The 230,686-nt window shown below is 64.0% G+C and carries 189 protein-coding genes, 2 tRNA genes, 1 other RNA gene and 2 riboswitches (2 of these 194 only partly in view); of the genes, 60 read left to right on the plus strand and 132 right to left on the minus strand.

Annotation, left to right across the window (positions count from 1 at the left end; all coding sequences use genetic code 11):
- The 10 genes from DMP07_RS03105 to DMP07_RS03150 form a co-directional block, all read left to right on the plus strand.
- Positions 1-768: the 3' portion of an AAA family ATPase gene (locus DMP07_RS03105; protein WP_161957010.1), read on the plus strand. The gene continues 465 nt to the left of window position 1, outside the view; 768 of the gene's 1,233 nt are visible here — the last part of the coding sequence; the start codon falls outside the window, past its left edge; the stop codon is at positions 766-768.
- Complete coding sequence (locus DMP07_RS03110) at positions 768-1,208, plus strand: hypothetical protein (RefSeq protein WP_123197694.1); 441 nt, start codon at positions 768-770, stop codon at positions 1,206-1,208. Before DMP07_RS03105 ends, DMP07_RS03110 begins: the two co-directional genes overlap by 1 nt.
- Before the next feature lie 68 nt (positions 1,209-1,276).
- Positions 1,277-1,825, plus strand: coding sequence for a metallophosphoesterase family protein (locus DMP07_RS03115; protein WP_244594830.1), 549 nt, complete (start codon positions 1,277-1,279; stop codon positions 1,823-1,825).
- Positions 1,826-2,247: 422 nt separating this feature from the next.
- Complete coding sequence (locus DMP07_RS03120; RefSeq protein ID WP_123197695.1) at positions 2,248-3,444, plus strand: [FeFe] hydrogenase, group A; 1,197 nt, start codon at positions 2,248-2,250, stop codon at positions 3,442-3,444.
- A 9-nt stretch (positions 3,445-3,453) separates the two neighbouring features.
- Positions 3,454-3,870, plus strand: a complete 417-nt coding sequence (locus DMP07_RS03125) for an iron hydrogenase small subunit (RefSeq protein ID WP_123197696.1) — start codon at positions 3,454-3,456, stop codon at positions 3,868-3,870.
- A gap of 9 nt (positions 3,871-3,879) precedes the next feature.
- A complete protein-coding gene (locus DMP07_RS03130) occupies positions 3,880-4,689 on the plus strand; it encodes a cytochrome b/b6 domain-containing protein (protein WP_123197697.1) in 810 nt (269 codons plus the stop codon).
- Positions 4,689-5,348 carry a ferric reductase-like transmembrane domain-containing protein gene (locus DMP07_RS03135; protein ID WP_123197698.1) on the plus strand — a complete coding sequence of 220 codons (660 nt, stop codon included), beginning with the start codon at positions 4,689-4,691 and terminating at the stop codon, positions 5,346-5,348. Before DMP07_RS03130 ends, DMP07_RS03135 begins: the two co-directional genes overlap by 1 nt.
- Positions 5,349-5,629: 281 nt before the next feature.
- Positions 5,630-6,478 (plus strand): J domain-containing protein, encoded by an 849-nt coding sequence (locus DMP07_RS03140; protein WP_123197699.1) that lies wholly within the window; start codon positions 5,630-5,632, stop codon positions 6,476-6,478.
- The gene (locus tag DMP07_RS03145; protein ID WP_123197700.1) at positions 6,471-6,875 is read left to right on the plus strand and encodes an HIRAN domain-containing protein; all 405 of its coding nucleotides are present in this window, start codon (positions 6,471-6,473) and stop codon (positions 6,873-6,875) included. Before DMP07_RS03140 ends, DMP07_RS03145 begins: the two co-directional genes overlap by 8 nt.
- 1 nt (position 6,876) lies before the next feature.
- Complete coding sequence (locus DMP07_RS03150; RefSeq protein WP_123197701.1) at positions 6,877-7,719, plus strand: tetratricopeptide repeat protein; 843 nt, start codon at positions 6,877-6,879, stop codon at positions 7,717-7,719.
- Between the two features lie 254 nt (positions 7,720-7,973).
- Here DMP07_RS03150 and modD read toward each other — a convergent pair whose 3' ends face one another.
- Entirely contained in the window at positions 7,974-8,870 is an 897-nt protein-coding gene (gene modD, locus DMP07_RS03155; RefSeq protein ID WP_123197702.1) for a ModD protein, read from the minus strand.
- A 265-nt stretch (positions 8,871-9,135) separates the two neighbouring features.
- Between modD and DMP07_RS09040 the strand changes: the two genes are divergently transcribed.
- The 4 genes from DMP07_RS09040 (at position 9,136) to DMP07_RS03165 (ending at position 11,180) form a co-directional block, all read left to right on the plus strand.
- The gene (locus tag DMP07_RS09040) at positions 9,136-9,384 is read left to right on the plus strand and encodes a DUF5692 family protein (protein ID WP_211324492.1); all 249 of its coding nucleotides are present in this window, start codon (positions 9,136-9,138) and stop codon (positions 9,382-9,384) included.
- Positions 9,336-10,157, plus strand: coding sequence for a DUF5692 family protein (locus tag DMP07_RS03160; RefSeq protein WP_211324493.1), 822 nt, complete (start codon positions 9,336-9,338; stop codon positions 10,155-10,157). Before DMP07_RS09040 ends, DMP07_RS03160 begins: the two co-directional genes overlap by 49 nt.
- Before the next feature lie 102 nt (positions 10,158-10,259).
- Positions 10,260-10,403 (plus strand): DUF5692 family protein, encoded by a 144-nt coding sequence (locus DMP07_RS08880; RefSeq protein WP_211324494.1) that lies wholly within the window; start codon positions 10,260-10,262, stop codon positions 10,401-10,403.
- Positions 10,404-10,475: 72 nt separating this feature from the next.
- The gene (locus DMP07_RS03165; protein ID WP_244594831.1) at positions 10,476-11,180 is read left to right on the plus strand and encodes a TetR/AcrR family transcriptional regulator; all 705 of its coding nucleotides are present in this window, start codon (positions 10,476-10,478) and stop codon (positions 11,178-11,180) included.
- Here DMP07_RS03165 and DMP07_RS03170 read toward each other — a convergent pair.
- The 3 genes from DMP07_RS03170 to DMP07_RS09095 all read right to left on the minus strand — a co-directional run bounded on the left by DMP07_RS03170 (position 11,177) and on the right by DMP07_RS09095 (position 12,691).
- Positions 11,177-11,365 carry an ArsR/SmtB family transcription factor gene (locus DMP07_RS03170; RefSeq protein WP_123197703.1) on the minus strand — a complete coding sequence of 63 codons (189 nt, stop codon included), beginning with the start codon at positions 11,363-11,365 and terminating at the stop codon, positions 11,177-11,179. The two genes, DMP07_RS03165 and DMP07_RS03170, sit on opposite strands and share 4 nt — an antisense overlap.
- Before the next feature lie 66 nt (positions 11,366-11,431).
- A complete protein-coding gene (locus DMP07_RS03175) occupies positions 11,432-12,418 on the minus strand; it encodes a helix-turn-helix transcriptional regulator (RefSeq protein ID WP_123197704.1) in 987 nt (328 codons plus the stop codon).
- Between the two features lie 93 nt (positions 12,419-12,511).
- Positions 12,512-12,691, minus strand: a complete 180-nt coding sequence (locus DMP07_RS09095) for a hypothetical protein (protein WP_211324495.1) — start codon at positions 12,689-12,691, stop codon at positions 12,512-12,514.
- A gap of 73 nt (positions 12,692-12,764) precedes the next feature.
- Here DMP07_RS09095 and DMP07_RS03185 point away from each other — a divergent pair, with 73 nt between their 5' ends.
- The 3 genes from DMP07_RS03185 to DMP07_RS03195 all read left to right on the plus strand — a co-directional run bounded on the left by DMP07_RS03185 (position 12,765) and on the right by DMP07_RS03195 (position 15,140).
- Positions 12,765-13,190 carry a TOBE domain-containing protein gene (locus tag DMP07_RS03185; protein WP_123197706.1) on the plus strand — a complete coding sequence of 142 codons (426 nt, stop codon included), beginning with the start codon at positions 12,765-12,767 and terminating at the stop codon, positions 13,188-13,190.
- Positions 13,191-13,587: 397 nt separating this feature from the next.
- Complete coding sequence (locus DMP07_RS03190; RefSeq protein ID WP_123197707.1) at positions 13,588-14,010, plus strand: GntR family transcriptional regulator; 423 nt, start codon at positions 13,588-13,590, stop codon at positions 14,008-14,010.
- Positions 14,011-14,015: 5 nt separating this feature from the next.
- Positions 14,016-15,140, plus strand: coding sequence for a DUF1648 domain-containing protein (locus DMP07_RS03195; protein WP_244594832.1), 1,125 nt, complete (start codon positions 14,016-14,018; stop codon positions 15,138-15,140).
- A gap of 95 nt (positions 15,141-15,235) precedes the next feature.
- Here the strand turns inward: DMP07_RS03195 and DMP07_RS03200 are convergent, their stop codons facing one another.
- Together DMP07_RS03200 and DMP07_RS03205 are read right to left on the minus strand one after the other, a co-directional pair.
- The gene (locus DMP07_RS03200; RefSeq protein WP_123197708.1) at positions 15,236-19,222 is read right to left on the minus strand and encodes a discoidin domain-containing protein; all 3,987 of its coding nucleotides are present in this window, start codon (positions 19,220-19,222) and stop codon (positions 15,236-15,238) included.
- A gap of 290 nt (positions 19,223-19,512) precedes the next feature.
- A tRNA-Pro gene (locus tag DMP07_RS03205) sits at positions 19,513-19,589 on the minus strand.
- Between the two features lie 380 nt (positions 19,590-19,969).
- On the opposite strand from DMP07_RS03205, the gene guaA reads away from it, so the two are divergent.
- The gene (guaA, locus tag DMP07_RS03210; protein ID WP_123197709.1) at positions 19,970-20,953 is read left to right on the plus strand and encodes a glutamine-hydrolyzing GMP synthase; all 984 of its coding nucleotides are present in this window, start codon (positions 19,970-19,972) and stop codon (positions 20,951-20,953) included.
- Positions 20,954-21,029: 76 nt separating this feature from the next.
- Positions 21,030-21,326, plus strand: coding sequence for a CxxCxxCC domain-containing protein (locus DMP07_RS03215; RefSeq protein ID WP_123197710.1), 297 nt, complete (start codon positions 21,030-21,032; stop codon positions 21,324-21,326).
- A gap of 293 nt (positions 21,327-21,619) precedes the next feature.
- Here DMP07_RS03215 and DMP07_RS03220 read toward each other — a convergent pair whose 3' ends face one another.
- The gene (locus DMP07_RS03220; protein WP_123197711.1) at positions 21,620-23,578 is read right to left on the minus strand and encodes a fructose-1,6-bisphosphatase; all 1,959 of its coding nucleotides are present in this window, start codon (positions 23,576-23,578) and stop codon (positions 21,620-21,622) included.
- A gap of 234 nt (positions 23,579-23,812) precedes the next feature.
- On the opposite strand from DMP07_RS03220, the gene DMP07_RS03225 reads away from it, so the two are divergent.
- Positions 23,813-25,207 carry a Y-family DNA polymerase gene (locus DMP07_RS03225; protein WP_123197712.1) on the plus strand — a complete coding sequence of 465 codons (1,395 nt, stop codon included), beginning with the start codon at positions 23,813-23,815 and terminating at the stop codon, positions 25,205-25,207.
- Positions 25,200-25,610 carry a YolD-like family protein gene (locus DMP07_RS03230; protein ID WP_211324496.1) on the plus strand — a complete coding sequence of 137 codons (411 nt, stop codon included), beginning with the start codon at positions 25,200-25,202 and terminating at the stop codon, positions 25,608-25,610. The genes DMP07_RS03225 and DMP07_RS03230 overlap by 8 nt, the downstream gene beginning before the upstream one ends.
- 246 nt (positions 25,611-25,856) lie before the next feature.
- On the opposite strand, the gene rdgB is transcribed toward DMP07_RS03230, so the two are convergent.
- The 3 genes from rdgB to murI form a co-directional block, all read right to left on the minus strand.
- Positions 25,857-26,447: an RdgB/HAM1 family non-canonical purine NTP pyrophosphatase gene (gene rdgB, locus DMP07_RS03235; RefSeq protein ID WP_123197713.1), complete on the minus strand. Its 591-nt coding sequence runs from the start codon at positions 26,445-26,447 to the stop codon at positions 25,857-25,859.
- 23 nt (positions 26,448-26,470) lie between these two features.
- Positions 26,471-27,199, minus strand: coding sequence for a ribonuclease PH (rph, locus tag DMP07_RS03240; protein WP_123197714.1), 729 nt, complete (start codon positions 27,197-27,199; stop codon positions 26,471-26,473).
- Between the two features lie 241 nt (positions 27,200-27,440).
- Positions 27,441-28,397 carry a glutamate racemase gene (gene murI, locus DMP07_RS03245; RefSeq protein ID WP_244594833.1) on the minus strand — a complete coding sequence of 319 codons (957 nt, stop codon included), beginning with the start codon at positions 28,395-28,397 and terminating at the stop codon, positions 27,441-27,443.
- A gap of 287 nt (positions 28,398-28,684) precedes the next feature.
- Between murI and DMP07_RS03250 the strand changes: the two genes are divergently transcribed.
- Positions 28,685-29,824: a hypothetical protein gene (locus tag DMP07_RS03250; RefSeq protein WP_123197715.1), complete on the plus strand. Its 1,140-nt coding sequence runs from the start codon at positions 28,685-28,687 to the stop codon at positions 29,822-29,824.
- Between the two features lie 140 nt (positions 29,825-29,964).
- On the opposite strand, the gene ssrA is transcribed toward DMP07_RS03250, so the two are convergent.
- Positions 29,965-30,332: a transfer-messenger RNA gene (gene ssrA / locus DMP07_RS03255) on the minus strand.
- Between the two features lie 368 nt (positions 30,333-30,700).
- Here ssrA and DMP07_RS03260 point away from each other — a divergent pair.
- From DMP07_RS03260 to DMP07_RS03275, 4 genes are all read left to right on the plus strand, one after another.
- Positions 30,701-32,395, plus strand: a complete 1,695-nt coding sequence (locus DMP07_RS03260) for a SulP family inorganic anion transporter (RefSeq protein WP_123197716.1) — start codon at positions 30,701-30,703, stop codon at positions 32,393-32,395.
- 103 nt (positions 32,396-32,498) lie between these two features.
- The gene (locus DMP07_RS03265; protein WP_244594834.1) at positions 32,499-33,170 is read left to right on the plus strand and encodes a class I SAM-dependent methyltransferase; all 672 of its coding nucleotides are present in this window, start codon (positions 32,499-32,501) and stop codon (positions 33,168-33,170) included.
- Positions 33,171-33,288: 118 nt separating this feature from the next.
- A riboswitch (Lysine riboswitch) is annotated at positions 33,289-33,453 on the plus strand.
- Between the two features lie 76 nt (positions 33,454-33,529).
- Positions 33,530-35,068, plus strand: coding sequence for a Na+/H+ antiporter NhaC family protein (locus DMP07_RS03270; RefSeq protein ID WP_123197717.1), 1,539 nt, complete (start codon positions 33,530-33,532; stop codon positions 35,066-35,068).
- A 402-nt stretch (positions 35,069-35,470) separates the two neighbouring features.
- Positions 35,471-35,767, plus strand: a complete 297-nt coding sequence (locus DMP07_RS03275) for a molybdopterin-binding protein (protein WP_123197718.1) — start codon at positions 35,471-35,473, stop codon at positions 35,765-35,767.
- Here the strand turns inward: DMP07_RS03275 and DMP07_RS03280 are convergent.
- Positions 35,730-37,256, minus strand: a complete 1,527-nt coding sequence (locus DMP07_RS03280) for a helix-turn-helix transcriptional regulator (protein ID WP_123197719.1) — start codon at positions 37,254-37,256, stop codon at positions 35,730-35,732. The two genes, DMP07_RS03275 and DMP07_RS03280, sit on opposite strands and share 38 nt — an antisense overlap.
- Positions 37,257-37,454: 198 nt before the next feature.
- Here DMP07_RS03280 and DMP07_RS03285 point away from each other — a divergent pair, with 198 nt between their 5' ends.
- From DMP07_RS03285 to DMP07_RS03305, 5 genes are all read left to right on the plus strand, one after another.
- Positions 37,455-38,966, plus strand: a complete 1,512-nt coding sequence (locus tag DMP07_RS03285) for a molybdopterin-dependent oxidoreductase (protein ID WP_123197720.1) — start codon at positions 37,455-37,457, stop codon at positions 38,964-38,966.
- Between the two features lie 14 nt (positions 38,967-38,980).
- Entirely contained in the window at positions 38,981-39,784 is an 804-nt protein-coding gene (locus DMP07_RS03290) for a molybdopterin-dependent oxidoreductase (protein WP_123197721.1), read from the plus strand.
- A 209-nt stretch (positions 39,785-39,993) separates the two neighbouring features.
- Positions 39,994-42,144 (plus strand): Tex family protein, encoded by a 2,151-nt coding sequence (locus DMP07_RS03295; RefSeq protein ID WP_123197722.1) that lies wholly within the window; start codon positions 39,994-39,996, stop codon positions 42,142-42,144.
- 346 nt (positions 42,145-42,490) lie between these two features.
- Positions 42,491-42,787 (plus strand): hypothetical protein, encoded by a 297-nt coding sequence (locus DMP07_RS03300; protein ID WP_123197723.1) that lies wholly within the window; start codon positions 42,491-42,493, stop codon positions 42,785-42,787.
- A gap of 22 nt (positions 42,788-42,809) precedes the next feature.
- Complete coding sequence (locus tag DMP07_RS03305) at positions 42,810-43,985, plus strand: cation diffusion facilitator family transporter (protein WP_123197724.1); 1,176 nt, start codon at positions 42,810-42,812, stop codon at positions 43,983-43,985.
- Positions 43,986-44,064: 79 nt separating this feature from the next.
- Here DMP07_RS03305 and rfbB read toward each other — a convergent pair whose 3' ends face one another.
- Entirely contained in the window at positions 44,065-45,105 is a 1,041-nt protein-coding gene (rfbB, locus tag DMP07_RS03310) for a dTDP-glucose 4,6-dehydratase (protein WP_123197725.1), read from the minus strand.
- A 117-nt stretch (positions 45,106-45,222) separates the two neighbouring features.
- Between rfbB and DMP07_RS03315 the strand changes: the two genes are divergently transcribed.
- Positions 45,223-47,268 (plus strand): S8 family peptidase, encoded by a 2,046-nt coding sequence (locus DMP07_RS03315; protein ID WP_123197726.1) that lies wholly within the window; start codon positions 45,223-45,225, stop codon positions 47,266-47,268.
- Positions 47,269-47,392: 124 nt separating this feature from the next.
- Positions 47,393-49,021 (plus strand): polysaccharide pyruvyl transferase family protein, encoded by a 1,629-nt coding sequence (locus DMP07_RS03320; protein WP_123197727.1) that lies wholly within the window; start codon positions 47,393-47,395, stop codon positions 49,019-49,021.
- Positions 49,022-49,064: 43 nt separating this feature from the next.
- Here the strand turns inward: DMP07_RS03320 and DMP07_RS03325 are convergent, their stop codons facing one another.
- Positions 49,065-50,225 (minus strand): glycosyltransferase family 2 protein, encoded by a 1,161-nt coding sequence (locus tag DMP07_RS03325; protein WP_123197728.1) that lies wholly within the window; start codon positions 50,223-50,225, stop codon positions 49,065-49,067.
- Between the two features lie 218 nt (positions 50,226-50,443).
- On the opposite strand from DMP07_RS03325, the gene secA reads away from it, so the two are divergent.
- Entirely contained in the window at positions 50,444-53,059 is a 2,616-nt protein-coding gene (gene secA / locus DMP07_RS03330; protein WP_123197729.1) for a preprotein translocase subunit SecA, read from the plus strand.
- A 299-nt stretch (positions 53,060-53,358) separates the two neighbouring features.
- Here the strand turns inward: secA and DMP07_RS03335 are convergent, their stop codons facing one another.
- On the minus strand, positions 53,359-55,101 hold the full coding sequence (locus DMP07_RS03335; RefSeq protein WP_123197730.1) for a DUF6020 family protein: 1,743 nt from the start codon (positions 55,099-55,101) through the stop codon (positions 53,359-53,361).
- Positions 55,102-55,291: 190 nt separating this feature from the next.
- Here DMP07_RS03335 and DMP07_RS03340 point away from each other — a divergent pair, with 190 nt between their 5' ends.
- The gene (locus tag DMP07_RS03340) at positions 55,292-57,928 is read left to right on the plus strand and encodes an S-layer homology domain-containing protein (RefSeq protein ID WP_123197731.1); all 2,637 of its coding nucleotides are present in this window, start codon (positions 55,292-55,294) and stop codon (positions 57,926-57,928) included.
- Positions 57,929-58,132: 204 nt separating this feature from the next.
- Here DMP07_RS03340 and DMP07_RS03345 read toward each other — a convergent pair whose 3' ends face one another.
- From DMP07_RS03345 to recN, 5 genes are all read right to left on the minus strand, one after another.
- Positions 58,133-59,359 carry an IS110 family RNA-guided transposase gene (locus DMP07_RS03345; protein ID WP_123197732.1) on the minus strand — a complete coding sequence of 409 codons (1,227 nt, stop codon included), beginning with the start codon at positions 59,357-59,359 and terminating at the stop codon, positions 58,133-58,135.
- A gap of 378 nt (positions 59,360-59,737) precedes the next feature.
- Positions 59,738-62,308, minus strand: coding sequence for an S-layer homology domain-containing protein (locus DMP07_RS03350; RefSeq protein ID WP_123197733.1), 2,571 nt, complete (start codon positions 62,306-62,308; stop codon positions 59,738-59,740).
- A gap of 490 nt (positions 62,309-62,798) precedes the next feature.
- Positions 62,799-63,050, minus strand: coding sequence for a hypothetical protein (locus DMP07_RS03355; RefSeq protein ID WP_123197734.1), 252 nt, complete (start codon positions 63,048-63,050; stop codon positions 62,799-62,801).
- 13 nt (positions 63,051-63,063) lie between these two features.
- Positions 63,064-63,957 (minus strand): homocysteine S-methyltransferase family protein, encoded by an 894-nt coding sequence (locus DMP07_RS03360; RefSeq protein ID WP_123197735.1) that lies wholly within the window; start codon positions 63,955-63,957, stop codon positions 63,064-63,066.
- An 898-nt stretch (positions 63,958-64,855) separates the two neighbouring features.
- Entirely contained in the window at positions 64,856-66,496 is a 1,641-nt protein-coding gene (recN, locus tag DMP07_RS03365) for a DNA repair protein RecN (protein ID WP_123197736.1), read from the minus strand.
- A 224-nt stretch (positions 66,497-66,720) separates the two neighbouring features.
- Here recN and DMP07_RS03370 point away from each other — a divergent pair, with 224 nt between their 5' ends.
- Positions 66,721-67,125: a YbaN family protein gene (locus DMP07_RS03370; protein WP_123197737.1), complete on the plus strand. Its 405-nt coding sequence runs from the start codon at positions 66,721-66,723 to the stop codon at positions 67,123-67,125.
- A gap of 295 nt (positions 67,126-67,420) precedes the next feature.
- On the opposite strand, the gene accC is transcribed toward DMP07_RS03370, so the two are convergent.
- From accC to DMP07_RS03450, 16 genes are all read right to left on the minus strand, one after another.
- Positions 67,421-68,770, minus strand: a complete 1,350-nt coding sequence (gene accC, locus DMP07_RS03375; RefSeq protein ID WP_123197738.1) for an acetyl-CoA carboxylase biotin carboxylase subunit — start codon at positions 68,768-68,770, stop codon at positions 67,421-67,423.
- 3 nt (positions 68,771-68,773) lie between these two features.
- On the minus strand, positions 68,774-70,648 hold the full coding sequence (gene accB, locus DMP07_RS03380) for an acetyl-CoA carboxylase biotin carboxyl carrier protein (RefSeq protein ID WP_123197739.1): 1,875 nt from the start codon (positions 70,646-70,648) through the stop codon (positions 68,774-68,776).
- A 467-nt stretch (positions 70,649-71,115) separates the two neighbouring features.
- Positions 71,116-71,745 carry a 4Fe-4S binding protein gene (locus DMP07_RS03385; RefSeq protein ID WP_161957011.1) on the minus strand — a complete coding sequence of 210 codons (630 nt, stop codon included), beginning with the start codon at positions 71,743-71,745 and terminating at the stop codon, positions 71,116-71,118.
- Between the two features lie 218 nt (positions 71,746-71,963).
- Positions 71,964-72,524 carry an elongation factor P gene (efp, locus tag DMP07_RS03390; RefSeq protein ID WP_123197741.1) on the minus strand — a complete coding sequence of 187 codons (561 nt, stop codon included), beginning with the start codon at positions 72,522-72,524 and terminating at the stop codon, positions 71,964-71,966.
- 199 nt (positions 72,525-72,723) lie between these two features.
- Positions 72,724-73,830: a M24 family metallopeptidase gene (locus DMP07_RS03395; protein ID WP_123197742.1), complete on the minus strand. Its 1,107-nt coding sequence runs from the start codon at positions 73,828-73,830 to the stop codon at positions 72,724-72,726.
- Positions 73,831-73,938: 108 nt separating this feature from the next.
- Complete coding sequence (locus DMP07_RS03400; RefSeq protein WP_244594835.1) at positions 73,939-74,466, minus strand: shikimate kinase; 528 nt, start codon at positions 74,464-74,466, stop codon at positions 73,939-73,941.
- A 5-nt stretch (positions 74,467-74,471) separates the two neighbouring features.
- Complete coding sequence (locus DMP07_RS03405) at positions 74,472-75,599, minus strand: chorismate synthase (protein ID WP_123197743.1); 1,128 nt, start codon at positions 75,597-75,599, stop codon at positions 74,472-74,474.
- A 79-nt stretch (positions 75,600-75,678) separates the two neighbouring features.
- Positions 75,679-76,176 carry a YqeG family HAD IIIA-type phosphatase gene (locus DMP07_RS03410; protein WP_123197744.1) on the minus strand — a complete coding sequence of 166 codons (498 nt, stop codon included), beginning with the start codon at positions 76,174-76,176 and terminating at the stop codon, positions 75,679-75,681.
- Between the two features lie 8 nt (positions 76,177-76,184).
- Complete coding sequence (gene mltG / locus DMP07_RS03415) at positions 76,185-77,366, minus strand: endolytic transglycosylase MltG (RefSeq protein ID WP_123197745.1); 1,182 nt, start codon at positions 77,364-77,366, stop codon at positions 76,185-76,187.
- A 42-nt stretch (positions 77,367-77,408) separates the two neighbouring features.
- Positions 77,409-77,831 carry a Holliday junction resolvase RuvX gene (gene ruvX / locus DMP07_RS03420; RefSeq protein ID WP_123197746.1) on the minus strand — a complete coding sequence of 141 codons (423 nt, stop codon included), beginning with the start codon at positions 77,829-77,831 and terminating at the stop codon, positions 77,409-77,411.
- 112 nt (positions 77,832-77,943) lie between these two features.
- On the minus strand, positions 77,944-80,577 hold the full coding sequence (alaS, locus tag DMP07_RS03425) for an alanine--tRNA ligase (RefSeq protein WP_123197747.1): 2,634 nt from the start codon (positions 80,575-80,577) through the stop codon (positions 77,944-77,946).
- Between the two features lie 390 nt (positions 80,578-80,967).
- Complete coding sequence (locus DMP07_RS03430; protein WP_244594836.1) at positions 80,968-82,311, minus strand: AI-2E family transporter; 1,344 nt, start codon at positions 82,309-82,311, stop codon at positions 80,968-80,970.
- A 4-nt stretch (positions 82,312-82,315) separates the two neighbouring features.
- Positions 82,316-82,960: a DUF948 domain-containing protein gene (locus DMP07_RS03435; RefSeq protein WP_211324497.1), complete on the minus strand. Its 645-nt coding sequence runs from the start codon at positions 82,958-82,960 to the stop codon at positions 82,316-82,318.
- A 46-nt stretch (positions 82,961-83,006) separates the two neighbouring features.
- Positions 83,007-84,344: a replication-associated recombination protein A gene (locus tag DMP07_RS03440; RefSeq protein WP_123197749.1), complete on the minus strand. Its 1,338-nt coding sequence runs from the start codon at positions 84,342-84,344 to the stop codon at positions 83,007-83,009.
- Between the two features lie 130 nt (positions 84,345-84,474).
- Positions 84,475-86,151 carry an ABC1 kinase family protein gene (locus DMP07_RS03445; RefSeq protein WP_123197750.1) on the minus strand — a complete coding sequence of 559 codons (1,677 nt, stop codon included), beginning with the start codon at positions 86,149-86,151 and terminating at the stop codon, positions 84,475-84,477.
- Positions 86,152-86,891: 740 nt separating this feature from the next.
- Entirely contained in the window at positions 86,892-88,280 is a 1,389-nt protein-coding gene (locus tag DMP07_RS03450; protein ID WP_123197751.1) for an FAD-dependent oxidoreductase, read from the minus strand.
- A 387-nt stretch (positions 88,281-88,667) separates the two neighbouring features.
- Between DMP07_RS03450 and DMP07_RS03455 the strand changes: the two genes are divergently transcribed.
- Together DMP07_RS03455 and DMP07_RS03460 are read left to right on the plus strand one after the other, a co-directional pair.
- Positions 88,668-89,846 carry a hypothetical protein gene (locus DMP07_RS03455; protein ID WP_211324498.1) on the plus strand — a complete coding sequence of 393 codons (1,179 nt, stop codon included), beginning with the start codon at positions 88,668-88,670 and terminating at the stop codon, positions 89,844-89,846.
- A gap of 231 nt (positions 89,847-90,077) precedes the next feature.
- Positions 90,078-90,662 carry a GNAT family N-acetyltransferase gene (locus DMP07_RS03460; RefSeq protein ID WP_123197753.1) on the plus strand — a complete coding sequence of 195 codons (585 nt, stop codon included), beginning with the start codon at positions 90,078-90,080 and terminating at the stop codon, positions 90,660-90,662.
- A gap of 82 nt (positions 90,663-90,744) precedes the next feature.
- On the opposite strand, the gene DMP07_RS03465 is transcribed toward DMP07_RS03460, so the two are convergent.
- From DMP07_RS03465 to rsmI, 30 genes are all read right to left on the minus strand, one after another.
- Positions 90,745-92,109 (minus strand): bifunctional folylpolyglutamate synthase/dihydrofolate synthase, encoded by a 1,365-nt coding sequence (locus DMP07_RS03465; protein ID WP_123197754.1) that lies wholly within the window; start codon positions 92,107-92,109, stop codon positions 90,745-90,747.
- Between the two features lie 146 nt (positions 92,110-92,255).
- Positions 92,256-94,523: an acetyl-CoA carboxylase, carboxyltransferase subunit beta gene (gene accD, locus DMP07_RS03470; RefSeq protein WP_123197755.1), complete on the minus strand. Its 2,268-nt coding sequence runs from the start codon at positions 94,521-94,523 to the stop codon at positions 92,256-92,258.
- Positions 94,524-94,532: 9 nt separating this feature from the next.
- On the minus strand, positions 94,533-94,970 hold the full coding sequence (gene fabZ / locus DMP07_RS03475) for a 3-hydroxyacyl-ACP dehydratase FabZ (RefSeq protein ID WP_123197756.1): 438 nt from the start codon (positions 94,968-94,970) through the stop codon (positions 94,533-94,535).
- A 208-nt stretch (positions 94,971-95,178) separates the two neighbouring features.
- Positions 95,179-96,444, minus strand: a complete 1,266-nt coding sequence (gene fabF / locus DMP07_RS03480) for a beta-ketoacyl-ACP synthase II (RefSeq protein WP_123197757.1) — start codon at positions 96,442-96,444, stop codon at positions 95,179-95,181.
- Positions 96,441-97,202, minus strand: coding sequence for a 3-oxoacyl-[acyl-carrier-protein] reductase (gene fabG, locus DMP07_RS03485; protein WP_123197758.1), 762 nt, complete (start codon positions 97,200-97,202; stop codon positions 96,441-96,443). The genes fabF and fabG overlap by 4 nt, the downstream gene beginning before the upstream one ends.
- Positions 97,203-97,213: 11 nt before the next feature.
- A complete protein-coding gene (locus tag DMP07_RS03490) occupies positions 97,214-98,143 on the minus strand; it encodes an ACP S-malonyltransferase (RefSeq protein ID WP_123197759.1) in 930 nt (309 codons plus the stop codon).
- Positions 98,136-99,116: a nitronate monooxygenase gene (locus tag DMP07_RS03495; RefSeq protein ID WP_123197760.1), complete on the minus strand. Its 981-nt coding sequence runs from the start codon at positions 99,114-99,116 to the stop codon at positions 98,136-98,138. Before DMP07_RS03495 ends, DMP07_RS03490 begins: the two co-directional genes overlap by 8 nt.
- Before the next feature lie 8 nt (positions 99,117-99,124).
- Positions 99,125-99,346 (minus strand): acyl carrier protein, encoded by a 222-nt coding sequence (locus tag DMP07_RS03500; protein WP_123197761.1) that lies wholly within the window; start codon positions 99,344-99,346, stop codon positions 99,125-99,127.
- 84 nt (positions 99,347-99,430) lie between these two features.
- Positions 99,431-99,883, minus strand: coding sequence for a MarR family winged helix-turn-helix transcriptional regulator (locus DMP07_RS03505; RefSeq protein ID WP_123197762.1), 453 nt, complete (start codon positions 99,881-99,883; stop codon positions 99,431-99,433).
- 20 nt (positions 99,884-99,903) lie between these two features.
- Positions 99,904-100,764, minus strand: a complete 861-nt coding sequence (locus DMP07_RS03510; protein ID WP_123197763.1) for a DegV family protein — start codon at positions 100,762-100,764, stop codon at positions 99,904-99,906.
- A gap of 152 nt (positions 100,765-100,916) precedes the next feature.
- A complete protein-coding gene (locus DMP07_RS03515; protein ID WP_123197764.1) occupies positions 100,917-101,540 on the minus strand; it encodes a uracil-DNA glycosylase in 624 nt (207 codons plus the stop codon).
- Entirely contained in the window at positions 101,537-102,820 is a 1,284-nt protein-coding gene (gene alr / locus DMP07_RS03520) for an alanine racemase (RefSeq protein ID WP_123197765.1), read from the minus strand. The genes DMP07_RS03515 and alr overlap by 4 nt, the downstream gene beginning before the upstream one ends.
- Positions 102,821-102,868: 48 nt before the next feature.
- Positions 102,869-103,690, minus strand: coding sequence for a UTP--glucose-1-phosphate uridylyltransferase (locus tag DMP07_RS03525; RefSeq protein ID WP_123197766.1), 822 nt, complete (start codon positions 103,688-103,690; stop codon positions 102,869-102,871).
- Positions 103,691-103,948: 258 nt separating this feature from the next.
- On the minus strand, positions 103,949-104,128 hold the full coding sequence (locus DMP07_RS03530; protein ID WP_123197767.1) for a hypothetical protein: 180 nt from the start codon (positions 104,126-104,128) through the stop codon (positions 103,949-103,951).
- A gap of 2 nt (positions 104,129-104,130) precedes the next feature.
- Positions 104,131-104,898 (minus strand): cytochrome c biogenesis protein, encoded by a 768-nt coding sequence (ccsA, locus tag DMP07_RS03535; protein ID WP_123197768.1) that lies wholly within the window; start codon positions 104,896-104,898, stop codon positions 104,131-104,133.
- Between the two features lie 117 nt (positions 104,899-105,015).
- Positions 105,016-105,741 (minus strand): heme exporter protein CcmB, encoded by a 726-nt coding sequence (locus tag DMP07_RS03540; protein ID WP_123197769.1) that lies wholly within the window; start codon positions 105,739-105,741, stop codon positions 105,016-105,018.
- Positions 105,741-106,454 (minus strand): ABC transporter ATP-binding protein, encoded by a 714-nt coding sequence (locus tag DMP07_RS03545; protein ID WP_123197770.1) that lies wholly within the window; start codon positions 106,452-106,454, stop codon positions 105,741-105,743. Before DMP07_RS03545 ends, DMP07_RS03540 begins: the two co-directional genes overlap by 1 nt.
- A gap of 50 nt (positions 106,455-106,504) precedes the next feature.
- Positions 106,505-108,676: a heme lyase CcmF/NrfE family subunit gene (locus tag DMP07_RS03550; protein WP_123197771.1), complete on the minus strand. Its 2,172-nt coding sequence runs from the start codon at positions 108,674-108,676 to the stop codon at positions 106,505-106,507.
- Positions 108,677-108,682: 6 nt separating this feature from the next.
- Complete coding sequence (locus DMP07_RS03555) at positions 108,683-109,360, minus strand: cytochrome c maturation protein CcmE domain-containing protein (protein ID WP_123197772.1); 678 nt, start codon at positions 109,358-109,360, stop codon at positions 108,683-108,685.
- A 208-nt stretch (positions 109,361-109,568) separates the two neighbouring features.
- A complete protein-coding gene (locus DMP07_RS03560) occupies positions 109,569-110,315 on the minus strand; it encodes a cytochrome c3 family protein (protein ID WP_123197773.1) in 747 nt (248 codons plus the stop codon).
- Between the two features lie 1,316 nt (positions 110,316-111,631).
- A tRNA-Ala gene (locus DMP07_RS03565) sits at positions 111,632-111,707 on the minus strand.
- Between the two features lie 162 nt (positions 111,708-111,869).
- Complete coding sequence (locus tag DMP07_RS03570; protein WP_123197774.1) at positions 111,870-112,223, minus strand: Veg family protein; 354 nt, start codon at positions 112,221-112,223, stop codon at positions 111,870-111,872.
- Positions 112,224-112,530: 307 nt separating this feature from the next.
- Complete coding sequence (rsmA, locus tag DMP07_RS03575; protein WP_123197775.1) at positions 112,531-113,436, minus strand: 16S rRNA (adenine(1518)-N(6)/adenine(1519)-N(6))-dimethyltransferase RsmA; 906 nt, start codon at positions 113,434-113,436, stop codon at positions 112,531-112,533.
- A 42-nt stretch (positions 113,437-113,478) separates the two neighbouring features.
- Positions 113,479-114,084, minus strand: coding sequence for a flavodoxin family protein (locus tag DMP07_RS03580; protein ID WP_244594837.1), 606 nt, complete (start codon positions 114,082-114,084; stop codon positions 113,479-113,481).
- Positions 114,081-115,211, minus strand: a complete 1,131-nt coding sequence (locus DMP07_RS03585) for a TatD family hydrolase (RefSeq protein WP_123197777.1) — start codon at positions 115,209-115,211, stop codon at positions 114,081-114,083. The genes DMP07_RS03580 and DMP07_RS03585 overlap by 4 nt, the downstream gene beginning before the upstream one ends.
- A gap of 137 nt (positions 115,212-115,348) precedes the next feature.
- A complete protein-coding gene (gene metG / locus DMP07_RS03590; RefSeq protein ID WP_123197778.1) occupies positions 115,349-116,926 on the minus strand; it encodes a methionine--tRNA ligase in 1,578 nt (525 codons plus the stop codon).
- Positions 116,927-117,147: 221 nt separating this feature from the next.
- On the minus strand, positions 117,148-117,702 hold the full coding sequence (locus tag DMP07_RS03595) for a M48 family metallopeptidase (RefSeq protein WP_244594838.1): 555 nt from the start codon (positions 117,700-117,702) through the stop codon (positions 117,148-117,150).
- A gap of 220 nt (positions 117,703-117,922) precedes the next feature.
- A complete protein-coding gene (locus DMP07_RS03600) occupies positions 117,923-118,573 on the minus strand; it encodes a hypothetical protein (protein ID WP_148039636.1) in 651 nt (216 codons plus the stop codon).
- Positions 118,574-119,085: 512 nt separating this feature from the next.
- Positions 119,086-120,339 (minus strand): iron-containing alcohol dehydrogenase, encoded by a 1,254-nt coding sequence (locus DMP07_RS03605; protein WP_123197780.1) that lies wholly within the window; start codon positions 120,337-120,339, stop codon positions 119,086-119,088.
- 118 nt (positions 120,340-120,457) lie between these two features.
- Positions 120,458-121,309 (minus strand): 16S rRNA (cytidine(1402)-2'-O)-methyltransferase, encoded by an 852-nt coding sequence (gene rsmI, locus DMP07_RS03610; protein ID WP_123197781.1) that lies wholly within the window; start codon positions 121,307-121,309, stop codon positions 120,458-120,460.
- A 252-nt stretch (positions 121,310-121,561) separates the two neighbouring features.
- On the opposite strand from rsmI, the gene DMP07_RS03615 reads away from it, so the two are divergent.
- The 5 genes from DMP07_RS03615 (at position 121,562) to DMP07_RS03635 (ending at position 125,500) form a co-directional block, all read left to right on the plus strand.
- On the plus strand, positions 121,562-121,867 hold the full coding sequence (locus DMP07_RS03615) for a rhodanese-like domain-containing protein (protein WP_123197782.1): 306 nt from the start codon (positions 121,562-121,564) through the stop codon (positions 121,865-121,867).
- A gap of 136 nt (positions 121,868-122,003) precedes the next feature.
- Positions 122,004-123,713 (plus strand): FAD-dependent oxidoreductase, encoded by a 1,710-nt coding sequence (locus DMP07_RS03620; protein WP_123197783.1) that lies wholly within the window; start codon positions 122,004-122,006, stop codon positions 123,711-123,713.
- Positions 123,714-123,841: 128 nt separating this feature from the next.
- Positions 123,842-124,222, plus strand: coding sequence for a hypothetical protein (locus tag DMP07_RS03625; RefSeq protein ID WP_123197784.1), 381 nt, complete (start codon positions 123,842-123,844; stop codon positions 124,220-124,222).
- A gap of 73 nt (positions 124,223-124,295) precedes the next feature.
- Positions 124,296-124,679 carry a hypothetical protein gene (locus tag DMP07_RS03630; RefSeq protein ID WP_123197785.1) on the plus strand — a complete coding sequence of 128 codons (384 nt, stop codon included), beginning with the start codon at positions 124,296-124,298 and terminating at the stop codon, positions 124,677-124,679.
- 26 nt (positions 124,680-124,705) lie between these two features.
- Positions 124,706-125,500, plus strand: a complete 795-nt coding sequence (locus DMP07_RS03635) for an MBL fold metallo-hydrolase (RefSeq protein ID WP_123197786.1) — start codon at positions 124,706-124,708, stop codon at positions 125,498-125,500.
- 91 nt (positions 125,501-125,591) lie between these two features.
- Here DMP07_RS03635 and DMP07_RS03640 read toward each other — a convergent pair whose 3' ends face one another.
- The gene (locus DMP07_RS03640) at positions 125,592-128,381 is read right to left on the minus strand and encodes a DEAD/DEAH box helicase (protein ID WP_244594839.1); all 2,790 of its coding nucleotides are present in this window, start codon (positions 128,379-128,381) and stop codon (positions 125,592-125,594) included.
- Positions 128,382-128,595: 214 nt separating this feature from the next.
- On the opposite strand from DMP07_RS03640, the gene DMP07_RS03645 reads away from it, so the two are divergent.
- The 3 genes from DMP07_RS03645 to DMP07_RS03655 all read left to right on the plus strand — a co-directional run bounded on the left by DMP07_RS03645 (position 128,596) and on the right by DMP07_RS03655 (position 133,557).
- Positions 128,596-130,782 (plus strand): HelD family protein, encoded by a 2,187-nt coding sequence (locus tag DMP07_RS03645; RefSeq protein ID WP_342210401.1) that lies wholly within the window; start codon positions 128,596-128,598, stop codon positions 130,780-130,782.
- A 237-nt stretch (positions 130,783-131,019) separates the two neighbouring features.
- The gene (locus DMP07_RS03650; protein ID WP_123197788.1) at positions 131,020-132,444 is read left to right on the plus strand and encodes an amidophosphoribosyltransferase; all 1,425 of its coding nucleotides are present in this window, start codon (positions 131,020-131,022) and stop codon (positions 132,442-132,444) included.
- A 174-nt stretch (positions 132,445-132,618) separates the two neighbouring features.
- Positions 132,619-133,557 (plus strand): magnesium transporter CorA family protein, encoded by a 939-nt coding sequence (locus DMP07_RS03655; protein WP_123197789.1) that lies wholly within the window; start codon positions 132,619-132,621, stop codon positions 133,555-133,557.
- A 149-nt stretch (positions 133,558-133,706) separates the two neighbouring features.
- Here the strand turns inward: DMP07_RS03655 and DMP07_RS03660 are convergent, their stop codons facing one another.
- Positions 133,707-134,909, minus strand: a complete 1,203-nt coding sequence (locus tag DMP07_RS03660) for an NADP-dependent isocitrate dehydrogenase (RefSeq protein ID WP_123197790.1) — start codon at positions 134,907-134,909, stop codon at positions 133,707-133,709.
- Between the two features lie 394 nt (positions 134,910-135,303).
- Positions 135,304-135,424: riboswitch (glycine riboswitch) on the plus strand.
- 66 nt (positions 135,425-135,490) lie between these two features.
- On the opposite strand from DMP07_RS03660, the gene DMP07_RS03665 reads away from it, so the two are divergent.
- The 3 genes from DMP07_RS03665 (at position 135,491) to DMP07_RS03675 (ending at position 139,693) form a co-directional block, all read left to right on the plus strand.
- Positions 135,491-136,909, plus strand: a complete 1,419-nt coding sequence (locus DMP07_RS03665; protein ID WP_123197791.1) for an alanine/glycine:cation symporter family protein — start codon at positions 135,491-135,493, stop codon at positions 136,907-136,909.
- 232 nt (positions 136,910-137,141) lie between these two features.
- Positions 137,142-138,230, plus strand: a complete 1,089-nt coding sequence (locus DMP07_RS03670) for a putative NPN-dependent ornithine cyclodeaminase (RefSeq protein WP_123197792.1) — start codon at positions 137,142-137,144, stop codon at positions 138,228-138,230.
- 215 nt (positions 138,231-138,445) lie between these two features.
- On the plus strand, positions 138,446-139,693 hold the full coding sequence (locus DMP07_RS03675; protein WP_123197793.1) for an L-lactate MFS transporter: 1,248 nt from the start codon (positions 138,446-138,448) through the stop codon (positions 139,691-139,693).
- Between the two features lie 334 nt (positions 139,694-140,027).
- Here the strand turns inward: DMP07_RS03675 and DMP07_RS03685 are convergent, their stop codons facing one another.
- The 8 genes from DMP07_RS03685 to DMP07_RS03715 all read right to left on the minus strand — a co-directional run bounded on the left by DMP07_RS03685 (position 140,028) and on the right by DMP07_RS03715 (position 148,317).
- Positions 140,028-140,942 (minus strand): serine O-acetyltransferase, encoded by a 915-nt coding sequence (locus DMP07_RS03685; RefSeq protein ID WP_123197795.1) that lies wholly within the window; start codon positions 140,940-140,942, stop codon positions 140,028-140,030.
- 132 nt (positions 140,943-141,074) lie between these two features.
- Positions 141,075-141,875: a TatD family hydrolase gene (locus DMP07_RS08750; RefSeq protein ID WP_161957012.1), complete on the minus strand. Its 801-nt coding sequence runs from the start codon at positions 141,873-141,875 to the stop codon at positions 141,075-141,077.
- A gap of 49 nt (positions 141,876-141,924) precedes the next feature.
- On the minus strand, positions 141,925-142,995 hold the full coding sequence (locus tag DMP07_RS08755) for a hypothetical protein (protein WP_161957013.1): 1,071 nt from the start codon (positions 142,993-142,995) through the stop codon (positions 141,925-141,927).
- 141 nt (positions 142,996-143,136) lie between these two features.
- Positions 143,137-143,805, minus strand: a complete 669-nt coding sequence (locus tag DMP07_RS03695; RefSeq protein WP_244594840.1) for a GTP pyrophosphokinase — start codon at positions 143,803-143,805, stop codon at positions 143,137-143,139.
- 113 nt (positions 143,806-143,918) lie between these two features.
- Entirely contained in the window at positions 143,919-145,979 is a 2,061-nt protein-coding gene (locus tag DMP07_RS03700) for a YgiQ family radical SAM protein (RefSeq protein WP_123197797.1), read from the minus strand.
- 66 nt (positions 145,980-146,045) lie between these two features.
- The gene (locus DMP07_RS03705) at positions 146,046-146,822 is read right to left on the minus strand and encodes a tRNA threonylcarbamoyladenosine dehydratase (protein WP_123197798.1); all 777 of its coding nucleotides are present in this window, start codon (positions 146,820-146,822) and stop codon (positions 146,046-146,048) included.
- Positions 146,823-147,109: 287 nt separating this feature from the next.
- Positions 147,110-147,739 carry a hypothetical protein gene (locus DMP07_RS03710; RefSeq protein WP_148039637.1) on the minus strand — a complete coding sequence of 210 codons (630 nt, stop codon included), beginning with the start codon at positions 147,737-147,739 and terminating at the stop codon, positions 147,110-147,112.
- A gap of 146 nt (positions 147,740-147,885) precedes the next feature.
- Complete coding sequence (locus DMP07_RS03715) at positions 147,886-148,317, minus strand: arginine repressor (RefSeq protein ID WP_123197800.1); 432 nt, start codon at positions 148,315-148,317, stop codon at positions 147,886-147,888.
- Between the two features lie 269 nt (positions 148,318-148,586).
- Here DMP07_RS03715 and DMP07_RS03720 point away from each other — a divergent pair, with 269 nt between their 5' ends.
- On the plus strand, positions 148,587-149,870 hold the full coding sequence (locus DMP07_RS03720) for a glutamate-cysteine ligase family protein (RefSeq protein WP_123197801.1): 1,284 nt from the start codon (positions 148,587-148,589) through the stop codon (positions 149,868-149,870).
- Between the two features lie 149 nt (positions 149,871-150,019).
- On the opposite strand, the gene pheT is transcribed toward DMP07_RS03720, so the two are convergent.
- Complete coding sequence (gene pheT, locus DMP07_RS03725) at positions 150,020-152,452, minus strand: phenylalanine--tRNA ligase subunit beta (protein ID WP_123197802.1); 2,433 nt, start codon at positions 152,450-152,452, stop codon at positions 150,020-150,022.
- A 23-nt stretch (positions 152,453-152,475) separates the two neighbouring features.
- Positions 152,476-153,558: a phenylalanine--tRNA ligase subunit alpha gene (gene pheS, locus DMP07_RS03730; protein ID WP_123197803.1), complete on the minus strand. Its 1,083-nt coding sequence runs from the start codon at positions 153,556-153,558 to the stop codon at positions 152,476-152,478.
- Positions 153,559-154,236: 678 nt separating this feature from the next.
- Between pheS and DMP07_RS08890 the strand changes: the two genes are divergently transcribed.
- Together DMP07_RS08890 and DMP07_RS03740 are read left to right on the plus strand one after the other, a co-directional pair.
- Complete coding sequence (locus tag DMP07_RS08890) at positions 154,237-154,869, plus strand: hypothetical protein (RefSeq protein ID WP_211324499.1); 633 nt, start codon at positions 154,237-154,239, stop codon at positions 154,867-154,869.
- A 33-nt stretch (positions 154,870-154,902) separates the two neighbouring features.
- Positions 154,903-155,490: an NUDIX hydrolase gene (locus DMP07_RS03740; RefSeq protein ID WP_123197804.1), complete on the plus strand. Its 588-nt coding sequence runs from the start codon at positions 154,903-154,905 to the stop codon at positions 155,488-155,490.
- A 257-nt stretch (positions 155,491-155,747) separates the two neighbouring features.
- On the opposite strand, the gene rpmE is transcribed toward DMP07_RS03740, so the two are convergent.
- Positions 155,748-156,182, minus strand: coding sequence for a 50S ribosomal protein L31 (gene rpmE, locus DMP07_RS03745; RefSeq protein ID WP_123197805.1), 435 nt, complete (start codon positions 156,180-156,182; stop codon positions 155,748-155,750).
- Positions 156,183-156,457: 275 nt separating this feature from the next.
- Between rpmE and DMP07_RS03750 the strand changes: the two genes are divergently transcribed.
- Together DMP07_RS03750 and DMP07_RS03755 are read left to right on the plus strand one after the other, a co-directional pair.
- Positions 156,458-156,676 (plus strand): phosphopantetheine-binding protein, encoded by a 219-nt coding sequence (locus DMP07_RS03750; RefSeq protein WP_123197806.1) that lies wholly within the window; start codon positions 156,458-156,460, stop codon positions 156,674-156,676.
- 169 nt (positions 156,677-156,845) lie between these two features.
- Positions 156,846-158,018 (plus strand): NAD(P)-dependent malic enzyme, encoded by a 1,173-nt coding sequence (locus DMP07_RS03755; protein ID WP_123197807.1) that lies wholly within the window; start codon positions 156,846-156,848, stop codon positions 158,016-158,018.
- A 95-nt stretch (positions 158,019-158,113) separates the two neighbouring features.
- Here the strand turns inward: DMP07_RS03755 and mscL are convergent, their stop codons facing one another.
- The 5 genes from mscL to DMP07_RS03780 all read right to left on the minus strand — a co-directional run bounded on the left by mscL (position 158,114) and on the right by DMP07_RS03780 (position 163,282).
- Positions 158,114-158,539: a large conductance mechanosensitive channel protein MscL gene (gene mscL / locus DMP07_RS03760; protein ID WP_123197808.1), complete on the minus strand. Its 426-nt coding sequence runs from the start codon at positions 158,537-158,539 to the stop codon at positions 158,114-158,116.
- Between the two features lie 275 nt (positions 158,540-158,814).
- Complete coding sequence (gene rho / locus DMP07_RS03765; protein ID WP_244594841.1) at positions 158,815-161,235, minus strand: transcription termination factor Rho; 2,421 nt, start codon at positions 161,233-161,235, stop codon at positions 158,815-158,817.
- Entirely contained in the window at positions 161,232-161,912 is a 681-nt protein-coding gene (gene fsa, locus DMP07_RS03770; protein WP_123197809.1) for a fructose-6-phosphate aldolase, read from the minus strand. The genes rho and fsa overlap by 4 nt, the downstream gene beginning before the upstream one ends.
- 330 nt (positions 161,913-162,242) lie before the next feature.
- The gene (locus DMP07_RS03775) at positions 162,243-162,668 is read right to left on the minus strand and encodes an FKBP-type peptidyl-prolyl cis-trans isomerase (protein ID WP_123197810.1); all 426 of its coding nucleotides are present in this window, start codon (positions 162,666-162,668) and stop codon (positions 162,243-162,245) included.
- Between the two features lie 119 nt (positions 162,669-162,787).
- Positions 162,788-163,282, minus strand: coding sequence for a PaaI family thioesterase (locus tag DMP07_RS03780; RefSeq protein WP_123197811.1), 495 nt, complete (start codon positions 163,280-163,282; stop codon positions 162,788-162,790).
- A 277-nt stretch (positions 163,283-163,559) separates the two neighbouring features.
- Here DMP07_RS03780 and DMP07_RS03785 point away from each other — a divergent pair, with 277 nt between their 5' ends.
- Positions 163,560-164,129 carry a hypothetical protein gene (locus DMP07_RS03785; RefSeq protein ID WP_123197812.1) on the plus strand — a complete coding sequence of 190 codons (570 nt, stop codon included), beginning with the start codon at positions 163,560-163,562 and terminating at the stop codon, positions 164,127-164,129.
- 121 nt (positions 164,130-164,250) lie between these two features.
- On the opposite strand, the gene DMP07_RS03790 is transcribed toward DMP07_RS03785, so the two are convergent.
- The 14 genes from DMP07_RS03790 to dnaE all read right to left on the minus strand — a co-directional run bounded on the left by DMP07_RS03790 (position 164,251) and on the right by dnaE (position 183,375).
- Positions 164,251-165,519 carry a serine/threonine protein kinase gene (locus DMP07_RS03790; RefSeq protein ID WP_123197813.1) on the minus strand — a complete coding sequence of 423 codons (1,269 nt, stop codon included), beginning with the start codon at positions 165,517-165,519 and terminating at the stop codon, positions 164,251-164,253.
- Positions 165,520-165,614: 95 nt separating this feature from the next.
- Positions 165,615-166,043: a helix-turn-helix domain-containing protein gene (locus DMP07_RS03795; protein ID WP_123197814.1), complete on the minus strand. Its 429-nt coding sequence runs from the start codon at positions 166,041-166,043 to the stop codon at positions 165,615-165,617.
- A 149-nt stretch (positions 166,044-166,192) separates the two neighbouring features.
- Complete coding sequence (locus tag DMP07_RS03800; RefSeq protein ID WP_244594842.1) at positions 166,193-166,687, minus strand: DUF5067 domain-containing protein; 495 nt, start codon at positions 166,685-166,687, stop codon at positions 166,193-166,195.
- Positions 166,688-166,977: 290 nt separating this feature from the next.
- On the minus strand, positions 166,978-168,546 hold the full coding sequence (gene gatB / locus DMP07_RS03805) for an Asp-tRNA(Asn)/Glu-tRNA(Gln) amidotransferase subunit GatB (protein ID WP_123197816.1): 1,569 nt from the start codon (positions 168,544-168,546) through the stop codon (positions 166,978-166,980).
- Between the two features lie 3 nt (positions 168,547-168,549).
- On the minus strand, positions 168,550-170,031 hold the full coding sequence (gene gatA, locus DMP07_RS03810; RefSeq protein ID WP_123197817.1) for an Asp-tRNA(Asn)/Glu-tRNA(Gln) amidotransferase subunit GatA: 1,482 nt from the start codon (positions 170,029-170,031) through the stop codon (positions 168,550-168,552).
- On the minus strand, positions 170,031-170,339 hold the full coding sequence (gatC, locus tag DMP07_RS03815; protein WP_123197818.1) for an Asp-tRNA(Asn)/Glu-tRNA(Gln) amidotransferase subunit GatC: 309 nt from the start codon (positions 170,337-170,339) through the stop codon (positions 170,031-170,033). Before gatC ends, gatA begins: the two co-directional genes overlap by 1 nt.
- A 123-nt stretch (positions 170,340-170,462) precedes the next feature.
- Positions 170,463-171,110 carry a TetR/AcrR family transcriptional regulator gene (locus DMP07_RS03820; RefSeq protein ID WP_123198040.1) on the minus strand — a complete coding sequence of 216 codons (648 nt, stop codon included), beginning with the start codon at positions 171,108-171,110 and terminating at the stop codon, positions 170,463-170,465.
- A 158-nt stretch (positions 171,111-171,268) separates the two neighbouring features.
- Entirely contained in the window at positions 171,269-172,231 is a 963-nt protein-coding gene (locus DMP07_RS03825) for a DUF5692 family protein (protein WP_123197819.1), read from the minus strand.
- A gap of 228 nt (positions 172,232-172,459) precedes the next feature.
- Positions 172,460-174,418: a DNA helicase RecQ gene (gene recQ, locus DMP07_RS03830; protein WP_244594843.1), complete on the minus strand. Its 1,959-nt coding sequence runs from the start codon at positions 174,416-174,418 to the stop codon at positions 172,460-172,462.
- 7 nt (positions 174,419-174,425) lie between these two features.
- On the minus strand, positions 174,426-175,565 hold the full coding sequence (locus DMP07_RS03835; protein ID WP_123197820.1) for an aldo/keto reductase: 1,140 nt from the start codon (positions 175,563-175,565) through the stop codon (positions 174,426-174,428).
- Between the two features lie 290 nt (positions 175,566-175,855).
- Complete coding sequence (gene ychF, locus DMP07_RS03840) at positions 175,856-176,920, minus strand: redox-regulated ATPase YchF (RefSeq protein ID WP_123197821.1); 1,065 nt, start codon at positions 176,918-176,920, stop codon at positions 175,856-175,858.
- A gap of 349 nt (positions 176,921-177,269) precedes the next feature.
- On the minus strand, positions 177,270-178,652 hold the full coding sequence (locus tag DMP07_RS03845; protein WP_123197822.1) for a sodium-dependent transporter: 1,383 nt from the start codon (positions 178,650-178,652) through the stop codon (positions 177,270-177,272).
- A 274-nt stretch (positions 178,653-178,926) separates the two neighbouring features.
- Positions 178,927-179,805, minus strand: coding sequence for a tRNA pseudouridine(38-40) synthase TruA (gene truA, locus DMP07_RS03850; protein WP_244594844.1), 879 nt, complete (start codon positions 179,803-179,805; stop codon positions 178,927-178,929).
- A gap of 108 nt (positions 179,806-179,913) precedes the next feature.
- Positions 179,914-183,375, minus strand: a complete 3,462-nt coding sequence (dnaE, locus tag DMP07_RS03855) for a DNA polymerase III subunit alpha (protein WP_123197824.1) — start codon at positions 183,373-183,375, stop codon at positions 179,914-179,916.
- Positions 183,376-183,739: 364 nt separating this feature from the next.
- Between dnaE and DMP07_RS03860 the strand changes: the two genes are divergently transcribed.
- Together DMP07_RS03860 and DMP07_RS03865 are read left to right on the plus strand one after the other, a co-directional pair.
- Complete coding sequence (locus DMP07_RS03860; protein ID WP_123198042.1) at positions 183,740-184,243, plus strand: pyridoxamine 5'-phosphate oxidase family protein; 504 nt, start codon at positions 183,740-183,742, stop codon at positions 184,241-184,243.
- A gap of 80 nt (positions 184,244-184,323) precedes the next feature.
- On the plus strand, positions 184,324-185,049 hold the full coding sequence (locus DMP07_RS03865; protein ID WP_123197825.1) for a B3/B4 domain-containing protein: 726 nt from the start codon (positions 184,324-184,326) through the stop codon (positions 185,047-185,049).
- 81 nt (positions 185,050-185,130) lie between these two features.
- Here the strand turns inward: DMP07_RS03865 and DMP07_RS03870 are convergent, their stop codons facing one another.
- On the minus strand, positions 185,131-186,099 hold the full coding sequence (locus DMP07_RS03870; RefSeq protein WP_123197826.1) for a response regulator transcription factor: 969 nt from the start codon (positions 186,097-186,099) through the stop codon (positions 185,131-185,133).
- 431 nt (positions 186,100-186,530) lie between these two features.
- On the opposite strand from DMP07_RS03870, the gene DMP07_RS03875 reads away from it, so the two are divergent.
- The gene (locus tag DMP07_RS03875; RefSeq protein ID WP_123197827.1) at positions 186,531-188,114 is read left to right on the plus strand and encodes a YfcC family protein; all 1,584 of its coding nucleotides are present in this window, start codon (positions 186,531-186,533) and stop codon (positions 188,112-188,114) included.
- Positions 188,115-188,480: 366 nt separating this feature from the next.
- Here the strand turns inward: DMP07_RS03875 and DMP07_RS03880 are convergent, their stop codons facing one another.
- From DMP07_RS03880 to DMP07_RS03960, 17 genes are all read right to left on the minus strand, one after another.
- Positions 188,481-190,169 (minus strand): S-layer homology domain-containing protein, encoded by a 1,689-nt coding sequence (locus DMP07_RS03880; RefSeq protein WP_161957015.1) that lies wholly within the window; start codon positions 190,167-190,169, stop codon positions 188,481-188,483.
- Positions 190,170-190,531: 362 nt separating this feature from the next.
- Positions 190,532-190,795 (minus strand): ATP synthase F1 subunit epsilon, encoded by a 264-nt coding sequence (atpC, locus tag DMP07_RS03885; RefSeq protein ID WP_123197829.1) that lies wholly within the window; start codon positions 190,793-190,795, stop codon positions 190,532-190,534.
- A gap of 3 nt (positions 190,796-190,798) precedes the next feature.
- Positions 190,799-192,256 (minus strand): F0F1 ATP synthase subunit beta, encoded by a 1,458-nt coding sequence (gene atpD / locus DMP07_RS03890; RefSeq protein ID WP_123197830.1) that lies wholly within the window; start codon positions 192,254-192,256, stop codon positions 190,799-190,801.
- Positions 192,257-193,156: an ATP synthase F1 subunit gamma gene (gene atpG, locus DMP07_RS03895; protein WP_123197831.1), complete on the minus strand. Its 900-nt coding sequence runs from the start codon at positions 193,154-193,156 to the stop codon at positions 192,257-192,259.
- Positions 193,157-193,170: 14 nt separating this feature from the next.
- Entirely contained in the window at positions 193,171-194,736 is a 1,566-nt protein-coding gene (gene atpA, locus DMP07_RS03900; protein WP_211324501.1) for a F0F1 ATP synthase subunit alpha, read from the minus strand.
- On the minus strand, positions 194,730-195,308 hold the full coding sequence (atpH, locus tag DMP07_RS03905) for an ATP synthase F1 subunit delta (protein WP_123197833.1): 579 nt from the start codon (positions 195,306-195,308) through the stop codon (positions 194,730-194,732). Before atpH ends, atpA begins: the two co-directional genes overlap by 7 nt.
- Positions 195,298-195,942 carry a F0F1 ATP synthase subunit B gene (gene atpF, locus DMP07_RS03910; RefSeq protein ID WP_123197834.1) on the minus strand — a complete coding sequence of 215 codons (645 nt, stop codon included), beginning with the start codon at positions 195,940-195,942 and terminating at the stop codon, positions 195,298-195,300. The genes atpH and atpF overlap by 11 nt, the downstream gene beginning before the upstream one ends.
- A gap of 17 nt (positions 195,943-195,959) precedes the next feature.
- The gene (gene atpE, locus DMP07_RS03915) at positions 195,960-196,178 is read right to left on the minus strand and encodes an ATP synthase F0 subunit C (protein WP_009139508.1); all 219 of its coding nucleotides are present in this window, start codon (positions 196,176-196,178) and stop codon (positions 195,960-195,962) included.
- Positions 196,179-196,315: 137 nt separating this feature from the next.
- Positions 196,316-197,110, minus strand: a complete 795-nt coding sequence (atpB, locus tag DMP07_RS03920; RefSeq protein ID WP_123197835.1) for a F0F1 ATP synthase subunit A — start codon at positions 197,108-197,110, stop codon at positions 196,316-196,318.
- Between the two features lie 23 nt (positions 197,111-197,133).
- On the minus strand, positions 197,134-197,406 hold the full coding sequence (locus DMP07_RS03925) for a hypothetical protein (protein WP_244594845.1): 273 nt from the start codon (positions 197,404-197,406) through the stop codon (positions 197,134-197,136).
- 174 nt (positions 197,407-197,580) lie between these two features.
- Entirely contained in the window at positions 197,581-198,048 is a 468-nt protein-coding gene (locus DMP07_RS03930; protein ID WP_123197837.1) for a deoxycytidylate deaminase, read from the minus strand.
- Between the two features lie 224 nt (positions 198,049-198,272).
- Complete coding sequence (gene upp, locus DMP07_RS03935) at positions 198,273-198,917, minus strand: uracil phosphoribosyltransferase (protein WP_123197838.1); 645 nt, start codon at positions 198,915-198,917, stop codon at positions 198,273-198,275.
- Between the two features lie 145 nt (positions 198,918-199,062).
- Positions 199,063-200,313, minus strand: a complete 1,251-nt coding sequence (gene glyA, locus DMP07_RS03940) for a serine hydroxymethyltransferase (protein WP_123197839.1) — start codon at positions 200,311-200,313, stop codon at positions 199,063-199,065.
- A gap of 183 nt (positions 200,314-200,496) precedes the next feature.
- A complete protein-coding gene (gene rpiB / locus DMP07_RS03945) occupies positions 200,497-200,979 on the minus strand; it encodes a ribose 5-phosphate isomerase B (protein WP_123197840.1) in 483 nt (160 codons plus the stop codon).
- Between the two features lie 221 nt (positions 200,980-201,200).
- The gene (glpK, locus tag DMP07_RS03950) at positions 201,201-202,697 is read right to left on the minus strand and encodes a glycerol kinase GlpK (RefSeq protein ID WP_123197841.1); all 1,497 of its coding nucleotides are present in this window, start codon (positions 202,695-202,697) and stop codon (positions 201,201-201,203) included.
- Between the two features lie 114 nt (positions 202,698-202,811).
- The gene (locus DMP07_RS03955; protein ID WP_123197842.1) at positions 202,812-203,069 is read right to left on the minus strand and encodes a hypothetical protein; all 258 of its coding nucleotides are present in this window, start codon (positions 203,067-203,069) and stop codon (positions 202,812-202,814) included.
- Between the two features lie 60 nt (positions 203,070-203,129).
- Positions 203,130-204,671 (minus strand): helix-turn-helix transcriptional regulator, encoded by a 1,542-nt coding sequence (locus DMP07_RS03960; RefSeq protein WP_244594846.1) that lies wholly within the window; start codon positions 204,669-204,671, stop codon positions 203,130-203,132.
- 610 nt (positions 204,672-205,281) lie between these two features.
- On the opposite strand from DMP07_RS03960, the gene DMP07_RS03970 reads away from it, so the two are divergent.
- Positions 205,282-207,198 carry an FAD-dependent oxidoreductase gene (locus DMP07_RS03970; RefSeq protein ID WP_244594847.1) on the plus strand — a complete coding sequence of 639 codons (1,917 nt, stop codon included), beginning with the start codon at positions 205,282-205,284 and terminating at the stop codon, positions 207,196-207,198.
- A gap of 440 nt (positions 207,199-207,638) precedes the next feature.
- Here the strand turns inward: DMP07_RS03970 and DMP07_RS03975 are convergent, their stop codons facing one another.
- The 13 genes from DMP07_RS03975 to DMP07_RS04030 form a co-directional block, all read right to left on the minus strand.
- Positions 207,639-208,580 (minus strand): alpha/beta fold hydrolase, encoded by a 942-nt coding sequence (locus DMP07_RS03975; RefSeq protein ID WP_123197846.1) that lies wholly within the window; start codon positions 208,578-208,580, stop codon positions 207,639-207,641.
- Between the two features lie 167 nt (positions 208,581-208,747).
- A complete protein-coding gene (locus tag DMP07_RS03980; protein WP_123197847.1) occupies positions 208,748-209,341 on the minus strand; it encodes an A24 family peptidase in 594 nt (197 codons plus the stop codon).
- 363 nt (positions 209,342-209,704) lie between these two features.
- Positions 209,705-210,304, minus strand: coding sequence for an L-threonylcarbamoyladenylate synthase (locus DMP07_RS03985; protein ID WP_123197848.1), 600 nt, complete (start codon positions 210,302-210,304; stop codon positions 209,705-209,707).
- Positions 210,305-210,469: 165 nt separating this feature from the next.
- Positions 210,470-212,023 carry a hydantoinase/oxoprolinase family protein gene (locus DMP07_RS03990; RefSeq protein ID WP_123197849.1) on the minus strand — a complete coding sequence of 518 codons (1,554 nt, stop codon included), beginning with the start codon at positions 212,021-212,023 and terminating at the stop codon, positions 210,470-210,472.
- Positions 212,024-212,176: 153 nt separating this feature from the next.
- Entirely contained in the window at positions 212,177-213,265 is a 1,089-nt protein-coding gene (locus DMP07_RS03995; protein ID WP_123197850.1) for an S-methyl thiohydantoin desulfurase family protein, read from the minus strand.
- Entirely contained in the window at positions 213,258-214,355 is a 1,098-nt protein-coding gene (locus DMP07_RS04000) for an S-methyl thiohydantoin desulfurase family protein (RefSeq protein WP_123197851.1), read from the minus strand. Before DMP07_RS04000 ends, DMP07_RS03995 begins: the two co-directional genes overlap by 8 nt.
- Before the next feature lie 113 nt (positions 214,356-214,468).
- Positions 214,469-215,818, minus strand: a complete 1,350-nt coding sequence (locus DMP07_RS04005) for a cytosine permease (RefSeq protein WP_123197852.1) — start codon at positions 215,816-215,818, stop codon at positions 214,469-214,471.
- Positions 215,819-216,122: 304 nt separating this feature from the next.
- Positions 216,123-216,506, minus strand: coding sequence for a DUF3784 domain-containing protein (locus tag DMP07_RS04010; RefSeq protein ID WP_123197853.1), 384 nt, complete (start codon positions 216,504-216,506; stop codon positions 216,123-216,125).
- A gap of 102 nt (positions 216,507-216,608) precedes the next feature.
- A complete protein-coding gene (locus DMP07_RS04015) occupies positions 216,609-217,310 on the minus strand; it encodes an ECF transporter S component (protein ID WP_123198043.1) in 702 nt (233 codons plus the stop codon).
- 63 nt (positions 217,311-217,373) lie between these two features.
- The gene (locus DMP07_RS04020; RefSeq protein WP_244594849.1) at positions 217,374-218,876 is read right to left on the minus strand and encodes an ABC transporter ATP-binding protein; all 1,503 of its coding nucleotides are present in this window, start codon (positions 218,874-218,876) and stop codon (positions 217,374-217,376) included.
- Positions 218,858-219,724, minus strand: coding sequence for an energy-coupling factor transporter transmembrane component T family protein (locus DMP07_RS08960; RefSeq protein ID WP_244594850.1), 867 nt, complete (start codon positions 219,722-219,724; stop codon positions 218,858-218,860). Before DMP07_RS08960 ends, DMP07_RS04020 begins: the two co-directional genes overlap by 19 nt.
- Before the next feature lie 158 nt (positions 219,725-219,882).
- A complete protein-coding gene (locus DMP07_RS04025; RefSeq protein ID WP_123197855.1) occupies positions 219,883-220,695 on the minus strand; it encodes a DUF4430 domain-containing protein in 813 nt (270 codons plus the stop codon).
- A 4-nt stretch (positions 220,696-220,699) separates the two neighbouring features.
- Positions 220,700-228,229 carry a DUF4430 domain-containing protein gene (locus DMP07_RS04030; RefSeq protein ID WP_123197856.1) on the minus strand — a complete coding sequence of 2,510 codons (7,530 nt, stop codon included), beginning with the start codon at positions 228,227-228,229 and terminating at the stop codon, positions 220,700-220,702.
- A gap of 458 nt (positions 228,230-228,687) precedes the next feature.
- Between DMP07_RS04030 and pth2 the strand changes: the two genes are divergently transcribed.
- Positions 228,688-229,110 (plus strand): aminoacyl-tRNA hydrolase, encoded by a 423-nt coding sequence (pth2, locus tag DMP07_RS04035; RefSeq protein WP_123197857.1) that lies wholly within the window; start codon positions 228,688-228,690, stop codon positions 229,108-229,110.
- 89 nt (positions 229,111-229,199) lie between these two features.
- Here pth2 and DMP07_RS04040 read toward each other — a convergent pair whose 3' ends face one another.
- The 3 genes in view from DMP07_RS04040 to DMP07_RS04050 are tightly spaced (at most 43 nt apart) and all read right to left on the minus strand, a layout consistent with a single transcriptional unit that may run on beyond the window.
- Positions 229,200-229,985 carry a metallophosphoesterase family protein gene (locus tag DMP07_RS04040; protein ID WP_244594851.1) on the minus strand — a complete coding sequence of 262 codons (786 nt, stop codon included), beginning with the start codon at positions 229,983-229,985 and terminating at the stop codon, positions 229,200-229,202.
- A 43-nt stretch (positions 229,986-230,028) separates the two neighbouring features.
- On the minus strand, positions 230,029-230,592 hold the full coding sequence (locus tag DMP07_RS04045; RefSeq protein ID WP_123197859.1) for a manganese efflux pump MntP: 564 nt from the start codon (positions 230,590-230,592) through the stop codon (positions 230,029-230,031).
- Positions 230,589-230,686: the 3' end of a DUF554 domain-containing protein gene (locus DMP07_RS04050; protein WP_123197860.1), read on the minus strand. 625 nt of this gene lie beyond the right edge of the window; 98 of the gene's 723 nt are visible here — the last part of the coding sequence; its start codon lies off the right edge, out of view — the gene reads right to left on this strand; it ends in the stop codon at positions 230,589-230,591. The genes DMP07_RS04045 and DMP07_RS04050 overlap by 4 nt, the downstream gene beginning before the upstream one ends.

Here is a 230,686-nt window from a genome sequence, read left to right on the forward strand (position 1 = left end):
GCGGCGAGGGAGCAGTCTAGATTGGAAGCCGAGATAAGCGTCTTGTTCTGGGACGAAATCGACAAGCACACCCAACGGAACTCGCGCAGCCCCGAACTCAGCTTCAACCCCCTGACGGACCTGCTCGTGCCGCTTGAAAAAACGGGAGTCTACGCCATCCCCGAGCAATACAACGATTCCGACGAGCCCGACCTTCTGGATACGAGCCGCTGCCTATGGGTGTTCGCGGGAGCCTACGAAGGCATCGGGGGAAGAATCGTGCGCAAGCGTCTCATGGACGAAGCGAGCGAAACGTACGGCCTGCTCGCCGACGCCCAAATCAAGGACATCGCCGGCATGGACGAAGAAGAGCTTCGGGAGCGCATCACGATCGACGACCTGATCGAATACGGCATGCTCCCCGAGTTCCTCGGCCGCGCATCGTACATCGTCGCGCTCAAGTCGTTGAAGCAAGACGACGTCGCCCGCATCGTGTGCGGCACGCCGCACAGCCTCGAGCAACGCTACGGCATGCTCATGCCTAAAGGTGTGGAGCTGCAGGTGACCGATTCGGCCGGCCGCCACATCGCCCGGCGCGCGATCGATTCCAGCCTCGGCGCGCGCATGACCAACAGCATGCTGGCCCCCATGGTGGCCCGCCTGGCCGAACGGGCGCGCAAAGACGAACGCGCCAAACGCGCACGCATCGACTTCTCGCGAAAAGAAAACCGACCCGAAGGCCTGTTGCTCGACGAAACGGACCTCGTTCTCGAAAGGATCGCACTGTAATGGACGTCCTCTACATCAAAGCCATCGAAAAAGACCTTTTCGAACTGAACAGAGACCCCGAATGCGTCGGAGACCTGCTGGCGCGGATCGTCGTCGGCGACCCCACGAAGCCGGTGCGCAACGACTACGTGGCGGCATGCGCGTACAATCTCGTCAAAGCCTCCTTCATATATCTTAAAGAGACGGCCCCGCCAAGCCAGAGAACCTACAAAAACGCAAAGACCATGTGCGGCATGGAAACGGGGCGGTCCAGACCGCCCATCGAATTCCTTTTCAAGGATAATTTCAAAGAGAAGCCGGAAGATTTCTCCAGCCCATCGGCCTATCGCGCATTCGGGAAAGCCGTCGATGAATACCTGCGATTCGATGGCGCCTACAGGCAGGAAGCCGCTCAATACTGCAAGAAGCAGTTCGAGCGCCTGATCGACGGCCGGCAATAACAAGGCGGCATCGGCGAAGCGCCCGCGCCTTTCCCGATGCCTCCCCTCGCGACCCGAAAGGAGACGCCGTGAGCATCTTCTACATTTCCGACACCCACTTCGGGCATGCGAACATCATCCGCCTGAGCAACCGCCCGTTCCTCGATATCGCCGAAATGAACGCCGAGCTGATCGCACGGTGGAACGCGAAGGTGACCGACGATGACGACGTGTACATGCTGGGCGATTTCGCCTATCGAAGCGCCGAAGCGACGAGCGTGATCGCGGGCAAGCTCAAGGGCCGCAAGCACCTCGTCATCGGCAACCACGACAACCGGTGGATGAAAGAGCCCAAAGCATGCGCCCAGTTCGTCGAAATAGCCCGCCTCATGGAAATCGACGACGGCGGGCGCCTGGTCACGCTGTGCCACTACCCCATGATGAGCTGGCACGACATGGCTCGCGAACGCGGCTGGCACGTGCACGGCCACATTCACGAGAACACCGACGCACCCTATTGGCCGCTGCTCAAATCGATGGACAAGGCCCTCAACGCCTGCGTCGAAGTGAACGGCTACGAGCCCGTCACCTTCGACGAGCTTCTGGAAAACAACCGTGTATGGAAGGCGGCGCATTAGCCGCGAACCGGCATCCCCCACACGCCGACCGAACGGCCCGCATGGACGAGCTTCCGTGCGGGCCGTTCGCTTCGGGCACGCCTCGTAGACCGGCGCGAGCGGCAAACCAACACGCATTCGCCCCGCCGCTCGCGTTCATGCCCACGCCTGAGTCCCGCCCCGACCTCACGCCCTATTTACCGATGCCTGCGCTGACTGACGCCTGCAAAAAATAATATTTCTTTTGTCATTCGTAACACTTGCATATCGACAGACGCCCTTCTTTCCCATAGAATTCGCAGGCGCGTATGCCTAAATCCGACTAAATAGGTCGGTTTGTCGAAAGCGTATCGCCAGCTATTCCCACGAGTTCCGTCGCGCGGCAGACCGAACGGCACGAACCACGCACGGCTCGAACCGCACAACCCCCAAGGAGGTGTGTCTTGAGCAACATCAGAGACCTGATTCTCAGCGAGGGAGTCATTTCGATCAGAGATGATTGCAAAGGATGCGACGATTGCGTCAAAGTGTGCCCGAACAACGCCATCACCGTGAACGGCCTGGGCACGAAACATGTCATCGACCCCGCGAAATGTCTGAGCTGCGGGCAGTGCCTGATCACGTGCCCGTTCGGCAGGATCGAAGACAAAAGCATGGTTCAGGAAGTCAAAGAGGCCCTGGCCGGAAACAAAGTGGTCGTGGTGCAGGAAGCGCCCGCCGTGCGCGCCGGCCTCGGCGAGGCATTCGGCCTGGAAACCGGCACCGACGTGGAAGGCCGCATGATCGCGGCCCTGCAACAGCTCGGCTTCGACCACGTCTACGACACCGTGTTCGGCGCCGACATGACGATCATGGAGGAAGGCCATGAGCTGATCGGTCGTCTCATGCGCGACATGGGCGTACCCGGCTACGAAACCGTCGAAGGCAAGATTCCCCAGTTCACCTCGTGCTGCCCCGGCTGGGTGCGCTACGCCGAGCTGAACTACCCCGACATGCTGGAGCACCTGTCCACTGCGAAGTCTCCCATGATGATGCAGGCCGCCGTCACCAAGACGTACGGCGCGCAGCAGCTGGGAGTCGACCCCGCCGACATGTTCAGCGTTGCCGTCATGCCGTGCACCAGCAAGAAATACGAGGCCTCGCGCCCCGAGTTCATTTCCAGCGGATATCGCGATATCGACGCGGTCATCACCACGCGCGAACTGGCGCAGATGATCGAAGAAGCCGGCATCGATTTCGACTCCCTCACGCCCGACGAGCCCGAAAGCCTGCTCGGCATGGGCAGCGGCGCGGGCGTCATCTTCGGCAACACGGGCGGTGTCATGGAGGCGGCCCTGCGCACGGCCTATGCCGCGCTTTCGGGCGAAGAGCTGGAAACCTTCGAAATAACCGCCGTGCGCGGAGACGACGCGGTGCGCAGCGCTACCGTGACGATTCCCCTTTCCGACGAATGGAAAGCCGTCGCGGGCGTCGAGCGGCTCGACCTGAACGTGGCGATTGTCAGCGGCAGCCAAAACGTGACGAGCGTCATGGAGGAAGTCGCCGCAGGCACGAGCCCCTACCACTTCATCGAAGTCATGAACTGCCCGGGCGGATGCGTCAACGGCGGCGGTCAGCCGATCAATCACGAAATTCTGTAAGGAGGCGCCATGTCAACCCACACCCAACGAACCATCGGCGACCCCAAGGGCATCACGCGCCGCGAAGCGCTGATCGGCGCTGCCACGGCCATCGGGTCGATTCTCGCGGCCACCGCGATCGGCGGCGTGTTCGTAGGAACCTATAAGAAGGTCTACGAATACATCGCCAAGCGCAAAGGCGTCCTGTACGCCAACGACCAGGCACGGCCGCTGCGCACGTCGCATTCGAACCCCGAAATCATCGCCTTGTACGAGCAGTACCTCTCGCCCGGCGCCGTGGCGCCCTCGCGCACCGAGCTGTCGCACCGCCTGTGCCACACCGTGTACGGCAAAAACGTCGAAGCCCACGTAGCCGAGTTGAAAAGCCGCTCGCTCGAAAGCGCCGAGCAGGAAACGCACGCATACATGGAAACGTTCAAGGCCTAGGGGGAATTCATGAGCGAAATGACCATCACGAACCCCGCTGCGCAAGAGCAGCCGGGTCTCGAACTGAGAATTTTCAAACACAACCTGTCCACGCGCATCATGCATCTTTGCGTCGCGATCGGCTTCATGTACTGCGGCGTCACGGGATTGCTGCTGTTTTTCGGCGCGCCCGTGCCGCGCTCGTTCGTGGCGCTTTCCCACTGCCTGCTGGGCGTGCTGTTCATCTCGGCGCCCGCAGTCTATGTCGTGGCGAACTTCCGATCGTTCAGCCGCTTCATGGGCACCATCTTCCACTATGACAGAGACGACGTGGGCTGGATCGCCGCCCCCATGGGCGGATACCTCGACCCGTACCTGTTCCGCAACAAACCGCCGCACTACGTTCCGCCGCAGGAGAAGTACAATACCGGCCAAAAGCTTGCCGGCATCTGCCTGGTTCTCGGCGGCGTCATGCTCGCGATCACCGGCTTTTTGATGTGGGCGAACGCGGGCGAAGGCATCTTCGGGCTGGTCAAGATCGATATCGGGCCCGGCGGAACCTGGTTCATCTGGACGCTGCACTACGTCATGGCCCTGCTCATGCTGGCCGTGTTCGCCGTGCATTTCTTCCTGGGAGCCATCTATAAAGAGACCAACGTGGAGTTCGGCACCATGTTCAAAGACGGTACGGCCGACTACGCGTACACGAAGAAAAAGCACGGCAAGTGGCTGCAGTCTCTCGAAGTGATCGACGAAGAGGTCGTGGAAGACACGCCCGAATACCTCGCCCAGCACCCCGAAGCCAAGCAGGCCGCATCCGGCGCGGCGCAGGAGAAATAATGGCGTACCTTCTGTGCTCGATCGCCGCAGTCGTCGTTTCCTGGGACCTCGCCGCGCCGCTCAAGAACCGCTCCGCGATTTTCTACGGAGCGGCGGCGGCGCTTTGCGCGGCCCAGTTGGCGGCCCTGCTTCTTGTTCCGCATAGCGCTTTCGAGCAAGCCGCATCGCTGTTCATCGGCAACGGGCTTCTGTCGTTTTGCCTGTTCGCCGTGGTCATGTTCACGGGATGCTTCAAGCCCGGATCCAAGATTCGCAAGCGCCTCATGCAGGTGCGCGAACCTTTGGCGAACACCGCGTCCATCCTGGCGATCGGCCACATCCTGTTCATAGGCGTCGAGCACGACGTCGACCCGAGGCTCGGCTCCGCATTCGTGCCTGCATGCGTCGTGTTGGCGATTCTGCTGATCGTTTTGGGCGGCACCTCGATTCCCCGCGTCAGAGAAGACATGGGGCTAGCCCGCTGGAAGAAGACGCAGCGTCTCGCCTACGTGTTTTTCCTCGTCGCATGCCTACACGGCGCCCATGCGGCGGCGGCCACGGGCAACCCCGGCCCCGCCGCCTTCTACGCCGCGACGGGGATAATTTACGCCGCAACACGTCTGACCGCCTGGCTCGGCCATCGCAAGCGCTTTGCGCAGGCGAAACATACAACGCGCTAAAGCGCAGCCGAACGGCTCGCACGGACACGCTTCCGTGCGAGCCGTTTCGTTTCAAGCGCAACCGGGGCCGAAAAACGAAGGGCAAGCCGGACGAACCCTGACTGCACCGGGACCGGCGCCGCAGAATGCGCATCCAGCCCGCAATACGCACTATTTTGAAACAATATGTACCGAATATCGTACATATCGGCGCCGAGGGAGTACAATGCATCCCAAGGACCGAGCATCGGCCCGCCCTCGTCCACGCCGCGCCGATCCGCGCGCACGTTCGAAGGAGCGCCATGAACGACCGCGATCGCAAACCTTCCAGCCATGCGCACGCCTCGCATGCAACCCCGATTTCCGCCGAAACGGCGGTCGAGCTCGAACGTCTTCGAACCCGCCTTTCCGACGTCATCTTCGAAATAGATGACATAGAGCTCCAGATCAATCCCGCCATAAAGCGAGATTACGCCGTAAAAATCGCCTGCTTCGAAAACGACCTGCTCAAAGCGGATATAGAGGCGCGACGCGCCAAACGCAAGCTCGCCATAGCCCGCGCGCAGGCGAACAGGGGCGAATCCATCGCCGAAGACCTGATCGAATCCGTGCTGCAGGACGAATTCGCCTCGTGGGAAGCCTCGTTGAAGGAGCACCTCGACGATTACCTGAAGCGCCCTGAGGAGCGGGCCTCGACGCGCGCCATATCGACGCACGACTCCCGCGAGCTCAAGCGCCTGCATCGTCTGCTCATCAAGCGCCTCCACCCCGATACGAACATCGGACACGAGGAAGAATGCGAGCGCTTCTTTCTGCTTGCGCAAGCGGCGTACGAAAACGGAGACATCGACCTCATGCGGTCGGTCGAAGCCGCGACCACGCACCTGGGATCGGGCGGGCGCGCTCCCGAAACCGAAGACGAGGCCCAGGCAGAAATCGCCATCGTGCAGGCCCGCATCGATATCGCCCAGGGAAAGCTGCACGTCCTGAAGACAAGCAATCCGTACGCGCTGAAGGAAAAACTCGACGACGCCCAGTGGGTCGCCGAAACCGTCATGGACCTCAAAGAGCGCACGGCGCAGCATCGCCGAGCGCGCGATTACTACCTGGACGAATACGGATCTTTGAAAGAAGGAGGCTGCCGTGAATGACATTTCGATCATCGCCCAAGGCGACGGGATTCTCGGAGCGCTCTCGAACGGCGACGAGCGAGCCCCTTCGGTCGGCATGCCGTTTCCCACGACCATCGTGCTCCACGAAGACATCGTCGTCGCGGGAACCACCCACATCGCCGACCTGGACCGCATTCTGGAAAACGTCGAATTTCCCGTGCAAGCCTCGTTCGTCAGAGACCCCGACAACCTGCACGACAAGTGGGCCATCAAGGTCATGCTGGGCGACAGGCGGATCGGATTCGTGCCCTGCGACGTCAACGAGGTTCTCGCGCGGCTCATGGACGGCGGAAAAATGATAACGGCGACCGTATTCGAGAAAGAGCAGCTTGGCAGATGGACCAAGCTTCATATGGAGGTGAAACTCGTTGATTAGCATGCACGACAAGAGCTACGACTCCGCCCAGGACATAGTCGACCCCTGCTGCGTTCCCGTTTTCAAAATCGACCGAACATGGCATGACGGCGACGACCCCCTGCCCGCCATCTGGACGACGATGCCCCTCTTCGACGAAAACGACGAGCCCGCGGGGCGCATGTACGATTCCCGGTATCCCTGGGACGACGACCCCGACCCCGAGGGCGACGGCGCGACCTTCCTCGGCGCCCGCTACTACAACGAAGCCATGAGCTACACCGCTCCCGAAGACCGAGAAACCAGGATCGAATGCTTTCAGGCGGCGGAGATCCTTTATCTGCACGGCGCGGCCAAAGGAAATGTCATCGCGTATGCGAACCTGGGCTACGTGTACAGCTACGACCGCTGCGAAGGCAGATATTTCGTGGACACGCGCCACGCCGAAAACGCCAATGGAAGCAGCAAGCCCTACCCGCGCGAAGAGCGCGCATTCGAATGCTTCTCCTACGCCGCGAAACACGACGATGCCGAAGCGTGCTATAAACTCGGCGACATGCTCAAGCGCGGAACAGGCTGCGAAGCGAACCCCGCCGAGGCGCTGCGGTGGTACATGCGCGCATACGAGCTGAAAGACGGCGAGCCGCCGCATGTATGGGGAAGCATCGCGCTGCGCCTGGCCGACGCATACGAAAACGCATACGGATGCGAACTCGACCTCGAAAAAGCGCTGGAGTGGTACAAGAAGGCGGAGGCGGGCCTCGATATCGGTGTGCGATCGGGAGCGACGTTCTACAACAAAACGCTCGCGAACGTGCGAGCGGCGATCAAGCGCCTCGAACAAGAGCTCGACGGCACATACTGACGCACGCGAGAATCCCGCATCGACAAAACGAAGGGTCCGCATCCCGGCGCAACGCCGAGAATGCGGACCCTTCGCCGCAAATGGGCAACTCACGCCCCTTCCACGTCGCAGAAAGAAACGCCCAGGCCATCGGCAAGCTTTCTTTCGAATGCAACGAGTCCCTCGAACATGCCATCAAGCTTTTCGAAAATCTCGCTTTGGTCGCCAAGCCTAAACGCTCCGCGCGCCGTAGCGCCGAATGCGTATCGGGCGCGTTAGCGCATGCGCATGCGCACGCTCATGTCGATGGGCTTGGCGGTGTAGGGCGCCGTGGTGGCCAAGCCGTCGACGCCGGTTCCTGCATAAGCAGCGACGTTTTTGTCGTTCACGCCGCCCGCGGCCACGATCGTCAGGCGCGGGTCGATCGCGCGCAGCTGCTTCACCAAGTCGGCAAGCTCATCCACAGAAAGCTTGTCCACCTGCACGCCATCGACGCCTGCCCACGGCACGCGCCCGTCCGATTCGGCACACACACGCATGCTTTCGGCGTTGAAGCGCGCCAGCTGCAACGCGCGCTGCGCGTCAACTTCGACGAACAGCTTCTTTTCGGCGCAGCGCGGACGAATGGCGGGCAGCTGCTCGACGAACTTCTCGAAGCCGCCCATGAACGTCAGATGATGGTCGAACACGAGCACCGTTTCCGACAGGCCCAAGCGGTGCGGAAACGCCCCGCCCGCAAGGACCGCGTCGATGAGCAGGCTTTTCACGCCCGGCATGCTCTTGCGCGTGGCCAAGATCTCGCACGCGGGGTTCACGGCATGGGCGGCATCCGTCATAGCGCGCGTCTTCGTGGCCACCGCCGAGCAGTGGTCGAACACGTTCAGGCACACCTTCCACGCCCGATGCAGCGCGGCGGCGCTTCCCTCCATCGTCATGAACGACTGCCCCGCCTCCAGGCTATCGCCCGACGCCGCGCGATCGACCACGCGGCACCCCAGCTTGCACGCGATACGCTCGACGATTTCCACGCCCGCAAGCACGCATGCCTCGCGCGTGAAATATTCCATCGTTCCCTGCTGTTCGGCGACGCCCAGCACGTGGCTCGTCAAATCGAAATACGGCACGTCTTCGGCGATGATGCGGTCGATCAGTTCATCGGATACGGTAACCATGAGGCCCCCTGACACACGGCAAAACGAATGCAACGCCCCGCTCCCCCGAACGCGGCTGCATTCGATGATAACCCATCCCCCGCCATCCGGCCGAAACCCGGCGTCGCGCCGGCCCCTGACGCATCAAGCGACAAGCGTCAAACCGACGAAAAATCCCCTTGCTACACTGCCGCGCAAGGGAGCGGACCGGCCGAACGCAAGGACGACGGCAGCATCGCAGCCTTCCCTCGGCAGGTTCGCGGCATATTCGGGGAAGGGAGTCATCATGTTCTTCTACGAGCCGCTTACGGCCACGGCATGGGTGAGCGTCCTGCTGTATCTGGCGTTCCTCATAGGCATGAACGAGCTGTCGCGCCTCAACAAATGGGTCGGCGGCGCCATCTTCATCGCATTGCCGCTGATCCTGACCATCTTCGTCTGGCCCCATACCGCGGTGGAAGGCACCGGCGCAGGCACGTGGTTCCAGTGGGTGAAAACGTATTCGTGCTTGGCAGGCGCCATCCTGGGTGGCTGATCGTCTACTTCCCCGCCTTCCAGAAGAAATACATCGTCTGCATTCCGCCCATCATCTTCGCCATCAACATCCTCGAGGCGTGCATCCGCGACTTCCAGCTTACGGGCGTCAACGGCATCGTGGACGGCTACATGGTGGTCGGCGGCCCGTGGAACGTCATCAACGGCATCGCCGGCATTTTGAACGCGCTGTGCATCTGCGGCTTCTTCGGCATCATCGTCAGCCGCGGCAAGAAGAAGGACTTCGTATGGCCCGACCAGCTGTGGTTCTGGATCATCAGCTACGACCTGTGGAACTTCGCCTACACCTACAACAGCGTTTCCGACCGTTCGATGTATTGCGGCCTGGTGCTTCTGGCAGCCTGCACGATCCCCGCGTTCTTCATCAAGCGCGGCGCCTACGCGCAGCATCGCGTGCGTACGCTTGCCGTGAACATGATCGTCACCATGACGATCCCCTGGTTCTACCTGCACCCGGCCTTCGTGGTGCACTCCACGAACGCGCCCGCCGCGCACATGACCATCTCGGTCATCGCGCTGCTGTTCAACATCGGCGTGTTCGTCTACCAGGCCTACACGATCATCAAGAAGAAGCGCAATCCCTTCAAGCAGGAGCTCTACATCGACAACCCCGGATTCCGCAAGGTCTACCTTGAAAACATCGACGTTCCCGAAGATCAGCGCGAAGCGGCGTTGGCCAATCTGGAAGAGTTCGGCTACGAGGCCGCATGGGACAAGAAGGGCCGCGTCGACACCATGGTCACGCGCCCGTAGCGCCCAGACTCTGGGGCTCTACGCCATGTTCGCCATGGCCGTGCCGCAGTTCTACACCTTTGCCGAAATTCCCACGACGCATAACACCGCGCGTTTTTCGTCGTGAGCCTGGTGGCGCTGGCGTCCAACGTGGCGCTGGCCGCCTACCAACTGCACCGAATCCGTATACAGCGCCTTAACCCGCTGAAAGACGAGCTCTATACTGACAGCAAAAGCTATCGAGAGGTCGTCGAGGAGAACCGCTGATCGGCCGCCGTGCCTGCGAGGCCGGCGCGGCGCGAGGGCGCGACGGCCTCGCAGGCGAGCGAAGGAGCCGTCATGTCTGCCAGGAAAAGCGCGATCATGCCGGAATTCAACCCTGACCTGCCGCATCCCGTTACGCGGCAGGTCAGGCGAAGTGCACGCCTGGAGGGAACGGCCGGCGACATCATGCTGGCCGCGCGCGACCTGTTCGAAACCGAAGGCGTGGCGGCCGCCAGCATGGCCGCCATCGCGCGCAAGGCGGGCGTGGCGCGCAGCCTGGTGTACTACTACTTCCCCGACAAGCAGGCCGTCACCGACGCCGTGCTGGACGACTATCTCGAAGACATGCTGGAAAGCGTGTCCACCTGGAACGAGCTGCGTATATTCGGCGACATGCCCGCCGAACTGAAGAATTGCGTGGCCACGTTCAGGCGCGTGCTCTACACCGCATCGGGGCAGCCGCGCCCCATGTTCGCCGTGCTCGACGAGCTAGGCATGCGCGAACAGTTCGCCACGCAGGCGGTGCGCGAGGTGGTCGCCTGCATTCAAGACTATATCGTGTCCGAATACACGGCATACCGCACGATCGAGATACGCCTGGTTCCCGAGACGTTCGGGCTGCTGCTGTTCGGCCTGGTGGGCATGATGAAGGCGAAACCCGACATCACCGACGACGAACTGGCCGAGCTTGTCGCCCAGACGCTGCGCCTGGATATGACGGTGCTCGACCCGCCGCCGTGGCCCGAGCATCCCGACGCGCCCATTCTGCGCGCAAGCTAGTCACCGCAGAAATCCCGGCGAACCTGCGCCATGAGCCGCGCTATGCGCTCGTCGGCGAGCGAATACGCGACGCGCTGTCCCTGCTTTTCCGACGAAAGCACGCCCGCCGCCTTCAGCGCGGCCAAATGCTGCGACGGACCCGGCAGCGAAATCCCCGGCACATGCTCGGCGATCTGCGCAACCATGCGAGGCCCGTCGAGGCATCACAGCCCGGCGGATCGCGGCCGTCGCCGCATGCCGTATGAACCGCCCTAATCTTCCAGGCGCTCGCGCAGAAACGCGCGGTATTCGTCGACCAGGCTCTGAGGGCCTGCAATCTTCACCGCGCCGCCCATGCCGGCCACCCAGCCGAAGAACTGCTCGCTCACGCACACCTTCACCGTGGCCCGGGAGCTTCCGTCCTCGCATGCCTCGCTTGCCACCACCGCATCGGCGAAGCGGTCGGCGATGATTTCGTACTTGTCGGGCGCGGCGGCCAGCACGGCCTCCTGCTCGTTGCCGACGAAGCGCCCGAACACGGCAACCGATTCGCTCATGGCCTTATACGATTTCGTGGCCTCGTTGGACACGGCGGGTTCGTCTTTCAGGACGGCGAACGACGTCATGCGATCCAGGCGATACTCGAGCATTTTCTCGCGCTCGTCGTCGAACGCGGAAAGATAATAGAAGCCCGCATCGTAGGTCACGGCGACAGGCGTCACCACGCGCGGCACGCCGAGGTGTTCGGCATGGCGCTTTCCGTCGGGGCCCTTCCTGGTGTAGACGAACGACACCTTGCAATTCATGTTCTTGGCCTCATAGATCGCGTCGACCTTTTTCAGGACGCTTTCGTTGAAGCGCTTGATACGCCCCACCACGCGAATGTCACGATCGAGCTTGGGCTTGTCGAGGTTGGTAGCCAGCGTTTTCACCTTCTCGACCAGAATGCCCGCCTGCCTTTCGCTGATGGCACGGCACGAATACACCGCGTCGGCGATCAGCATGAGTTCGCCGGCATCGAGCTCGCGGCTGGCGATGGCGTATTCCACGGGATTGCGCTGGTAGGTTTTCACTTCGATGCCGAAGGTGCGCAGCAGCTGAATGTCTTTATAAATGCTCTTGCGCTCGGCGCTGACGCCAAGGTCGTTGAGGCGCTTGATGATTTCGGACATGGTCAGGCCATGTTCGGCGTCGGTTTCCTCCTGAAGAATCCTGAGCAGGTACAAAACCTTGATTTTCGAGGTTTTATTATTCGCCATGATCCACGCAGCTTTCGTTAACGGGCTTATGCCAAACCGGCATTTTAACAGACGCCGCGTCAACGGTCTGCACTCGAAGCGTGCGAACGTAAATTATCGTTTATAAACCGTTTCGCCCATGCGCTCCGTCGCGTAGCCCACGATGCGCGCAGCCTCGTCCTTGAACGCGCGCGACCCGATCAGACGGACAGCCGCGTCCACGAACGGCTTGCTACGTTCCTCTTCTGTGAAGGCCACATCGAGCCATTCGGTCTGCAGAGGCAGAAAGTCCACGCCTTCTACCTGGTGAAACACGCGCTCCGACCCGATGCAGACATCGGCCGCGCCGCGCGCCAAAGGACACGCAGTGAAGATTTCTGCCCCCAACCAGCTCAAAGGCACCGTTTCCTCCGTCGCCGAAGGCGCCGTGAACGGCATCGTGACCATCGACCTGGGCGGCGCGGCCGTGAAGGCCTCCATCGCCATGGAAGCCATCGATGACCTGGGCATCAAGGAGGGCGTCGACGCCTACGCCATCATCAAGGCCACCAGCGTGATGTTCGCCGCCGGCTCCGAGCGCATCGCCGGCATCTCCGCGCGCAATCAGCTTGCAGGCACCGTCGAAAGCGTCAAGAAGGGCGCCGTGAACGGCCACGTGTCCCTGAAGCTCGCCGACGGCGGCACGATCAAGGGCTCCATCACCAACGACGCCATCGACGAGCTCGGCCTGACCGAGGGCGCTGCCGCGCTTGTCATCGTAAAGTCCACCGACGTGATCGTGGGCGTCGAATAAGGCTGACCCCCAAACGGCATACCGCGTCGCACAGGCGCCCCGCACGGCACATCGCCTCGCGGGGCGCTTCTTCGTTTTCGGCAAGAAGCGTCTCTTTTCCAGCAATCGAAACGTCGATGGGCCGTCTGGAATGCAGCGTCTGCAGGCATGGCCCGAGTCGCCCTGCGGGCAGCTTTGACGGATAGGGCATGCAGCACGAGCCGCCAAAGCGCGGCGCGATCTCTTCCCCAACCTGAACCCTCGCCGATAGGCCGCTTGGAACGCGGCCGCCGCCGCAAGGCACCGAACGCGCAGCCCCAGCCCCTCCCCGCCTTCTTTCCTCCCTTGCGCGCTTGCATGCTTATTGTTATATTTAGCCTATAACAAATAGAACAATATCGAAGAAAGGGGCACGAAGATGATCATACGGATAGACCAAGCGTCGTCCGATCCGGTGTATCTGCAGATTCGCGACCGCATCGTGGAAGCGATCGCCTGCGCGCAGCTTTCCGCGGGCGACCGCCTGCCAAGCGTGCGCGCCCTGGCAAGCGACCTGGGCGTGAACCTGCACACGGTGAACAAGGCCTACGCGGTGCTGCGCGACGAAGGATACCTGGTCATGCGAGGCCGAGCAGGTGCCGTGATCGCCGATTTCCAACAGAGCGCATCGCCCGAGCGGCTGGCCGCCAGCACCGAGAAACTCGAAGAAAGCCTGCGCCAGCTCGCCCTTGAGCACCGCGCCCAGGGCGGAACGTGCCGCTCGTTCGTTGATAAGGCGCGCGAGCAGGCCGAGCACGTCTTCGCCGACGCCGAACGAACCGACCCGACGAAAGGAGCGTGATTGCCGTGATCGCCGCCGCAACCGTAACCATGCTGACCATGCTGACGCTTTCCGTCGGCCTGCTGCTTGCCTTCACCCCGTATCTCATGCGCCGCAACGAATGCTTCGCCGTAACGGTGCCCTCCTCTGCGCAACATGACCCGCGCCTGATGGCGCTCAAGAAACGCTACGCCGCGATTATGACGGCCGTCGCGATCGCCTGCGCCCTCGCCTCGGCAGGAGCAGGCGCGCTGATCGTTTCAGGGAGCGAGTCGCTCGGCACGACGCTCGAATGCGCCGCCGTCATGGCTCCCATCGTTGCATCGTTCGCGCTCATGCTCGTCAATCGCCGTGCGGTGACCGCCATCAAGCACGCCGAAGGCTGGCGAGCTCAGAGCAGGCAGGCCATCGCCGTAGCGGCCGAAGACGACCTGCCCGGCGCCGTTTCCCTGGCGTGGAACCTGCTCTATATTCCCGTCATCCTGGTCACGGCATGTATCGGATTCGCCCTGTATCCATCCATGCCCGACATGCTGCCCATGCATGCCGACTTCTCAGGAAACGTGACGGACTATGCCCCGAAATCCATCGCCACGGCGATCGGGCTCCCCGTGCTGATCGAAGTGTTCCTGGCCGCATGCCTCGTCTTTTCGCACTGGTCGATCAGGCATTCGAAACGTGCGGGCGACGCATCGGCTCCCGCCGCCTCGACGCTTGCATACGGGCTTTTCGCCCGCGCGCAAAGCATCTTCCTGCTGGCCGTGGGGCTCATTCTCAGCGGCGGCATCGGCATCCTATTCCTGCTTGCCTCTGCGGGCTTCGTCAACCTGAGCCAAGCGGGCGCGATCGTAGTGCTGCTGACTATTCCCGTGGTCATCGGCAGCATCGCCTTGTCCGTGGCGTACGGCCAGGCGGGTTCGCGCGTGTTCTCACGCATGCAGACAAGCTCGGAAATGACGATGGACGATGACGACCATTGGAAGTTGGGCATCTTCTACGTCAATCGCGACGATGCGAGCCTGTTCCTCCCAGAACGATTCGGCATAGGCTGGACGCTCAACTTCGCCCGTCCCGCCGCGTGGGCGATCATCATCGGAATGCTCCTTGTCACCGCGGCCTTCATCGCCGTCGTGACTGCCTTGGCGGCATAAATGCGAAAACCCCGCAGCCTCGAGCACGATTCGCCGTGCGGGCTGCGGGGTTTTTCGTTACCGCAAAATATCCAGCGCGTCTCGACCGCCGCGCGCTACCGGAGATTTTCCTCGCGGCGCGGGCCGCGCATGCGCAGGGCGATGACGGCCGCGGTCAGCGACGAGAGCGCCGCGATGCACGAACCCACCGCCCAGGGTGCCGTCGCATCGGACATGGCGGCAACCACCCGGTCGGTCTCGCCGTCATCGGCCCGGGGGTCCGATTCGCCGCTGCCGCCTTCGGCAGAAGACGGGGCCTGCGAACCCGCGCCTGCGGCCGCCGAACCGGAGGCTTCGCCCTGGCCGGGCGTTTCGGCAGACGAACCGCCGTTTTGGCCGGACGGGCCGCCATCGGCATCGGGGCCGCCTGTCGAACCGTTGCCGCCCTGGCCGCCTTCAAGATCGGGAGCTGTGCCCGACCCGCCGTCGTTCTGACCGGAATCTTGACCGCCGTCGCCCGCATTCGGGGCATCGGCATCGGGGCCTTGCCCGTTTCCGCCGGATTCCTGGCCGCCTTCGCCGCCGTTTCCATCGGGATCGGGGTCGGCTCCGTCTCCGCCATTCGATCCGCCGTTTCCGTCAGGATTCTGACCGTCGCCCACCGGAGGAGCCTGGCCGTCGCCGTTGCCGCCGTCGGTTCCGTTCGAGCCGTCGCCGCCCGCGTCCGGCCCGTCAGGGTTCGTCACGACCACCTTCACAGGCGCCTTCATCACGGTTTGGGCATGATTGTCGCCCTCGAGCGTGCGCGCGAAGGCGTAGTACTCGACATCGGGGCTCAATCCCACGAACTCCGATTCGGACGTCCACGCATCGAGCACGGAAGTCGCAGCCACGCTGGCCGCGTCGTCTGCGGGATGCTCGGGGATCGTGCAGAGCGCATACTGCACCTCGGCGTCGTCGGCGCCGTCCACGGACAGGCGCGCCGTCGTCGCGTCCATCTCGACGGACAGCGTCAGCTCGTGCTCGACCCGCTTCGTCACCTCGAGCGCCACCTCGGCCTGCGCCTCGCGCGCGCCCGGCTCTTCGCCTTCGGCATGGTAGGACACGATCGCCGCCGCGGCGTACGTTCCCGCCGCAAGCCTTGACTTCGCCGAAACCGACCACGAGCCGTCCTGCGCCCCTGGCGCTATTTCCGAAGCGCCCGCAGACACCGCGAACGCGTCGGTCTGGGCGCCGTCTTCGCCCGACACGATGCGCACGCCGTCGATGAACGCAGGCGCCGCGCCGCTGTTGGCCAGGGAAAGCGCCGCCGACGGAGCCTGAACGCCGTACTGCACGCTTCCCAGATCGATGGGCGACGCCTGCAGCTCGGGGCTTTCCTTCGCGACTTCGAAGAAATCGAGCAGCGCGCACGCGAAGAACGCGTCGCCATTCGCGCCCTGCGCCTGCAGCTTGATATAGCGGCCCGTCACGGGCTCGTCGAACATCACGCGCACGGGCTTGCCTGCCTTCCACGAAAAGCCGCTGGCAACCTTGGCCGTGCTGAACGCATCGGAGGCCACGGCCGCTCCCGCAGGCGCGCCCGTATCGGGAGCCACGGAAACGACCATCTTATGGCGCGGCGTGCCGTTGCCGTGATCGGGACGCGGCCAGAAATCGAACGCGGCGATGTCGCGCTCGCGGCCCAGGTCGATCACGATCCAGCCATCCACATCATTGCCCGACCAGGCATTATGCCAATACGAAAGCGCATTGCCATCGAGCACCCTCCTGGCACCGCCCTCGCCGTTTTGCGACGACGAATACGAATTCACGTTCAACTCCGCGTACGGAACAAACGCCATCTTCTCTTCGCGGCCTTCCGTGAACGAAAGCGTCGTGGGCTCGGAGGCAAGCATGGTGCCCGAAGCCGCGCGACGCACCTGCACGTCGACATCGCCCGCAAACAGATTGCGCTCGGCCAGGCGCGTCCATGCGCCGTCGCTCACGCGTGTTTCTATACGGGCCGGCATCTTGGAATCTTCGAAATACAGCGCGTTCGAACGATCGTTGAGGAAGTGGCGCGGAAGCTCCTTCGGCGCTTTGCCGATATCGATCGCATTGACCGTGTTCGACCCGATGAACCTGACCAGAATGTCGTTTTCGGCCGTGATGGACGCCACCTGCTCGTCGGTCAGATCCTCTTTCACCTGGCCGTTCACCAGCTGCTTCCACGACGCTCCGCCGTCGAGGCTGTACTCCCACGGCGTGCCGCCCGAAGCGAATTGGGCACCCAGCTTGATCGCGTTCGCATCGGGGCCGTCGAACGAAAACGTCACCAGATGGCCGTCGGATTTGCCCAGAAGCACATTGGCCATGGCCTTGGAAATCTCCGGCTGCAGCACGTCGCCCGCCTCGGCCTTCGCGGCCTTTTGCAGCGTACGCACGCGCAGATCCTCAAGCTCGACCATATAGGCGCCCTTGGTGCGCTGGTCGATCACCTTCATGAAGTCGTGCATCGGCAGCGGGTAGTAGGCGAGCGCGTCGGCCACGTGGCCGGCCAGTGCTATCCATTCCTGCTTACTCGCGCCCTTCTGTTCATACAGCGCGATCTTGGCCGTGATAGCGTCGTAATTGATGCCCTGGGCCGCAAGGGCGGCGTCCACGAGCACCGATTTGTCCTCGACCGATTCGAAGCTGTCGGCCAGAAGGCGCAGCTCGTAGCTGCTCGCATACGCATCGAAATCGTTGAGCGCGTCCTGAGCGTACACGGTGTAGGTGCCGCCCCTGACGTATTCGCCCTTGTTCTCGCGCTGCTGCTTCCAGTTGTTCAGATAATGCGCCGCTGCCGGCACGTCGGAGTTCGACCACCCCGACACGTCGTTTTGAATGCGGTAGCCGCCCTCGAGCTCGCCCGCGGCGTTCGTGCGCAGTTCATAGGTCATCGTGGCCGCATGCCCCGGCTGCCCTACCACCGCGGACGGAGCGCCCACCATGCAGTTGAGGTTCGAAAACGTCTTCGCCAGCGCGCCGCACACGCCGCCCTTTTCGAACACCATCCACAGGCGGTGGTACTGTCTGACGTCAGTCGTGGCGCCGGGGGCGCTGGAAATCTGCCCGCAGCCGATGTAGAAGGGGTCGCCTTCGGCCTGGCTGGGGAAGTTCTCGTCGACGTAATCGAGCTTGTATTTCTCTTTCCACCCGCCCGGCCATTCGCGGCGTGCGCCGTTTTCGCCCGAAGGCTTGATCTCGGTGACAGGGCCGTTGAAAAGCGCCTGGTCATAGAAGCCTTTGTAGGCGTAGGTTCCCTCGCTTGCCCAGCTGTTGTTCACGCCGCCGTACCAGATGTAGGAATACGCGTTCAAACGGTCTTTTTCATGCGCAGGGTCGGGCTTCACGGCAAGCGTATAGTTGGCGAGCCACGGCAACTCCGCGTCGGTGATCTGATTTTCGAACACCCAGCGCATGTTCTCTACAGGCAGCCCATCGAACAGGTCTTTCTGGAAGCGATAACGTTCGGCGTTATCGCGGAAGATTTTAATGGTCTCGTAGCGCACCAGCGGGTCGGACACGAAACCCGGGTCTCCTGTCCACAGGCGCGAACGACCCGATTGCGCAAGCGACGCCGACACCATCATGCGCAGATGCACGTCGGCTTCGGCGCCTTCGAGGTCTTCAGGATGCGCGGCGCGCAAACGGCGCAGGATATCCAACGCGCCCACATGCTGGCGAGCGCTCGCCTTGCCGTCGCGCACGTTGGGATCGCCGCCCAAAACGTAATAACGCAGCGTCGGAAGATCGCTCAGAAACCACGCGAGGAAATCGGCCCTTTCGGCAGATTCGTCCGCGTATGCGGCAAGGTTGTCGTAGCCGACTTCCGAAACCAGATTGCGCTGCAGGATAAGCAACTCCCGATCCTCGGAAAGAGCGCCGTTGCGCACGGCGTCCGACCATTCGCCAGGCGCAGCCTCGGCGCGAATCGATTCATCGAGCGCCTCGAGCGTGCGCAGCTCGTCAGGTGCCGCGAAGGCACGCTCAGGCAGCGCGAATGCGCACGCGAGCGCAAGCGCAGCGAAGCACGTCGCAATAAAAAAACGCGAGACCTTCCCCATGCAGTATTTCACTTGTTCCCCTTTCGTCCACGGCGCCGGCGGGCCGGCGTCGCAGGCATGCCCTGTCCGCTCGAAAAAAACGGACGCCGCATTATAAAGGCAAGATGGCGCCCAGGGCCACGATAAAAATCAGGATGGAGAAAAAACCTCTGCTAGAAAGAAACCGGGAAGAAACGAGGCGGCGCAACGGCCGTCAAGAACGAGGTTCAGGACCGAAGACGCATAAGTTCGGGCCGGGCCGTCGTTTCGACGGGCGTCCGGAAAACAAAAAGCCGGCCCCGAAGGACCGGCTCGATAGAACATGGTCGGGATGACAGGATTCGAACCTGCGACATCCTGCTCCCAAAGCAGGCGCGCTACCAAACTGCGCCACATCCCGGCGACGCTTGAAACGAAGGCCCGTGCCGCAAAAACCGTGCGGCCGCCTTCGACAGCGAGGTTCATATATTAGACGAACGGGCGAACGCCGGCAAGGGCCCGCGCCTTCACCCAAGCCCGCACGACGACACGCCCATGCGACGCGCGCGACGAAGCCGGGCCGATCGGCCCCGCGCATCCCGCATGCCGCCACAAAGCCGCTTCGCCCCGCCCGATATGCGCGAAAAAGCCCATAAAGCCGCCCTCTGATGCAAATCACATGGAGAAAAGCACCCCGAAGGCGCTATTGCCCTCGCATATACGCCCCGAATAAAGGCATAATGCTACCCGACATTAAAGCGACGCGAACGCCGCACCGAGACGAACCGAAAGGAACGACGCATGGATTCCAACAAGCGCCCTGACGACATGGTACGCATCACCACCCCCGAGCTCGCTCAGGCCTTCATCGACGAGAAGGTCGCCGAGGCCAAAGAGATGATCGGCGATAAGAAGGTCCTGCTGGCGCTTTCCGGCGGCGTGGACAGCTCCGTCGTCGCGGCCCTGCTGATCAAGGCCATCGGCAAGCAGCTCATCTGCGTGCATGTGAATCACGGCCTCATGCGCAAGGGCGAAAGCGAGCAGGTCGTCGACGTGTTCCGTAACCAGCTCGACGCGAACCTGGTGTACGTGGACGCCACCGACCGCTTCCTCGGCCTGCTCGACGGCGTTGCCGAGCCCGAGGCCAAGCGCAAGATCATCGGCGCCGAGTTCATCCGCGTGTTCGAGGAAGAGGCCCGCAAGGTGGGCGACGAGGTGAGCTTCCTCGCCCAGGGCACCATCTATCCCGACATCCTGGAGTCCGACGGCGTGAAGGCGCACCACAACGTGGGCGGCCTGCCTGACGACCTGCAGTTCGAGCTGTGCGAGCCCGTCAAGCTGCTCTACAAGGACGAAGTGCGCGTCATCGGCCGCGAGCTCGGCCTGCCCGAGAACATGGTCGAGCGCCAGCCCTTCCCCGGCCCTGGCCTGGGCGTTCGTTGCCTCGGCGCCATCACCCGCGATCGCCTCGAGGCGCTGCGCGAAGCCGACGCCATCCTGCGCGAGGAATTCGCCGCCGCCGGCCTTGAAGGCAAGGTGTGGCAGTACTTCGTCAGCGTTCCCGACTTCCGCGTCACCGGCGTGAAGGACGACAAGCGCCTCTACGAGTGGCCGGCCTTCATCCGCGCGGTCAACACCGTCGACGCCATGACCGCCGAGGTTCCCGAGCTCGATTGGGCGCTGCTCAAGAAGATCGGCGACCGCATTTCCGCCGAGGTGGACGGCATCTGCCGCGTCCTGTACGACCTCACCCCGAAGCCCTGCGGCACCATCGAATTCGAATAAGCCCGCGCTTCGCAACCGAAACGATCGCACCACGGCCCCGCATCAGCGGGGCCGTTTCTCTCTAGAAAGACCCGCCATGCTTCCACCGTGGACAATCGTCTCCCGCTATCTGAAATACCGCTCGTCATGGGACAGCCTCTGCGACCAATGCGGCCGCTGCTGCTTCATGCGCGAAGTGGACGAAGACGGCGACGTGATCATCGATTACGCGGCGCCCTGCGAATTCCTCGACGTGGCCACCAGGCAATGCACGGTGTACGAGCGCCGTTTCGAAGCGTGCGACCGCTGCAACAAGGTGACCCTGCGCCATGCGCTTTTCGCCGACCACCTGCCCGAAGGCTGCGCCTATGTGCGCATCTTCCGCGAACGCTAAGCGAAACCTTGCACATCTTTGCAGCGGGAACGAAGCCGAATGCCGCCGCAACTCGCACGGCATAAACCCGCGTCGCCTATGAACGCGCAAAACACGCAGGCATGAAGAAGCCGACGCATCCGCGAAGACCGCAAACCTAAGACAGTCGAACGCTTGCACAAAACAACACGGCCTTGCGAAAACCACGCGGCCAGGCAAGAGCCCTGCGACCCTGCGAAAACGCCCTCGCTTCCTGGGAAAAGAAGCGAGGGCGTTCGTTCATTCGCACCGTTTGAACACGCTATCGAAAGCGTCTACTCTTTCTCGGCTATCTCGCCACGACGATACGCTTCCAGCAGCTGTTCAAGATCGGCGATGCGCCCCTTGATCATCTTGCCCTTGTCGGTATCGGCCACGAGCATGCGGTTCTCCATCCACGCGATGACGCTGCGTGACGAATGGATGTCGAGTTCTTTGAGCACAGCGGCGCGCGTGGACTCGAGCGGCTCATGCGCCGCCAGAATGAGCTCGTACGAATTGGAGATGAGCGTGTAGCCCGCGATGCCCGTCGTAGGCTGGTACGCCTTCGAGAAGCCGCCGTCGATCGTCAGCACGCGGCCGTCGCATTTCACGGGGTCTTCGCCGTCTTTCACCTTCACCGGAACATGGCCGCATACGATGCGCGAGGTTTTGGGGTCGAGACCGAAATCTTCGAAGATGCCCGCCATGACCGCCTCGTCGTTGAGGAACGTGTAGAACGGGTTCTTCACCTCTTTGCGCGCCGCTTTGTCGGCGATCAGGTACAGCTCGAACGTTGCCATCTTGCTCTTCGCGAACAAAGGCGAACCCTGGCCCAGCCACAGGTACCACATCAGGTCGCGGCCGCGCTTGCGCATCACGGGGTCGGCGTCGAAAAACGCCGCGCGCACGTAGCGCTCCATTTCGTCATAGAGCGCACGGCCCTTGAACTTCGCGCCGTACACGTCGGTCTCCATGAGCGTTCCGTCGGCGTTCAGGGGCACGCATGCGTGGAAAAGCAGATTGCCGTTGTACACCTTGTACAGGCTGCCCGCCTCCAGGAAGAAATGCATGTGGCGCTGCAGCTTCTCGCAATTGACGAACGCCTGCTCGAGGCGCTGCATGACCTCTTCTTCCTCGGGGGTCAAGCGGTACGGGTCGGCGGGGTCCACCGTGGGAAACACCGTATCGGTGAGCTCGTATTCGATGCCGTCGACCGTCACGGTTCCCTTTTCGAAATCGATGCGATGCAAAAGCTTGCGATCCTGCAGGCCGAAGCTGGGGTTCTCGTCGATCAGCTGCGCCTCCACCTTGAACTGGATGATGGCCATGGCTTTCTGGATCTTCACATTGAGCTCGCGCTCGGCATCGGACAGGTCGGGATCGCCCTTCAGGCCGAACGCCACGCACGGATCGTCGGCGTATGCGGCCTGCGCGAACGATGCCAGCGGCAGAATGTTGATGCCGTACGCATCTTCAAGAATGGAAAGGTTGCCGTAACGGGCGCAGTTGCGCACCACGTGGGCGATGCATCCGCGCTGGCCGAGCGAAGCGCCCATCCAGACGATATCGTGATTGCCCCACTGAATATCGAGGGCGTGATAGCCCATCAGCGTATCCATGATGACGTGCGGATACGGGCCTCGGTCGTAGATGTCGCCCACGATATGAAGATGGTCGATGGAAAGGCGCTGAATCAGCAGGCACAGCTCCTCGATCAGATCGCCGCCGCGGCCCGTGCGGATGATGGCCTCGATGATGGCAGCGTAATACGCCTTTTTATCGACGCCGTCTCGGTCTTCGGTCATCAGCTCTTCGATGATGTAGGCGAAATTATCGGGCAGCGCCTTGCGCACTTTGGAACGCGTGTATTTCTGCGCCGCGCGCTTGCATACCGAAACGAGGCGAGGGAGCACTTCGGCATACCAGGCCTGGGCGGCCGCATCGTCGGCATGGGCCAGAACCAGCTCCATGCGCTCGCGCGGATAGTAGATAAGCGACGCGAGCGAGCGTTTTTCGGCAGCCGTGAGGGCGTCGCCGAACACGTCTTCGATCTTGAGGCGGATGGAACCGGAGCCGTTGCGCAGAATGTGCGAAAACGCCTCGTATTCGCCGTGGATGTCGGATGCGAAGAACTCGGTTCCTTTCGGAAGGTTCAGCACGGCGCTCAGATTGATGATTTCCGCCGACGCCTTGGCGGCAGAGGGAAACGACTGGGAGAGAAGCTCCAGGTATCGCTTTTCCGCTCTTTCCATGTTCAGCCTCCTTGGACCTGCGCTGACGCGCGGCATGACAGTCTTCGTCAAAAGGATACTATGCCCCCGCGCAACGCCGACGCGGCCAATCGGCCGAAGGGGCGCTGCGCCGCAGCGACGGAAGACCGAGCCGCGCAGATTCGAGCGGCCGCCGTCCGTCCCCACGAATCATACACCCGAACACGCCGTTTTGTGGTATAAAATAGAACAAATGTTCTTATTGAAAGGAGCCGCATGAAATCGGAGCGCACATATCTCTGCATCGACTTGAAAACGTTCTACGCCTCGGTGGAGTGCGCCGACCGAGGGCTCGATCCGTTCACGACCAACCTCGTGGTGGCCGACGAATCGCGCGGGCGAACCACGATCTGCCTCGCGATCACGCCCGCGCTCAAGAAGCTAGGCGTGCGCAACCGCTGCCGCCTGTTCGAAATTCCCGAAGGCATCCCCTACACGGCCGTCGTGCCGCGCATGAAACGCTACATGGAAGCGTCCTCAGATATCTACGCGATTTATCTGCAGTTCGTCTCGCCCGAAGACATCCACATCTACTCGATCGATGAATGCTTCATCGATGCCACGCCCTACCTGGCCTTATACGGAAAAACAGCGCACGAGTTCGCCGACATGCTCATGGGCGAAGTGCTCCAGCGCACCGGCATCAGGGCCACGGCCGGCATCGGCGCCAACCTGTTTCTAGCGAAAGTCGCGCTCGACATAACCGCGAAGCACGAACGCGGCGGCATCGGCATGCTCGACGAGCGGTCTTTCAAGCAAGACATCTGGTTCCACCGCCCCATCACCGACATCTGGGGCATAGGCCCTGGAATCGCACGCAGGCTCGAACGGCACGGCATACGCGATCTGGCAAGCGTGGCCGCGGCCGACCCCGATGTGCTCTACCGCGAATTCGGCAAGAACGCCGAATATCTCATCGACCACGCATGGGGCCAGGAGCCCTGCACGATCGCGGAAATACAGGCTTATCGGCCCGAAGGCCGCTCCATCGTGAACGGCCAGGTGCTGCCCGGCACATACAGCTTCTCCGAAGCGCGCATGGTGCTCGCCGAAATGATCGATGCCAGCGTGCTCGACCTGGTCGAACAGGGCCTTTCCTGCAATCACATAGCGTTGAGCGTCGGATACGCGCGCGAAGCGAGCGCCGAAAATCGCTCCGGCAACACATCGGCCGCGCTTTCGCAAGGAGCGGGACGCGCATACGAAGCACAACCCGAGGCAACGAATTTCTTCGACGGCGGCCACGGCAAAAGGGCCGTGGGGCGAAGCGTCTATCACGACCGCACGGGAGCAAGCCGCACGCTGGGCCGCCGCACGAATTCGCGTCGCTATCTCATGGATCGTTTTCTCGAGCTTTACGACGAAACCACGCGCCGCGATACGCCGATCAAACGGCTCTCGATCTGCTTCGCGGGCCTCGATACCGAAGAATTCGCCACCTACACGCTTTTCGACAGCCCCGAAGCCGACGAAGCCGAGCGCAATCTGCAGCAGGCCGTCGTAAACGTGCGCGCGAAATTCGGCAAGAACGCCGTGCTGAAAGCAACCAGCCTGTATGAGAAGGCAACGGCACGCGAGCGCAACAACCAGATAGGAGGGCACCGTGCATAGAAACGAAGCGATCGACCCGCTCGAGCAGGCATATCGGCGATCGGTTCTGCGCGATATAGAACGACGTGTCGCCCGCCACGGCACGCACCGGGCGCAGCCCCATGCCGACCGAGCCCGTCAGTTCATGCCGTTCGCCGCATTGAAGGGCTACGAAGCCATGGCCCACGGCCGCGAATTCGCAGACATCCCCAAGCACGAGCTTACGGCAGAAGAGGCGCGCGCCCTCTCAGACACCGTGTCCGAACTTGCCAAGGGCGATGTCGTGCGCGTGACCTGGTACGACCAAGGAGCGCATCGCGTGACCGAAGGGCCTGTCGCATACAAAGACGAATCGCTGCGCACGATACGCGTCGGCACGGCCGATATCGCGTTCGCAGACATCGAATCGATCAAGCCCGTGTAAACGCGCGAACGTCCCGACGCGAGCAGCGCCGCTGCCCGCGCGCGCTTCCCGATCCGACCCTTCCCACGAAAACGCCCCTCGAAGACACGTGGGGCCCGAGGCTTCGCTTCCAGCCCCACTGTCGGAGTCGCCCTGAAATCCGGACCCCTTGCATCCATGCACCGAAAAGGCCCGATTCCTACGATGCGGAATCGGGCCTTTCGAAGTCAGATAAACCGGCTCATGCACCGGGCAGACAAGCAAACGCTACGACAGCTTTTCTTTCAGCTCTCGCAGCGCGTTGCCGCGATGAGAGATGGCGTTCTTTTCGTCCTGCGTCACTTCGGCAAGGCTTTTCGCGCCCGCGAATTCGTCGGGCAGAAACAGCGGGTCGTATCCGAAACCGCCCTCGCCCGACAGGCCGTGGGCGATGCGGCCCTCGATCGTGCCCGAAGCGAAGGTCTGCGTGCCGTCTTCATCGACAAACGCCAGCGAGCACACGAAACGCGCCGTGCGACGGTCGTCGGAAACGCCCTCGAGCTCGCGCAGAAGCTTCTCGTTGTTGGCGGCGTCGTCGCCATGCACGCCCGCATAACGCGCGGAATACACGCCGGGCGCGCCGTCGAGCGCATCCACCGCCAGGCCCGAATCGTCCGCCAAAGCGGCCAAGCCCGTATGCTCGTGCGCGGCGAGCGCTTTGATGAGCGCATTGCCTTCGAACGTATCGGCATCCTCGGCGGGCTCGTCATAGGGCTCGCACTGGGAAAGCGTCAGAAACTCCCAGCCCTCGAAATCGAGCGCGGTGCGAATTTCTTCCACCTTATGCGCGTTGTTCGTGGCGATAACGACCTTCTTCATGAAGCACCTCGTTTCCTTCGAACCTATTTCACGGCTTCGAGGGCCTCGCGCTGCAGGCGCAGCAGCTCCTCGATGCCTTCCTGAGCCATATCGAGCATCTCGTTCAAGCGCTCGCGCGAGAAACTGACCTGCTCGCCCGTGCCCTGCACCTCGACGAACTCGCCCTTCGCGTTCATGACCACGTTCATGTCGATTTCGGCCTGGGAATCTTCGCGATAGTCCAGGTCGAGCAGCAGCCTACCGCCCACCAGGCCCACGCTCACGGCCGCGACCTGGCCGAACAGCGGGTTGGTTTTCACCTTGCCCGCCGCACGCCACATCTCGAACGCGTCATGGGCGGCAACCCAGGCGCCCGTGATGGCCGCGGTGCGGGTGCCGCCGTCGGCCTGCAGCACGTCGCAGTCGATCGTCATCGTGATTTCGCCGCCCATGGCCGACATGTCGCACACATTGCGCAGCGAACGTCCGATGAGGCGCTCGATTTCCTGGCTGCGGCCCTTGCGGCCCTTGGTCTCGCGCGGGGTGCGCTTCGCGGTGGACGCGGGCAGCATGGCGTATTCGGCGGTCAGCCAGCCCATGCCGCTTCCCTTACGCCAGGCGCCGACGCGCTCTTCGATCGTGGCGCTGCACAGCACGTGCGTGTCGCCGAACTTCACCAGGCAGCTGCCTGCGGCGTTCTTCATCACGTTGCGCTCGATCGAAACGGGGCGCAGCGCGCGGTCTTTACGATGGTCGGTACGGGTGCCGAACATGGCATTCCTCCTTCAAGGGCGAATACGCCCGGGATAGTTCTTGGGTAGTTCTTCTATGCAAGGATGCTATGCGCCGCAAAGCGCGCAGAATCGCATTGATGCGCAGGCCTGCAGGAGCCTGCCCGCTGCGCATGATATACGAACATGCAAACCGCGCCGACGCCGCGCCGCGAATGGGACAAAAAGAACCCGGCCGCGAAGCGACCGGGCGATAAAACGCATGCGATTACGCGACGAAGCGCTACAGTTCGGGCAGATCGACGTGCACAGGGCGACCGATTTCGCGATTGAACACGCGCGAACCGAACGACTGGAACTCCTCGACCGCGTTCGACGACGTGAAAAATTCATGCGTCGGCTCGTTGTCGGGCGCGGCAAGCTGACCACGCAACGCCAGCGTCTCGCGCACGTCTTTGGCCATCTCTTCGGCCGAAGACACCAACAGCACGCCATGCCCCATCACGCCGCCGATCAACGCCTTGAGCATGGGATAGTGGGTGCAGCCCAAAACCAGCGTATCCACCTCGCAACGACGCAAGGGTTCCAGATAATCCTGGGCGATTTCCTGGAAAGCCGGGCGAATGTAGACCTTCGAAGCCTTGCTCGTCAGGTCCTCGATCGGGCCGTTGCTGATACGAAGCCCCTGTTCGACGATATCGACGAATTTCGGCGTGGCCGTGGAAAACACCGTAATGCCAGCGTCGATGTGGCGAATGGCACGCGGATAGCATTCGCTTTCCACGGTGCCCTTAGTGGCGATCACGCCGACGCGGCGGTTCTTGGTTGCGCGGGCAGCCGCGCGGGCGCCCGCCTCGACAGCGCCTATAACGGGCACGGAAAACGTGCGCTGAGCATGCTCGAGACCGGCGGCTGTGGCGGTATTGCAGGCAATGACCAGCAGTTTCACGCCGCGATCGACCAGCCAGGTGCAGATCTGCTGCACAAAGCCGTCCACTTCCTCCTGGGAACGCGGGCCGTACGGGCAGCGCGCCGTGTCGCCGAAATAGATGATCGATTCGTTCGGCAGCTCTTCGACGATTTCGCGCGCGACGGTCAAGCCGCCGAAGCCGGAATCGAAGATGCCGATCGGAGCGTTGTCGAACGGACCATGCGCGCAATCGATCGCGCTGGCGCCCTCGGTTTCAGGCATGCCTTCGGAACAGGGGCGCTCGGATATGTCTTCATTCAAGTTCTGCATGCATTCAAGCATACCCCATTTCCCCGCAAGCCCGAAACCCGACGAAAGCAACCGGTATAAAACCGTTGCCATGTCGAAATGCGCCGCAAACCGCATGAGCTGCAGCAGGCAAAGACGCCGTTGGCCGAGAAGGGACCGAACGCCAAAGGCGCGCATGCTGCGGCGAACGAGAGAGCCCTATAATTTCTCCCACAGAAAACGCCGCCCGACACGAGGCGACGAAACCGCGCGCGCAACCGAACGCGACGGCTCCGAACCGCCCCTCCATCGGCTTGAAAGGACATCGCATGAAGCGAACTCATCTGACAGCAACCGCGCTCCTTACGGCCGCGCTTGCGCTCGGCGCCACGGGATGCGCCTCCGAACAGGAAAAACCGGAAGAAGCGCCTGCGGAGGCCGCCGAAGAGAGCGTGCCGGAAGAAGAAGCGCCCGCTGTCGAGACCCCGGCCCAGCGCGCAGCGTCGGCATACCATGCGGCTCTGGCAAGTCCGTCGTTTTTCTTCGAGCTCGAAGAAGCGATGTCGGCATCGGCGACGTTCTCGTATGCATTCGTCAACATGAACGAAGACGAAATTCCCCAGCTGCTGCTGAAGGCATCGGGCGACCCCGCCGTCTGGAACGGCATCGAAATCGTGCGCGTCGTCCTCTACGACGCCGAGGAAGACACGCTCGTCGATCCCGGCCACGACATTCAAATCGGCGTCGCGGGGGCCGGCGGCTACCGCGGGTCGCTGGCCTATTCCGCCTACGGCGACGGGCTGCTCCACAGCGAGTTCTCCGCAGGCACAGGCGAAGGCGAAACCAAACGCATCACGGTCGACGGCCACCGCATCGACGAAACGTTCGTCGCCCCCGTCTCGATCGGACGCGAAACCGCCGAGTCCGCACGCCTGCAGGAAGAGAGCCGCGAGATAACCTGGATCGACGTGGCCGACCCCTCGGCGCTCGACACGCTCAAGGCCGGCGAATGGCAGACCACGGCGGTCGCCGAAGCCCCTGCGACTCCCACAGCCTCCGCGACTGCCGCGCCTGAGGCATCCGACGCCGCTGCGGCCGCACGCGCGGCGGGCCTCGAAGTGCATACGGGCACCCTTCGCATCCTGGACGCCCAGGGCGTCTGCGACCTTCTGGGCGAGCAGCTCCCCTATCCCGGCGCGAACGACGGCTCGACCTACGTGGTGCTGGACCTGGGCGGCGAACAGCAGGTGACCGCTCGACCTGGCGACGGCAGCCCCGGCGTCTACACGAACAACGCACGCTTGCTGCTTCTCGAGCATTCTCCCCAAGGCGCATCCTCCACATGGAGCGGCAAGGACGGCGCACGCATCGCCGTGTCGATCGACCCCGAAACGTCGTACTGGCCGTCCGACGTAAGCGTGCCCGTTGGCCAACCCAACTGCACGCGCAGCGCCGCGATCGTCGGCTAACAACTGCAGAGCCTCGAGCGGCCTCGGAGCGCGTCGTTGCTCCGAGGCCGCTCGCACAATAGCTGCATCGATCCAGAGGACAGGATAAACAAAAAGCCCTCCGAACAGGCATATTGCCGTTCGGAGGGCTTTAAAATTCATGGTGGAGGCGCGGAGAATCGAACTCCGGTCCATACTACGCAATCCCTCAGGCTCTACAAGCTTATTCCGCGGTCAGAATTCGAATCGCTGCGGCTCGCGGACACGCGTAGGCGATTCTAGCCCGTTCGATCTTAGCCAAGGCCATACGGACTACGTGCCTTGTCGCAGTTCCCTGAAATGACGTCGCGCCCGAGTCGGGAACATCCCGGGGTTGACGGGCCGCGTTAATTAAGCAGCCATGGCGAGCGCCGGAGCGCTCTGAGTGTTAGATTTGCCAATTAACTTGACGGTACCCCTGTTTAACGTGGCGAGGAGACCACGACCTGCTCCTCAGTTCAAACGTACCATGTCGAAACCAGTCGCCCCCGTATGCACGCGTCGGACCTGCCGAACCGCGAGCTTCATGGCGAATGTCTCCACCGGTCTGGGTTTTCAAGATACCCCCGATGCGCACGCGCATCGGACGTTCCATTATATCCTTCACGGCATCGAAGTCAAACGCATGCCCCTCCTGCGCGCCGTGGGCGGCGCATCACTCCCATGCCGTCATCGTGAAGCGTCAAATATCCGCACGTCATATGCCCCAACGAAGCGTATACTGGTGACCTTCGCGTCTCGATCCTCGCACGATCATCGTCTCGCAATACACATCCAACCGAATACGCAAGACGCCTCCCTGTCGCGCGAGCGCGGCCTAGGGCTTCGTCTTCGCGTCCCGAAACAGACAGGAGCCCCATGCAGCAGCGCGACAAGATCAAGCCGATTCTTTTCAGCGTCATCAAGCACACGCCGAAAGAGGAATTGAAACGCCAGATTCCCCGCGACATCGTGTCGGGCATCATGGTGGCCGTGGTAGCCCTGCCCCTCTCGATCGCGCTGGGCATCGCATCGGGCGTCGGACCTGAACAGGGACTTTACACCGCGATCGTGGCGGGCTTCTTCATCGCGCTGTTCGGCGGAAGCCGCGTGCAGGTGTCCGGCCCCACCGCCGCCTTCGCCGCCATCGTGGCGGGCATCGTGGCAACCGACGGCATCGACGGCCTGATCGCCGCCACCATCATCGCGGGCGGCCTGCTCATCCTGATGGGCTTGCTGAAGCTGGGCACCATCATCCGCTTCGTGCCCTACACCATCACCACGGGCTTCACCGCAGGCATCGCCGCCACGCTCGTGATCGGACAAGCGAAAGATTTCCTGGGCCTTTCCTTCCCCGAAGGCACCCCCACGGTGGAAACCATGGATAAGCTGCAGGCCGTGGTCTCCAACATTTCCACCGTGAACTGGGAAGCCTTCCTGGTAGGCGCCGTATGCCTGTTCATCCTGTTCGCCTGGCCACGCGTCAACGACCGCATTCCCAGCTCGCTCATCGCGCTCATCGCGGGCGTCGCCATGGTCAGCATCTTCGGCATGAACGTGAACACCATCGGCGATCTGTACACCATCAACGGCGGCATGCCCCAACTCCACATTCCCCAGCTCGACATCGAGCTGTTCCGCGACCAGCTGGCGAACGGCATCACCATCGCCATCCTAGCCGCCATCGAATCGCTGCTCTCCTGCGTGGTGGCCGACTCCATGATCAGCTCGCATCACCGCTGCAACATGGAGCTCGTCGCCCAGGGCGGCGGCAACATCGCCTCGGTGCTCTTCGGCGGCATCCCCGCCACGGGCGCCATCGCCCGCACCGCCGCCAACGTCAAAAACGGCGGCCGCACGCCGATCGCCGCCATGACGCACGCCGTGGTGCTGCTGGCCGTGCTGGCGTTCTTCATGCCCTACGCGGCGCTCATTCCCATGCCCACCATCGCGGCCATTCTGCTGCACGTGGCCTATAACATGTCGGGCTGGCGCAACTTCGCGCATCTGTGCAAGACCGCCTCGCGCGGCGCCGTGGCAACGCTTCTCGTCACCTTCGCGCTGACCGTCGTGTTCGACCTGGTATCCGCGATCGCCGTCGGCATGCTCATCACCGTGGTGCTGTTCATGAAGATGGTCGGCGACGAAACCGAGGTGCGCGGCTGGCGTTACTATTGCGACGAGAACTCCGAGGTCACGCATCTGCGCGAGCTGCCCAAGAGCGTGCGCGTGTACGAAATCAACGGCCCCATGTTCTTCGGCATGGCCGACCGCATCGCCGACATCTCGGTGAAGGAATTCACGAAGTACTTGATCATCCGCATGCGCGGCGTGCCTTCGCTCGATTCCACCGGCATGAACGCGCTCGAAGACCTGCATGCTTACTGCCGCGAAAACGGCGTGAGCCTGATTTTCTCGCACGTCAACGACCAGCCCATGAAAACCATGGAGCGCGCCGGCTTCGTCGACCTGATCGGCAGGGACAACTTCCGCGCCAACATCGACGACGCCATCGAGCACGCCCGCACGCTGCTCGAAGCAGAAGGCGCCCGCCGCGAGAAAAGCGTACGATAGCGGCTCGAAGCCGCCCCACCCGAAGGGCCGCACGGCGTTCGCGCCAGGGCGGCCCTTCGGCTTATCCACGACAAGACCCTCGGCCAGGAATCGGAGGCATGCCATGGCAGCAACGAAGAACATCAGGGCGCGCATGCCCTTGGACGTCGCGAACAAAGACCGCCTGTTCGCCGCCGACGAGCAGCGTGACATCGCGCAATGCGGCGTATCGCTCGCCGAACCCGGCACGACCCGGTTCGCGAAGCTCGGCGCGCACGACCCGACGCCCACCCCGTATTTCATCCTGGAAGACCTCTTCGACGGCATCGCGTTCGCAGACGATTCGCATCTGCTTGACGTAGGCTGCGGCACGGGACGCGTGCTGTCCTACTTCCTGGAAGCGCGCCTTCCCGGCCGCGTCACGGGCGTCGAGCTGGACCCCGACATAGCCGCCTTCGCCGCGGCGTGGTCGAAGGGCCGCACGAACGTGAACGTGGTCGAGGGAAGCGCGCTCGACATAGACCTCGCACCCTACAGCCACCTGTATCTGTTCAACCCCTTCGACACCAACCTGCTGGAGCAATTCATCATGAAGGTCGAGCTGGAGGCGGCGCGCCCCTTGACCGTAATCCACATGTCCGACAACGGCGAAACCTACTCCTATATAGGAAGGACCGGCTGGAGCTTGCTGCGCCAAGGCGAATTCCAGTCGTATCGCAGTGCGTCAGGGCGGCGCTTCCATGTGTACGAGCACCCGCAGCATTTCTCGATCTGGAGCTTCGACCCCGAAGCCTGACGCCGCGCACCCCGCGCCGTCCGCCCGCAAAAGGCGCCTTCGACCTCGAAAAATCGCAGAAACACGCATGAATCGCGGCGGTTTTGAGCACCTGCGCGAAAAATCCGGTACTATAGCGCGCGTTGGTAGAGGCGCGCCTTTCATCAGTAGCCCCTCCCAGCGCCGGGGCGGCGCGGGGCGAAAGGGAACGGCGCCGAAGGACGAGCGATGCCCCGTCGTTCAATCCTGGGGCGTAGCGAAATACGCTGCGCACTGTCGCAATATGCGGAGAGCTGCCATGGTCGAGAGCCAAATCCAGGGGCTTAGTGCCCTTTTGACGCCCAACCATGTCCCGAGCTTGACGCAGAAAGGAAAGGGACGTGGAATTCGTCAACTCCGCCTGGGCTCTCGCTCCGGCACTCATCGCCATCGTCTTGGCGCTTGTCACCAAAGAGGTGTACGTCTCCCTGTTCGTCGGCATCGTCGTGGGCGGCCTACTCGTCGCGGCCTTCAACCCCGTGACCACGCTCGACACCATCGTCGGCGAGGGCATCGTGCCCGCCGTGGCCGATAACGCCGGCATCTTCATCTTCCTCGTCGTATTGGGCATGCTCGTCGCGCTGGTCAATAGCGCAGGCGGCGCCGCCGCATTCGGCCGTTGGGCCGGCACCCATGTGAAGTCGCGCGTGGGCGTGCAGATCGCCTCGTTCATCTTGGGCTGCCTGATTTTCGTCGACGACTACTTCAACTGCCTCACCGTTGGCTCGGTCATGCGCCCGCTCACCGACAGCAAGAACGTCTCGCGCGCCAAGCTGGCCTTCATCATCGACGCGACCGCCGCGCCCATCTGCATGATCGCACCGGTCTCCTCCTGGGCCGCCGCCGTTTCCGGCGTGGCGCAGGACCTGGGCGTCAACGGCATCGAGCTGTTCATCCAGGCCATTCCCTTCAACTTCTATTCGCTGCTCATGATCGTGTTCGTGATCGGCTTGATCTTCCTGAACTTCGACTACGGCCCGATGGCCAAGGCCGAACTCGAGGCCTACCGCGACGGCAAGCTCGGCGCGCTCGAGCAGGACAAGCCCGTCGGCAATCCCAAGGCCAGCCTGTGGGATATGCTGCTTCCCATCATCGTGTTGATCGTCTGCTGCATCGGCGCCATGCTCTACGTGGGCGGCTTCTTCGGCGGCGACGCCAACGGCAACGTCATCGAAGCCTTCGGAAACACCGACGCCTTCACCGCTCTGCCCTGGGGTTCGCTGATCGCCGTCACCTTCACATTCCTGTACCTGATCGCGCGCCGCATCCACACGCTCAAGAGCGCGTCCGAGGCGTTCGTCGCAGGCTTCAACGCCATGGTTCCCGCCATCCTGGTGCTCACCTTCGCCGTGTCTCTGAAGAACATGACCGGCCTTCTGGGCGCCGACGTGTTCGTCGCGGGCTTGGTCGAGGGCGCCGCTCCCGGCCTGTTCAACATGCTGCCCGCCGTAATCTTCCTGGTGGCCGTGTTCCTGGGCTTCTCCACGGGCACGAGCTGGGGCACCTTCGGCATTCTGATTCCGGTCGTCATGCCGATCTTCGCAAACGACCCCACCCTGCTGATCATCGGCATCTCTGCCTGCCTCGCGGGCGCCGTCGCCGGCGACCACTGCTCGCCCATCTCCGACACCACGGTCATGTCGTCTGCAGGTGCGAACATGCTGCACGTGAACCACGTGTCCACGCAGCTGCCCTACGTCATCACCATGGCATGCGTGTCCTTCGTGATGTTCGTCATCGCAGGCTTCGTGCAGAACGCCTTCATCTGCCTGCCGATCGGCGTGGCGCTGACCATAGGCACGCTGCTGGTGCTGAAAAAGACCGTTGGCAAGACCGTCAAAGACCTCGAGCCCTACAAGGGCGAGCAGGTCCAGGCCTAACGCCGCCTCGACGCAACGAATTCCGTCGCCCCGCGCGACGAACGCAAGGAAGCCCGCGCAATGCGGGCTTCCTTTTTCTTTACGGACCAGCTCCAATCTGTCCCTGCGGTCTTCGGCCCTTCGCTTCTTCGGAGGGACCCTGCAGATGTAGGGCCGCCTTTCGCGGGGAAGAAAACCGCCCGGGCGAACGACCGCCGCAGGCATAAACCCGCCTGCGGCGGACAAGGCCCTTCCCCGCCGCAGCAAGCACGGCCGCAAGCGCGCATCCGAGCAGAGGCCTTCGCAACGCCGACGCATCAGCCGGACCGCGCAGACATCTCAGGCGCCGAATCAGCAGTTTCATACGATGCGCGCAGGCCCGCTTTGAGGCACAATGGCGCCAGACGCGAGAAAGGAGCGGCCATGATCCCCACCCAGCACTGCCGCGCAGGCAGCCCCATCACCTTCGAAGGCTACGCCACCGATTACGACAAGAAGATCGTGGCCATGGAATTCTCCATGGACGACGGCGCCACCTGGACGCGCTATGAAACCGAAGGCGCCACCTCCGACAGGCTCGTGCATTGGACGTTTTCCTACACGCCCGAAGAAGCAGGCGTCTACACCCTGCTCGTGCGCTCGGTCAACGAAGACGGCGCGCGCTCGCCTGAACCCGACGCCGTCACGATCGAGGTGTCTCAAGACCTTCGAGAGCCGTAGCGCTTGCCGCATACGACTCGATGCGGTCGATCATCTCCTGGCGCGAATGCACGCCCATCTTGCGATAGATGTGATAGACGTGCGAGTTCACGGTTGAAAGCGACACGCCCAGATCGTCGGCCACGCGCTGAGACGAGCGGCCTTTGGCCACCATGGCCATGACCTCGGCCTCGCGCTCAGAAAGCCCGGCGCCCGCAGCCGCGAGCCTGCACTGGTCCTTGAACGGCGTCGCATGCTCGCGCCTGCACGATTTGGCCAGCACGCCCGTGCAATGCGCGTCGGTGAACACGAATACGAACACGAAGGCGCACGCCACGCCCATGGCCGCCACGCCGAACAGCGTCCACGAATCGTCCTGCCCGAAACCCAGCCCGCTCGCCACGATGCCCGCCACCACGGCGCCCGCCCACACGGCGCGCATCAGCGAGAACAGCAGCAGCGCATCGATCGCCAGGGCCGACACCATTTCGAAGAGCACCATCATCATGACGGCCTCGAAGCAAAACGCTCCCATATCGAGCACCACATGGGCCGCCCAGTTGCCTTCGATGATGAACGGAATGGCCAGCACCACCGCGAGCACCAGCAGAAACGACGAACGATACACCACCGAAACGGCGTGCATGCTGCGTTGGGCGAACACGACCAACAGCCACGCGCCGAACGCGCATCGCAGCAGGATGCCCACCAGATTGGCCGTGCCCGCGAAAAACATGGCCTGGGCGGCGCCCAGCAGCACGTTGCGGCACAGCTCGATGATCGCCACCACGAAAAACAGGCATAGGCAGAAGCGAATCAGCACGTCGCGATCGGCGCGGTCGAGCTCGCGGAATCCGCGGCGCTGCGCCGGAACCGCGGCGCGGGCGCGGGCCTTCTCATACGCCTCTTCGCGCGGCAGCATAAGCGCCGAGGCCATGGGCAGAAGCGAGCAGGCAACCACGATGAGCCACGTTCCCTGCGAGCCCGACAGCACGGTGTTGGCCAGCGGATACGTGAACACGGCCGTCAGCACCATGCTCACGATGAAGCCCGCCCATTCGCGCTGCGCCCAAAACACCGCAAGCCACGCCACGGGCAGAAACGCGAACCCCGCGCCCAGCCCCGCCGCCGCGATCGCGAGCAGCAAGGCCGACGAATCGGGAAACAGCACGCTGGCAGGCCCCAAGGCGCTCGACACGCTGGCCACCGCGGCGATCGCGACCATGGGCGCGTTTCTTCCCACGCGCAGCGGCATGCGCCGATGAACCAGGCAGAACAGCACCAACAGCACGCACGTAGCCGACGCCGACACCCAGCGCAAATCCAAAAAAGGATCGGCATACGTCACCGGATCGGGCAGCGAGAAGCACAGCACCGTCCACGACTGACACACCGCGAACCCTACGACATGAAGCCACGACAGCTTCGAGAACTCTTCTTTCGCCAATGCGGCCCCACGCGCGACAAGGCGCGCGCCGCTCTGAGCGGAAATGGTCTTGTCCCCTCCCATACAAGACGTCCTTCCGTATCGCAAGAAACTACTGATGCGCATCATAACACCCATTCTGACCTGCGATTACCACAGAATGGCCTCATTCATGAGTTCCTATCGATGACAACGGACCCCGCCTCGTATAGCGTGCGTGGCAACGAAGGGGGCCGCATGGGAGAGAGCGGCCCTGAGGGGAACCTTATGAAAGGAGGGGCCATGAAGAAACGCACGTTAGCGCTCGTCGGCGCCGTTTCAGGCACACTCGCCCTTTCGGCATGCCTGTGGGCGTGCGCGCCTCAGCAAAGCTCGCCGGATGAAGCGGCCGAGCAGCCTCAACAGGAGCAGGCCGAGGCGACGGCCGACGAGGCCAAGCGCATCCAGACGCTGCAGGGCGCCGAGAAGAACGAGGCGGCCAACGCCTACTACGCTCCCGTCGTCACCGAGAAGGAAGACGGCACGCGCGTCCAGATGATCCCGAACGACCCGTACATGTGGAACACCGCCATTCTGGGCGGCGACCAGCGCGGCTGCGAGGCCGAAGGCTGCCACGCCTCGATCCTCGACGCCACGCAGCTTCTGCCCGCCACGCATCCCAAGCTGTGGAACCCGTACAACGTGGATGCCACCACGAAGTTCTGCTACATGTGCCATTCCAAGGCGCTGTTCCTGCAGGACAGCATGCATGCCATCCATATGAATAGCGACGAGTTCGAAGGCGATTGCGATTCGTGCCACTACATCAACCCCAAGACCGGCGAATACCAGCTTTGGGACCTGGTGAAATACGACACGGCCTACATGGGCGTGACTCCCGTTGCCAACGTCGACGGCGACTTCAGCTTCACGCAGGACTCCATCACCCCGACCGACCAGCTGTTCTACTACTGGGAGAACGCCGACCACAAGGGCATCACGCCCGATAACGACACCTCCCAGGAAGCCTACGATTCGTGGGAGATCAAGGTCAGCGGCGCCGTGGATAACGAGCTCACCTTCAAGCTGGCCGACTTCGAAGACCAGATGGTCGAACGCGTCATGAAGCTCGACTGCCAGACCAACCCGCCGGGCGGCGCCTACATCATGAACGCCGAAGTGAAGGGCATCCCGCTGTCCGCGATCATGGAGAAGGCGGGCGTCGACCCCGCATCGTATAACGCCCTGCACTCCATCGCCGACGACGGCTGGGACGTCTATCCTCTGCCCCAGGAATACGTCGAAGCCCTCAAGGACGACATCCTGCTGGTGACCGAGATCAACGGCGAGAAGCTGGGCATGCTCCAGGGCTACCCCGTGCAGCTGTGGACCCCCACCCTGGGCGGCGCCCACTACACCAAGCGCCCCGTGGAGCTGAAGTTCTCGCAGGATGAGAAAGCCCCCGTGTACTTCAAGGGCTTCACCAACCCCAAGACCGGCGAGATGTTCAATAAGCCCAACACGGCCGTGTTCAACTACGCCAACGGCACCATCTTCCCCGCCGGCGAGCCGATCGAATTCGAAGGCTTCGCAGACGCTTACGAAGTTCCCGTGACCGCCGTCGAAATCTCGCTCGACAAGGGCGCCACGTGGACGCGCTACGACCTCGGCGAAACCGACGTCATGCGCTGGGTAAACTGGAAGTTCGTCTACACGCCTGAAAAGCCCGGCTCGTACCTGCTGAAAGTCCGCGCCATCGGCGCCGACGGCAGCGTGAGCACCGATCCGTCCCAGCTGTTCTTCAACGTCGAGTAGAGAAAGGGGGAGCCATGAAAAACATCGGAATCAAAGTAGTCAGCGCAGCAACCGGCATCACGCTGCTCGCCCCCGCCCTCGCCGTGGCCTCTACGGCGCCCGCCGACGCGACGGCCGCCGACGACAACGCTACCCAAACCTGGACCCATGTGGACGCAACCCGCGCAGGCGACCAGAAAACCGTGGCGAACGTGCAGGGCGACTTCGGATATTCCCAGGCCGTCCTGACCCCAAACGAGAAGATCGCGGCGGTGTTCAACCGCGGCGCGGCGGCCCTGTGCAACGCGGCCACCGAACTGACCATCGCCTCGCCGAGCGATTGGACCATCACGGTGACGGGCGAAGTGGCCAACGAGTATTCGGCCACGCTCGAAGAGCTCGAAAACGACGAGATGACCAACACCGTCATGGGATGCTCCTGCGCATCCAACGGCGTGGGCGGCCTGGCTGCCATCAACGCCAAGGTGGCAGGCGTGCCGCTGGCCTCGATCATCGAGAAGGCCCAGCCCGCCGAAAGCGTCAACGTGGTGACGCTCGTCTCCGAAGACGGCCATACGATCAAGCTCCCGCTGGCCTACGTGATGCAGCGCCAGGCCGTGGTGGCAAGCCAGGTCAACGACGAGGCCCTGAGCGAGTCGGTCGGCGGCACCAACCAGCTGTGGATCGATTCCACCGCCGCGAAGTATTTCGCGCGCAACATCGTGGAAATCCGCCTGGAAGCCGTGGCCGACCTGCCGAGCGACCCCGGCAGCGAAACCCCTGACGAAGGCGAATACGTCAACCGCCCCAACGTCGGCATCACCGGCGCGCAGGCGTAATGCCCCGCCTCGCCACGCGACCGCGACCCCTACGGCCGCGTGCACCCCTCCTCGGAAAGGCCCGCCCTGCGCGGGCCTTTCCTCTTTGAGGGCTTTTCGCGCACGGCGGGCGCACGGCGGGCGGCGGCGTTAGAATGCTCGAACCACATTGAACCGTTTCCGCGGCGCAGGCGAAAACGCGGGCGCCGCGACCGACCATCGGAGCATCTATGCCGCATATCACCGAAACCCTGGCGCGCGAGCTCGGCGTATCGCCCGCGCAGGCCGAAGCCGTCATGAAACTGATCGACGACGGCAACACCATTCCCTTCATCGCGCGCTACCGCAAAGAGGCAACAGGCGGCATGGACGACGCGACCCTGCGCGCCTTCGACGAGCGCCTGACCTACCTGCGCAATCTGGAGTCGCGCAAGGCCGAGGCGATCGCCGCGATCGACGAGCAGGGCAAGCTAACCGCCGAACTGCGCGCCGCGATCGAAGAGGCCGAGGTCATGCAGCGCGTGGAAGATTTGTATAAGCCCTTCAAGAAAAAGCGCGCCACGCGGGCGTCGAAAGCGCGCGCGGCGGGCCTGGAGCCTCTGGCGAACCTCATCATGGCGCAGGCGACGGGCGCGCGAAGCGCCTTGGACGCCGCCGCGACCTACGTGAACGCCGAAGGCGGCTACCCCGACGCCGAAGCCGCGCTTCAAGGCGCGCAAGACATCGTGGCTGAAACCATCGCCGACGACCCCGAGCACACCGCCGCCCTGCGCGCGTTCACGCGCAAAACCGCGCAGCTCGAAACCGTGGCCGCCGACGCGTCCGAGAAAACCCCCTACGAAACCTACTACGACTTCTCCGAACCCGCGCGCCGCATTCCCAACCACCGCGTGCTGGCCATCGACCGCGGCGAGAAGGAAGGCAAGCTGCGCGTCCGCGCGCACGTCAACGCCGATGCCGCGATCGAGCTTTTGGACAGGCGCGTCGTGCGCCGCCGCGGACCCTTCGCCGACAGCCTGGACGCCGCGATCGCGGACGGCTACAAGCGCCTCATGGCCCCTTCGCTCGAGCGCGAGCTGCGCAGCGAGCTCACCCGCCGCGCCCAGACCGACGCCATAGCCGTGTTCGCGAAAAACACCGAGAGCCTGCTTTCGCAGCGCCCCGTGAAAGGCGCGCGCATCATCGCTTTGGACCCGGGATACCGCACGGGCTGCAAGATGGCGGTGCTCGACGAATTCGGCACGCTGCTCGACCACGGCACGGTCTATCCCACCCCGCCGCGGCACGACGTGGAAGGCACCAAGCGCACGCTCGAGCGCATGGCGAAGCGCCACCGCATCAACACCATCGTGATCGGCAACGGCACCGCGAGCCGCGAGACCGAAGAGGTGGTGGCACAGTTCATCGCCGAATCGCCCCTCGAACTGCGCTACACGATCGTCAACGAGGCGGGCGCGTCGGTGTATTCGGCGTCGAAGCTCGCGAGCGAGGAATATCCCGACCTCGACGTCACCACGCGCGGCGCCATGAGCCTGGGCCGCCGCCTGCAAGACCCGCTGGCCGAGCTGGTGAAGATTCCGGTGCAATCGATCGGCGTGGGCCAATACCAGCACGACCTTGACCAGGCCGAACTGGGACGGGCGCTGGCGGGCGTGGTGGAGCGCACCGTCAACCGCGTGGGTGTGAATCTGAACACCGCGAGCGCCAGCCTGCTGGGATACGTGGCGGGCATCACGCCCGCGCTGGCCAAAAACATCGTGGCCTACCGCGAAGAGCACGGCGCGTTCACCGACCGCAGGCAGCTGAAGAAGGTGTCGCGCCTGGGGCCGAAGGCGTATCTGAACTGCGCGGGCTTTTTGCGCATCGCAGACGGCGCCAACCCCCTGGACGCCACGAGCGTGCATCCCGAAAGCTATCCGATCGCCGAGGCGCTGCTCAAACGCGCGGGCATGAAGCCGGCCGACCTGGCGCACGGCGGGATCGAGGGAATAGGCGCGCGACTGGAAAACATCGGCTCTCTGGCGGCGGAGCTCGGATGCGGCGCGCCCACCCTGCGCGACATTATGGCCGAGCTGGAAAAGCCGGGGCGCGACCCGCGCGACGACGCCCCCGAAACGGTGTTTTGCACCTCCGTGCGCGATTTCGACGACCTTGCCTGCGGCATGGAGCTGACGGGCACGGTGCGCAACGTGGTTGACTTCGGAGCGTTCGTGGACATCGGCGTGAAGCAAGACGGCCTGGTGCACATTTCCAAGCTGGCGGAGCGCTTCGTCAACCATCCGAGCGATGTGGTGGCCGTAGGCGACACGGTGACCGTCTGGGTGGAAAAGATAGACAAGGAACGCGGCAAGATTTCGCTTTCCATGGTGAAGCCCCGCTAAACCCCAGCCTGATTCCGGCGCGTATCCGGCGCGTTTCCGGATCGGCTCCGGCCGAAACCCGGACACGCGTCGGCGCGAGCCCGGCAGGAATCAGGCGCGCATCCAGCCGGCGCAGAACGGCCCGCGCCATAGCGGAATCGACGCGGGCCGCCACGGCACGGGCCAGCTCGCGCCGTGGCGAAACCCCGAATCGATTCCAGCGCGAATCGGGCCGAAATCCACCCGCTTCCCGGCGCGAATCCGGCCGCAACCTGCCCGCCTTCCGGCGGGGCGGGCCCGGCCCGAACGCCGCGCGCGCTGCTATCATAGGGCGAACGAAAACCGGCTCATTGCGAAAGGAGTCGCCATGACCAGCAGGAAACGTTCGGCTCTGGCAAAACAGACGGCAGCATTCAAAGCAGGCCTCGGAGGCATGGACGACGTGTTCGCCCGCGAAGAGCAACGCCGCCGCGACCAAGACGCCGAACACGACGCCGCGCTGCGCCGCAAGGCGTGCGAATCGAAGAACCGCTACCGCTGCCGCGCCGATGCCGAAGAGGCCGTCGCGTCCTGCGCCGAGCACGGAACGCGCGGCCTGCACAGCTACCGCTGCCCGTATTGCAACGGGTGGCACCTGACCTCGAAGCCCCAGCGCGACGAGTAACCACCGAAGGAGAACGACGAGCATGTTCGAATGGCTCACCAGGCGCTTCGTCAAAAACGCCGACGATACCGAAAGCCCTGCGGTACGCACCGCGTACGGCACGTTCGCGAGCATCGTGTGCATCGCGTGCAACACGGTGCTCTGCATCGCGAAAGGCGCCGTGGGCGCGGCGGCGGGATCGGTGGCCATCGTGGCCGACGCGCTCAACAACCTTTCCGACGCGTCGAGCAACATCATCAGCCTGCTGGGCTTCAAGCTGGCAAGCAAGCCGCCCGATGCCGAGCATCCCTACGGCCATGGGCGCTTCGAGTACCTGTCGGGCCTGGCCGTGGCTGTGCTCATCCTGGTCATCGGCGTGGAGCTGGTGCGCTCGTCGTTCGATAAGATCACCCACCCCGAGCCCGTCGAGTTCAGCATGGCGCTCGTGGCCGTGCTGGCCATGTCGATCGTCGTGAAGCTGTGGATGGCCGCCTTCAACAAAAGCCTCGGCACGCGCATCTCGTCGAACACGCTTCTGGCCACCGCAGCCGATTCGCGCAACGACGTGATCGCCACCTCCGCCGTGCTGGCCTGCACGCTGATCGCCGAATTCGGCGGCGTGAACCTGGACGGCTGGGCGGGCCTGGCCGTGGGCGCGTTCATCGTTGTAAGCGGCATCGAGCTGGTGCGCGACACAGTGGACCCGCTGCTGGGCAAGGCGCCCGACCCCGCGTTCGTCAAGCATATCTACGACAAGATCGTCGCCTACCCGGGCGTGCTGGACACGCACGATCTGATCGTGCACGATTACGGCCCGGGCCGCCGTTTCGCGAGCGCGCATGTGGAAATGGCTGCCGAAATGGATCCGCTGAAAAGCCACGACGTGATCGACAACATCGAAGAAGCCTTCCGCACCGAGGAAAACCTGCTGCTGGTACTGCACTACGACCCCATCGTGACGTCCGATTCGGCCGTGGGCGATCTGCGCCGCTGGATTGCCGAGAACATCCGTCGCATCGACGCGCGTCTGACCATCCACGACCTGCGCATCGTGCCGGGCCCCACGCACACCAATGTGATCTTCGACGTGCTGCGCCCCGCCGACCTGGAGCTTTCCGACGACGAGCTGGCCGAGCGCGTGTCCGAAATCGTCAAGGAGCACCGCCCTGACGCGGCGTGCAAGATCACCGTGGACGACAGCTACGCCTCGTCCAAATAGCAGCCCGCCCCGAAACACAAGGGCCCGCGCAGCAACTCTGCGCAGGCCCTTTCCGTATCCGCGTACGCCCGCATGCGCCCTAGACGACGCCCGCGCGTTCCAAATACCACGCAACCGTGGCGCGCATGCCCTCCTCGAACGGCGTGGTCGGACGCCACCCCAGTTCGGCGGCGGCCTTTTCGCAGTTCATGGCATAGCGGCGGTCGTGACCCGGGCGGTCGGCCACGTGCTCGACCGAAAACGCCGCGGCACGCGCGGCCCCTGCATCGTGCAGCGCGTCGCGCACCGCCTCCACCAGGCGCACGTTGGGCAAGGCGCAGCCGCCGCCCAGGTTGTAGACCTGCCCCGCACGCCCCTTCTCGAGCGCCGCCAGCACGCCGCGGCAACAATCCTGCACATACAGCCAATCGCGCACGTTCGAACCGCTTCCGTACAGCGGCACGGGCAATCCCGCGCACGCGCGCTCGATCGTCTTGGGGATGAGTTTTTCCGCATGCTGGCGCGGCCCGTAATTGTTCGAGCAGCGCACCGTGACGATAGGCAACCCGTACGTGGCCCCGTAGGCGCCCACGAACATCTCGGCCGCCGCCTTCGACGCGGCATAGGGCGAACGCGGACGCAACGGCGCGTCTTCGCGAAACGCGTCGGAGCCGTCGGAACAACACGGATCCAAAGGCAAATCGCCATACACTTCATCGGTGGACACGTGCAAAAAACGACATCCTGCGCGAAAACCGTCTCGACACGCCCACGCCGCGCGCGCCGCCTCGAGCAGCGCAGCGGTGCCGCCCACGTTGACGCTTTGGAACAGCGACGGGTCGGCGATCGAGCGGTCTACGTGCGATTCGGCCGCGAAGTGAACCACGGCATCGGGCGCGAAGCGCTCGAAGGCCTGCGCCATGGCGGCCGCATCGCGCACGTCGGCGTGCACGAACGCATAGCGCGCATCGCTCCGCACGTCGGCCAGGTTGTCGGCGCAGCCCGCATAGGTGAGCGCATCCACGTTCACCACACGCGCGTCGGGGCGTTCAGCCAGCACCAGACGGATGAAGTTCGAGCCTATGAAGCCGGCGCCGCCCGTCACCATGACCGTTCGCGCGAAGCCCTGCGCCGACTCCATAAACCGCCTCCTTGCAGCCACGCCCGCGCGCCGCCGCCCGTCTGCGCGCCCGCGATGCGGCGCGATCGAATTCCTGCGGGTATACAATAGCGCAACCACATCAAACGGAGGAAAGCCATGCGAATCATTCCCACCATCGACGCAACCGCGCGCCGCAACGCGCTGCGCGGCGCAGGAGCCGTGCTGGTTTCAAGCTCGCTCATGTTCGCGAGCCTCGGCCTGCCCGCAGCGCCCGCCGCGGCCGCGCCTGTCGAAACCCCCGCGGCGCAGCAGGCCGCAACGCCCGTCGCCGAGACGGCCGAAACCGACGGCGTGCTCGTATTCGCCGCCGCCGACGCAGGCGCGCGCACCCTTTCCGCCGACGATACGGCCGACGCCGTGGCCGACGGCCTGAAGGAGCTGGGCATGCAGGAAACCGGACGCTTCGCCGCGGCAGACGGCACGACGGTCATCGAAGCGGCGCCCGCCGCGGGCCAAAGCGTGAACGACGCCGTGGCCGCCGCCGAAGCCCTCGACGGCGTGGCAAGCGCGCAGCCCAATTTCGTCTACCGCTCGATCGACCCCGTGGAAGACGCGGGCGCGGCTTCGGGCCTGATCGCCGACGACGCAGCGCTTCTGGCCGCGATCGCCGCGAACGACCCCTTCGCGCAGATCGCCGACCCCTCGGTGCCGCGCAACCAGTATTGGCTGTACAACGCCAATTTCGACGACGCCTGGAACCGCGCGCAGACGAACGGCAGCGTAGCCATCGCCGTGCTGGACACGGGCGTCATGGCCGACCACGCCGACCTGGCCGCCAACGTGCTCACGCAGTACGGCTGGGACGCCTACGAAAACGCTCCGCTGTACGCCGACGGCCAGAACGCCTTCAACGGAGGCCACGGCACCATGGTGGCGGGCGCCGCGGCGGCCGTGGCGAACAACGGCTTCGGCATGGCGGGCGCGTCGTTCAACGCTTCGATCGTGCCCGTGAAGGTATGCGACGATTCGGCCAAGCCCAAGATCGACACGAAATCGCTCCTTGCGGCCTATAGTTACGTGACCGAGCTGGCCCGCAGCGGCAAGGCCGACGTGCGCGTGATCAACCTGAGCCTGGGCGCCTACGGTTCCACCCTGAACGACCGCGCGCTGGAAAACGCGATCGTCGCCGCCAAAGACCAGGGCATCGTCACCGTGTGCGCGGGCGGCAACGGCAACAAGGCCGCCGCGCCCAACACCAAGCCGATCTATCCGGCCGATTTCGACGCATGCGTCTCGGTGACTGCGCTCAACGCCGACGGCACCAACGTGGTCTGGTCCGATTACAACGAATACAAAGACATCAGCGCCCCGGGCAGCGGCATCACCGCGCCGCTCGCCGACGCAGGCGGCAACACGGAAGGCTTCACCTGGGCTTCGGGCACCTCGCTTGCCGCGCCGATCGTGGCGGGCGCCTTCGCGCTCATGTTCGCGGCCGAACCCGACGCGAGCGTCGACGAGGCCAAGGCCGCCCTGTACGCGTCGGCCACGCCCGTGAACGACCCCGAAAACGACCGTTCGCAGGCAAGCGGCAGCCACGGCGCGCTGGACGCGGCGGGCGCCGTGGAACGCCTCGTGCAGGACCATTCGGCGTTTTCCGACGTGGCGCCGAGCGATTGGTTCTTCAAGCCCGCCCATTACGTGAACGAGCGCGGCATCATGACCGGCTACGAAGGCGCCTTCCGCCCCCAGGAAAACCTCACGCGCGCCCAGTGCGCCCGCATTCTGTACAACCGCTTCGGCAACGGCGCCCAGTGCGCCCCCGCCCCGCTGAGCGACGTCGACCAGAGCCAGTGGTACGCCCCCGCCGTGAACTGGGCCGTCGAAACCGGCATGATGGTGGGCCTGGTGGGAACCGGCAGGTTCGGCGTGAACGACGAGCTTTCGCGCGAGCAGCTCGCCTTAGTGGTGGCGCGCGCGGCGAACGCCGATACGGCCGCCGCCGACCCGAGCGCCTTCGACGCGCTGCCCGACCGCGACGACACGAGCGACTGGGCACGCGACGCCATGGTGTGGGCCACCGACGAAGGCGTGATCAACGGCGACAGGGCCACCGATCCCGCACGCCTGCTCCCCCGCAACCCCATCACCCGCGCGCAGATGGCGCAAGTGGTGATGAACGCCATGGAGCGCGGCCTCATCTAGAACACGAACGTAAACGGCGCACGATGCCGCGCATCCGCGAACGCCCGCGACGGCCGAGCGGGGGCGCGGCATCGTGCTATGATGCACCAACGCATATCCCGGGAATTCAGCAAAGGCGGCCGACATGGCGTATTACCGCATAGCACTCACAGGACACGCGCGCTTTTCGGCGGGCGATGCCGCGGCACACACCTACCTGCAGCTCAAGGCCATGGGGCACGGCGTCGAACTGCTCGACCCCGCCGTGGTTCCCGGCGTCTTCGACGCGCAGGGCAACCTGGACCGCGCCGCCGCCGCGCCGTTTCTGGAAACGTTCGACCCCGCCTGCGTGGCCGACGCGCACGATTCGATCGAAGACATCCTGGCGGCCTGCGAACGCTCGGGCAAAGGGCAGGACGAGCCCATCCGCCACGTGGTGGTGTTCGGCTACGTGGGGCCCGACAACTTCGGCGACGAGCTGATCTTCTCGCTGATCGCGGCCAACGTGCGCAAGCGCTACCCCAGCTCCTACGTGTCCGCCATCGGCCACATGCCCGACCGCACGATCGCGCGCCACGGCGTGGCTTCCGTCACCCCGCCCATGAAGGCCGAACTGTTCGCCCAGCTGGCGGGCGCATCGGCGCTCGTGTTCATGGCGGGCATCATGTTCGACGAGCCGTTCAAAGACTGGACCGCAGGCCCGATCGACCTCTATCTCAACCCCCATTCCGAAATAGCCGGCCAAACGGCGTGCTGCCTGATGGCCTACCAGCAGGGCGTGCCCGCGGTGTTTCTGGGCGTGGGCGCAGGCCCGCTTGCCAACGCCGACGCGTGCAAGCTGGTGGAGATGGCGTCGCTCACCAAGCCTTTGTATCTGCCGCGCGACGAACACACCGCGCAGCTGCTCGAAGACGCGGGCGTCGACCCTTCGCTCATCCGCGTGAAGGCCGACCTGGCGTTTTCGATCGAGCGCCCCGAGCGCTGCGAGGCATGGGAGCGCTGGAAGGACGAATCGGGCCTGGACGACGCACCGTTTCTTTCGGCATCGTTTCGCGACCACCACACCTGCGGCGAAGGCCTGACCGACGCCATGGCGGCGCTGTTCGACCACGCCTTCGAGACGAAAGGCTGGCGCACCGTGTTTTTGGATTTCGCGCCCGAAGACCGCACGGTGCACGAGCGCATCGCGAACAAGATGCGCCACGTCGAAGCGGCGCTGTTCTTCGGCCTGACCGACGATTTCGACACCGCCGTAGCGGCGCTTTCACAAGCGCAGGCGTCCGTGGCCATGCGCCTGCACTGCTCGATCGTGTCCAACGCCCTGGGCATCTCCTCGATCGGCATCAATTACAACGATAAAGTGGAGGCGCTCTATGACGCCATGGACGCGCGGGCGTTTTTGATGGAACCCGATTGCTCGGCCGCAGCCGCGATCGCCGCGTTCGACGCGCTCATGCACGACGAAAACGCCGCGGCGCGCGTGCGCTCGCGGGCTGCGGCGTTGCGCGAACGAGCGCTCGACGCCTTCGATGCCTTCTTCGAAACGGTTGAAGCCGCCGACGTTCCTCGCGCATCCACACGCCTGTACGTGCGCGACGTGTCCGTGGCCGAGCAGGATCTCGAGCGCGAACGCGAACGCTGCGCGCGCCTGGAGGCGGAGCTTGCCGCCGCGTACGCGCGCGCCGAGGCGCTGGTGGCCTCCCCCACCTGGAAGGCGGGCCGCGCCGTGGGCGCCCTGCCGCGCGCGATCAAACGCATCATGGGCAAGGCGTAACGGCAACCGAGCGCACGCCGTAGGCCCAACGCAGGCCGCGGGCCTAACGCTTCAAGGCGTTTCGCAGGGCGCGCGGCAGCGCGGTGATCGCGCGGCCGACCTTAAACGACGTCGAACCGCGAAGAGCTTCTATATCGGCGTACGCCTTGCCCAGCTCCTCCTCGCGCGCCGCCGTCTCGCGACGCGACTCCTCGAGCTCGGCGCGCACGCCCTGCAGTTTCGCGTCAAGATCGCCGATCGCGCCCTCCTGGATCCTGATGATGTTCTGGCGCTGCCACAGGCGCCAGTAGCATTCGCGCTGGTCGGCGGCGGCCATCACGTTATCGGGCCACAGCGGGGTGGAAGGAAAGCCTTCCACCATGGAATCGCACGCCTCCACGGCGCAATCCACGAACCACTCGTCCAGCATGCTGAACGCCTCGCACAGACCGTCTTCTCCCGCCTCACGCGCGGCATAGGCGCGGGCGCGGCAGAAATCGGACAGATACATATGGGCGCGCAGACGGGCCACCCCCTTGCTCTGGTCGGTGGTCACCGAGCCCTCGCGCACCAAGTAGCCGTAACACAGGTCGGACGCCATGGCGCAGCGGCCGTCGGCCGTCATGGACCTGATCACGAATTCGTTGTCTTCGTTGACGATGCCCTCGGCGAAACGCACGCCGCCTTCGCGCACGTACGACGTCTTGCACACCTGCACGCACGGCTGGGCGCAGAAATCGCCTGCGCGCACCTGGTGCTCGAACATGGCCTTGCCACGCAGGATGCCCGGCTGCGTGAACCTGCGGAAATAATCGGCGTCCTGCGGATGGTCGCGCTCGGCGCGCTCGCTTTCGTAAACGATATGCGCGCCGAAGAACAGCACGTCAAGATCGTCGGCTTTCATGCGATCGACCAGACGCGCGAGCGACCCAGGCTCGAGCGAATCGTCGGCGTCGAAGAAGTACAGGTAATCGCCGCGCGCCTCCTCGATGCCCCTGTTGCGCGCCGCGCCGGCGCCGCGGTTCTCGCCCTGATGCACCGCGCGCACGCATGCGAGGTCGCGGGCGTATTCGTCGCACAGGCGCGGCGAATCGTCGACGGAGCCGTCGTCCACCAGGACGATTTCGTATTCGCCTTCGGCAAGCCCCTGATCGCGCAGCTGCTCCAGGCATGCCGGCAGGTAGGCCGCCGCGTTGTACACAGGCACGACTATCGTCAAATCCATCGGGTGTCTCCTTCGTGGGTAAAGCGCTCGAAGCACATCACGCCTATTCTAGCGTTATTCCACGCCCTGCATGCCCGCGCGGCGGACCTGCGGCCCGGGCGCGCGGCGGCCGCGTCCTTCTTTCATGCAGAATGCCCGTCGAGACGCATGACGTGCCCTTTCTGCCGTAGAATATGCATTTTGGAATCAACGCAAAACCCTCGCGAGAAAGCGCATCCATGCCAGCATTCGTCTCTAAGCTCCTCACCTTCGGCAACGACAAGTTCCTCAAGCCCTACCTGGGCCTGGTGGATTCCATCAACGCCGCAGAACCTGCGCTGCAGGAAAAGACCGACGCCGAGCTGCGTTCGCTCGCCGACGCCCTGCGCGAGCGCGCCGCCGCGGGCGAAAAGCAGAAGAACCTGATCGTCGAATCGTTCGCGCTCATCCGCGAAGCAAGCCGCCGCACCACCGGCATGCGCCACTACGACGTGCAGCTGCTCGGCGGTCTGGCGCTCAACGACGGCTGCATCGCCGAAATGAAGACAGGCGAAGGCAAGACCCTCGTGTCCACCGCCGCCTGCTTCCTCAACGCGCTCGACGGCAGCAACACCCACGTGGTCACCGTGAACGACTATCTGGCCAAGCGCGACGCCGAATACACCGGCCGCATCTACCGCTTCCTGGGCATGGACACGGGCGTCATTCTGAACAACATGCCGCCGTCGCAGCGCCGCCAGGCCTACGCCGCCGACGTCACCTACGGCACCAATTCCGAGTTCGGCTTCGACTACCTGCGCGACAACATGGTGTCTTCCGCCGAAGACCGCGTGCAGCGCGGCCACGCCTTCGCCGTGGTGGACGAAGTGGACTCGATCCTGATCGACGAGGCCCGCACCCCGCTGATCATCAGCGGCCTGGGCGCCGCCGCGGCCGACGACTACATCCGCTTCGCCAAGATCATGCCCATGCTCAAAGACGGCGAAGACTACGTCTACGACGAAAAGAAGCGCACGATCTATGCCACCGAGCGCGGCCTGGACAAAGTCGAAGAAGCCCTGGGCTTCGAGGTGTACGCCGACATTTCGGGCCGCCTGGCCAACCATCTCAAGCAAGCGCTCAAGGCGCAGTTCACCATGACGCGCGACGTCGATTACGTGGTGGCCGACGGCGAAGTGAAGATCGTCGACGAATTCACCGGCCGCATCATGGAAGGCCGCCGCTGGTCCGAAGGCCTGCATCAGGCCGTCGAGGCCAAGGAAGGCGTGGAAATCAAGCCCGAATCGCAGACGCTCGCCACCATCACGCTGCAGAACTACTTCCGCCTGTACGACAAGCTTTCCGGCATGACCGGCACGGCGCTCACCGAAGACAGCGAGTTCAGGCAGATCTACAACCTGCCCGTCATTCCCATTCCCACCAACAAGCCCGTGATCCGCAAAGATCGCGACGACTTCATCTTCCGCACCGAGGCGGCCAAGTTCGCCGCCGTGGCCGACGAAGTGCAGACGCGCCACGAAAAGGGTCAGCCCGTGCTGGTGGGCACCACGTCGATCGACGCGTCCGAGCGCCTGAGCGCCATCCTTGCCAAGCGCGGCATCGACCACCAGGTGCTCAACGCCAAAAACCCCGAGCGCGAGGCGGGCATCGTGGCCCAGGCCGGCCGCGTGGGCGCCGTGACCATCGCCACCAACATGGCGGGCCGCGGCACCGACATCCTGCTGGGCGGATCGGAGGCGAACCTCAAGCGCGAATGGCTGGAAAAGCTGGGCGCCGATCTTGAAAACCCGCTGGATTGGCAGGTCGAATCGGCCCAGCAGTACGCCGACCATATCCTGCAAAGCGAAGGCTACGCCGTGCGCGTGCTGGGCGGCCTGTACGTCATAGGCACCGAACGCCACGAATCGCGCCGCATCGACAACCAGCTGCGCGGCCGTTCGGGACGCCAGGGCGATCCGGGCGAATCGCGCTTCTTCCTGTCGATCGAAGACAGCCTGCTGCGCCGTTTCGGCGGCGACCGCCTGAAAGCCGTGTCGGCCATGATGGAAAAACAGGGCGACGACACCGTGCCTTTGCAGGATTCGCTGGTCACCAAGGTGATCGACACCGCGCAGCACCAGGTGGAGTCGATTCACTTCGATTCGCGCAAGCAGGTGCTTCAGTACGACGACGTCATGAACCTGCAGCGCAAGGCCATCTATAAAGAGCGCAACGCCATCCTTGACGGCAAAGACGTCTGCGACATCCTGGACGACATTTCCGAATCGGTGCTCGACCGCGCGGTGGAAACCACCTGCCCGGCATCGACGCCCTTCGACGACTGGGATATCGCAGGCCTGAACGCCTGGGTGGCCGATATGACCGGCGCCGAAACCTTCGACGTGGCCGCAAAGCTCGACGAAGACGCCGAAAGCGACGACCTGTACGAGCTTTTGTCCGACCTGTTCGAAACCGCGCTCGAGGAAAAGCGCGAGGCGCTGGGCGCCGAGAAGTTCCGCGAGCTGTGCAACCAGGTCATGCTGCACATCATCGACGTGAGCTGGATCGCGCACCTGCAGGAGATGGATTACCTGAAGGCGGGCATCGGCCTGCGCTCGTACGGCCACCGCGACCCGCTGGTGGAATACAAAGACGAAGCGCACGAGGCGTTCGCCGAGCTTACCGCGGCGATCTACGAAGACCTGCTGCGCACCGTGCTGCGCCTGCCCACCGAGGCCGACGAGGCGGACATGACCATTTCTGCGGAGGACAATCCGTTCAACCCCGACCGCATGGTGTACAGCAACGGCGAGGCTCCTACCGTGCTGGACAAAGATTCCGATATCGACGCCCACAATCCGCTGGGCCGCGCCTAAGAGCGCCCGCTCCAAGCGAACCGAAGCCCCGTTTGCAGCCGCAAGCGGGGCTTTTTCATGCCCGAAACGCGCGCTGCGCGCATGCCGCTCGCCCGCAGCGAACGCTCTGCGGGCGGTTCTCTTTTCGGCCGCGGCCGACGAACGACGCCCTCCCCCGCCGTGCCCCGAACGCACGACGGCCCCCTCGCCACGCCCGAATGAACGCACGCGAAGGGGCCGTGCTCATACGATGAGCGGCGAACGGCAAGCGGCAGCCGCGCGCGCCGCCGAAACCCGCCCGCGAGCGGCGAGCGGCTTCGCTACGACGCCCGCTGCGCGCGGGCGGACGGCTCGGCGCGACGCGCTTTCGCAGGCGGCGCATACCACCTGCCGCGGCGCAATGCCGAAGCCGCCACCACGAACCACATCTGCAGCGGCAGGGCCGCCATGATCGGCAGCATGTAGCGCAAATAGCCGTTCACGGGCGACACGAAGCAGATCAGCAGCAGCACGAGGCTCGGCACCAGCGCGAACAGCGATTTCCAACGCGCGGTGCGCACGGCATAGCCCGCCGCCGCAAGCAGCAGCCACGTATACAGCCCGCAATGGCCCGTCAGGCCCAACACGGGAACGTTCTGCCAGCCGTTGCAAAACGCGATCATGGCGCCGCGCACGTCTTCGCCGAACAGGTACGACACCTGGAAATCGTCCTGAATGCCGGGCACCGAGCCGTAGTTGTACAGGCGGTAGTCCCAGGTGTTGTGCGTCCAGCTTTCGTCGGCGTACAGATAGCCGTAGCAGCCGTTCAAAAACGCGTCCACATACACGCCCGGGTGCCGCATGCCCATAGACGCCCAGGCCGCGAAGTAATCGCCCAGCGCTTCGTCGTTACCCGTGTAGGTGCCTTTCACCGTGTCGCTGCGCGATCCGTAGTAAAGCTCGGGCAAGGCGTCGTAGGCAAGCACAGCCTCGATCGCGGCGCGCTCTTCGGGAGTCACGTCGTCAGGGGCCTCTTTCACGTAGCGCGCCGTTTGCTGGAACAGCGCGCCCAGGGTTTCCTGCTTGCCGCTGGGCAGCACGTCGAGCGCGGGATACACGAAGCGCGACACAATCACGAACGCCGCCAGCGGGATCAGGCAGGCGCACGCCGCCTTCACGCGCACGCGCGACGGCATGGACGCAATGACGAACGGCATGGTGAGCGCGACCACGTAGGCGCCGTTATGGCGCGCAAGGCACAGCGCCACGCCCGCGGCGGTCAGCGCGACCAGGCTGCGCGCATCGAACGCCGCGGCGCGGCGCGAGCGCACCCACAGCTCGGCAAGCAGCATCACGTACAGGCAGAACAGCGAAGCGAACAGCGTGTCTTTCAAAAACGCCTGCGCATAGGCGCCCCACGCGGGCACCACCGCGAAAAACGCCAAGGCGGCCGCAAGCACGGCCGTCGGCGCGCCCATGCGCCGCATGCATGAAACCGACCCCGCCAAGGCAAGCGCCTGCACAAGGGCCTGCATGCCAACCCACAACGCCACGCCCAGATTGTCGGAGCCCAGCGCGCGGCCTATGTCGAACACACCGCCCATCAGGGCCGTCATGACCCACGGATGATGGTCGGAAGGCGCCGCGAACCCGTGCCACATATCCATCTGGAAAATGCCGTCGTAGGTGAACGAGCCGGGCGCGAACACGATCAAATACGGTAGCCAGGCCAGCAACAGCACGCCCGCCGCGGCCCAAAACGGCATAAAGCGCGCAAGATCGCTCGAGCGCATGCGCTCGGCCGCACGAACCGCCGCCGCATCGGCCCAGGCGAACGCCAGCGCAAGGCCCAAATAAAGAAACGGCACGTAGGCCGCGAAAGCCGCAACGGCAAAAGCGATTTCCGAAGGAACCTCGAACATGGCGCGAAACGTGCCGTAGTGTTCGTAAGAGTGGCCCACCGCCTGAAACGCGGCCAGCAAAACGGCAAGAACCAACGCCACCGACTCGAAACGCACGCCCTTTTTGCGGACAAGAAACGCAAGAGGAGCCGCGGCCAGCGCGCACAACGCTATTTTGAGCATGAAGCAATCCTTCGGATGGAAACGATCGAAACGCGGCGAAAAACACGCCGCAGACTAGGCATTATAAGCCACCGCCGCGCGGAGCCGGCGCGTACGGGCGCGCTGCGGGAAAACGCCGGATTGCATGGCGAATGCGGCGAGAACAGCGTGCGAACAGGTCTTCTTTCCCCTCTATGAAAGGAGACAAAACATGACGGCTTACGTCAATGACGAACAGAAGAAGGAGGGCGCCTACGGCAAGGCCGTCAAGGCGACCCTGGCTGCCACCCTGGCAGCAGGCATGGTCCCCGCCGCCGCCGCTTTCGCGGACGAGCCGGCCGAGGCCGCCGAGGGCAACGACGTCGAGGTTCTGGCCGCCAATCCCGCTGATCTGTGGCAGGGTGGCGTCTTCGCCATGGAGGACAACAACGGCAACGTCGTCGAGCTGAAGAAGGACGCCGCCGGCGCCTACAAGACCGTCGAGCTGACCTTCAACGGCGAGAACCAGCTTCTCGTCCCCGTCTCTGTCGACCCCGAGGGCGACGAGACCACGGTCGAGTCTCTCAAGGACAACAAGGACTACAAGGTTTACTACCAGTACAACCAGAACGTCGATAAGCCGGAAGACGGCACCTGGAACAACGTCCAGCACCCGCAGACCGTTGGCCTCGCGAACAACCGCGCCAACCTCTTCCGCGTGGTCGTCGAAGCGGTCGCCGGCCCCTACAAGGGCGCAAAGCAGGCCTTCCAGTTTAAGTTCGTGGACGCCGAGTCCGACCTCGCCGACGCCACCCTTTACCAGGTTGGCAAGGATGCCGCCGACTTCTCCGACACGACCTTCGAGTACACGGGCAAGCCGTTCTCTTACGGCAGCTCCGAAGGCAACGTCGGCCTGCTCTACAAGGGCGAAGCACTCAAGAACGTCAGCGCTGTTGAATTCTACGGCAACAAGGGCAAGGTGGCTGACCTCAAGAACGCCGGCACCTACACCGTCGTCGTCGAGATGACCGACGGCAAGAAGGTCACCCTGAACGAGAAGCTGACCATCTCCAAGATCGACCTGTCCAAGGCCAAGTATGAGTTCGGAACCTCTGGCGCAACCTTCGGCGATCGCAAAATCGTGAAGATCGACGGCTTCGATGACGAGAGCGCTATCGCCAACCTCTTCGACATCGAGTGCGCCTGGCCGAACCCCATGGACGGCAACGCCAAGGGCGAGTACAAGTACACCGTCAAGGTGAAGGCGAACGCCGACAAGGCCACTGCCGCCAACTTCGAGGGCGAAGGCGCTGCCGTCAACGTGAACGCCGGCACCACGATCGGCGCCAAGAACTTCAAGTACGGCAACGACCAGCTCCCCGAGACCAAGACCATCGACCTGTCCGCGGGCGAGAAGTTCGACCTGTCCAAGATTTCCGTCGACCGCGACGGCTCCAACAAGCTCGACAAGTCCTTCGTCAAGGTGACCGTCCTCGACAAGGACGGCAACGTCGTCGATGCCTCCAAGCTCAACGAGACCGGCGTCTGGACCGTCAAGGTTTCCGTCGACGCCGCCGCCACCGAGTACATGTACGCCGGCGAAGCTACCTGCAAGGTGACCGTCACCAACGGCATGATCGCCACCGAGGACGTCCTCTTCGCCCTCGACGGCAAGGCCGTCAACGGCACCGCCTCCGTCAAGTACGACGGCACTGACGTGCTGAAGAAGCTCTCCGTCTCCGCCAAGGCCGGCGACAAGCAGCTGGTCCAGGGCACCGACTTCGACCTGAAGGTCGTCAAGGACGGCGCCGAGGTCAAAGAGGCCGTCGAGGCGGGCGTCTACACCATCACGCTGACCAGCGACAAGTACGACTTCGCCGCGAAGAAGGAGCAGCTCGTCCTGACGATCGACTCCATCCAGGCCAATGACTTCCAGGTCGCCGCCGCGTCCCTGCTGCACGGCGAAGAGGGCTCCAAGAAGATCGGCTACACCGGCGAGGCCATCGCCCCCGTCGTCCAGTACGACACAGGCGAGAAGGATTCCGACACGAAGGTCATCTGGAAGGACCTGCCCGCAGGTTCCTACGCCCTGACCCTCGAGTACGCCGAGAAGGATAAGAACGGCAAGCCCGGCACGTTCAAGAAGGTCAAGGAGATGAAGGAGCTCGGCTTCTACAAGGTCTCCGTCAAGGATGCCGTCAAGGATGACAGCATTGCCATCTCCGGCAAGGAGCTCGGAACCTTCGAGGTCGTCGAGGGCAAGGTCTTCGCCGACGTCAAGCCCGGCGACTGGTTCTACGACTACGTCTACGCAGCCTCTGACGACAAGGTCAAGTACATGACCGGCATCGGCGGCACGGAGCTCTTCGCGCCGAACCAGACCACCACGCGCGCCATGGCCGCGACCGTGCTCTCCCGCATGGCCGTCTTCGAGGGCGCCAAGGCTGGCGACTACATGAACCCGTTCACTGACGTCGCATACACCGCCAATCCCGATAAGGACCCCTGGTACGCCAACGCCGTGCTCTGGGCCGCTTCTACGGGCGTCGTCACCGGCTACCCCGGAACCACCGAATTCCGCCCCGGCAACGACGTCACCCGCGCGGAGTTCTGCATCATGATGCAGCGCTACGCCGCCGCCACCGGCCAGGGCAAGGCCCTCGCCGCAGGCGAGGCCGACGAGATCCTGGCCAAGTACGAGGACGGCGCCGCCGTCGCCGACTGGGCAAAGGAGCCCGTGGCCTGGGCCGTCAAGAACGAGATCTTCGGCGGCTACAAGGTGCTGAACCCCGAGGGCAACATCACCCGCGCCGAGATGGCCAAGATGGCCGTCGCGTTCCAGGCCGAGCCTCTCAAGATCGAGAAGTAGCAGCCGCCCGAGCGCAGCGACCGCCCGCATCCGGGATCCCCGGGCCTTCGAGCCCCGGGCCCGGACGCGGGCTCGCGGGAGGGCGCCCCACGGCGCCTTCCCGCGAGCCTTTGGCTTAAAAGCAAGCTGTCGCACAAACGCTTCGACGACGAAAGGGCCCCTGCATCGTGCAGGGGCCCTTTCGTACGTTGGGACGCGCATGGGCTAATGCGCCAACACTTCGGAATCGCATTCGTTATTGGTCCTCGTGCTTCGGCGGCCACGCTCATAGGCGCGCTCTTCGCGCATTAAGGCCAAAACGACACCCGCGAGCTTTCGTGCGACTCCCGATATCGCACAAAAATAATGCGCACCTTCTCGCAGTTTCCGTTCGTAATACTCTTTGAAATACGGATCGAGTCTTCTCACGCCATCGGCCGCACGGACAAGCGCATAGCGCAACTGGGCCGACCCTCGCTTCGACATATGGCCCGCCATCTCGCTTTCGCCCGACTGGCTGACGGTGGCGTCCATGCCCGCATATGCCACAAGCTTGCGTGCGCTAGAAAAGCGCCAGGGGTCTCCGATTTCTCCCGTTATCTGCGCGGCGAGCGTAGGGCCGACACCGGGTATCGTTGTAAGCCATTTACCAGGCGTTTCGTCTAAAATCACGGCAATTTCCTCATCGAGGTCTTTCATCTGCCGCTCCAAAAATTCAAGCTGCTCGATCATAAGCTTGATTTGCAAGGCAAGCGCATCCGACGAATGGGCGGCGCCAACCGATGTTCGTGCGGCGGCAATGAGCGTGTCTGCGTAATTCCTACCACAACGCCCGTTCGATGCCGTTTCAATGATGCGCGTCAGCCGATGCACGCCGAAACGCATGACCTGCTGCGGGGTCGGGCATCGTTGCAAAACGGCTTTCGACGTAGGCCCATATGGATGGGTGAATATGGCTGCGTATTCGGGAAACACCCGGTCCAGCACGGCGGTCGTTTTGTTTTTCACGCGGGTCGATTGTGTGACCAGCGTGAAACGGTAGCGCGTAAGCTGCTTCAAGGCATCGCACAATTCGTCGCCGCGGCTCCATGGGGCGAAGCGCTTCACGCGAACAAGGTCGGCGATCAGCACCGCGTCTATCACGTCTGTCTTCGCCGATCGAACGTTGTCGACCTTGCGATACGCATCGGTTTGAATGGGATTGAGAACAATGGGCTCGAAGCCATGTGCAATCAAGAAGTCAAGCAGCGCGAACCAGTAATGCCCCGTAGACTCCATCGCGATGGTGCATTCGTCGCAATGGGCTCCGATGCTACCAAGCTTCATGAGGAAGAACGCAAACCCCTGCGAGTCGTTGTTGAAGATGAACGGCTCGGCCACAAGGGAGCCCCCATCGTCAAGCACGGCGGCGCAGTGGGTTCTTTTTGCGATATCGACTCCGACGTAATGCATGGCGCTCCTTCATGAAGGCGGTATGGCCGGAGACGCAATCCTTTCATACGAGGCCGAACCCCAAGGAGATATAACGTGCGCCCTCCGGCCGGCGCGGACCCTTCCGATTTCGCGGGTCGAAAGAAGCCGCGACCGTCGTGCGAAAGACGGCTTTTTCAGTATAGACGAGAAAACGGCGATTATCGTTTATGCCGTAACGCAGAAAACCCCTGCATGTTCTGCAGGGGTTTTCTGTTCGGCTAGGCCTTGGTGCGACAGCATGCGTTAAGCCATAGGCTCGGGAGAACCCTCTGGGAAGAAGGCTCTCCCGGGCCCGCGCCCGGGGCCGGAGGCCTTGCGGCCCTCGGCCCGCGGATGCGGTTCGGATTCAAGCTGCTGCTACTTCGTGAGCGGAGCGGCCTGGAATTCGGTGGTCATCTTGGCCATCTCGGCGCGGGTGATGTCGCCCGCGGGGTTGAGAAGGCTATAACCGCCGAAGATCTCGTTCTTGACGGCCCAGGCGACGGCCTCCTTGGCCCAGTCGGCGACGGCGGCGCCGTCATCGTACTTGGCCAGGATCTTGTCGGCCTCGCCGGCCTCCAGGGCGACGTCCTTGCCGATGGCCTTGGCGTAGCGCTGCATCATGACGCAGAACTCGGCGCGGGTCACGTTGGCCTCGGGGCGGAACTGCGCGGTGCCGTCGGCCTGCTCGTAGCCGGTGACGATGCGGGTGTCAGCGGCCCAGAGGACATACGTGGCGTACCAGGGGTCGGTCGCCTCGACGCCGGTATAGGTGACATCCGTGAACGGGTTGTCGAAGATGCCCGTGCCGTTGCCGATCGTGCCGCCAGCCATGCGGGAAAGGACGGTCGCGGCCATGGCACGAGAGGTGGCCTCGTTCGGCGCGAAGAGCTTCGTGCCACCGATGCCGGTCATGTAGCCGACCTTGTTGGCGTTCTTCACGTACTGGTAGTACCACTCGGTGTTCGGGACATCGACAAAGTCCTTCTCGGCGGTCACAGAGAACACATTGTTCTTCGGCGTGCCAGAGACGGCGAAGTTGTCGTCGGCGGCGTCGGCCACGGTAACGCTGTACTTACCGACTTCCTTGATCTCCTTGACGTCCTCGCTGGGGGCTTTGCCGTCCTTGTCGTACTTGTAGGAAAGCTTGTAGGTGTCGGCAGGCAGGTCTTTCCAGACTGCCTTGCCATCCTTGTCGGTACCGGCCTGGTACTGAACAGTCGGAACGAGCGCCTCGCCAGTATAGGAAACCTTGTCCGTCTCCAGGAAGAACTCGGGAGCGATGCGCAGCGTGTCGGCCACGACCTCCTTGACGGTGATCTTGAGAACCTCGTTGCCGACGTTATAGGTGTCGCTCTTCACGACGAGCTGGTACTCGCCCTTGTCGACAATGGAGTCGACGTCGATGAACTTGCCGTCGACCTTCTTCTGGGCGACAACGGTGTAGTCGGTGCCTGCGGTAAGGGCCTTGCCCTCGGAATCGAGGACGGTTGCGCTCAGGGCCTTGAGCAGGTCGGCGCCGTCGTAGTCCTTCTCCACGGCGTCGACAACCTTGCCGTCCTGCTTGAAGAAGACGTTCGTGGTGTTCACGGTGTCACTGTAGACGGTCACCTTGGCGGAAGCCTCGCCAGCGTACGCGTACTCGGTGGCCTTGGCGTTGACGACGACCTTGACGGTCCACTTGCCGGCCTTCTTCAGGCTGGCGGCGTCGACCTTCTTGCCGTCTGCGTCATAGACCTCGACGGCGTAGTCCTTCTTGGGGTCGAGCTTGGTCTGGGGTTCGCCCTTCTTCGTCACGACGAGCTTGTCGAGGTCGAAGGACTGCTTCTTCGCCAGGTCGATGGTCTTGTCGGTCAGCGCGACGCCGTCATAAAGGACGTCGACGGAGTTGGTGGCGACGATTTCGGTCTTGGACACGGAACCCTTGACGTTCTTGCTGTCCTGCTTGGCAGAAATCTTGAAGACATACTCGCCGACGGACTGGGTGTTGCCGTACCAAGAATCGGGACGAGAAGTGCACTCGATAACGGTGTCGCCGAGGATGGAAACGCCGTCGACCGTAGCGGCGTCGACATAAACCTTGTCAGCGGCGTTGAGCTCCAGCTTGATGGCGGCACTGGCGAGGTCCATAGCCTCAACGTCGAATTTGAGGGTGATGTTCTCGCCCGCATAGTTGCCGACACCGGCAATCTTGGCAAGGTAGGTACCAGCATTCAGAGCGTCGGCCTTGTTGCCTTCGTTCAGCGGGTAGACTTCAGCGGTGTAGTCGGTGCCGTACTCGAGGGCTTCGCCGCCGATTTCGAGGTTCAGGTCGGTGCCATCGAACTTGATGGCCTTGCCAGTGTAGGTGAAGGTCTTATCGGAGACGTCCTTCTTGTCCTCGGCGACCTGGTAGACCTTGGCATCCTTCAGGCTCTTGGAACCGACGGAGAAGTTGATGGTGATTTTCTGGCCCGCGTAGGCGGTGTCAGCCTTGCCCTCGACAACGACGGAGTAATCGCCCTTGGCGGAGAAAGTCTTCTCAAAGTCGGCCTCGGCCACAGCTGCACCTGCGCCGTTCGCCTGCTTGTAGTACGTGACCTTGTAGAGGTCTTTGTTCTTCAGGTCCTCGGAGACGGTGTCGCCGGCCAGAGACGCGACGGTGGGAACGACCCAGTGGGCCTTGCCGTCGTTGGCGAACTCAACGGTCTTGAACTCGTCGTACTTCACCTTGTCGACAACGGTCTTGCCGTTGTTGTCGACGGCGGTGAAATTACCGGCCTTCCACGCCTGCTCGGGGGTTGCAGCCAGAACCTCGACGTCGTTGCCCTCGGCGGCCTCGGCCGGCTCGTCCGCGAAAGCGGCGGCGGCGGGGACCATGCCTGCTGCCAGGGTGGCAGCCAGGGTCGCCTTGACGGCCTTGCCGTAGGCGCCCTCCTTCTTCTGTTCGTCATTGACGTAAGCCGTCATGTTTTGTCTCCTTTCAAGAGCTCAAAATGACTCGGTATTTTAGATACGTCATTCAGCCCTGGCTTCGCATCGCTGTCACAATTGCTGCTTCTAAAAATAAGCATGCCAATACCAAATGTCATATCGTTCGAACAGTTTATATCAGGTATTTGGGCAATACAAGGAGCGATGTTCGAATTTTTATCGGTTCACACCCACTTCATATTGTTGTGGGGTTCATGCCGATCTTCTTTATATGCGTATCGAAGTATTCATTTCTTCTGCTGCCCGAACGCCCTCGAGCAAGCGTCATTTCGTGGACAGGAGCGCGTATCGGGACCCCTCGAACGCCGCGCTGCGCACAATAAACGCCGCACGATCCCCATTATGCATATATAGGTATAGGAAACCGTATGAAAAAGGGCTTCCCGCATTCGGAGAAGCCCTTTCGCCCATTATTTTGCAACGTTCGCCGGATCGCGCCGGCGCCAAAGCCATTATGCAACGCGGTCTATTCCACCGTTCCGTAGGTATAGCCCCATCCATGGCCGGCGATCGACGAATTCAACTGAACGCACAACGCCACACGCGTGTACGCCCCCGGCGGCAGCAGATCCACGATTTCTCGCAAATCGGCACAGATGTCGAACGTTTCCGCCGCAAGGATCACATCCAGCCGCTCCACGATGCGGGCGTTCTTATACAGGTAGTCCACCACGCGCTGAAGCTCGCCGTAGGATTCGCTGCGTTCGAGCAATGCCATACGCGCCCCTTCCCTATCGCAGGCAATCGGCGCCGGCAACGGCCACGGCAAGCGCGCCCGTGCATGCGGGGGTGGCCTGTCCGCAGGCACGCACGAACTGCGCTCCCGCCGCGCGCACGGCAAGCGCCGCATCGGCCAAAGCGTCGGGAAGCGCGTAAGGGTTTTCGGGAACGGGCGCACCCAGGCTTGCACGCTTCTTTTCGGCGGGCGTAGCGGCCTTCAGTTCGATCTGCACCAGGATGGGCTTATCGGTAAGCGCGGCCAGGCGGCGCACCGCATCGCTCAGCGTTTGCTCGTCGCCCGCGCAGGCGATACCCGCCACGTCGGCCTTATCGAGCGCCGCCGCAACGTCTTCGAACGAGCCGCCCGCGAACGTTCCATCCTGCTGAAGGTCGACCGAGGCGAACACCGGGCGATCGGTGGCGGCGCGAGCGCCCGCAACCGCACATTCCACATCGGCCGCGCTGCGCAGGCCGTTCATCAGAACGGCATCGAAGCCGTGATCGCCGAACGCGCGCACGGCGTCTTCATACTGTTCAATATTCTGAGCGCGCGACGTTTCGCTGTCGGCATCGAGCGGCAGGCCGCACGTGCCCACTTCGCACACGAGGTGCTGCGGCTTGCAATCCTGCGCGCTTTCGAGCGCCGCGGCGGCAAGCTCGGCCGTCCTGCCCTCCATGCGCTTATGGGCCAGGCGCGCCTCGCAGATTCCTTCGGTATTGGTAACAAGGCACTGGGCTCCGGCGGTCATGTGCATCTTCAGCGCATCATGCACGGTTTCGGGCTCCATCAGGCTGACGAATTCGGCATCGGATCGAACGTCGATGCCCTGACGCTCCAGCGCGTATTCGATCGGCGCAGAAAGGACCAGCATGTCTTTATGGAAACGTATCTCGATATCGGGCATGGTGCGGCGTCCTTTCGAAGGTCGGAAACAGGATTCGGGAAAATCGGGGGTCGCACGCGGCACGTCCGTCGGAATGCCGGCGGCGCGGCGTGCGGTTCGGGGCCTGCGGCGCGCGCGGCGAAACGCGGGGCGCGGCGGCATTGGTACGCAGGTCATTGTATCGCACGGTTCGAGCGACGAATCCGCGGCAGCGCTCGGCCGGAAAACCACCGGAGCCGACGACACCCCGTCCGCTCTTCTTTTCGCAAGGCGAACGGCCGTATTTGACGGGCTGTTGACCCCTTTACATCTTCTTGTCATTTAGCACATGGGACATACATATCCCCATCATAGGTTCTTGAAACCGCCCTTCTATACTAAGACCTGCAAGCGCGAAGGCTTCCCCTCCTTCCCTTGTCTGCCAAAGAGCAGTTGCGATGCTTGAAGCATCGTTCATCCCCCTCCTTGTGTGAGGCCCGGCTTCCCTTCCGGGCCTCGATTTTTTTCTCAGGCTTTTTCGCGAACGCGCTCCGCCGTAACGTTCGACCGCAACGCTTTGAAACCCCTCTGGCAACTCTTCGCCCCGAGCGGCTCCCATTACGAGAAAACCCCGTTCAAGGGGCTGTTTTAAGGGCGTTTTTCTTGTTTTGAAACCTTCCTGAAAACAAGCGGGGCGCCCGTTCATCAGACCTCCATAGCCACGTCATATTTCCTCGAAACACGGCACGTATACTAGGACTCGTAAGTTCGAAGGCACCCCTCCTCCGAACAACTGCTTTGACAGCAGCTAAGACGGCTTCAAGCCGTTCATTCCCCTCCTTGTATGAGGCCCGGCTTCCCCTCCGGGCCTCGATTCGTTTCCGGGGCTTTTCCCCTTCGCGCAAGCACGCACGAGCAGGCACGAACCGCGCCGCGGGCGCTACCGGTCTTTCGCGGCTTTGGCCATAAGGTCGCGCGCATGAGCGAGCGAGGCTTCGCTTGCATCGCCCGACAGCATGCGGGCCACTTCGCACACGCGTTCTTCGCCTTGAAGCGCGAACAGCTCGGTCTGCGGCAGTTCTTCGTTAGGAACCACTTTCTTCACCATGTAATGCGTCTGGGCGCGCACGGCGATCTGCGCAAGATGCGTGACCACGATCACCTGATGCGTGGCGGCAAGATCGGCCAGCACATCGGCCAGCGCAAGGGCCGCGGTGCCGCCCACTCCCGCATCCACCTCATCGAACACGAGCGTCTGCGCCGCATCGGCCGCGCCGAGCGATGCCTTGATGGCAAGCATGACGCGGCTTACCTCGCCGCCTGAAGCGATGCGCGCCAAAGGGCGCGGCGTCATGCCGGCCGCGGCGCGGTAGCAGAACTCCATCTTGCACGATCCGGCGCGCGTCCATTTTTCGCGATCGAGGGGCGTGAATTCGCACAGCAGCTCGGCCGACCCCATTTCAAGGCGCGCCATGTACGCATTCACCCGCTCCGTGAAACGCGGCGCGGCGGCGCGGCGGGCGGCGTCGAGCGCATCGGCCGCGCCGGCAAGCCGCTGCTCGGCCTGATCGAGCGCGCGCGTGGCCTGCTCGATCTTTCGATCGGCATCGTCGACCGAGGAAACCAGTTCGACGGCCTGGGCGCGGCGCTCCAGCACGTCTTGCATGCGCGGGCCGTATGCGCGCATGAGCCCCTGCATGGCGCCCATGCGTTCCTGCAGGCGCTCAAGCGCCCCAGGGTCGCGGTCGATCGAATCGCGATAGGCGCGCACGTCGCGCGCGGCGTCTTCGATGACGTAGGACGCATCGGTCAGGGATGCACACAGGGCGTCGAGCGACGAATCCATGGCTCGCATGCTTTCGAGCTGCATGAGCGCTTCGTTGAGCGACGCTATGACGCCCCGTTCGCCCGCAAGGCCGTAATAGGCAGCATCGCCCGCCTGCGCCAGCGATTCGGCGTTTTCGACGCGCGGCAGTTCGGCGATGATTTCTTCGTATTCCTCCGATGTGGGGTTCACTTCATCTATACGCTGTAAAGTGAAACGTGCTTCCTCGAGCTGGGCCGAATCGGCGCGACACGCCTCCTGCACCGCTTCGAGCGCCGCGCGGGCCTGCTGCGCTTCGACGAATGCCTCTTCATACGCCGCACGAGCGTCGGAAACATCCTGCCCCGCCCAGGCATCCAGCATGGCCATATGGTTCGCAGGTTTCAGCAAACGCTGCTGCTCGTGCTGGCCGCACAGATCCACCGATCCGCCCACCAGAGCGGCGAGCTGTTTCACCGTTGCCATGGACCCGTCGATCGTCGCGCGGCTGCGGCCGTCGGCACCCACCTTGCGCACCGCCACATGGCCGTCAGAGGCATCGTCATTCAAGAACACGCGGCCCTCGACCACCGCGGAGGGAGCCCCTTCGCGCACGGTGGCGGCATCGGCCCGCTCGCCCACCAGCAGCTTGACGGCCGATAGCAAGGCCGTTTTTCCCGAGCCGGACTCGCCCGTGACCGCCGTCAGGCCGGCGGCAGGGCAAAACGACGCCTCGCGGATCAGCGCGACGTTTCGGACATGAAGCTCATCGAGCATGGCACACCTCGCAATGCGGACCTGCGTCCATAAGAAACGAATACGAACTGTTGTTCGTTTCATTATGGCACAATAAGGGCCGACCGACCGACGGCTTCATGGCCTTGCGAGAGGTTTCCAAGGTTTTCGGAAATATTTGTTAGCCACGGAAAACTTTGCTATCATGGCCTGGTTTCCGCATAAACGACGTCGCCCATCGCCCGATACGCCTTGAAGGAGTTCCCGTGAAACGACCCGTTCTGCTTGCCTGCGCCTGGATCTGCTGCGCCGTCGGCTTCGTCGGCGTGGTCATACCCGTCATGCCCACCACCCCGCTCATCCTGCTTGCCACGTTCCTGTTCGCGAAAAGCTCGCCGCGCTGCCACGCGTGGATCCGCAAGACGCGCGTGTATCGCTCGTACGTGGAGCCCTTCAAAGAACAGGGCGGCATTCCGTTCAGGCGCAAGCTGCACATTCTGGGCGTTTCGTTCACCGTGATGGGACTCAGCGCCATTCTTGCCCCCCACCCCGTTGTATGGGCGGTTCTGGGAGCCGTGGCGGCGTTTCTGCTGTGGCTTATGGCATGGCGCATTCCCACCGTGGGAAATATCCCCGCAGCGGCCCCGCGCAAAGCGAGTGAAGACGACTGAGGGCTCGGCGGCCGAACGGCTTACGGCATAGCTGCGCAAGGGCGATGCACCTGATCGAGCCGGCAGCAAAAAGCCCGCAAGACGGGAGGCCGCACGAGCGACCTCACGCAGCCGGGCACGACAACCCGCAGGCCGCGATGCCACATCGGGCTGCGCGACCTATCGCGAACGGCATGCCCCTCGCCTTCCAAAACCCTCGAAACGACGAACGGCCGGTTCGAACGATCGCGATGATTCGCTTTCATTCGAACCGGCCGTTTTCATGCCGTGAAGCGCTTTCGAAGCGGACGGGCGGCTATTCCTCGCCGAACGCCACTTCCAAGAAGTCGGTGCGGGCTTCGCCGCGCTGGAAGATTTCCGCATCGAGCACGCGCTTGTGGAACGGAATGGTGGTGGCGATGCCTTCGATCTTGAACTCGTCGAGCGCACGCCTGCCGCGAGCCAAGGCCTCGTCGCGATCCTGGCCCCACACGATCAGCTTGGCCACCATGGAATCGTAGAACGGAGAGATGACCGAACCCGCCGACACATAGGACTCCACGCGGATGCCCGGGCCGCCCGGCACGTCGAAACGCGTGATGGTGCCGGGGCACGGACGAAAGCCGTTCGCAGGGTCTTCCGCGTTGATGCGGAATTCGATCGCATGGCCGTTCGGCGAGAACGGGGCGCGATCGGCGCAGCTCATGGGCTCGCCCGAAGCGATGCGCAGCTGCTCTTTGATGATGTCGGTGCCGGTGATCTGCTCGGTGACCGGGTGCTCCACCTGCACGCGGGTGTTCATTTCCATGAAATAGAACTTGCCGCTTTCATCGAGCAGGAACTCGATGGTGCCGGCGTTGCGGTAGTCCACTGCCTCGACGGCCTTGACGGCGGCTTCGCCCATGGCGGCGCGCAGCTCGTCGTCGAGCGCCGGAGAGGGGGCTTCTTCGAGCAGCTTCTGGTGGCGGCGCTGGATAGAGCAGTCGCGCTCGCACAGGGCCACATGGTTGCCGAAATCGTCGGCCAGAACCTGGATTTCGATGTGGCGCGGGCGAAGCACGAGCTTCTCCAGATACACGTCGTCGTTGCCGAAGGCCGCTGCGGCCTCGGCCTTGGCGGCCGTGTAGGCGCTTTCCAAGTCGGCGGGGTCGTGCACTTCGCGCATGCCCTTGCCGCCGCCGCCGGCGGACGCCTTGATCAGCACGGGGTAGCCCACCTCGTCGGCGAAAGCTCGGGCATCTTCGACGCGCTCGACAACGCCGTCGGAGCCGGGAACCGTGGGAACGCCGCAGGCTGTCATGGTTTCGCGCGCGGCGGCCTTGTTGCCCATGCGCTCGATGCACTCGGGCGCGGGGCCGATGAACACCAGGCCGTTATCGGCGCAAGCGCGCGCGAAATCGGCGTTTTCGGCCAAGAAGCCGTAGCCGGGATGCACGGCTTCGCAGCCCGTGGTGACCGCGGCGGCGATGATGTTGGACATCACCAGGTACGACTTGCCCGCAGGAGCGGGGCCGATGCACACGGCCTCGTCGGCGTAAGCCACAGGCAGGGTGTCTTTGTCGGCCGTGGAATACACCGCGACCGTTTTCACGCCAAGCTCGCGGGCGGCGCGCATGATGCGCAGCGCCACCTCTCCGCGATTGGCGACGAGAATCTTGCTAAACACGCCTTATTCCCCCTCGCCCGCATCGGCGGCGCCGTGCGGCTCGATATAGAACAGCGGGGTGCCGAACTCGACGGCGGTGGCATCGTCCAGGCAGACCTCGCGCACCGTGCCCATCTGAGGCGCTGCGATTTCGTTCATGAGCTTCATAGCCTCGACGATGCACAGCGTTTCGCCGGCGGCCACTTCATCGCCCACCTTGACGAACGCGGGCTCGCCCGGCGCGGGAGCGGCATAGAAGGTGCCCACCATGGGAGCGGCCACTTCGATCCAATCGGCAGGACGCGCGGGAGCGGCGGCTGCGGGTGCCGCAGCCGGAGCGGCGGCGGCAGGAGCGGCTGCCGCGACTGCGGGAGCGGCAGCGGCAACGGGAGCGGAGCCCGGCATGCGGACGCTGATGCGCATGCCCTCTTCTTCGACGGTGATTTCGCCGACGCCGGATTCTTCGACGACCTTCACCAGCTCGCGAATCTGATTGATGTCCACGTAATCGTCCTCCTTGGTCTGGCTGGACTCGCGTTCCAGCAGGAAATCAACTTGCTCAGTGGCGCGGTGCTTGGAAAGGAAGGTGCGCGCCTCGTTGGGGAACAGCGCATACATGAGCACGTCTTCTTCGGACGTGGCCAGATCGCCGATTTCGGCCTCGACCTGATCGTAGGTGGTGGTTGCCAGCGACGAGGGAGCCACGTCGGGCGGCAGCACCTCGGCGTTGCCGACGACCTTCTTGTAAATTTCCGGAGAGATGGGGCCGGGCGCCTTGCCGTAGAAGCCGCACAGGTAGTCCTTCATCTCCTTGGAAACCACGCTCCAGCGCGAACCCGTGAGCACGTTGAACACGGCCTGGGTGCCCACGATCTGGCTCATGGGGGTGACCAGCGGCGGGTAGCCCACCTCGGCGCGCACGCGCGGGATTTCGCGCATGACCTCGTCCAGGCGGTCGGTAGCGTTCTGAATCTCGAGCTGCGAGATGAGGTTGCTCATCATGCCGCCCGGAACCTGGTGCGAATACACCTTCATATGGGTGAGCGAAGACACGCCGCGCTTGTAGTGGCCGCGCTTGCGCACTTCCTCCCAGTAATCGGCGATTTCGAACAGCAGGTCAAGATCGTAGCCGGTGTCGTAGCGGCTTTCCTGCAGGGCGGCGACGATCGTTTCCACCGCGGGGTGACTGTTGCCGAAGGAAAGCGGCGCGCTGGCGGTGTCGGCAATCGCGGCGCCCGCCTCGGCGGCCTTGATGATGTTCATGGGAGCCATGCCGCCGACGTAGTGGCAGTGCACGTGCACCGGCAGGCCGATTTCGGCGTTGAACGCCTTCACCAGGCGCTCGGTGCGATACGGCGTGAGCATGCCCGCCATGTCCTTGATGGCGATGGAGTCGGCGCCGAGGTCTTTGAGCTTCTGGCCGTATTCCAGATAGCCGTCGAGCGTGTGCACGGGCGACACAGTATAGGAGATGGCGCCTTCGAACCAGCCGCCGCAAGCCTTGATGGCCTCGGCGTTATCGACCACGTTGCGGATGTCGTTGAGCGCGTCGAACACGCGAAACACCTGGATGCCGTTTTTCTTCGCGCAGGCGATGAAGCGGTTCACGATGTCTTTCGAGTAATGCTTGTAGCCCACCAGGTTCTGGCCGCGCGAGAGCATGGCCAGGTCGGTGTTGGGCATGTGGGCCTTGATCGAACGCAGGCGCTCCCAAGGGTTTTCGTCCAAGAACCTCAGGCACGTGTCGAACGTCGCGCCGCCCCAAGCCTCGACCGCCCAATAGCCCACCTTGTCCATCTTCGGCAGAATGGGCAGCATGTCGCCGAGCTGCATGCGGGTGGCCCACAGGCTTTGCTGACCGTCGCGGATAGTGGTATCCATCAGTTGCAAACCTGGCATGCTTCACCTCTCCATCTTCGAAGCGCCTCCATCGAAGCGCGTAGGTATTACCGTCTTGCATTATAGAGATACGAAACGGCGAAAACGCCGCCGTTTCGGTCAGTAAATCACTCTGATGCACTAAAGCAGTGTATCGTTCGTGCCATCTATTGTCGAGATGGCTTTCGGTCTGCGGAGCCGCGGCGGGCAAGCGTTTCCCGATCGTTGCCGGAAGAGGCCGCTCGCCTGGGAAAAGAGCCGGAGCGCGGCGCATCCGGACAGACGTGCGGCGTAGCGGCGGGTCCGTGGCGCGCGGCGTCGCGGACGGCGTAGCGGCGGGGCCGCGGCGGCGCGGGGCCGACAGATGCGCCGCGGCCCGCGGCATCCGTCGGAAACGTCGGGCCGCGCGGCCTTCTCGCGCTGCGACACGGATGCGATGGCCCGCGCCACGGCGGGCGGCCGAAGGCGACGCGCAGACCGGCGCGGCACTATTTCACCACGATGATGGCTTCCTGGAAGCACGCGGTGGCGCAGTTGCCGCAGCGCGTGCAGCGCTCCTGGTCGATCACGGCGGGCACCATGCTCACGTCGATGCAGCCCTCGGCGCACTTCGACACGCAGGCGCGACAGCCGTCGCATTCGTCGGTGACGATGTAGGATCGTGCCTTGACGCCCGCGTTCATGCGTTCTTCGCCGAAGCGCACGGGCATGCGAAGCGCCTGGCCTCCGCGATGCTCGACCAGCTCGCCTGCGGCCTGGTACAGGCGAAACGCCGCGATGTCGGTGCAGCCCGCGGCGCGCAGGGCGGCGCCTGCGTCGGGCGCGTCGGCGAAGGCCAGCACGGCTTCGAGCGCGGCCTCTTCCACGCGGCCGCGCAGCGAAAGCGCGGCGCCTTCGTCCGCGAACGCGCCATCGGCGCCCGTGAGCGCCATGCATTTGCGCGCCGCCAGCAGCTTGCAGCATTCGCTTTCGCGGTCGACCAGCACGTACAGGCCGTCGCCATCGGCGCCCGCGACTTCGGCCAGGCAGCTCGCGGGCATGCCGGCATCGTCTACCGCGGCGGCCGCGGCCACGCGCACGGCGGATGCGATGCGCGCAAGATCGTCCAGGTATTCCATAGGTTCCCTCCCTTCCGCCCGCCGCGCCTTGGCGCGGAAGGCGGCCTCTTGCATGCGGCCCGGCTGCACGAAGACCGTTCGCGCAGCCGACGTTCGGGCCGCGAACGCAACGATGCCCGCATGGCAGCGGGCATCGCGTTTATTCGAACCATCGGAAGCGACCGCGCACGGCGCTTCCGAGCTCGTGTTCTCGCATGGATCGGGGTTGCCGACCGATGCTACACGCGCTTGACGAAGCGGCCGTCGCGAGTGTCGATCTGCAGAACGTCGCCCACGTTGACGAACATGGGGACCTTCACCTCGGCGCCGGTTTCCAGGGTAGCGGGCTTGGAGCCGCCCTGAACGGTATCGCCCTTGAAGCCGGGGTCGGTCTCGGTGACCTCGAGCTCGACGAACATCTGAGGCTCGCAGCCGATCAGCTCGCCGTCGGCGTACTCGAGGGTGACGGGGTCGTTCTCTTTAAGCCACTGAGCGGTGTCGCCCACGTGGTCGACGGGCAGGGAGAACTGCTCGTAGCTGTTGGGGTCCATGAAATAGAAGTCGGAGCCGTCGTTGTAGAGATAGGTCATCTCGCGCTGCTCGAGGCGAACGGTATCGAACTTCACGCCCGCGTTCACGGTGTCGGAAAGCACGCGGCCGGTCTTGATGTCGCGCAGCTTCATGCGGACGAACGCGCCGCCCTTGCCGGGCTTGACGTGCTGGAACTCGATGATGGTGCACATCTTGTTGTTGTACATGATGCACATGCCGTTCTTGAAATCGGCGGTAGAGATTGCCATTGACCACTCCTTCTGTATGATCGAACCCGCAGGTCCTTTTCCTTCTATCGGTCGGCGGCGCCGGCGCTGCGAAACCGCGGAAAGCGGCCCGTGCGCGCATCGGCGAGCGGCCGGCATGCGGCCCCGCCTGCACGCGGCGGCGGTGCGCCCCGCATGCTTCGGATACGGCCGCAGCGCGGCGCATCCGGAAAAAATGCCGCTATATTATAACCAGTTCATGGGTCGATTTTGTGAAAACCTCGAATCCGTCTTCGGTTATCACGCCGAAATCTTCCAAACGGCACCCCAGAACGCCGCCCAGATACACGCCGGGCTCCACGGTGACCACATTGCCGGGCTCGAGCGGCGCCTGGTTACGCGGCGAAAGATTGGGCAGCTCGTGGATGTCGATGCCCACGCCGTGGCCCAGGCCGTGGCCCATCTTGCCCGCGTACCCTTCGCGTGCGAGCACCTGTTCGGCCAGTTCATGGGCCTGAGCGCCCGTGACGCCCGGACGCAGCATGGCCTCGACCGCCTCGTTGGCGGCGCGCACGGCGGAAAACACCCGTCGCGCCTCGTCAGAGGCATGGCCCATGCACACGGCGCGCGTCATGTCGGAGCAATAGCCGTGCTTGCGCGCGCCGAAATCGAGCACCACCATGTCGCCTTCTTCGAGGCGCTTGGCGCCCGGGATGCTATGCGGCGCGGCGCCGTTGGCCCCCGATGCCACGATCGAAGAAAACGCCAGGTCTTCGGCGCCCATGCGGCGCATGGTCTCCTCCAGCTCGAGCTGCACCTCGCGCTCGGTCATGCCCACGCGCATGAAGCCCGCGATATGCTCGAACGCGGCGTCGGTGATCGCCTGGGCGGCGCGCATGGCGTCTATCTCGGCGGAATCTTTCACCGCGCGCAGGCGGCGCACGAAATCGCCCGTCTCGCGCGGGGCGGCGGCCGCGGCGCCGCCCTGCTGCGCGAGCGCCGAGCCCAGCGCGCGGTAGGCGGCAAGCGCCATGGAATCCTCGATGGCAAGCGGGCCTTCGGCATGCGCCGCGGCGCTGCGCTGCGCGACCCACGCCGCGTGCGATCCGCCCGAAGCGTCCACCTGCCACGGCGTGCCCTCGGCCGCGTTGCAAGCGGCTTGGGCGTAGCGCGAATCGGTATGCATGGCGGCTTCGTCGGCCGACACGAACAGCGTATGGGCAGGTTCGTCGTCGAACACGCCGCTGAAGCCCGTGAGCCATTTCACGTTGGACAGGTCGGTGCAGAAAAACGACCCGATGCCGGCGTCGGCCAAAGCCGCGCGCATGCGGCGAAGACGGTGTTCCATGAGAGGCTTCCTTTCTCAGTTCGCCACGGTTACGGCCGCCAGGGCCCCAAGGCCCGAAACGGCATGAAAAAGCCGCGCGCGGCATGCGGGCCGGGCGCGGCAAAACGGTCAAGGCCGGTAGATGCCCGCCTTCTTCAAGACGACGGTCACTTCGGCGGCCACTTCGGCCGTGCTTTTGCCCTGCACGTCGATATGCGCGCGGGCCGCTTCGTCATAGAGCGGCTTGCGTTCGCACCAGAGCTTGTCGGTATCGCAGCCCTGGGCCAGAAGCGGGCGCGTCCGCAGGCTGCGCACGCGCGCGAGCGAGCCTTCCATGGACGATTCCAAAAGCACCGCGAAACCTTGCTGGGCTATGAGGCTGCGGTTGCGCGGCAAGGCCACGATGCCTTCGCCGCACGATATGACCGCGGGTCCCATTGCGCTGCATTCCGCGAGCGCTGCGGCCTCGAGGCGGCGCAAGCCTTTTTCACCGCGCTGCTTGAACAGCTGGTTGGCGTCTTTGCCGTGCTTGCGGTGCAGATACGAATCCACGTCGATCGAAGCCACGCCCAGATCGCGCGCGAGACGGCGCGCCACGGTGGTCTTACCCACCCCCATGAAGCCGATGAGGAAGACGTTTTCGGTCAGAACGGCCACGGCGATCACCCCGCCATTGCCAGCCGGCGGCGATACGCCGCGACAGCTTCCAGAATGTCGTCCATGGAATCGGCGCCGAACTTCTGCAGATAGGCGTCGGCCAGCACGAACGCGGCCTCCGATTCGGCGACGACCGCCTTCGCGGGAACGTCGCAGCACGAAAACGAGGTGGGAACGTAGGATGCGGGCTGAAGCGTGGCCGCATCCGCCGATGCGGCGTTGCAGCCGATGCGCGCACCCGCCGCCACGCTGACGCGCGCGGTGAGCGGCATGCCCGTGGAAAGGCCGTCTTCGATGCCGCCCGCCTTGTTGGTGGCGCGCGCAAGGCCCGACCCCGCAACGGCGATAGGCGTATCGTGCGCGGCAAGGCCGTCCTGAAGGCAGCGCCCCTCGGCGCCGAACTCGACGCCCGTCACGCCTTCGATCGAAAACGCGGCGGCGGCGATGCGGCCCGCCAGGCCCGCGCCCGTGCGCGAGAGCCCGCCCAAGCCGGGCACCAGGCCGAAGATTCCCAGGCGGAATTCGCCCGGAAGCGTGCGGCCCTGAACCTGGGCGCGCGCCATTTCGATTTCCATAGAGCCGGTGGTCTGCGGCGAAGGGCAGCGGCAGCTCGACGATTCGATATCGAGCACCGAAGGAGGCATGGGTGCGTCGAAGGGGTTGGAGCGCAAGGCGGCATGGCCGATGCGCGTGACGCAGGAAAGGATGTCCACATCCAGCTCGGCCAGAAATTCGCGAACGATGCCCGCGGCCGCCACGCGCATGGCGTCGAGGCGGGCGTCGGCGCGCGCGTCGAGCACGGACAAATCGGTCATGCCGTATTTCTGCGAGCCGGCGGCTTCGGCGCTTCCCGGGCAGGCGACGCTACGCGGGGCGAAACGGCCCTCCATGCGCGCGGCATAGGCGGCGTTGGAAAGGGCCAGCAGGATGGGGGCGCCCGTGGTGCGGCCGTCTTTGAGGCCCGAGAGCACGGCCACGCCGGGGGTTTCGTCGGTGCAGCCGTTCGCACGGGCCCAGCGCGCCACGTCTAGCGAAGCGGCGTCTTCATGCACATGCAGGCCCGCGGGGACGCCTTTGACGATGGCGGCCAGCGTGGCGCTTTGCGGATCTCCGGCTATTTCGTAGTGCATCATGCTCCCAACGTGCTCGTGTTTTTCGCACCGATTGTAGCATGCGGAAATCGAGAGCGATTCCGTGCGCGAGAAGTTGCGCCTAACGCTCGGGATGAACGTTTTTCATGAACAGTTTCTCCACATGGCGCAGCAGAAGCGTGTGCTTCAGGTCGGCTTCGACCAAGGGCTTCACCATGGAAACGCGCATGCCCATGACATGGCCGCCCCACACGTCGGTGATCAGCTGGTCGCCGATGCACATGGTGGAGCGGCGACGCGCCCCCACCTTCTTCATGGCCGCGAAATACGCGAACGGCAGCGGCTTGACCGCGTGCGAGACGATCGGCAGGTCAAGGCGCTCGGCCCATTCGTGGGCGCCATGGTGCCAATTGTTGGTGAGGATGCACGGCGTCACGCCCGCCCGTTTCAGACGTTCGAGCCAGTCTTTGATATCGGCGGGAACCTCGTGCGTGTCTCGCGTCAGAAGCGTGTTGTCAAGATCGAGAAAGACATGGGAGAACCCCGCCTCCGCGATGTCGGAAACGGGGTCGAGAGCGGTGACGCGCGTGAAGAATCGGTCAGGCTTGAAGAAGGGCATACGGGTCCTTACAGATGCTCGTCGATGGCCTTCTGATGCTCTTCGTAGGTTTTGCTGAACGCGTATTCGACCTGGTTGGCATCATTGGTCCAGAAGATGAAATAGTAATAGTCGCCGTAGTCGGACGACGGGGCGCACACGGCCTGCAGGCAATCGATGCTCGGCGAGCAGATCGGCGTGGGCGGCAGACCCGGGTTGGAGTACGTGCTGTAGGGCGTGTCGGCCTGCACCTCGGCAGCGCTGGGGTCGTGGCCCACCTCGTAAGCGGTGGTAGCGTCGGACTGCAGATAGCCGTTGGTTTCGGTGTTGCGCGAGCTCAGGCGGTTGTAGAACACCTCGGCCACCTGCGAGCGGATTTTCTCGTCGCCGGTGGATTCCTTCTCGACGATCGAAGCCAGCGTAACGGCGTCGTAGATGCTCAGGCCGCGGCTTTCGGCATACGACCAGTCGAGCGAGGCTGTTTCAGTGCCGAACTGCGTGAGCATCATGCGGATGATCGAATCGGCCGTGGCATCGCTTCCCAAATCATAGGTTTTCGGGAAGAGGAAGCCTTCCAGAGAGACGCCCTTAGGGGCGCTTGCGAGGAACGCGAAATCGGCGGCGTAGGCCTGGGCGTCGGATGCGGCCGACGAGAAGTCGGCGGCGCTCACGCGGCCCTCGGTGGCCTTTTCCACGGCGGCGGCGATATCGGCCAGCTTGAAGCCTTCGGGAATAGTGAGCGCGGTAGTGCCCAAATCCCCCGAGGCCACGGCCTTGATCACGTCGTCGAGCGTCATGCCCGCCGCGAAATGGTAGGTGCCCGCCTGGAACATGCCGTCCATTTCGAGCGCCTTGGCGCGGGCGAGGAAATCGTCCGCGTTCGGCACGACGCCTGCGGCCACGAGCGCCGCGGCCACATCGGCCGCCGAAGCGCCTTCGGGAACCACGGCCTTCGCGTCGGAGGCCACCGCCTGCTCGGCGCCGATGGCTTCGGTGTCGGCCGAGCAGCCCTTGGTCGCGTTGATCGCGACGAAGGCCAGCGCGGCGACCAGCACGGCCGCCAGCACGCAGGCAACCACGAGGGGCGCCTTGCTTTTGCGGGGACGGATATGGGACGTGTCGTACGTCCTGAACTGGCGCTCGCCCTGAGCATGAACCATGCGGGCTCGATGGTTGGGATGCGAGCTGTACGTAATCTGCTTACGAGGCATTGAAGTTCCTTACCTGTGTCGGGCGCAGGGGCCTGCGCCGGCTCAAGACTCGCGGCCGTTGCGGGCGTCGAGCCATGACTGCAAGAACAAGCTCGCAGCAATCATGTCCACTTTACCCCGCATGGCTCGTTCGTCCAAACCCTCTTCACGCAAAATGCGTTTGGCTTCGCGCGAGCTCATGCGCTCGTCGGCGAAGTGCAGCGGCAGCGATCGCGCCTTGGCGATGCGCCCGGCCTTCTCCTTGATGGATGCGGCCTGCGGGCCCTCCTCCCCCGCAAGGGTGAACGGAAGACCGCAGACCAGGCATTCGATTTCCCAGTCTTCGACGATGCGGCGGAACTCCGCCCCGTCGGCGAGCACGTCTTTGGCGGGCAGCACCTTCAAAGGCGTGGCCACCCTGCCCTGCGCGTCGCTGACGGCAAGGCCGATGCGCACCTCGCCGATATCGAGCGCCAGCGTTCTCATGGATTCCTCCGTTTCACGAAGATGGGCCCGCGCGCAAACGCAGGCCCATCGGACACGTCATGATTCGATCGAAAGCGAAAGCGGTCCGGGCAAACGGTGCTCGGTACCCGCTTTACGCGCCGAGCTCCTTGCGAGCGGCATCGAGGGCCGCATCCATACCGGATGCGTCCTTGCCGCCGGCCTGGGCCATGGTGGGCTTTCCGCCGCCGCCGCCCTTGATGTTGCCGGCGATCGACTTAATCAGGGCGCCGGCGTTGAAGCCTGCGGCCACCGCTTCGTCGGTGCCTGCCGCCATGATGACGGGCTTGTCGTCGTTGACGGTGCCGATCACGCAGGCGCCGGGCTCGGGCATGCGGGAGCGCAAGATGTCCCACGCGTTGCGCAAAGCGCCGGAGTCAAGGCCGTCGATGCGGGCGATGACCAGCGGGTATCCCACGTTGACCATGGCCTTGATATGCTCGGCCACGTTGCCTTCAGCAGCAACCTTTTTGGCGCGCTTCTGCTCGGCCTCCTGCTCCTTGATGGTGCGGATGTTGGCCGCCGTGCGCTCGGACACGTCGAACATCGGAACCTTGAGCTCGGCCGCGGCCTCTTTGAGCTCGTGCTCGATCTTATTCATATGTTCCAGCGCGTCGAAGCTCGTGACGGCCTCGATACGGCGCAGGTTGGCGCCGACGCTGGACTCGGAGACGATCTTCACGAAGCCGATTTCGGCGGTGTTGGCCACATGGCAGCCGCCGCACAGCTCGCGGGAGAACTCGCCGGCCTCGACGACGCGCACGGTATCGCCGTACTTCTCGCCGAACAGGGCCGTGACGCCGGATTCGCGGGCGGCGTCGAGCGAGGTTTCGTAGATCGCCATGGGAACGGCGCTCATGATGACCTCGTTGGCCACGCGCTCCACCTCGGCGATTTGCTCGTCGGTCATGCCCTCGAAGTGCGTGAAGTCGAAACGCAGGCGGTCGGGACCGACGTAGCTGCCGGCCTGCTTGACGTGCTCGCCGAGCACCTTGCGCAGGGAGGCATGCAGAAGATGGGTGCAGGTGTGGTTGCGGGTGATGCGCTTGCGGCGCAGCTCGTCGACCACGGCGCGCACGGTATCGCCCGCATGCACGGCGCCTTCGGCCACCTTGACCGCATGGCAGACCAGGCCCTTCGCGGGAGCCTTGGTGTCGACCACGTCGAGCTTGACGCCCTCGGCCTCGATCGTGCCGGTATCGCCCACTTCGCCGCCCATTTCGGCGTAGAACGGGGTAAGGCTCAGGATGACTTCGCCCTCTTCGCCCTGCTCGAGCGCATCGACGCGCACGCCGTCTTTGACGATGGCCTTCACCTCGGCGGTGGCGGTCAGGCGGTCGTAGCCCACGAAGCCGGTGGCGCCCAGCTCTTTGAGCAGGTCGTCATGGATGCCGCCATAGGTGCTCCAAGCGGCCTCGGCGTCGTCTTTGGTGGCGGCGCGGGCGCGCTCGCGCTGCTCGTCCATGCACTTCTCGAAGCCCTCTTTGTCCACCGTGATGCCCGCGTCGGCGCAGATTTCCTCAGTGATTTCCACCGGGAAGCCGTAGGTGTCGTGCAGCGTGAAGGCGGTGGCGCCGTCGAGCACCGTGCCTTCGAGCTTCTCCAGCGCGTCGGCCAGATACGCCTGGCCCTGGCGCAGGGTGACGCCGAAGCGCTCTTCCTCGGACAGGATGACGCGCTCGACGAGCTCGCGGTTATCCACGATTTCGGGATAGACGTGGCCCATGAGGCGCACGATCGCATCGACGTAGTTGCTCAGGAAGGCGCCTTCGATGCCGAGCTTGTGGCCGTGCATGACGGCGCGGCGCAGCAGGCGGCGCAGCACGTAGCCGCGGCCCTCGTTGGAGGGCAGGATGCCGTCGGCGATCATGAAGGTGACGCTGCGGCTGTGGTCGGCCACGATGCGCAGGGACAGGTCGCTGACGGCGTCGGCCTTGTATTCCTTGCCGCTCAGACGCTCGCCCACGCCGATGAGGTCGCGTATGACGTCGGTTTCATAGTTGGACTGGACGCCCTGCATGATGGCGGCCATGCGCTCGAGGCCCATGCCGGTATCGATGTTTTTGGTGGGAAGCGGGGCGAGGGTGCCGTCTTCCTGGCCGTCGTACTGCGTGAAGACGCAGTTCCAGAACTCGAGGAAGCGGTCGCAATCGCAGCCGGGGGCGCAGTCGGGGCTGCCGCAGCCGAAATCGGCGCCCTGGTCGAAGTAGATCTCAGAGCAGGGGCCGCACGGACCGGTGGGGCCGGCGCGCCAGAAGTTGTCGTCCTCGCCCAGACGGGAAATATGGTCCTCGGAAACGCCGAGGTTCTTCCAGATCTCGATGGTCTCGTCATCGTCTTCGAACACGGTGAAGTAGAGCTTTTCCTTGGGAAGCTCCAGCACCTCGGTGGCGAACTCGTAGGCCCATGCGCACATCTCGTCCTTGAAGTACTTGCCGAAGCTGAAGTTGCCCAGCATTTCGAAGAAGCTCAGATGGCGGCCGGTAGTGCCGATGATGTCGATGTCGTTGGTGCGCACGCACTTCTGCACAGTGGTCGAGCCGATGTAGGCCGGATCGAATTCCTTGACATGCAGGAAGTAGGGCTTGAACTGCACCATGCCGGCGCTGGTGAGCAGAAGGCTCGGGTCGTCGGGAATCAGCGACGAAGACGGCATGCGCTTGCAGCCCTTCTCCTCGAAGAACTGAAGATACTTCTCGCGGATTTCCGCAGTGGTCATGTACTTCATCTAGCGGGTCTCACTCTCGTTTTCATGTATCGGCGCCGATGCGCCGCTTTTCTCGAACAGCGAAATAATAGCCAAAATGCAGGCCGCGCGCGAACCGCAGCGGCCTGCATTCCCCTCAATTTACGGATTAATCGGAAATAATGCGCGACTCGGCCGCGAAACCGAGCGCGAAAGGACCCGGCGCAACGCGCGAAGACGCCCGGCGCGCACGCGCGAAACGCGACTCGCGGCGGACGGACAAGCGGGAGCGCATCCCGGGCACGCATGCGCAATCGTGCAGAAACGGCGCGGGCGGCGAAGGCCGAGCGGCAAGTCGCAACGCACGCGGAAACCCCGAATGCCGCAGAGACGCGACGGCCGAGGGCGCCGCAGGGCGGACGACGCGCAACCCTAGCGCTTCGCGTCGTCGTTGGAGGAATCGTGCGGCGCGGCGGCCTTTTCGCCGCGCAGGCGCGCGAGAATCGACGAAGGCGCGAACGGCGAGGCCGTCTTGGGGCGCGGGGGCGCCACGGCGTCTGCCACGGCGTCGGGCAGGCTTTCGTCGGAAGCCAGGCGCGTGGGCGTCCCCTTGAAGAACACGCCGTCTTCGGCGATCACCTGACGGCCCGTGCGTTTCTCGTAATAGAACACGAACACCGATTTGGCGATGGCCGCGAACGGGATGGAAAGCAGCATGCCCACCACGCTGCCGATCAGGCCCGCCATGGCGCCGCCCACCGCGCTGCCCACGAACAGGGCCACGATGACGAGCGCCGGGTGCACGTCCACCGAATCGGACATGATCTTGGGCGAGATGAAGGTGTAGACGAACTGTTGCACGAAAATGGTGAGCACGAGCGCCAGCACCGCCGCCCAGGGGCTCACGAACAGGCCGACCACCGCAGCGGCCGCGCCGCCGATCCACGGGCCCACCACGGGAATGATGTTCATGACGCCCGTGATCAGGCCGAGCGCCGCGGCGTTAGGAATGCCGATGACCCAGAAGCCCGCGCCGCACACCAAGCCGATCAGGAAGCATTGGATGAGCGTGGCCTTGATATAGCCGCCCATCACGCGCGTGAACGTGAGGTGCAGCATCTCGGCCTCTTGGGCGCGATGCTCGGGCACGAAGCGCTTTGCCTCGCGGCCGAGCGCGGGGAGCTCCATGAGAATCCAGAAGGCGACGACCAGCGCGAAGCCGATCACCATGGCCGAATTGACCACGCTCGTTCCGAAGCCGAGCACGCCGTCAGCCGAAAGACGCGCCGTAGCCGACGCCCACGACGTGAGCGCCTCGGCGGCCGAATTGAGCCAGTCGCGCACCGATTCGTTTTGCAGGACGGCGGCATACTGCTCATACAGGCGGTTCGCCCAGTCGATCACGCCCTGCACATAGCCGGGAAGACCGGCCAGCATGTCCGAGAACTGCTCGGCGATACCCGATGCGGGCGAGAACATGACGCCCAGAAGGATGCCGGCAACCACGGCCGTTCCCGCATACGATATCGCCGTTCCGACGACACGAGGGACGCCGAAGGCCTCGAGCTTGCCCACCGGGCCGCGCAGGCACAAAACGATCACCATCGTCCACGCCAGAATGGCCACGGGCATGGCAAGCACATCGAGCACGAAACCCAGGATATAGAGCACCACGGCGGCGCCGACGATCATCCACACCTGGTAAAAATGACGGCGCGCATCGTCGGTACGGTGCGCGCCTGCGTTGTTCGCTTGGGAATCGCGATTCTCCTGCAAGGGATTAATCCTCCTTGGAAGCGTACGTGAAATAGCTTTCGCCGGAATTGTCCTGCGCCGCGGGGGCGGCGGGAGCGGCATGCTTGGCGGCAGGGGCCTCAGGAGCTTCAGGAGCCGCATGCTTGGCCGCGGGAGCGGCGGGCTCTGCGGCAGGGGCCGCGGCCTGCTGAGCGCCGGCGGAAATAGACGACGCCTTGGAGGCTTCGGCGGAAGCCGCAAGCGATGCGGATTCTTCGGAGGCCTTGCGGGCGGAGAAGGCATCACGCAGCTTCTCGGTGGCGGTTTCGACCAGCTTCAGCGGCGTGTTGGCCACGGTGTCCACCGCGCTGGCGGCGCTTGCCGTGGTTTCGGCGATCTTATCGACGTTTTCAAGAATGCCGTCAAGACGCATGATTTCGAGATTGGCGGCATCCACGGCCAGAGAAACGCGCTCGACCAGCGGATCGACCTTATCGGCGGCGGGCTTGACGCTCTGGGTGATTTCCTGCACGTCTTTGAGGATCGGGGTGATCTGCGCCTCCATGGTTTCCACCGTGGTGCGGGTGCGGCGCAAGAACTTGACGGCCTCTACCAGAAACCAGATCAGAGCAGCTCCCACGCCGACGAACACGAGCGGAAGCACGACCTCGGAAATGATTGACGTATCCATAATCCATCTCCCTTGAAATATCGGGGCTTTCCGAACCTGAAGTGTATCACTGATCGCGACGGGCCCGATCGCGGCGGACCGCTTCTACACGATAGTGTTCCCAACCGTTTTCGCTGGGATGATAGAAGCAGCCCCGCTCCAGGCCTTCGGGCAGATAGCGCTGGTCCACCCAGTGGCCGGGATAATCGTGCGGATAGCGGTACTGCCCGTACTCTTCGGAGCCGGGACGGTGCCTGTCGCGCAGATAGCTGGGAACGTCGCGGCGCGGGCCGCGGCGCACCTCCGCCAAAGCGGCGTCGATGCCGGCCTCGGCCGCGTTGCTTTTCGGCGCGAGCGCCATGTAGGTGACCGCCTGCGCCAGATTGATGCGGCATTCGGGCAGGCCGATCACCTCCACCGCGCGAAACGCCGCCTCGGCGATCAGCAGCGCCTGGGGATCGGCGTTGCCGATGTCTTCGCTTGCCAGGATGAAGATGCGCCGCGCGATGAACTTCGGGTCTTCGCCGCCTTCGATCATGCGCGCGAGCCAATACAGCGCCGCATCGGGATCGCTGCCGCGCATGGATTTGATGAACGCGCTGATCACGTCGTAGTGCATGTCTTTATTCTTGTCGTAAGGCAGCGAGCGGTGCGGCGTTGCCAGCGACACCATGTCGGCCGTGATCGGAAACGGCGGCTGCGCCTGCCCGCCCTGCCCCGACGCCTGTTCGCGCGCCAAGCCCGCCGACAACTCCAGCGTGGTAAGCGCGTTGCGCGCATCGCCGCCCGCGAGGTTCACGATCGAATCGAGCGCGTCGGGATCGAGCGAGAACTCGCCTTTCAGGCCGCGTTCGTCGGCCAGCGCGCGCTGAACGATGCGTGCGATATCGGCGTCGGAAAGCGAGCGCAGCTCGATCACGCGTGAGCGCGAGATGAGCGCGGAGTTCACTTCGAAATAGGGGTTTTCGGTGGTAGCGCCGATCAGGATGACCGTGCGGTCTTCCACGGCATGGAGCAGCGCGTCTTGCTGGCTGCGGTTGAAGCGATGGATTTCGTCGACGAACAAGATCGTGCGCATGCCGTTGACCATCAGGCGCTTTTCGGCAGCCGCTATTTCGCGGCGCAGGTCGGACACGGTGCCGCCGATGGCCGACACCTCCACGAAGGCCGCGCGCGTGCTTTCGGCCACGATGTGCGCGATGCTCGTCTTGCCCGTGCCCGCAGGGCCGAACAGAATGGCCGACGACAAGGCGTCCGACTTAATCGCTGCGAACAGCCAGCTGCCGGGGCCCACCGCGTGCTGCTGTCCGGCAAGCTCGTCGAGCGTGCGTGGGCGCATGCGCACGGCGAGCGGCGCGGCGGCGAGCTTCGCCGCATTCTCCATTTCGGTGAAAAGGGTGTCCATACGTTGCGTTCTCTTCCTGCGTTGCAAGCCTGAGAAGCGGCGCCTGCACGACGCCGCTTCTCTTTTTTTCTCTATTATATAAGAACACCTGTTCGATTGCGAGAAGCGCGCCCGAACGCGGATCGGGCCGCTAACAGCCCTTCCTGATCTTGTGGATGATGTACAGGCTGAGCACCGCCGCGCCGAAGTATCCCAAAAACCCTACGATCGGCACGCCGAACAGCTGCGGCTGCATGTCCGTGGAATAGATCATGGACGAGCCGATGAACAGGCCCGCCGTGATGATCGCAAGGCTGAGCCGGTCCACGATATGCCCGAGCTTTTCCATGGGCTGGTTGGCCTCGGCCAGATCGAACCCCAGCTTGAGGCGCCCCTTCTCGGCCATATCGAGCACGTTGACAATGCGACCCGGAATCTCGACCGCCTTGTCGGCCGCGGCCACCGCCGCCATGGTGCGCGTCTCCACCTCCTTGACGGGGTCGAAGCGCTTCGTTCCGCGCTGCTTGATATAGGTTTCGACCACCTTGAGGATGCTGATTTCGGGCGTGAGCGACAGAAGCGTTCCCTGCAGCGACGCCAGGCCGCGCACCAGCATGACGAAGCTGCGCGGCATGATCACATTGGCGGTGTCCAGAATCGACATGATGTCGTTGAGCAGGGCCGCGATATCCATGGAATAGGCGTCTTCGGCGGCGTAGCGGTTCACCAGCGTGGTGAGCTCCTGCAAAAGTCTGCCGTAATCGAGCTTCTTGCCGGGGGCGTCGCTCACCCTGCCCCATTCGATGAACAAGTCGGTCAGGGCATGACCGTCCTTGAACACCATGGCCTTCATCATGTCGAAGAACAGGCCGCGCTCGTGCGGGGATAGCTCGCCCATCATGCCGCAATCGATCCACACCACTTCGCCGCGGTCTTTCTTGCCATCGGCGCGCTCTTCCTCGGTAAGCGCCGGACGCACGATCACGTTGGCGGCATGGGGGTCGGCATGGAAGAACCCGGTGTCGACCATCTGATGCATATAGGAATTGGCCAGACGGTCGCCGATGTCGCGCAGATTGTAGCCGGCCTCTTTCAGCTCGTCCACGCGCTCGAGCGAGATGCCCTCGACGAACTCCATGACGAGCACCGTTTCGTCGGAATAGCCGGGATAGACCGCAGGCGACGACACTCCCTTTTCGCCGCGCACGCCGCGGGCGAAACGCAGCAGGTTGTCGCGTTCCACCGTGAAGTCGATTTCCTCGCGCACCGTGCGGTCGAATTCGTCGATCACGGTGACGATATCGACGCCGGCGAGCACCGTGGAGCCGGTCAGGTTGAGCAGGTCGGCGGCGCGGCGCATGAGCTGGATATCGCGCTGCATGTCTTCTTTAACGTGGTCGCGCCTGACCTTGACCGCCACCGCCGTGCCGTCTTCGGCCAGATGAGCCTTGTATACCTGAGCGATCGAGGCCGAGCCGAGCGGCTCTTCGTCGAAATCGGAGAACACGCTCATGCAGTCGTCGCCGTAGAGCGCCTTCAGGCGTTCCACCACGTGCTCGAAAGGCTCGGGCGTAGTGGAGCTGCGCAGCGTCTGCAGTGCGTTGCAGTATTCCTGGGGAAGCATGTCGGAGCGCGACGAGAGAATCTGGCCCAGCTTGATGAACGTGGGCCCCAGCTCTTCGAGCAGCGTGACCAGCTTTTCGGGAGTCAGGCCGCGCGACACCTCGGTACGCCGCAAGACTCTCGTGATTTCGCGCAGGCGAGCGGCCGACGTGGTGTCTTCCAAGCCGTCGCGAACGATCTGCACGAAGCTCTTCGCACGTGCCATGAGCATCCCCTTCCCCGATACGCGGCTTTGCACGGCACATTGTAGCGCAGGGCCGAAACGCGCCCGGGAATGACACCGCTTTGTATACAGGCGGAAAAGCGGCGGGCGGCACGGGCGGGCGGCGGCTTCCCGGCACCGTGCCGCGAACGGCGCAAGAACACTTCGCCGTCACGAAACGCAGGCAGCGATTCGTGCGCGAAAGAGCGCAGGCGGCGCGGCTTCTTCGACCGACCCCCTTCGCATAACGACGCTTCGTTCGGGGAAAGACGCGGGCGGGCGGCGCAGCGGGCGGACGCGAACGGCGGCCGAAAACTCGCAATCGGCTTTTCATGTCAAGGGGTATCTTTCGCGGGCGCGTCGTATATACTCCAATCAAGCCTTGCTTCCGAAGCCGTCATTTTGCGATGGACCGATGCATTACTTTAGGGAGCTCTAGATTGCGCGTGAATACAGGGATTCGCGTCCGTTGACACGAAAGCTTTGCAACGCGTTGCGAGCACCCACCTTGTCTAGGTGGGTTCATCCTTAGGCCGGGGGCGAGGCTTCTTCATGCCCTGACAAGGGCTTTTTCATTTTCGAATACGAAAACAGCCGACGGGAGGGGCCGTCGGCTGTTTTTTTTCGTTCCGCACTATCAGGCCGCATCGTGCCGGGCCCGCATGCTGCGTTCAGCGCGCCCTGTAAAACCGAAATCCCAAGACGCGCTCCGCCGCGCACATCGTGCCGCGCGGCGAAAAGCTTTATTCGCTCGCCTGCTCGGATGCCGCGTTGCGGCCCGCGATGCGGCCCGTGGTCATGGCGGTGAGAACCGTCCAGCCCGCCGCGCAGTTCCATTCGCAGGTTTCGCCCGCCGCATAAAGACCGGCGATCGGCTGGTGCACCGCGCCCTTATCGGCAGGACTCTTCATACGCTGGACGCGCGCATCGACGTCGATCTTCAAACCGCCCAAGCTCAACGTGGTCATAGACGTGATCGGAGCCACGTAGAACGGCGCCTCGAGAGGCACGAGGAATTCGGCCGGGCGGCCGCACTCGTCATCGCGGCCCGCAGCGCATGCGGCGTTATACGCGTCGACGGTCGCCTTCACCGCGACGGGATCGAGGCCGGCAAGCTCCGCCGCCTCCTCGACGGTGTTCGCCGTCGGCCACTGTATGGGCATCTTCTCGGAAAGGGCCGAAAGCTCGGGAGTCGTTCCTACGAACGCCACCGGCTGAGCGCCGCCCTGCGCGTTCTGCTTGCGCAAAATGGCGTTATGGCCGAGCGGGCTTTCGAACGGAGTGGATTCGTCGAAGAAGCGCTTGCCGTCGGCGTCGAGCCAAATCTCATGCAGACGGAACGCGTAGTTCAGATTGACCGGGGATTTCGTTTCCAAGCCCGCAAGCGAGCTGACCAGCGGAAGACGGTCGGCCTTGCAGATATGGGCGCCATGCTCCATGGCCATCAACAGGCCGTCGCCCGTCATGTTGGGATCGGATCGAGCCATCAGCCCCGCGCTTTCGGAATTGAACGCGGTCAGCACTTCGCTGCTGCCTGCGAAGCCGCCCGAAGCAATGACGACGCCTTTTTTCGCCTTCACGTTGAAGGCGTCGCCGCCCTTTTCGGCGCGCACGCCGATGATGCGGCCCGTCTCGTCGGCCTCGAGGCCGATCGCGGGAGCTCCGGTATACGTGGTCACGCCGGCCGCCTCGGCGGTCTTGGCGAGCACGTCCATCATGGCCGCGCCCTTGCCGATAACCTGATGAATGGCGGGAAGCTCCGTGTAGCCGAAACGAGGACCCACCTCAGGCTCGAATTCGACGCCGATATCCTGGAGCCAGTCGATCGTCTCGCCGCACTTGTCGGCATTCAGGCGGGCGACATCCATATCGAACGCGCCGTACCATTCGGGATTCGCCGTGAACCACTCGAACACTTCGTCGGCCGTAAGCTCGATGCCCGCATCCTTCTGAAGGCGCGTGCCCCATCCGCCCAGGATGCCATCGCACAGCGCAGAATCGCCGCCGATCTTTTCGGCCTTTTCGAGCACCACGACGCTCGCGCCGTTTTCGGCCGCCTCGATGGCGGCGGCGTAACCGCCCGCGCCCGCGCCGAAAAATCCCCTGCGGCTCAATCCCTGCGTATTCTCCATAGTGACTACCCTCCTTCATGAGCGTCGGCGAAACGCGCCGACGGCACCATTGTCGAAGCGTTTCGCGAAAACTGTCAATATCGCATTAATCGATAGTTGGCATTCGAAGATTACACTTGGAGCGATTCAGAGAAATACCAGGTAGAATAGACGAATATCGCTACAAGGCGCTTTTTCTTCTTCGTATGGGAGCAAATTTGAGCGAACTATCGTTTTTCGATAGTTCGCTCGACGGGACAGGAGGACCCGATGGAAGGCATGTCGGACGACCTTTTCGCCCGATTCGTCGCCATTCTCGCCGACGAATCGTTTTCGGAAATACGGCGCATCGCAGGCCAACGGCCCCTGCTGTATTCGGAATTCCGAACGCTTCCCCTGCCCGACGGGGTGACCGAATCGCAAGCTTGGACCCTGCTTTCCACGCTTCGAAAAACCATGGCCGTCACCATTCCCGTGACCGACGGACGGGGAAAGAAGGGATGGTACGTTCCCACGAAATCGATTGCAGAAAACCTCGCCGAAATAGACCGCTCGTGCAAGACGGGATCGGTGCTCGACCTTGCCATGTCGTCGAAAAACGCAACGTATTTCCTGCTCGAAAGCAGCATCGACGACGCCATCGAATCGATTCGGGGCGACGGCATGTCTATCGGACACGAGCGCGCACGCGAGCTGATCCTGGAAGAACGCGAGCCCGAAAGCCCCGAAGAACAGCTGCTCGCCAACGTGCGGCGCATCCAACGAAGCCTTCCCGAGAAAGCGCACGAGCATTGCACGCCCGAACTGCTGTCCGAACTCTACGAGCAGCTGTCATGGAACATGGGCACGCAGACCACCGCATCGATTCCCGAAACCCCCTTCGTCTGGCAGAAAGCGAAACGAGGCAGCGAAGAATCGCTTGAAATCGTCGCGAACATCATCGAAGGCAGGCGGATCGACCGCGAAGAGCATCCGTTGCTGCTCGCGCAAGGCATCAGGCACATCTTCATGAGCCATCTCCCGCTTCCCGCATGGAACGGAGCGGCGGCGGCGATCGCGATGAAGCTACTCTATTTGAAGGCAGACCTTCCCGTGCTGACGCACGTGCCCGTCATGAAAGCCCAGCGCGACTGGATGGGAGGACTCTATCGGCCGCCGCTCGTATCGGCCGAGCCGAAGGATTCCGAAACCCTGGTCGACGGCGAAGTCGACTTCACTACGTATGTCGACGTGTATACGAAGCTCGCCGTTATCAAGATTCATGAGATGGAGGCCGAATTCGATCGCGTCGTCCGGCGCGATACGCGTCTTTCGCACGACCTGCAAGGCGTCTTCGACATCAATCACCGGCAACGCATGGTGCTGCAGCAAGCGCTCGACAACCCCGAGGCCGTCTTCAAAATAGAAACGCATCGCGCCATGAACAACATCGCTTACGCCACTGCGCGCGGCGACCTGCTCGGCCTTTCCGAACTGGGGTTTTTGCGAAAAACACGCAAGGAGCACGCCTTTGTGTTCACCGTCGAGCCCGACCTGCGGCGCACGCTTTCCGCCTTCCTCGGAACGAAGCGGCGCGGACGCGCCTGAAGCCCGCCCGATCTGACGTCGGCCCAGGCGCGCGTAAACATGGCAGCGCTTCGTTCGAAAAAGACATTTCCCCACGCCGCCGTGCGGGTTTTGGGTGTAAAATGCGCTGCACCATCAAGCACTTCAACTGTATTTCCACCTGCACGCCCAACCGACCGGCCGCCTCGAACATCGAGGCGTGTTTCGTGTTTTCCCAATCGCGCGCAGGCAGAGGCTTTCGAAAGGAGCACTATGAACGAACCCGTGTACACGTATCGTCTTGCCACCACCGACGACGCCGAGGCTTTGCAGGCGATCTATGCGCCGTACGTGGACACGTCGATCACGTTCGAGTGCACCTGTCCCGACGTCGAGGAATTCCGCAAGCGCATCGAAGAGCGCGTCTGCCTGTATCCCTACATCGTGTGCGAGGAAGACGGCGTGCCCGTGGGCTACGCCTACGCAAGCCGCCTGTTCACGCGCGAAGCCTATGCCTGGGCCGTCGAGCTTTCGGTGTATCTCTCCAACACCTGCCGCGGCCGCGGCCTGGGTCGCGCGCTGTACGACCGCCTGCTCAAGCTGCTGGAAATGCAGGGCGTGCGCAGCGCCCACGGCAAGGTGACCGAGCCCAACGAGAAAAGCGACAAGCTGCACCTGGCCATGGGCTTCCGCCTGGTGGGCGTCATGGACAACGTGGGCTTCAAGCTGGGCCAGTGGCGCGACGTGGCGCACTACGAGAAGCTGCTGGGCGATTTCTCCTGCGCGCCCGAGCCCGTCACCCCGATCGGCGAGCTCGATGCCGAAAAGGTGGCCGCCGTTTTGGAAGGCCGCGCCTAACCCGAAAACCTGCACCGTATGCACGAAGGCCGCTCGCATGTGCGCGAGCGGCCTTTTTCGTTGCATAGAGCCTGCGCGGCCGTTACTCGGCGGAGGCGGCTCGTTTGTCCTCCTCGATCGCCGCCATGATTTCCTGGATGGAATACAGCGAGCCGAAGCAGCAGGCCACGCCGTCTTCGCCCGCTGCGGCGCGGGCGGCGAGCACCGCCTCGCGCGGCGTGGAGCAGGCCACGGCCTGCGGAGCCGCCACGCAGGCGGAGAAATCGTTCGCGCGCTCGGCGGCTGCGGCGCGAATGGCATCGACCAGATCGTCGGCCGCCAGGGCGCGTTCGTTGTCGGGCGGCTCGAAGCAATAGAAGGCGCGCGCGAGCGGCAGCACGTCTTCGATCATGGCGCGGTAGTTCTTGTCGCGCAGCACGCTCATGGCGAACACCACGCCGCCTTCGGGGAAATACGCACGCAGCGACGAGGCCAGCGCGGCCGCGCCCTGCTCGTTATGGCCGCCGTCGACGATCGTGGTCGGACGGTCGTCGACCACCTCGAAGCGGCCCTGCCAGTGCGCCGCGGCCAGGCCGCGCGCGATGGCGTCGTCGGAAATGGCGAACCCGCGCGTGCGCAACGCCTTCGCCACCTCCACCGCCACCGCGGCGTTGTCGGGCTGATAGACGCCCGCCATGCGCAGCGCCACGTTGCGGGTGTCTCCGTAGGAAACCACCTGGTGCAAGCCTTCGACGTGCGATTCGAGCGCCGAGAAATCGGGATAGGTCAGCGGCGCGCCCGCAGCGGCGGCGGCCTGCTCGATCACGCGGCGCGCGTCGGCGGGCTGGCGGTTCGACACCACCGGGACGCCCGGCTTGATGATGCCCGCCTTCTCGTACGCGATCTTTTCCACCGTGTCGCCCAGCACATGGGTATGGTCGAGCGAGATAGGCGCGATGGCGCAGACCTCGGGCGTGACCACGTTCGTGGAATCGAGCCTGCCGCCCAGGCCCACCTCGAGCACCACGGCGTCGCATTCCTGCTGCGCGAAATGCAGCAGGGCCGCCGCCGTGATCAGCTCGAACGCGGTGGGCTGTTCGTCCATGGCCAGCGCCTGCTCGCGCACGTCTGCCGCCACTTCCAACAGATCTTCGTCAGAGATGTCGCGGCGGTCGATCTGGATGCGCTCGTTGAAGCGCAGGATGTAAGGCGAGGTGAACAGACCCGTCTTATAGCCCGCCTCCTGCAGGATGGACGCGATGAACGCGCAGGTCGATCCCTTGCCATTCGTTCCCGCCACATGCACGATCTTCAGCGAATCCTGCGGGCGGCCGAGGCGCTCCAGAAGCTCCTCAGTGCGATGCAGGCCCAGACGCACGTCGCGCCAGGCGCCCTGCTGCAGATATTCCTTGGGATCGAAATCGTAACGGCCGCCCGATTCCGTCGGCGTCGCGTTGCTGTCAGCCATCTATCGCTCCCCTCGCGCGCACGCTCGCGCGGCGCGTCGTTTCATCGATTACGCAGGCCGAACCCTGCGGCTCGGCCTGCGTATTATAGGGCGATATGCGCGTCGCCGCCGCAATATGCGCAAAACCGCCGGGCGCGACGCGGCCCTTAGAAGCCGGCAAAGCGCGCCTGCCTGCGGGCCACCAGCTCGGCGGGGTCGAGGGCGCACAGCTCGTCGAGCTTGCGTTCCACATAGCGGCGCACCGCGTCGGCCGCGAGCACCGGGTTCTCGCTCGCCGTGCCCTCGCCTTCCTCGAGCACCGTGTCCACGATGCCCATCTCGAAGATCTCGTAGGCGTTCATACGCATGGCCGCCGCGGCCTCGGGCGCGCGCGAGCGGTCTTTCCACAGGATCGACGCGAAACCTTCGGGAGACAGCACCGAATACACCGCATGCTCCTGCATGGCCACCGCGTCAGAAAGCGCGAGCGCGAGCGCGCCGCCCGAGCCGCCCTCGCCCACGATGACCGTCACCACGGGCACGGGCACACCTGCCAGATACGCCAGGTTCTCGGCGATCGCGTTGCCCTGGCCTCGCTCTTCGGCCTCTTTGCCGCAAAACGCGCCCTGCGTGTCCACCAGGCACACCGCGGGCAGGCCGAAGCGCTGCGCGAGGCGCAAGGCCCGCATGCTCTTGCGATAGCCCTCGGGCTGCGGGCACCCGAAATTGCGGCGGACGCGCTCGTCGAGCGTGGCGCCCTTTTCCTGCGCGATGATCACGGCGGGGCGGCCCGACACCCATCCCAGGCCCGTCACCACCGCCGCGTCGTCGGAAAACGCACGGTCGCCGTGCAGTTCGACGAATCCGTCCACCATGAACGACAGGTAGTGCAGCGCCGTGGGGCGATGCGTGTCGCGCGCGGCCTGGACGCTGCGCCACGCCGAGTTCGCGGAGGCGTCCGACGCGGCGCGGACATGCGATGCCGTGCGCGAAGCAGGCGCCAGGATGCGATGGGCGCGCAACGAGGCGCGGGCCGCATCCCACGCCTGCGCCGAAGGGACCGCGGACGTGCCGCGCTCTTCCATGACGCGCAGCTCGTGGGCCGAAGGCGCATCCTGCAGCGCGCGGGCCAGCGCGTCGGGGCCCGCCACGGCGCACGGCGCGCCTTTCGCGCCCGAGCCCAGCAGCGCCAACAGCGCGGCCACGGTGCAGCGCAGCGAGGCGCGGTCCACTACGGCGTCGATCAGCCCGTGCTCCAGGGCGAATTCGGCCGTTTGGAACTCGTCGGGCAGCGTTTCGCCCGTGGTGTCTTGGATCACACGGCGGCCGGCGAAGCCCACGAGCGCCCCCGGCTCGGCGAACACCACGTCGCCCTGCATGGCGAACGACGCGGTCACGCCGCCCGTGGTGGGGTCGGTGATCGCCGACAGGTACGCCAGTCCCGCATCGGCGTGACGGCGGATCGCGCAGGACACCTTCGCCATCTGCATGAGCGACACCAGGCCCTCCTGCATGCGCGCGCCGCCCGATGCGCAGAAGATCACGAGCGGCAGGCCTTCGTCGGTGGCGCGGTCGGCCGCGCGGGCGATGCGCTCGCCCACCACGCGGCCCATCGAGCCCATGAAAAACGCCGAATCCATCACGCAGGCCACGGCGGGCATGCCGGCGATGCGGCCGCGCGCGCACGACACCGCCTCGGACAGGCGCGTTTTCAGGCGCGTGGAGGCGAGCTTTTCGGCATAGCCCGGAAACGCCAGCGGGTCGCCGCCTTCGTCGATGTCGTCGATCGGCTCGACCGTTCCCGCGTCGAACAGCAGGTCGAAGCGCTGGCGCGAGGTCATGCGGAAATGGCGGCCGCAGCGCGGGCACGTTTCCTGCGCCGCGAACACCGCATGCGCGGCGAAGATGCCGCCGCACGACGGGCAGCGGCGCCACGACCGCTCGTCGACCGGGCGCACCAGGCCGGTGGCGCACGCGCACGAGCGCCAGGCGGGCGTCATGCCGCCGAACGCGCCCGCCACCACGCGGTCGGCATCCACCGCGTACACGCCGAGGCCTTCGCCGCGCGCCATGCCCACGAAATCGACGTCGGCGGCGAGCGGCGAATCCACCAGCAGCACAAGATCGGCGCCGGCCGACTGGGCGGCGGCGAGCACCAGGTAGGCGTCGTCGAACGAACCGCCGTCGGCCCGCTCGCCGATGCTCACGCACTGCTCGGCAAGCGACAGGCGCGGGCTTGCGGCCATGTCCTGCGTGTAAGCGACCGCCGTGCGCAGGCCCACCGACCTGACCGCCGCGGGCACTTCGTCGAAGGCATGGCGGCCGTCGACCACCAGCGCGCACGAGAACCCCTTGCGCGCCAGGTCGAACAGACTCTCGCCCGCTGCGGCCCGGGCGTCCGGCATCACTATGTAATCGGGCTTTTTCCGACGCATCGAAACTCCTTAGGCCAAGACGTATTTCTGGACGGCCGACGCGGCAAGCCGGCCGTCGACGAGCGCCTCCACCTCGGCGACGCACATGCGCGACGACGACTTCACGATGCGCGCCTCCAGGCGCAGCGTGTCGCCCGGGCGCACCTGGCAGCGGAACTTCGCCTTATCGATGCCCGTCAGAAAGCCCACCTTGCCGCAGTCGTCGCCCGCCAGCAGCACGCAGCACGAAGCCGCCTGGGCAAGCGCCTCCATCACGATGACGCCCGGCAGCACCGGATGCTCGGGGAAATGACCCGCGAACAGCGGCAGGTCGGGATCGACGTCGAATTCGGCCTCGATACGGACGCCCGGCTCGCACGACAGGATGCGGCTCACCCAGACGAAGGGGTCGCGATGAGGCAGGATGGCCAGCACCGCATCGCGGCCGGCGGGATACGTCAGTTCCATGAAAGACCTTCTTCCTTGGTCGAGGATGCTATCGGGGCGCGCGGGCCGAACCTCGGCGGCAATGCGCCCCGGCCGCGCGGGCGCGCGCGGCGATATCGGGGGAAAGCGAACGCGAGCGTCCGGCAGACGCCGCAAGGGAAACGCCGTCTGTCGGACGCTCGCGGCCCGCGCCCGCCGCCGCGCACCGGGCGGCGGCGGAATATGCAGGCTAGCCTTCGAACGGCGCGATGGCGAGCGAAGCGTTGTGTCCGCCGAAGCCGAGCGAATTGCTGAGCGCCACGGCCTGCGGCCCCGTGCGCAGAAGCGAACCCGTCACCACGTTCACCGGGCAGGCGGGATCGACCTCGCGCGTACCCGCGGTGGGCGGCACCGTGCCGTTCGCCGCCGACAGGGCGCACACGATCGCCTCGATGGCGCCCGCCGCGCCCATCATGTGGCCGACCGTTCCCTTCACCGAAGTCACGGGCGTCTGCGCGTCGGCGCCGACCAGCGCCGCGAGCGCCGCGGCCTCCATGGCGTCGTTGGCCTTCGTGGACGTGCCGTGGGCGTTGAGATGCCCCACGTCGGACGGCTCGAAGCCGCCTTCGGCGAGCGCCGCGCGCATCGCGCGCACGGCCCCTTCGCCGCTCGGGTCGGGCGCGGTCATGTGGTAGGCGTCGCCCGTCGAGCCGAAGCCCGCCACCTCGGCGATGATATGCGCGCCGCGCGCAAGGGCGTGCTCGAACGATTCCAGCACGAGCGCGCCCGCGCCTTCGCCCGGCACGAAACCGCTGCGGTTCGCATCGAACGGCATGGCCGACGCGGCCGGGTCGTCGGAGGTGCACAGCGCGCCCAGATTGCCGAAGCCCGCCAGGCATACCGGCGAAATGGACTCTTCGCTGCCGCCCGCCAACGCCGCGTCGGCGTAGCCGTGACGGATCAGGCGATAAGCCTCGCCCACGCAATGGGCGCCGGTAGCGCATGCGGTGACGATGCTCAGGCAATCGCCCTTCATACCATAGCGAATCGACAGGTTGCCGGCCGCCATGTTCTCTATCATCGTGGGAATGAACAGAGGGCTGACTTTCTTGGGGCCGCGCTCGTGCAAAGCGGCGCAAGCCGATTCGAACTCGAGCAGGCCGCCGATGCCGCTGCCCCACACGCAGGCCACGCGCGTCGGGTCTTCGTCCTCCATCGACAGGCCGCTTTCGGCCATGGCCTCGTCGGCGGCCACGATGGCGTACTGGACGAACGGGGCGAAGCGGCGCGCCTCTTTTTTCGACAGGCCGCACGCAACCGGGTCGAACGAGGGAATTTCGGCCGCCAGCGTGGCGGGATAGCCCTCGGTGCCGAAGCGTGCGATCGGCGCGATGCAGCTGCGGCCCTCGTTCACCGCGTCCATCAGAGCGTCCACGCCCACGCCCGCGGGCGAAAGCGCGCCCGTGCCGGTGATGGCCACGCGATGCGTGCCGTCGGGCTTTCGAGTATCCGTCATAGCGACATTCCTCCATCCACGCCGATGACCTGGCCGGTCACGTAACTTGCCTGCTCGCTCGCGAGAAACGCCGCCACGGCGGCCACTTCCTCGGGCCTTCCCATGCGCTTGGACGCCACGCGCTCGAGCGCCGCATCCTTCGCGCGATCGCTCATGGCGCCGGTCATGTCGGTTTCCACGAGTCCGGGAGCCACGGCGTTCACCGTGACATTGCGCGAGGCCACCTCCATGGCCAGCGAACGGGTCAGACCGATGATGCCCGCCTTCGACGCGGCGTAATTCGCCTGACCCGCGTTGCCACGCACGCCCACGATGCTGCTCATGTTGACGATGCGGCCGAAGCGGGCCTTCGCCATGCGCCCCACCGCCGCGCGGCAGCAGTTGTACGTGCCTTTGAGATTCACGGCCAGCACGCGGTCGAAATCGTCTTCTTTCATACGCATCATCAGGCCGTCTTTGGTGATACCCGCGTTGTTCACCAGCACGTCCACGCCGCCGAAGCGCTCGGCCGCCTCCGCGATCAAGGCCTCGGCCTGCTCGGACGACGAAACGTCGGCGCGGGCGGCATACGCCTGCACGCCGTATGCGCGCTCCAGCTCGCGCGCCAGGTCTTCGGCGGCCTGTTCGCTGGAAGGGCTCGCGTAGTTCACGGCCACATCCATGCCGGCCGCCGCGAGGCTGCGCGCCACGGCGGCGCCGATGCCGCGCGAGGCGCCCGTCACCACGGCATGACGGCGGACGGTTTGCGTCTGTGCCATCGGAATTCCTTTCACTGACAGGCCGCAGCGCGCTGCGATGCGAGCGCGCGGGCGTCTTCCATCGATTCGACCCCGTAGCGGGCCGCCTCTTTATGCGTCCTGCGCACCAGGCCGCGCAGCACCGCGCCGCTGCCGCATTCGGCGTAGGCGTCCACGCCCGAAGCCTGCAGGCATGCGACGCTGCGGTCGAACAGCACGGGCGACGTGACCTGACGCACCATGTGCTCGGCCGCGTCGGCGGCGCGAAGCGGGCGCGCGTCTACGTTGCAGATCAGCGGGATGGGCGGCTCGGCGAAGCGCACGCCCTGCAAGAATGTCTCCAGCTCGTCGGCGGCATCCTGCATGAGCGGGCTGTGGAAAGCGCCTGCCACGGCAAGCATGCTCGCCCGGCGGCCGGGTCCGTGCCACGCCTCGGCCGCACGGACGACCGCATCGCGCTCGCCCGAGACCACGATCTGGCCGGGAGCGTTGTAGTTGGCGGCCACGAGCACCGCGCCCTGTGCGACGTCCGCGATCAGTGCGGCGACCGATTCGTCGCTCGCCCCCATGAGCGCGCACATGGCGCCCGGGGCGGCAGCGGCGGCTTCGGCCATGGCGTGCGCACGGACCGAACACAGGGCGAACGTGTCTTCGAGCGTCAGCATGCCCGCCACGTTGAGCGCGGCCACCTGACCGAGCGAAAAGCCCGCCACGGCATGGGCCGATGCGCCTTCGAGCTCGAGCGCGCGGGCGGCCGCGATCGAGGCGGCGCACAAGGCCGGCTGCACCTTCAGCGCATCGGCCAAGGCCGCTTCGTCGGAGCAGGCCGCACGCACGTCGAACCCGCACATATCAGAAGCCGCCTCGAACACCTCGTCGAATTCGGGACGGCCCGAAAACGCCGCGCCCATGCCGGGTTTCTGAGAACCCTGGCCGCTGCACAGGATGGCGAGTTTACCCACGAGCCTCGTCTCCTTCGCACGAATCGCCGATCAGCGCCGCAGCCGCACGCGCGCTCGCATCGCCTGCCGCGAAGCCTGCGGAAAGCTCACGCACCGCATCAGCCGCGCTGCCGCGCGTCTTCACCATGCCTGCCGCCTGACCTGCCATGAACGAGCCGCCCTCGGCGTCGCCTTCGACGGCGCGGCGCAGCGACCCTGCATACATTCCCTCGAGCGCCGCGATATCGTCCACGGTGCGCTCGAGCGTCTTCATCGAACGCGACCAGGGGTTTTTCAGACCGCGCACGGGGTGTCCCGTCACGCGCCCGGTCACGATGGTGTCGGAATCTTTGGCGCGCAGCACCTTTTCCTTATAGGTTTCGGACACGCGGCATTCCTCCACCGTGAGAAACCTCGTGCCCGCCTGGACGCCTTCGGCGCCCAGAACGCGTGCGGCCGCAGCCGTGCGGGCGTCGGCGATGCCGCCCGCCGCGATCACCGGGATGCCCACCGCGTCGCGGATCTGCGGCACGAGCGCCATCGTGGCGGTCTCGCCGATATGGCCGCCGGCCTCGCAGCCTTCGGCCACCACCGCATCGGCGCCCAGGCGCTCCATGCGGGCCGCCTGGGCCGTTTGCGCCACCACCGGCACCACCTTCGCGCCCGCCTCTTTCCAGCGCTCGATGAACCGCGACGGGCTTCCCGCGCCCGTCGTGATCGCGTCGACGCGCAGGCGCGCCAGAAGGTCGGCGACGCGTTCGACGTCGGGGTTCATCATCATGACGTTGGCGCCCACAGGCGCGCCCGGCGCCAGAGAGCGGGCGATCAGAATCTGATCCTCGATCCAGGAAAGCGGCGCCGCGCCGCATGCCACGATGCCCAGGCCGCCCGCGGCCGACACCGCGCCCGCGAGCGTGCCGTCGGCCACCCACGCCATGCCGCCCTGGATCACCGGATGTTCGATCCCGAATAGCTCGGTCACACGCGTTTCCATGCGCGTTCCTAACGCAGCGACTCGATGTAGTCGACCAGGCTGCCCACCGTGGTCAGGCCGTCGGGCTCGCCGAACTCGATGTCGCAGCGGTCCTCCAGGTCGCACACCAGCTCGACCATGTCGAGCGAATCCACGCCGAGGGTCTCGAAGGTAGAATCGGCGCTCACATCGGCGGGGTCGATGTCCAGGTTGTCCTGCAGGACGGATTTCACGATTTCGATGGTCTCCATTTTTAATACGCCTTTCTGATTGTTTGACAGTCTTAGCTTTTTTATGCCGAAAAGATGCGGGGCGAACCCCGCATCGATTCATCGTTACTCGCCAGGCTCCTCGAAAAAGTCCTTGACCTTGGTCAGTGCCCTGACGAGCACGGCCTCTTCCTCTTCGGTCAGATCGGCGAACGCCGCATCGACCATTTCTTTATGGAAGAGTTCGTGCACGCGGTAGGCCTGCCTTCCCTCTTTGGTCAACGACACGAGCACCTGGCGTCGGTCCGCGTCGCTGCGCGAGCGCTCGGCGAAGCCTTTGGCCACGAGCTTTCCCACCGCGGTAGTGCACGTGGCAAGCGTCACATCGAGCCGCGCCGCGATGACGTTCATCGGACTTGACCCGTGAAGGCCGATCGCATGGATCGTATGCACTTCGGAAATGGTGAGCCCCTCGGTCAGACGGTTGCGCACGACGTTTTCCTCGACGCGCAAAATGCTGTTGAACGTCTCCACCAACAGATCGTTCACATGGCGGCGACGCTGCGCTGCCTCCGTCATAGAAATCCCCCTTTCGATGCCTATACTGCACGCGGCGCCATGGCGACGCCCCATGCCCCCAGGCCCAGATGGGTCGCGATCGTGGCGCCGCAGATATCGGCGTGCACGCTTGCGACCTCGGCGTTCGACGCCTCGATGGCGGCCGCCAGCTTCTCGGCCGCAGCGGCGTTGCGCACATGGGTGTAGCGCACGTCGAGCGGGCCGTGCTGGGCCGCGGTTTCTTCGAGCACTTCGATGCAGCGCGCGACGGCGCCCTTCGCGCCTCGGGCCTTGTCGAAGAATACCACGCTTCCGGTTTCGTCGATCGTCAACAGGGCGCGCACATTGAGCATGCCCATCTTGTCGGCCGTTTCCTTCGGAAGCCTTCCGCCGCGCACGAGCGAGTCCAGCGTTTCGGGGATCAGCAAGATCTTGGTGTTCGCGCACGCTTGCGAAACGCGGCGCTCCAGCTCGTCGATATCGTCGACGCCGGCATCGCGCAGGCGGCATGCCTGGTCGACCGCGAGGCCCAGCGCCGAAGCCGCCAGCTGCGTGTCGATCACGCGCACGTCGATCGAAGCCTGGGCGGCCGCGATCGAGGCCGACTGCACCGTGCCCGAAAGCTTCGAGCCGATATGCATGCACAGCGCCGCGTCGTAGCCGCGCTCGGCCAGCTCGTCGAACAGAGCGGAAAACGCGCCGGGCGAAGGCTGGGAGGTGGTGGGCAGGTCGGTCGTCGCGCTTTCGAGCAGGTCGCAGAAGCCGTCGGACGACAATTCGATCTGGTCGAGCAGCGATTTTTCGCCGAAGCCGATGCTCAGCGGGACCATGGATACGTCGCGCTCGGCGTAGTCGGCGAAGGGCCAGTCGCACGTCGAGTCGGTGACGAGGGCGATTTTCATAACGGGTTCCTTTCTCGCAAGGACAGCGAGGCGAAAGTATACCCGTTTTAATTTGATTATCAAATTATTTTATTGCCTAATTTGTTTTCACGACGAAAAACGCACGGCCCGCCAAAGCGAATCGTGCGTCGAATTACATGCTTGAACTGCGATTATCGCGCATTGGAACGCGGAGTCTTCAGACGCTCGCCCAACGCCTCGAAATCGGCCTGGAGCGCGTCGCGCTTGCTGCGGTCATAGATCGCGGCCGCCGGGTGAAACACCGGATACACGGTGAAACGGCCCGCCATGACGGGCTTTCCGTGCAGGCCGGTGATGCCGCACTCGGTTTTCAGGATGAACTTCGTGGCGAAGTTTCCCATGGTGACCAGGTACTCGGGCCCGATAGCGCGCACCTGGTCGCGCAGAAACGGCGTGCACAGCTCTATTTCGTCGGGGCGCGGGTTGCGGTTCGAAGGCGGGCGGCACTTGAGCACGTTCGCGATGAACACGTCCTCGCGCGTCAGGCCCGCGTAGCCCAGAAGCTCGGTGAGGTATTTGCCAGCGGCCCCCACGAACGGAAGGCCCTGCTTGTCTTCGTTTTTGCCGGGAGCTTCGCCGATCAGCATGACGCGCGCCTCGGGATTGCCGAAGCCGGGCACCACGTTGATGCGGCCCTCGCACAGCTCGCACTTGCGGCACGCCGCCGCCTGTTCGGCAATATCTGCCAGCAGCAGCTCGGCCGATTCGCCCTCGTGCGGGACGATCGTGGCGAAATGTTCGTTGATCACGCTCATCGCAGATACACCTTCGGCATTCGCAGGGACAAAGCGCAGCACAGCTCGTGGGGAATGGTTCCCACCACGTCGCACAGGTCTTCGATCGACACGGCGGCGCCGTTCTGCGAGCCCACCAGCAGCACTTCGTCGCCCACGTGCGGGTCGAGCCTGCGGTGCGTGCCGTGGCTGCGCAAGTCGACTTCGAACATGCACTGGTCCATGCAGATGTTGCCCACCTGGCGGCACAGATGGCCCGCATAGATCACCGACGTGCGGCTGGAAAGCGCGCGCGGATAGCCGTCGGCGTAGCCCACGGGAATGGCGCAGATCTTCACGCTGCCCGTGCTGCGATAGTTCATGCCGTAGCTCACGCCTTCGCTCATGGGCGGCGTGTTGACCGCTGTGATGCGCGCGTGCACGCTCATGGCGGGGCGCAGGTCGAAATAACCGCGCGTTTCGGGACACGGATGGAAGCCGTACATGGAAATGCCCAGACGCGCCATGTCCATATGGGTTTCGGGATAGCGCAGAATGGCGGCCGAATTGGCGCAATGCACCAGGCCGGGATCGATGCCCGCGGAGCGCATGGCGGCCACCGTTTCCTTGAAGCGGCGCAGCTGCATGTTGAAATCGAGCGTTTCGGCGCAGTCGGCCGTGGCGAAATGGGTGAACGTGCCCACCTGCTCGAGAGCGCGGTGGAACGAGATGCTGTGAATGAATTCGAGCACCTCGTCGAAGCGCACGCCGATGCGGTTCATGCCCGTGTTCACCGCCAAATGATACGGGGCGCGCACGCCGGCGCGGTCGGCCAGCTCGCCGTAGGCGATCGCGAACTCGGTGGTATAGACCGACGGCATGAGGTCGTGATGCAAAAGCAGCGGGATCGACGAGGCGGGCGGCTCGGAGAGCACCAGGATCGGCGCGTCGATGCCCGCGCGGCGCAGCTGGATGCCCTCGTTCACCGTGGCCACCGCAAGCTGGACGGCGCCGGCGGAAAGGGCCGTGCGCGCCACCTGCACCGCGCCGTGGCCGTAGGCGTTGGCCTTGACCACGGCCATCAGGCGGCATCCCGGAGAAAGGCGGCGCTTGGCGATCTGCACGTTATGCCTGATCGCAGACAGGTCTATTTCGACCCAAGACCAGCGGCGCTCGGGCCCTGTCACGTTCTCGAGCTCTTCGGCGGAAAAGCCGGCCGCTGCGGCCGCCGCGACGCCTCGCGGACGCGCCTGCTGCGGCGTGCTTCTCAGCAGGTCGGAGAAATCCTGTCCTGCCGCTCCCGAAAATGCATTGAAAGCCACGTTCTTCCCTTCTTCCGTCTTTGCCGGATGCGCTCTGCGAACTTCTTCTTACGCCTGGGCGGCCTGCTTGCGCGCATAGAGCGCGTTATTAGCGGCCAGCCAGCTTTCCACGGTGCCCGTGTCGAAGCCGTCTTCCTCGGAAATGACGAGCGCGTACATCTCTTCCTCGCGCAGCACCGCATCGAGCGCGTCGGTGAGCTGGATTTCGCCGCCCACGCCAGGCTGCACGTCGGCCAGAAGCTCCATGACGCGGGGGCTCAGCAGGTAGCGGCCGAACACGGACAGATTGGACGGAGCATCTTCGAGCTTGGGCTTTTCGACCAGGCCGTCGACCTTCCACACGCCTTCTTCCACCTCGGAGCCGGCGATGATGCCGAAGCGGCTCACCTGCTCGTCGGGCACGGGCAGCACGGCGATCACAGAGGCGCCGCCGTGGGCCTTGGAGATCTCGAGCATCTTGGGGCAGATGGCGTTATCGGGCACCAGGACATCGCCCAGCAGCACGAAGAACGGCTCGCCTTCGCAGGCATCGGCCGCGCAGTGGATCGCATGGCCCAGGCCCAGCGGCTCGTCCTGATAGACGTAGGACACGTTGAGCTCGCCCGCGTGCTTCACGGCGTCGGCGAAGGCGTCTTTGCCCTTGGCGCGCAGCGTGGCCTCGAGCTCGGGGTCGGGCGTGAAGTGCTTCTCGATCGACTTCTTGTCGCGGCTGTTGATGATGACCACCTCGTCGGCGCCCGACGCCAGGCCCTCTTCCACCACGTACTGGATGGCGGGACGGTCGACGACCAGCAGCATCTCTTTCGGCTGGGCCTTCGTGGCCGGAAGGAAACGGGTGCCCATGCCCGCGGCGGGAATCAAGGCCTTCATGCACAAACTCCTGTCTGTCGGCGCGCCTTCGCACGATGCGGCCCGGAAAGCGGCGGCCGCACGGCCCCGTGCGGGACCTTCGCGGCGTACGACGAGCGGCGCGAACGATGATTCGAACGAATAACGCTCAGTATTCTACTATCAGGCCGCAACCCCCGCCGCCGCGCACGGCGAGTTTTCGTCCGGTTATCACGAAACGACGAAGGCCGCCCGGCGAAAGGCGGCCTTCGTCAAAGGCGTCGTATGCGTGAAACGGCGCTATTTCAGTTCGTCCACATGCTCTTCGAGCGCGGCGAGCTTCTTCTCGGTGCGCTTGAGCTTCGTCGTGATGAAAACGACGTAGCCGCACAGCACCAGGAACAGCAGCGCATAGCCGGCGATCACGAAGGGGGCCGCGTCGAGCACGGTGGAATAGATTTCAGCCAAAACGGGATCCATGGTTAATCCTCCAATTTATCCTGGATACGGGCGAGCGTGTCTTCCATGAGCTGCGTGCGCAGACGCAGGCGGTACAGGCCGAACGCGATCAGCATGAAGCCGAACAGCGACAATAGAAGCGGCAAGAGCATTTCGGGAGAAAGGCCCGAATCGGTGCGGAAGATAACCGGATGCACGCTCGAGGGAATCAGGCGCGTGATCAAGAAGCAGATCGGCACGTCGATGAAGATCAGGATGCCGAATACGCTCGAATACACGGCGCGGCGCTCGGTGTCTTCGACGGCGTTGCGCAGGATGAAGTAGCCGAAGATCATGAGCATCAGAATGAAGTACGTGGTCAGGCGCGGCTCCCACGTCCACCACACGCCCCACTCGAAGCGGGTCCACATCTCGCCCGTGACCATGGTGCACAGCACGAAGATCAGCGACACCTCGGTGGCGAGGCGGGCGCGCACGTCGTAGCAATAGCGCTTGGTCATCAGGAAGCGAATGCTGTAGTAGGCGGTGAACACGAGCGCGGTGAAGCTGACCATGGCCACCGGCATATGCCAGTAGAAGATCTTCTGCGAAAGCAGAAGCTTGTTGCCCACCAGCGTGCCGCCGATCAGCGCAGGCTCGCTGACCGTGGCGCCGTTGACGAGCGGGGCCACGGTGAAGTTCACCACGAAGCCGATCGTCGCCAGGATCGCGCCGATGGCGATCGCCCACGGCGCTATCGCGTCGAGACGCCCGCCCACCCGCGGTTCGCCGGCCGTTTTCTCATTGGCCATCCAACAAATCCTTTCATCCGTGCCGTCAGCGAACGGCATTCCACCCTTTTCGAAACGCGGCCCGACGCGCGCATCCCGGCTACGCGCCCGCCGCGAAACAGACATGCCCGGCGCGGCCTAGGCCGACACCACGAAATCGTAGAGCACCCACGAGATCAGAATCATCACCACGTCGTAGCCGCCCGCGAGCGCCATGGAGGTGGTGAAAGTTTCCATGAAGCCGTCGGCGCCGCACATCACGGCCGTCGTGGCCGACACGCACGCCCACAGAAGCGGAAACATCAGCGGGATGAACAGCACCGCGAGCATCACGTCTTTGCCGCGGGTATTCATCGTGATCGTGGAAAGCATGGTTCCCACGCCCGCGATGCCCACCGTGCCCACGAGCAGGGGCACGAACATGAGCGGCCACGAAGGAGCGGCGCCCACCTGCCCCAGGAAGAAAAAGAAGAACAGCGGCACGGTGACCGCCGTCACCACGAGCAGGAACACCAGGTTCGCCGTGGCCTTCGCCAGAAAGATCACCGAGCGGTCCATGGGAACCAGCAGGATGCCCTCGAGGCAGCCCTGCTCTTTCTCGTGCGAGAAGGAGCGGTTCAGGCCCAGCAGGCTGGTGAACAGCACGACCGCCCACAGAAGGCCGCCAGCCATCTGCAGCACGTCCAGCTCGCTTCCCGCCTGCGCGAGCGCGGCGCCGTAGACCACGAGCACCAAAAGCGCGTACAGGCCCATGGAGGTGAGCATGTCTTTGGTATGCAGCTCCTGGGAAAGGTCCTTCTTCAGCAGCGCCACGTAGTGCGCCCAGGTGGACGGCTTCTTCATCGCCGGCTTCGTCTGCGTCATCAGGCCACCCCCATTCCGACGGTTTCGCGGTACAGCTGCTTGAACTCCTCGAAATCGAGCTCTTCTTTCGGGGCGAACGCCACCACGCGGCCGCGGGCCAGCACGAGCGCATGCGTGCAGGCCTCGAAGCCCTTCTGCAGGTCGTGGCTCACCATGACGAACGTGCGGCCTTCGCGCAGGCTGGCGAGCAGCGTGTCGAAGATTTCCACCGCGTGGGGGTCGAGGCCCGCATACGGCTCGTCGAGAAACACCACGTCGGGATCGTTGATCAGGGCGCGGGCGATCGAAAGGCGCTGCGTCATGCCGCGCGAGAACGTGCGCACCATGTCGAAGCGGCGATGGTCAAGCTCGACCGCGTGCAGAAGCTCGCGCACGCGTTCTTCGGGGTTCGCCAGGCCATAGAGGCGCGCGACGAACATGAGGTTCTCCATGGCCGTGAGGTCGGGATAGAGCATGGAGTTGTGCGAGATCAGCCCGATGTGCTCGCGCACCTTGTCGGGCTCCTCCTTCGCGTCGGCCCCCATGACGCGGATCGTGCCCGACGTGGGCCGGGCCAAGGTGGAAAGCGTGCGAAGCAACGTGGTCTTGCCGGCGCCGTTCGGGCCGAAAATAGAGAGGAAGGCCCCCTCGGGCAACGCGAACGTCACCTTGTCGAGAGCCTTTCTATCTCCGAAGACTTTCGTCAGCTTGCGTATGTCGAGAGCATCTGCCATACATGCCTTCTTCTGGAAACGAAGCGCCTGGCGGACAGGCGCTTGCCGTACTACGCGTTTTCTTCGTCGCGATGCTCGCGACGGCGGCCGAACAGCGCGATCGCCGTGCCGACCATCAGCAGGCCGAAGCCGACCCAAGCAAAGCTTACCAGCGGGTTGACGCGCACGTCCATAGACAGGTCGCCCGCCTGGTTGACGCCGCGATACACCACGAACAGGTCCTCGGTGGGCAGGCTGATGACCGACGCGTTGAGCTTGGTCTGCTGCGTGGAGGAAACCAGCTGCACCGACGGGGACACGTGGCCGATGTAGGAGCCGTCCTCGGTGTCGTAGACGTCGAACTCGACCTGATAGATCACATCGTCGCCGTTGGACATGGTCTCGATGCTGTTATCGGTGTAGCGCAGCTCGTAATTCTGGATCACGAAGCTTTCGGCCGTATTGTTCTCCTCGTCGAACTCGATGTAGCCCGTCTTCTCGGTGACGTACATCGACGAGCCGATCAAGCCGATGAGGATGATCGACATGGCGAAGTGGGCGATGTAGCCGCCGTATTTCGCCGAGTTGGCGCCGAGCATGCCGAAGAAGGCGACCACGGGGTTTTTGCCCGTAGCCTTGCCGCGCTTGGACGCGGCGCGGGCGATCATGAACAGCGTGTTGAAGAACAGCAGGCTGGCCACGGCGAAGCCGACCACGGCAAGGCCGTTGTAGTACCACACGGGACCCTGCGCGAGCAGGTCGTCGGCGGCGGCGATGGCGGCCTGGGAGGCGCCATCGGCAGCGCCGGCCTGGATGATCGCGTCATAAGCCGGATACAGCGTGGTGACGAAGTACGCCATCAGCGCGACGAAGAGCACAGCGGCGCAGATCGCAGGAACCTTCGCCAGGCGCAGGAACTCGCCGCGATCGGTCTTGTTCCACGCAAGCAGCGGGCACACGGCGATGATCAGGCAGTACACGATGCCGAGCGGGCGCGCGATAGCGTCGTAGGTGCCGGCTGAAAGAGCCTGGCCGCCGAACGGCAGGAAGCTGGGCAGCGCGCTCGCCACGGTGAGGTAGGCCAGCACCAGCGTGAATACGATCATGATCACGTTGTTGAAGTAGTACGCGGCCGACTTGGAAACCATGGATTCGATCGTGTCGTCGGACTTGAACGACTTCCAACGGATGAGCAGGCCCACGACGCCCACGAGCACGGCCACTGCGATCAGGCCGCCGAACAGCGTCAGCGACACGGGGTCGCCCGCGAAGGCATGGACCGACTGCACGATGCCGGAGCGCGTGATGAACGTGCCCACGACCACGAAGGCGAACGCGAGGGCGGCGCACATGATGCTCCAGCGCTTGAACGCGCCGCGCTGGCGATACACCGTGAAGCTGTGGACGAGCGCGAGCGCGACCATCCACGAAAGCAGGCTGGCGTTTTCGACCGGGTCCCACGCCCAGTAGCCGCCCCAGCCCAGCACGACGTAGGCCCAGATGGCGCCCAGGCCGATGCCGATGCCCAGGAACAGCCACGAGAACATGGCGTAGCGCGTGGCGCGCACGACCCACTTGGAGCTGGGGTCATTGACGATCAGCGCGGCGATCGCGTAGGCGAACGGGATGGTCAGGCCGGCATAGCCGATGAACAGCGTGGGCGGATGGATGGCCTGCGCCCAGTGCTCGAGCAGCGGGCTCATGCCGAGGGCCGACGCCATGGGGGTCAGGTTGCCTTCGGCGTCGATGTAGGGGGCGCCGGTGGCGGTGAAGGGCATGTTGCTCTCGGAGAACAGGCAGACCGCCACGAACGCCGTGAGCACGAGGTCGGACACGAACAGGGCCATGCAGTCAAGCGAATCGAGCTTCTTCATGGCGCGCGCGGCCACCACGGCGTTGAAGATCGAGATGAGCCATGCCCAGAACAGCAGCGAGCCCTCGCGGCCGGCCCACAGGCCGCTGAAGCGGTAGAGCACGCCCAGGATGCCGTCGGCATCGGAGTGTTCCATGAGCACGTACTCGATGGACATGTCGCCGGTCATGAAGCAATACACCAGAATGCCGCAGCACACCGTGAGGGCGGCGGCGGTCAGGATGGAGGCGATGCATCCGCCCCAGGAGGCGGTGGAGGCGGCCCCCTGCTTGCCCATCTTGCGCAGGATCTGTCCCGCCAGCAGGCAGACGACAGACACCACGACGCCTGCGAAGGCGACGACGAGGGCTATCAATCCGAAGGTCGACATAGAGGTTTATCCTTCCTGCGCGACGTCGGTCGCGACGAACGAGCCGGAGCCGGACAACGACCCCGTGATGACAACCGAGGTGCCGTCGACGATGCCGTCGGCCATCGCGCCGTCGAATTCGACGGGAACCTGGACGGAGGCGTCCGCGCCGTCCGCCACCACGAAGCGAGGCTCGCCGGAGCCCGCGGCGGTCAGGGTGCCCTCGACGACGACGCCCGCGAGCTTGACCGTGGTGTCGACGATGCTATCGCCGTACTCGATCATGCGGGAGACCGTCAGCGCGTCGGTAGCGCTCTCGTACTTGGAAGGGCACTTCGTCACCAATTCGCTTGCCACCAACTCAACGCCGTTCGACGTGCTCAGGCGACCCGTGCAGATGGCCGTGACGCCGTTGCCGAACGTGGAGGACGCGGCCCCCTCGTAGCGGACGCGCAGCGTCTGGGACTCGTCGCCTTCGGGGTCGAAGATCTCGAAGGTCAGCACGTTGTCTTCGGTGGCAAAGGAATTATCGACCACGTTGCCGGAAACCTGGATGCGGTCGGAATCATGCGATCCGCTCAAAGCCTCGGCGACCGATACCGTCTTCGCGGCGCCGCCGCTGCCGACGACCGCCAGCACGATCGCCAGGACGACGACGATCACGCCGGTCACCACGATGAGCCTGCGTTTTGTTTTCGTGTTCATTTCCCCTGCTCCTTGTGACGCGAGGTCGAAATTTTCCGGGACCTATGCCCAGCATACGATTATTCAACAAAAGGGCCCGTCCAACGGGCGGGCCCTTTCGTGTTACACATCTCCTGGGAAAAGTACGCCTGCCGACGTATGCGTTCCCCTTAACGGCGTCTCACCATGCCGAAGCATGCACCGTCACGCATCCGCTAAGCTGAAAAGCTTACAGCGAAGCGAGCTTCTTGGCCTGGGAGGTGCTCAGCCAACCATCGGGAACGACGGCGCTGCTGTGGCACTGAGTGCAGTAGTTGACGGACTGGCTATGAGCCTTGTGGCACTGGCTGCAGGCATACTCGCCGTGCTGGGCCTTGTGCGGGTTGTACTCCTTGTCGAGGCTGGCGGTAGCGGCCTCGAGGTCGGCGCGATTGGTGATCTCGGTGCCGTCTTCGGCCACATGGTGGCAGCCAGAGTTCAGGCAGAACTCGTCCTCGGCGATGCCGCGGGCCTCGACCAGGTCGGAGAGCTCACGGTCGGCAAGGATGGTCTGGCCGAGCTTGTTGTCGCCGGCGACCTCGTAGTTGCCGGTGACCCAATGCATGCCCTCGGTGATCTGCTCGCCCATGGTGGGAACGTGGCAGCCGAGGCAGTTGGTGGTTTCGCCGTTCTCAGGATTGGCGTGGGAGTAGGCCATCATGGCCATTTTGTCGGCCTCGTCGGCCAGCTCATTGCCGTACTTGTCATGAGAGCCGTCGATGTAGGTTTCGACGTATGCGTCCATCGGAGTGTGGCAGATGGCGTTACAGAAGCTGGGCTGCTCGTGCCAGACGAAAAAGCCTGCGCCCGCCGCAACGAGAACGACGGCGACAACGCCGACGACGATAGGCCACTTCTTCTTGCCCTGCTTAGCCTGCTTGGCATCCTTGGCGGGTTCCTCGGTCGCAGCGACGTCGGTCTTGGTTTCCTCAGCCATGGATACCCCCTTTCTCGGTTTTTCCTTTTCTTCCTCCGTATCCCGCGTACGATCTGGAGGGGATGCGGAGGAGCCGTGAGAAAAGCTCAGGTACGCAACCATGGGTAAACCGTAGGCGAGATACAACAATGACTTTAGCACACATCCTTCACAGGGATAGCAAAAACGTATCACCCATTTGGGGGGAAATTACCTTTAAAAGCGTATATTCAGGCATTTTCGAGGCCGCTCGCCGCGAAAAACGTCGCGAAGGGCGAAATCGTCATGCGCTTCGTAAGACAAAAGAGCTTGCACCGCGATACGGGAGACGCGCCGCATAACGGCCCCGCCCTGGACGGACCGGGCCCGCGCGGCGGGCGAAACGACCGTCCCAGCAGATCGGCCCGACGCGCACGACAAGCCGGCTCCACCCGACAGATCTGCCCGATGCACCCGGCAAGTTACCCCCTATCCGACGGGTCGGCCCGATGCGCCCGGCAGACCGGCCCCACCCGGCGCATCGAGCCCGCCGATGCATCATGCACGACCGTGACGAAGAGACGGCGGGCTTCTCCCGCAGAAACCGGACACCGCGCCGAAGCATATAAAGCCGCGCCATAACGAGACGACGGACGCGCCCTCCGATACGCCGCCGCCCTCCCCCGCGTCCGAAGACCGAGCCCAGACCGGGATTGCGTCGTTGCGGCAGAGTCGCGCCATCGACAGCAAGAGCGCATCGTCGGCGGCAGGATCGCGCCATCATACCGAAGTGCCAGCAAAGAGCACGCATCCCGCCCGCCTCTTCGCCCCGAACGCTGGCGCCCGCGCTCAGGCGGCGCCAGCGTCGGCGTCGACTCCAAGCCGAGCCAGAGCGATCCGGACCTAACCGACCAGATCCGAGCCGGACCTAGCAGATCCGATTCGGACCTAACCAAGCCGATGCCAACAACATATGCAGGCCGAAAGCCCCCGATTCAATCTCCGAAAGCCCGAGAAATGTCGCCCGTAGTCTCAATCTTGGAAAAATAAGGCCTATCAGGCCGAAAAATCCGCGGTTTGGCACAAATGCCGCCCTCTGAATCCACGCGAATGGCAAATTAGTACACAGAAGTACATAGAATGTCGTTTATTTTGCGACGGATGCGCAGAAAACTCCCCCGCAACACTGCGCAACCGTACCAAACCGCGAGAAAAATGACATAGCAGGCCTTATTTTTCCAAGAAAGCCCAGTGCGCCCTTCAAACGAAGCACATTTTCGAGAGGAGGCGCGAACACGCTGCGGCATTTCGCCCCTGAACGTAAAAAACGCCGTTCGTAAGAACGGCGTTGAAAGTTCTGGTGGAGATGATGGGATTCGAACCCACGACCCCCACGTTGCGAACGTGGTGCTCTCCCAGCTGAGCTACATCCCCAGAAATTGACAAGACGATATTTTGCGCTTCTATCTATGGAATGTCAAGCGAGCAATCCAATTTTTTTCGCTCGCGACGAAAGCGCCTCGGCCTCATTGGCGCGAACGATACCGCACCCGCCGATAACAACCGGGCGCGAACGCGTTCGGCGCAGCCGACCGACTAGATAAGATCCTCGTCCTCGTCGTCCTCTTCGTCCTCATCGACGGCATGCAGCGGAGCGGCATCGCCGTTATCGACGAAGGAGCCGAACACAGGCTTGCCCGTTTCGACATCGTAGAGCTCGACCATGCCGGTCAAGACATCGACGTACTGGTACGACTGTCTTGCCTTGCGGCCGCGCTTGCGGTCGATTTCGAGAATGAACAGCGAAGGATGCGCCTGCATAAGGACGCCTTCGCATTCGATGACCTTGGAGCGGCCCATGTTGGCACGCACCTTGAGACGCGTGTCGATGCGCTCCTGAAGCTCTGCGCGGATATCGTCGACGATGCGCGCCTGCTTTTCGAGTTCCATATATAGTGTTCCTTCAATCGGGTATGCGAGTGTGCGAACCGCCATATTAGCACGATTTGTCAAGGGATCATTAATTCTGCAAGCTGAAAACACACTTACCCGCCGCTGTCAACACCGCAGCACGCTTTTCATGCCGACGCGGCGCGGCTTTCGGCATACGGCAGTCGGCGAGCGGAGGCCCCTTAAGCGCACGGCCTCCTCCAAGCCGAAGGGCACTGCAGGCCAACATAGCAGCGACACCCTTAAGCGCACGGCCTCCTCCAGGCGAGGGGCGCGCGAACCGGCATGGCGACAAGCAGCGGCCTCTTTAGCGCACGGCCTCCGTGTACGCCGCGCCCAGCGCGATGAACTCTTCGAGCGTCAGGCTTTCGCCGCGGCGGCGCGCATCGATGCCGGCGGCCTCGAGGATGACGGGCAGCTTCTCCACCACCCCGTCACAGCCCTTGCGACCTGAGAAGAACGTCTTCATGGAATTGGCGATGGTCTTGCGCCTGGTGGCGAAAGCGGCGTCGGCCATAAGCGAGGCCACGGCGGCCTCTTCGGCCGTAATGCCCAGATCGTCGCGGCGGTCGAGTCTGATGACGGCCGACGTAACGCGCGGCGGCGGGAAGAAATTGCCCGGCCCCACCTGGAAGCGGCCCGTGGGCTTCGCGATCAGATTGAGCTTCACCGTGTAGGCGCCGTAATCTTTCGTACCCATTTTCGCCATCATGCGGTCGGCCACTTCGCTTTGCACCATCACCGTGGCGCACTGCAGGCTCGAAAAACGCTGGAAGAAATCGAGCACGAGAGTCGCCGCCACCGCATAGGGCAAATTCGCGATGAACTTGTTCGGAGCCGCGCCTTCTGCCGCCGCCGCGCCGAACGCTTCGTCAAGATCGGCTTGGGAAAGCGTCAGGGCGTCCTTGGAGAGCAGCGTGAAGTTATCGAAATCGGCGCAGGTTTCGGCCAAGACCGCAGGAAGGTCGGTATCGCGCTCGACGGAAAGCACGCGGCCCGCGCGCGCAAGCAGGGCCACCGTGAGCGTGCCGATGCCGGGACCCACCTCGAGCACGGCGTCGTCTCCGCAGACTTCGGACAGTTCGCAGATGCGCGCGATGACCGAGTCGTTGACCAGGAAGTTCTGGCCGAGGGCTTTTTTCGTGGCAAGGCCGTGGCGCTCCAGGACGGCGCGCGTAGCCGAAGGCGATGCAAGATATGAAACGTGAGACATGGGCTCTCTTTCTCGAATGACGCGCCTAGCATACCGGACGCATCAGGAAAAACGCGTTTTCTCGGACTCCTCGCGGGGCTGGCCCCACCCGATGCGGTCGATCACATCGGCCACGAAAAAGCCCGACGAACCGAGCGCCGAGCGCACGATGACCGTCAGGGCATCGTAGCCGAACGGGTCGCCGCCCGCGCCGATCACGTGCAGGTACGCGGGACGCTTGACCTCGCGCGCGCGATCGAGGCGCGCGCCAGGGCCGATCCGCCATTCCCAATACGGCTGCAGACGGTCGAGCACGCATTTGAAACGACCCGTGGGCCCGCCGAAATACACGGGGCACACCAGGTGCACTTCGTCGGCCGCATCCAAAAGCCCGTAAAGCGCGCGCATATCGTCGTCGATCACGCATTCCTTGCGAAGCGTGCCGGGGGCGAACTCCTCGCCGGCGCGCGGGCGACAGGCCGCGCAACCCACGCAATCGGCCACGTCGTGCGCAGCCGCATGCCACGTCGTCACGCGGGCGCCTTCGGCGCGCAGACACTGTGCCAGCTCGTCGCCATAACGCGTCGAAACCCCGCGCAGGCGCGCGGCGCCGCAGATCAAAAGCGCATGACGCTCGGCCGCGCCCTCGGAAGCGACAGCCGCGATCACAGAATGCCCTCGTCGCCATGAGACGACTGCCATGCCGTGGCGTCGCAGTCGAGCAGGCGCAGCGCGTTGTCATGCAGAGCAGACAAAAACGCCGCGCGCCCCTCGCCTGGCTCGATGCCGCGCACTTCGGCCAGATACGCCGCGGTGAACACGGTGAACTCGGGGGCGCATTCCAGGCCGCGGAAAGGCACGGGCGCCATGTACGGGGCGTCCGTTTCGGTGAGCAGCCTGTCCAGCGGCACGACCTGCGCCGATGCACGCAAGTCGTCGCTGCGCGAAAACGTGACCGCTCCGCCGAACGCCACGTAACAGCCGCGCTCGACCCAGCGGGCCAGCTCATCGGGGCCCACACTGCAGCAGTGCAGGAGCACGCCCGCCTCGGGCCAGCCTTCCTGCTCGAGGATTTCGAAGCCGTCGTCGTGCGCGTCGCGCATATGCAGCACGAGCGGCAGGCCGCATTCGTGCGCCATCTGCACCTGGCGGCGGAACACGTCGCGCTGGACGTCGCGCGGCGAAAGGTCGTAATGGTAATCGAGGCCCACTTCGCCGAGCGCGCAGGTGCGCGGGTCGGCGAGCATGGCCTTGAGCGATTCCTCGACTTCGGCATTCCAATGCGACGCGTTATGGGGATGCACGCCCGCGACCACGCGCACGCGCGGAATGGCCACCTCGGCGCAAGGGCAACGGTTCGCGCGCCATTCGTCGGCGCTCATGCCGTCGTGATCGAGCGGCGCGGCGGCCCGTTCGGCGGCCGATGCGGCGCGCGTGGCCTCGAACACGTCGGGCAGGATGCGCAGCGCCTCGCCGCGCCATTCGTCCAGCAGGCGATACGTGGCATCGCCGTCTTCGACGGCATCCACGATCGTGCAGACGAAATCGACGCCGTGCACGGCGCAGCGTGCAAGCGAAAGCGGCGCGTCGGAGACGAGCTGCAGATGCGCGTGCGTGTCGGCGATCGGCGCCTCGGTCAGCGGATAGGGCGATTCGACATAGCGCCAGCCGGTCTTTTTCTTCTTGCGGAACAACGCGTCGCGAAACGCGAGGTAGCCCGCGGGTCCTTCGAAATCGATCGGGCCGACGGCCTGCTGCGATGCCGCCTCCTGCTCTGCGTTCGTTTCCTGAGTCATGCCATCCACCTTCGGATTCGGTTCGTGTCCTGTGTTTCGAACAGATATATAACGCAAACGGGGCCGCAGGCTTGCGCCCGCGGCCCCGTTTCTAGACAACTCCCATGCGAAAGGCGCGAAAAGCGGCGCCTGCGCCCTTACAGCTGGATTTCCTTCACGTCGAGACGAGGGAACAGCGGGTCGCCCTTTTCGACCGCGTTACCTGCGGGCAGCTGGCCCCAGACGCTTGCGGCCTTGATGTCGTCGACTTCCTCGATCGCGCCCAGGCTCAGGCGGCGGAACACTTCCGCAGAGGTGTTCGGCATGAACGGCGCGAAGAACAGCGCCAGGATGCGGCACGCCTCGAGCGCGTTGTACAGCACGAAGGCCAGCTCGCCCTGGGTTTCTTCGGACTTGGCCAGATTCCACGGAGCGCTTTCCTCGACGTAGAGGTTCACGCGGCTCGCGAGCTCCTGCACGGCGGCGGCGGCGTCGGTGAAGTTCACCTCGGTCATGCAGGCGTCGTACTTCTCGTACAGCGAGTCGGCAATGTCCTTGAGCGGGTTGGCGGCGTCGGCGAATTCGGCCGGCACGGCGGGAACCTTGCCGTCGAAGTACTTGCCCACCATGTTGAACACGCGGCTGCACAGGTTGCCCCAGGTGTTCGCCAGGTCGGCGTTATAGACCTGCGTCATGCGCTCGATGGAGATGTTGCCATCGGCGCCGAAGCGGACGTCGGACATGAAGTAGTAGCGATACGCGTCCACGCCGTAGACTTCCACCAGGTCGGCCGGCTTGATGCCGTTGCCCTTGGACTTGGACATCTTCTCGCCGCCCACCAGCAGGAAGCCGTGGCCGAACACCGTATTGGCGACAGGCAGGCCCGCGGCCATCAGCATGGCGGGCCAGATCACGCAATGGAAGCGCGTGATGTCTTTGCCCACGAAGTGGTACTGCACAGGCCAGCGGCGCTCGAATTCGCCCTCGCGCTCGGGGTCGGCGTAGCCGTTGCCCGTGAAGTACGCCAGCAACGCGTCGGCCCACACGTAGCACACGTGGCCCTCGTCGAAGGGCAGCGGGATGCCCCAGTCAAAGGTGGAGCGGCTGATGGAGAGGTCCTGCAGGCCGCCCTTCACGAACGTGACGATTTCGTTCTTGCGCGTCTCGGGGCGGATGAAGTCAGGGTGCTCCTCGTAGAACTTCAGCAGCGGCTCCTGGAACTCGGACAGCTTGAAGAACCAGTTCTCCTCGCCCGAAGCGCGGCGCACGGGACGATGGCAGTCGGGGCACACCAGCTCGCCTTCCTCGTTTTTCTCGAGGTCGCTTTCGGCGTAGTAGGTTTCCTCGTGCACGCAATACCAGCCCTCGTAGGCGCTCTTGTACAGGTAGCCTTTGTCATAGAGGTCGGTCCAGAACTTCTGCACGCTGCGCGTCTGGCGATCCTCGGTGGTGCGCACGAAATCGGTGTAGGTGATGTCGAGCATGTCCCACGCCTCTTTGAACGCGGGAACCATGGAGTCGCACCATTCCTGCGGCGTCATGCCGTTCTTCTCGCCCGTTTCGGCGACCTTCTGGCCATGCTCGTCGAGGCCGGTGACGAAGGACACGTCGTAGCCGTTCATGCGCTGGTAACGCGCCACGGTGTCGGCGGCGATGGTGGTGTAGGCGGTGCCCAGGTGCGGCGCGGCGTTCACGTAGTAGATGGGCGTGGTGATCGAATAGGCTGGCTTGGTCATTGGCTTCCTCTCGTGCTCGGGCGACTGATGATGCCGCCTTCGCCTCGTGAGCCGCATCGGGCATGCGCGCGCAACGGGCCGACCCCGCAACGCCGCCGCACGCGTCGAAGCGACAACGGATGTTCAAAACCCGCCCATTGTAGCGCAGTCGGCGCACGGTGCATGGCGCGCTCGAGCGTCTTAGGCCATGCGTTACGCGAAAAACGTACGGTCCGGGCGCCCTAGCGTCTGATGCCGCCGCGCAGCTTCGCTTCGCGAGCGCGCCAGTCCGGCAGAAACGAATCCATAAGCGCTTTGAAACGCGGTCCGTGGCTCGCTTCCAGCAGATGGCATAGTTCGTGCACCACCACGTACTCGAGGCACTCGGGAGGATGAGCGGCCAACTGTACATTGATGCAGATACGTCCCGTCTTCACGTTACAGCTGCCCCATCGGCTCACCATGTTGCGATACGCGACCTTCCCGGGAACGACGCCCATGACGGGCGCCCAGCGCTCGATCAGCGCGGGCGTGAACGCCGCCACCACGGCACGCCACTCGACCAGATCCTCGGGCGTCGGGGCGCCGGGGGCCTGCTGCGCGCGGGCGATCGCGTCGCGCCGATGGTCTTCGATCCAGCCGGCATGCTCGCGCACGAAACGAGCAATGGCGGCATCGCTCGTGCGCATCGGCGCCGACACCTCGATGCGGCCGTCGGGCTCTTTCACCCTGATATAGGCGCGCTTCTGCCCTGCCCGGCGTGTCACCGCCACGTGCACACCGTCGACGACCAGCATCGATTGCCCCTTCTGTCGGGAAGTTCCGCCCATATCACCTTCGCTCAACACGTCGGAAACGAAAAACTGCACATTTTTTGCAGTTGGCGGTCTTTTGAGCGCCGCTTCTGACGCCAAAAAGGACGTTTTCGGCGAAAAACGCCCCCGAAAACCCCGTTTTCACGCGCGCAAGAAGGATTCAGGCTCCTAGAAAGACCGCCAACTGCATTTTTCTTGCACATTATCGCCGATTCCTTACGCCGGCGTCGCCCTCGAACAGCAACGCGGTCCTCAACGCCTGTTGGCGCGACCTGAACTCGGGCGCAGAAAGCGACAGGCGCACCCCGAGCATCTTGGCAAGAAGAAACGCGACCTTATCGAGCTCGCCGCGATCGAACATCTGCTTGGCCGTCACCGAGACCACCGACACCCCGCGAAACGCGAGGGCGTTGCGGCGCTTCGAATCGCTTGCGATGCGCTCGCGCTGCGTATGAAACATCGTGCTGTCGTACTCCACGCACAATCCGGCGTCGGGCCAGTACAGGTCGCACACGTAATACGGCTTGCCCGAAGCCCTCCAGTCGCCGCGGCGCATATCGATGCGGTAGTTCATATGCGGCTTCGGCAATCCGTAGCCTCCCAAGGAACGCGGAAGATGCAGGAGCAGCGCAAGCGCCGCCTCCATGGGAGAGGCGCAGTTCTCGGGAATGTAGCGCAAGGCGCGGCGGGCCTTGCGCAGCCCTCGGTCGCCTGGAACTCTCGCGAGGAACGCCTGCATCTTTGCGACGCTGCTCAGCCGCTCGCGTTTGACGAAGCCGCAGGAGGCGTCCTCGTACTGCGACCTGTCGACGACGATTCCGTACGATCCCGTAAACTCCGCGCCGATTCGCATGAGGTCGAAAAGAGATTCGCTCGCGGCGCATTGCACGAACGTCAATTCAGGCGAGGCGACGAATCCCCTTTTCGAAAGAGCATACAAGGAACTTCTCGGAACGGGGTTAGCGCGCACATGGAATACCAGCGCATCCGTCGTGCGCCTGCAATCTTTGGACGGAACGAGAATATGAACGGGTTCGGAAAGAGGACCGGCGCCGGCGAGCACTTCATCTGCGATTTCCCGGCACGAAATCACGCCGCCTGCTGATGGGTGCGGCACCGCGGTGCGCGAAGAGGCGCCCCCTGCCAGAAGGAGAGAGGAATCGAACGCGTCAAGCGAGCGCCAGTATTCAAGCGCGGATATGTGAGACAGGCAAAACCCCATGGCCCGCAGCATAGCGGCCCGCCGTGGCCGCGGACCGGCGCGCGGCACGACGCTTCCCTGCCGCGAACAGGCCTCATTCGACCAAAAGCGAAAAGTGGCGGGCCTTTATGCAGAGCCCGCCGCTTGATCGCGTCGAATAGCGTTTACGCCTCTTCGGCCTCGTCTTCATCGAGGGCCGGCAGGGCCGGATCGACGAAGGCGGACAGGTAAATCGCCTTGGCGTCTTCCATCGAAATCTTCTTGAACGCGCCGAACACGTCGCCCTTGGTAGCGCGCAGCGTCTCGACGATCGCGTCGACGTCTTCCTCGCGCAGGCCCAGCTCGCCCATGGTCTTAGGCATGCCCATATCGACGAAGAACGCCTGCAGCTCGTCGATCGCGGCGGTCACGGCGTCTTCCACTGCCTCGTCGCTTCCGTCGATCGGCTCGATGTCGAAAACGTCCAGCGCGAACTGCAGGAAACGGCTCGGGTCCTCGCGCCAGACATAGCGCATCCACGCGGGCATGATGACCGCAAGGCCGGCGCCGTGGGTAATCGACGTGTCGAACGCAGACATCTCGTGCTCGAGGCCGTGGCTCTCCCAACCGCCCGCGCGGCCGCCCTGCACGAGCGCGCGCCCGCAGCCAGCGATATCGTTATGCGCGAGCATGCCGGCCCACATGATGTCGGCGCGGGCATCATAGTCTTCGGGGTCTTCCAGCACGCGCGGCGCGGCCTCGATCAACGCGCGCAACAGGCCGGCGGCGATGTTGTCGGTCACGGGCACGGGACCCACGCCCGAGAACCAGCGTTCGCAGATGTGCGCGATCATGTCGGTGACGCCCGCAGCCGTCTGGAACGGCGGCAGCGTGAATGTGATTTCAGGATTCATGAACGCCACGGCCGGACGGAACGCGTCGCCGTTGGTGCCGCGCTTGGCATGCAGTTCGTCGTTGCTGATGACGCACGAGCTGGACGCCTCGGAACCCGCCGCGGGAATGGTGAGAACGCAGAAGATCGGCAGCGCGCGTTCGACCTTCGCCTTGCCGCAGAAGAAATCCCACACGTCGCCATCGTAGAGCGCACCGAACGCGACCGCTTTCGCGCAGTCGATCGCGCTGCCGCCGCCGACGGGCAAGATCAGGTCGGCCTGCTGCTCGCGCACCATGCGGATGCCCTCGCGCACGCTTGCGACCTCGGGGTTCGGACGCACGCCCGCCAGATCGACATGCGCGACGCCCGCCGCGTCGAGCGAAGCCTTCACGCGGTCGAGCAGGCCGGAGCGCACCACGGACCCCTTGCCGTAAACGAGCAGCGCCTTCTTGAAGCCGCGCGCGGCGGCCTTGGCGCCCACGCCTTCTTCGACACCGCGGCCGAACACGAACTCGGTCGGCGAATAGTAAATGAAATCGTTCATGCATTCCTCGCTTTCAGCGCTTTGACATGCGGGCATCGTAGCGCGTCGCCGCCCGCGCGCCAAGAAACACGGCGCAAAACAAAGAGAATGGCCCGCAGCCGGCAACGAAGGCGGCCCGCTACGCCCGCATGGCCAGGTCGTAGGCTTCGTTGCGAGGGATGCCGAACTCATCGCGCAGGGCCTTGACGATTTCCTTGCGCGTGAGTTCTCCCGCCCGCACCAGCTCGGCGGCGCGCTCGGCGGCCGAAGCCGCGGCGTCGGCGCGACGGCCCTCTTCCTCGGCCTGCGTGGGCGGGCCCACGACCAGCACGATTTCGCCCTTCACGCCGCCTTCTTCCTCGCGACGGGCGAATTCGTCGCGCACCTCGGCCACAGGACCGCGCGCCACTTCCTCGTGCACCTTGGTGAGCTCGCGGCAGACCACCACCTCGCGACGCGGCAGCACCTCGGCCAACGCGCCGAGCGCCGCGGCGATGCGACGCGGGCTTTCATAGAACATGAGCACCGCATCGAGCGACGAAAGCGCGCGCAGCGTCTCGCGGCGCTCGGAATCTTTGCGCGGGAAAAACCCGCCGAAGAAAAAGCGCGGATTGTTGAAACCGCTGGCCACATAGGCCGTGACTGCCGCAGAAGCGCCCGGCAGCACGTCGACATGGCCGCCCGCCGCGCGCACCGCCTCGATCAGGCGCGCGCCCGGGTCGGACACGCCTGGCATGCCCGCATCGCTGCAAAACGCCACGGTCTCGCCCGCCGCGACGCGCTCGGCCACGCGGCCGGCCTGGTGCGTGATAGCCGCCTCGTCAAGCCGCTCCAAGCGCTTCTCGATGCCGAAATGGGCGAGCAGTTTTCCGGTGACGCGCGTATCTTCGGCGCACACCGCATCGGCGGCGCGCAGCTCTTCAAGCGTGCGCAGCGTCATGTCTCCCAAATTGCCGATAGGCGTCGGGCATATGACAAGGCGACCTGCCATGGACATCTCCTCCTCACGACGCCTTCCGCACGAACGCGAAAGGCTGCTTTCTTTCGAACACACTATATACGCTCGGCCGAACGCAGCGCAGGCGCCGACCCGCCCAAGCAGGAAACCACGCAAGCAAAACGATCGCAGCGCGCCGACATCGCAGCGCATCCGCCCAATTGCTACTTTCCAAGTGACATAATCCTGCTACGCTGGAACAGAAAAGAATCGCGCCGCACCGACGGCGCTCGAGAAAGGAGTGCCATGGGAATCTTCGACATGTTCGGCGGAGGCTTCGATAAGAAACTCGAACAGGCCCGCGCCACCGAGAACGCCCGCATCATCGACGTGCGCACCGTGCAGGAATACCGTTCGGGACACGTGCCTGGGGCCGAAAACGTGCCGCTCGATGCAATCGACACGCTTCAAGCCGCGCCCGACGCGCCCCTGTTCGTCTACTGCCAGAGCGGCGCACGCAGCTCGCAGGCCGCGCGCGTGCTTGAAAGCCGCGGATTCGTCGATGTCACGAACCTCGGCGGCATCATGAGCTATCGCGGCCCGGTCGAGTAGCCGACCGGGCCGCGGCATGCGCGCTCGACGGCCCGATTCGCCGGCAAAGCGCGTGGAATGCCCGATAGAATCAAGAAAGCATCATCCGGGCCCGGCCGCATGAAGCGGTCGGACTCCATCGACGTAAGGAACGCTCATGAAAGTCGTCATCATCGGAGGCGTCGCAGGCGGAGCCACGGCGGCGGCACGCCTTCGCCGCTTGGACGAGCAGGCCGAAATCATCATGATCGAGCGCACGGGCTATGTGTCCTACGCCAACTGCGGCCTTCCCTACTACATCGGAGAAACCATCCAGGACAAGGGCAAGCTCACGCTGCAGACCCCCGAAAGCTTCCGCGCCCGCTTCAACATCGACGTGCGCGTGCGCCAGGAGGCCGTCTCGATCGACCGCGCCGCGAAAACGGTGGCGATCCGCCGCCTCGACGACGGCGAAACCTACGAGGAGTCCTACGACTACCTGATCCTTTCGCCCGGCGCCAAGGCGGTCGTGCCGCCTTTGCCCGGCATCGACGACCCGCGCATCGAAACGCTGCGCACCGTCGAAGACACCTTCGCCATCAAAGAGCGCGCCGACGAGCTGCTCGAAGCCGGCAAGACGAACGCCGTGGTGGTCGGCGGCGGCTTCATCGGCCTGGAAATGGCCGAAAACCTTAAACAGCGCGGCTTCTCGGTCACGCTGCTGCAGCGTGACAATCACGTCATGCCCACGCTCGACTACGACATGGCCTGCGAAGTGCACGCCTATCTGCGCGCAAACGGCATCGACCTGAAACTCGGCTTCAACGCGGTCGGCTTCGAAGCCGACGACGAACGCGACGAAGTGCGCGTGCTCGGAGAAAACGGCGAGGCGCTGCCCGCATCGCTCGCGATCATGGCGATCGGCGTGGTCCCCGAATCGCACCTCGCCGAAGACGCAGGCCTTGAACTGGGCATTCGCAAATCAATCATAGTCGACGAACAGATGCGCACGTCGGACCCCGCGATCTTCGCCGTAGGCGACGCCGTACAGGTGAAGCACTTCGTCAGCGGCGACGGCGCACTCATCTCGCTGGCGGGCCCGGCCAACAAGCAGGGCCGCGTGGCGGCCGATGCCATCTGCGGACGCGCGCGCTCCTTCGCCGCGCCGCAAGGCTCTTCCGTGCTGAAAGTCTTCGACATGACCATTGCAACCACCGGTCTGAGCGAAGAGGCGGCATTGCGCGCGGGCATCACTTGCGACAAGGCATTCACCTCGTCGCCTTCGCATGCCACCTACTATCCCGGCGCGCGCAACATGTCGATCAAGACGCTCTTCGAGCCCGAAAGCGGCCGCATCCTAGGCGCGCAAATCATCGGCTTCGAAGGGGCCGATAAGCGCATCGACGTGATTGCCACCGCGATCCGCGCAAACATGACCGCCGCCGATCTGGAAGAGCTCGACCTTGCCTACGCGCCGCCGTATTCCTCGGCGAAAGACCCCGTGAACATGGCGGGCTTCGTCATTGAAAACGTACGCGACGGCCTGGTGAAACAGCACCATTGGCACGATGTAAACGCCCTGGTCGAACAGGGCGCGCAGCTGCTCGACGTGCGCACGGAAGGCGAATACGCCCGCGGCGCCATCGAAGGCTCCGTCAACATCCCCCTCGACGAACTGCGCGAACGCATCGGCGAGCTCGATGCAAGCCGTCCCGTGTTCGTGAACTGCCACAGCGGCCTACGCAGCTATGTGGCGTGCAGGATGCTTTCCGGCCACGGATTCGACTGCTCGAATCTGGCGGGCGGCTGGCGCTTGTACTCGATCGTCGCCGAAGACGCCGCGTTCGACGCACGTCCGACCCACCCCTGCGGCGTGCCCCTGGCATAACGACGCGACGCCTCAACATGCTTTCCGAAGGACCTTTGCTTCGCAGTGCGAACGCGGAGGCCCTTCGCATGTCCGCGCTCACCGCGCCGTGCGCTTATACTAGGAAAACGCCTCACGAAAGGATGCCCATGGACTTGCTGCTCCCCGACATACCCGAATTCCTGCGCGCCGTCATCGTCGTGCTGGTCGCGACGATCGCGATGCTCGTCGCCTTTCTGGCCGCAAGCATCATATGCAGGGATTCGCGCCGCCGAGGCGGCGAGCGCCGCCTTGCGAAAGCGTCCGTGGTCATGGGCGTCGCCGCCGTGGGAGAAATAGCGGTCTTCGGCGTTTTGGGCGCGCCCTTCGCGGCGGCGCTCGGCATAAGCGCCCTCGTCAAATCGAGCGGCTATCGCAAACGCACCGCCGCGCGCAGCAACGTCTACCGCACGGGATTCGCCCTAGGACTGTTCGGGCTGGTCTCCGCCCTGTTCTCGGCCATCGTCATCGTCGCCGTTATGCTGCTGTAACCTGCAGCGGCCCGCCCGCGCGCCGCGATGGCCTATACTGGACGGAATACGAACGCCTCTCGAAAGGACCCTCATGCAAATCTTCGGCCTCGACCTGTCCGAAATTCTCGTCGCCGCAACGCCCGCCATCGCCTTGTTCGTCGGCGGCGCGATCGCAGGCATCGTGCTGTGGAGGCGCGCCAAAACGGGCGCGAGCGAGGAAAGCTGCGGCATCGCGTCGCTGGTCATGGGCATCATCGCCGCCATCGAAGGAACGCTTTTCGGTCTGGCGGGCATCCCGTTCGCACTCATCCTGGGCCTCGCCGCCATCGCCGCGTCGCGTGCGCATAAATCGATCACCGGAACCAACGGCAACAACGCCTCCACCGCGGGCCTCATCCTGGGAATCGTCGGCGTGGCCATGTGCATCATCGGCCTGGGCCAGACGGGCGTCCTCGTGTTCTCGATGGGCGATTAGCCCGCGGCGCGATCAGGAACGCCTTCATGCTTAAGCTTCATATTCTTGCCAGCGGAAGCCGCGGCAATGCGGCCGTCGTCGAAAACGCCGCCACCGGACGCGGCGTGCTGATCGACTGCGGCATCTGCAAGCGCGATTTCTTCGCCCGCTGCGACGAAGCAGGTTTCGACCCCGCCAAGCTCGACGCCGTGCTGATCACGCATGAACACGGCGACCACACCAAAGGCATCGGCGTGACCATGCGCGGCCTGGCGAAGCTGGGGCGCCGCCCCGCAATCTATGCCGCGCCCGCCACGCTGCAGGCCAGCAAGCATCTTCAAGATATAGAAGAGACGTGCGAAATCCGCGCGCTTGCGCCCGAGGCCCTCGTCTCAGCGGCGGGCATGAGCATCGTCGCCTTCGCCACCTCGCACGACGCGGCCGCATCGTTCGGATTCCGCATCGAAGCGAACGGCGACGCGGCGGGCTTTATGACCGACACGGGCATCGTCACCGACGCCGCCCACGCCCATCTGCAAGACGTGCGCCTGCTCGCGCTGGAAAGCAACCACGACCCGCGCATGCTGAGCGAAGGCCCCTACCCCTACGTGGTCAAACGACGCATCGCGTCCGACGAAGGCCACCTTTCCAACGAGCAGGGCGCCGAAGAGCTGGCGTCGCTTCTGAGCACGCGCCTCGAAGCGGTGGCCGCCATGCACGTATCGGAAAACAACAACGAATACGACCTGGCGAAACAAGGCTTTCGCGCCGTCACAGAACGCGAAGGGCACCCCGCCCGCATCGCCTGCGGCTACCAAGGCCGCCTGACCACGCTTTCCTGACGCGCGGGCCCGCAACCACGCCCCGAACGCGAAAAGGCCGCGGAATCGATCCCGCGGCCTTTTTCATGCAGCGCCTTTTGAACGTCAACGTTTAATCCAAGATATTTTCGGCGAAGCCCACGCGGTAGTTCGACAGAACCACGTCGCCCGTCTCCTGCGTGGCATCCAGATCCACATCGGCCCTGATGCCGAAGTCGCTGTCGCCGTCGGCGTCGTGGAAGATCTGGCGCACGTGCCACACGCGCTGCGAACGCTCGTCGGATTCGTCCAGGACGAAGTACGCGTTCGAGCGGGCGTCGGCATCGAGCAGCAACTCTTCATGCGCCTCGTAGAACGCATCGAGCGCCTCCTGCCAGCGACGGGCGCCGAAGCCCCATTCCATATCCATGTCGCCGAGCTGCTCCACGTCGTCGCGCGCAGCCAGGCTCACGCGCCTGAACAGCGAATTCCTCACCAGAAGCGTCAGACCGCGGCGGTCGCGCACCACCGCGTCGGCATCCGTCGGCGCCGCGACGTCTTCCATCGAACCCGCCGACTCCCATTCGTCCACGAGACTCGAGTCGACCGAGCGCACCACAAGCCCCAGCCACGCGATAACGTCCTTCAATCGGTCGTCGCGCTTGTCCTGCGGCACCGTGCGGTCGAGCACGCGGTAGGCGTCGGACAGATAGCGCAAAAACGTGCCCTCGCTGCGGGCGATGCCGTAACGCGCCACGTACTCCTTGAAGCCCGACACCGTTTCCAGCATGTCGCGCAGAACCGACTTCGGCGCGAGCTCGTAATCGCGCGCCCACGGAACGGCCTCGCAATACTGGGCGAACGCCTGGTCGAGCAGCTCTTCGAGCGGCTTGGGATACGTGATGTCGGCGATGCGGTCGAGGCGTTCTTCGTAATCGACGCCGTCGGCCTTCATCTCGGCCACCGCCTTCTCGCGCGCCTTGCGCTCCTGGGCGCGCAGCACCTGGCGCGGATTCTCCAGCGTGGCCTCCACCATAGAGATCACGTCGAGCGCATACGTCTCGCTTTCGGGGTCGAGCAGCTCGAGCGCCGCCAGCAAAAACGGCGAAAGGGGCTGGTCGAGCGCGAAATCCTGAGGCATATCAACCGTGGCGCGATACTCGACGCCGCCGTCCTCGGCCTCCACCTTCTCCACGACGCCCGCATCGATCAAAGTGGCAAACACTTCGTCGGCGCGCACGTAGAGTTGCTCTTTCTCCTCGAGCGGCTGGGCTGAGTCGTCGATGAGCTTGCGCACGCGCGCGAACGCGTCGCCGCCGCGCGACACCACGGCGAGCACCATGGAGTGCGTGATGCGCATGCGCGGCTTGAGCGTTTCGGGGGCCGCGTCGATCAGCTTCGCGAACGTGTCTTCGTTCCAGTTCACGAAGCCCTCGGGCGGCTTTTTCTTCTTCAGCTTGCGCAGCTTCTTGGGGTCGTCGCCCGCCTTCTGCAGCGCCTTGGCGTTCTCGATCTCATGCTCGGGCGCCTCGGCGATCACCATGCCTTCGGTGTCGAAGCCCGAACGGCCCGCGCGGCCGGCGATCTGATGGAACTCGCGGGCGCGCAGCCTGCGCATCTTGAAGCCGTCGAACTTCGTGAGCGCGGTCAAGATCACGGTGTGGATCGGCACGTTGATGCCCACGCCCAGCGTGTCGGTGCCGCAGATCACGGGAAGAAGGCCCTGCTGGGCGAGCTTCTCCATAAGCAGACGGTAGCGCGGCAGCATGCCCGCGTGATGTACGCCCACGCCGCAGCCCAGCAGGCGCTGGAGCGTCTTGCCGAACGCCGTGGTGAAGCGAGCGCCTTTGATGGCCTGCTTGATGGCCTCGCGCTGCTCTTTGGTGGCCACGCCGTAGCTCGCCAGCGACTGCGCAGTGTCGAGCGCGGCGTCCTGCGAGAAGTGCACGATGTAAAGCGGCGTCTCCTTCGCGCGGATGGCCAGCTCCACCGTGCCCTCGAGCGGCGTTTTCACGTATTCGTAGCTCAGCGGAACGGGACGGGGCGCGTCGGCGATGACGTCCACCTCGGCGTCGGTGTGGCGCTTGAGCGTGTCGACGATCTGCGTGACATCGCCAAGCGTGGCGCTCATCAGCAGAAACTGCGTCTGCGGAAGCGTGAGCAGCGGCACCTGCCATGCCCAGCCGCGCTGCGGGTCGCCGTAGAAGTGAAATTCGTCCATGGCCACGCAGCCCACGTCGGCGTTCTCGCCCTCGCGCAGGGCCTGGTTCGCCAGGATTTCCGCCGTGCAGCACACCACGGGGGCGTACGGGTTGATCGACACGTCGCCCGTGATCATGCCCACGTTCTCGCGGCCCAGCACGTCGACGAGCGAGAAGAACTTCTCGCTGACGAGCGCCTTGATCGGCGCCGTGTAGTACGACACCTTGCCCGTCATGATCGCCATGAAATGCATGCCCAGCGCCACGAGCGACTTGCCCGAGCCGGTGGGCGTGCCCAAGATCACGTGGTCGCCCATCATGAGGCCCATGAGCGCCTCTTCCTGATGCGGCCACGGCTCGATGCCGCGATCGTCCACCCATTCCAAAAACATCTCGAGCGCTTCCTCGGAAGTCGGGAGAGGGGGCATCTCGTGCTCGCCCGCTTCTCCGTCGCTCGAAGGAAGAGGAGGGGTGTCACGCGCAGTTCCGCACGAGCCGATCGCCCCGGCGGGGCGATCGTGCGAGCTCAGGACTGTTTGAGCATGACGCCCCTCCTCTTCCGCCCCCTCGAGGCCGGAATCGCCCGACAACGGCGCATCGGCCTCGTCGAGCTCTTCGTCCTGGGAGTAGTCCCAATATTTGTCCCAGACCGCCTGGGGCACCAGCGCGCCGAGCGATCCGTAGGCGTCGGCTCCGCCGACGGCTTCCTGTTCGTCTGCCATACAACCTCTATCCGTCATCGAGAATCCGCCCGTCCGCGGGCGGCGAAGGCGTGCGGGCGCAGGGCGCCGCAAGCCGTAGTTATCGTGCAAAATGACGCGCCGCCTCCACGGACGGGCGCGCATGTGCCATTGTACCCGGAATACCTTTTCGAGGCGGCGGCGTTTCGCGCGCCCGGCCCGCCGATGCACGCCAGACGAATCCCAAGGAGACATCGTGTTCACCGATTCAGCACAACCGAACCTGCCCCGCGCCGCGAGCGACCAGGCGTCGCCCGCCTGCGGCCAGGACGAACGAACCGACGACCCTATCCTGCTCGAAGAGCGCCGGCACCTGAGCGGAACCTACGCGAAGCTCGCCGCCATGGAGCGCGCCCTGGTGGCCAAGATCCAAAAGCTCGACGACGACGTGGCGGCCGATAAGGAAATGCTCGCCGACGAGCTCACCGGCAACTTCGCCAGCATGGGCGAGGCCTTCGAGACCTACGCCGAATTCGCCTCGGCCAACAAGACGATCGACCTGTACAACGCCGCCCAGGAGCTCAACTTCCAGAACCTGCAGAAGGTGCGCCTGCTCATGCACCAGCCCTACTTCGCCAAGGTGGCGCTGCAGTTCAAACCGGGCGATGCGCCCAAGGAGCTCTACATCGGCAACGCCGGCATCTCCGACGAGAACTACAAGCGCCTCGTGGTGGACTGGCGCTCCCCCGTGGCCGAGGTGTACTACAACCAGGAGAACGGTCCCACGTCGTATCAGGCGAACGGCCGCACCATCCGCGTCGACCTGAAGCTGCGCCGCCAGTTCGACATCGAGGCCGACCGTCTGAACGCATACTTCGACACCACGGTGGCCATCCAGGACGCCATGCTGCTGGCCTCGCTTTCGCAGGAGCGCTCGTCGCACATGAAGGCGATCACCGCCACCATCCAGAAAGAGCAAAACGAAGTCATCCGCCACGAAGACGTCGATGCGCTGCTGGTCAACGGCATCGCGGGCTCCGGCAAGACCTCCGTGCTCATGCAACGCATCGCCTACCTGTTCTACCGCCATCGCGAAACGCTCAAGCCCGAAGACGTGTACCTGATCACGCCGAACCCGGTGTTCAGCCGCTATATCGAGCAGGTGCTGCCCGACCTGGGCGAAAGCAACCCCGAAACCATGACGTTCAACCAGTTCATGGCCCGCATCATGCCGCCCGAGCGCAGCCGCGGCCGCGCCGACGTGGCGCCCGAGGCCCTGGAACGCATCGACGAAGCCGTGCGCGGCCTGACGTTCGATCCCGACGACTTCAAAGACATCGTCTGCGAAGGCACGCAGCTCATCTCCGCCGGCCAGATCCGCCAGGCGGCCGACAAGTTCCGCCGCATTCCCGCAGGCCCGCACCTGGTCACGCTCATGCGCGAAGAACTGCACAAGCGCCTGGAGAACCGCCTGAGGCAGATGGCCGCCACCGAGCGCGCGCAAAACGAGGCCACGGCCCTTTCGGTCCAGGAGCAGGTGCGCATCTTCCACGAGACGATCGCCCCGCAGACCGACGCCGAGCTGCGCGAATGCACGCTGACCTACCTCAACGACCGCTACGCCGCCGCCTTCGACACGGTGGAACGCGACGATTGGCTGCGCATCGACCGCATCGGCATGCGCATCCTGGGCGTCGAGGGCCTGTTGCCTGTCGAGTGGGTCTATCTGAAGATGGCCGTGAGCGGCATGGGCGACGCGAACGTCAAATACGTCATGGTGGACGAGGTGCAGGACTACACATGCGCCCAGCTCATGGTGCTGCGCCGCTACTTCCGCCGCGCGCGTTTCCTGCTTCTGGGCGACGAGAACCAGGCGATCAAAGAAGGCACCGCGTCGTTCGACGAAATCGAAGCGGTGTTCGAGCGCGCGGGCTCCGAGGTGCAGGAATGTCGCCTGCTGACCAGCTATCGCTCGTCTCCGCAGATCACCGAGCTGTTCACAAAGCTCATGCCGAAAGAAGACCGCATGCGCGTGTCCTCGGTGCAGCACGAGCGCGCCGAACCGCGCATCGAGGCGTTCGACGACGCGCGCGCCTACGAAAGCGCCCTGCGCGACGCCGTGGAGCAGGCGCGCGGCATGGCCGGCCTGACCGCCGTGATCGCCGACAGCCGCGCCTCGCTCAAGCGCGTCCAGGCCATCCTGGGCGAGGACGCGCCCGCCGTGATCGCCGACGACGCCACGCTTCCCGCGAGCGGCGTGGTGCTCATGACGCTCGAGTTCGCCAAGGGCCTCGAGTTCGACCAGGTGATCATCCCCGACGCGCGCCCCGAAGTGTTCGGCGAAGGACGCGTGGCGCGCAACCGCCTGTACACGAGCATCTCGCGCGCCACGGGACGCATCGTCATCCTGGCGCCCGGCGAGCTCACGCCGCTGCTCGGCTAGCAAAGCGCCTCTTCCGTGCGCCGCGTTCCGTCCTGGAGCGCGGCGCATTTCGTTTCCGCACCGTTCCCGGACCCGACGGCCGGCCTTCGCAGCATACGAAGAATACGGAGCGAATACCCGAGCCAATTTGTTTCGATATTTTGAATAATCGCCGCAAGATGCCGCTTTCGCCGTTTCGCGAGCCTTTGGGGGTATACTTGCTCTTTCGACACAGCAACCGACGATGAGAGGTACGCAATGGGCGGATTTTTCGGAGCCGCGTCCCATCATGACGTGGTTCTCGACGTATTTTTCGGCGTCGACTACCACTCCCATCTGGGAACGCGTCGCGCAGGCATGATCTTCTTCGATTCCGAGACCGGGTTCCAGAGGGAAATCCATTCGATCGAGAACACGCCGTTTCGAACGAAGTTCGAGGCCGATCTTCAGGGCTTCCACGGAGGCAGCGGCATCGGCTGCATCAGCGACACCGACCCGCAGCCCCTGCTCGTCCGCTCCCACCTGGGCACTTTCGGCATCACCACGGTGGGCATCATCAACAACGCGGAACAGCTGATCGAGGAGTGCTTCTCGGCGGGCGGCAAGCAGTTCATGGCCATGAGCTCCGGCAAGGTGAACAACACCGAGCTGGTGGCCGCCCTGATCAACCAGAAGGACAACTTCGTCGACGGCATCAAGTTCGCGCAAGAGGTCATCGACGGCTCGCTGACCCTGCTCATCATGACCGACGAGGGCGAAATCCTCGCCGCGCGCGACAAGATGGGCCGCCTGCCGGTTCTCGTGGGCAAAAACGAAGACGGCCACTGCATCTCGTTCGAATCGTTCCCCTACCACAAGCTGGGCTATGACGACGAATACGAGCTGGGGCCGGGCGAAATCGTGCGCGTGAACGCCGATTCGTACGAGACCATCGCGCCCGCGGGCGACGACATGAAGATCTGCGCGTTTTTGTGGACCTACTACGGCTACCCGAACTCCAACTACGAAGGCCAGAACGTCGAAGTGGTGCGTTACCGCAACGGCGCCATCATGGCGCGCGACGAGGCCGCCCAGGGCAGGCTTCCCGAAGTCGACTACGTGGCCGGCGTGCCCGATTCCGGCGTGCCGCACGCGATCGGCTACTCCACCGAGAGCAAGACGCCCTTCGCCCGCCCCTTCATCAAATACACCCCCACGTGGGCGCGTTCGTTCATGCCTTCCAACCAGGAGGTGCGCAACCGCGTGGCCAAGATGAAGCAGGTCCCCGTGCCCGAGCTGATCGCCGATAAGAAGCTGCTGCTGGTGGACGACTCCATCGTGCGCGGCACCCAGCTGCGCGAAACGGTGGACTTCCTCTACGGCGCGGGCGCCAAGGAAGTGCACATGCGCTCCGCCTGCCCGCCGATCATGTTCAGCTGCAAGTACCTGAGCTTCTCGAGCAGTAAATCCGAGATGGACCTCATCTCGCGCCGCACGATCCAGGAGCTCGAAGGCGACGAGGGCCAGAAGCATCTCGACGAGTACGCCGACGCCTCCACCGAGCGCGGCAAGTGCCTGCTGCGCACCATCTGCGAGAAGCTCGGTTTCGATTCGCTGGGCTACCAGTCGCTCGACGGCATGCTCGAGGGCATCGGCATCGACCCCTCGAAGGTCTGCACCTACTGCTGGACCGGCAAAGAATAAGACAGCCGTTCCGTAATCGACGAAGAAGCCTCCTCCGGGAGGCTTCTTTCGCATTGCGCCCCCGCCTCGGCGGCGATTGTCTGCGCTTCATGTCAGATCGAGGTCATTTTCTCGCATGTTCGACTATGATGGCCTGAACCGTAAGCGTCTCGAGTTCGACAGAAGGGGGCCGCCGTGATCGAATACTTCCACACCGACGAACAATCCCGCATTCTGACCAAGATCGACGAAGAGCGCCCCGGCTGCTGGATCGCGCTGTTCGAGCCGACGAGCGACGAGCTGCTCTGCGTCGCGCGCCGCTTCGGCATCGACGAAGACGACATCCGCGCGCCGCTCGACCTCGAAGAGGTTTCGCGCATCGAGCGCAACGCCGATTACACCATGTTCATCGTGGACACGCCCATGCACGTCAAAAATGCCGAAAGGAAGCGCTACACCACCATTCCTATCGGCATTTTCGAAACGTCGGGGCATGTCATATCGGTATGCTCGGTCTATCGCGTTCCCTTGATCGCCATCCTGAAATCATGGCGCAACGTGCACGACACCTCCGACATCAAAGCCTTCGCGAGCGACATCCTGATCGCCTCGTCCGAAGCGTATTTCTCGTCGCTGCACGCGATCAACAGGCGCCGCATAAGCCTGTCCGACGCCGCCGACAAGCCCGAGCGCAAAGACCTCGAAGAACTCTATGCCCTGGATGCCTCGCTCGTCTATATCAAAACCTCGCTGACCGCCAACGACAACATCTTCGAACGCTACAGGCGTTATGCGGCTTCGTCGTACGACCCCGAAGCGCTCGAGGTGCTCGACGACGCCATCATCGAGAACAAGCAGGCGCTCGAAACCACGAAGATCTATTCCGAGATCCTAGACTCCACGATCAACCATTTCGGCCTGATGATGGATTACGACCTCAACCACACCATGCAGCTCGTGGCCACGATCACGCTCGTGCTGTGCGTTCCCACGGTGATCGGCGGCGTATTCGGCATGAACCTCGAAGGCATTCCGCTGGCCGATTCGCCCTACGGCTTCGCTATCGTCACGGGTGTCACCGCGGGCGTGCTCGCGATCATGCTCGCCATCCTCAAACGCCTGAAGTGGTTCTAGGCGAGCGGCAGAAGCCCCAAGACCGCAGCGAATACGAACGCGACAGACGGCCATAAAGAAAGCCTCCCGTTTCTTTTCGTTCACCGAGGAAACGGGAGGCTGCTTCATACGCCCCGGCTTTCCGATGCGCCGGGATTCTCGCGAAAACCTTATGCGGCCAGGCGTTTCGCGATCGCCTGGATGAACTCGCGCGTAGAAAGCTTCACGGGGTTTTCGATCGTGGTGATCAGCGCCAAGTCGCCCGTCATCTCGCCCGCCTCGATCGTATCGACCGTCGCCTGCTCCAGGCGGTCGGCGAAGGCCATGAGTTCAGGCAGGCCGTCCAGCTCGCCGCGCTTACGCAGCGCGCCCGACCACGCGAAGATCGTAGCCACCGAGTTGGTAGACGTCTCTTCGCCCTTGAGGTGCTTGTAGTAGTGGCGCTGCACCGTGCCGTGAGCCGCCTCGTACTCGTACACGCCGTCGGGCGAGACCAGCACGGAGGTCATCATGGCGAGCGAACCGAATGCCGACGAAACCATGTCGCTCATCACGTCGCCGTCGTAGTTCTTGCAGGCCCAGATGAAGCCGCCCTTGGACTTCATCACACGGGCAACGGCGTCGTCGATCAGCGTGTAGAAATACTCGATGCCGGCTTCATCGAAGCGCTCCTTGTATTCGGCGTCGAAGATCTCCTGGAAGATGTCTTTGAAGCGGTGGTCGTATTTCTTGGAAATGGTGTCCTTGGTGGAGAACCACACGTCCTGACGCGTATCGAGCGCGTAGTTGAAGCAGCTGCGCGCGAAGCTTTCGATCGAAGCGTCCAGGTTGTGCATGCCCTGCACGACGCCCGGGCCGTCGAATTCGTGCACCAGCTCGCGCTCTTCGGTGCCGTCTGCCGCGGTATAGACCAGCTCCACCTTTCCGGCGCCGGGGATGCGTATCTCGGCGTTCTCGTACACGTCGCCGTACGCGTGGCGGGCCAGCGTGATCGGCGCCTTCCAGTTGCTCACGCACGGCTCGATGCCGCGCACCACGATCGGCGCGCGAAACACCGTGCCGTCCAGCATGGCGCGAATGGTGCCGTTGGGGCTTTTCCACATCTGCTTGAGGCCGTATTCCTTCACGCGGGCGGCATTGGCGGTGATCGTCGCGCACTTCACGGCGACGCCCAGGCGCTTGGCGGCCTCGGCCGATTCCACCGTCACGGCGTCGTCGGTCTCGTTGCGATGCTCCAGGCCCAGATCGTAATACTCGGTCTTCAGGTCGACGAACGGGCAGATCAGATCGTCTTTGATCATCTGCCAGATAATACGGGTCATCTCGTCGCCGTCCATCTCAACCAGCGGCGTGGTCATCTGAATCTTCGCCATGGTCCACCCTTCTTCGTGAATCGTCGAACGCGAAATGCCTCGGCCGCGAACGCGATGTGCGCGGCACCCGCCGAAGCGAGCGGAGGCCTCATTACTTTTGCATGCTAAAGCATGATAGCGCCGATGCGCGGATGAAGTGCGCGAAACCGGCGCAATTTCGCGAACGGCGGAGCATCGGCGAATGGTGCAACGGTCGACAAACGCGCGCTGCCGCCGCCGCGACCGGCGCGCATTGCCGCTCGCGATTCAAACCGCACCGCTCACGGCGGCTCATACGACAAAACGCCCTTCTTCGGCAGCACGACAACTTTTTCTTGCATATTCGCACGATTTCGTAAGATAATGCCGCCATACCATTTCGTTGAAGCTTTCGGGATCGGTCGAGACCGGAAGTGGAGAAACCTCTGGAGAACTCTTAAATGAGTGCCGACGGTGCAAGGCTTTCGGGCAGCGCGCATTCCCATGTGCCCTCTTACGAAGCCGAATCTCTCAGGCAAAAGGACAGAGAACGGTTCTTCCGACGACAGTCGGCGGATTCATTCGCTCCCCAGAGGCTTCTCGATGTGCCCTGAGGAGGTAACGTGGAAGCCGCACTGCTTACATTCGTCCAAACCGTCAATTCGTATCTTTCGAATTACGTGCTGATTATTCTGCTTATCGGCACGGGTCTTTTCTTCACCATCAAAACCCGATTCGTACAGGTTCGCTGTTTCGGCGAAGGCCTGAAGGGTGTCTTCGGCAATTTCTCGCTCAACGGCGGCAAGCACAAAAGCGGCATGAGCTCGTTCCAGGCGCTCGCCACCGCAATCGCCGCGCAGGTCGGCACCGGCAACATCGTGGGCGCATGCGGCGCCATCCTGATCGGCGGCCCGGGCGCCATCTTCTGGATGTGGGTCATCGCCTTCCTTGGCATGGCCACCAACTACGCCGAGGCCGTCCTTGCCCAGAAAACCCGCCGCGTCGACGCCGACGGCACCGTCCACGGCGGCCCGGTCTATTACATCAGAACCGCGTTCAAGGGCAAGTTCGGCAAGTTCCTCGCAGGATTTTTCGCCATCGCCATCGTGCTCGCGCTCGGCATCATGGGCTGCATGGTGCAGTCCAATTCGATCGCATCCACCTGCAACACCGCGTTCGGCATTCCCACCTGGATCATGGGCCTGATCATCGTGATCGCCGGCGGCTTCATCTTCCTGGGCGGCGTGAGCCGCATCGCCTCCGTCACCGAAAAGATGGTCCCGATCATGGCGGTCATCTATCTGATCGGCGGCATCGGCGTGCTCATCGTGAACGCATCCGAGGTTCCCGCGGCCTTCGCCCTGATCTTCGAATGCGCCTTCAACCCGCAGGCATCCGTGGGCGGCGTCACCTTCGGCCTGATCGCGGCCCTGTCTCAGGGCGCCAAGCGCGGCCTGTTCTCCAACGAGGCCGGCATGGGCTCCACCCCGCACGCACACGCCATGGCCAACGTGAAGAACCCGCACGAGCAGGGCGTCGTAGCCATCGTGGCCGTGTTCGTCGACACCTTCGTCGTGGTGACCATCACCGCTCTGACCTGCATCGTCACCCTGTACGTGGGCGACGGCCTGCTTGCCCAGGGCCTCTATGACAGCGTCGACAAGACCAACATGGCCCAGATTGCCTTCGGCAGCCTGTTCGGCACCGCGGGCGGCAACATCTTCGTCGCCGTCTGCCTGCTGTTCTTCGCCTTCTCCACGATCATCAGCTGGAACCTGTTCGCGAAGATCAACATCGAATACCTCTTCGGCAAGAAGGCCGTGCCGGTGTTCTCCTGCATCGCCCTGGTGTTCATCTTCATCGGCTCTCTGCTCGCCAACGACCTGGTCTGGGAGCTCGCCGACATGTTCAACCAGCTCATGGTTCTTCCCAACGCCATCGCGCTCATCGCGCTCGGCGGCGCCGTGAGCATGTGCGCCAAGACGCGCGGCCAGAAGATGGAATTCGCCGACAAGAAGGCCGAATCCGCCGACGCGGAATAACGCTGTCGCATCGAATACCGCGCCTTGCGAACCGGCTCCTTCGGGGGCCGGTTTTTTCTGCGGCAACGACGGCGCAACGGCCCTTCCCGCATGCGAAACGCCGCAAGGCGCTTCTGTTAGAATCAGCAGCGAAACACCGCCGCACCGCGGCGACCGAACGACGATGCGACGCCCGTCTCGAAGGCCCGCCGACGAAGCGGGCGTCGCAGCGCACACCTGGAGGCGAACGCCTATGAGCTTCACGCTGAAACCCTACACTCCGCCCGATTTCGAGCAGGCGCGCTTCGTCGACGCGCCGAACGCCGTGCTGATGCCCGCGCCCAAAGACACCGTGGCGCCCGAAGGCTACCACGCCCTGAGCATCTATCCCGAATATTTCAAAATCGACGGCCGTTGGCTTCTGGCCGAAGACAGCCGCATGGATTGCGTGGCGGTCTACGAGGACGGGCGCATCTTCGTGCGCGAGTTCCGCTTCATCAAGCAGGGCGACGCCATCGTGTGCGGGCGCACCGAGAACGCCGAAGAGGGCATCTACGTGCATACCGACGGCTTCGACGAACCCGACCGCGCAAAAGAGAGCTTCGCCTTCCGCTTGGGCCGCAGCCGCGAGACGGCCTTTTCGCGCGATTACGACGAACTCTACGAACTGCTGAAATACGAACGCGACCACGGATACGTGGTGTGGGTCATGGGACCGGCATTTTCGTTCAACGGCTTCTCACGCACGGCGTTCTCGAAGATCATCGAAGCGGGTTACGTCGACGCGGTGTTCGCCGGCAACGCGCTGGCTACGCATGACCTGGAAGGCGCCTATCTGCATACCGCGCTCGGCCAGGATATCGATACCCAGGAAAACAGCCCGGGCGGCCACTACCACCACCTCGACACCATCAATCGCGTGAAATACCACGGCTCGATCGCGAAGTTCATCGAGGAAGAAAACGTACATGACGGCATCATGTACAGCCTCGAGAAAAGCCACGTACCTTACGTGCTGGCGGGATCGATTCGCGATGACGGCCCGCTGCCGCCCGTCATCGGCAACGCCTATGAGGCGCAAAACGCCATGCGCGACCACATCCGCAAGGCCACCACGGTGATTTGCATGGCAACCATGCTGCACACCATCGCCACCGGCAACATGACGCCGTCGTATCGCGTGCTGCCCGACGGCACAGTGCGTCAGGTGTATTTCTACTGCGTGGATATCGCCGAATTCGCCGTGAACAAGCTCACCGACCGCGGGTCGCTCTCGTCGCGCGGCATCGTGACGAACGTGCAGGACTTCATCGCCAACGTCGCCAAGGGCCTCGGCCTGTAGCGCGGCGCGAACAAGACGGTGCAGACGGATGCCTCGCCCATCGCGGCGGGGCATCCGCGTTTCAAGGCGAACGACGCGTCATGCGGGCGAACGGAGCCGCAACGGCGCGGCGCGGCGCCTTCTCTTGACAAAATCCATGGTCATCTGCCGATAATGGAGCGGACCGCGCCGAGCCGAGGGAACGGGCCGGCGACAGGCGACGAAAGGGGTGTGCGATGTCTGCCAATCGCATGGTGAAAGAGGGTCGCGGCGTCAACCGATGGGTCGTGCTCGCGGCGGCGGGAACGCTCAACGCGCTGGTCGGTTCGATCTACGTCTGGAGCATCATCAGCGTCGCGCTGACCTCCGAGCACGGATGGGCCGCCCCCGAAGTCGCATTCGCCTATTCTTTCTACATCGTATGCGAGTGCTTCGCGGGCTTTTTCGCAGGCTATCTGCAGACGCGAGCCAACCCTCGCCTGCTCATGATGGGCGGCGGCCTCTGCCTTGCAACCGGCTGGTTTTTGGCGGGCTTCGCCGACCAGGTGTTTTCGCTGTATCTGACGTTCAGCCTGCTCGGCGGCGTCGGCAGCGGCTTCATCTACAACGTGTCGGTGGCCACGGCCACCGCGTGGTTCCCCGACAAGCGCGGCCTGGCCAACGGCGTGTGCGTCGGATGCCTGGGCCTGTCCCCCATCCTGTTCGCGCCGCTGGGCACCTTCCTAATCGGCTCGTTCGGGCCCGCTATGACGTTTCATATGCTGGGCGCAGGCTTCGCCGTGGCCGCCGTGGTGGCGGCGAGCTTCATCCGCAAGGCCCCCGAGCAGGTCGCCGAGGCCGAAGCCGATACGCCCAAGGCTGCAAACAGCCTGACCATGAACCAGATGCTGCGCCAGCCGAGCGCCTGGTTCATGTGGCTGCTGTTCGCCGTGTGCGCCAGCGCCGGCATGATGGTCACGGGGCATGCCGCCGGCATCGGCGCCGAGCTGGCAGGGCTCACCGCCGCGCAAAGCGCCGCGCAGGTGGGCATCCTGGCCCTGGCCAATTTCAGCGGACGCCTTGTATTCGGCATGCTTTCCGACCGCCTGGGCCGCTACGCCGTGCTGGTGCTGTGCATGGTCGGCACCGCCGCCACCATGGCGCTTTTCCTGGGCCGGGCCGACAGCTTTATCGCGGTCACCGTGGCGTTCTGCGTCATCGGCGCCACCTTCGGCGGCATCATGTCGGTCATGCCGGCGCTGACCGCCGACCTGTTCGGCATCGAGCATTTCGGACAGAACTACGCGTTCATGTTCTCGGGCTATACCTGCGCATCGGTCATCGGCCCCATGCTCGGCGCGGGCGTGCTCGCCGCCACGGGCAGCTACCTGGCGGCATTCCCTGCCGCAGGCGCGCTGACCTGCGTGGGTATCGTGTTCGCCGCAGCCATCGCCGCATCGGCCAAGCGAATGCGTCGCCCGCAGGCGGAAAAAGCGCGATCGTAGCGCGAAATCGCGACTGCGAGCGATCCACGGCCGAAGACGCCGAATGGAGCGTGCCGTCCGCGCGAAACGCAGCAGGCGGTATTCGTTGCAGCATCCGCGTTTCCCCGGCGCGGCAAGCGCGTTCGCAGAACGATCGCAGCGACCAGAAAGCGAAGCGCCGCACATGCCAGCGCGAGAAAGCCGGCGAAAGGCTTCGCGAAGCCTTTCCTTTCGTCGAGACGCCTGTTTGCAAGCGCCACGAAAACGCAGCCGATGCCTCCGTACGTACGAAGAGCCCGGACGCCATGCCCAGGCCCTTCTTCTCTCATCGATTTTCGAAAGATACGCGTCTTGCTTAGAGTTCCCAGCTCGCCGGGCTCTTACGCGGCTGACGCACGTTGATTTCGACGCCCTTCACGCTGACGCGCGAATTGGCGGGAATGGATTCGGTCACGAATGCGCCGCCCGCAATCACCGTGCCCTCGCCGACCACCGTCTCGCCGCCGAGAACGCTCGCGTTGGAATAGATCGTCACGTTGTCCTCGATGGTAGGATGGCGCTTAACGCCCGAAAGCTGCTGGCCCGCACGCGTGGACAGAGCGCCCAGCGTGACGCCCTGGTAGATCTTCACGTGATCGCCGATCGTGGTGGTTTCGCCGATCACGACGCCGGTGGCGTGGTCGATGAAGAAGTACTCGCCGATCGTGGCGCCCGAGTTGATGTCGACGCCGGTGCGGCCGTGCGCGTACTCGGTCATGATGCGCGGGATCAGCGGCACCTTCTGCACGTACAGCTCGTGCGCGATGCGGTAGACGAACACCGCGAAGAAGCCCGGATACGAGAAGATGATTTCTTCCTTGCTCTGGGCGGCCGGATCGCCGTCGAAGGCGGCCTGCACGTCTTTGAGCAGAACCCTATGCAGCTCGGGAAGCTTCGTCAGAAACGTGGAGCACACCTCTTCGACGCGCGCGTCGATCGCGGCCGCATCCATGGTGTCGCCGTCGCGGAACAGCAGGGCCTCGCGCAGCTCGCGGCGCAGCGAGTCCTCGATGCGGATCAGGGTTTCTCCGATGAAATAGCGCGGGTCCGAACCCGTCGGGGTTTCGTCGCCGAAGTAGCGGGGAAACATCAGGTGGCGCAGGTCGGCCAGAATGCCGATGATCGCATCGCGGTTCGGGAAATGACGATCGGGGTCGGTGAAAAAGATTTCAGGCGACGCGTAGTTGCTCGCGAAGCCGTCGACGATGGAATCAAGGTTTTCGTTGAACATAGAGCCCTCTTTCGGCCGCCGCGGGGCATCCGTCGCCCCGGCATCTTGCATGCGCCTATCCTAGCAGCACACCCGCCGCGACACGTCGGGAAATGCCGCAGACGGGCGCAGCTTTCGAAACGGGCGAAAGGCTCAGACGCCGTCTATGCCCAGAATGCGCGCGCTCGTGGCGCACAGCGCATCCCGAAGCGCCGCAGGGTCGGCGCCGCGCGCTTCGGCGAGCGCCGAAAGCGAGCGTTCGAGCGCTTCGGCCCACGCATCCGCGGAAAACGGGTCGCCTTCGTGCGAAGGCATGTCGGTTTCGAGCAGCAGCCTGTCGGCGGGAACGGCGCGCACGTAGGCGCGGCCCCGCTTCGTCGCCAGCATGCGCGGCCCTACAGAGAAGAGAAAGCCCGCCTCCACGGCGCGGTGCAGCTGGTCCGACGTGCCCGCGAACGAGTGCAGCACGAGGACGCGCCCGCCCGCGCTCGCAGGGCGTTCGAAGCGCGAGCGGGCCGTGGCGCCGCGCCGCTCGAAGGCATCGGCAACCTCGTCGACCGCACGAACCGCATGGATCGACACGATGCCGCAGGGAAACGCAGGACCCTCGCCGACAAGGGCGTCCGCGACCCGGTCGAACGCACGCATCTGCGCCTCGCGCGTCTCCAAGCGGCGCGGCGAGAAATCAAGTCCCACCTCCCCGACGAACGCGCAGGCGGGAATGCGCACGACGGCCGCATCGACCTGCGCGGCGAAATCGGACGAAGACGCCTGCCACGGATGAAGTCCCAGGCCCACGCGCACATGAGGCAGGTCCGCGAACGCCGCGCGCGCCCGCTCGAAACCACGCGGATCGACCGTCGCCGAAAACGCCGCCGCGCGCCCCGCCATCGAACGCGCGATAGCGGGGCCTGCATCGGAGAAATCAAGATGGCAGTGCATGTCGTAGAGCATGGGAGTCCTTTTTCGAATACGCGTGCGCACGGCGCGCGGAAAGCGTCCGCTACAGAAACACGACGCTTGCGGCAGGCCCGCCCGTCGACGAATCGGCCTGGCCCGACGAACCCGACGAAGCGCCCGGAGGAGGCGTCTGCCCCGACGGCGCCGAACCCGACGCATCGGATGAGCCGCCCGATGCGGAGCCCGAACCCGAAGACGAGCCCTGCCCCGACGGCGCCGAACCCTGCAAGCCGGACGAACCGGCGTCGCCCTGGCCAGGCTTCGGGGACACGGCTCCGCTCTCCGACGGAGCCGAGCCGCTCTGCTGGCCATCCGGCGAGGTTGTCTGGGAACCCTGCGCATCGGACGAACCGCCCTGCGCCGACTCCTCGTTCGAGGCGGAAGCCTGCGGTGCAGCGCCTCCCTGGTCAGACGAACCGTTCGCGCCAGAAGCCTCGCCGCCTTGAGCGGGCTCGACGGCATCCTTCGCAGGAGCGCTCAGAAGCGTCGAGGGCACGATCGGCTCAGGCTTGGCGCCCATACCCTGGCCGTCCGTCGCCAACTCGATCACCACGGCGCTCAGCGCAATCGCCAGCAGTGCGCTCAAGGCCGCCACGATCACCGCGTTGCGCTGAATCTTCGCCTTGCGGGCACGGGCGGCGCGCGAACGGGCGCGGGCCGCCTCGGCATAGGAATCGGATTTCTCGGCGCGCGCCGATGCGGGGCCTCCCTGGACGCCTGCCGATGCGTCGTCCGAAACGGCAGCGGGAATCGCGATGGTTTCGGCGGCCGAAACATCCGCGATCGCCATCGTGGGCGCGCCGCTCACGGCATCGTCGGCCTGGGCGGCGCGACGCGACGGCGGGGCGAACGGCCCGTGATCGGGCGCCATGTCTTTAAGCTTTTCGGCCGAAGCCGAAAGAAATTTCTTGTACACCTGCGAAGCGACCGCCGACACGATCGAGCCCACGGCCACGCCGATCACCGAACCGGCGATGCCGATGCGGGAGGCCAGAAGCATCGAGGTGACGGCCGCCAGAGCGCCCGCGAGAAGCTGGGCGATGGATATGTCGTCGAACAGGCTTCGCCAAAACGACGTTTCGACCTTTTCGACCGCTTTCGTTCCTTCAACCATGCACCCTCCTTTCGACATCGCTTTCGCAATGACGATACGCGCCGCACGGACGCGGCGGAAGCGGCGCAGGACGCTTTCACGCAAACGTCACCTGCGCGTTACAGGATGTGCGCATTCGCTCCACGGACGCGGCGCAGGAAGTCAGCGCTCGTCGTCCATCGCGTGCGCGAGAATCTGCATGCGCTTCTCGACGTCTTCGATCACGCGGCTGCAATCGCGCAGCTCGTCGAAGGAATCGATGCCCCTGACCGCGTCGACCGCCTTGTATTTCAGGCCGTGCTCGAGGCTGGCCCAGAAATCCATGGCGATGGTGCGGATCTGCACCTCGACGGGCACGAGCTCCTTCTTGTCCATGAAATACACCGGCATGCGCACGATGGCATGCAGGCTGCGGTATCCGTTGGGCTTGGGGTTGGCGATGTAGTCTTTCACCGTGACGATTTCCAGGTCGTCCTGATGCTCGAGCAGCTCGAGCAAGCCGTAGGCGTCGTCGATGTAAGAGCAGATCACGCGCACGCCCGCCACGTCGGTGAGATAGCGCTCCATGTTGGCCAGCGTGGGTTCGTGGCCGCGGCGGCGCAGCTTCTCGACGATGCTCGACGGGCTTTTCACGCGCGACTCGATGTGGTGGATCGGATTGCGGTTCTTCTTCAGGCTGAGGTCTTTATCCAAGACCTCGAAACGGACCTCCATCTGGCGCATGGCCGCCTGATACTTTTGGAGCGTCTCCCTGACCAGCATCACGTCGGCGGCGCGCTCGTCCGCGGCTTTCTCCACGGCATTGGGCTGCACGATGACCTCAGAACTCATAGGTCGGGTCCTTCCTCGGTATGAAACGGCGGAAACGCCGTCCTTATCCATGATAGGCGCACATAGGCCGAAATGCAGCGATGCGTTGCCGAACCGGCATCGGCACGCCGGCGCTATCGACGCGACGAGCCCTTCTTCGAACGCGCAGGCGACCCGCCCGCCGCCCCCTCGGGACGACGGCGGCTCCGTTTGGGCCCGCGGTCGTCGCGGGTATCGCGCGAATCGGTACCGGCCTTCCGGGAACGCGGTTTGCCGTCGCGCGCATCCGCCCGTTCGCTGCGCGGGCGCTGCTTGGCATCGCGCGCGCCGGAGCGGCTCTGTGCGCCCTGCTTGCCGCCGCGCTTGTCGCCCTGTCCGCCCGCCTGCTTGCCGCCGCCCTTGCGCGGGCGCACCAGGCAATGCTCGTCGAAGCCGATCAGGTCCTCGCGGCCCGCCTTGCGCAACGCCTCGACCACCAGGTCGTAGTTCTTCGGGTCGCGGTACTGGATCAGCGCGCGCTGCAGGGCCTTCTCATGCGTGCTCTTCGGCGTGTAGACCGGCTTCATCGTGCGCGGGTCGACGCCCGTATAGTACATGCACGTCGAAATGGTGGACGGCGTGGGATAGAAGTCCTGGATCTGCTCGGGCATATAACCCAGATCGCGGCAGTATTCGGCCAGCTCGACCGCCTCTTTGAGCGTGGAACCCGGGTGCGACGACATGAGATAGGGCACCAGGTACTGCTTCTTGCCCAGGTCGGCGTTCACGCGGGCATAGCGCTTGCGGAAGCGCTCGTAGACCTCGTTGCGCGGCTTGCCCATCACCGAAAGAACGGCGTCGGACACGTGCTCGGGCGCCACTTTGAGCTGGCCGCTCACGTGATGCTCGCACAGTTCGCGGATGAACGTGTCATCGGGATCGGCCAGCGCGTAGTCGAAACGCACGCCCGAGCGGATGAACACCTTTTTCACGCCGGGCAGCGCGCGCAGGCTGCGCAGCACGCCCAGATAGTCCTCGTGATCAACCTCGAGCTTCTTGCAGGGCTCGGGGAACAGGCAGCTTTTATGCGGGCAGGCGCCGTGCGACATCTGCTTTCGGCACGCGGGCGCGCGAAAGTTCGCCGTCGGACCGCCCACGTCGTGGATATATCCCTTGAAATCGGGGTCGTCGGCGAACAGCTTCGCCTCTTCGACCAGCGACTCCTTGCTGCGCGACTGCACGATGCGCCCCTGATGGAAGGTGAGCGCGCAAAACGAGCATTCCCCGAAACAGCCGCGGCTGCTGGCCAGGCTGAACTTCACCTCGGTGATGGCGGGCACGCCGCCTTCGGCCTCGTACATGGGATGGTAGGTGCGCGCATACGGCAGACGATAGACCGCGTCGAGCTCGCCGCGCGAAAGCGGCTTGGACGGCGGGTTCTGTACCACGTACACGCCGTGGGGATACTCCTCTACCAGACGCTTGCCGGTGAACGGGTCGGAATTGCGGTACTGCACGCCGAAGCTTTCGGCATAGGCGAGTTTGTCCTGCTGCATGCGCTCGAACGAAGGCAGCGTCACGGCGTCGTAGACGTAGTCGAGCGAACGCGTCTTGTACACGGTGCCGTCGATGAACGTGATGTCCTCGATCGAAAGGCCGCTCGCCAGCGCGTCGGCGATCTCCACGATCGAGCGCTCCCCCATGCCGTAGGACACGATATCGGCGCCCGAATCCAGCAGGATCGAGCGCTTGAGCTTGTCGGACCAGTAATCATAGTGGGCCAGGCGGCGCAGGCTCGCCTCGATGCCGCCCACGATGATCGGCGTGTTCTTGTACGACCGGCGAATGAGGTTGCCGTACACCGCCGCGGCGTGATTGGGCCTCATGCCCGCTTTGCCGCCCGGCGAATAGGCGTCGGAGCGGCGCGGCTTCTTCGACGACGTGTAATGGTTCACCATCGAGTCCATATTGCCCGCGGATACGAGAAAGCCCAGGCGGGGTTCGCCGAACACCGAGATGCTTTCGGGGTCTTTCCAATCGGGCTGGGCGATCACGCCCACCTTGTAGCCGTTCGCCTCGAGCACGCGCGTGATGATGGCCGCGCCGAACGACGGGTGGTCGACATAGGCATCTCCCGACACGTAGACGAAATCGACCTGGTCCCAGCCGCGCTCGCGCGCCTCTTCCATGGTGACGGGAAGGAATTCCGCGTTCATTTCACGTCCTTTCGCAAGAAGGAGAACAGACAAGGCGTCGCGCTTCGGCGAGGCGGCGCGGGCGGGCTATTCGATGCCCACGATGGATTTGATCACGTCGCCCGCGATCATCTGGCCCATGATCGGCGGCATGAACGAGAACGTGCCCAGCTCGGTGCGCTCCCTGCGCAGCGCGCCTTCCGCCGCGGCCACGGCGATGGGCTGCTCGGCCGAATACAGCACGCGCATATGCTCGATGCCGCGCTTGCGCGCCTGCTTGCGCACCGCGCGGCACAAGGGGCACGTCCGCGTGTCATAGATGTCGGCGAAGCGGAGCTCTTCGGGATAGCGCTTATTCGCCGCGCCCATGCTGCCCACGTAGGCGATGCCCTTCTGCTGCGCATAGGCGGCCAGTGCGAGCTTGGTGGTCACGGTATCGAGCGCGTCCACGATGTAGTCGACCGAATCGTCGATGAATTCGCCGACGCGGTCCTCGGTGACGAAGGCGTCGTGGGCCGTCACGCGGGCATGAGGGGAAATGTCGCGCACCATGGCGGCCATGACCTCGGCCTTCCTACGGCCGATCGTGCTGTAGAACGCGAGCGCCTGGCGGTTGATGTTGCTTTCCTCCACCTCGTCGCGATCGATCAGCACGAGCGAGCCCACGCCCGCGCGGGCCAAAGCCTCCGCGCAGCTCGACCCCACGCCGCCCAGGCCGAACACCGCCACCGTGGCATTCTCCAGGCGCTCGACGCCTTCGGCCCCGACCACGCGGGCGGTGCGGCTCGTGCGCGCATCCCCCGCCTCGGACGTACGCTGCCCGGCGCCTGCCGCGCATTCGTCTTGACGCAGATCGACCTGCATGCCGATACCCTCCTTGAAAGCATGCCGCACCGGGACGCATGGGCCGAAGCGAAATCGACGAAACCCCGACAATGGCATTTCTTTACGATGTATAGATATAAATTCCTCGCACGGATGCCGGCCACACGCTCAAGCGAGCCGCGTCAAAGGGCCGTACCAGGTCGATGCATCATAGCGTAGGCGGCGCCGCACACGGCGGCGCATTCGCCCGTCGGCGCAAAAGCGCACGAAAAAGCCCGGCGTGAGCCGGGCTTCAAGATGCGGTGGATGAAAGGCCGCAGGCAGAATTACTCCTGGGGCTGCTCTTCGGCAGGCTGCTCGCCCTGAGCCTCGGAGGCTTCGTCTTTGGCGGGAGCTTCGCCGCCTGCGAGTTCGGCCACCATAGAGTCGGCCTTGGCCAGATGCGCCATGCCGCTATCGTAGCGGGCCTGGATATTCGCCACCTGGGACGCGAACGTCTCGGTATCGACGGTCGGCGCGGGAGCCTGGTTCCTGCTCGAAGTCTGCGTGCTGCCCTTGCTTGCCGCGGCGGCGTCGGCGGAGCTCTGAAGCGCCGCATAAGCCTCGATGTATTCGGACAGGGCGGCGGTCAGGTCGTTCACGCCGGCCTTGTATTCCTCGTGCACCTGGGCCAGCGGCTCGGGGGCGGTCATCTCGGAGATCTTCTCGAGCTTTTTGGCCGCGTCGGACGCCGACAGGCGCATGGCGGCAAGATCGCCCTCGGAAACCGCCGCGTTGAACGACGAAAGCGAATCGGCCGCTTCGGCGCTGATGGTGTTGACGGAGGCCATGTATTCGCGGTTCAACTGGGCGGGCGACTTCTGCTGGCCGTCGCCGCCGCAGGACGCGAGGACGAAGCTCAACAGGACGGCCGCGGCCGCGCAGGCGAAAACGCGAGACATTCGTTTCATAGACATATGCATCGGAACCCTTTCATAGTGCCGTGAAACCGCACTATACCAAAAAGAAGGCGGCGCCCCGAGGCGCCGCCGGTATTTCCACACGAGGTTGACGAGCCGTTACATCGAAAAATATACGGCGCGGACCTCGGACGGACACGCAGCTACTGATGGTCCTGCAGGTGACGGATGACTTCCGCCACGCCCTGGGCCTCGATCGAACTGCGGCACATGACGAAGATGGTATCGTCTCCCGCCAAGGTTCCCGCAACGCCTTTGAGCTGCGCCGCATCGAGCGCCACCGCCACGCCGCTCGCGATGCCCGAAGGCGTGCGCACGACCAGGAAGTTGTTCACGATTTCGATGCCCTCGACAAGCTCGCCGACCATGCGCTGGAGGCGCAGGTCTTCCGGAAGCACGTAGTAGCCGTCCCTCGACTTCGCCAGGCCCATGCCGGCGATGTCGCGCGACACGGTGGCCTGCGTGCAATCGTAGCCTTCGGAGCGCAGCTGCTCGACAAGGTCGCGCTGCGTCTTGATATTGCCGCGGCGGATGATTTCTCTGATCACGTCGTGGCGCACTGCTCGCTTCGTCATAATTCTCCCCTCGATTTTATGCAAAGCATTGGAATGCGAAACGAATCCAACAAGATTCATCAACGAGAAAATACAGGACGATGCATTAATTTTCAAGCAGTATTCATGCAGGCGCGCTTTATGTCATCGAATCGTAGCATATATGAATATTCATCGAAGAGTCTTCCGTCAACGGGCCGGTGACGGGTCTGTGATGCCTCTGCTCCCCGCATCGCATCGCAGCCGCGCGTGCGATACCATGAGCCGAAAAACCCGATCGAGGAGCAACCATGAACGCATCCGACATCTTTTCGGCCCGCCGCATGCCGCACGACGAACAGCCTGCCCGCGCTCGCAACAAAGCGGCCCTCGTGTCCTATTTCAAAGAAGGCGCGGTGGCCGACCCGCGTGAGATCGGCATCGAACTCGAGCATTTCCTCGTAGACGGAACAGGCGAGCCGCTCTCGTACAGCCAGCCGCACGGCGTGCGCGACGTGCTGGAAACCCTGTCCGAGCGCTACCCCGACGTCACCGTGCATGACGGCGACCTTTTAGGCGTGGCCAAGCCCTCGATGAACGTGACCATCGAACCCGCCGCCCAGCTGGAGCTTTCCGCCGGCCCCTTCGGCTCGCTCGACACGGCGCGCCGCATCTTCGACGAATTCGAGGCAGATGTCGCAGACGCGCTGCAGCCCGTCTGCGGGCGCGCGCTCGCCATCGGATACGACCCCTCGGGCCGCGCTGCAGACAAAGAGCTCATCCCCAAGGCGCGCTACGCCTATATGAACGAATACCTCTCGGCCATCTCGCCCTGGGGGCCGCGCATGATGCGCGGCAGCGCTTCAACGCAGGTGTCGATCGACTACCGCGACGAAGCGGACTGCATCGCCAAGATGCGCATCGCATCGGTGCTCACGCCGCTGTTCGCGCTGATCTGCGACAACGCGGCCGTCTTCGAAGGCGGCCCGCGCCCGCATGCCTGCATGCGCACCGAAGTGTGGAAATACTGCGACCCCGACCGCTGCAACACGGTTCCGGGCCTTTTGGACGCTCCGTTCGGCTTCGAAGACTACGCCGACTACATCTTGGACACGCCCGCGATCGTACGCATGGACGAGCACGGCGAAGCGCATTACGATTCCAGACCCTTCGGCGAAATCCACGCCGAAACCCCCATGACGCGCGCCGACGTGGAACATGCCCTTTCTATGGTGTTCCCCGACGTGCGACTGAAATCCTACGTCGAGATCCGCCCCGCCGACTCCATGCCCGTGCCCTACGCGATCGCTTACGCGGCGCTGATCAAGGGCCTGTTCTATGACGACGAAAACCTCGCGGCGCTCGAAGAGGCCTGCATGCAAATCGGCGTCAGAGACGTCTGGCGCGCCAAGGAGGCGGTCATGCGCTACGGCTATCGCGCCCATGTGTACGGACGCGAAGCGGCCCTGATCGCCGACGAGCTGTTCGACATGGCGCGCAAAGGCCTCGCCGCGATCGCGCCGCACGAGAAAGCCCTCCTCGATCCGTTGGCCGCGCTCGTCGCCGCACGCGCCACGCTAGCCGACATCTCCTAGCACCGAAACGCGTCGGGCAGCCGAAGCCGGCGCGCCGAAAAGCCTCCCTTTTACGCACGAAAGCCCCGACGGCGCCGGCCATCGGGGCTTTTCTCATGCGACCGTTACGCCCGAGCGGCAGGCTCGGGCGTAACGAATGCAGCCATTTCCTAACCGCGCACCTCGGCCCCCGTAGCCGCGCAGGTCTTCTTGACCAAACGCTCGTGGGCCTTGTCGACCTCGTCGCTGGTCAACGTGCGGTCGGCCGCGCGATACGTCAGCGAATAGGCCATGGACTTCTTGCCGGCGCCCACGCGCTCTTCGTCGCGATAGACGTCGAACAGGCGCACGTCTTCCAGCAGCTTGCCGCCGGCGGAGCTCATGCACTGCATCAGCTTCTCATGCGTCACGGACTCGTCCACTACGAACGCGGCATCGCGCTCGACCGCAGGGAATTGCGGCACATCCACGTAATCGCGGGCGGGACGGCAAGCGCGCTCGAGAGCGGCCATATCGAGCTCGAAGGCGACGACCGGCGCCGCCGCATCGAAGGCGGCCGCGGCGAGCGGATGGACCTCGCCGACCCAGCCGATCACGTCGCCGCCGGAAAGCATCTGGGCGGCGCGGCCGGGCTGCAGATGCGGAGCCTCGTCGGCGGAAAGGGCCTTGAAGCGCACCTTGGGCAGCGCCAGTTCGCGCGCGATGGATTCGAGCACGCCCTTGCCGTCGAAGAAATCGAACGCGGCGGGAGCGTTGTTCCAGGCCGCGTCGCCCATGGCGCCGGCCAGAACGCCCGCGAGCTTGCGGCGCTCCTTGGGCTTCTGGGAACCCTCGTGCGCGAAGAACACCGTGCCCATCTCGTAGAGCTGGATGTTGCTCACGCCGCGGCTCTGGTTGTACGCCACGCTGCGCAGCAGGCCGGGCACGATCGTGCGGCGCATGCAGGACTGGTCGGCGTTCATCGGATTGATCAGCTCGGCGGCCTCGCCCAGGCCCTCTTCGCTCATGCGCAGCTTCGCGACGTCGTCGGCGGCGGCGAACGAATAGGTCATGGTCTCGTTCATGCCGCATGCCGACAGGGCGGCATGCAGCTTGGCGTCGACGGCCTGGCGCTGCGTACGCACTCCCAGACGGCCGCGGCCGGCGGGAAGCGTCGAGGGAATGCGGTCCATGCCATACAGGCGCAGCACCTCTTCGTACAGATCGATCTCACGCTCGAGGTCGGGGCGGAACGTCGGAGCCTCGATCGCGAGCACGCCCTCGGCCTGCTCGGAGACGCCGCAGCCCAGGCGCGTCAGGCAGTCGACGATGAAGTCGGCCGGGATGTCGGCGCCCATCATCTTCTGGAAGCGGTCGATGCGGAACGCCAATGCGCGCGAATCGTCGCTTTCACCGGGCCACACGTCCACGAGGCCCTCGCACACCGTGCCGCCCGCGACCTCGGCGATCAGGCTCGCCGCGTAATCGGCGCGCGCATCGATGCCGTTGTCGTCGACGCGGCGCTCGTAGCGCAGCGAAGACTCGCTGATCAGGCCCAGATTGCGGCTCGTGCGGCTCGTGCGGCCCGATTCGAACGCGGCCGTCTCGAGCAGGACGTTCACCGTAGCGTCGGTGACCTCGGAATCGAGGCCGCCCATGACGCCCGCGAGCGCCACCGCGCGCTTCGGCGTGGCGATGACGGTCATGTCGGACGTGAGCTCGCGTTCTTCGCCGTCGAGCGTGACGAACTTCTCGCCATCCTGCGCGGCGCGCACCAGGATGCGGGCCTTGCCGTCTTCTAGGTCGAGCGTATCGAAGTCGAACGTGTGCAGCGGCTGGCCCAACTCGAAGAGCACGTAGTTGGTCACGTCCACGATATTGTTCACGGAACGCTGGCCGATGGCGGTCAGGCGCTCGACGAGCCACTCGGGACTCGGGCCCACCTTGACGTCCTTGATCAGACGCGCGGTGTAGCGCAGGCAGCGCTCGGCTTCGACGATTTCGACGCTCACCGCGTCGGCCGTCTTATCGCCCGTCTCTTCCAGCTCGGCGGTCGGCTCGCACCAATCGCGGCCGTACATGGCGCCCACCTCGCGCGCGAAGCCCACCATGGACAGGCAGTCCGGACGGTTGGGCGTGATTTCCAGGTCGAGCACCGTGTCGGTGAGGCCCAGGTAGTCGGCGATCGGCGTGCCCACGACGGCATCCTCAGGCAGGACCCAGATGCCTTCGTGCTCGGTGCCGAGACCCAGCTCGCGCTTGGAGCAGCACATGCCGCAGCTCACCACGCCGCGCAGCTTGGATTTCTTGATCTTGAAATCGCCCGGCAGCACCGCGCCCACGGTGGCCACGGGAACCTTGATGCCCTGGGCGATGTTGGGGGCGCCGCACACGATTTGGATGGGCTCTTCGCCGCCCACGTTCACCGTGACCACATGCATGTGGTCGCTATCGGGGTGGTCTTCGCACGTCTCGACATGGCCCACGACCACGCCGTCGAACGCGGCGCCGAGCGTTTCGACGCCCTCGACGCCCGTGCCCGTCAGATCCAGGCGGTCGCAGAATTCCTTGATGTCACCGGGCACGTCCACGTAGTCGGACAGCCACTTCAGAGAAACCTTCATATCGTGATCTTTCCCTTCGAAACCTAGAACTGACGCAGGAAGCGCATATCGCCTTCGAGAAGCATGCGCAGGTCAGGCACGTTGTATTTCAGGCAGGCGATGCGCTCGACGCCCATGCCGAACGCGAAGCCGGAATACTTTTCGGGATCGATGCCCACGAAACCGTAGACGTTGGGGTCGACCATGCCGCAGCCCAAGATCTCGAGCCAGCCGGTGCCTTTGCACATGCGGCAGCGCTCGCCGTTGTGCAGATGGCCCGTGCCGCCGCACACGCCGCAGCTGACGTCGGCTTCGGCGGAAGGCTCGGTGAACGGGAAGTAATGCGCGCGGAAACGCGTCTTGCGGTCTTCGCCGAACATCTGCTTGCAGAAGTACTCGAGCGTGCCCTTCAGGTCGCCGAAGGTGATGCCCTCGTCGACGACCAGGCCTTCCACCTGGTGGAACTGCGGAAGGTGGCTGGGGTCGGCCACGTCGCGGCGATACACCTTGCCCGGCGCGATGATATAGATCGGCGGTTTCTGGTCTTCCATGGTGTGCACCTGCACGCCCGACGTCTGGGTGCGCAGCAAGACCTTCGACTCGCCGCGAACCGCCGCATGGTCGCCCGAGCGGTCGACCATGTAGAAGGTGTCCTGCATGCCGCGGGACGGGTGGTCTTCAGGAGCGTTGAGCGCCTGGAAGTTGTAATAGTCGGTCTCGACCTCGGGGCCCTGGGCCACCGAATAGCCCATGCCCAAGAAGATGTCGGAGATTTCATCGATGATGCCGCTGATCAGATGGCGCGTGCCCATCTGCTGCACGCGGCCGGGAAGCGTGACGTCCACGGCCTCGGCGTCCATCTTGGCCAGAAGCTCGGCCTGCGAGAGCTCGGCCTTGCGGGCCTCGAGCGCCGTCTCGACGGCATTGCGCACCTCGTTGGCGGTCTTGCCCACCGTGGCGCGATCCTCGGGAGCGAGCTGTCCCATGCCGCGCAGATAGCCCGTCAGCGTGCCCTTCTTGCCCAGCACGCCGACGCGCACGCTCTCGAGCGCGGCCGTGTCGCCGGCCTGCGCGATCTGCTCGAGCGTCGCGGCCTTCAAATCGATAAGTTCGTCGATTATCGCCATGTCACCTTCGCCTTTCCTTCGAACGGGCCCTTGCCCGGGGTTCACGTGCCTTGCTGCCGGCGTAAAACCCCGACAACGAAAAAAGCCTTCTTCCATCCCGGCGCATCCGTGATGCGCATCCAAGGACGAAAGAAGGCTTTCGCGGTACCACCTTGGTTGACGGCCGCGCGACGCGATCGATTCCGCGCACGACGCGCCTCGGTCGGACGCATCGAAACGCTATCGGTTCCGCGTGCGGGCTGCCGCCCACTCGTTCGCTCTGTGACGGGAGCACCCGGCAACGCCTACTGAGCATCCGTGCCGCCGCGCGACACCGGCGGCGCATGCCGCGCGATGCCGCAAGACCGCGCACCCCGCGTTCAGCCTTGCTGCTCGGAAGGGAATCGGTGAGCGCTTCGCCGGGCTCTTCCAGCCTAGGAGCCCTTCTCTGACGGCTTCGCCTGCGCACCGCTGTCTTCGTCGACGCATTTCGTATCGAGAAACGATACAAGGCGGGATTATATCGCAAGTGCCCGCGCGCCATGAAGCGAATCAAGCACTCGCGCGCGTCCTGCACCGAAAAAGCGCGGCGGACGGGATGAAAGAAACGCACCGGCAAAGAAACGCCGCCTGCAGCGCGCGGCATTGTATGATGCCGAATAGACGCCATACGAACCGATGCATCCACGGAGGACCGACATGCAGCAGCCCATCGACCCCACGAACCCGCAGCCCGAGCCGGCGCAGCCCGTGACGCCGCAAGCGCAATCCGAACCGGCGCAGCCCGCGCCGCAGACGCCCCTGACGCAAGCCGCGCCTTCTTCGCCGCAGCCGGCTGCGCAGCCTGCGCCGCAGCCCAAGGCCGCGCAGCCCGCGCCCGCCGCCTACGAGCCGGCGCAGCCCGCATGCCCGGCACAGCCCGTGCCGCAGCAGACGACGTGGCAGCAGCCGTATTCGCCTGCGCAAGAGATTCCCTATGCCCCGGCGCCGCAGGACCCGTACCAGGCCTCCCGGCAGCCCTATCAGCAGCAGCCGTATCAACAGCCCCACCAGCAGCCGCCGTATCCGCAGCAGGCCGCCTTCGCCGCGTCCTACCCGATGAGCGACTACGACCGCACGCTGCGCATGATCGCCTTCATCCTGAACATGGTTTCGTTGGCGGTGTCGGCCATCCTGATCGTTCCGCTGGCGTGGATGATCCCCATGTGCATCACGTCGTGGCGCATCTACAAGGGCACCAGGCCCAACACCGTCGCCTTCGGCGTATGCACGCTCATCTTCTTGTCGCTGTTCGGCGGCATCCTGCTGCTTCTTTCCAAAAAAGACCGCTAAGCCGGACGGCCCGCACGCCGCAAGGAGGACGCCATGGGAATCCACGAAGACATCGCGGCCTACACGCCGTTCAACGAGCAGGAGGCGGCGGACAAGCGCACGATGCTCGCCGCGCTCGAACACGACCCCTTCTGCTTCGACCGCCGGTCGCAGGCGCATTTCACCTGCTCGGTCTGGACCGTCGACGAAGCCATGGAACAGACGCTTTTCGTCTACCATGACATCTACGATTCGTGGTCGTGGGTCGGCGGGCACGCCGACGGCGAACGCGACCTGGCGGTCGTAGCCCTGCGCGAACTCGAAGAGGAGACGGGCGTGGCCGGCGCACGCCTTGCGCTCTGCGAAGAAAGCGGCATCCTTTCGCTGGAAACGCTCACCGTGGACGGCCACGAGAAGCGCGGCGCCTATGTGAGCTCGCACCTGCATCTCAACGTGACCTATCTGGCCGTGGCCGACCCGCGCGAGCCGCTGCGCTGCGCGCCCGGGGAAAACAGCGCCGTGGCCTGGATGCCGATGCAGGAGGCGATCGCGCGCTCCACCGAGCCCTGGATCCGCGAGCGCATCTACCGCAAGATCGCGGCGAAGCTCGACGCCCTGCGACGAAACGGGCGGCTGCCGTAAGCCGCCCCGTGCGGCGCAGGCGTAGCCCCAGGCCGTCGACGAAGTTGGTCGCGGCGCGGCCGTAAGCCGGCCCATCGGCGCAGGCGTAGCCTGGGATGAGTTTCGGATGCCCGCGAACTGCAGGCAGCGAACGGCCCTGCGCGACACGCTTTTTCGAAACCCGACCCGCCTCCCCCCGCCGGCGCGCGACGAGTCCCCGAAACGCAAAAAGCCCGCCTCTTGCGAGACGGGCTTTGCTTTACGCGGTGTATGCGCCGTTATTCGGCAGCATTCTCCTCGGCGGGAGCCTCAGCGGCCTCCTCGGCAGGAGCGGCAGCCTCTTCGGCAGCAGCCTTAGCGGCAGCGGCCTCGGCCTTCTTGGCGTACTCGGCGGCACGGGCGGCCTTCTCGGCAGCCTTGGCCTCGCGCTCGGCCTTCTTCTTGGCCTCGAGCTCGGCAGCGGCAGCAGCCTTGGCAGCCTTCTTGGCGGCCTCGCGCTCGGCGACGGCAGCGGAAGCGGAACCGAACTTGTCAGCGAAGCGCTGGACGCGTCCGCCGGTGTCGATCAGCTTCTGGGTGCCGGTGAAGAACGGATGGCACGCGTTGCAGATGTCGATCTTCAGCTCGGGCTTGGTGGAGCGGGTAACGAAGGTGTTACCGCAGGTGCACTTGACGGTGCAATCCATGTATTCGGGATGGATACCCTGCTTCATGTTGGTTTCTCCTTTTCAGGCGCCTTGGTTTCCGACCAAGACTAGACAGCCTTGGCATCTTATCACACAAGGTCGCGCCGATGGAAGGATCGTTTATGGAGATTCGCCGATCGCGCAGCATTCATGCAGGCGGCGCGGCGCGGCGCACGCCGTCGCCCAAATGGACTAGAATACCGATATCGACGAGGGCCTGCGCCGACGCGGGCGCTCGTATCGCAGGCGCCCCATCCGCATGCGGGCGAAACGCGCTTCGCGCGACCGACGAAAGGACGGCCATGGCCACCATCGATACCATCAAAGACATCCTGAACGAAAAGCTCGACATCGACCCTGCCGACGTGACGGGCGAGTCAACCTTCGAATCCCTCAACGTCGACTCCCTCGACATGGTCGAGCTGGTATGCGAGCTCGAGGACCGCTGCGACATCGATTTCGGCGAGCCCGAGGGCCTTTCCACCATCGACGAGCTCGTCGCCTACGTCGACAGCCTCTAGACCGAACGAACCCCGAAACGCCCGCCGATGCGCGGGCGTTTCGTATGCCCGGACGCCTGCGCACGCGAGCGCCGGGGCGATCACGACAGACGCGGATGCGCGCCCAGCGCCGCGCCGATCCGACGAACCGACGCGCATGAGGCCCCGCCCCATGCCAGAAAGGCACCCCATGGATATCAAGCAACACGCGCTCGAAGCGCACGAGAACTGGCACGGCAAGATCGAAGTGGTCAGCCGCGCCTCCATCGAAAACGCCGCCGACCTCGCCGTGGCCTACACCCCGGGCGTCGCGGAGCCGTGCCTTGCCATCGCCGACGACGTCGACCTTTCCTACACCTACACGCGACGCGGCAACCTGGTGGCCGTGGTCACCGACGGAAGCGCCGTGCTCGGCCTGGGCAACATCGGCCCCGAAGCCGGCATGCCGGTCATGGAGGGCAAGTGCGCCCTGTTCAAGGAGTTCGCCGACGTGGACGCGTTCCCCCTTTGCGTACGCACGCAGGACGTCGACGAAATCGTACGCACCGTTTCGCTTCTCGCCGGCAGCTTCGGCGGCATCAACCTCGAAGACATCGCCGCGCCGCGCTGCTTCGAAATCGAGGCGAAGCTCAAGGAATGCTGCGATATCCCGGTGTTTCACGACGACCAGCACGGCACCGCCGTGGTCACCAGCGCCGCGCTGATCAACGCCTGCAAGCTCGCCGGCCGCTCCTTCGAAGACACCCGCGTGGTGTTCTCGGGCGCGGGCGCTGCAGGCATCTCGATCGCGAAGCTCTTGCTGCGCCTGGGCGTGCGCGACATCGTGATGTGCGACATCGACGGCATCCTGTGCGAAGGCGACCCGTCGCTTAACGCCGCGCATGCCGATATCGCCGCGCTCACCAACCCGCGCCGCCTGACCGGCACCCTTTCCGACGCGCTCGAGGGCGCGGACGCCTTCATCGGCGTCTCTGCGCCGCGCGTCATGTCGCAGGACATGGTGCGCCTCATGGCCGACGATCCGATTGTCTTCGCCATGGCCAACCCCGTGCCCGAAATCATGCCCGACGAGGCGATCGCCGCGGGCGCGGCCGTAGCCGCCACCGGCCGCTCGGACTTCCCCAACCAGATCAACAACGTGCTGGCCTTCCCCGGCATCTTCCGCGGCGCGCTCGACGTGCGCGCCCGCGATATCGACGACGACATGATGGTGGCCGCCGCCCATGCCATCGCCGACCTGGTGGACGACGAGCATCGCCGCGCCGACTACATCATCCCCGACGCGTTCGACCGCCGCGTCGTGCCCGCCGTGGCGCAGGCCGTGGCCGAAGCCGCGCGCAACGCAGGCCTCGCGCGCGCCTAACGCGAACGCGGCCGCACGCATGAAAGACGCCCACTCGAGTCGATGCTCGAGCGGGCGTCTTCGTATATACGGATGTCGGCGATGCGATACGGCTCCTAAACCCGCTGCTTCGCGGCCAGCAGATCGCGGATCTCGCGCAGGTAGTCTTCCGCAGTCGGCTCGGGCTCGACGGCTTCTTCTTCGGATTCCTTCTTGGACAGCGCCTCGGCGCGAGCGCGGGCCCCATTGGCGGCCTTCACCACGATGAACAGCACGAATCCCGTGATGAGGAACGTGATGATGGAACTAATCACGGTGCCGAACTTGAACGTCGAACCCGCGATCGTCACGTCGAGGACCGACAGCATGCCCGCAAGGTCTCCCCCGCCCGATAGAAGGCCGACCACCATGCCGATGAGCGGCGTGATCAAGCCGTCGACCATACCCGTGACGATGGCTGTGAACGCGCCGCCGATCACGACGCCGACGGCAAGGTCGAGCACGTTTCCGCGCATGATGAATTCCTTGAACTCCTTGATCACAGCGTTCTCCTTTACACCATCGGCGACCCGACGGCCGCGACCGAAACGAGACGGCGCAGGCACGCTTCCGCGCCGTCTCGCAGAGCATACCGGAGAGCACGCGCGACGTAAGAGTGCGCAGTTCGGATGCGAGCGCACACGCCGCAGCCTCGAACCCGCGAGCGGCGGGCTCGTGCGGCGGATGACGCCGAGAAACGAAAAAGCCGCCCGAAAAACCCGGGCGGCCCGTACGAACGATATCGCGAAAGCGAAGCGCCTCGGCGCCTCATACGATGCTAGAACTCGATGTTTTCCGCATCGCGGTTGCCCTGCGCCTTCTTCGCGGTACGCAGGAGAAACTCGTTGTTGTCGTTGGTCTGCTTCAAGGACTTGATCAGCATGTCCATGGCGCGTTCGGTGCTGTTCATGTTCGACAGGATGCGACGCACCGCCCAAATGAGCGGGGCCTCCTGCGGGTCGAGCAGCAGGTCTTCGCGGCGCGTGCCCGACGCCACCGGGTCGATGGCGGGGAAAACGCGACGGTCGGCCAAAGAACGGTCGAGTTTGAGCTCCATGTTACCCGTGCCCTTGAACTCCTCGAAGATGACCTCATCCATCTTCGAACCCGTCTCGATCAGGGCCGAGGCCAGGATGGTGAGGCTGCCGCCGCCCTCGATGTTACGCGCGGCGCCCAGGAAGCGCTTCGGCGGATAGAGGGCCGTGGAATCGACGCCGCCCGACAGGATTCGTCCACTGGCAGGCTGCGCGAGATTGTAGGCGCGCGCGAGGCGCGTCAGGCTATCGAGCAGCACCACGACGTCTTCGCCGCGCTCTACCAGGCGTTTTGCACGCTCGATGACCAGCTCGGACACCGCGATGTGATTCTCGGTGGGCATATCGAAAGTCGAAGCGATCACCTCGCCCTTGATGGAGCGCTGCATATCGGTGACCTCTTCGGGTCGCTCGTCGACCAGCAGGCACATCAGATGCACTTCGGGGTTGTTCGCCGTGATCGCGGCCGCGATGTCTTTGAGCACCGTGGTCTTGCCGGCCTTCGGCGGGCTGACGATCAGACCGCGCTGGCCTTTGCCGATCGGCGACACCAGGTCGATGACGCGCGCCGTGATGGTGGACTTGCCGTGCTCCATGGTCAAGCATTCGTCGGGAAACACCGGGGTCAGGTCGCCGAACTTGACGCGCGGCGCCTGCGCATCGGCGGGGTCGCCGTTGACGAAGTTCACCTGCTGCAGCGCAGCGTATTTCTCGTTCGGGCGCGCGGGGCGCGTCTGGCCCTTGACGTAGTCGCCCTTGCGAAGGCCGTTGCGGCGAATGGTGGAAAGGCCCACGTACACATCGTTTTCGCTGGGCAGGTAGCCCTTGGTGCGCAGGAAACCGTATCCGTCGGGCATAGTGTCGAGCACGCCTTCGACCTCGATGAAGCCCTCGGCGCGCACGGATGCCTCGAATACCTTCTCGACCAGCTCGGCCTTCTTCAGGCCCGTGACGTCCAGCTCGAGCTCGGCGGCCTTTTCGCGCAGCTCGGCGACCTTGAGCTTGGCGAGGTCTTCCATCGTGGTCTTGGGCACGATGGGCTCGCGGTCGTGGTTGCGGCGCTGCTTGCGATGGTCGTTGCGGTCGTTGCGATCATAACGGTCGTTGCCCTGCTTGTTCTGGCGGTCCTGGCGGCGCTCGCCGTTCTGCTTGTTCTGGCGGTCCTGGCGGCGTTCGCCGCGGTCGTTTTGCGCCTGGCGGCGTTCGCGCTGCTTGGCCTCGTAGCGGTCCTGCTTCTCGCGCCTTGCGCGCTTGGCATCGGTTGCCTCGCCCTCCTGGGCGCGATGCTCGTCGGCCTGATGCTCCTGCTCGTCGGATGCCTGCGGCTGCTCGGACACATCGGACGAATCCTTGGGCTTTTCGTCTTGGTCGACGGGCTTCGCCTTCGCGGGACGGCCGGGGCGGCGGCGTGCGGGTTTTTCGGGCGCGTCGGCCTCGGGCGCCTCGGATGCGGCGGCTGCAGGCTCGGACGCCTCGCGGGCTCCGGAAGCGCGGGCTTCTTCGGCGCGCGACGCCTCCACGGCGGCACGCAGCATGGTAGAACGGCCGGGGCGCTTGCGCACGACGGGCTTTTCTTCGGTTTGAACGGGTTTCGCAGCTTCGTGCTGCTCGGAGGCGGGCTGCTTCGCGGAATCGGCGACAGCGGCGTCGGCCTTGTCGGCAAGCTTGTCGTCGGAAACGGCCTCGGCGGCGGGCTTCGTCGTGCGGCGGCGGCGCGGATTCACGGATGCGGCGCGCTTCTTGGGCGCAGCGGCCTCGGATTCGACGGCGGGCTGCACGGGCTCGGCCAGGCGGTCGGCCTTCTCGGCCGCGGCTTCGGGGGCCTCGGCGGGCACGGCGGCCGTCTTGCGAGGGGACGCCTTCTTCGTCGTGCGAGCGGGCTTAGCCTTGGGCTTCGGCTCGGCGGCGTCGGATTCTTGAACGGCGCGACGCGTGCGGCGGCGCGGCGCGGGCTTGGCGGAAGCCTCGGCGGAGGCGGAGGCGTCGGCAGCGGCTCCCTCGGTTGCGGGAGCGGCGGTTTCGGCGGGCGCCTCGACGGGGTTCTTACGCGGACGGCCCGGACGCCTTTTCGCCGGCGCGGAATCGGCCGCCGCCGCAGGCTCCTCGAACAAAGGAGCCTGCTGCACGGCAGGGGCCTCCGGCGGTGTTATTTCGTCGGAGATCATGCGTTAGCAACCTTTTCCCAGTCCTTGAGGAACGACTCGAGGCCGCGGTCGGTCAGAGGATGCTGGACCATTTTCTTCAGCACGCCGAACGGCACGGTGGCGATGTCGGCGCCCATCAGGGCAGACTGCGTGACGTGGTTGGCGCTGCGGATGGAGGCGGCGATGATCTCGACCTGCTCGCCGTTGACCGTGTTCTCGGAGTAGTCGTAGTTGCCGATGGCGGTCACGACGTCGCCGAGCTGGGACAGGCCGTCCTCGGAAATGTCATCGAAGCGGCCGACGAACGGGGAGATGTAGCGGGCGCCGGCGCGGGCGGCCAGGATGGCCTGGGGCACGGAGAAGCACAGCGTCATGTTCACGCGGATGCCCTCGTCTGCCAGGGCGCGGCATGCGGCGAGGCCTTCGACCATCGTCGGGATCTTCACGACGACGTTCGGGGCGATCTTGGCCAGCTCGCGGCCGTCGCGGATGATCTCGTCGCGGGTCATGGCGACGCTCTCGGCGCTCACCGGACCGTCGACGATCTCGCAGATGCGGGCGATGTGATTGTGGAAATCATCGAGCTTGCCGCCGATGCGCGAGTAGAGCGTGGGGTTGGTGGTCACGCCTGCGAGGGCGCCCCAGCTTGCCGCCTCTTTGATTTCGTCCAGATCGGCGGTATCCAGAAAGAACTTCACTTTTCCTCCTTTAAACAGGAATCGCCCTCGTTCGGCCGAGAGCATATGACACATGGGAAAACGCGACGCGACGGTCGCACGAGATATCAGAATATGATGATGGGGTTCGAATGAACGAATGGGCCGATAATACCACGAAGACAGGCCCTCTGCGAACAAAATGCGCAGGACCGCGCATGTTCGCGTGCGATGAAACGCCCTGGAAAAGAAGCGGGCGGCGGCGCGCACGCCTGCGCGACGATACAAAACGAGGGGCCCCGAAGCGGAAGCCCCTCTGAAAACGGACGGCCGTCGCGCGCTCGAACGCGCCCGAAACGACGTGCGTCGACGCTACTCGGCAACCTCGACCAGTTCGATTTCGAACGTGAGGTCTTTGCCCGCCAGCTCGTGGTTCATGTCGAAGACGGCGTTTTCCGCATCGACGGAGACGACCTTCGCGGGGAAAGGACCCATGGGGCCCTGGAAGTAGACGGTCTGGCCCACGGGAAGCTGAGCGGCGTTCGGAATCTGAGAAACCGGAACGGTCTGCACGGCCTGCGGGTTGTACTCGCCGTACGCGTCCTTCGCGGGAATGGTGACGGTCTTCTTCTCGCCGAGGGCCATGTCCTTCACGGCGGCGTCGAATCCGGGAATCATCTGGCCTGCGCAGCAGGTGAACTCGAGCGGCTCGCCGCGATCGTAGCTGGAATCGAACTGGGTGCCGTCGGCCAGCGTGCCGCGGTAGTGGGTCTTGACCTTCTTGCCTTCGTTGCTCATTGAGCGTCCTTTCAGAGCGGATAATGATTCTGCGTATCATACTCGTTCGCGTGGCCGATGGAACCGGCGAGCGGGAAATGCGCACAGACCCGAAGCCCGGAAGGCGCACGTCGGCGCGGCTAGTCGAGGAATTTCGGCGGAAGAGGGCCGATCTTCGCCCTGCTCGCCGCGACGGATATGGGCTGGATTTCCGGCGACACCAAGAACTTCGACGTGGCATGGGCCAGGATGCGGCCCTGTTCGTCTTTGGCCACGGCCTCGCTCAGACACAGGGTGCGGCCGTATTTGATGGCGCGCCCTTCGGTGACGATCCTGCCCTCGCGCACCGAGCGCAGGTCGGACACGTTCAGATCGATGGTGGTGTATCCGGCGTCTTCGTCCATGCCGCAATACAGGCACCAATACGACGCGTTGTCCATCATGGCCGCATAGGCGCCGCCGTGGATGCCGCCGAACGCGTTGAGCAGCTCGGGCGTCACCTCCGCCTCGGTACGGCAGTAATCCATGCCCAGATCGACCAGTTTCACGCCCAGAAGGTTGAGGAACGGGCTGTTGTCGGCAAGGAGTTTCACCTGGTCTAGATGGGCGGGATTGAGCGTTCTTGTCGGTCGCATAGCGCTGCTCCTTTCAAGGCGCGACAAAACGGGGGGCCTGCACGCCTCGCGGGCGAGAAGGTAGCCTCCTCGTTGCCTTTCAAGGCGCGACAAAACGGGGGGCCTGCACGCGGACGGGTGCAGAACCTTCATTCTACCCCTCCCGTACGTAAAGCGACGTCTTTTCGCCCTGCCATGCCGCCGCGCGCTTCGCTTTGCGGGGCGCGCACGATACAATGACGCCCGGGGAGGAGCCGCGCCCTGCGCGGTCGATATCAGTCCACCAAGGAGGATATGTATGAAAAAGAAGAACCTGTTCGCCATGCTGCTCGCCGCAGCGGCGCTGGCATGCGGCCTCATGCTGGCGGCCTGCTCTTCGGAGCCCGGCCCCGAAGAAGACGTGAAGGCCGAAATCGCCTCGCAGTTCGACGCGATCAAGAACCTCGACCAGGAATCGATCGACCAGCTGGCCGCCGACGTATCCGCCGCCAACGACCTCGAGGCCTACGGCATCGACGGCGTGGCCTACGTGACCTCCATGCTTTCCGGCTTCGACTACGAAATCAAAGACGTGGTCATCGACGAAAGCGGCGAGAACGCCACCGCCACCGTGGCCCTTACCTGCAAGTCGTTCTCCGACGCAGGTGCACGCGCGACCGAGCTTTCCGAGGAACTTGCCGCAAGCGGCGCGATGGTCGACATGACCATGGACGAGATGAACAAGAAGATCGGCTCCATCATGGTGCAGGCCATGGACGAGACCGCCACGAAGACGACCGACTGCACCTTCGAGTACGGCCTGGTCGAGGGAACGTGGACGGCCAAAGACGGCACCGACCAACAGGTCTACGCCGCATTCTTCGGCTAAGACGTCTTCGACGGATACCCGTATGTTCCAAGGGCCGCTTCCGCGGCCCTTTTCCGTGTGCCGAAAGCGCGAAGGCGCGAACGGGACCGCATGGCGAAGCGGCGCGCGCCGGCCCATTCCCTCAGGAAACGGCCTCCATGAGCAGCGCCAACGCGACGAAGCCCGTCAGGAAATACGCCGCGAGAAACGCCGCTTGGCGCAGCAGCGAAACGCGCGGAAGGCGCGGATACGCGCGATACAGCCTGCGCTTGTCGAACAGCGCATACGCCACAAGCGCCACGTTGGACCCGAGAAATCCCAGGTATTCAACCACCCTGAACCACAGCGGATAGGCCGCGTCGGCCTGATTGGGAAAGAAGGCGGCCCAGAAGCATCCCATGAACATCACGGCCGCGACGATCGTGACCAGCGCGTTCCACGCGATGCACAGCGGCACGGGAATGCGGCGCACCGCGGCCCGCACGGCGCCGCGCAACCGGCCGGAGCGGCCCTGGCGAGCGGCGCGCGGACCACTGACCGCGCCTGCGCTCGGCTCCCCCGCCGGCACGCGAGCCGATACGATGCCGCCGTAGCCGCACGCCGTCGCGGCCCGGCAAAACGCACCGCGCAATGCGCGCACATCGGGAAAACGGCGGGCGGGATCGAACTGCGTCGCCTCGATAAGCACCGCGCGCACGGAATCGGGAATGCATGGGTCGCAAAAGCCGCCTTCGCGCACCTCGGGATCGGGGTCGCGGCCCGTCAAGCAGAAATACAGCAGCATGCCGAGCGCGTACACGTCGCTTCGGACCGTGGTCTGCCCGAAACCGAACTGCTCGGGAGGCGCGTAGGCGCGCGTGCCGAAATGCCGCGTGTCATCATGGGCGCCGTCGCGATAGAGCCGCGCGATCCCTAAGTCGATGACCGCCAAACGGCCCTGCGATATCACGATGTTCGACGGTTTCAGATCGCGATGGATGATCGGGGCGTCGAGGCTTTCGTGCAACTCGGAAACAGCCTCGCACAGCCGAGGAAACACGTCGGACGCAAGCTCCATGGATGCGCCGCAGCGCAGCACCGCATCGCGCAGCGTCTCCCCCTGCACGTATTCCATGACCACCACGTCGTCTTCGCCCGCGGCATAGCAATCGACGATGCGCGGGACGAATCTGAACGGACGGCCGCCTCGCTGCGCTTCGAGGATACGCTCGTATGCCGAACCCATGCCCGATTCGCGCTTGATGAGCTTGCGCACGTACGGGCCCTGCTCAGAGCCGTCTTCGCCTACGAACGTCACGCGCTGGGTGACTTCGCACGGACCCTCCTTCAATACGGCATCGACGCGACAGTTCGCGTCGCGCTGAAGGGATTCGAGATATCGTGCCAGTTCATCGATTTGCATAGATGCCATGGTATCAAAGAAGAGGCGAAACGCCGGGCGCCCGCCTCTTCGGTCCTATCGGAGCCGTCGCCGATCCGACGGATATGTCTTGAACGCAAACCGCCTCAGCTCGGCCGGCACAGGGTCTGCTCGCCCAGGCGATACAGCTCCTCGTCGGTCTTGCGCAGCGAATAACCCTTGTCGACGCAGAAGATGACGATGGCGTCGCGGCGGTTCTTGCAATACAGGTCGCTTGCGCCCGCGATGCGCAGCAACCGGTTGGTTTCGCGCAGATCGAGATGCATGGCAAGCGCGATCTGCAGCACTTTGTCGCGCGACGGATTACGCTGGCCGACGAAGATCTGATAGCCGAACGTCTCGTTGAGGCCCGCTTCGCGGATCACGTCGATGCGCGCCAGACCGCGGCTTTCGAGAAGCGCGCTCAAATGCTCGGACAGCGTCTTCTCGGCGATCCGATGCTTGCGCGCGAACTGCGCCGGGTCGGGAGAAGCGAGCAATTCTTCGAGCAGCTCTTCGGTCAACGGCTCTTCCACGCGGCGCCTTCTCCTTTTCCGTCGGGTTTTTTCGACATTCATTATAAACGCCTCTTCCCCACGAAGAGAAACGAAGCCTCCGAACCGCCGCAAGCATACGGACCGAAGGCTTCGAACGAAACGCACTCGAACAGCGTCATCGGCCGACGCTAAGCGAGGGTGAACACCTGCTCCGCAAGCAGCGTGTCGTCGAAGGAGATCAGCTCGGAAACCTCGACGGTCACATCGGACTGGTCTTCGATAAGGTACGCCATCTGATACGTCGTTCCCGCGCCAGGCTTGACCTCGGCCATGTAGCCGTCATTGTCGATACCGCCCGATACGATAGCGGTCTCGAGCTGCACGCCGTTCTGGAACGCCTTCGCCATGAGGGCGACGGCGGCACTCGTCGCCTCGTCCGAATTGTTCGCCCACGTATACGTCACCACGACGGCAGGCTTGCCCTGATAGTCGGTGGTCTGGCTCAGGGCGTCGATGCTCACCGTGTAATCAGACTCGGCAGCCTTCTCTTCGGCGGGCGTTGCGGCGGCGGGTTCGGAGGCATCCGGCGCGGGCTCCTGCGTGCCTTCGCTCGAGCAGGCGACGAGCGCCATAGAGGATGCCAGCGCGCATGCGGTCGCGAAAGCGATGATCGGTTTCTTCATATTCGTCTCTCCTTCAATCGGGGTGCAAGCAAGGGAATCCGCGGGTTTTTTCAGCCTCCCTTTCGCGCCCATCATAAAAAAGAGCTTTTCGGAAAACATTAGCTGCCAGCTAATGGCGGGGCGAACGGCGGTTATTCGCATCGTGTATCGGACCAAGCAAAACACCAGGTGAAACACTTTATCGAACGCTGCGATACCGCACCCATGTCCCGATTTAGGAAAAGAGAAAAGGCGCCGACCGGAGTCGACGCCCTTCGAAAAGCAGCTCTATGACCGAGTGAGCGGCTCGGCTAGCCGAGCTTTTTCGCCAGGATCTGATTGATCATCTTCGGGTTGCCCTGGCCGCGCATCTGCTTCATGCACTGGCCGACGAAGAAGCCGATCAGCTTGGTTTCGCCCTCTTTGTAGCGGACGGCCTCGTCGGGGTGGGCGGCAATGATTTCGTCGACCACGGCCTCGATCGCACCCGTGTCGCTGACTTGCTTCATGCCGCGCTCTTCCACGATGGCGGCGGGGTCTTTGTCTTCGTCGATGATGGCCGCGAAGACCTCTTTAGCCTGCTTGGAGGAAATGGCGTCGCTCGCCGTGAGCTTCACCAGCTCGACCGCGCGGGCCGGGGTCAGCGCCGAAGCCTCGAGATCGAACGACTCGTCGGCGTTCATGCGCGCCGTGATGTCGTTGATCACCAGGTTGGCCAGCGGCTTGGCGAGCTTCGCATCGCCCGCGGCCTCCATGGCGGCCTCGAAGAACGTCGACGTCACGCGATGCTCCACCAGGTGACGGGCGTCGTAGGCCGACAGGCCGAACTCGGCCTCGAAGCGCTTGGCCTTCTGGTCGGGCAGCTCGGGAAGGCGCGAACGCACGTTGTCGATGAACTCGTCGGACAGGTCGAACGGCGCCATGTCGGGCTCGGGGCACAGACGATAGTCGTCGGCGGTCTCTTTAACGCGCATCACAATGGTGCGCTTCGCAGAGGGGTCCCAGTGGCGCGTTTCCTGATAGATCGTGCCGCCCTCTTCGAGCACCTGGGCCTGACGGCAGATTTCGTAGGCAAGGCCGTCGTGCAGGTTCTTGAAGCTGTTCATGTTCTTCAGCTCGGTCTTGGTGCCGAACTTCGTCTCGCCGCGGCGGCGCAGGCTGATGTTGCCGTCGCAACGCAGGCTGCCCTCTTCCATCGAGCAGTCGGAAATGCCGATGGCCAGATAGATCTGGCGCAGCTTCTGCATGAACAGGCGCGCCTCTTCGGGCGTGCGCAGCTCGGGCTCGGTGACCAGCTCGATCAGCGGAGTGCCGGCGCGGTTGTAGTCGACCAGGCTGTGCGTGGCGCCGGCGATGCGGCCCTCGCCGCCGCCGATGTGCACCATCTTGCCCGCGTCCTCTTCCATGTGGATGCGCGTGATGCCCACGTGCGCCACATAGCCGTCTTCGGTGCGGGTAACGTTGCCGCGGCTTTCGCCCTGCTCCAGGCCGTCGAGGTCGGCGCGCTCTTTGGCGCCCGGGCCGTCGACGTCCAGGTCGAGGTGGCCGCGCATGCAAAACGCGATCGGTCCCTGGGTGGTCTGGAAGTTCTTCGACATATCGGGATACATGTAGTTCTTGCGGTAGAACATGGAATGCTTCTCGATGTCGCAGTTGGTGGCAAGGCCCGCCAGCACGATCGACTCGATGGCGGCCTTGTTCGGCACGGGCAGGGCGCCCGGCAGGCCCAGGCACACGGGACACGTGTGCGTGTTGGGCTCGGCGCCGAACTCGAGCTTGCAGCCGCAGAACATCTTCGTGTTCAACGTGGTCAGCTCGGCATGGACCTCGAGGCCGATCACGGCCTCCCAATCCTGCAGTACTTCTTCGAGGGTTTTCATGCGCTATTCACCTGCCTGGAACGCCGGCGCCACGGGAGCCGGGCCGTAGGCGGCCTCCAACGCGGCGGCCGCACGGAACATATTGACGTCTTTGAACTGCGGGCTGACCAGCTGGACGCCGATCGGCAGGCCGCTTTCGCTGCCCAGGCCGCACGGGACGCTCATGCCGCCGTTGCCGGCGATGTTGATCGACACCGTGAAGATATCGGACAGGTGCATTTCCACGGGATCGCCGATTTCGCCGAACTGGAACGCAGCGCGCGGGCTCGTGGGAATGAGGATGACGTCGCACTGCTCGTAAGCGCGCTCGTAATCCTGCGTGATCAGGCGGCGGACCTGCTGCGCGGGATAGTAGTACTTCTCGTAGACGCCCGCGGAAAGCAGGTAGCTGCCCAGCATGATGCGGCGCTTGGCCTCCGTGCCGAAACCGCCGGCGCGGCTGCCTTCGTACTGTCCGCCCAAGTCTTTATGGCCTTCGGCGCAGTAGCCGTAGCGCACCGAGTCGAAGCGGGCCAGGTTGGAGAACGCCTCGCAGGGGCCGAGCACGTAGTACGCGCTGATGGCGGCGTCGGCGTGCGGCAGCTCCACCTCGACGAGCTCGGCGCCGGCGGCCTCGAGCTTGGCGGCGGCTTCGTTCAGCTTCTCCTTGACCTCGGCGGTCAGACCGGGCGCGTCCATGAAACCGGGGACGATGCCCACCTTCATGCCCTCGACGCCCTGGGAGAGCGCGTCCACGAAATGCGGGGTGAAATGCTGCGAGGTGCAGTCGCGCGGGTCGAAGCCGCACAGGGCATCCATCGCGTAGGCGGCGTCTTCGACGCTGCGCGTAAAGGGACCCACCTGGTCGAGCGAGCTGCCGAAGGCGACCACGCCGTAGCGCGACACCATGCCGTAGGTGGGCTTGACGCCCACGACGCCGCAGAAAGAAGCAGGCTGGCGAATGGATCCGCCAGTATCAGAGCCCAGCGTGATGCATGCCATGCCCGCGGCGGCGGCGGCGGCGGAACCGCCCGAAGAGCCGCCCGGAACGCGGGAGAGGTCCCAGGGGTTTTTCGTGGGGCCGAACGCGGAGGTTTCCGTGGAAGAGCCGAACGCGAACTCGTCCATGTTGAGCTTGCCCAGGGGCAGGCCGCCCGCCTCGATCAGGCGGGAGACACAGGTCGCGGTGTAGGGCGACACGTAGTTTTCGAGCATCTTGGAAGAGCAGGTGGTGTGCGTGCCCTCCATGTTCATGTTGTCCTTGAACGCCACAGGCACGCCGGCGAGCGGGCCCATCTGGGCGAACGTGCCGTCGGCCACGGCCGCGTCGACCTTGTCGGCCGCGGCGAAGGCGGCCTCTTCGGTCAGCTCGAGGTAGGCATGGACGTCGGCGTCGGCCTTCGCGATGTGGTCGAACGATGCCTGGGCCACTTCGCGCGCGGAAAACTCGCCTGCGGCGATGCCTTCGCGGATCGCACGCACGCCCATATCGGTGGTATACGCCATTACTGATCACCTCCGCCGAGGATGGCCGGAATCAGGAAGCTGCCGTCCTGCTGCTTCGGAGCGTTGGCCAGGGCCTGCTCCTGCGTGAAGGATTCCTCCACCACGTCTTCGCGCATGACGTTGTGCAAGCCTCCGATGGGATGGAAAGTCGGCTCCACGCCGTCGAGCTCGTAATGGGTGATCGGCTCGAGCGTGGCGATGATGTTATTCAGATCGACGGTCATCTGGGCGACCTCTTGGTCGTCAAGGCCGATGCGCGCGTACGTCGCGATGTCGCGCACGTCTTTTTCAGTCAGGCGTCCTGCCATGCAGCATCCTCCAACCTCTCGTGTATTCGTTGGTTTCGCTTAACTCGCCTATGATAGCAAAGGGCGGCGGGCGCACGGGCGCGAACGACACAAGGGCACGGGAACGTCGGGGGTATTCGGAATTTATTTCAGCGAGGGCCGCTCGATCGGCGGCTCCATATCGAGCCTCAGGGTCTGCTCGACCACCCGCATCAGCTTCTCGTCGCTGATCTGCGGATCGATCTTCAAAAGCCCGACCAGGCCGAACAGCATCACGCAAAACATTTCGAACAACAGGTCGATCCTCACGTCATGGTAGCGGCCGTATTCTTCGGCCACGTTCTTGCAGAGGAATTCGGCCGTCTCGCGCACCGCGCGCACGTCGAAGGAGTCGCGTACGCCCAACTCTTCGAGCACCGCGATCATCGGCCGCGGGCCGTTGGCGTCGTAGAGAGTGCGGCGCAGCGTGGCCATGCAGTCGCGCAGGGCCTCCGACATCGCGCCGAACCGACGCGTTTCGTTCCACACCGCGACGCTTTCCACGATATCGGCCACGTAATCGTCGAGCACGGCGGCCACCACGTCGTTTTTGCTCGAGAAATAGTAATAGAACAGCTCGCGCGTGATACCCGCCTCCGCCGCGATGTCTTTGACGGTGGTGCCGGCCACGCCCTTGGTTTCGAACAGGTCGCGCGCGGCCTGCATGATATCGCTCGCACGCCCCTCGATGCGGCGGCCCTTCTTATACGCCTCGTGCGCCGCGGACGACGAAGACGTCGATTCGAATCGCATGCGCTCACCCTCCCCCGGAAACGCGGCGCGTTTCCCCTCTGCGCCGCTTGCATGCAAAAAAGGCGTCCGCACGAACGCGGACGCCTTCATTATATCGTTCGAACCGAAGACCGTCGGAGCCATTCGCCCGAGCGGCGTGCGCCTTGAAGCGCGACGGCTTAGATGTTCTCCTCGAGAACGCTCTTGTACACCTTGGTGTCGGCATACAGCTCGTCCTTGACGGGGTTGAGCTTGTTCTTGCGGATCTTGTTGAACTGATAGACCGCCAGGGCGACATTGCTGGCAAGGGCCACGAAGCTCACCGCGAAGAAGGCCGCGGGGTTATGCGTGGTGGGAATGGGCGCCAACACGTCGGCGAACTGCGGAACGGTCATGATGAACATGATCCACAGCGCGAGCGTCTGGGCGCGATGCTGCAGCCATGCGCCGCGCTTGATGAAAAACGTCGGGATGGTGCAGGACAGAAGCAGGGCCAGGCCGCAGTAGGCGGAGTGGTCGGAAATGCAGTTATAGGTGTAGGCGAAGTTCCAGAAGTCGTATGCCAAGATCCATGCCCAGATCATGTCGGGCCAGATCATGTCGCGGGTCTTGTCCTTCGAAATCACGATGCCGACCCAGCCGCAGATGGTCACGATGTTGAGGATGCCGGCGATACCGTTCATGATGTTCCAGGGACCGGACATGGTCCACAGGTTTTCCACCGTGCCGCCCTGCCACAAGCCGAAGCTGAACACCTGGAAGTCGCGAATGACGGCTTCGGCGATGTTGATGGCCAAGATCAGCGGCGGGAAACACAGCGCCCACTTCTTCTCGTACAGATAATGCGTCTTGCCGTCGGCGCCCTTCCAGTGCACGAAACGCAGCGCCATGAAGCCGAGGCATCCCGCCAGGGCCGAATAGGTCTTCACCCAGTTGAACCACGTTCCCGTGCCGTATTCATTGCCGGGCGCCGCGGTGGTGGGCCACACGAAGATCGTCAGCACCACCGGCAGCACGGCGAACAGCGCGATGCCGCCCCATTTGCTCGTGCGGCCGAACTCGTTGAACGCCATCAGGGCGAACAGAACGAACAGCCAAATGGCCCAATACGACATGTCGGCCGCTTGATACAGGATTCCCATGCGAACCGCTCCCCTCTTTTTCGATTGCCGCGCTCGCGCGCGATTTCCCCTCCCGTCACGGACGGCCGGACGCGTCGGAGAAAACGAAAGGCCGCACCGAGACGAACTCGATGCGGCCAGTATAAAAGGCATGTCATCAGGGGTCTTTACAGGACTCTCTTGACTGTGCAAGGACGGATCGGCAGGTCCGCGCGCACGGACGCATGGTCTGCGGCGCGCGCCGCAGGCCTAGCGCTCGACGGAAAACGCGGCGATTTCGTCCATGAACGCCGAGCCGTAGCGCTCGAGCTTGCGCTCGCCCACGCCGTGTACCATGAGGAATTCGTCGGCGTTGCGCGGCATGCGGGCGCACATGTCGTGCAACGTCTTGTCCGAGAACACCACGTACGGAGGAATGCCCTGCTCGTCGGCCAGGCGTTTGCGCAGGGCGCGCAGGCGTTCGAACAGGTCGGCATCGCCCGAGCCCGATGCGCCGAACGCCGCGGCGGCATGCTCGGGCGCGACGGCGGGACGCGCGTGCTTGACCTTTTTCATCGAGAACGAGAAGCCCTCCGCTTCGGCCTCCATGACCCGCGGGCCCGCCTCGACCACCGGATAGGTTCCGTCGGAAATGCTCAGCAGGTCTTGCGAGGCAAGAAGCTCGATGACGTCTTTGACCAGGCCGGCGGAATCGTTCACCGTGCCGTAGCAGGACAGGCGGTCAAGCCCGCCTTCCAGCAGGCGCTTCGCCTTCGAGCCGCGCACGATGTCGGCGATCATGGACTTGCCGAACGAGCCGTGCAGCTCCAACACGCAGCGCACGCAGGCCTTCGCCACGTCGGTCACATCGACCGTCTCGAAATCGCCCAGGCAGTTCGAGCAATTGCCGCAGCCGCCCTCGGGCCCGCGGCCGTCCGCCGCTCCCCTGCCCGCGAACTCTTCGCCGAAATACTTCAGAATGTAGGCGCGCAGGCACCCGGTGGTGCGGCAGTAGCCCAGCATCCAATCGAGCATGCGGCGCTGAACGGCCTGCACGCGTTCGATTTCGTCTTCGTCCACGCCGTCGTTCATGCCCACCCTGTCGATGAAATAACGGCAGGTGGACGTGTCGCCGTCGTTCCACAGCAGCAGGCATTCCGAAGGCTCGCCGTCACGGCCCGCGCGGCCCGCCTCCTGGTAGTACGCCTCGATGCTTTTCGGCATGTTGTGATGGATCACGTAGCGCACGTTCGACTTGTCGATGCCCATGCCGAAGGCGTTGGTGGCCACCATGACCAAGGCGTCGTCGTCGATGAAGCGCTGCTGGCTTTCTTGGCGCTCGATCGTGGTCATGCCCGCATGGTAGCGCGCCGTGGCAACTCCTTGGGACGCCAGCCAATCGGCCAGGTCATCCACCTCTTTGCGCTTATTGCAGTAGATGATGCCGCTTTCGCGCGGATGCTCGGCGATGTATGCGGCCACGCGGCGGCGCTTCATCTTCGCGTCGAGGCGCTCCACCGAAAACGTCAGGTTGGGGCGGTCGAAGCCCGTGACGATGGTCGCCGGGTCGCGCAGGCCGAGCATGGCGCAGATGTCGCCGCGCACGCGCTCGGTGGCCGTGGCGGTCAGGGCCACCACGGTCGGCCGCACGTCGAACGATTCGATGAAATCGCGGATCTCGAGATACGACGGACGGAAATCCTGGCCCCACTGCGAAACGCAGTGCGCCTCGTCGATCGCGATTAGCGGCACGTGCACCTGGGCGATGAACTCGCGGAAGGCGGGATCGGCCAAGCGCTCGGGCGCGACGTACATGATCTTATAGGTTCCCTCGATCGCGCGGTTCATGGCGATGCGCTGCTGGTTGGGCGTCAGCGTGGAATTGATGAACGCGCCCCTCACGCCCGCATCGATCAGCGCATGCACTTGGTCGGACATCAGCGAAACGAGCGGAGAGACCACCAGGGCGAGTCCTGGCAACACGATGCCGGGAATCTGATAGCACATCGATTTTCCCGCGCCTGTGGGCATGACGCCCAACGCGTCGCGGCCCGCGAGCACCGCGTCCACGATGAAACGCTGGCCTTCGCGGAAATCTTCGTATCCGAAATAGCGCGCCAACGCCGCGCGGGCGTCGTCCATCGTAGGACGAGGCGCGTTCAAGGGCACATCGCGCGCCCCGAGTCCCGTGAATACGGGACGCGCGGTCGAATTGTCGGTAACGCTCATAAACGCCTTACTCCTCGAACAGCCCGGCTGCGCGCTCGAGCTGATCGATGATGCCGATCTTCTGCGGACACACTTCTTCACAGGCGCCGCACTGGATGCACTTGCTCGCCTCGCCGCCCGTCGCGTTCCAGATGTAGTTCTCCTTGGCGCGGTGCATGTCGCCGAACACGGACATGATGTTGAGCGAATCCATGATCGTGGGGATATGCACGCCCTCGGGGCAGCCCTTCATGCAGTAGCGGCAATCGGTGCACGGCACGGTTTCGATGCCGTCGAGCACCGTGCGCACGCGGTCGAGCACGGCGCGTTCCGCATCGTCGAGCGGGCGCGCCTCGGAAAACGTCTTCACGTTGTCGCGCACCTGCTCGATGGTGGACATGCCCGAAAGCACCGCCGCAACGCCGGGAAGCGACGCGCAGAAGCGCAGCGCCCAGGACGCGGGCGAAGCGCTCGGGTCGGCCTCGCGCAGGATATCGGCGGCCGCAGGAGGCAGGTTCACGAGCGATCCGCCCTTGACGGGCTCCATGATCACGACGGGCAGGCCGTGGGCGCGCGCCACCTCGTAGCACTTGCGCGACTCGATGATCGTGCTTTCCCAGTCGGCGTAGTTGATCTGCAGCTGCACGAAGTCGAGCTTGATATCGGCATGCTTGGCCAGCACTTCCTCGAGCGCGTCGGCCTTGTCGTGGATGGAGAAGCCGAGATGGCGGATGAGGCCCTGCTCGCGCTTCTCGGCCACGTAATCCCACAGGCCGTAGTCGTCGAACGGCTCGGTCAGCGGGCCGCCCAGGTTATGCAGCAAGTAATAATCGAAGTATTCGATGCCGAGCTTCGCGAGCGATTCGTCGAACATGGCGCGCGCACGGGCGGCGTCGTCGGCCATCCATGCCGGAAGCTTCGTGGCGATCGTATAGGCCTCGCGCGGATAACGGTCGACCAAAGCTGCTTTCAATTCGCATTCCGACCTGCCGTTATGATAGCCGTAGGCCGTGTCGAAATACGTGAAGCCCGCGTTCATGAACTCGTCGACCATCGCGCAGACAGCATCGTGGTCGAAAACCGTCCGGCCGTCGCGTTCGATTTCAGGCAGACGCATGAAGCCGAAGCCCAGCGGCGCGAAATCGTGATCGGTGCGGATATCCGACATGGCTCCCCCTTTTCACCCGAGCGCCCGGCCGGCGCTCGCATCGAACTACTGAACGGCGGCGCGAACGCATCGCGCACGCCGTATGGTGCTGCATCCATCTTACCGCGCGAACCCGGCCGAAAGCTTGCTCGCAGCAGAAATGCGGCGACGCGCCACATGCCGCAGGCGCACAGATGCCGCGTCCGCCCGAGCACGCGGCGCGACGAATCGCGAACACCCTCCTGACGCACGAAAGGCGCTCTCATCGCGAGAACGCCTTTCGATACATGCCGGTCTGAAACGGGATCGGTTTACACGTTGAACTTGAAGTGCATGACGTCGCCGTCCTGCACCACGTATTCCTTGCCTTCCTGGCGCAGCTTGCCGGCTTCGCGGCAGCCCTTCTCGCCGCCCAGGGCGATGTAGTCTTCGAAGCTGGCGGTTTCGGCCTTGATGAAGCCGCGCTCGAAATCGGAATGAATAACGCCCGCGGCCTGCGGAGCCTTTGCGCCCACAGGAATGGTCCAGGCGCGGGTCTCGATTTCGCCGCTGGTGAAGTAGCTCTGCAGGCCCAGCAGCTTGTAGGCCTCGCGGATCAGGCGAGCAAGACCGCTTTCGGACAGACCGAGCTCTTCCATGAACATCTTGGCGTCTTCGGGGTCGAGCTCGGACAGGTCGGCCTCGGTCTTCGCGCAGATGGGCACGGGAATCTGGCCGTCGATTTCAGGAAGCTCGGCACCCAGCTGGTCTTCGTCGACGTTGGCGATGTAGAGCATGGGCTTGCAGGTAAGCAGGCACAGGTCTTTGATGGCGGCCATCTCGTCGTCGTTCAGGCCCAGCGTCAACGCGCGATGGCCCTCGTTGAGGCCCTCGAGCACCTTCTTGGCCGTCTCGAACTTGAACACGGCGGTCTTATCGCGCTTGGATTCCTTCTCAAGGCGCGGCAGAGCCTTTTCGAGCGTGGCGATGTCGGCCAAGACCAGCTCGGTCTTGATGGTTTCCACGTCGGACTGAGGGTCGACCTTTTTCGACACGTGTTCGACGTTGGGATCGCTGAAGAAGCGCACGACCTCGCAGATGGCATCGGTCTCGCGGATGTTGGCCAAGAACTTGTTGCCGAGACCTTCGCCCTGGCTGGCGCCCGCCACCAGGCCTGCGATGTCGACGAACTCGACCGTAGCAGGAACGATCTTCGTCGGATGGTCCAGCGTGGCAAGCGCCTCGAGACGCTCGTCGGGAACGGGAACCAGGCCCACGTTAGGCTCGATCGTGGCGAACGGATAGTTGGCAGCGAAACCGCTCTTCTTCGTAAGCGCGGTGAACAACGAGGACTTGCCGACGTTGGGCAGGCCCACGATACCGATAGAAAGCGACATGGCGTATCTCCTTGAAGCCGTGAAAGCGACGAATAAACGTACCGTCCATCATACCAAACCATGCAAGCACGCATGAAAAGACCCGAACCCGACCAAGCAAACCAAAAAAGAACCCGCGCCAAAAGCGCGGGTCCCAAAACAAAAACGAGCGGGGTCGTGGTTCGGGCGCTCGCGTTTCTCCGGCTTCGCCTTTCCAAAACCATCCAAACGCCCGAGCGAGCGGGGTCGCGATCCGAATCGCTCGCTTCCTCACACTTCCCCGTTCATAGGCCGTCAAGCGGAGCTCGACGCATAGCGAGCGAAGCGAGCGATAGGAGAGCGAGCGACTTCGGATGCGACCCCGCGAGCGCTACATGGAGAACAACCCCAGCGTCTGCGCCACGTAAGCGACCAGGATGACCACCAGCACGACGGGAGCGACGTATTTGACCATCACGGTCCACACGCCCGCCAGCTTGAACTTGGCGGATTCGCGGACCTCGTCGATGACGACCTTCGGGCCGATGATCCAACCGACGAAGATGCAGGTCAGCAGTGCGGCGATCGGCATCAGGACGGAGTTGGACACGAAGTCGAGGAAGTCGAGGATCGAGGAGCCCTCGCCCAGGGGCTGGATGAACGACAGCGAGCTGTAGCCCATGTTGACGATGATGCCCATGACCGTGGTGAAGGCGATCACGATGACCAGCGCGCGGCGACGAGAGCACTTCGTGCCGTCGGAGATGATCGAAGTGCAAGTCTCGACAAGCGAGATGGAACTCGTCAGCGCCGCGAACAGGACCAGGATGAAGAACACGAAGCCCAGCGCGGAAGCCATGCCGCCCATGTTCTGGAACACCTGAGGCAGGATGATGAACATCAGGGACGGACCGGAGTTCTCGGCCACGGCCTCGCCGGAACCGAGAGCGGCGAAGGTGGCGGGGATGATCATGAGGCCCGCGAGCAGCGAGACGCCGAACGTGGTGCCCGCGATTTGCGTGACGCTGGAGGTGAGCTTGGTGGACTTCTTCAGATAGGAGCCGTAGGTCACCATGATGCCCATGGCGAGCGACAGCGTGAAGAACGTCTGGCCGAGCGCTGCGATGATCAGCTCAGGCGAAATGGCGCTCAGGTCGGGCAGCAGGTAGAAGGCCAGGCCGTCCATGGCGCCGGGCAGCGTGAGCGCGTAGATCGCGACGCCTGCGGCCATGACGATCAACAGCGGCATCATGACGAGATTCGCCTTTTCGATGCCCTTGTTGACGCCCAGGGCGACGACCAGATAGGTCAGAGCCATGAACACCAGCATGAACGCCATGCTCTCGGAACCGCTGGAGATGAAGTTCGTGAAGAACCCGCCGCCGTCAGCAAGCGCCGCAGGCCCCTCGACCGCATAGCCGACCAGGTACTTGGTGACCCAGCCGCCGATGACGCAGTAATACGGCACGATAATGAACGGAACCGCCGACATAAGCACGCCGATGAACATGTACTTCTTGCCGAACGCCTTGAAAGCGCCGATCGAGCTCTGCCCCGTCTTGCGTCCGAGCGCCGTCTCGAGCAGCAGCAGCGCCAGGCCGATGGTGAATACGAACACGAGGTACACGAACAAGAACGTGCCTCCGCCGTATTTCGCCGCCAGATACGGGAAGCGCCACATGCTGCCCAGGCCGACCGCGGAAGCGGCGGCTGCCAGCACGAACGCCAGCTTGCCCGACCAAGATGCACGTGCGGGAGTAGCCGAATCTGCCATGGTCCGTCCTTTCCATCCAGGCGGGCATACGCCCGCGAACCGAGCGAAACCGGACCGATATGAAAATGGCTCGCACATTCTTGCAGCTGGATGTGCGAACCTTTTAATCAACAAAACGATCCGTTTCGCGAATATGGCACTTTATTGTAGCGTAGTGCCCCAGTTCCCGACGGAAGAATTCGCTCCGAGCGACGAATGGCAACATATTGGAAACGTTCAAGCATCGAAACGGCTCCGAACGAGCCGTTCGCCGCGCGAGGCGACCGCACGTCGTTTAGCCGACGCCGCCCTCGCAGCGCTCTTCGTAGCCGACGCGCCAAAACGTCAGGCCCGCGGCAGGCGCGTTCTGCCCCGCCGCCGAGCGATCGCGAGCGGCGAGCACGTCGTCGACCCAGGCCGCATCACGCTTGCCGCGGCCCACCTCGACGAGCGTGCCCACCATCGTGCGCACCATGGAATGCAGAAACGCATTGCCCACCACGCGCACGGTGATCACAGGCGTGCCTGCAAGCATTTCGGGATAGACGTCGCACGCCATGACGTTGCGGCAGGTGGAGCGGCCATCGGCTTCGATCATGTGGGCCGACGCAGCCATGCAGAAGCTCTTGAAATCGTGCTCGCCCACCAGGCGCGCGGCGGCGCGCTGCATGGCGTCGACGTCGAGGTCGACGCCGCCGAGATGCCACACGAGCGGCATGACCAGCACGGGGCGGGCGCTCTGCGTGCAAATATGGTAGTGGTATTCGCGCCAACGCGCGTCGAAGCGGGCATTGAAGCCGAAGGGGCGCTCTTCCACCGCAGAAATGGAAATGCCGTCGTCGACCAGCGCGTTCATCGAGCGCTGCAGCGAGCGCGGCGTCTTGGCGCGCATCTCCTCGTCGGTCAGATCGAAGCTGACCACCTGGCCGAGCGCATGAACGCCCGCATCGGTGCGGCCCGCGCAGACCGTCTTGACCTCGCGACGGTACAGAAGCGAAAGCGCCTGCTCGAGTTCGCCCTGGACGGTTTTCACATGGCTTTCGGCCTGACGCGCGAACCCGGCGAACGGGGCGCCGTTGTAGCCCAGCGTCAAAGACATCGTGCGGCAAAATCCTACGGGCTCCTGCCCTTCGTTGGTCGCGCCGGTCGAAGGCGCCTGTCCTTTCGTCATCATATCCTCACGTATAACAAGACGCGCGCAAGCCGGCGGCGTCGGATTACGAAAACGGGGCGGCCGCGCCCGACGCGGCCGCCCCGCAGCATACAGCGCGAAGCCTCGCTTCTAGCCGGCCTTCCATACCGGACGGCCGAACAGGTCCAAAATCTCCGAGAACAGCAGGTTGTTCGTCACATCCACCGTCATCGGAAGCTCGGCATGGAACTTGCGCCCGTCGGCCTGCTGGATCCTGAGCACCACGGCATCGCGGCCCGGGTGGCTCTTCAAGATCTTCTGCAGCTGCGCCGACGTGACCGCGTCGAAATCGGACGCGTTCAGCTTGATTTCGAGATGGCTCGGGCCTGCATGCGCCTCATCCAGCTCGAGGCGCTCCACCTCGAACGCCATGATCTGGTCGCCGCGGTCGGAATGCTCGAACTTACCCCTCACCTTCACGATGGCGTCTTCCTGCAGCGCGTCCTGGAAGTCGTCGTACTTGAAGCACACGCCTTCGACATGGCCCGTGGTGTCCTCGAGCACGAAGTTGGCCATCTTCTTGCCCTTCTTCGTCAGCTTCACGCCGACGCTCGTAATCAGGCCGGCGAACACGCCGCTGTTGATGTCGCCCTTGTGTTCGGCAAGATCGCCCAGGTGGTATTTGGTTATGCGCCGCAGCGCGCCTTCGAACGGTCGCAGCGGATGGTCCGAAACGTAGATCTTCAAGATCTCTTTCTCGTAGGCGAGCAGCGTGCGCTTATCCCACTCCACGCCGTCGGCGGGCGGAACGTCTTCTTTGAAGCCGCTGTCCTCGACGCCGGCGAACATGTCGAACATGCTCACCTGGCCCGCATCGCGGTCACGCTGGCGCTTCGAGGCGCTTTCCAGGATGGGCGTCTCTTCGATGAAGTACATGAGCTGCTTGCGCGTGTAGCCCGTGCTGTCGAAGGCGCCGGCCTTGATCAGCGCTTCGAGCGTCTTGCGGTTGTAGCACTTCGTGTCCAGGCGGTTCACGAAGTCGTGCAGGCTCGTGTACGGGCCGTTGGCATTGCGCTCGGCGATGATGGCCTCGGCCACCGCGCCGCCGACGCCGCGCACGCCCGCCAGGCCGAAGCGGATGCCTTCGTCGAGCGGCGTGAACTCGAGGTTCGACGAGTTGATATCGGGCGGCAAGACGGGAATGTTGCTATGCGTGCAGCTGGCGATGTATTTGATCAATTTATCGGCGTTGCCCATGTAGCTGGACAGGACGGCCGCCATGTATTCGTGCGGATAGTACGCCTTCAGGTATGCCGTGCGCATAACCAGGATGGCGTATGCCGCCGAATGCGACTTGTTGAACGCGTACTTCGCGAACTTCTCAGCGTCTTCCCAGATCTTCTCGGCGATTTCGAGCGAATAGCCGTTTTCGACGGCGCCGTTGCACCAGTCGTCCTTCAGCTTCATCATGACGTCGAGCTTCTTTTTGCCCATGGCCTTGCGAAGCTTGTCCGCCTTGCCTGCCGAAAAACCGCTCATCACCATGGAGATCTGCATGATCTGCTCCTGGTAGACCATGGTGCCGTAGGTTTCTTCGAGCAGCGGGCGAAGGCGGTCGTCGTAGTAGTGCACGGGCGTCTTGCCGCTTGCCACCTTGATGTAGTCTTCCACCATGCCGGACTCCAACGGGCCCGGACGGTTCAGCGCGATCGAGGCCACGACGTCGGAGAAACGCTTGGGTGGCAGGCGTGCGAACAGGCCCACGTAGAGCGCGCCTTCGACCTGGAACAATCCGTCCATGTTGCCCGACTGCATGAGCTCGAACGCCTTGTCGTCCTCGGTGGGAATCTCCTCGGGAACGATCTCGATGCCGAAACGTTCCTTGATGTTGCGACACGCGCGCGAAAGCACGCCCAGCGTGCGCAGGCCGAGGAAGTCCATCTTGAGCAGGCCCAGGTCGGGCGTGTAATGGCCGTCGTATTGCGTGATGATGCCGCCGCCCTTGGTGTCGCGCTTCATGGGCACGTGATCGGACATCGGGTCGCGGCAGATGATCGTGGCGCATGCATGCACGCCCTCGCCGCGCACGTTGCCCTCGATCGAGCGCGCCGCGTCGATGACCTCGCGCGATTCGGGCTCGGTATCGTAGGCTTTCTTGAAATCGGGGTTGGTAGCCAGCGCCTTGTCAATCGTAATGCCCAGCTCATCGCCGACCATCTTGCACAGACGGTCGCCAACGCCGTAGGGATGTCCCAGAACGCGCGCCGCGTCGCGAATAGCGTTTTTCGCCTGCAGCTTACCGAACGTAATGACGCCGGAAACGTGGTCTTCGCCATAGACGTCTTTGATGTGCTCGATGACTTCTTGGCGTCGCTCGTCCTCGAAGTCGACGTCGATATCGGGCATCTCCACACGCTCGGGCGACAGGAATCGCTCGAACAGCAGGCCGTTGGACAACGGGTCGAGGTCGGTGATGCCCATCGCGTATGCCACGATGGCGCCTGCGGCCGAACCGCGGCCGGGTCCTACGCCGATGCCCTGCATACGGGCCCATTCGATATATTCCTGCACGATGAGGAAGTATGCGGGGAAGCCCTGCTGGATGATGATGCCCATCTCGTAGTCGGCGCGCTCCTGCACTTCGTCGGGAACGGGATCGCCATAGCGCTTGACCAGGCCTTCCTGGACGCGCTTACGGAACCAGCTTTCCTCCGTCTCGCCCTCGGGCAAGGGGAAGCGCGGCAGGATCGAGTCGCGCTCCAGCTCGACGTTGCACTTCGCGGCCAGCTCCACCGTGTTGTCGCACGCCTCGGGGAAGTCGCGCAGCGCGGCGCGCATCTCTTCCTCGGTCTTCATATAGAACTGGTCGTTGGCGAAACGCATGCGGTTCTCGTCGTCCATGTTAGAACCGGTGCCGATGCACAGCATGATGTCCTGCGCGCGGGCGTCTTCCTGCGTCAGGTAATGAAAATCGTTGGTGGCGATGGTCTTGAGACCCAGCTCGTTGGCGATCTTGGTCAGCTCGACGTTCATGTCGCGCTGCGTCATGCCGCCGTTGGTGGTGATGCCCTGGTCCTGCAGCTCGATATAGAAGTCGCCGGGCTCGAAAAGCTCCGCGAACCTACGGGCCCACGTGCGGGCGCCATCGAAATCACGCGCGTCGATGCAGCGCGGAATGATGCCGGCGATACAGGCCGACGAGGCGATGAGGCCCTCGGAATAGCGCTGCAGCATGTCGAAGGTGGTGCGCGGCTTGTAATAGAAGTTGTCCACATGCGACTCGGACACCAGGCGCACCAGATTGTGATAGCCCACGTTGTTCTTGGCAAGAAGCACCATGTGATACAGACGCGACTTAGTCTTCGTTCCGACCTCGGGGTCTTCGGTGAAATAGATCTCGCAGCCATAGATCGGCTTGACGCGCGTGCCGGTTTCCTTCTCGACCGCGTCGCACGCGTCGCACAGCTCGGGCACGCCGCACATGACGCCGTGGTCGGTGATCGCCACGGCGGGCATGCCCAGGTCGGCGGCACGGCGCACCATGTTCTTGATCTTGGTGGCGCCGTCGAGCATGGAATACTCGGTGTGGTTGTGAAGATGAACGAATGCCATAGCGTGCTTGCTCCTTGATGCTCATGCTATCCGTGATACGGCAGATGCGCGAGCGAAGCGGGCCGGGCACGCCGTTGAATGCAGCCGGCGAGCCGCCTCTTGTCGCGCACTTTCGAATCGATTCCGACCCATCATACCAGCCGTCCGCGAAACGAAGAGCGAACAGGCTATGGAGTTTTCAGCACAACTTTTTTCGACAAAATACCCCGCAATCGCGCCGCTTCGCAGGCTCGAGAATCCATCCGCCCCGTTCTCCCTCGACGCACAAAACGCCGACAGGGCCGTTCGCACCCGTTAACGGGTGTATCATGGCATCCTGACCGAATCGGCGGTCCCCCAGTTCCTCCACGAAACGGAGAAAACCATGCATCGCTACGATATGCGCAGGTCATCACGACGAATGGACGATTCCGCCATATGCGACATCTTGGCACGAGGCGGATACTGCACCCTCGCCTGCATCGATGCGGACGGCCTCCCCTACGGCGTTCCTCTTTCTTATATCTACATGAAAGACAGTGGGAAGGAATGGGAGGGCCTAGGCGCTATCTGCTTCCATACCACGAATGAATCGGGCCGCAAGCTCGACGCCTTCGCGACGGGCCGACGCGCATGCGCCACGATCGTCGAAGATGCTACAGCGCGTTTTCAAGACGGGTCGTTTACCGCAGGCTTTTCGTCGGTCATGGCATTCGGACGCATCAGACGCATCGAAGACCCCGTGGCCGCCCGCAAAGTGCTCGTAGGACTATGCATGAAATACCTGCCCGAATACAAATACGGCATCGGAACTGCGCTCGAAACCGATTTCGACGCGACCGCTGTCTGGGAGCTCGACATCGAAGAGCTGTCAGGCAAGAAAAACTAACCGTAGGCAAATCTTGTTCTATCGCATTAGAATGCAAAACAATATAGGTAAAAGCATGCTTGCGATATGAAAAGGTTTTTATGCAGAAATTCATCGCCGAAGAAAGTTTTTGGAACCTCTTCCCCGACGCCGCCATCGGCGTTGTCGTGGCACGGGGCATGAAAAGCGCAGCCGACGTCTCGCCCGAAACGGCAACGATGCTCTCCCAGCTGCTCGTTGCAGCGAACGGCATGGCCGAAACCCATCTAACGAGCGAGGTCATCTCCGAAAACGACGTCGTCAGGGTATGGAGAGACGCCTATCGTTCGTTCAAGACGAAAAAAGGAGCGCGCTGTTCCATCGAAAACCTGCTTAAGCGCGTCCTCAAAGGAAACCCTGTACGCTCCATCAATCCGTCGGTCGACATTTACAACGCCATCTCGCTCAAGTACGCCCTCCCCGTTGGGGGCGAGGATATAGACGCCCTTGCCGGAGACGTGCGTCTTGGCCTCACCGAAGGCGGCGACCCTTTCCTTCCTCTCGGAGAAAACGATGAGGACCCGACCCTTCCTGGCGAGCTTTGCTACCTCGACGACGCCGGCGCCATTTGCCGCTGTTGGAATTGGCGCGATGGACAACGCAGCGCCCTTTCCGACGATTCCAAAAACGCCCTCCTCGTCATCGAATGCGTCGATCCCGCACGCCTCGACGACCTGAAAGCCGCCCTCGACGACCTAGCGAGCCTCGTCGAATCCTGCCTTGACGCGACGATCGAACGCAAAGCCGTGATCACGCGAGAAAACCCCTCTCTGACGATCGCCGATTAGCGACGCGAAAGAACGAGAACCGCCCCGGCCCCTTCGTGAAGAAGGAATCGGGGCGGTTCTTTTTTCCAAAAGCAAATAGCGCTATGAATGCATGCGGAAGTCGCGCATGAGGTCTTGGCGGTTTGCCTGACCCGTTTTGTGCAAGATGTTGTGCACATGCACCTTGACGGTGGAAAGAGCGAGACTCATCTCGCTGGCAATGCACTGATTATCCTTGCCCAGCAAAACCTCCCTGAGCACCTCTTCTTCTCTCGCCGAAAGCCCATAACGGTCGCAATACGAGGGCAAGCCGTTGGCTATGAAAGCAACCGTCTTATCACAGTTTTCAGCAGGCGGCGTTTTGAAATGCAGGGCGAACAAACGCCAGCATCCGACGCAAACGAACGCAGCGCACCAAATCATGAGTGCATTCTCGGCGAAATTTCGTTCAGGGAAAAACGGAACCGACCCCGATGCCACCAGCTGCGGATCGATGACGAACATGAATACCGCATTCTCGGCCACGACGCATATCACGAGAACCCACAATCCGGCATAGAAATGACGGTAGCGCCACAGGCGCTCGCGCAAGACGCCATCGGTCGAGCCGATGTAGCACACGGCCACATACAACAGCATCCAGATCATCACGAGCGAACGCATGCCGTAGAACAGGAACAGCCCCAACGGACCGCCGTCGACCAAAAAATACAGCGCGACGCTTCCGGCAGCGAACACCGCGGCGGGAGCGACCATGAACGCTTTGTTCCTCACTTCGAAGAAGTCGCATAGACACAACCAAAACGAAGCGATCAAGCCCGTGCCCGTGACGACGGAAGGCAGCTGCGAGCCGACGAAATAGATAGAATCGAGCGGCGCCGATCCGCCGCGCAGCAGAAAATCATCCTGAAAAACCAGCGCCACGTCGAGAAAGTACGAAAGGAATCCGGCGCAGGCGAGAATGAGGACGCGCCGATGGGAAACGAGATAACCGGAGAGGCAGAACGCCGCCGCGACAATGCTCACCAGCAAGATGAACAGCGTGTAGTAGAACATAGCTATGACCGTCATACAGATAAGCCCCTACTTCGCGAATAATCGGATATGGCCGACAATGGCGCCCCAACGGTGACGAAACCGCACATAAATAACGCGTTTAGTATTCTACACCCAAATTAAACCCTTGCCCAACCCAGCTTAAATATCGCCGAGAATACGTTTCGGGCGTATATTCATCCCATAGAAGCGACTATCCGTGAATCAACCGAATCTGAACCGAACCTATCTTCAAGTATTCGACTTCACGCAAAGCCGCAGACCGCATCCACCCCTATCCGATGCGGTCTGCGCCCCTTTTCCATATTCCTCCGAAGCGAACGGGGCATGTCTGGAGGAATATTCCATGTCTAGCGAGGACCGCATGGGAAGAGCGGCCTTTCGATAGAAGAAGAGAGAGGCCGAAACGTTTCGACGATTCGGCACGACAACTGCAAGGAGGCACAATGTCAGCAGAAGCCACGGCCGCCAAGCCGGCCGCGACGGTGGACGCACCGCCGAAGAAAAAGAAGAAATTCAGCGTTCCTACAGCGTTCACGATTTTGTTCGTGATCACCATCTTGGCCGTTATCGCTACGTGGTTCATCCCCGCAGGCGCCTACTCCAAGCTGGCCTACCTGCCCGATAGCTCCGAATTCCAGATCACGGAGCCCAGCGGCGAAGTCCGCACCATTCCCGCAACCGAAGAGGCCTTCCGCGCCGACCCCGAGCTGCAGGACATGAAGGTCGACGTCGAGAAGTTCCTCGACGGCTCCATCACCAAGCCTATCTCTGTCCCTGGCACCTACGAGGAGCTGCCTCAGCAGCCTAAGGGCCTGTTCGACGTAACGGCCGCCATGGTCAACGGCACCATCAACGGCGTCGACATCATGGTCTTCATCCTCGTCCTGGGCGGCCTGATCGGCGTCGTCAATGCATCGGGCGCATTCGAATCGGGCCTGGTGGCCTTGACGAAGAAAACCAAGGGTCGCGAGTTCCTCTTGGTGTTCCTCGTCAGCGTCTTGATGGTTCTGGGCGGCACGACCTGCGGCCTCGAAGAGGAAGCGGTCGCATTCTACCCGATTCTCGTGCCTATATTCCTTGCTTTGGGATATGACTCCATCGTCTGCGTCGGCGCTATCTTCCTCGCCGGCTCCATGGGCACCACGTTCTCCACGATCAACCCGTTCTCCGTCGTTATCGCGTCCAACGCCGCAGGCGTCGCCTGGACCGAGGGTATCGAATGGCGCGTCATCGGCTGCGTTGTCGGCGCCATCGTGGTCGTGAGCTACCTGTACTGGTACTGCAAGAAGATCAAGAAGAACCCCGAGGCCTCTTATACGTACGAGGATCGCGAGCACTTCGCCAAGCTCTTCAGCGTCCATGACTCCAACTCTTCCACCATTCCCGCTTTCGACTGGCGTCGCAAGCTCATCCTGGTGCTGTTCGTGGCCGCCTTCGTCATCATGATCTACGGCGTCGTGAACCTGCACTGGTGGTTCCCGCAGATGGCTGCTTCCTTCCTGTTCATTGCGATTATCTGCATCTTCCTCACCGGCCTTGACGAGAAGACCGTCGTCGATGCCTTCATCAACGGCGCTTCGAGCCTCGTCGGCGTTTCCCTGATCATCGGTCTGGCCCGCGGCGTCAACCTGATCATGGAAGAGGGCTTCATCTCCGACACCCTGCTCTACTGGGCTTCCAACGCCGTCGCCGGCATGGAGGGCGCGGTCTTCATCATCATGATGATGGTCATCTTCTTCCTGCTCGGCTTCATCGTGCCGTCCTCTTCGGGCCTGGCCGTTCTGGCAATGCCCATCCTTGCGCCCCTCGCCGACACCGTCGGCATCGACCGCTCCATCATCGTCTCCGCGTACAACTGGGGCCAGTACGCAATGCTCTACCTGGCACCGACGGGTCTGGTCATGGCAACATTGACCATGTTGGACATGAAGTACACGCATTGGTTGAAGTTCGTTCTCCCGATGGTCGGCTTCCTGTTCGTGTTCGGCGGCGCACTGCTTGTGGCACAGGTCATGGTAGGCGCATAGCACGACAACCATTCGCCTTTAACGGCGGGTCGCCAATATCTCTTGAAAAGGGCCGCCCCCTCCTTGGACGGCCCTTTTCGCATGCTGCGGGTCCTAACCTAAGGCCCCGTAAAAGGAAGGTCGCCCTTATAGGCGGCCTTCCTTTTACGCTTCGGGCCCACCTGCATGACGAAGCGTCGAGGCGGAATCCGACCACGCCTTCACGCCCCATGTCTTCGAAGAGGCCGCTACTCCGAAAGATGCATGCTCGATGTCGACGCCGTGCGAAATACTCGCACGTACGACAAAGGACGGCCGCCTCGAGGGCGGCCGTCCTTTGCTTTCATCTTTCCTATATGACGCCGCACATCGCAACGTCCACGTTTTCTACCACTTGGAGGCGTCGACGGACACTTTACAGAACATAGCGCGGGTCGCAGTGCCCTGAGGATCGAGCGACACGCTGCCGTCCGGATTCACGATGCCGCCCATGACGCCCTCGTTGGCGAGCCACTTGAAATACGGAACCGCCCACGAAGACAGCTTCTCGATATCGTGCGTATTTGAAGCGCCGTTAGGCCAGTTCAGACCCGATGCATCGACATGCGCGCCGCGGAAGCGCTCCATATACGACGCGACCACCTTGGCCATCTCCTCGCGCGTGATAGTATCGTCGGGGCGCACCGTGGACGTGCCGCCGTTGTCGCCCGTGAAGATCTTGTTCTTATAGGCCCAGTTCATGGCCTCCGTGTACCATTCCCCGCCAAGGACATCGTCCCACGGGGTCTGATTGCTCGGACGCGACCCAGTGTCGGCGCCTTGGGCGCGGCAAAACACCATGGCAACCTGGGCGCGCGTCACAGGTTCTTCGGGCCTGAAATCGCCATCGGGAAAGCCCTGCATCAAACCGAGGCGCTTCGCCTCTGCGATATAAGGCGTATACCATGCGTCGGAACCGGAGTTATCGGGACCGGGCTGAGGCTGGGGGTCCGGCTGCGGCTCGGGCTCAGGTTCGGGCTTGGGCTCGTGCGTATCGCCCGTGCGGTCGATAATGGCCAGGCACTGAGCCTTCTCGCGCTTGTAGCGATTCTGCCATCCTTTGTGGTACTGCGGCTGCCCCTTGTAGAACACGGCCACGTTATCGACCACGTAGTCGCACAGCACGCTGACGAATTCCCTATCCGACATGTCGTCGCGCAGCCCTGCGCCGGGCCACACGTATTTCTCGCTGAGATAATGATAAATGCCGTCCCAATCGTAGCCGTCGGAAATGCCGCCGACGAACTTGCGCCACCCCGTATTGCCGAACAGGTTGGACATGCCCCAGCACAAGCCCTTCACCGCATCGTTGCGGTCGGAGATATCGATGCCGCGGCTTGCCAGATAACGCTCAGCAGGCATGTAATAGCTTTCGTATGCCCAGCCGTCCTGCAGGCGCGCGAACTCGCTGTCGGCCACGGCGACGCCCTTGCCGTCGGCGTTCGCGGCGGCAACCCAGGCTTCGTTGAGCGCCTTGCCGAGTTCGGTGAACTCTTCGACGCCTTCCTCGTTTTTCTGACGGATGGCATTGGCGGCCTTGAATTCGGCGGCGGGAATGGCGAGGAACTGCTTGAACATCGCGTACTTTTTCGGATTGTAGTTGTAGCACGCAATCAGGAAGTTCTGCAGGCCGTAGCGGTGGTCGAACTGGTAGAAGCCGAGGGCGTGATAGCCGTCGCCCCAGCTGAACGTGCGGTCGTACGTGCCGCCCTCGAACGCGCCGAAATAGAGCATGTCCTTCGAGATCTTCACGGGATACACGCTTGCGGCGCGTGCGGAATCGGACAGAAGCGCGACCTCGTCGTCTTCGGACTCGCTATAGAAATCGGCCTTGTCATAGCCCCCGACGGGAATCCAGTCCGAAGCTGCGCTTTCGACGGACGGCGCCTCGAACGATGCTGCGGCATCTGCTGCAGAAACCCCATAATCGAGCGACTCCTGAGCGGCCTGATCATCGGCAAGGGCCACCACAGGCGTCATGGTGAACGCCAAAGCGACCGACATGCCCGTCGCGATGACCTTGTTCCTAGTTTTCATGCATATCTCCTGAGCGTGTTCGTTCTCGTATGCGCGGACGGCGCGCACTCGAAGCCGTTCGGGCTGCCGAGCTGCGGCTGCACACCGCCGAGGCGGTGCAGGGAGCGCACTACGGCGCGTGATGTCCAACCGGTAAAACATACCACGACGGCATTGAGAATCGGCTTTCGAGAAGACGATTTTGCCCTCGCATCGAAAACACGCCATATTCCGAACAAGCGAGACGGCGTCTCGCAGACGGCTGCGCAGGTCGCGCGCTCCTAGAAGCGCCGCATCCAAACCGCTCACGACGTAGGCGCCTTCGACGCATAGAAAAAGGCGGCCCCTTGTGGGACCGCCTTCATGAAACACGAGCGCGATGCTTAGCGCTGTTCGGCCTTGTCGGCCAAGATGATGACCTTCGTGCCGCTAACCTGCACGTAGCCACCCTCGACGGCGAACTCCTTGAACGAGCCGCCCTCGTCTTCCTGAATGCGAACGACGCCGTCGCTCAGCGTGGAGACCAGGGGCACATGGCCCGACAGGAAGCCCATCTCCCCCTCGGTGCCAGGCACCGAAACGTAGTGGACTTCGCCGGTGTAGCACTTCGCTACGGGCGTCGCGATATCGCAGGTGAACTTCGCCATATCTTACGCCTCGGCCTTCTTCAGAGCCTCATAGTCGGCGTACACGTCATCGATAGAGCCCTTCAGACGGAAGCACTGCTCGGGGATCTCGTCGCACTCGCCGTCGAGAATGGCGGCGAAGGAGCGGACGGTGTCCTCCATCTTGACGTACTTGCCGGGCAGGCCGGTGAACTGCGTAGCCACGTGGAAGCACTGGCCGAAGAACTGCTGGGCCTTACGTGCACGAGACACGGTCAGCTTCTGCTCTTCGGAGAGCTCGTCCATACCCAGAATGGCGATGATATCCTGCAGGTCCTTGTAGTTCTGCAGGAGCTCCTGGATGCCGGTGGCGACGCGATAATGCTCCTCGCCCACGATGGCGGGCTCGAGAGCGCGGGAGGTGGACTCCAGCGGATCGACAGCCGGGTAGATGCCGAGCTCGGCGATGGAACGGGAAAGAACCGTCTTCGCGTCGAGGTGGGTGAACGTCGTGGCCGGCGCGGGGTCGGTCAAGTCGTCGGCGGGAACGTAAACAGCCTGCACCGAGGTGATGGAACCCGTGGTGGTAGACGTAATGCGCTCCTGCAGGTCGCCCATCTCGGTAGCGAGCGTGGGCTGGTAACCGACTGCGGACGGCATACGGCCGAGCAGTGCGGACACCTCGGAACCTGCCTGGGTGAAACGGAAGATGTTGTCGACAAACAACAACACGTCCTGACCCTGGTCACGGAAGTACTCGGCCTCGGTCAGACCGGCCAGACCGACGCGCAGACGCGCTCCCGGCGGCTCGTTCATCTGGCCGTAGACCAGACAGGTCTTCTCGATAACGCCGGACTCGCTCATCTCCAGGTAGAGGTCGGTACCCTCGCGGGTACGCTCGCCGACGCCGGTGAACACGGACGTGCCGCCGTGCTCCTGGGCCAGGTTGTTGATAAGTTCCTGGATGATAACGGTCTTACCGACGCCTGCGCCGCCGAACAGGCCCGTCTTACCGCCCTTGATGAAGGGCTCGATAAGGTCGATGGCCTTGATGCCGGTCTCGAAAATCTCGGTCTTCGTGATCAGGCTATCGTACTCGGGGGCAGGACGATGAATCGGCATGTAGCCGGAAACCTCGGGCATCGGCTTCTCGTCGACGGGCTCGCCGACGACGTTCCAGATACGACCCAGGGTCTCGGGACCGACGGGCATCATGATGGGATGGCCCGTGTCGACGACCTCGGCGCCACGCACCAGGCCGTCGGTGGAACTCATGGCGACGGAACGCACGAGGTTGCCGGGAAGCATGGTTTCGACTTCCAGGACGACGTGGATCTCGCCGACAGGAGTAGCGGCATCAACCGTCAGCGCGTTATAAATCGCCGGCAGCTGATCCGCAGGGAACTCGACGTCAACGACAGGGCCGACGATACGCACAATGCGTCCCGTAGCGCCTTTGCTGGCCTCAAGCTCCGCTTTGGTAAGCATTTTCTCGTCAGCCATTTAATCCTCCAAAGCTGCAGCGCCACCCACGATCTCGGAGATCTCAGTGGTGATGGCACCTTGACGTACACGGTTATACAACCTCGACAGCGTTTCCACCATCTCGTTCGCGTTCTCGGTGGCCGAGTGCATTGCGGAGCGGCGTGCGGACTGCTCGCCTGCGGCGGAATCGATCAACGCATGGTAGATCGAGGTGCGCAGGTATGCGGGCAGCAGACGCGCCAGCACTTCGGCCGGCTCGGGCTCGAACTCGAGGCCGGCAGGAACGGAATCGGTTGCAGCTTCCGCCGGATCGGCGGCAGCAGCCATGACAGCTTGCGTATCGACAGGCAGGATGACTTCCTCGCGAAGCACCTGTTCGGCGGCGTTCTTCGCGTGGTTGTACACCAGCACCACCTCGTCGATACTGCCTTCTTCATACGCTTTGACAGCGTAATCGGCGATGGCATTCGCCTCTTCGAGCGTAGGGTCGGCAGAAAGATCCTTGAAATCAAGCACCGGTTCGATCTTACGGTACTTGAAAAATCCAATAGCCTTCTTGCCGCAGGCGATAACATCGACCTCGACACCCTGCGCCTTTTTCGCGCGGATCAGCTTCTCGACCGTACGCAGGACGTTGGAGTTGAAGCCGCCGGCGAGGCCGCGGTCGGAGACCACGGCCACAACCAGCATGCGCTTCACATCCGAACGCTTTTCCAGCAAGGGGCTCTCGCTGGCCTGCACGCGTGCGGCGACGCCTTGCAGCATCTCGGTCATGGATTCGGCATAAGGCGTCGCGACGGCGATACGCTCGGTGGCGTATTTCACCTTGGCGCCTGCAACCATCTCCATGGTACGCGTGATCTGCTTGGTCGAAGAAACCGACTTGATGCGCTTTTCAATGTCGTGCAGGTTAGGCATATTCAGGCCTTCCTTTACGCCGCGAATTGCTTCTTGAAGGCGTCGATGGCCGCTTTGAGGCCCTCTTCGCTTTCAGGCGTGAACTTCGCATCCTCGCGGATCTTCTTCAGCACGTCTGCATGGCTCGCGCGCAGGTAGACGATGAGCTCGTCACGGAAACGAACGACGTCTTTGACATCGATATCGTCCAGGAAGCCCTTACCGCCGCAGTAGACGGCGACGGCCTCTTCCTCGAACGCCAGCGGATTATAACGGTTCTGCTTGAGCAGCTCCGTCATACGAGCGCCGCGATTGAGCTGGTCCTGCGTGGATTTGTCCAGGTCGGAACCGAACTGGGTGAACGCCTGGAGCTCACGATAAGCGGCAAGGTCGAGACGCAGCGTACCGGAAACGGACTTGACAGCCTTGGTCTGCGCAGAACCACCGACTCGGGAAACCGAGATGCCGACGTCGATTGCGGGACGCTGGCCCTGATAGAACAGGTCGGTGACCAGGAAGATCTGACCGTCGGTAATGGAGATGACGTTGGTCGGAATGTAAGCCGAAACGTCGCCTGCCTGCGTCTCGATGATCGGCAGAGCCGTCATGGAGCCGCAACCGTACTCGTCGGACATCTTCACTGCGCGCTCGAGCAGGCGAGAGTGCAGGTAGAAGATGTCGCCAGGGTAAGCCTCGCGTCCCGGCGGACGACGCAGGGTCAAAGACATCTGACGGTATGCGACAGCCTGCTTGGACAGGTCGTCGTAAATGATCAGCACGTGGCGGCCGTGGTTCTCGGGGCCTGCGGGCTGTCCGTCTTCGCCGGTGTAGACGAAGTACTCGCCCATTGCGGCACCGGCCATCGGAGCGATGTACTGCAGCGGGGCGCTATCGGAAGCGTTCGCAGCGACGATGATGGTCTTGTCCATGACGCCGTGCTTCTCGAGCGTTTCCATAACGCCCGCCACCGTGGAAGCCTTCTGGCCGACGGCAACGTAGATGCAGATGATGTCGGTGTTCTTCTGGTTGATGATGGCGTCGATCGCAATAGCGGTCTTGCCGGTCTGGCGGTCGCCGATGATCAGCTCACGCTGACCGCGTCCGATAGGCACCATAGCGTCGACGGCGATGATGCCGGTCTGCATGGGCTCATGAACGGGCTTGCGGCTGATGACGCCAGGGGCCTTGAACTCGACGGGGCGCGTGCCCTCGGCCTTGATCGGACCCTTGCCATCGATCGGCATGCCCAGCGGGTTCACGACACGACCGAGCAGACCCTTGCCCGAAGGCACTTCCATGATCTTGCCGGTAGTGCGAACCTGATCGTTTTCTCGAATTGCGGTGACATCGCCGAGGAGCACGGCGCCGACTTCGTCTTCCTCGAGGTTCTGAGCCAGACCGTACACGGTCTTGCCGCCCTCACCGAGGAATTCCAGAAGCTCGCCTGCCATGGCGCCCTTCAACCCATCGACGCGAGCGATACCGTCGCCGACCTGGACGACCGTACCGACCTCACGGGCATCGACGCTGGTTTCGAGCGACTCCAGCTGCTTGCGCAATGCTTCGTCGATAGACTTTGCGGTGATTTCTGTCACTAGCATTCACCTCCATCGTTAGATTCCGTAAGCACGTTGCGAGTTCGCTCCAATTGGGAGGCGACGCTCGCGTCGATGCGTTTTCCGTGGGTACTCATGATAATGCCGCCCAAGATGGACTTGTCGATATGCTCGCGCAACACGACGTTCTTGCCCAAATCCTTGGAAAGCTTGTCGGTGATGACCGTGCGAAGCTCGTCGTCGAGAGAGACCACCGTGGTCACATCGACGACGCAAACGCCCAGCTTCTCTTCAGAGGTCTCGTTGAAAGAAGAGACCACCGCAGAGAGCTTGCCGAGGTTGCCACGCTCCGCCATAACGGCGATCACGCTGTTGACCAAGGGGTCTACTCCCTCGAACACGTTAGCGGCCAAACGTCCACGCTGCTCAGGGGAATACGCCGGATTGACCAATGCGTCTCGCAAATCGGCATTGCCGCGATAGATGCGAAGCACGGTTTCCAGCTGATCGCGCACGTCGAAAACACGCTCTTGTCCGCCTTCATTCATGGCGGCCTCGAGAAGCAAGTTCACATAGGTGGCGACTTCTTCTTTTGCAAGCAGACGGTTAGTTGGCATTGAAGCTACCTGCCTCTTCGACATAGCGCTTGATCATAGCACGGTGCTGTTCGTCAGACAGGTCATTGCCGATGAGCTTGCCAGCGACGGCGACCGAGAGGTCGGCGACGGAGCTCTGCAGCTCGGAAACGGCGGCCTTCTTCTCAGCCTCGATAGCCGCGTGGGCTTTATCGATCATGTCGGCAGCTTCCTGATGCGCCTTAGCCGTGATGTCGGCCTTCACGTCTTCGCCGGTCTTCTTGGCGTCGGCGACGATACGGGAAGCCTCGGCCTTGGCCTCGGCGAGCTGCTGCTTGTACTCTTCAAGCAAGCGCTCGCTTTCCAGGCGGGCGTCTTCGGCATTCTTCAAATCATCGCGAATAGTGTTCGCGCGCTTCTCGAGCATGCGATCGAACACAGGCCAGCCGAACTTCGCAAGAACGACCCACAGAATAATGAAGGCGACGAGCATGGGGATGAATTCATTCATCTTGGGCAGAATGGCCTCGACGCCACCGCCCTCAGAAGCGAATGCATACGCGGGGCTGCAAAGAGCGGCTGCAGACGCGGAAACGACCACGGCGCCGATTTTTCCAGCCTTGGGTGAGTACGCTTTCAACTCGCTTGCCTCCTGTTCTTCTCTCGTGAAAATCATGCAGTAAATCGAATCGATTAACCGATGAAGAACAGAACCAAGCCGAGCAGTGCCAGAGCCTCGGACATAGCGGCACCGATGAAGAAGTAGCCCATGAGCTGACCCTTCATCTCAGGCTGGCGAGCAGCAGCGACGCACAGACCGTAGGTAGCGATACCAATGCCGATGCCAGGGCCGATAGCGGCCAGGCCGTAGCCGACGACCTTCAGTGCGGCGAGTGCGACAGTGATTTCCACAGTTTCCTCCTTTGTCGAACCCCATGCCTTTTTCTAATCGGGGTTTCTTACCTATATTTGTCAGCTGAAAGGTGCAGCTGCGACACCGAGTTCAATGCCGCGTAACGTGCGACGGACGGTAGCCCTACGCTCCGATACTAGTGCGCATGGGTGGCGGTGTTGATGTAGGACGCCGAGAGAATCGCGAACACGAATGCCTGGATGAAAGCGACCAGGCACTCCATGGCGTACATCAAGACCAGGAGCACGAACCATGCGATGGAGGGCAAGCCCGCGATCAGGTCCATAGAGCCTGCGAACAGCGCCTGCTGGATAAAGCAAGTGGTAGCGATGCCGAAAATGGCGAGCATCATGTGGCCGGCGAGCATGTTGCCGTAAAGTCGCACGGCCAGCGTAAGAACGCGAATGACCATGGAGAACAGCTCCAGGAACCAGATGACAGGAATCATGGGGCCGGGAACGCCGCTCGGACAAAGGTTCTTGAAGTAACCGATAAAGCCGAATTTCTTCAAGCCGTAATAGTTGAAATACACGAACGAAATAGCCGCAAGAGCCCAAGTGCAAGAAATAGCGCCCGTGGCGGTTTTGAAGCCGGGAATCAAGCCAAGGATGTTGCAAATCAAGATGAAGAAGAACATCGTGGCCAAAAAGGGAACATGCTGCTTGAAGCCATTGCCGATAACATCTTCGGCAATGCTCTTGTTCACGAACTCATAGCCGTATTCCACCGTGTTGAAGAACTTGTTGGTGGGAACGAGCTGCAGCTTTTTCGCGGAAATCAATACGACCGCGAACGTGACCGCAAGCGCGATGAACAGCCAGACCACATACTGGGTGACGTCCCAGCCGCCGATGCTGAACACCGTGTGGGGTTCGAAGTGCGCCGCGAGGCCTTGGGCCTCTGAGACGAACTGATTAAGAGCTTCGCCCATGAGATTCCTTCCTTAATGGTTCCCTATTCGACACGCTTGCGCTTGGCGAGCGCGTTTTTGTAAACGAAGTAGACGATGGTACTGCCCAGAAAGACAACGCCTTCGGCGATGACGAAAGAAACAAGTCCGTCACGCGCGAGCATGGCACAGGCAAGAAGGCCCGCGATCAAAACAACCAATGAAATGGCGACGCCCGCAAGGCCGTACAATCCAACTGTAAGAGCCTGAGTGGAAGTAGAACGGCGAGATAGTCTCAACGAAAGGAACAGGGGCAGGAATCCAAGGATTCCGGTCAATACTCCCAGTATAATGAGCATATCGCGCTGGTCACTCTCCTTCTATTCTTTCTTGGCAAATGTCTCGAATACAGCGAAATCGATGATCACTCTAGCAAAAAATACGCACCTGTTCCGTATTGCGTGAAGAAAAGTCGAAAAAATCGCGCAAATGGGGTGATATTTATGCGTCTTTTATACAGATTCCTCAACTCTGCGGATAAGTATGTCCGTCTCCGATAGAAGCTCTTGCGAAAGCTTATCGGGGTAAGGAGCAGAAAAAACCACCTCCTTGATTCCGGCATTGATGAGCATCTTGGCGCAGACCGAACAGGGCTCCGTGGTTATATAAATAGAAGAGCCTTCGATATCGATGCCGTAGCGCGCGGCCTGGATGATCGCGTTCTGCTCGGCGTGAAGGCCGCGGCAGATTTCGTGACGCTGTCCCGAAGGAATGCCGAGCTGCTCGCGCAAGCATCCCGTTTCCTCGCAGTGGCGCAGACCCGAGGGAACCCCGTTGTATCCCGTTGCCAGGATGCGGCGCTCCTTCACGATGACCGCCCCCACCGCGCGGCGCAGGCAGGTCGAGCGCTTCGATACCTCGAATGCGAGATGGATGAAGTACTCGTCCCACGAAGGACGCTCGATGTGACGCGTTGCCAAAACAGACTCCTTATCGGGCGGATGCGACGCAGCGCATTATAGATGAAACGTTGCTCGAATAAAGCACGCGTCCGACGCGTTTTCGGCGATGCGTCGGAATACCGGATCGCGCGGAGCGCCTACCGGAAAACATGCGAGGGGGTTCTCACCCCCTCGCAGAGAAACTCCGCGCCTCGAAAGCGGCACGGAACCGATTCTGGCCCTTCGCCCGGCGAGGCGAAACCCTATTTGGTGCCGAAAATGCGGTCGCCCGCGTCGCCCAGGCCGGGAACGATATAGGCGGCGTCGTTGAGGCGCTCGTCCACGGCGCAGGTGTAGAGCACCACGTCGGGATCGGCCTCGAGGACCGTCTTCACGCCCTCGGGGGCGGCGACGAGCACCATGAGCTTGAGGTTTTTCACGCCCTGCTTGCGCAGATACTCGATCGCGGCCACGAGGCTTCCGCCCGTCGCGAGCATGGGGTCGACCACCAAGACGTCGCGCTCGGCGATATCTTCGGGCATCTTGGCATAGTACTCGTGGGGGATGTGCGTCTCTTCGTCGCGATACATGCCCAGATGGCCCACGCGGGCGGCGGGAATGAGATCGAGCACGCCTTCGACCATGCCGAGGCCCGCACGCAGGATCGGCACGATCGCCATCTTGCGGCCCTTGATGATGCTGCACGTGGCTTCCGCCACCGGGGTCTCTACCACGACTTCCTCAAGCGGCAGGTCGCGCGTGGCCTCGTAGGCCTCGAACATGGCGAGCTCGCGCACCAGTTCGCGGAACTGCTTCGACGACGTGGTCTTGTCGCGCAGGATGGCCAGCTTATGCTGGACCATGGGATGGTCGACCACGATGACGCGGTCATTGTTCTCGAAAGCCATCGTTCCTCCTCGTATCGAAAGCACGGAAGGCCGTGCTCCCTTTCGTCTATCTCTTCGCCTCGGGCCTCAATGCCCGAAGCACACGACGGCGGGGCACGGTGCGATGCCCGGCCCCGCCGTTCGCGCATTCTTACATCAAGATGCCTTAGAAATCATACTGCGGATACAGCGGATGCGCATCCAGGATCGCGCGGACGTCCTGGGCGATCGCGGCCATCTCGGCCTCGTCGCCGGCGGCGAACACCGTGGCTGCGATCAGCTCGCCCACACGGCGGAAATCGGCCGCGTCGAGGCCGCGCGTAGTGGCGGCGGCGGAACCGACGCGGATGCCGCTCGTGACGAACGGAGAGCGGGGCTCGTTGGGAATCGAGTTCTTGTTCACCGTGATACCCACGCTTTCGAGCAGCTTCTCGGCGTCTTTGCCCGTCACGTCGGCGGGCGTCAGGTCGACCAGGCACAGGTGGTTGTCGGTGCCGCCCGACACCAGGCGCAGGCCGCCGGCGATGAGGCCCTCGGCCATGGCGGCGCAGTTGGCCACGACTTTGTCGATGTATTCCTTGAATTCAGGCTGCAGCGCCTCGCCGAAGGCGACGGCCTTGCCGGCGATCACGTGCATGAGCGGGCCGCCCTGGCTGCCAGGGAACACCGCCTTGTCGATCTTTTTCGCAAGCGCCTCGTCGTTGCACAGGATCAGGCCGCCGCGCGGGCCGCGCAGGGTCTTGTGCGTAGTGGTGGTGACCACATCGGCGTACGGCACGGGGCTGGGATGAGCACCCGTGGCAACGAGGCCGGCGATATGGGCCATGTCCACCATGAAGTACGCGCCGTGGGCATGGGCGATGTCGGCCATGCGCTCGAAATCGATCGTGCGGGGATACGCGGACGCGCCGCCGACGATCAGCTTCGGCTTGAGCTCGGATGCCATGCGGTCGATGGCGTCGTAATCGATCGTCTCGTCTTCAGTCAGGCCGTAGCCGTGGAAGTCGTACAGACGGCCGCTGAAGTTGACGGGCGAGCCGTGCGTGAGATGGCCGCCGTTGTCGAGGCTCATGCCCAAAACGGTATCGCCCGGCTCGATCAGCGCGAAGTAGGCCGCCAGGTTGGCGTTGGCGCCGCTGTGGGGCTGCACGTTGGCGAACTTGGCGCCGAAGAGCTCCTTGGCGCGCTCGCGGGCTAGCTCTTCCACCACGTCGACCTTCTCGCAGCCGCCGTAATAGCGCTTGCCCGGGTAGCCTTCTGCATATTTATTAGTAAGAACGCTGCCCATGGCCTCCATCACGGCCGGACTCGTGAAGTTCTCTGACGCGATCAGCTCGATGGAATCACGCTGGCGAGAGAGCTCCGCGGAAACAGCGGCGGCGACTTGCGGGTCATTGTCCAGATAGGCAAAAGGCATAGGAGCGTCCTTTCTTTCGTTCGTCGGAGCCGTGCATTCGGCCCCGAGCATGACTGGGTCGGTTCATCCTACCACCGACGAAAGACGCGGCATCCGAAGAAGCGGTCTTGCGGTCGGTTTTAGCACGCCTGAAACGAGAATGTAAAAAATCGGCCGCCGAAGCGACCGATTTCCATTCCTTCTTTATCCGCGACGGACGTTGCCGTCGGCTCCGATCACGGCGCCGCCCTTGGCGTCGAGCTTCATGATCTTGGCCACGCGCATGGCATGGCGGCCGCCCTCGAACTTCGTGGCGAGGAAAGCGTCGACGATCTTCTTGTTCTCCTCGAGCTCGACGAAACGGCCGGAGAGCGTGATGATGTTGGCGTCGTTGTGCTGGCGGCACAGCTCGGCGAACTGCACGTTGATGACGTTGGCGGCGCGACAGCCCACCACCTTGTCGGCGGCGAGCGCCATGCCGATGCCGGTGCCGCACACGAGCACGCCGCGGTCGGCGGTTCCATCGGAGACGTCGTGGGCCACGGCCTCGGCGTAATCGGGGTAATCGACGCGATCGTCGTTTTCGGGGCCGCGGTCGATCACGTCGTGGCCTTCGCCCTTGAGATACTCGGCCAGCGCCTGCTTCTGATCGAAGCCCGCGTGATCGCTTGCGATGGAGATGATCATAGCTGTCTGTTCCTTTCGCGACGACGGATGCGCCCGCCGCTCCTTTTCACCTCGGGGCCGCGCCCCGTCTCCGTCAACGAACCCATAATAGCAACCGCACTCCCGCTTCAGGCCCCATGACCCATCGAACACGAAATAACCGCGGCCGAGCGGAGGCCGAACGACGCCCTGGCCCGACGGCCGGCGAAAACGCGACGCTCCCCCGCCCGTTCGGACCGGCGCTAATCGGTCAGCACGCGGCGCACGGCGTCGTGCCAGCCCGCCATACGCTCTTCGCGCGTCGCCTCGTCCATCGCGGGAAGAAAATGCTCGTCCGGTTCGCGCATGGCCCTGATTTCTTGCAGACTCTCCCAGAATCCGGTGTTCAGCCCCGCCAGAAACGCCGCGCCGAGCGCGGTGCTCTCGATGACCACAGGGCGGTTGATCTGGGCGTTCAGAATGTCGGACTGCATCTGCATGAGCAGGTCGTTGGCCGAAGCGCCGCCGTCCACGTTGAGCTGGTCGATGACGATACCCGCGTCCTGCTCCATGGTGCGCGCCACGTCGGCCACCTGAAACGCCAGCGATTCGAGCGCCGCACGCACCACATGGGCGCGCGTCGCCCCGCGCGTCAGGCCGAAAATGGCGCCGCGAGCCTGCGCATCCCAATACGGCGCTCCCAGACCCGTGAACGCGGGCACCACGTAGACGCCCGCCGTATCCTGCACGCTCGCCGCAAGCGCCTCGCTTTCGGCGGCGCTGCCGATGATGTCCAACTCGTCGCGCAGCCACTGGATGAGGGCGCCCGCTACGAACACGCTGCCCTCGAGGGCGTATTCGATCCCCTGCGCGCCAGGAGCGCTGGCGGCGATGGTGGTCACCAGGCCGTGCGCCGATTCCACGGCGCGTTCGCCCGTGTGCATGAGCAGAAAGCATCCCGTGCCGTACGTATTCTTCGCTCGGCCCGCGCTGAAGCAGCATTGGCCGAACAAGGCGGCCTGCTGGTCGCCCGCCACGCCGCGGATGGGAATGCCCGCGGGCAAGCCCGGATAGGCCGTGACGCCGTAGTCGGCCGAGGACGGACGCACGTCGGGCAGCGTCGAGGCGGGCACGCCGAACAATTCGAGCAGTTCGGCGTCCCAGCGGCCTTCGTGGATGTCGAAAAGCATCGTGCGGCTCGCATTGGTCACGTCGGTCGCATGCACGGCGCCCGCCGTCAGGCACCAGACAAGCCACGAGTCCACCGTGCCGAAGGCCAGCTCGCCCGCATCCGCCAGCTCGCGCGCGCCTTCCACGTTGTCCAAAATCCAACGCATCTTGCTGGCGGAGAAATACGCGTCGGGAACGAGGCCCGTCTTGGCGCGCACCATGGCCGCCACGTCGGGATGCCCGCACAGCTCGTCGATCATGGCGGCCGTGCGGCGGCACTGCCACACGATGGCGTTGCACAAAGGCTCGCCCGTCTTCTTGTTCCAGACCACCGTGGTCTCGCGCTGGTTGGTGATGCCGATCGAGTCGATTTCGTCGGGCGACACGCCGCTCGACACCATGGCCTCCACCATAACGCCGAGCTGCGACGACGCTATTTCGCGTGGATCGTGCTCGACCCAGCCGGGCTGCGGATAGACCTGGCGGAACGGATGCTGCGCCGATCCGCGGATGCGGCCGCGGCGATCGAAGACGATGGCGCGCGACGACGTGGTGCCCTGGTCGAGCGCTAGGACGTATCTCTTCTCCATGGCAATTCCCCGTTCATAAGAAGCGGCCGCCGCGGGATGCGGCGGCCGTCGTAAACCTTCGCTCGATTATACCCGCGCCGCCGCAACGCTTCGCAACGGCGGCGCGGACGGGCCTTATTCGATCCCGTAGATGTCGAACATGCCGATTGTGGTCTTGAGCGCTACCTTCTGCGCAATGAGCTGATTGCCGGTCGAGGCGTTCAGCGTGCCTGCGGCCTTGCGCTCGGCGATCGTCTCTTCCAGATCGGCAAGACGCGCCACCAGGTCGTCATGCATGTCCTCGTATGCCGCCAGGCGGTCGAGCGCCTCGTTCATGCGCTCCGGTTCGACGGACGCCGTTCCGTCCTGCGCGCGGGAAGTCAGTCGTTTCATAGCAAGGTCCTTTCGACACGATTCTAACGGGGATGCGCCGGGCTCTCGGGCGCCGCGACGCTACGAGGCTCCGCCGCCGAGCGCTTCGCACTCGAACAGATTGATCAGGTCGTCTTTGCCCGACACCTTCGTCTTCGCATAGACGTTCTTCGTATGCGTCCATACGGTGTTCTCAGATATGACCAGCTCTTCGGCGATGCGCTTGGCCGAACGGCCGCGCACCAGATACGAACAGATCTCGGTCTCGCGCTTGGTAAGCCGGTAGCGCGCGGCGAAGGCTTGCAGCGCGGCCTCCCAATCGGGCTCGAGCGGTGCGGGCGAAGCGGGGGCGCCCTCGAGGCGGGAGGCATCCTCGCGCGAAGCGGGAGCCGCCTGCGGCGCGGCGGGCGCGGACGGAGCCGAAATTTCGGGGACGGCGCCTTGCACGCCGCCCGACTGCGCCTGCACCGTACGCCTCATACCCTGCAGGCTGCGACGCATGACCACCACGAAGGCGATGCACAGCGGATAGATGGCAACGAACGCAAGCAGCGTCATGAGCGAGATGTCATAGTCGCCGCTCAAGTAGTTCAACAGCAGGCCGATGCCCAGGCCCAGCGCGAGAAATCCGTTCGAGCCGCCCATGTAGACGCTCGAGAGCAGATAGCTTTGCTGGCGATGGCAGTGCGCCGCGTCGACGATGAAGAACAGGAACAGCATGCCGCACACGTCGTAGCAGGCGATCATGACGGTGCCGGCGAACGGGCCGAGCAGCTCTCCCATGAACGGCAGCAGCGACAGCAGCACCAGCATGACGGGCAGAACCGCCTTGTACACCGACGTAGGGTCGGGCAGGCGCAGCGCCACCAACGCCGCGGCCACGGTGACGAGCGTCGCCGCCGCGAGCGGGATCCACATGGATACGCCGCCGACGATGTGCTCGAACGACGACCCGAGAACCGACGTATGCAAGATGCCCACCACGCCCACGAGCACGAACAGGCAGGCGAACGACGCGCCGTATTTGGCCACGAACGCACGCGCCGTCACGGGCTCGAAGGTTTCGGAAACCGACGGCGCGGGACGATTCGAAGACCCCTTCCCCTCGGCATCGAGCGCGCCCGACGCGAGCAGGTCGACGTGCATATAGCACAGGCAGGACACGACCGCCGAAGCCATCGCGCTGACCGGCACCAGAAACGTCGGCAGAAGCGACGTGAGCGCCACCACGACCATCTGGATGCATAAGCCCGCCACCATGTTCTTATGCGACTCGCGCGGCTCCTGATAGGCGAATTCCTCGAGCCACGTCACGCACAGAAGAAACGACGAGACGCCGTACGTCACGCCGAGCACCGCGGCCGACGCCGCGGCGGGCAGACTCGCGAGCACGCCCGTGAAGCTCAGGCAGAAGCCGGCGAGAAACACCAGAAGCGCCTGCCACTGCGGAATGGAACGCGGACGGATGCGGCCGCGCGCGGCGAGCACGCCCACCACGGCGGCGAGCACGAGCGACACCGCTTCGCTTGCCAGCATGAACCACAGCTCGGTCACGAAACCTATATTGTGCGCGACCGATCCCATGGCGGACAGATAGCCGATAGACGTGGCCGCCTTCGACAATCCGAAGCCGCATGCAGAAACGGCCCCGACATTCGGAGCAAAAACGCGCATATGGATACCCTCCCCCTGAGTAGCTCGGCACAGTATATCCCTCGGGCACGCGGGCGCGCACGAGGGAGCGTTTTTCCTTGCCGCGAAATCACAGCGCGCCGATATGGATCGCCCGTCCGATGCGCCACAGACGCCGCGGACAAACGGGCCGACGAAAAGCGTCGGAGGCGGCCGGGCCGGGCGGACGCAGCGGCGTTGGCGCGGCCTTGCGCACGATGCGCGACGCGCTCGAAGGCGCGCGCAGACGCCTGCAGGACGCAGCGCAGCCATCGCCCAGCGTATCACCGATCGAGTTGCAAAACATCAACTTCACCAGGCATTTTCCAAACTTCACCGATACTCGGTGAGGACATCGGCAGCGCAGGCGCGTAAGGTCGATGGCGTCTTCGGTGCTTGCGAAGCCTGCAGACGCGTTCGTCACGAAGCCCCTCCTTCGCGACGCGGCCATGCCGCCCGACGGCGGCGCGCATCATGCGCGGGCCGGCCGAACGCGCCTTGCGCCGTACGGCCGCGCGCACGCTTCTTCGCACCGAAACGGGAGGAACCAAGGAGGAGAGAAATGACTATGGATCTGAATCGTCGCGATTTCCTGAAGGGCGCCGGCGTCGTCGGCGCACTGGGCGCCGTTGCAACGATGGGCGTGGGCTGCGCGCCTGCCGCCCCGGCCGAGAAGAGCGCGACCGAAGAGGCCGCTTCCGCTGCCGCCAAGACCCCGAACGAGACCGCGTATAAGAAGATGGACGAGGCCACCGACGGCAAGTACGTCGCCAAGGCCATGGGCCACGAGAACTTCGTGTTCGTCGAGACCACCGTCAAGGACGGCGCCATCGCCAACCTGCAGGTCCTCAACCACGACGAGACCCCGGGCATCGGCAGCCTGGCCGCCACCATGTGGCCCGCGAAGGTCCTCGAGACCCAGAACCTCGACATCGACGCCATCTCCGGCGCCACCACCACCTGCAACGCCATCAAGAACGCCGCGCTCGAGTGCCTCGAGAACGCAGGCGTCGATTCCAGCGAATTCCAGAAGGGCCCCGAGCAGCTGACCGGCGGCACCGAGCAGACCATCGACACCGACGTGGTCATCATGGGCGCGGGCACCGCAGGCCTGGTCGCCGCAGCCCGTCTGCTCGAGAAGGGCGTGAAGGTCACCCTGTTCGAGAAGCAGGACATCCCCGGCGGCTCCATGTCCATGACCTATTCCGGCGTCGCCAGCGCGGGCAGCAAGCTGCAGGAGACCTACTCCCAGGGCCGCTTCGACGACAACCCGAACTACAACAAGGACGCCATGATGGCCGTTCTGTCCAAGTACGTGAACCCCGAGTTCGACCGCTTCAACGGCGCGATGCCCTACGACCACGCCATGTACGACACCTCGGGTCCGCTGGTCGACTGGATGCACGGCATCGGCATCGGCTTCTACAGCATGGGCGTGAACAAGGCCTACGGCATCACCCCGTACCTGGCCCCCGGCTGCTATGAGGGCGGCTGCGGCCAGGCCATGCAGTACCTCGCCGACCGCGTGGGCGCTCTGGGCGGCACCATCGTCTACGGCGCGAAGGTCGTCGACATCGTCATGGACGGCGACCGCGCGACCGGCCTCGTGGCAGAGGGCAAGGACGGCTCCGTCTACACCGCCAACGCCAAGGCCGTCCTGCTGGCCTCCGGCGGCTTCGGCGCCAACCAGGAAATGGTCGACCAGTACTATCCGCAGTACGCCGGCCGCTCCTTCAACTGCTGCCCCGCATCCACGGGCGACGGCATCGTGCTCGGCCAGAAGGTCGGCGCAGGCATCGAGTGCATGGGCCGCGAGCTGGGCGCCTACATGTCCACCACCTCGCAGGCAGGCTCCCGCATGGAGATCGCCTTCATGTACCAGACCACCCCGGGCATCATGGTGAACGCCCACGGCGACCAGTTCGGCAACGTCATGAAGGCCAACCACTTCGTCATCGGCAACGCGCTGCTCGACGAGGAGGCCAACGGCGGCAAGTTCTTCTGGATCACCGACGAATCCGGCGCCGTGACCACGATGAACAACCTCACCTGGGGCTTCGACACCTATAAGGCCGTCTTCGAGCGCGGCGACATGGTGCACTACGACACCGTCGAAGAGGCCGCCGAGGCCACGGGCTGCTCGAACCTGGCAGCCACCCTCGAGAAGCACAACCAGCATGCGCTGGCGGGCGAAGAGGACGAGTGGAAGCGCTCCAAGCTTCCCTACCTCGACACCCACGACGGCATCTGGGTCTGCGGCGTCGAGCCGACCTTCTACCTGACCACGGGCGGTCTGACGATCGACACCACCTGCCACGTGACCAAGGAAGACGGCACGGTCATCCCTGGCCTCTACGCCGCCGGCGACGTCTGCGGCTCCATCGAGGAGAAGGACGGCAAGCAGTACGCCATGGGCTTCGACGCAGCCATGAACTACGGCTTCATCATGGCCGACACCGTCGCAGGCGAAATCGCCTAACCGGCGCCTGAACGCTTTCACGCGATCGAGCGGTGCGGCCCTTCGCCACGCCGCTCGGCACCCCTTTCGAGCGCGCCGCCTCCCCCTCCCTGGCGGCGCGCCCCTCTCGAATCAGCATCTCCGCATCGCCTTCTTCCGATCCGAAAGCTCCGATGCGACGAAAAGACCGCGGATACCCGCGGTCTTTTCGTATAAAGAGCTGTTTGTTGCGGCGCAACCGTCGCGGTCGCGCGAAGCGGCGGCAGGAACGAGCCTCGACGCAGACGACGCGGGGGCGAACTTCAGGAGGAATGCGACGCCGCAAACCCGTACGGGCACGAGTCGGTGCCGCGCTGCGATGCGGCGGCTCGCCCTCCGACCATCGAAAGCAAGCGCCCCCTGCCGGCATGGCGCCGCCCCGTCCTTCACCCGCGCGGCGCGTCCGCCGCAGGCCGATCCGGCTAGATTCCCTTGCTTTCCAACCACCGCGCCACGTCGGCGTACACGCCTTCTTTACCGGGCTCGTTGAGCACCTCGTGGCGCATGCCTTCATAAAGCTTCAGATCGACCGAGGCCACGCCTGCCGCGCGGTATTCCTCGACGGCGCGCTCCACTCCCTTGCCGCAATCGCCCACGGGGTCTTCGGCTCCTGCGATGAAGAACAGCGGCAGCGCGGGCGGAACGAGGCGCGCGCGGGCGGCGTCGGTGGCCTCGAGCGTGAGGGCGGTCAGCGATGCGTATCCGCCCACCGTGAACATCTGCCCGCATGCGGGGTCGGCGATATAGGCGTCGACCACCGCAGGGTCGGTCGATATCCAATCGAGGTCGGTACGCGCGTCGGCGATCGCCTTGCCGAACGAGCCCGCGCCGAGCGAATCGACGAACGCGCTGCGGTGCCGCTCGCCCTTCACGGACGCGATGACGCGCGAGACCGCATTGCCCGCGCGCGAAAGCAGACGCGGCTGCTGGCCCGTGCCGCACAAGACGGCGGCGGCCAGACCTTCGCCGTGCCTGGTCAGATAGCAGCGCGTAATGAAGCTTCCCATGGAATGGCCGAACATGACGTAAGGCACGCCGGTCGCGAAGCGCGAGGCCGTCATGCGGCGCAGCTCATGGACGTCTTCGATCAGCACCTCGTTGCCGCCGTCCAGCGGAATATGGCCGAGGTCTTCTTCGTCTTGCACGCTTTTGCCATGGCCCGTGTGGTCGTTCGCGCACACGACGAAACCCTGCGACACCAGATAGCGCGCGAAAGGCCCGTAGCGGTCGATATGCTCGGCCATGCCGTGCACGATCTGCACGATGCCGCGCGGCGCGACGCTTTGCGCGTCGGGCCGCCAAAGCAAAGCGTGGATGCGCGAAACCCCGTCATGGCTCGCAAAGCCCAGGCGTTGTGTTTTCATATGCCGTCCCTCCCTGCGAATCGGACCACCAGCATACCCCGGACGCAGGCGCGCTGCATGCGCGAGCCGCAAAGCGTCGACGGCCCTTTACGCGATGATGCACGCATCGCGGCGAAACGTCGCGCAACGCCCGTGCCGCGAGCGATGGGGGAAACGCGCGGCCCGCGTCAGCCGAGCAAGGAAAGCGGCGCGACGAGCGCGAACGCGACAGCTAGAAACGGCACGAACGCAAACGTGCCGTCGAACGGCGCAGGAGAAGGCCCCGAGGTCGGTCTGCGCGACCGAAGCGCAGCGAGAGCGCGGTCGCAAGCGAAGCGGACGACGCAATACAGCGCGGCGAGCACGCAGGCCGCGCCCAGGCAGGCGAGCGCCCCTGTTGCGCCGCAGTGCAGCCCCATGACGAACAAGAGCTTCACATCGCCCATGCCGAGCGCCGCCCGGCCCGCCGCGCGAGAGAGCAGGAATGCGAGCGTCAGCGAGAACGCTGCGACGAGCGCCGCACCGGCGCATCCCGCAGCGATGCCGCGCGCCCACGAGACGGACGGCCGAACGCCTCCCTGCCCCGCGGCATCTGCAGCGGCAGCGAGCACGAAGGCTGCGGCCCAGATAAGAACGCCCGCGATAAGCGCGATGCCCGGCACGATGCGGCGCCTGATATCGACGACGCTCGCCCATGCCAAAACGACGCCGAACGCGCACAGCGCGAACGCGGCGGCGAACGGCGGCATGAAGCGAAGAGGAATGTCGAACAGCAAATCCATGCCTTCAGCCTAGCGAACCCGCCCGGCCCGCTTCCATCGCGAACCCGGTCGGCGCCGCGCCCCGTTCCGGCCCGACCCCCGCCGTCACCTTCGCACGACCCGCCGCTGCGCACCATGGAAAGGCATTGTCGGCATTGAATGAACCTTACACTGTAAAGTAATACATAATTCCAGGCCATACAGCAGATGGCCTGGAAAAGAAAACGGGGCCTGCGCCCTTGGAAAAAGCATGAAGGCCTGGACGGGCAGCCGTCCAGGCCTTCATGGCGCAGTCTTCTTCAAGCCGATCGGAAACACGCGCATCGCGATCGGCGCGGCGCCGCGGATGAAAACGCGCGGCCGAACCCGAACGGGCGCTGCAAGCTATGCAAGCTCGAGCAGGTCTTTCTCGGTCACCGAGCCGCGGCGCAGCACCATGGGGCGCTCGCCCGTGCAATCGACCACGGTCGACGAGATGCCGCTACGCGGCGAACCGTCTCCGAGGGCGGCGGCCACCAGGCCCAGCAGCTCGCGATCGACCTCGTCGAACGTATGCGCCGGGGGCTTTCCCTGGAAATTGGCGCTCGAGGTTGCCAGCGGGAAACCCACGCGCTCGATTAGCGCGAGCGCCACGGGGTCGTTCGGCATGCGCAGCGCGATGGTGCCGTTTTCAGCGCGGAACGCCTCGGGCACATTGGCGGCGGCCTTCACGATCAGCGTCAGCGGGCCGGGCCAGAATTTCTCGGCCGCCGCCACCGCGTAAGCGGGAACATCGAGGCCGTAGAACGAAAGGGCGCTCTTCTTGCCCACCAGCCACGGAATGGCCTTGTCGGAATCGCGGCGCTTGATGTCGTAGAGCACCTGGGGCGTCTTCGCCAAGCCCACCGCCACGCCGATGCCGTACACGGTATCGGTCGGAAACACCACGGGCTTGCCGGCGGTCAGCGCCGCCGCGGTTTTCTCGATGCTATCGGTCTGTTTCATGGAAACCTCGCTTTCGCGACCACGCCTCGGCCGCATCGTCGGCTTCGCATGATACTCCGAGGACGCCGCCGGCGCACGGGACCGGACCATTCGTTACAGCTTCAACAAACAGCCGGGCCCGTTTTGGAAAAATCGACGGCGCCTCCGGAAGGGCGAGCGGGGCGTCTATTGCGCCAGGTCGCCTGCGGCCTTCACCTTCACGCGGTTGGTGTGGCCGGGGTAATACTGCAGCGGCACGTCCTCGGAATCGATGACCTCCACCGTTTCACGGATGGCGCCCGCCTCGACCGCCTGCTCGATCGCCGCCTCACGCGCGGCCGCCAGCGCCTGCTCGCGCGGCGTCACGTCGTAGTCGACAAGCGCCTCGTAGGTGCCGCTCACCTTGGAAATGGCGGAGCCGATCGCGTTCGCGCAGCCGGAGTGCTCGGGCTTGACGCATTCGGCCGTGCCCGCCAGGTCGGTCGGCAGAATGATGCAGCCGCCGCCCACCAGGATGGCGTCGATGTCGTCGTTGGACACCTTCATCATGTCGATGCCCTCTTCCACCAGCTCGCGCATGGCGTCGAGCGCTTTCTCGGCGAAGGCCTCGTCGATGTGCGCCACCTTGGAGGGGTCGCCCACCTCGGCCATGCCCAGGCGCACGGCGATGTCGGTGGCCGTCATGACGTCGCCGCCGAAGACGAGCGCGTGCTTGGTGATTTCGTAGCCCACCGAATCGGGACCCACGGTGACACGGCCGTCCTCGCGTTCGCGCACGATGGAGCCGCCGCCCAAGCCGATCGAGATCACGTCCGGCATGCGGAAGTTGGTGCGCACGCCGCCGATCGTCACCGCGACGCCGCTCTCGCGCGGGAAACCGCTCTGCAAAACGCCCAGGTCGGTGGTGGTGCCGCCCACGTCGATCACGATGGCGTCTTCCATCTTGGACAGATAGCTCGCGCCGCGGATCGAGTTGGTGGGGCCGCACGCGATGGTCAGGATCGGGTACTGGCGCGCGTGCTCGATCGTCATGAGCGTGCCGTCGTTTTGCGACAGGTACACGTCGGCGTTCACGATGCCGCGCTCGGCCAGGCTTTTCGCGAAGCCCTCGGTGAAGCGCTTGGCCACCTCGTGCAAAGCGGCGTTGAGAATGGTGGCGTTCTCGCGCTCGACCAGGCCCATCGATCCGATTTCGGACGAGATGGACACGTGGACGTCCTCGCCCAGCACCTCGCGGGCGATCTGCGCGGCGGCGAGCTCGTCGTCGTTGCGCACGCCGGAGAACACGCAGCTGATGGCCACGGCGCCCACCTTGCCCTTCACGCCCTCGAAGAAGGCGCGGCAGGCCGCCTCGTCGAAATCGGCCAGGCGCTTGCCGTCGTATTCGAAGCCGCCGCCGATGATGGCGGAATCCACCGCGACGGACGCGATGTCGTCGGCCCAGTCGACCATCGGCGGAATGCCCACCGACGCCGGCGCGCCGATGCGCAGGATGGCGATCGGAGCCAAGCCCTTGCGCTCCACGATGGCGTTGGTGCACTGCGTGGTGCCGAGCATGGCCTGGCCGATTTCCGCGGGGTTCACGCCGCTTTCGGCCAGCACGGCGTCGACCGCGCCCATGATGCCTTCGTAAATGTCGCCCGACGTGGGGTTTTTAATGGCCGCCGCCACGTTCAGGTTCTCGTCGATCAAAACCGCGTCGGTGTTGGTGCCGCCGACGTCGATGCCGAGTTTATACATTGCCTCTCCTTTTGAAACGCCCCGAAGGGCACGTCGTCCAATCAATCGCGCACGCCGCCTTGCGCCGCGCAGCCGCGCGCACATCCCGCGCGTCGCCGCGCCCGGCGCCCCGTCGCCCGAAACCTGCGGCAACGGGCCCGGCGAGGCGCCGCGTCATCGCCTGCAGCGCTCCTCGACCGGAACGTAGTCCGTATCGAGGCCGAAATAGCGCGGACCGGCAAGCTCGAGGCCCGCAGGCGTGCGCCACAGGTGGAAGCACGGCAGGCCCACGGCCAGCACGCGCTTGCCGTATTTGAGCGCGTCGGTGGGAATGGGCATGAACGTCTCCGTATCCACCAGGCAGATCAGATCGGGCGTCGTGGCCACGATTTCGCCTTCCACCGTGCAGGCCAGGTTCTCGTTCTGGAATTCGACGAAGGCGCCGCGGCCCTTGTCTTCCCCGATGCCGTCGAGCACCACGCGGCCGAAGTTGAAGCCGCCGCGCGTCTCGCGCACCAGGTCGGCGATTTTGCCCTTGAACAGGCGGTGACCCCGGGTGTATTCGAGGAAATACTGCTCGGGCGTCATGCCTTCGGGGCAGTTCTTGATCGCGCGGATCGTGCGGCCCAATTCCTGCGAGCGCGTCACGATGCCCTTCACGCCGAACTCTTTGACGACGCGCGCCTCCATGACGTATTCGACGCTCAGAACCGATCCGCCGCATGCGGTGCAGCCGGCGCGGCACACGGTTTCCACCCACTTGTTGGTGACCGTCTCCATCAGGCCCAGGTTGCCCTTCTCGTCGATGAAGATCATCGGGCTCGCGCTCTGGCCGCCGATGGTGAACGTGACCATCTGGATTTCGGGGAAGGCGCGGCCCATGCCGTCGGCGTCCACCATGGGAAGGCCCAGGCGCGCGGCCGCGGCGATCGGCAGCATGGAGTTCACGCCGCCCGCCTCGATCGGCATGACGGCCGCGGCCTTCTTGCCGTAGTAGGCCTCGATCATGTCGAGAAGCTTGGCGAACTCGTTGGCGCCCACGGCCTTCTCGGTCAGAATGGTAGGCGCGCCCACCGACGCCACGGGAACCACCACGGCGTCGTCTTCGAGCTCGTCGACGTCGACCAGCGTCACCTCGCCGCATTCCTTCACCGCGCCGATGGCGGTCAGCTTGCCGATATAGGGGTCGCCGCCTCCGCCCGCGCCCAGAAGCGCCGCGCCGAGAGCGATCTCTTCGATATCCTGTACGCCCAGCTTACGCATCGGTCCTCCTTGCCGCGAGCTCTTCGATGGGAACGTAATCGACGTCGAGCCCGAACCAGCGCGGGCCCGCCAGCTCCAAGCCGCCCTCGGTGCGCCACGCGGGGTCGCACGGCAGGCCCACCACCAGCACGCGCTTGCCGTATTTGAGGTTCTCGGTGGTCACCGGCACGAACGTCTCGGAATCCACCAGGCAGATCAGGTCGGGCACCGTGGCCACGATTTCGCCGTCCACCTCGGCGTAAATGTTCTCGTTCTGGAATTCCACCACGGCTTCGCGGCCCTTGTCTTCGCCGATGCCTTCGAGCGTCACCTTGCCGAAATTGAAGCCGTCGCGCGTCTCGCGCAGCACGTCGCAGATCTTGCCCTTGAAAAAGCGCATCGCGCCGCTTTCGCGCAGGAAGAACGCCTCGGGCTCTTCGCCCTGGGCGTCGGATGCGGTGCGGATGATGCGGCCGAGCTTCTGCGCGTAATCGACCGTGCCCTTCACGACGCTCGTCTTCATCTTGGCGCCCGTCATCGGCGAAGCCAGCGTGGTGACCTGGCCGCCCGACGCCGTGGTGATTTCGCGGCCGATGCGCTCGGTCCAATCGTTGTCGATGGTGTAGAGCACGGTGCAGTTGCCCTTTTCGTCGGCGATGACGAAGGGATTGGTGGACACGCCGTTGAGGGTGAACGTGTCCTGCTGGATGCCCGGGAACGCGCGGCCCATGCCGTCGGCGTTGACCAGGGGCAGGCCCGCGCGCGCGGCGGCGCTGATCGGCACCATGGAGTTCATGCCGCCCGCCTCGGAAAGCAGGAACGCATCGAGCTTCGTGTCGAGCATGCGCTCCATCATGGCGCGCACCTTCGGGTATTCGATGCCGTTGGTGCCTTTCTCGAGCGAAACGCTGGGAGCGCCCACGCCGCAGATGGGAGCGACCGTCCAATCGTCGGGCACCTCGTCCACGTCGAGCAGCGTCACCGGGCCGTGCTCCTTCACCGCGGCGATGGCCTCGAGGCGGCCCATGTACGGGTCGCCGCCGCCGCCCGATCCCAGAAGCGACGAGCCGAGCGCGATATCGTCGATATCTTCCAAACCTATCGTGCGCACGTCGATATCCTTTCGTTGTCGACCTTCGTCCCGTTTCGGACGAATTCTTTCTTATATGCGGAAGGCGTCCGCGCGAACGCACGAACGCCTCGTTGCCTTGAAAGCGGCGCCGTCTAACGCTGCGGCGTCTTGAGCTGGATGGGGCCTTCGAAAGCCGGAAGTTTCATGGCCTTGTAGATGAGCACGTACAGCGCCATGGAAACCACGATGCCGTTGACAGGGCCCAGCAAGAACGGAATGTCGAGGAACGCCAGGGCCGTGCCCGCGAACGTGCCGCCCGTGACCATGGCCACCGCGGCGCCCGCCACGAAGCTCACGATGCCCGGCACCGACACGCCGTCGAGCGGCTTGAAGTTCTCGGGGCGCGCCTTGCGCACCAGCCAGTAGTCGGCGATCATCGATCCCGCGAGCGCGGGGATCATGGCCGAAAGCAGCGTGAGGAAGAACGTGAAATGCTCCATGATGCCCGCCGCCGCCAGCACGATGCCCACGACGCCCGACACGATGGTGGCCGCTTTGTAGCCGCGCTCGCCCTTGCCCAGCATAACCGCGAAGGCCAGGCCCGCCGAGTAGGCGTTGCTCACGTTGACGGTCCAGGTGCTGGCGACGAGCGCCACCATGCCCACCACGGCCAGGCCCAGGCCCGCCATGATCAGCGTGATGTCGCCGCCCGATTCGGGAACCACGATGGCAAGCACTGCGCCGATCATCATCACGAACACGTTCGCGGGCCACACGCCCGCCGCAGACGACACCACGGCGTCGCGGCGGCTTTTCGCATAGCGGGTGAAATCGCCGATGGTGGCGCCTCCGAGCGCGAACAGGCCCACGGAGATATTGACGCCCGCCACAAGGCCCATGCCTTCGGCGGGAACGTAATTGAACACGCTGTCGACGCCGGTGCCCGACACGGACACGACCAGGCCGTACATGCAGATCAGGAAGAGCATGGGCAGCGCGATGTAGTTGACCCATTTCACGCCGTCGAAGCCGAACGCCGCCGTGGCGAGCATCAGGCCGCCCAGCACCGCCGACGAAACCCAGACGGGTATCTCGAACCCGGTGAGCTCGGCGAGCGCGATCGAGAACGACGAGCCGCACACGGCCGCCTGCACGCCGAACCAGCCGATGAGCGCCAGGCCCACCACGGCGCTGATCAGGTAGCGCCCGCCGGTCTTGCCCAACGCGGCGGTAGAAAGCGCCGAGGTGGGAAGGCCCAGGTCGGCAGCCTGCATGGCCACGAGCACCATATAGGCCGTGATGATGCCGAAGCCGACGAAGGCGGCGATGAAGCTGTCGCCCAGCGTCAGCGCCGCGCCGAGAGCCGCGCCCGTCATGAGGCTCGAGACGTTGAACGCGTTGCTGACCCAGATCACCGTGAGCGGCCAGACCCCCTTGCGCTGGGACTCGTCGATATGCATTCCCTCGGCTTCGAAGCTCATGGCTTCTGATTCAGACGACATGTAACGCCTCCTTCGTGCGAACGAACCACTTGGATGCCGATGCGCGAGAACGCGACGCGCCTTTCCGTAAGACGCCCGCATGAAAATCGCCCAGACGCGATCGCGAGCGGCGACGCATGGGCTGCGCACAGCATTGACGGGCTAGTCTAGCACACTAAAGCGCGATATTGAAACGGGAAGATAGGCTTGGAATGCATAAAAGAAGCCTCTCGTGCCCGAAATTCAAATCATGACGCATAAATTTCGCCCTGAAAGGATTTTCGTGCACGAAGGACGACGCATCGGCGCCGGCCTTCGAAACCCATCATCGGGCGTTTTTCTTCTTCGATTTCTTCTTCGATGGCACTTCCCTTTTGCAGTGCTTCTCGATGTAGGACACGCTCCACACCAGCGACGCGATGATTGCGACGATCATAGCCGCCGTGTAGGCGGGAAGCACCGCATCGGGAAGCGCGCTTGTCAGCGCGACGTACTTCAGCGCGATGAACACGAGCACCGCGACGCCCGCCACCAGCGCGAACACGCCCGTCGCCTTGCAGGCGCGCGGGACATCGTAGGACCTTTCGCGCTCGTCGGGATCCATGCGGTTCAGCGTGGCCACCATGAACACGCCATGTCCCGAGAACAGCACGACCGCCGATATCAGGCACGCCGCCGCGACGAACCCTCCGATGACTATCTCCGTCATAGCCTTCGCTCCTTGTCCGCTCGGCCTTCAAACGGCCGGTTCCTTCATTCTGCGATTCGGGCTCCGGCGCATCGTCGCGAAGCCTCGGCGGCGCATACCATATCACGATGCGCGCTCGCACAGCGCGTATTTGCGCCCGATGCGCGCCAGCTTGCGCCGCCACGGGGCATAGAGCGCCAAGAGGAACGCGACCGTCGCCACGGCGTGCGTGGCGTCGAAGGGCAATGCCGCGGCATAGACCGCAAACGCCTGCACCAGGCTTTCGGGATGGAAGAAGCCCACGATGCTCCACGTATTCAAAACCACGCCGTAGCCGAAGCCCGAGGCGAACCCGTAGCAGCACATGATCGGAAGGCTCTTCTCGAGCCCGGCCTGGGCAAGCAACCCGGCTCCGTAGCCGATCATGCCCCACGCATACATCTGCCACGGGGTCCAAGGCCCCTGCCCGAAGAAGAAGTTCGACGCCAGAGCCGCCAACGCGCCCACCAAAAACCCGCTGCGACGCCCGAACACGGCGCCCGCGATGATCGCGACGGCCGATACGGGCTTGAAGCTCGGAAACGGGGCGAACAGGATGCGGCCCGCCGCCGCCAGGGCCGCAAGCACCGCCACGGGCATGATGTCGCGCAAACGCGGGCGGCTTGCCTCGTAGCCCGCGAAGAACAGCAGCAGCGCGCACGCCACCACGACCATGCTGACGAGCGCCGTCTGCTCGACGCCGTACCAGGCGCAGGCGATAAGCACCGCAGGCACCGCGCCCACGGCGAACGCTTCGGCAAGCAAGGGGAAAACGCGCCGGCACATGCGGCCGCGCGCGGGGCCGCCGGACGCCGCGGGCGCATGCAGCATATGTTCGCTCGGAGCCATCTAGACCTCCCCGAACAGGCGCGCGTGCGCATTCGGGCGATAGACCAGGTTGTTCGCGAAAAACTCCTCGGCGGGCTCGGTGCAGGCCGTCTCGCCGTCGAAAAGCATCGACACCTCGTCGGCCGTGACCAGCGCGAAATCAAGATCGTGGGTCACCACGACCACCGTGCGGCCCTCGTCGGCCAGCGCGCGCACGATGCGCGACGCATCAGCGCACGACGCGGGGTCCAGGCCCTTGGTGGGCTCATCCAAGAACAGAAGCTGCGCGCCCGTGAGCAACAGCTTCGCGAAGGCGAGCTTCTGCTGCTGGCCGCCCGATAGATCGTAAGGATGCTGCGACGCATGCTGCGCGAGGCCGAACCGGCGCAGCGCCTCGGCCTCGTCGTCTTCGCCGTAGCCGCAGCGCGCGCTCCATTCGTGCAGCTCTTCGGCCACGCTGTCGCACACGAACAGGGCCTTGGGGTCTTGCGGCATCAGGGCCTGCGAGCCCGCCAATGCGTTTTTCACGCTGCCGCGCTGCGGGCGCAGGATGCCCGCCATCAGCTTGAGCAGCGTCGATTTGCCGCATCCGTTGCCGCCGACGAGCGCATGCACGCTGCCGCGGCGCACGCGCACGTCCATGCCGCGCAGCACCCACGGCGCCTGGCGGTCGTAGCGCACGAACGCATCGCGCACCTCCACCGCGACGTCCGCCTTCGCGAGCGCCTCGCGGCGCGCCTTCCTACGCGGGGCTATCTTTTCTTCGGCCTCTTCGCGCGAGGCGCCCGCGCCCAAAGGCTGCAGCTCCACGACGCGCGTCGCATACGCGGCCACGTCTTCGGGGGCATGGGTCGCCATGACCACCGTGATGCCGAGTTCTCTGTTCACGCGCGCGAGCATGAACAGGAAGCGCTTGAGCGCGTTGGGGTCGAGCTGGGCGGTGGGTTCGTCGAGCAGCAGCAGACGCGGGCGCAGCGCCAGCACGGCGGCAAGGTTGACCAGCTGCTGCTGGCCGCCCGAGAGCTCCTCCACGCTGCTGCGCACCCACGGCTCGATGCCGAAGAAATGGGCGACTTCCGCCACGCGGCGACGCATCTCGTCCTGCGCAACGCCTAGATTCTCCAGCCCGAAGGCCAGCTCGTGCCACACGGTGTCGCAGACGATCTGAGCGCCGGGATCTTGCATCACATACCCGATCGTCGACGCGCTTTCGAGCGGCGTGAAGCCCTGCACGACCGCGCCGTCTTCGACCAGCGTGCGCCCGGCCGCGCGAATCGAGCCCTCGCGCGCGCCGACGGGCGAAAGCTCGGGCTTCAAGCTGCGCAGAAGCGTGGTCTTACCGCATCCGGTGGCGCCCACGATCACGCAGAAATCGCCTTCCTCCACCTGAAAGCCCACGTCGCGCACCACCCACGCACGCTCGTCGGCGCACGATGCATCGGATACGCCCGCCCGCAAACGGGTCGCGCCGCCTTCCGCGGGCGGATACGCGAAGGAATAGCCTTCTACTTCAACGAACGCCACTGCCACCACTCCTTCGCCTGCAGCACGATCGGAATCGCCAGAAACGCGGCATAGGCCGCATAGCCCGCCTGCATGTGCAGCGGGGTCATCGCGGGATAGAACTCGTAAGCCGAGCATGCGGCTGCGATCAGGCCCGCGTTCGACGCGGCCAAGGCCACGATGGCCGCCGTCAGCGCGGCATCGGCCCGCCCGAAGCGGAACCGCTTGTACGTGGTGCGCTTCGCCCCGCAGCCGTAGCCGCGGGCGCGCATGGCGTCGGTGCGGCAGATGCCGTCTTCCATCCCCCACTCCATCAGCACCGACACGATGCGGAACCGCCCGTGCGCCGCATCGCGCTTCGTGACAGGGGCCGCGGCGCTCGCCGCATCCTGCACGGCGGCCACCGATGCGCCGCGCGAGACGAACTGCGGAACCAGACGCAGCACCTGCGACGCCATAAGCGTCACCGTCGGCGCGATATTGCCCAGCAGCGCAAGCGAATTCTCGCTGGTCATGCAGCGGGCATACGAAGCGAACCACAGAAAGACCGCCGCGAACATGCCACCCGAGCACAGGCCGTAGACGACCGATTCGACATAGACGACCAGACCGCCGATATGGAACAGCTCGGTCGATCCCGATGCGGAAAACAACGGGTTCGCGCAGGCCATGATCGCACACATCGGCACGACCCACGCCAGCGAGCGCGCGGTCTGACGGGCGCCGCGCAGCACGATCGACGCAGCGAGCGCGCCCGCGAGCGAAAGCGCCACGTACACAGGATGCATGGCGGCCATGGAAAGCAGGGCCGCGCTCACGATGAACGCGAACGCCACCGCGGGATGGTAGGACGAAAACGCGTGATGCATAAGAGGATGCGCATTCCCTTCTTCTCTTTCCGCCGAAACACACGCACGATGCGCGCCATGAGGCCGGCTTTCTTCGCCGACGATGCGCGGCCGAAAGCGGGCCTCATGAAGCGCGAAGCCGGCGAAAGACGGAAGATCCGCCCTTCGCCGGCTTGCAGCTAGCCGTTGATCGAGGTCACGTAGCGCCACGCCACGACGTCGCCGTCGGAGAGCACATACGACCCGCACGCCACCGAGGGGTCCACCCCGTTGACGGAGTACTTCCAGCCGCTCTGGCTGCCGTGGTCGAACTCGGCGAGGCCGCCGATGGCGCGCACGTAGTTCGGACCGCCGTTCGGCGTGGTCAACTGGCACAACGCGTCATAGACCGTCGAGCCCTGGGGCAGCGAGAACGAACCCGACCCGGAAACGGGATTGCCCACGATCGAGGAATCCACCGTCACCGTCACGTTCACCATGCGCGCGGCGGGAGGCTCGCTCGCCGAAGGCTGCGACTGCGGCGCAGGAGCCTGGTTCGTCGGCGCAGGAGCGGGTTGGACGGTCGCGACCGCCGCAGGCTGAGACGCCTCGGCCGAAGCCTGCGGCGCGCTCGCCGACGCGGAATCGGCGGCGTCGCCTTCGACCTCATGCGATGCGTCCGACGCGTCCTCGTCGGGAGCGGCAGTCTCGTCTTCGCCCGTCTCGACCACGGGCTCGAAGGCCGCAGGGACCTCGGCCGCCATCTCGCGTTCGTCGGACGACCCGCCGCCCGCGAGCGAAAAGGCCGAAACGCCGATCAGCAGGGCGGAAAGCACCGCCACCACGGCGATGCCGACGCGTTGGGCGCGCACGTTGCGCGGCGCGCGCCCAACGCGCTCGGCGGGCATTGCGGCGGTTTCATCGGCAGGAGCGCCCACGTGGAGCGCCGCGGCGGCGGCGGAATCGTGTCCGCCGCCCTGCGCGTCGTTTCGACCGGTCTTATGGTCTTGCATACGACTACCTTCCGTCGTTCTTCCTCATCTTCATGGCCCAGGCGATGGCGACGGCAAGGCCGCACACGCCCACGGCAAGGCCGACGAACGGCCACCACGGCATCGAGCCGCCCTGTTCGGGCTGCGCAGCGTCGGACGCCGCCGAAGACGCCTTCGCAGCAGCGCCCTGCGACGAAACGGGCGTCTCCGCAACCGTCTCATCGACCTCGACGGCCGCGACGGCAGGAGCGGCCTGGACGGGAGCGCCCGCCGCCGACAGCACCGTCTTGCCCGCAAGCACCGTCTGCGCGATGCCCGCGGACGAAGACGCGCCCGTCGAAGCGTTCGGCGCGTCGCCCGCGGACGGCGCGTTCTGACCGCCCTGCTCGACAGGCGTCCATTTCGCATAAAGCGTCATGTCCGCCGAAGGAGCCGTGGCGAAGTCCCACGCCCGCTCATATGCCGCATCGGCATACCAGCCGTCGAACACGAAGCCGTCGCGCGTCGGATCGTCCGGGCGCGCAAGGGCGCGGCCCTTCGCCACGAACGCCGCGTTCACGGCGCTGCCGCCGCACGAATCGAACGTCACCTTCCACGACTCGGCGCCTGCAAGCGAGAACAGCACGCCCGAATCGTTGGCATAGTACAGGTTGCCCTGGGCATCGGCCACCACCGTGGAGGTGGAGTACTGCTGACGGCCCTCTTCGGGCACATAGATCTGCGTCACCGCGTCGTCTTCCAGACAGTACGCATACACGCCGCCGGGTCGGCCGTTGCAGGTGAAGTAGACGTACGTCTTGCCGCCCGTCATCGAGACCAGCGGCGCCGCCTGCGCTTTGCCGTAGCCGCCGCGCGCAGTGGCCACGACCGCCATGGAGGCCAGGTCGATCGCCGAAACGGTGCCGTAGCCCTGGGCGTCCACGCCGCAGACGAACGCCTTGCCGCCCGCCACCGCAGGCGTCGACGTGGACTCCTTGGCGAACGGAACCGACGCTTTCAGCACCAGGCGGTCGCCTTCGCGCGCGATCTTGTGCAGCGTGCCGTTATCACGCGACACGGCCAGCAGCGTGTCAGCATCGCCCGGAACCGAAATCACGCCGGCGCGCACGGCGCCGCCAAGCCCGGAAACGCTCGAAAGCACGTCGCCGGTCGATCCGTCGATCAACGACACCGTGCCCGACTCGTCGCCGATCACGATATCGTCGCCCGAAGCGGCGGCGCCTGCCCAGTAGTAACCTGCGGCTTCGCCCGTCTGGGCCGCGTCGGACATCTTCGTCCACACCACGCGGCCGTCCTTCGTGTCGACGCACACCAGCGCGCCCGCGACCGACAGATCCATCGACGCGCCCAGGCTGCCCGCCATGGTGAAGCCGGCGTAGACGTAGTCGCCGTTCACCGTGAGCGTCGAAAGGGCCTGGTACTGATTGCCCGCGCGTGCCTCGAGCGCGCCCAGGGCGTCGCTGATCCACACGCACGTCAGCGTGTCGGCCGTGAAGGCGGCGAGGCTTCCGTCTTCGCGCGGCACGATCACGATGCCGCCCGCGTAGGCGGGACGGCAGAAATAGCCCGCCTGCGCGCCGATCGACGTGCGGGCCTTTTCGACGCCCGTCTTCGCGTCGAGCACGCGCAACGTGGTGCCTGCGACCACATACAGGTCGCCGTTCACGATCAGCGGGTCCGATCCGCTCTTCAGGCCTTCGCCGAACTCATATTCCCAGTTCAGCTGCGTACCGGTCGTAGGCGTGGGGGCCTGCGTGACATTGCCGCCCTGCGTGGAGCCGCCGAACATGGCATGCTCGCCCTTGTAGTCGGGACGCGGGGCGGACGGATCGATCACGATATCGTCGGCATCGGGCAGCTCGGCGCCGTAGGTGGTGTAGCACCAGCTCACCGTGTCGCCTTCGGCAAGCACCACGCCGCCGGCGCCCATTTCGGACTGCACGCCGTTCACATAGAGGCACCAGTATTTGCCCGTGGCCTCGTCCCATCCCAGCACGCGGCCGTCGAAGGGAGACGTGATCGTGCTGAGATACCAGCCGTAGGCGCCCGTGCCGTAATCGGCCTTAAGGCCCGCCTGGGCGAACAGGGCCTCGGACAGGTCGGCCGCCGTGGCGCCCTCGTCGAGCTCGAAGCTCGCGGGAGCGGCCCAGCGCTGGGCGACGCCGTTGGCGTCTTCGCCCATGACGTCGATCGTCGCGGACACCTTGCCTTCGGGGGTCATCGATTCATCGGAGCCGTAGACCCACGTCACCGTATCGCCGGGCTGCAGCACGACGCTTCCCGCACCGAGCAGCGAATACACGCCGTTGACGAACAGCTGCCAGTAATCTCCCGTGGCTTCGTTCCATCCCAGCACGCGGCCGTCGAAGGGCGAGGCAATGCTGTTGAGGAACCAGCCGTACGAACCCATGCCCGTATCGGCTTTCAAGCCCGCCTTGGCGAACAGGGCGTCGGACAGCTCGGCCGCCGTGGCGCCGCGCTTCATCGTGAAGCTCGTCGAAGGAGCCCAGGTTTCGCGCTCGCCCGCGGCGTTCTTGCCGTAAACCGCGGCGCTGACCGCCACTTCTTCGACGGGAGGCTGCGAGCCGTCGGTCGAATACGACCACACCACCGAATCGCCCGGCTGCAAAACGACGCCGCTCGCCCCCAGGTCGGAAGACACGCCGTTGACGAACAGCTGCCAGAACTTGCCCGTGGACTGGTCCCAGCCGAGCACGCGACCGTCGAAGGGAGATGCAATCGTGTTGAGGAACCAGCCGTATTCGCTCGTGCCGTAGTCGGCCTTCAGGCCCGCGGCTTTGAACGCCGCCATGGAAAGGTCGGCCGCCGTGGCTCCAGTATCGAGCGTGTACGTATCGGCCGCGGCCCACGTCTGCGGGTTGCCCTGGGCGTCTTCTCCCACCACGGAAAGCGTCGCCGTGACCTTCGGGTTGTCGACGCCCGAGGTGCCGAGCACCGTGAAGCTCGTCGAAACGTTGCGGTCCGCGAGCTGCGCGAACTTCGAGCCCCACGCAGGATCGGATGCATAGCGCTCGGCGTAGCGGGCGAACGCCTCGCTCTTAAGGCGCGAGCTTACCGTGACCTTCGTGTTGTATTCCGGCTGGGAGACAAGCAGATTATCGTGCTTAACGACAGAGGGAACGCTCGATTTGAACGTGAGATAGCCCGCCTGTTCGGGCTCGTTCGTAAGATCGTCAGGCACGATGCCGTCGGGGGCGCTGTCGTGAATGTCGTACGACCACGCGACGGAGCCGTCGCTTGCGCGATACGCCTTCTGGAAAGAATGCAGATTCCCCGTCACCGCATCGGCGGACTGGCCGTTCAGGATGGCCGGCGCATAGCCTGCGACCGCCGCATCCATCAGCGCGACCTCGGCGTCGATTTCGGCGGCCTCGAGAGGCAGAACCGTCACTTCGATCGTCTTGGCGGCCGACACGGCGGCATTGGACGCGCTTTCAACGGCGGCCGTCAGCTTCACCTTCACCGGCTCGGTGCCAGGCAGGCCTCGATACACGTTGGCGCGATAGCCGTTCACCACGATGGCGTCGGAATCGGCCGTATACGTGACCGGATAGTATTTTCCGTCCACGCCGATTTGGCGCGGCATCGGCAGCTGAAGGTCGCCCGTCACCTTCGACGGGTCGACGGCGGAAGCGCCGTTTTCGGAGTACTCGAGCGATTCGGGCTTGAACGCGTCATCGAGCTTCTGCGCGAGTTCCTTGCGATCCTCCTCGACCTTCTGAGGGTCGCCCTTCACCACCACGGCAAACGTCTTGGAAACCGAAAGGCCCTCGGGGCCGCCCGTGTTGAGCGCGGCATGCACCGTCAGATTCACGGTCTCGTCGGAGGCGGACCTGGACACCTTGCCCGTGTAGTCGGAGAATCCAGGCCTCTGAACAACGATGCGTTCGGAGTCGGATTCCCACGTCAGGGCATATTTCGACTTCGCGCCCGCGCGGTACGGCAGCGTCAAGTCGCCCGTCACGGAATCGGCCGCATCGCCCTGCGCGTAGCCGATGGCCACCTCTTCCGTCGCCTTCTGCAGCAACTCGGCCAGCTTCGCCTGGTTCCACGGAACCATCACGGCCTTGTTGGGACGGTAATCGACGGTCTCGCCCTGCTGGGCAAGCTCGAAAGTCACCTTGGCCGATCGCAAGGGGTCGATGCTGTAGCCTGCATACGCATTGGGGTCGATGCAGAAATACGTTACGGCGCCGTTCGTGGCATCGTCGGCCGAGGAAATGCCCACTTCGGCCTGGGGGTCGGTCTGGGAGAACTCGACCGCCTTCACGCGAACGGAAACGCCGCTGAAGCCCAGTTCCTCGATCTTGGCGGACAGCACCTCGTTGATATTGCCGCCGTTCTCGTCATACGAGAGTTCCGGAACGTAATACTTGTCTTCGAGCTTCTTGACCAGCGCGGCAAGCGACGCCCCGTCGATCACGGGCTTTTCGAAGACCGTTTCGACGGACGAAGCGCCGCTCGTGGCGACCGCCTTCAGATACTTGCCCTTGGCGGCCGCAGGCACCGCGATTTCCGCCCCGGAAGCATCCTGCAGTTCAGTATAAGAACCATCCTTAGTATCGGAAACATACCAAGTTACCGATACGTTGGCGGTCACATCCTTGCCCGTGCTCACGCTTGTCAGGGTACGCGCCTGCACCGCCGCCCTCACGGCGTCGCCCGTGGCGAGCTGCGTGGTAGAGCTATTGGCCTGAGGCGTCGTGGTGACGCGCAGAAGCTCGTATTCGTCGGCGCCCACCACCAAATACGGCGCACGGGAGCCATCGGTGCTCGAGACCGTATTGTCGCCCGACGAAACCGTCACGGAAAGATACTTGCCCTTGAGGCCCTCGGTCAGAACCAAGCGACCGTCGGCAGGGTCGTAGCCTTCGATGGGCACGCCCTTGGCATCGCGCGAATCGGCCGCATACCAGGCGTACGTCAGCTTCGCATCGCTCGGCGCGGGCTTTTCGGAGTAAGCGCCGTTTTTCACCTGGGCCTGGGGAACGATGGTGTTGCCCGTCTGGAAGCCCTGGCCCTCCCCGCCGTCGGGCGACGTGGCAGACAGCATCACGGACGAAAGCGTATACACGCCCGCCTGCGTGACGGGACCCGCAGGATCGACCAACTGCGTGCTGCCGTAAGAAGGCTTCTTCGTGCTGACGACGGCATTGGTGCTGACGGCCTTCACGCGCACGTACGTGCCGAGCGAAGAGACGCCGTCGGGATACGTTTCGGGAACGGCGAACGTTTTGCCGGTAGCGCCCGCAATGTCGGTGAAGGAGGAATCGACCGTGGTCTTGCGCGTGGCGTACTGCCACTGATAGCTCACGGTGTCGGACGGATCGACCGGCTTGGCATACGAAGACGCGCTTCCCGAGGCCGTGACCGTCTTTTTCGCTACGGCATCCAGAACAAGGCCCACCTTGGCGGTGCCTTGCACCTCCACGCTATGCAGCTCCACCGCACCGGGCATGGACACGGCCTTCGTCGCCGAAGAATACCTGATACCCATGCCTCCATCGGCTGCGGCGAAAATGTATTTGCCCACATAAGAGGCGTCATCGGCCGGTACCGTGAACGTAGAACCGGTCGCACCGTCGATCTTGGTTTTGGCGGCGCTCGGATACGACGTGTCGGCCGTATACCACGACCATGCAAGCTTATCGCTCGCCGTGACATCGGATCCGTCGTCGGCGATCGCCTTCGCCGTCACCGTGGTGCCGACGGGTAGGACGGAGCCGTCCTGGCCGTCGTAGGACAGCTCGACCGTCTTCACCGCCACCGCATCGGCGGGGGCGATGGAGCCTTTCACCTCTCGACTCTTCGAGCTGTCGCCCGACGTCACGATGCACTTCAGGTATTTGCCGACATACGATTCAGGAATGACGAACGACGCCTTATGAACGTTATCGTCGGTCAAATCCTCGTATGCGCCGTTGCTCGAATCGGCGATCTGCCAGGTGTAGCTCAAGGCGGACGAAGGGATTTCCGTAAGGGACCCCGTCTGGTCTTCCTCTTTGGCTATGGCGCCCAGCGTTTGACCGGCCTTGAACCGCCCGTCGTACGAATCGCCATCGCGCGTCAGCGCGACGCGGTCGACCGTATAGGTGCCGGCCTTCTTGAAGGGGCCGACGGCCGCATAGTTCACGACGCTGGCGGAAGGAACCTCGTTGATGCCCGCGGTGGCGGTGGCGACAACCCAACGGCCCGCGAAATCATCGGGCACCGTGAACGTGCTGCCCGTCTGGCCTTCGATGACATGCCACTCGGGCTTCGAACCGTATTTCGAAGGATCGGTGTCGGTCCATTCCCAGGCGAACGTGACGCCCTCCGTGGCCTCTTCGCCCTTGCCCCAGCCGCTTGCGTTCTTCTTGAACGCATGGGCGGTCAGAACGGCGCCCGTTTCCAATCGCGCAGGCTTTTCAATCTCCAAAGAATCCAGCTCGTAAGCGCCGGCGGCCACGATCGGCACGATCGACGTCTCGGCGGTCCTACCGCCACCGTCGGCGACCACCTTCAAGAACTTGCCCACGGCGTTTTCGGGAACCGTGTAAACGTCGCCCGTCGCCACTTCGGAAAACGCACCCGAACGGGAATCGGAAATCTGCCACGACAGCGTGACGCCGTCTGCTGTCTGCAGCGGCGCGGTTGCAGCGCCCGGCTTCCAACCTGCGGCCTTAAGGGTATCCCCCGCCGCCGCGGCCTTCACGTCCTGCTGACGGCCGGCGTTTTCGAACTCGGCGTCCGCCTTGACCACATGCGCCCATTCAAGATTCATGGTGCCAGGGGCAAGAACGGGGCCGGGAACACGATTCTTGTAAAGAGGACCGCCGCCGTAAAGGGCGGGGCCCCACAGCGTCGCGCCTCCCTCCGACACCGTGACGGCGATGTATTTTCCTGCAAGCTCTTTGGCAAGCTCTTCGGTCAGCGTCAAGCACTGGCCCCTTTGGCCGGCGATGGGCGCGTAATCGGAAGTCTTATCAGACTGAACGTCGGAAGCCATCCACTGATACGTCCAGCCGCTTTCGGCGAAAACACCGCAATCATCGTAATCGTAGACGTTCGCCCACATCGAGACGCCGGAAGAAAGATCGCCCTTCGTGTACGAATACGAATCGTCGATATCCTTGCCGTCCTGGATCATCACATAGTAATCGGATTCCAGCGCCACAGCCGCAGGGGCATCCGCGGCGTCGGGCGCAGGGGCGCTTTCGGAAGGAGCCGAGGTCTCGGGCGATGCAGGAGCCTGCTCAGGTCGGGCCGGCGGCTCGGGCTGGACAGGAGGCTCGGGCTGCGAAGGCGCAACGGGTTCGAGCGCTCCATCGGTGGGAATCTCGGGCTCAGCCGGCTGCACGTCGGAATTGCCCGAGGAATCCTCGGGCAGCGGCGCGGCCTCGACGACGCCCGCGTCGGCGGGCGATGCGGCATCGGCCCATGCATAGGTAGGCGTGAGGGATGCGGCCAAGACGAACGACAAAAGCACGGCGAGCGCCTTGTGCAGCAGGCTCGCTGTTCTCGTCTCGGACGCACGAACGATGGTTCCGTGCATGCGGACACCTTTCTTCTCCAGGGCGGCAGACGGCAGGTGTTCCGACTCATCGTCGCGTGCGGGCGCAATGGCAGGCGGCATACGGGCGAAGCCGCACGGCGGGCACGGACGAATTACGGTTACTGGCATAGCCGGGGATTCGCACCCCGATTCCCCTGAAAACCCTTCGGTTTTCTGCGCGATGGGCGCATCCGTCGTGGCCATCTTGTAATTCCGCGTCATTGTAGCATCATGCAAGCGCGGCTTCGCGACCGACGAAACAAACGCACAGTTCGACGCGGCGGAACGCGGGAACAGAACGCCGCGGGCGGACGGAGCGCCGCGGCGCAGAGACGGACCGGCGCCGAATCGAACGATGCCGGCAAGGGGCCGACGCGCCGACGGAGCGCGCGAACAAGCACGTCGACGGGCCGACCTGATACACTTGCACGCCGAACGAAAACGGAGAAAGGAACCGCATGTACAACGCGAAGCAGGTCATCGTGGTCAGGCGCGATTTGAAAATGCGCAAGGGAAAGATCGCGGCCCAATCGGGACACGCGTGCGTCGAGGCCGTTTTGATGGCGCTCGCGAAAGAAAACCGCCTGTCCGACGTGCGCGTCGAAGACGGCTGGGTGCAGCTGGCCGAAACCGGACGCGACGCCACGCCGCTTTCGGAGTGGTTCGCGCGCGGCGTTGCCAAGATCTGCGTGTACGTCGATTCGGAAGAAGCGCTGCTCGATCTGGCAAAACAGGGCGAAGACGCTGGTTTTTGCGTGGCGCTGATCCAGGATGCGGGCCACACCGAATTCCACGGCGAGCCCACCTATACCTGTCTGGCGTTCGAACCGCTCTACCCCGAACAGATCGACCCGATCACCGGCGAATTGCCGCTGTATTAAAGCTTCGAAAACCGAGCGACGCGAAGGGCGCCCGCCATCCCGCCCTTCGCGCGCCGCGCGCTGCGCCGGCGTCGAGGCGGCCGATGCTGCTATCGAGCGGGCGCAGGGCCCGTCTCTTCCGCCCGGTATACATGCCGCACCAGGTCGCCCGCGTCGCCGGGGACGATTTCGACCACGTCCTCGAAGATCGCCGTCTGCCGCTCGCCGACCGGCCTGTCTTCGTGATAATGTCCGAAGAACCACCGCCGGTAATCGAGCCTGCGTTCCACGTCTTCGAGAAAGCACGTCAGCTCGTCGTTTTCATACGTCGGATTCAGCAGACGTTGCACGTTGCGCGCCGCGCAATGCGTCAGCACGTAATCGACCTGCCATCCGCGCGCGTCGAGCGCCGCGCAGGCCGCATCGCGCTCTTCAGGCGACGGAATCTCCTGAGGCCACCAGCTTATATGGGGCGTGCGGCGAGCCTTGTCGACAGAGCGCGCCCCGCCCATGCAGAAAAACGAGCGACCTGCGATATCGAACACCTGCCCGCGCATCAGATGGATTACCGAATCGTTCACGCGATGCACCGCGCCTCCGTGCCATTGCTCGACCGGCATGGATTCGAGCATGTCGAAGTTCTCGTGATTGCCGTCCACGAACAACGTGGTGAACGGCTTTTTGTCGAGCCAGCGCAGCCAATAGGCGTATTTCGACCGATCGGCCCATACCAGGCCGAAATCGCCGCATATGACCAGATAGTCGTCTTTATCCAGCTCTCTGCCGACGGCAAACGTCTTGTTGAGCCTGCCTATTTCGCTCGGGCCGTGTGTATCGCCCGTAATGAACACCCTGTTCGCCATAACGCTTCCCTCCTGCGCGCCTTTAATGGACATGCCCGCCGCCTGCCGCGCGCAGAAACGCGCGAAGCGCCTCTCGCTAGAAAAACATCGCCTTCAGGCCGATGAGAACCAGCACCACGCCGCCGACGATTTGCGCCTTGTCGCCCAGGACGTTGCCGAACCTTTTGCCGAGCGCCAAGGCCACGAAGCAACAGGCGCACGTGGTCAGGGCGATGATGACCGCCGAAAGGGCGATATCCACGTTCACGGCGCGCAAGCTCACGCCGACGGCGAACGCGTCGATGCTCGTGGCGACCGACTGCATCAAGATGACGCCCGCCGTCAGACGCTCCGATTCCAACGAGCACGAATCGTCGGGATGGCGCAGAGCGCTGACGCCTTCTTTGATCATGTTGCCGCCGATGATGCCTAAGATGACCAGGGTCACGATGCCCGCATACGTCTCGATGATATCGCCGATGATGCCGCCGAGGAAAAAGCAGATCAGGGGCATCAGCCCCTGGAACAGGCCGAATGCCACCGGAAGCGCGAACAGGCGGGCACGTGATGCGCCCTTGTAGCAAAAAGAGTTCGACACGGTGACCGCGAACGCATCCATGGCGAGGGCGAGGCCCAAAACGACGATTTCGACTATGCTCATACCATGAACCCCTGCCCCCATTGCATGACCGCGCATATGAAGATGGGCATGAAGGCGGCTGGAAGATAATTCGCCACCTTGATATCGGTCAGCT

The organism is Slackia faecicanis, assembly GCF_003725295.1.
GTDB classification, from domain to species: domain Bacteria; phylum Actinomycetota; class Coriobacteriia; order Coriobacteriales; family Eggerthellaceae; genus Slackia; species Slackia faecicanis.

What these genes read in the sequence shown, in the direction of transcription:
- DMP07_RS03110 (WP_123197694.1), top strand. Translation starts at nt 768, where the DNA reads ATGGACGTCCTCTACATCAAAGCCATCGAAAAAGACCTTTTCGAACTG.
- DMP07_RS03125 (WP_123197696.1), top strand. Translation starts at nt 3,454, where the DNA reads ATGTCAACCCACACCCAACGAACCATCGGCGACCCCAAGGGCATCACG.
- DMP07_RS03130 (WP_123197697.1), top strand. Translation starts at nt 3,880, where the DNA reads ATGAGCGAAATGACCATCACGAACCCCGCTGCGCAAGAGCAGCCGGGT.
- DMP07_RS03135 (WP_123197698.1), top strand. Translation starts at nt 4,689, where the DNA reads ATGGCGTACCTTCTGTGCTCGATCGCCGCAGTCGTCGTTTCCTGGGAC.
- DMP07_RS03140 (WP_123197699.1), top strand. Translation starts at nt 5,630, where the DNA reads ATGAACGACCGCGATCGCAAACCTTCCAGCCATGCGCACGCCTCGCAT.
- DMP07_RS03150 (WP_123197701.1), top strand. Translation starts at nt 6,877, where the DNA reads ATGCACGACAAGAGCTACGACTCCGCCCAGGACATAGTCGACCCCTGC.
- modD (WP_123197702.1), bottom strand. Translation starts at nt 8,870, where the DNA reads ATGGTTACCGTATCCGATGAACTGATCGACCGCATCATCGCCGAAGAC.
- DMP07_RS09040 (WP_211324492.1), top strand. Translation starts at nt 9,136, where the DNA reads ATGTTCTTCTACGAGCCGCTTACGGCCACGGCATGGGTGAGCGTCCTG.
- DMP07_RS03165 (WP_244594831.1), top strand. Translation starts at nt 10,476, where the DNA reads ATGTCTGCCAGGAAAAGCGCGATCATGCCGGAATTCAACCCTGACCTG.
- DMP07_RS03170 (WP_123197703.1), bottom strand. Translation starts at nt 11,365, where the DNA reads ATGGTTGCGCAGATCGCCGAGCATGTGCCGGGGATTTCGCTGCCGGGT.
- DMP07_RS03175 (WP_123197704.1), bottom strand. Translation starts at nt 12,418, where the DNA reads ATGGCGAATAATAAAACCTCGAAAATCAAGGTTTTGTACCTGCTCAGG.
- DMP07_RS03190 (WP_123197707.1), top strand. Translation starts at nt 13,588, where the DNA reads ATGATCATACGGATAGACCAAGCGTCGTCCGATCCGGTGTATCTGCAG.
- guaA (WP_123197709.1), top strand. Translation starts at nt 19,970, where the DNA reads ATGGATTCCAACAAGCGCCCTGACGACATGGTACGCATCACCACCCCC.
- DMP07_RS03215 (WP_123197710.1), top strand. Translation starts at nt 21,030, where the DNA reads ATGCTTCCACCGTGGACAATCGTCTCCCGCTATCTGAAATACCGCTCG.
- DMP07_RS03220 (WP_123197711.1), bottom strand. Translation starts at nt 23,578, where the DNA reads ATGGAAAGAGCGGAAAAGCGATACCTGGAGCTTCTCTCCCAGTCGTTT.
- DMP07_RS03225 (WP_123197712.1), top strand. Translation starts at nt 23,813, where the DNA reads ATGAAATCGGAGCGCACATATCTCTGCATCGACTTGAAAACGTTCTAC.
- rdgB (WP_123197713.1), bottom strand. Translation starts at nt 26,447, where the DNA reads ATGAAGAAGGTCGTTATCGCCACGAACAACGCGCATAAGGTGGAAGAA.
- rph (WP_123197714.1), bottom strand. Translation starts at nt 27,199, where the DNA reads ATGTTCGGCACCCGTACCGACCATCGTAAAGACCGCGCGCTGCGCCCC.
- murI (WP_244594833.1), bottom strand. Translation starts at nt 28,397, where the DNA reads ATGCAGAACTTGAATGAAGACATATCCGAGCGCCCCTGTTCCGAAGGC.
- DMP07_RS03250 (WP_123197715.1), top strand. Translation starts at nt 28,685, where the DNA reads ATGAAGCGAACTCATCTGACAGCAACCGCGCTCCTTACGGCCGCGCTT.
- DMP07_RS03260 (WP_123197716.1), top strand. Translation starts at nt 30,701, where the DNA reads ATGCAGCAGCGCGACAAGATCAAGCCGATTCTTTTCAGCGTCATCAAG.
- DMP07_RS03265 (WP_244594834.1), top strand. Translation starts at nt 32,499, where the DNA reads ATGGCAGCAACGAAGAACATCAGGGCGCGCATGCCCTTGGACGTCGCG.
- DMP07_RS03275 (WP_123197718.1), top strand. Translation starts at nt 35,471, where the DNA reads ATGATCCCCACCCAGCACTGCCGCGCAGGCAGCCCCATCACCTTCGAA.
- DMP07_RS03280 (WP_123197719.1), bottom strand. Translation starts at nt 37,256, where the DNA reads ATGGGAGGGGACAAGACCATTTCCGCTCAGAGCGGCGCGCGCCTTGTC.
- DMP07_RS03285 (WP_123197720.1), top strand. Translation starts at nt 37,455, where the DNA reads ATGAAGAAACGCACGTTAGCGCTCGTCGGCGCCGTTTCAGGCACACTC.
- DMP07_RS03290 (WP_123197721.1), top strand. Translation starts at nt 38,981, where the DNA reads ATGAAAAACATCGGAATCAAAGTAGTCAGCGCAGCAACCGGCATCACG.
- DMP07_RS03295 (WP_123197722.1), top strand. Translation starts at nt 39,994, where the DNA reads ATGCCGCATATCACCGAAACCCTGGCGCGCGAGCTCGGCGTATCGCCC.
- DMP07_RS03300 (WP_123197723.1), top strand. Translation starts at nt 42,491, where the DNA reads ATGACCAGCAGGAAACGTTCGGCTCTGGCAAAACAGACGGCAGCATTC.
- DMP07_RS03305 (WP_123197724.1), top strand. Translation starts at nt 42,810, where the DNA reads ATGTTCGAATGGCTCACCAGGCGCTTCGTCAAAAACGCCGACGATACC.
- rfbB (WP_123197725.1), bottom strand. Translation starts at nt 45,105, where the DNA reads ATGGAGTCGGCGCAGGGCTTCGCGCGAACGGTCATGGTGACGGGCGGC.
- DMP07_RS03315 (WP_123197726.1), top strand. Translation starts at nt 45,223, where the DNA reads ATGCGAATCATTCCCACCATCGACGCAACCGCGCGCCGCAACGCGCTG.
- DMP07_RS03320 (WP_123197727.1), top strand. Translation starts at nt 47,393, where the DNA reads ATGGCGTATTACCGCATAGCACTCACAGGACACGCGCGCTTTTCGGCG.
- DMP07_RS03325 (WP_123197728.1), bottom strand. Translation starts at nt 50,225, where the DNA reads ATGGATTTGACGATAGTCGTGCCTGTGTACAACGCGGCGGCCTACCTG.
- secA (WP_123197729.1), top strand. Translation starts at nt 50,444, where the DNA reads ATGCCAGCATTCGTCTCTAAGCTCCTCACCTTCGGCAACGACAAGTTC.
- DMP07_RS03335 (WP_123197730.1), bottom strand. Translation starts at nt 55,101, where the DNA reads ATGCTCAAAATAGCGTTGTGCGCGCTGGCCGCGGCTCCTCTTGCGTTT.
- DMP07_RS03340 (WP_123197731.1), top strand. Translation starts at nt 55,292, where the DNA reads ATGACGGCTTACGTCAATGACGAACAGAAGAAGGAGGGCGCCTACGGC.
- DMP07_RS03345 (WP_123197732.1), bottom strand. Translation starts at nt 59,359, where the DNA reads ATGCATTACGTCGGAGTCGATATCGCAAAAAGAACCCACTGCGCCGCC.
- DMP07_RS03350 (WP_123197733.1), bottom strand. Translation starts at nt 62,308, where the DNA reads ATGACGGCTTACGTCAATGACGAACAGAAGAAGGAGGGCGCCTACGGC.
- DMP07_RS03355 (WP_123197734.1), bottom strand. Translation starts at nt 63,050, where the DNA reads ATGGCATTGCTCGAACGCAGCGAATCCTACGGCGAGCTTCAGCGCGTG.
- DMP07_RS03360 (WP_123197735.1), bottom strand. Translation starts at nt 63,957, where the DNA reads ATGCCCGATATCGAGATACGTTTCCATAAAGACATGCTGGTCCTTTCT.
- recN (WP_123197736.1), bottom strand. Translation starts at nt 66,496, where the DNA reads ATGCTCGATGAGCTTCATGTCCGAAACGTCGCGCTGATCCGCGAGGCG.
- accB (WP_123197739.1), bottom strand. Translation starts at nt 70,648, where the DNA reads ATGCCAGGTTTGCAACTGATGGATACCACTATCCGCGACGGTCAGCAA.
- DMP07_RS03385 (WP_161957011.1), bottom strand. Translation starts at nt 71,745, where the DNA reads ATGGAATACCTGGACGATCTTGCGCGCATCGCATCCGCCGTGCGCGTG.
- efp (WP_123197741.1), bottom strand. Translation starts at nt 72,524, where the DNA reads ATGGCAATCTCTACCGCCGATTTCAAGAACGGCATGTGCATCATGTAC.
- DMP07_RS03395 (WP_123197742.1), bottom strand. Translation starts at nt 73,830, where the DNA reads ATGGAACACCGTCTTCGCCGCATGCGCGCGGCTTTGGCCGACGCCGGC.
- DMP07_RS03405 (WP_123197743.1), bottom strand. Translation starts at nt 75,599, where the DNA reads ATGATGCACTACGAAATAGCCGGAGATCCGCAAAGCGCCACGCTGGCC.
- DMP07_RS03410 (WP_123197744.1), bottom strand. Translation starts at nt 76,176, where the DNA reads ATGCCCTTCTTCAAGCCTGACCGATTCTTCACGCGCGTCACCGCTCTC.
- mltG (WP_123197745.1), bottom strand. Translation starts at nt 77,366, where the DNA reads ATGCCTCGTAAGCAGATTACGTACAGCTCGCATCCCAACCATCGAGCC.
- ruvX (WP_123197746.1), bottom strand. Translation starts at nt 77,831, where the DNA reads ATGAGAACGCTGGCGCTCGATATCGGCGAGGTGCGCATCGGCCTTGCC.
- alaS (WP_123197747.1), bottom strand. Translation starts at nt 80,577, where the DNA reads ATGAAGTACATGACCACTGCGGAAATCCGCGAGAAGTATCTTCAGTTC.
- DMP07_RS03435 (WP_211324497.1), bottom strand. Translation starts at nt 82,960, where the DNA reads ATGGATACGTCAATCATTTCCGAGGTCGTGCTTCCGCTCGTGTTCGTC.
- DMP07_RS03440 (WP_123197749.1), bottom strand. Translation starts at nt 84,344, where the DNA reads ATGGACACCCTTTTCACCGAAATGGAGAATGCGGCGAAGCTCGCCGCC.
- DMP07_RS03445 (WP_123197750.1), bottom strand. Translation starts at nt 86,151, where the DNA reads ATGGCACGTGCGAAGAGCTTCGTGCAGATCGTTCGCGACGGCTTGGAA.
- DMP07_RS03450 (WP_123197751.1), bottom strand. Translation starts at nt 88,280, where the DNA reads ATGGAGAATACGCAGGGATTGAGCCGCAGGGGATTTTTCGGCGCGGGC.
- DMP07_RS03460 (WP_123197753.1), top strand. Translation starts at nt 90,078, where the DNA reads ATGAACGAACCCGTGTACACGTATCGTCTTGCCACCACCGACGACGCC.
- DMP07_RS03465 (WP_123197754.1), bottom strand. Translation starts at nt 92,109, where the DNA reads ATGGCTGACAGCAACGCGACGCCGACGGAATCGGGCGGCCGTTACGAT.
- accD (WP_123197755.1), bottom strand. Translation starts at nt 94,523, where the DNA reads ATGCGTCGGAAAAAGCCCGATTACATAGTGATGCCGGACGCCCGGGCC.
- fabZ (WP_123197756.1), bottom strand. Translation starts at nt 94,970, where the DNA reads ATGGAACTGACGTATCCCGCCGGCCGCGATGCGGTGCTGGCCATCCTG.
- fabF (WP_123197757.1), bottom strand. Translation starts at nt 96,444, where the DNA reads ATGACGGATACTCGAAAGCCCGACGGCACGCATCGCGTGGCCATCACC.
- fabG (WP_123197758.1), bottom strand. Translation starts at nt 97,202, where the DNA reads ATGGCACAGACGCAAACCGTCCGCCGTCATGCCGTGGTGACGGGCGCC.
- DMP07_RS03495 (WP_123197760.1), bottom strand. Translation starts at nt 99,116, where the DNA reads ATGGAAACGCGTGTGACCGAGCTATTCGGGATCGAACATCCGGTGATC.
- DMP07_RS03500 (WP_123197761.1), bottom strand. Translation starts at nt 99,346, where the DNA reads ATGGAGACCATCGAAATCGTGAAATCCGTCCTGCAGGACAACCTGGAC.
- DMP07_RS03505 (WP_123197762.1), bottom strand. Translation starts at nt 99,883, where the DNA reads ATGACGGAGGCAGCGCAGCGTCGCCGCCATGTGAACGATCTGTTGGTG.
- DMP07_RS03510 (WP_123197763.1), bottom strand. Translation starts at nt 100,764, where the DNA reads ATGAAAATCGCCCTCGTCACCGACTCGACGTGCGACTGGCCCTTCGCC.
- DMP07_RS03515 (WP_123197764.1), bottom strand. Translation starts at nt 101,540, where the DNA reads ATGAGCGTGATCAACGAACATTTCGCCACGATCGTCCCGCACGAGGGC.
- DMP07_RS03525 (WP_123197766.1), bottom strand. Translation starts at nt 103,690, where the DNA reads ATGAAGGCCTTGATTCCCGCCGCGGGCATGGGCACCCGTTTCCTTCCG.
- DMP07_RS03530 (WP_123197767.1), bottom strand. Translation starts at nt 104,128, where the DNA reads ATGGATCCCGTTTTGGCTGAAATCTATTCCACCGTGCTCGACGCGGCC.
- ccsA (WP_123197768.1), bottom strand. Translation starts at nt 104,898, where the DNA reads ATGGCCAATGAGAAAACGGCCGGCGAACCGCGGGTGGGCGGGCGTCTC.
- DMP07_RS03540 (WP_123197769.1), bottom strand. Translation starts at nt 105,741, where the DNA reads ATGACGCAGACGAAGCCGGCGATGAAGAAGCCGTCCACCTGGGCGCAC.
- DMP07_RS03545 (WP_123197770.1), bottom strand. Translation starts at nt 106,454, where the DNA reads ATGGCAGATGCTCTCGACATACGCAAGCTGACGAAAGTCTTCGGAGAT.
- DMP07_RS03550 (WP_123197771.1), bottom strand. Translation starts at nt 108,676, where the DNA reads ATGTCGACCTTCGGATTGATAGCCCTCGTCGTCGCCTTCGCAGGCGTC.
- DMP07_RS03555 (WP_123197772.1), bottom strand. Translation starts at nt 109,360, where the DNA reads ATGAACACGAAAACAAAACGCAGGCTCATCGTGGTGACCGGCGTGATC.
- DMP07_RS03560 (WP_123197773.1), bottom strand. Translation starts at nt 110,315, where the DNA reads ATGGCTGAGGAAACCAAGACCGACGTCGCTGCGACCGAGGAACCCGCC.
- DMP07_RS03570 (WP_123197774.1), bottom strand. Translation starts at nt 112,223, where the DNA reads ATGGAACTCGAAAAGCAGGCGCGCATCGTCGACGATATCCGCGCAGAG.
- rsmA (WP_123197775.1), bottom strand. Translation starts at nt 113,436, where the DNA reads ATGTCTCACGTTTCATATCTTGCATCGCCTTCGGCTACGCGCGCCGTC.
- DMP07_RS03585 (WP_123197777.1), bottom strand. Translation starts at nt 115,211, where the DNA reads ATGACTCAGGAAACGAACGCAGAGCAGGAGGCGGCATCGCAGCAGGCC.
- metG (WP_123197778.1), bottom strand. Translation starts at nt 116,926, where the DNA reads ATGACCAAGCCAGCCTATTCGATCACCACGCCCATCTACTACGTGAAC.
- DMP07_RS03595 (WP_244594838.1), bottom strand. Translation starts at nt 117,702, where the DNA reads ATGCTGGTCGTCGACGGTGTGCACGTGGCGGTGACACGCCGGGCAGGG.
- DMP07_RS03600 (WP_148039636.1), bottom strand. Translation starts at nt 118,573, where the DNA reads ATGCGAATCGGCGCGGAGTTTACGGGATCGTACGGAATCGTCGTCGAC.
- DMP07_RS03605 (WP_123197780.1), bottom strand. Translation starts at nt 120,339, where the DNA reads ATGAACGATTTCATTTACTATTCGCCGACCGAGTTCGTGTTCGGCCGC.
- rsmI (WP_123197781.1), bottom strand. Translation starts at nt 121,309, where the DNA reads ATGGCAGGTCGCCTTGTCATATGCCCGACGCCTATCGGCAATTTGGGA.
- DMP07_RS03615 (WP_123197782.1), top strand. Translation starts at nt 121,562, where the DNA reads ATGGGAATCTTCGACATGTTCGGCGGAGGCTTCGATAAGAAACTCGAA.
- DMP07_RS03620 (WP_123197783.1), top strand. Translation starts at nt 122,004, where the DNA reads ATGAAAGTCGTCATCATCGGAGGCGTCGCAGGCGGAGCCACGGCGGCG.
- DMP07_RS03625 (WP_123197784.1), top strand. Translation starts at nt 123,842, where the DNA reads ATGGACTTGCTGCTCCCCGACATACCCGAATTCCTGCGCGCCGTCATC.
- DMP07_RS03630 (WP_123197785.1), top strand. Translation starts at nt 124,296, where the DNA reads ATGCAAATCTTCGGCCTCGACCTGTCCGAAATTCTCGTCGCCGCAACG.
- DMP07_RS03635 (WP_123197786.1), top strand. Translation starts at nt 124,706, where the DNA reads ATGCTTAAGCTTCATATTCTTGCCAGCGGAAGCCGCGGCAATGCGGCC.
- DMP07_RS03640 (WP_244594839.1), bottom strand. Translation starts at nt 128,381, where the DNA reads ATGGCAGACGAACAGGAAGCCGTCGGCGGAGCCGACGCCTACGGATCG.
- DMP07_RS03650 (WP_123197788.1), top strand. Translation starts at nt 131,020, where the DNA reads ATGGGCGGATTTTTCGGAGCCGCGTCCCATCATGACGTGGTTCTCGAC.
- DMP07_RS03660 (WP_123197790.1), bottom strand. Translation starts at nt 134,909, where the DNA reads ATGGCGAAGATTCAGATGACCACGCCGCTGGTTGAGATGGACGGCGAC.
- DMP07_RS03670 (WP_123197792.1), top strand. Translation starts at nt 137,142, where the DNA reads ATGAGCTTCACGCTGAAACCCTACACTCCGCCCGATTTCGAGCAGGCG.
- DMP07_RS03675 (WP_123197793.1), top strand. Translation starts at nt 138,446, where the DNA reads ATGTCTGCCAATCGCATGGTGAAAGAGGGTCGCGGCGTCAACCGATGG.
- DMP07_RS03685 (WP_123197795.1), bottom strand. Translation starts at nt 140,942, where the DNA reads ATGTTCAACGAAAACCTTGATTCCATCGTCGACGGCTTCGCGAGCAAC.
- DMP07_RS08750 (WP_161957012.1), bottom strand. Translation starts at nt 141,875, where the DNA reads ATGCTCTACGACATGCACTGCCATCTTGATTTCTCCGATGCAGGCCCC.
- DMP07_RS08755 (WP_161957013.1), bottom strand. Translation starts at nt 142,995, where the DNA reads ATGGTTGAAGGAACGAAAGCGGTCGAAAAGGTCGAAACGTCGTTTTGG.
- DMP07_RS03695 (WP_244594840.1), bottom strand. Translation starts at nt 143,805, where the DNA reads ATGAGTTCTGAGGTCATCGTGCAGCCCAATGCCGTGGAGAAAGCCGCG.
- DMP07_RS03700 (WP_123197797.1), bottom strand. Translation starts at nt 145,979, where the DNA reads ATGAACGCGGAATTCCTTCCCGTCACCATGGAAGAGGCGCGCGAGCGC.
- DMP07_RS03705 (WP_123197798.1), bottom strand. Translation starts at nt 146,822, where the DNA reads ATGCAGGTCGATCTGCGTCAAGACGAATGCGCGGCAGGCGCCGGGCAG.
- DMP07_RS03710 (WP_148039637.1), bottom strand. Translation starts at nt 147,739, where the DNA reads ATGTCTATGAAACGAATGTCTCGCGTTTTCGCCTGCGCGGCCGCGGCC.
- DMP07_RS03715 (WP_123197800.1), bottom strand. Translation starts at nt 148,317, where the DNA reads ATGACGAAGCGAGCAGTGCGCCACGACGTGATCAGAGAAATCATCCGC.
- DMP07_RS03720 (WP_123197801.1), top strand. Translation starts at nt 148,587, where the DNA reads ATGAACGCATCCGACATCTTTTCGGCCCGCCGCATGCCGCACGACGAA.
- pheT (WP_123197802.1), bottom strand. Translation starts at nt 152,452, where the DNA reads ATGAAGGTTTCTCTGAAGTGGCTGTCCGACTACGTGGACGTGCCCGGT.
- pheS (WP_123197803.1), bottom strand. Translation starts at nt 153,558, where the DNA reads ATGGCGATAATCGACGAACTTATCGATTTGAAGGCCGCGACGCTCGAG.
- DMP07_RS08890 (WP_211324499.1), top strand. Translation starts at nt 154,237, where the DNA reads ATGCAGCAGCCCATCGACCCCACGAACCCGCAGCCCGAGCCGGCGCAG.
- DMP07_RS03740 (WP_123197804.1), top strand. Translation starts at nt 154,903, where the DNA reads ATGGGAATCCACGAAGACATCGCGGCCTACACGCCGTTCAACGAGCAG.
- rpmE (WP_123197805.1), bottom strand. Translation starts at nt 156,182, where the DNA reads ATGAAGCAGGGTATCCATCCCGAATACATGGATTGCACCGTCAAGTGC.
- DMP07_RS03750 (WP_123197806.1), top strand. Translation starts at nt 156,458, where the DNA reads ATGGCCACCATCGATACCATCAAAGACATCCTGAACGAAAAGCTCGAC.
- DMP07_RS03755 (WP_123197807.1), top strand. Translation starts at nt 156,846, where the DNA reads ATGGATATCAAGCAACACGCGCTCGAAGCGCACGAGAACTGGCACGGC.
- rho (WP_244594841.1), bottom strand. Translation starts at nt 161,235, where the DNA reads ATGATCTCCGACGAAATAACACCGCCGGAGGCCCCTGCCGTGCAGCAG.
- DMP07_RS03775 (WP_123197810.1), bottom strand. Translation starts at nt 162,668, where the DNA reads ATGAGCAACGAAGGCAAGAAGGTCAAGACCCACTACCGCGGCACGCTG.
- DMP07_RS03780 (WP_123197811.1), bottom strand. Translation starts at nt 163,282, where the DNA reads ATGCGACCGACAAGAACGCTCAATCCCGCCCATCTAGACCAGGTGAAA.
- DMP07_RS03785 (WP_123197812.1), top strand. Translation starts at nt 163,560, where the DNA reads ATGAAAAAGAAGAACCTGTTCGCCATGCTGCTCGCCGCAGCGGCGCTG.
- DMP07_RS03790 (WP_123197813.1), bottom strand. Translation starts at nt 165,519, where the DNA reads ATGGCATCTATGCAAATCGATGAACTGGCACGATATCTCGAATCCCTT.
- DMP07_RS03800 (WP_244594842.1), bottom strand. Translation starts at nt 166,687, where the DNA reads ATGAAGAAACCGATCATCGCTTTCGCGACCGCATGCGCGCTGGCATCC.
- gatB (WP_123197816.1), bottom strand. Translation starts at nt 168,546, where the DNA reads ATGAAAACCCTCGAAGAAGTACTGCAGGATTGGGAGGCCGTGATCGGC.
- gatA (WP_123197817.1), bottom strand. Translation starts at nt 170,031, where the DNA reads ATGGCGTATACCACCGATATGGGCGTGCGTGCGATCCGCGAAGGCATC.
- gatC (WP_123197818.1), bottom strand. Translation starts at nt 170,339, where the DNA reads ATGGCAGGACGCCTGACTGAAAAAGACGTGCGCGACATCGCGACGTAC.
- DMP07_RS03820 (WP_123198040.1), bottom strand. Translation starts at nt 171,110, where the DNA reads ATGCGATTCGAATCGACGTCTTCGTCGTCCGCGGCGCACGAGGCGTAT.
- DMP07_RS03825 (WP_123197819.1), bottom strand. Translation starts at nt 172,231, where the DNA reads ATGGGAATCCTGTATCAAGCGGCCGACATGTCGTATTGGGCCATTTGG.
- recQ (WP_244594843.1), bottom strand. Translation starts at nt 174,418, where the DNA reads ATGAGCGTTACCGACAATTCGACCGCGCGTCCCGTATTCACGGGACTC.
- DMP07_RS03835 (WP_123197820.1), bottom strand. Translation starts at nt 175,565, where the DNA reads ATGTCGGATATCCGCACCGATCACGATTTCGCGCCGCTGGGCTTCGGC.
- ychF (WP_123197821.1), bottom strand. Translation starts at nt 176,920, where the DNA reads ATGTCGCTTTCTATCGGTATCGTGGGCCTGCCCAACGTCGGCAAGTCC.
- DMP07_RS03845 (WP_123197822.1), bottom strand. Translation starts at nt 178,652, where the DNA reads ATGGCAGATTCGGCTACTCCCGCACGTGCATCTTGGTCGGGCAAGCTG.
- truA (WP_244594844.1), bottom strand. Translation starts at nt 179,805, where the DNA reads ATGATGACGAAAGGACAGGCGCCTTCGACCGGCGCGACCAACGAAGGG.
- dnaE (WP_123197824.1), bottom strand. Translation starts at nt 183,375, where the DNA reads ATGGCATTCGTTCATCTTCACAACCACACCGAGTATTCCATGCTCGAC.
- DMP07_RS03860 (WP_123198042.1), top strand. Translation starts at nt 183,740, where the DNA reads ATGCATCGCTACGATATGCGCAGGTCATCACGACGAATGGACGATTCC.
- DMP07_RS03865 (WP_123197825.1), top strand. Translation starts at nt 184,324, where the DNA reads ATGCAGAAATTCATCGCCGAAGAAAGTTTTTGGAACCTCTTCCCCGAC.
- DMP07_RS03870 (WP_123197826.1), bottom strand. Translation starts at nt 186,099, where the DNA reads ATGACGGTCATAGCTATGTTCTACTACACGCTGTTCATCTTGCTGGTG.
- DMP07_RS03875 (WP_123197827.1), top strand. Translation starts at nt 186,531, where the DNA reads ATGTCAGCAGAAGCCACGGCCGCCAAGCCGGCCGCGACGGTGGACGCA.
- DMP07_RS03880 (WP_161957015.1), bottom strand. Translation starts at nt 190,169, where the DNA reads ATGAAAACTAGGAACAAGGTCATCGCGACGGGCATGTCGGTCGCTTTG.
- atpC (WP_123197829.1), bottom strand. Translation starts at nt 190,795, where the DNA reads ATGGCGAAGTTCACCTGCGATATCGCGACGCCCGTAGCGAAGTGCTAC.
- atpD (WP_123197830.1), bottom strand. Translation starts at nt 192,256, where the DNA reads ATGGCTGACGAGAAAATGCTTACCAAAGCGGAGCTTGAGGCCAGCAAA.
- atpG (WP_123197831.1), bottom strand. Translation starts at nt 193,156, where the DNA reads ATGCCTAACCTGCACGACATTGAAAAGCGCATCAAGTCGGTTTCTTCG.
- atpA (WP_211324501.1), bottom strand. Translation starts at nt 194,736, where the DNA reads ATGCTAGTGACAGAAATCACCGCAAAGTCTATCGACGAAGCATTGCGC.
- atpH (WP_123197833.1), bottom strand. Translation starts at nt 195,308, where the DNA reads ATGCCAACTAACCGTCTGCTTGCAAAAGAAGAAGTCGCCACCTATGTG.
- atpF (WP_123197834.1), bottom strand. Translation starts at nt 195,942, where the DNA reads ATGATTTTCACGAGAGAAGAACAGGAGGCAAGCGAGTTGAAAGCGTAC.
- atpB (WP_123197835.1), bottom strand. Translation starts at nt 197,110, where the DNA reads ATGGGCGAAGCTCTTAATCAGTTCGTCTCAGAGGCCCAAGGCCTCGCG.
- upp (WP_123197838.1), bottom strand. Translation starts at nt 198,917, where the DNA reads ATGGCTTTCGAGAACAATGACCGCGTCATCGTGGTCGACCATCCCATG.
- glyA (WP_123197839.1), bottom strand. Translation starts at nt 200,313, where the DNA reads ATGCCTTTTGCCTATCTGGACAATGACCCGCAAGTCGCCGCCGCTGTT.
- rpiB (WP_123197840.1), bottom strand. Translation starts at nt 200,979, where the DNA reads ATGATCATCTCCATCGCAAGCGATCACGCGGGCTTCGATCAGAAGCAG.
- glpK (WP_123197841.1), bottom strand. Translation starts at nt 202,697, where the DNA reads ATGGAGAAGAGATACGTCCTAGCGCTCGACCAGGGCACCACGTCGTCG.
- DMP07_RS03955 (WP_123197842.1), bottom strand. Translation starts at nt 203,069, where the DNA reads ATGAAACGACTGACTTCCCGCGCGCAGGACGGAACGGCGTCCGTCGAA.
- DMP07_RS03970 (WP_244594847.1), top strand. Translation starts at nt 205,282, where the DNA reads ATGACTATGGATCTGAATCGTCGCGATTTCCTGAAGGGCGCCGGCGTC.
- DMP07_RS03975 (WP_123197846.1), bottom strand. Translation starts at nt 208,580, where the DNA reads ATGAAAACACAACGCCTGGGCTTTGCGAGCCATGACGGGGTTTCGCGC.
- DMP07_RS03980 (WP_123197847.1), bottom strand. Translation starts at nt 209,341, where the DNA reads ATGGATTTGCTGTTCGACATTCCTCTTCGCTTCATGCCGCCGTTCGCC.
- DMP07_RS03985 (WP_123197848.1), bottom strand. Translation starts at nt 210,304, where the DNA reads ATGAAACAGACCGATAGCATCGAGAAAACCGCGGCGGCGCTGACCGCC.
- DMP07_RS03990 (WP_123197849.1), bottom strand. Translation starts at nt 212,023, where the DNA reads ATGTATAAACTCGGCATCGACGTCGGCGGCACCAACACCGACGCGGTT.
- DMP07_RS03995 (WP_123197850.1), bottom strand. Translation starts at nt 213,265, where the DNA reads ATGCGTAAGCTGGGCGTACAGGATATCGAAGAGATCGCTCTCGGCGCG.
- DMP07_RS04005 (WP_123197852.1), bottom strand. Translation starts at nt 215,818, where the DNA reads ATGTCGTCTGAATCAGAAGCCATGAGCTTCGAAGCCGAGGGAATGCAT.
- DMP07_RS04010 (WP_123197853.1), bottom strand. Translation starts at nt 216,506, where the DNA reads ATGACGGAGATAGTCATCGGAGGGTTCGTCGCGGCGGCGTGCCTGATA.
- DMP07_RS04015 (WP_123198043.1), bottom strand. Translation starts at nt 217,310, where the DNA reads ATGTGCCGGCGCGTTTTCCCCTTGCTTGCCGAAGCGTTCGCCGTGGGC.
- DMP07_RS08960 (WP_244594850.1), bottom strand. Translation starts at nt 219,724, where the DNA reads ATGCATCACGCGTTTTCGTCCTACCATCCCGCGGTGGCGTTCGCGTTC.
- DMP07_RS04025 (WP_123197855.1), bottom strand. Translation starts at nt 220,695, where the DNA reads ATGCAAGACCATAAGACCGGTCGAAACGACGCGCAGGGCGGCGGACAC.
- DMP07_RS04030 (WP_123197856.1), bottom strand. Translation starts at nt 228,229, where the DNA reads ATGCACGGAACCATCGTTCGTGCGTCCGAGACGAGAACAGCGAGCCTG.
- pth2 (WP_123197857.1), top strand. Translation starts at nt 228,688, where the DNA reads ATGTACAACGCGAAGCAGGTCATCGTGGTCAGGCGCGATTTGAAAATG.
- DMP07_RS04040 (WP_244594851.1), bottom strand. Translation starts at nt 229,985, where the DNA reads ATGTCCATTAAAGGCGCGCAGGAGGGAAGCGTTATGGCGAACAGGGTG.
- DMP07_RS04045 (WP_123197859.1), bottom strand. Translation starts at nt 230,592, where the DNA reads ATGAGCATAGTCGAAATCGTCGTTTTGGGCCTCGCCCTCGCCATGGAT.